Origin of the sequence: Nocardia sp. JCM 34519.1 (genome assembly GCF_020361265.1) — a bacterium.
GTDB lineage: Bacteria > Actinomycetota > Actinomycetes > Mycobacteriales > Mycobacteriaceae > Nocardia > Nocardia arthritidis_A.
Window position 1 is genome coordinate 1 of record NZ_JAIRBR010000003.1, and the last position, 229,836, is coordinate 229,836.

Consider the following 229,836-nt stretch of genomic DNA (forward strand, 5'->3'; position numbering starts at 1 on the left):
GCGCGCCCCACTCGAGCGACGGGTGGTCGTGCTGGGGGGGTGCGCTTTGGGGGGGGTCTAGCTTGGTCTTTTTTTGGGGGGGCCGCGCCCCCACGCCCCCGGCCGGGGGCGAGCCCCCGGACCCCCGGCCCGGTGGTCACCTTGTGTGGTGACGTCACCTGCCGTCGGGTTGTGATGCGTTAGGGACTACTGATCGAGGGTGTGCACTGCTTACGGTGCGGCAGTGGGCGGTCGACGGGAACCCGTCGACCGCCCACCGTTATCCGTGTCGTGCTGGTCAGCCGGGGATCTGTGCGCCGATCGCGCTGCCGACGCCCGCGCCGATGGCGCCACCGATGACGCCGCCGGCCACCGCGCCGGCTCCGACACCGACGATCGCCCCGACTGGGCAAACCGGTGCCGTGACCGCGCATGCGAAGGCGCCACCGGCTACGGCGCCGACTCCGACGCCGACGACCGTGCCGACGACGGCTCCGACCTGCCCACCGGCGAGGGCCTGGGTCTGACCGGCCGCGACGGTCTGAACCGGTTGTGGTTCAGGGGCATTGGGGGTGGCGGCTGCGGCGACCCCCGCGCCCGCCCCGGTGAGGGCTGCGGCGATGACGGCTGTGGCGGCAAACTTGCGGACCATAGTTGTACTCCTGGTGTCTAGCGAGGTGAGGAGCGTACCGCCGGATACGGGTGCAATGGAAACGATTGCGGCCCATCGCCATCGACAGCTGAGCGGTTCACCGCATTGCGCCGAGCCGGTTCGGTCGGCAAGTGGTCCGCGCGGTGGCGGCCGGGGGTGGTGCCGATGATGTTGGTGAAGGCGGTGATGAAGTTGCTCGGATTCGACCAGCCGCAGGCGTTGGCGACGCGGATGGTGTCGTGGCCGTCGGTGAGCAGGACGAGTGCGTGGTGGATGCGCAGTTGGGTGCGCCACTCGTAGAAGGTCATGCCGAGTTCGTCGTGGAACAGGCGGCTCAGCGTGCGTGCGCTGGCTCCGGTCTTACGCCCGAGCTCGGCCAATGATGTGTTGTCCCCGGGATTTTCGTGCAGCGCCCGCGCGATGGCCTGTAAACGGTCGTCGCGTGGCTGCGGCAGTTGTAGTGGCTGCTCATGGGCTTCGTGGAGTTCGTCGACGAGGACTCGATGCATGCGGGTGCGTGCCGCGCGATCGTAATCGCGTGTACCCGTGAGGGATAACAGGATTTCGCGGGCGAGTCCGGAGGCCAGGAATACGGCGGGCCGGTCCGGTACGAGCCGGGCCAGCGAGGCCGAAAGGAAGACGATCCGCATATCGGTATTGCCGTGCGCGCGGTGGTAGTGCAGGAAACCCGCTGGGGTCCAGGCGATTCGATTGGCGGGGACGATCGAGGTGCCGCGTTCGGTATTGACCGCCAATACGCCGCGGGCCGCGTACACCAGATGCCCGCGCGGATGCGAATGCATCGAACTCGTTCCCCCGGAGGGCCATAGGTGCGCGCCAGCGGACGGCAACAGCCGCGACGTCGGCCCGGGCGAGGGAGTTTGGCGGCCAATAGGCATAAGTTGGCATTCTATCGGTGGTCGGCCGCACCGGCTTCCGGCGACAGTTGACGCATGAACACAACGATGCGAGCGGCGGTCTGTGTACGGGCGGGTGGCCCGGAGGTGCTGGAGATCCGGGAGCTGCCGGTGCCCGCCGTGCGGGAAGGCTGGAGTCTGGTACAGGTGAAGGGCGCAGGCCTGAACCGGTCGGAGCTGCGGACCCGGCAGGGACATTCGCCGAATGTGCGGTTCCCGCGGGTGCTCGGGATCGAATGCGTCGGAATCGTCGCGGCCGCAACCGATCCCACCATGCCGGAGGGGACGGCCGTCGCGGCGGTGATGGGTGAGATGGGCCGCGAGTTCGACGGCGGCTACGCGGAATACGCGCTGCTGCCGAATTCGCTGCTGATGCCGGTCGCCACCACGCTGCCGTGGGATGTCTTGGCCGCACTGCCCGAGACGTACCTGACCGCGCGAGGTTCGTTGGACGCGTTGGGAATCGGTTCGGGCGACCGGCTGCTGATCCGCGGCGGGACCTCCTCGGTGGGTATGGCCGCCGCATCGATCGCGATCGGCCACGGCGTCGAGGTCGCCGTTACGACCCGGCAGCACAACAGGATCGCCGCGCTGACCGCGGCCGGGGTCGATCACGTGCTGATCGATGACGGCGGGCCGCTGGCCGCGAGCGTGCGCGCCGTATGGCCCGATGGCCCGGACCAGGTGCTGGATCTGGTCGGGGCGCGCACGGCGGTGGATTCGCTGCACCTGGTCCGCCGGGGCGGAACGGTGTGCGTATCGGGTTCATTGAGCGGTTGGCTGATCTCGGACTTCGAACCGATCGCGATGATCCCGTCCGGAACCAGGCTCACCACCTTCCACAGCAACGATCTCGCGGGCGGCACCGCCGTATTGCGGCGGATCGTCGACGAGGTCGAGGCGGGCGTCTATCGCCCCAACGTCGACCGCGTCTTCGGCCTGGACGACATCGCCGCGGCGCACGCATACATGGAGAACGACGCGGCCATCGGGAAAGTCGTGATGATGCCCTAGCCCAGCCAGGCCAGCGCCGCCGTCGCCATCGCGACGCAGCCGGTATCGAGCGTCGGCTGGATGAGCGGTGCGAAATTCGGGCTGTGGTTGGACGGAATATCCTGCGCCACACGACCTTTCGCGAACGCTTCGGCGAATGCCGCCGGGTCGGCCCCGCCGAAGAACCAGTAGACGATCGGCACGTCGATCGCGGTGGCGAGCGTCCCGGCGTCCTCGCTGGCCATGACCGGTGTCGGCAGCTCGAACACCTTGTCGCCCAACGCATCACGCAGGGCGGCCGCGGTTTTGGCGGTGGCGTCCGGATCGTTGTGCAGCACCGGGAACGAATCGATGACGATGATCTCCGGATCCTTCGGCGCGCCGGAGGCGGCGGCCTCGGCCTCGATGATCCTGCGGATCGCGTCGAGCATATGGGTGCGGGTATTCGCGTCGTAGGAGCGGACGTTGAGCAGTAGCTCGGCTTCGTCGGGAATGATGTTGGCCTTCGTACCCGCCCGGATCGAGCCGACGGTGACCACGGCGGGCTCGTTTCCGGCGACCTCCCTGGAACGCACGGTCTGCAGCCGCATGACGGTGGCGGCGGCCATGACCACCGGATCGATCGTGGTCTCCGGCCGCGAGCCGTGCCCGCCCCGGCCGAACAGCCGCACCTTCCACGCATCGGCCGCCGAGTAGGTGTCGCCCGCGCGATAGGCGACCGTACCCGCGGGAAACGGCCCGACATGTTGTGCCAGCACGATATCCGGCTTCGGGACGCGTTCGTAGAGGCCGTCGTCGACCATTGCCTGCGCGCCGCTGCCGACCTCCTCGGCGGGCTGGAACACCGCGACGACCGTGCCGGACCAGGTGTCCTTGTTTCGGTCGAGTATGCCGAGCGCGCCGAGCAGGCACACGATGTGCATATCGTGGCCGCAGGCGTGCATGACCGGAACCTCGTTGCCGTCCGGATCGGTTCCGGTCGCGGTGCTGGCGTATGGCAGCCCGGTTTGTTCCCGGACCGGCAGCGCGTCGATATCGGCGCGCAGCAGCACCACCGGGCCCGCCCCGTTCTCCAGCACGCCGACGACGCCGGTGCGGCCGACGCCGCCGATCACCCGCAGCCCCAGCGCCGTCAGCTGTTCGGCGATCTTGCCCGCCGTGCGCGTTTCGGCGAAGGACAGCTCGGGATGGGTGTGCAGATCCTTGTACAGGTGTTCCAGCGCCTCGCGTGCCTGCGGGTCGAGTTCCGCGGTCGAGCCCATGTGCATCCCCTTCGTCGCCGGATTCATCCCTTTCCCGGCCAACGCTAGCAGCGCGCGAGCCCGGCATCGACAGTGTGCTTTCGGCCCGTGCGTTCGGGACCAATGACCGGAGCGCCGGACCGCCGCGCATTTCTAATCTGCTGGTAATCGAATCGAAGGGATGCCGCCATGTCCGTCCGGACCACAGACGACCGGTCCGGATCTGCCTTGTCGCCTGTGGTGGTCGGGGTGGACGGCACCGAGGGTGCGCTGCCCGCCGTGCGCTGGGCGGCCGCCACGGCGGCGCGCGGCGGCCGGGAGTTGCTGATCACGCACGGTCTCGACCTGAGCGCGGTCCATGCCGCGCTCGGCAACTACGCCACGACAGCGCCCGCGCTCATCGCTGAATTACGTTCGCGTGGCGCCGAATTCGTTGCCGACGCGCGCCGAATCGCGTTGGCGGCGGCGCCGTCGATCGTGGTGCGCACCGAGGTTTCGGACGCGAAACCGGCCGAATTGCTGATCAGGTATTCCGCGGGCGCGCATCCGATAGTTCTCGGCGTGACACCCGGGATCGGAACGTTGCTGCATCTGGGCTCCACGCTGCTCGCCGTGGTTTCGCACGGCCATGGCGACATCGTGGTGGTGCGCGGCGCGATCGAACGCGACGGACCCGTCGTGGTCGGGGTCGACGGCAGCGCGGTCGGCGAGGTCGCCCTCGCGGCGGCCTTCCGCGAGGCGTCCGAGCGGCGGGCCGAACTGGTGGCCGTGCACATCTGGAGCGATGTCGACCTGGCCGAATTCTCCGGCTACTCCTTCCTCGACGTGCCGCCCGAGGCCATGGCGGACGCCGAAAAGTCCCTGCTGACAACGCGACTCACCGATTGGTGCGCGAAGTATCCGGAGGTGCGGGTGACGTGCGAGGTGTATCCGTTCGACGCCGCGCGCCGGCTGACGGAGTGGTCCGAGTCGGCGGGACTGCTCGTCGTCGGCAGCAGAGGGCGCGGCGGATTCCGCGGCATGCTGCTCGGCTCGACCAGCAATTCCCTTGTACAGCAAGCATTCTGCCCCGTCATGGTGGTGCACCCGGATTAGGAGTCAGGAAGATGTCGTATCCAACGGACCCGTTCGCCCATGCCGTACACACCGCGGAGGTGTGGCTGCGCCGGATCACCGACGATCTGGCCACCGAGGACCGCGCATTCGCCTACCGCGTACTGCGCGCCTGGTTGCACACCGTGCGCGACCGCCTGGAGGTGATCCCGGCCGCACACCTGAGCGCACAGCTGCCCGAACTGCTGCGCGGCGTCTATTTCGAGGGTTGGACGCCTGCCAAAGTACCTGTCTCGCACCATGCTTCGCTGTTCCTCGCCGACTTCGCCGCGGCCGCCGGCGTCACCGAGGACGAGGCGCAGGGCCTGGCCTGGCTGATCACCGACGCGCTGCGCGAGCTGTTCTCGCCCGGTCAACTCGACCATGTCGCCGCGGTGCTTCCGGCCGAACTCCGCGACATCCTCTTCGGCGTCAACGTCGGCCCGTTCGACGACCCGAGCTGACAGGGGCCCCGGCGGCCGTGCGGCAAAGGGAGATGTGTCATGTCTTATCAGGAAACGATTTTGGTGGCCTACGGCTCGAAACGCGGTGGAACGGCGGAGATCGCGCAGTGGATCGGCGACGCGTTGCGCGCCGCGCATATCGCGGCACAGGTGAAATCCGCTCGGGATGTGCACTCGCTCAACGGATACGGTGCGGTGATTCTCGGCGGCGCGCTGTACGCCGGGCGCTGGCATCGGCACAGTCGCGGCTTCGCCAGGCGCTTTGCCCGACAGCTGCGGGAGCGGCCGGTCTGGTTGTTCGGCAGTGGCCCGCTGGACAAATCGGCTGACCAGCCGAATCCCGGCCGAATTCCGGGCGCGGCCGCCGTCCGCAAGAACGCCGATCGCCTGAATGCGCGCGGCTACACCATTTTCGGCGGACGGCTCGAAAGCGACGCCCGCGGTTTTCCCGCCGCCGCGATGGCGAAGAAGCGCGCGGGCGATTACCGCGATCGGGATCGAATTCAGGCCTGGGCGAAGGAGATAGCGGTCGAGGTGGATCGCCGGGCGCGGTGATTCGCCTCGGCCAGTAGCACCTTACGGATTTTATCGTCCAGGGTGTCTATCGCCGCGCGCGGAGACAAGGCGTTGGTGACGGTCAGTGCCGGGAATTCGACACTGAACGCGAGATAGGCCGAGTCGTGCGGCGACCAGCATACGTCGAACCAGACGCCGAGCAGTTGGCGTTCGATCTCGTCGAGTAGAGCTCGGGAATGCCTCTTGCTGTTCATACATGCGACGTTGCCCGATGCGATGCGAAGGAAACGGATCGCGAAGACACTCTTTGGTTCCGAGTGCGTTCAGCCCAGGATGGGGAATCGGCGTTCGGCCGCCAATCGGTTCAACGCCTCTTGCATGACGCCGGTGATGTGCCGGTAACCGCGGTCGATGTCGAGTTCGGGGCCGAGGAGGGCGTGCAGGTCGATCGGCGGTAGGAATTCGACGACGACCTTGGTCGGCAACGGAATGTGTCCCGCGAGATCACCGATGTCAATACCCCACGGCAGCGCCAGCGAAATCGGGAAAACCTTCAGCCGCAACATCTTGTCCAGGCGCAGCGCCCGCGCCAAGCGGTCGCCGCGGGCCAGGATCAGTTCGCTCTCCTGCGCACCGATATTGACCATCGGCACGATCGGCACCCGCTCGGCCCACGCGAGCCGGAGAAATCCGGTGCGTCCGTTGAATTCGACCCGATCCTCCTCCCAGGTCGGCCGGTGCACCTCCCAATCGCCGCCCGGATACACCAGCACGACCGCGCCCGCGCGCAGCGCGTCGGCGGCGATCGCCGGCTCGGCCGCCACCGTGCCGAAGCGGCGCAGGAACGTGCCGACGAACGGATAGGCCATCACCAGATTGTGCGCGAGCTGGTAGAACGGCCGGTGCGGGCCGAAGCGGCGGACGAAGGCGAGGCTGCTGATCAGCACCTCCGGCGAGACATTGCCGCCGGAGTGGTTGCCCACCAACAGGACCGGCCCGTCGCTCGGAATGTTGTCGATACCGCGCACTTCGGCGCGAAAGTAGGTCCGGACCAGCAGCCAGGCCGGACCCGCTGTGCCGGAGATGAATTCGGGATCGCGGTCACCGAGATCGGCCGCGGGCACCAGCGACCGCACCTCCCCGGCCACCCAGTCGATGATGCCGTCGACCGAACGCGATGCCATCCGTCCGAGTCGATCCATTCCGCACGCCATGGTTTTCCGCGTACCCGTATCCATCGATTTCACCCGTGCGCCCGGCATATTCGATATGGGCGGCTCACGCGGTGGTGAGCGGCAGGCCGACCGGCTGATCGTTGTGCAGCCGGGCGATGGCGTCCGCCAGCAGCGGCGCGACCGAATACACCTCCATCGGTGCCGCCGAATCCTGTTGGGCGACAGTATCGGTGACCAGAACCCGGCGCACCGGCAAGTGCCGCAACCGTGCGGTCGCCGCAGGCAGCAGCGGGCCGTGGGTGGCGGCGACGACGATATCGGTCGCGTGGTAGTGCAGGGTGTGCACGGCCGCCTCGATCGTCGCGCCGGTGGCGATCATATCGTCGACGATGACGACGGGCCGGTGCTCCACCTGGCCGATCATCTCCAAAGCTTTTACCGTGGAACCGCTTTCGCGGAACTTGCGAACCAGCGCGACCGCGCCCGGCCGCCGGGACGCGTAGCGCTCGGCCAGTTCGGCCGCGCCCAGATCCGGCGCGACGATCACGGCGCGCTCGGATCGCGGAATGCCAGCGGCCGCGGAAAGTATTGGCGCCGCGGTCAATACGTCCACCGGACAGGGACAGATCGCCTCGAGCGCCGGAGTGTGCGGATCGACGACCACGAGCCGGTCCGCACCCGCACCCGCGATCGCCTCGGCGACCACCCTGGCGCCGAGCGCTCGGCCGGCGCCGGTGCGCCGGTCCTGGCGCGCGTAACTGAAATACGGGACCACCGCGGTGATCCGGGCGGCGCGGGCGCTGCGGCAGGCGTCGAGTAGTAGCAACAGCTCGACGAGATGGTCGTTGACCGGCGGCGAGGTCGGCTGGATCACGAATATGTCGCCGCCGCCGACGTGTTCGACCACCGGGCACAGCTCGCCATCCGGAAATCGTTCCAGCGCACCGGCGACCGGACCGGCCTCGAGCCGGTCGGCGATGGCGGCGGCCAGCTGCGGGTTGGCGCTTCCGGAAACGATATGCAGCGAGTTCATGGATCAAGCCTGCGCCGCTGCCGGGACGGGCGGCAGGTCCGGTTGTCGTCGGTTCCGGAGCCCTTGGTCCCGTGAGGTGTTCATCGCGTCGACGGCGGGGTGATCAGGCCGTAGTTCCCGTCGTAACGGTGATAGAGCACGCGGCCGCGGTTCGAGTCGCGGTCGCGGAAGAAGGCGAACGGCAGCCCGGTGAGCTCCAGCCGGACGATCGCGCCCTCCAGATCGAGTACCGGTGCGTGAACGAGGCTGACTGTGAACGGCACGGCGCCGCGGGTGACGCGATCGGGCGCGGGATCGACCTGCGCCAAACGGTATCGGCCGTCATCACCGCGGTAGAGCACGCTGTCGGAACCGCTGCCGGATTCGGTGAACAGGTGGAAGTCGTAGTCCAGCATCGACATTTCGAACGCGGCCTCGTCGCAGGTCTGCACGGCGGGCGCGTAGGACTTGTGCCGCACCACTTGTTGCCGGTCGGCCGAGCGCGGGAAATACGGCAGCCAGCGGCGCGAAATATCGCCATGCGGCCACTCGTTGCCGTTGTGTCTGGCTCCGCGCACGGCCCGGGCCATCCGGCCCTTCAGTCGATCCGCCAGCAGATCCACTGCCTCCCTTGTGGTTTCGGCCGCGACCTGGACTCTGACGTGGCGGCCGTCGAGATGCACGTTGGCCTGCGCCACAACGGGTCGCCGGACCGCGGGGTCGGCATGACCGGTCAGCCGGACGCGGGCCGACGTCACCGCTTCCGGCGCGTGCACCAATGCGGCGGAGACCTTTTCGCGCGCATAGTCCGCGCCCGCCGCCGAGACATGTCGGCCTACCGAGACCTGCGGGATCCACTTCGTCGTGCCATCCTTACCCACGTCGTCCACTGTCTCAGCGGGTTCCGGTCTCGATGGAGGGTCGAAGGTCGATTCGTGGCCGCCGTTCGACCCTGCCTGCGGTATGAAAATGTGAAAGATCTTGGGGCCGCGAATAATTGATGATCATTGGCGGTTCGAGCGAGATAATCTGCCAGCTGCGTCGAGCTCAGTCGACTGCGCGCGGCACGGTGCTCGATACCAGTTCGATGCCCGCGACGAACTCGCACGATATCCGGATCACCTGATCGTGCGGCAGTGGGATCAGGCGGCTCAGGAGGGCCTGGTAGTGCTCGATTTCGGCGGGATCGGTGACGGGGCCCGCCAGACCGGTCACCGTCACCAGCCAGCCGAGCCGGGTGGTGGGATCGATCTCGTCGGCCGCGTAGGTGACCACCTGTTCGTGGCCGCGCGGCAGGACGCCGCCGAGCTGACCGTGGATGACCACCCTGTCGTCGTCGACGAGGTGATACATCGGGCGCACGGCGGGTAACGCGTTCTCCGTGAACACCACCCGGCCGAACGGGGCGCCCGCGAGCCGGCGTAGCGACTCGGGCATGCTGAGCTCGTGCACACGGCGCAGCCCATTCTCTATCACCTACCGAGGGTTGCCGAAGATCTGCCGGGTAAACATCGACCTAAGTCCACGACAGCGGTGACCAAAGCCCTCGCGCTGACGCCGGTACCGTTGCTATTGTTTTCCGAGTCCAAAAGCGCGGCTCCGGATCTGGATGCCAGATGTTGGAGGCTTCGATGAGCAATTCTGCCGGTGGTAGGCGCGCCGCCGCGGACAGCTCCCCTTCGAACGGCGAGAAGCGGGTGACGCGTGTGTTTTTCGTCGAGCACGCGGATGCCGCCGACGTCCTGGGTCCCGAATTGACGCGTGATCTGCTCGAATCGGGGTTGCGGGCGCACGAGGTGCGCGAGTTGGTTTTCACCGCCGACGGCGTCGAACCGTGTGATGCCGAAAGGCCGGACCACCCGGGCTGACCGGCGCACGCCGAAATCCACTGCCGCGTCGAACTGTGCGGCAGTGGATTCCGCGGACTGCTAACCGAAGCGGTGACGTGCGGTGTCGGCGAGTTCGGTACCGCGACGGTCCGCGATATCGGCCCAGCGGTAACCGTATTCCTTTGCGGTGTCGGCCAATTCGGCACTGCGCTCGCGTGCGGTGTCGGCGCGGTTCTTGGCGGTTCGGGAGATCCGGGCGCCGCGGCGTCGCGCGGTATCGGCGATCTCGGCGCCGCGGTCCTTGATGGTGTCCGCGACGACCGGGCCGCGTTCTCGCGCGAGCTCGGCGAGGTGGGCGGCGACCTCGGCCCAGTGGGCACCGTATTCCTTTGCGGTGTCGGCGATTTCGGCGCCGCGCTCCTTGGCCGCCTCGGCGAGTTCCGGGCCGTGCTCGCGCACGGTGTCGGCGATTTCGGCGGCCTCGTCGCGCGCCCGCTCGGCCAGGGTGCGGCCGAGTTCGGCGGCGTCGTGCGCCCTGCGGCGGACAGCGCCCTCGTCGGGGGACAGTGCGCCGATCGGCAGCGTGGACGAAATCGTCTGTGCCGCATTGCGAGCCGCGCGCTTACCACGCCAGCCGAGCGACGGCTTGCCCTCGGTGTCGGCCGCGGCGATCATCAGTCCGCCGAGCAGCCCGGCGTCCTTCAGGAATGCCGAGCGTTTGGCGGTCCGGCGCTCCGGATCGTCCTCGGCCCAGAAATCCTGTTCGCTGACCAGCACCGGCACCACGGCCGCGGCCAGGATCAGCGCGCCGAATCGGGGCGCCTTCCCGAGCGCGAGGAGCACCCCGCCCGCGACCTGGCCCGCCGCGGTGATCCGCACCAGTTGGGTCGGGTCCGCGGGCATTTTGGTCGCGACCGAATCCGGCAATCTGCGCTGGCCCTGCTGTACCAGGGCGGCCGTACTCTTGGCGCGCGGTTCCGGATGGATCAGCGTATCCAACCCGTCGACGATGAAATTGGTCGCCAGCAGTGGACGGGCAATTCTGCGCAGCAGCATTTTCTACTCCATGGTGGGGTTGAACTCCGTAACGGTCAGTAATAGTGACGGCGACCGGCGATCGGGCTGCCCAGTGTGCCGATCAGCGCCAGCGCGGCGCCGATGACGAGCAGAATTATTCCGACGGTGGTCAGCAGCGGAATGCCGATCAGATATCCGACGATCAGCAAGACGAGTCCGAGAATGATCATTGTGCTTTTCCAAGTGTCTTCGTAGTTATTTCGACGGTGCGGCGTTCGCCGGCCGGGCCGGTGTCATCCTGCGCCGGGTTTCGCGGAGTTCGCGCCTGGTGGCAGCGTGCCCCCGGGCCGACCGCCAGGATCCGCCGAGCATGAGACTCAGCCCGAACATCCCGATCGCGCCGACCACGACACCGCTGAGGAACAGCATGCCGGTGGAGCCGCTGAAATGGTGCTGGAACACCGTGAAATCATTCGGTAGCGCATGTGCCGCACCGATATTCGCGCTCACCGCGGCAACTCCGACGACCACCGCGGCTATGAGTAGAAGCAATCCGATGACGATCATGGCAATCCTCATCCTTCCGGTCGGTGGAACCTATGGGACGGCAATGCCCGGTTCGTCGGCGGTCAAACCCGGCCGATTTATCCGGATTCGAAAAGCGAAAATTATCCGCGCAACGCGCCGAGGCCGGTGGCCGCGACGGCCGAACCGCTTGCGATGAGCCAACCCACCGGGCCGAGCGGGCGGCAGCCGAAGTAGGTGCACAGGCCCGGCGTCATCACGACGGTGACGAGTACCGCGCCGCTGGCCGCCGTCGTGGCCCAGACCAGCGGACTGTGCCGCGCGGCGACGAGCGTCTGACCGAGCTGGGTGCCGATCAGCGCGACAAGCCCGATGGTTTCGGCGCGCCGCCGCGTTCCGGTGTAGCGGCCGACGGTCCACGCGGCGGTCGCGCCCGCCGCGGTGGTCGCGCCGCGCAGCGCGATGGTGCGCAGCAGGTCGGCGCCGAGGTCGGCAGGTGGGCGGGCGGCGAGTTCGGCGGCCAGTCGTTCGGCGCGCACATGCTGATCCTCATCGGGGCCGCCGTCGTCGGGCTGCTGCTCGGACGAGAGCGCGACCGCCATCGCCGGGAACATATCGGTGAGCATGTTGACCAGCAGGAACTGCCGGGTACCCAGCGGCGCCTGGCCGGACAGCGCGGTGCCGAGCGCGGTGAAGGCCACCTCGCCCGCATTGCCGCCGACGAGCACGCCGACCGCGTCGCTCACCCGCTGCCACATCCCGCGGCCCTCGGCCAACGCGGACAGCAGCACCAGCGGATCCGGATCGGTGAGCACCAGGTCCGCCGCATTGCGTGCGGCCGCGGAACCCCTTGCGGCGAGCCCGATTCCGATATCGGCGGTGCGAATGGCCGCGGCGTCGTTGCCGCCGTCGCCCGCCATCGCCACCACATGTCCGGCCCGCTGCAGGGTGGCGACGATGCGGACCTTGTGCCGCGGGCTCACCCGCGCGAAAACCGCGCTGCGCTCGATGAGTTCGGCCTGCGCCGATTCGTCGAGCCGGTCCAGGTCCTGGCCGGTGGTGACGGTCGCGGTATCGATGCCGAGCTGCCTGGCGACGGCCGCCGCGGTGACCGGATGGTCCCCGGTGATGATCCTGGCCTCGATATTGTTGTGCCGCAACGCGGTGATCAGCGGCTCGGCCTGCGGGCGCGGGGTGTCGGCCAGGCCGATGAAGCCGAGCAGGGTGAGTTCCTCCACCGCGTCCTCGACATCGGCGGGTGCGGATTTCAGGTCGCGCCGGGCCACGACGAGCACCCGCAGGCCCGCCGCGGCGAGGTCGTAGACGAGTTGGTCTGCGCGTTCGCGTTCCGCGGCGGTGAACGGAATGTCCTCGGGCTCACCGGTATTGCGCCGCAGCCGGACGCAGCGATCGAGGATGACCTCGGGCGCGCCCTTGACGGCCAGCCGCAGCCTGCGCGCGGCCCGGCCGAGCGTCGCGGCGTAGCCGCGGTTGGATTCGAACGGCAACTCCTCCAACGGATCCCAGCGTTCGTCCGGCGGCAGGTGGTCGCGGGCCGCGTCGAGCACCGCGCGATCGGTCGCGTGCACGACCGGGCCGTCCGGATCCGGGTAGGCGCGGGCGGCGGCGCGCAAAAGGTCTTGGGCGCGTTCGGAATCGGCGTCGGCGGAGAATCGCTCGTCGAGATCGGCGAGCGCGGCCAGCCGCAGCCTGCCGTGGGTGAGGGTGCCGGTCTTGTCGAAACAGATGGTGTCCACCCGGCCCAGCGCCTCGACGGTCCGGCTGGCCCGCACCAGCACGCCGTGCCGGGACAGCCTGCGCGCGGCGGCCAGCTGCGCGATGGTGGCGACCAGCGGAAGTCCTTCCGGCACAGCGGCGGTCGCTACCGCGACACCGTCTGCCAGCGCGGCACGCAGCCGTTGGCCGCGCAGCCAGCCGAGCGCGGTGACGGCGCCACCGCCCGCCAGCGTCAGCGGCAATGCCTGGCCGGTGAGCCGGTGCAACTGCGCCTGTACCCCGCCGGGCGGCGGCGGGACGGCGCTGGCCGCGGCCCGCTGCGCCTCGGTATCGCGGCCGACCGCGACGACGACGGCGAGCGCGTCACCGTTGACGACGGTGCTGCCCTCGAACACCATGCAGGCCCGCTCGCCGAGTGGTGCGCCCGGCGTTGCGGCCGTTCGCTTTTCGACGGTGACCGATTCTCCGGTGAGTGCGGATTCGTCCAGTTCCAGATCCTCGACGGCGATGAGCCTGGCATCGGCGGGCACCACGTCACCCGCGCGCAGCGCGATCAAATCGCCGACCTGCAGCCGATCCGCGGGCATCCGCTGTTCCTCGACGGCGTCCGGGTCGACGGTCTCGGTCCGGCGCGGCACTCGCCGGCCGGTGACGGCCTCGCCCCGGATGAGTTGGCGCAGCGCGTTTTCCGCGCGCTGCCGTTGCAGTGCGGAGACCACCGCGTTGACCGAGATCACCGAGCCCACCAGTATGGCGTCGCTCGGCGCGCCGAGTATCGCGGAGGCGACGGCGCCGACGCCGAGCACCGGCGTCAGTGGATCGGCCAGCTCCTGACGGACGTGGGATGCGAAGTGCGCCAAGGGGGTCAGCGTGCGTCCGGCGCCGGCGCGGAGCCGGTCGAGCGGGCCCGCTTCGGGTTCGGTGACCGGTTCCGGCTCCGGCAGCCGCACCAGTACCTCGTCGGGAGCCAAACTGTGCCAAGGCAATAGCGGGGACAGCGGGCTCTCCGGCTCGGCATGCGCCGCTTGCCAGCCGGTGATCACCCCGGTGAGCAGACCCGCGGTCTGTGCGGCGGTGATCGGCAGCTGTTCGCGGTGGCGCTTCGGGGTGGCGGCCAGGAGCAGCCCGCCCAGCGCGCACGCGGACAGCGCGAGCACCCGCCCGCGCTCGCTGGCGTGCCTGGCCGGTGCGACGGCGGCGAGCACCCGCTGCACCTGGTCGAGGTCGGCGCAGACCGCGTCGGCGGTCCACGGCACCTGTACCGCGCCGTCCTCATCGGTGGTGACCACGCCGATTCCGGCGTCGGCGGCGGCCAGTGCCCGGTGTGCGTGCGTCGACAGCAGCGCGACCACCTTGCCGTCGCGCTGCAGTTCGCGCACGAGTTTGCGGCGCGAACGCGCGGCGGGCACGAATTCGTCCACGAGCGAACGCAATTCGTCGGTTGAGGAGTCGCCGGCGAGCACGATGCGCAATCCGGCCCGCCGGGCCGCGACCAGTACCGCCTGCGCCCGCCGGTCCAATTCGCGGCCGACCAGCACCCGACCCACCACCTGCGATTCGGCGGATAACCGGTGCCAGCGCGGCTCGGTGCCCCGCCCGGCTTCTTCCGGTACCAGCTCGAGCGAATCCGACTGTCCCGCATCGGATTCCGGTGCTCCGGTGGACCAGAGCAGGCGCTGTGCCGTGCTCCACACCTGACCGGTGCGCCAATCGTGGTGCACCGCTTCGGCATCCAGCACCAGCCTGCGTCGGCCGAGCAGCACCTCCCCGTCGAGCACCAGGGTGTCCAGCCGGTCGAGGCGGCGCCACAGCTCCGGATCGATGGTGACGACGCCCGCGATCGACAGCAGCGTCCCGGCCATGGCGGCGAAGCCCTCCCGGCTGGTGCGCGCCGCCTTCGGCGCGCCGAGACCGAGCGCGGATGCGGCGTCGCCGGGTCCGCGACCGGTGAGCGTGGCGACGGTGCCCAGCAGTGAGCCGAGCCCGGCCTCGTCCGCGCTGCGCTCCACCGGGCCGGGCGGCAGTTCGACCGGGCGCGGTTCGGCGGTCAGCGGTTCGGCGACGCGCGGGTTGCGCGCCCTGGCGAGTTCGGCCTCCCACTGCCGCCATCGGACGTGCCGGGCACCGGCTTCGGCCAGCACCAGTGCGCGCAGCCCGGCGTCCACCGCCAGGTTCGCCACACTCTCGCCCGCCGCCTGACCGATCGCGTTCGCGGTGGTGACCAGCAGGTCGGCCCGGGCGCGGCCGACCTGTTCCTCCAGCATGGTGCGCAGCCGCGGCTGCGTGTCGACCAGTGCGGCGGCCGCTTGGAACAGCTGCACCGGCGCACGGCCGGGCACCATCGCGCCCGCCGCCGCCAGACCCATCGCCGCCAGATCCCCGATCAGCGAGATCCCGGCCGAGAGCACCGGCTCCAGGTCGGCGGGATGGCTCGCGGTCGGATCCCATTCGAGATCGGTGACGCCGAGCTGCTGCTCGACCTCCTCGACCGCGGCCACCAGCTCCTCCGGTTCGATATCGCCCTCGGTCGCGGCGATCACGTGGCCGGTGATCGCGTTCACCCGCGACCAGCGCACCCCGGATACCGCGCGCAGGCGCCGTTCCACGGCGGTGGCCACCTCGGCGCCGCGGTCGGAGGTCAGCCCGCGCACCTCGACGAGGACGCGCTCGCCCATCGACGCGATGCGGCGGTCGCGGTGCAAGGTCGGGTCCAGCAGCGAGCCGAGATCGTGCCGGAGCTGACTGCCGATATCCGTCGCCGTTTCCAAATGCTCTGTGGCCGAATGTATTCCGGATTCGGCCAGCCGCACCGGCAGGGTGACGGCCGCGGCCGTCAAAGCCGCCGCGGTGCGGGTCAGATCTGTTCCGGTCCGGACCGCTCTGGCGGCGAGCCCGGTAATACTGCCGATCACGTACGCTCCCTGATTTCGGTTCGACGGCTTGTTGCGGAGTGGAACTACCCGGCGTTGGCGTGGGTAATCGGTGGTTGCCGATGTTTCTGCCCGGTCGGCCCGGGTAGGTCGGCGGTAGTGGTCGAGAAAGGCGCCGCTACCCGGCCGCACCATGCAAGGAGGACGAAATGACCGGCAGTCGTAGGGGATTCGCAGCGATGGATCCCGAGAAGCAGCGCAGGATCGCCAGCCAGGGCGGCAAGGCGAGCAGTGGCAGTTTCGACAACGATCCGGAGCGCGCCCGCGCGGCGGGCCGTAAGGGGGCTGCCGCCCAGCCGACCGAGGCGAAGCGGCGCGGTGGCGAGCACAGCCACCGGAACCGTTAGCGGTGCAATCGGATTGACGGGGAACGGCCGCGGTGGCCCGCCCCCGCGTCCGCTCTCTTTGCCGGGGAGCCGTGACACGGGTAACGAACCGTGACACACTAGAGCGAGGTTGAGACGACAGCCGACCCCAGTTCGAGACCGCAGTGATCCGGACGGACGGGCCGATCGGGTTGGAAAGCGCAACCGATTCCCGTCGTGGTCCATCACCCGGCTCCGTAGCTGGTAACCCCCCCGTTTTGGGAGGTTTGTCATGTCAGCAATCGCCGTTCTGCAGCGCCGCGTCGAAGAGTGGCGGGAGAACGCGCACCCGCCCGACGACAGGCCGCGCGCGCAACGCGAAGATCGGCGCAGGCACTGTGCGATCGTGCAGATCGAGGGTGAACTCGACGCCACCGCGGTCGCGGAGTTCCGTGACGCGCTGCACGAAGCGGTGCTGGCGAGCGCACACGTCGTCGTGGTCGACCTACGTCGGGCTCGATTCCTGAGCATCGGTTGCGCCGCCGAACTCGCCGCCGCTCGGGAACCCGCACTTCGGGCCGGTGTCGACCTGCGGGTCGTGGCCGGGCGCTCGGAAATCGAACGGGTGCTCGCGGTGACCGGTCTGCGTCGGCAGTTCGAGTACTACCCGACCTTGCAGGTGGCCGCCGAGAGTTGATCGGGAGACGGGATGGGAAGGCGGGTTTCACACCGGCCTTCCCATCCCGTCGTCCAGCGCCCGAATGGTGTTTCGGGGTGCGACGGGCGGGTATGCGGCTGACGGACGTTACCGAAGGAGGTTGATTGGTGGAAACTTCCCGTGCTGTTACCGCCGATACCGCTTCCGGCGATACCTACGCCCGGGTATCGCCGACACAGGTGTGTGGTCGATGATGACGAGACATCCAGTGAACGGCTCGACCGACCGGCGGATCCCGGCCGCGTGGTCGTCCGGGTCAGAACAGGCGGAAGTGATCATGGGCGAACGCATCTCGAAGTCACCGGCGACCACCTCGACCATCGGCATCCGCGTGCCCGCCGAGTTGGACCAATTGGTCATGTTGCGGGCCATCGCCGAAACCATCGCGCTCATCGGCGATTTCGCACTCGATGAGGTCACCGATATCCGGGTCGCGGTGGACGAGATCGCGACGGCGCTGGTGCGCGGCGCGACGCCCGATTCGGATCTCGAATGCGAATTCGGCTTCAACGCGCGCCGGATGACCGTGCGCATGCGCGCCACGGCCGGTGCGCACGATGTCATCGACGAGGGCGGCTTCGGCTGGCATGTCCTCAGGACCATCACCGAAACACTTGCGGTAGAGCGAGATCCGTTCGACAAGGCGGTCTCCGGATATCCGACCACCGTGATCTTCAGCCGGATACGGAGTGACGCCGATGACGGATGAACCGACCGCGTCGGTCGCCTCGCGTGCGGCCCGCGGCACCGACAGCTACGACAACATCGAGCCGATGTTCGAGAAGCTGGCCGGCTTCGACAGCGCCGATCCACAGCGAGCGGCGGTGCGCGCGCAACTGATCGGGCGATGTCTGCCGCTGGCCGAACATATCGCGCGCCGATTCGCCGGGCGCGGTGAGCTTTTCGACGATCTACTGCAGGTGGCCCGGCTTGGGCTGGTGCACGCGGTGGACCGCTTCGATGTCGAGCGCGGCTCGTCGTTCCTGTCGTATGCGGTGCCGACCATCATGGGCGAGGTGCGCAGGCATTTCCGCGACAGCACCTGGGGCGTGCGGGTTCCCCGGCGCACCAAGGAAATTCAACTCAGGATCGGTCCGACGGTGGAGGCGCTGGCCCAGCGGATCGGCCGATTGCCCAAGGCGCGCGAGATCGCGGCCGAACTGGATGTGGAAATCGAAGAGGTGACCCAGGCGCTCATCGCCGGCAACGCCTACCAGCTGGATTCGATCGATTCGGTGGCGGGCGGCGATATCGACAACGCGCCGCTGCCGGTGCTGGAGGTGCTCGGCAGCCCCGAACACGGCTACGAGCTGGTGGACCAGTTCGACGCGGTGCGCCCGCTGCTGGCCGAACTGCCCGACCGGGAACGGCGGGTACTCGTCATGCGATTCTTCGAATCGCGCACCCAATCCCAGATCGCCGAGGAATTGGGTATTTCGCAGATGCATGTTTCGCGGATTCTGTCGCGCACGCTCACCTGGTTGCGTGAAGAGGCGTTGCGCGACTGATTCGACGGCCGTTTCCCGGGTACGTCGAGTATGTCCGAAACACAAGCGCCGATATTTCGGAGGTAAATATCGTGTCCGAACACAAGAGTGGCCCCCGCGAAGGCGTCGAGGGTGTCGTCGAGGACGTGAAGGGCAAGGCCAAGGAGGCCGCCGGGACCGTCTTCGGCAACGACCAGCTGCGCCAAGAGGGAAAAACGCAGCAGGACAAGGCTTCCAGCCAGCGCGAGGCGGCGAAGAAGGAGGCCGAGGCGGAGCGTGAGCGCGCCGAGGCCGGCTTCGACGAGGCCAAGCAGCGCGGCTACCAGGACCGCCGGCAGTAATCCGGCGGTAGCACCCGATAGATAGCAGAATGGGGCGCCCGACATCGATGTCGGGCGCCCCATTTCGGTATGTTATTTCGGCACGAACACCCCGGTGAGGTCGGCGTTCTTTATCGGCGTATCGGGATTGCGCTGCGCCTGGCACATGAGATCCACGGTGGTGGTCGCGGTATCTATTTCCTGATCGGTCGGCGCGCGGCCGTTTCGCTGCTGTTCCAGGAATTTCGTCACGGTCACCCGCTTCTTGCCGGTGTCCTGGTTCACGTAATCGCTGCATTTGGTGTCGCCGCCCGGATTGATGGCCTTCTCGGCCGTGCCGCAGGCGCCGAGCAACAGTGCGGCGGTCAGTCCCAGTGCCGCCGTTGTCATGCGAAAGGCATTGTCGCGCATGGGAATACTCCTGTCAGCGGCCGAATCCGGCCAGGGCGTCGGCGAGTTCGCCGACCTGTAGTGCGCTCAGCGCCTGCCGCCGGATATCCGGACACATCTGGTCGGTGATGCGGTCGACGACGGTGCTGTCCTTGATCACCAAATCGTTCAGGCCGCCGTTGCGTGCCGCCCAATCGTGCACGGTGACATTGAAACTCACCTTGCCCAGGCCGGGTCCCTGGTTGCGCCAGTTACCCGTCTCCGGGCCGATCATGTCGCAGAGCTGCTTCTCGGCTTCCGGCGTCACCTGATCCAGGTTGATCCGGTCCTTGGTGGCCGACGGCGAGCTGAAGGTGATGCTGAAATCCGGATGCGTCGTCGGTGTTGCGGGCAGCGGATTCGAATTGTCGCCGCTGCCGCAGCCGGTGAGCACGGCGAGCAGGGCCAGCCCGCCGACCGCGGCGGCGCCGCGAACGGGGGACATCAGTGCCCGCCGGGGTCGGGCAGGTCGCCCGACTTCGCCTTGACCCTTCGGTGTTCGGCGAGCACGATCGCGGTGCCGCCGATCAGGCACACCACGGTGACGATGGCCGCGATCACGGCCCAGCCCGCGAATCCGTAGCCGGCCGCGGTGAGGGTGAGCGCGGCGGCCACGACGCCGACGAAGATCAGGATGATGCCCGGCCAATTCCGGCCATCCTCGATCAGTTCGCCCGCGTGACTGCGGTTCGTCCTGAAACGATCCGGAAATTCGGCGCGCGGCCGCCTCCTGGCGGCCGGATCCGATGAGACGGGTTCCGAGGAGGCCAGCGGGTCGGTGTGATGGCCGAGCGGGTCGGTTGGCTGAACAGGTCCGGGAAACATGGTTGCGTCCTCTCGGGTCGAGCGGATCTGCCGTGACAGCGGATACCCGGTGCGGGCCGATCCAATCAGCGGCGCGTCCGGGTGTAGCCCAGGTCGCTGCGGGTAACGCGATGCCGGAAGCTGTCGGACGAAAATGGCGAGGAGGTATCCGATGACAACCGCACGCGACCTGATGACCGAGGGCGTGAAGTGCGTTCGGTCCAGCGATTCCGTGGTGGACGCGGCCCGGCTGATGCGTGACCTGAATGTGGGTGCGCTGCCGATCTGCGGTGAGGACAACCGGCTCAAGGGCATGCTCACCGATCGCGACATCGTCGTGAAAGTCATTGCGGAGCGCAAAGATCCGACCGGTGTGCACGCCAGCGAACTGGCCGAGGGCACACCGGTCACCGTGCAGGTGGACGATGACGCCGGCCAGGTGCTGTCCACCATGAAACAGCATCAGGTGCGCCGGGTGCCGGTGCTGGACGGTAACGAGCTGGTCGGCATCGTGGCGCAGGCCGATGTGGCCAACGCGCTGGGCAACACCGATACCGGCGGCCTGGTCGAGGACATCTCCAAGAAGGGCTAATCGACTTGGGCCAGCGCGGGATTCAGGTCGTATACGGCGTATGCCGCGCGAATGACGGGCTGGGCGACATTGCGAACGCGAATGCCGCCCGGCGTCGTCCCGCGTTCGGCGCCCGCGTGCGCGTGCCCGTGCACCGCCAGATCCGCGCCGCCCTCGTCGACCACCTCGCCGAGCAGATAGGAGCCGAGGAACGGGTAGATTTCCCGCGGTTCGCCGTGCAACGTATCGCTGATGGGGGAGTAGTGGGTGAGCACCACCTTGACGTCGGTGTCCAGCGTCGCCAGCGCGGTACGTAGGGAATCGGCCAGATCGACGGTGTGCGAGGCGAATTCGCGCATCACCCGTTCGCCGAAGACGCTCGCGCACTTACCGGCGAAACCGCCGCCGAATCCCTTGGTGCCCGCGATGCCCAAGGTGCGGCCGTTCACCGGAATGGTGACGGCCGTACCCTCCAGCACCGTGATGCCGTGGTCGGTGAGCAGTGCGGCGATCTCGTCCGGCACGTCGCCGTGGTGGTCGTGGTTGCCGAGCACGGCTACCACCGGCACCCCGAGATCGGCGAATTCCGTTGCCACCACCCGTGCCTCGTCGACGGTGCCGCAGCGGGTGAGATCACCGGCCAGCAGCAGCGCGTCGGCTCGCTCGCGCAGATCGCGCAGGGCGGGACGGAATTGTCCGTGTGATTGCGCACCCAGGTGCACATCGCCGACGGCGGCTATTCGCATGGCAACTCCTCGACGCCGCCGGGCGGCACCGGCGGCGTGACATGCACGTCGTTGTGAATGCGTGCCTGCGGAAGCAGCTCGCGCACAACGGTTTCCATTTGTTCTCTGCGGTCGTCGCTGGTGACGTCGCCGCCGAGCACCACGACATCGCCGCGAATGGTCACCTGCACACCGAGTTCGGCGGTGCGCGGATCCTCGGCGAGTGCGCGGCGCAGATGCGCGACCAGATACTGCGGGCGGTCCATCACGACACCCGCGCGATCACGTCGAGATCTTCGAGTAGGCCGAGAAAGGCTCTGGCATAAGGTGATTCGCCGGTCTGGCGGCGCACCTCGGCCCAGTCGACCTGTTCGCGCACATCACGGGCGATGCGCAGCAGCGGGCTCAGATCCAGCCGGTGCGCGTCGAAGACGAGCAGTTTATCGATCATCAGATCGGTGGCGCTGACGACCGGCGCCACCGTGGCGCCGACCCGCATCACCTCGGCGCGGTCGAGCATTTCGTCGGTCACCTCGCGCTGGTTGGGTCGGTAGATCACATCGATCAGCGTCTCGCCGTCGTATGCCTTGGTCAGCCAATCCTCGGCGGCGTCGGCGACCCGCAGGCCGGAGCGGGCCAGCGCGCTGCGGGCCCGCCCGACGTCGTCGGGTTTTATGAACAAATCGACATCGTGTTCGGAGGCGGGGCCGCCGCGCGCGTACGCCGCGCAGCCGCCGGCCACCGCGAAGCGGATCTGCGCGTCCGTCAGCGCATTTGCCGCGCGGGTGAGCGCGTGCAGTAGTCGATCGATGGACGGGATCATGTGCGCGTGATACCCGGATCGATCCCGATTAATCGGCGGTGCAGCGGGTACGCGCGGCAGTACCGGAGCATCCGGTGCCGAAAGGAGGTGGTGCGAATGCCGAAAACTACCAGGACCGGAGAACCGAAGAAGTCGGAGTTGCCGAGCACCATCCAGCGCTCGGACGAGAAGGCGCAGCGCACATTCGCCGAGGTACACGATTCCGCACTGGATCAGTACGGCAGCGAGGAGCGGGCGCACCGGGTCGCCTTCAACGCGCTGAAGCACAGTTACGAGAAGGTCGGCGATCACTGGGAACCCAAGGAGAAGCGCGGACCGTCGGACGAGCGCGCGGAAAGCGGTGGCCCGAATCCCAAGGGGGAGAGCGCCGAGGGCGTCGACGCCAACGCGTCCAAGCGACATCTGCTGGACGTGGCGAAGCGGCTCGACATCACCGGCCGCTCGAAAATGACCAAGGACGAACTGATTTCGGCGATCGAGCGGCGCAACCGACAGGAGACGGCACACAGCAGGCCGGGCAAGCGGTGACGGTCGACGAACGTCACGAGACGGATACCGAACGGCTGGACCGCAATTGGGGCAGCCTCATTCAGGAGCTGCGCGTGGTGGAGACCGGGGTGCAGTTCCTGACCGGCTTTCTGCTGGTGCTGCCGTTCCAGACCGGATTCGCGGTGCTGTCGCATCCGCTGCGCCCGGTGTATCTGGTGACCGTCGGCGCATCGATCGGGGCGACGGTGTTCATCGTCGCGCCGGTGTCCTGGCATCGAATTCTGTTCCGCCGCCATCGATTAGGTCATGTGGTGAGTACCGCGCACCGCTGTGCGATGACCGGGCTCGCCCTGCTCGGCGTCGCGATGACGGGGGTGATCCTGCTCGTTTTCCACACCGTGCTCGGGACGGTGGCCGCGGTGATCGCCGGTGCGGTGGCGGCCGTGCTGTTCGCGGCCGTCTGGGTGATCATGCCGTGGCGCTGGCGCCGGACACCGCATTGAACACCTGACCGGGTCAGGTGTGAGGCACCGGCGCACGGGTACGCGCGACCTGTGGAACCGCAGGGGTTCCGGTCACCGAGGGAGGAGTTCCGACATGACCACAGAGCAGCGAGAAGACGTTGTCACGCTATTGCTCGCGCAGCATGAACAGATCAAGGGGCTCATCGAGCGGGTGGAGACCACGCAGGGTGAAGCCAAGCGTGAGGCGTTCGAGGATCTGGTCCGAATGCTCGCCATCCACGAGACCGCCGAGGAGGAGGTCGTGCATCCGGCGTCGCGGCGCGCGTCGGTCAGCGACAGCGTCGTCGACAGCAGGCTGCACGAGGAGAACGAGGCCAAGCACGTGCTGTCCGAGCTGTACGACATGGGTGTGCTGCACGAGGAATTCGACACCAAGTTCCGGACATTCGCGAATTCGGTTGTCGAGCACGCCGAAATGGAGGAGAAGGAGGAGTTCGGTCCGCTGGCCCAGCAGACATCCGCCGAGGAACGAAAGAAGCTGAGCGATGCGGTGCGGGTGGCCGAGGCCGTCGCACCGACCAGGCCGCATCCGCACGCGGGCGAATCCGCCGTCGCCAATATCATCGCGGGCCCGCCGCTGGCGCTGTTCGACCGGGTGCGCGACGCGGTGCGCGATTGGCGCAGGAAGACCGAGGAGTGAACGGTATGGATGGAGCCGCGAAGGATCGGCGCGATGGCGCGCAGAACGAGAAACAGCGACAGCTCGACAACTACCGCGTCGACCGGGAGACCGGATACCTGACCACCCAGCAGGGCGTCCGGGTGGACAGCACCGACGACGCGGTGAAGGTCGGCGAGCGTGGGCCGACCCTGCTCGCGGATTTCCACGCCAGGGAGAAGATCACCCACTTCGACCACGAGCGCATTCCGGAGCGGGTGGTGCACGCCAGAGGGGCCGGCGCCTACGGGCACTTCCGGCCGTACAACGGCTGGCTCGCCGAATTCACCTCGGCACCCTTCCTTATCGATCCGAGCGTGGAAACGCCGGTGTTCGTGCGTTTTTCGACCGTCGCCGGATCCCGCGGCTCGGCCGACACGGTGCGCGACGTGCGCGGGTTCGCCACGAAGTTCTATACCGCACAAGGCAATTACGATCTGGTCGGCAACAACTTCCCGGTGTTCTTCATCCAGGACGGCATCAAATTCCCCGATTTCGTGCACGCGGTGAAACCCGAGCCGCACAACGAGATTCCGCAGGCCCAGTCCGCGCACGACACGTTGTGGGATTTCGTCGCGCAGCAGCCGGAGACGCTGCACGCCATCATGTGGCTGATGTCGGACCGGGCGCTGCCGCGCAGCTACCGGATGATGCAGGGCTTCGGCGTGCACACCTTCCGGCTGGTGAACGGTGAGGGCCGAGGGACTTTCGTGAAATTCCACTGGAAGCCGAAGCTCGGTGTGCACTCGCTGCTGTGGGACGAATGTCAGCAGATCGCGGGCTACGACCCGGATTTCAACCGGCGTGACCTGTGGGACTGCATCGAGGCCGGACAGTATCCGGAGTGGGAGCTCGGCGTGCAGCTGGTCTCCGACGAACGCGAGTACGCCTTCGACTTCGACCTGCTCGATCCGACGAAAATCATTCCGGAGGAACAAGTTCCGGTACAACCGGTGGGCTCGATGGTGCTCGACCGCAACCCGGACAATTTCTTCGCCGAAACCGAGCAGGTGGCCTTCCACACGGCGAATCTGGTGCCGGGCATCGACTTCACCGATGATCCGCTGCTCCAGCTGCGTAACTTCTCCTACCTGGATACTCAGCTGATCCGTTTGGGCGGGCCGAATTTCGCGCAGCTGCCGATCAACCGGCCGGTCGCCGACGTGCGCAACCACCAGCAGGACGGCTACGGCCAGCACGCCATTCCGCGCGGGCAGGCCGCGTACACGAAGAACACCATCGGCGGCGGGTGCCCGGCGCTCGCCGACGCCGGTATGTTCAGTCACTACGCCGAACCGTTGACCGGGGCCGCTATCCGTCAGCGCGCCAGCAGCTTTCGCGAGTACTACCGGCAGCCGCGGATGTTCTGGCGCAGTATGTCGGCGCCGGAGGCCGACCATATCGTCGCGGCCTTCGCCTTCGAACTCGGGAAGGTGGAGCGGGAGACGATCAGGCTGCGCGTCGTCGAACATCTGGCGTTCATCGATGCGGATCTGGCGGTGCGCGTCGCCGGTGAGCTCGGTTTACCCGCGCCGCCGCCGGTGGCGGGCACCGAGGACGCCGTGGTGTCGCCCGCGCTGTCCCAACTGGCCATGAACAAGGTGGCCGATACGATCGCCACCAGGAAGGTGGCCATTCTGGCCGCCGACGGGGTGGACGCCGCCGGTGTGCGCCGGGTGCGGTCCTGGCTCACCGAGCACGGCGCGGTCACCGAAATCCTTGCGCCACACGGTGGTACGCTGCGCGGCGACGGGGAAAACGGCGAAACCCTGAAGGTGGACCGGGCTTTGCCGACCATGGCGTCGGTGCTGTACGACGGGGTGATCGTCGCGGGCGGGCCGCAGGCCGCCGACATTCTCGCGAGTGCCGGTACCGCGGTGCATTTCGTACTCGGCGCGTTCAAACACGGTAAGCCGGTCGGCGGTTTCGGCGGCGGGGTCACGGTGCTGCGGCTCGCGGGCATCGTGCCGGACGGATCTACCGATGGCGACGTCGGTGTCGCCAACGGGGTGATCACCACGCCGGTCGCGGGCAGCGGGATTCCGGAGGACTTCATCCGTGAGTTCGCGGCTGTGCTTGCCCAGCACCGGGTTTGGCAGCGCGCGACCTCGGCGGTGCCCGCGTGAACCGGCTCACCGCAGCGCGGGCATGATCTCCTTTTCCCACGCGGTGAAGAAGCCGTCGAGATCGGGCCCGATCTGTTGGACGTAGAGTTCGTCGACTCCGGCGTCGAGGTACTGCCGGAGTTGGCGGATATGCCGTTCCGGATCGGGTCCGCTCGCGATATTCGTGCGCACCGTCTCGCGGTCCACCAGGCTCATCGCGTCCTCGAAATCCCTTGGGCGCGGCAGGGTCTGGTTGAGCTGGCCGGGCAGCAGGTCGGTGGCCCACAGCTGGTGTGCCGCGTCGAGACCGGATTCCTCATCCCGCGACCAGCTGAGTTTGGTGCCCGCCTGCACCGGCTTGTCGCCGCCGCCAGCGGCGCGGAAGGTCTCCACCAGATCCGCGTCCGGCGCGACGGTGCAGAATCCGTCGCCGATCCGGGCCGCCAATTGTGTTGCCTGCGGGCCGAATCCGGACAGGTAGATGGGCACCGGCTGATCCGGCAGGGTGTAGATGCGCGCATCCTGCACCTCGTAGTGCTTGCCCCGGTGATTCACCGTGCCGCCGCGGTGCATCCTGCGGATCAGCTGTACCGCCTCCTCCAGCATTTCCAGGCGCATCGCGGGCGCGGGCCACCGATCGCCGAAAATGTGCTCGTTCAGTGCCTCACCGCTGCCGACGCCGAGTACGAACCGGCCGTCGAGCTGCACCGCCGCGGTGGCGGCGGCCTGCGCGATGATCGCGGGATGGATGCGCACGGTGGGGCAGGTGACGGCGGTGGTCACCGGCAGCGCGGTGGCTTGGGAGAGCGCGCCGATGGTGCCCCAGACGAAGGGACTGTGACCCTGCGCGTCGGTCCACGGGTGGAAATGGTCGGAGATCCACAGCCGCTCGAACCCGGCGCGTTCGGCGCGTCGGGCCTGGTCGACGAGGTCTTTCGGTCCGAATTGTTCGCTGGCCAAAAAGTATCCGAAGCTCACCATGCCCGGCGGTTACCCCGCGTCGATGGTGGTATTCGGCGATCGTGATACCGGATTCGGCGAGCGAACCGCATGTGCTGCGAGAGTACGCGCTGCTGGCCGACGGGCAGCGTGGTGCGCTGGTCGGCCCGCGCGGCGATATCTCGTGGCTGTGTCTGCCCGGCTGGGACGGCGACGCCGTCTTCGCGACGTTGCTGGGCGGACGCGGGATGTACATGGTGACACCGGCGCACCGGTCGGTGTGGGGCGGTTATTACGAGACCGGCAGCCTCATCTGGCATTCGCACTGGGTGGTCGGATCCGCATTGATCGAATGCAGGGAGGCGCTGGCCTTTCCCGGCGATCCGCGGCGGGCGGTGCTGCTGCGCCGGATCAGCGCGCTGCACGAGGACGCCGAGGTGGATGTATTACTGCGTCCCGCAGCCGATTTCGGTACGGCAAAGCTGCGCTCGGCGTACCGTGCCGAACGCGGCTGGCACGCCCGGCTCGGGCCGATCCGATTGCGTTGGACCGGTGCGGGATCGGCGCGACTGTCCGGCCCGCCCGGCGATCGGTGCTGGACCGATCATCTGCGGATCGCCGCGGGCGAACGGCACGATCTGGTACTCGAACTGGCCGATACCGAACTGTCGGACGAGCCGCCCGATCCCGAATACCTCTGGGCGGCAACGGAATCCGCATGGCACCGGGAAGTGCCCGAGCTGACGGATACGGCCGCGCCGCGCGATGCCATGCAGGCGTACGCGGTATTGCGCGGGATGACCGGGCGCAGTGGCGGGATGGTCGCCGCCGCCACCACGAGCCTGCCCGAACGCGCCGATCAGGGCGAGAACTACGACTACCGCTACGTCTGGATCCGGGACCAATGTTTCGCCGGGCAGGCGGCCGCCGCGCACGGCCCGCATCCGCTGCTGGACAACGCGGTCGAATTCACCGCGGCGCGGCTGCTCACCGACGGGCCGAAGCTGGCGCCCGCGTACACGATGTCCGGTGAAATGGTCCCGCGCACACGGGAACTCGACCTACCCGGCTATCCGGGCGGATTCACCGTCGTCGGGAATCAGGTGCGCGACCAGTTCCAGCTCGACATCTTCGGCGAGGCGCTGCTGCTGTTCGCCGCCGCGGGCCGACACGACCGGCTCACCGAGGAACACCGCCGCGCGATCGATGCGGCGATCTCGGCCATCGTAGAACATCGGAATCGGCCCGATGCGGGCATCTGGGAGATCGAGGAACGCCGATGGGCGCATTCCCGGCTCACCTGCGCGGCCGGGCTGCGCGCGGTGGCCGCCTGCGCCGCCACCGGCGTGGACGCGGGTCGCTGTGCCGCACTTGCGGATTCGCTGGTGGCCGAGGTTTCCCTCGACAGCGTGCACCCGACCGGGCGGTGGCAGCGCGCCCCCGATATGCCCGGTGTCGACGCGGCGCTGGTGCTGCCGATGATCCGCGGTGCGGTGCCGCCGCATGATCCGCGCAGCATGGCCACCTTTCGCGCGATCCGGCGCGAATTGAGCGTGGATTTCCATGTTTATCGGTATCGGCACGACGACCGGCCGCTCGAATCGGTCGAGGGTGCGTTCCTGTTCTGTGGCTTCACCATGGCGCTCGCCGCGGCACAACTCGGACAGCCGGTGACGGCGCTGCGGTTCTTCGAACGCAATCGCGCGGCCTGCGGCACACCCGGCCTGTTCGCCGAGGAGTTCGACGTCGCCCAGCGGCAGCTGCGCGGCAACCTGCCGCAGGCGTTCGTGCATGCGCTGCTGCTCGAATCGGCGATTGTCCTTGCGCCGCTACAGGAATGGCCCGATCCGGAACCGGCTGTCGGGCGTCCGATACATGGGAAGGAAGCGATATGGCAGTGGTGATGATCACCGGGGCCAGCGGTGGGATCGGGCGGGCGACCGCCCGCCGGTTCGCGGCCGAAGGCGCACGGATCGGGTTGCTCGCCCGTGGCGAGAAGGGGCTGGCCGCGGCCGCCACCGAGGTGCGCGCACTCGGTGGTGAGGCGCTGATATTGCCCTGTGACGCATCGGATTTCGCCGCCGTCGACGCGGCGGCAGGCAAGCTGGAGGCCGAGTTCGGGCCGATCGGCGTGTGGGTGAACGCCGCATTCGTTTCGGTGTTCGCGCCGTTCGCGCGGATCAGACCGGACGAGTTCCGCAGGGTCACCGAGGTGACCTATCTCGGCACGGTACACGGCACCATGGCCGCGCTGGCCCGCATGCGCGAGCGCGATCGCGGCGCGATCGTGCAGGTCGGTTCGGCGCTGGGGGAGCGGGCGATTCCGCTGCAATCGGCATACTGCGGCGCCAAGCACGCGATCAACGGCTTCACCGAATCGCTGCGGGTGGAGCTGCTGCACGAGCACAGCAATGTGCACATCACCATCGTGCAAGCGCCCGCGGTGAACACACCCCAGTTCTCCTGGGTGCGGTCCAGGCTTCCGAAACGCCCACAGCCGGTACCACCCATCTACCAGCCCGAAATCATCGCCGACGCAATAGCTTTCGCCGCCAACCACCCCCGCCGCAAACAGTACTGGGTCGGCGCGAGCACCGTCGGCACGGTACTGGCCCAGCGCCTCGCCCCCGCCCTACTGGACCGCTACCTGGCCCACACCGGATACCGCTCCCAGCAAACCGATCTCGCCGCCGAACCCCGCGATGACAACCTCTGGCACCCCCTCGACCGCCCGGACGGCGCGGATTACGGCGCACACGGCGATTTCGACCCCAGAGCCCACCGCCACAGCCCACAAACCCGACTCGCCCAGTGGGCCGAGTCGGTGGCCAGTGCGCTGCGCCGCCGATAAGACGTAGGCATCTCTTGCGTTGCCCCACTTGGGCAACGACTTTCGCGCGAGCAGGGCTTTGAGCGCTCGCGCGGAAATCCCCATATGGAAGCGTTGACCGGTTCGTTATCTCGGGCGGAGCCTGGTCGCATGAATTGGAAGCCATATTTCTTAGGTGCCGTTGCCGCCGTTCTTCTGAGTCCCGCGATACCCGCGAATGCTTGCGATCCCGTTGTCTCCGAAGGAACTTTCGAGCCCTGGCAGGAGGGAATGGTCGCGGTCACATACGATACGACGCTCGCTCCCGCGGGCAGCCGTGCCAGGATCGAGATCGATAATGACGGCCAGACGACCACTGCCACCTTGACCGTCAGCGGTCTGTTGCCCAACCGCGTCTACGGTACGCATGCGCACACGAAGGCGTGCGGTGCGAAGCCGGCCGATTCCGGTTTCCACTATCAGAACGTGGAAGATCCGAATGCCAACGGCAAGATGTCGATGGACGCGCGATACGCCAACCCGCAGAACGAACTCTGGCTCGATTTCACCACTGATGAATCAGGCAGCGCCACACAGGTTTCCAATGTCGACTGGGTCTTCCGCGACGGCGAACCGGGTTCGATCGTCGTGCACGAGAAGAAGACCGACACCACCGACGGCAAGGCGGGTATGGCCGGCGCGCGAGTCGCGTGCCTGAGCATCCCGCAGCGATAATCCGTCTCTTGCGGCTCGCCCGACGGATCATCGCGCAGTGCGCCGCCTCGCCGACCGACCTGAAAGCACGGCCGATGCTGGCGGTGGCGGCGCACCCCGCCCATTGAGTCCGCACCCCGTACAACCTACGTGGGGTTCGAAGGCGGGGTGCGGTGCCCTCAACCCTGGGGTGCGGACAGGCGGTACGGTGCCGCGGTTTCCGCGATGCGCATGCCGTGACCGTGGGGGTCGGCCGGGTCCTTGGCGTGCGGGGGGATGGCACCTGCGGAGACGCGGGGGATGCCCTCGGCGAGCAGCGGTTCCAACCTGGCGTGGTCGATGAACCATTCGATGTGGCGCAGGTTCGGTATCGCGGCGGTGATGGGGGCACTGAGGGCGGGGGCGCAGTGGGCGGAGACGTCCAGCCCGTGCGCGGCGGCTACGGCGGCGCAGGCGAGGAAGCCGGTGTAGCCGCCGCAGCGGGTGACGTCGAGCTGTAGACAGTCGACCGCGCCGATCAGTGCGGCGGCATCGTATGCGCCGTAGGCGTATTCGCCCGCGGCGATATCGCAGTGCACGGCGGCGCGGACCTGAGCGAGACCGGGGGGATCGTCGCTGGTGACCGGCTCCTCGAACCAGCTGACGCCGAGCCGGTCGAGTTCCGCGCCCACCCGGCGGGCCTGTCCGACCGAGTAGGTGCCGTTCGCGTCGACCATCAGCTGGGTGTCCGGCCCGATCAGCTTGGTGGCCAACGCCGTTCGCGCGAGATCCCGGCCGGGATCGGCGCCGATCTTGATCTTCACCGCCCGGCAGCCCGCCGCGCGCCAGCCATCGATCTGTTCGCCGAGCTGATCGTCGTCGAGGTTGATGAAGCCGCCGGAGCCGTACACCGGCGTCACCGGCCGCACCGCGCCGAACAGGGTGGTCAGCGCGACGCCGAGCAGGCGGGCCTTGAGATCCCACAGCGCGATATCGACCGCGCTGAGCGCATGCGCCACCAGCGCGGTGCTGCCGATATTGCGGCAGTGCCGCCACATCAGGGTCCGGCAGCGGCCGATATCGAACGGGGACAGCTCGCGCAGCACCGGGACCAGTTCGGTCTCGATCACCGCGGCAGTCGCCGGACCGCTGTAGGTCCAGCCGGTTCCGCGCGCGCCGCCCGCATCGATGGTGACGACGACGGCGGTGGTCTGATCCCAGGCCAACGTGCCGTCGGCCTCCGGCTGCGGGGTCGGGAAACGGTATGCCGCAACGTCGATCGCGTCGCCGATGCACAGGTCGTCGTTCATGACGCACCGCCGATCGCATCCGCGAGCACCTCGGCCGTATGGCGCGGCCGCGCACCCGGAGTCAGCTGGCGGATCTGGGTGCGGCAGCTGAAACCGTCGGCCAGCACCATGGTTTCGGGATCGGCCGCCCGGATGGCGGGCAGCAGTTTGTCCTCCGCGCAGGCCACCGAAACGTCGTAGTGTCCCAGCTCGAAGCCGAAATTACCGGCCAGGCCGCAACATCCGGCGTCGAGCACGTCGACATCGACCCCGATCCCGGACAGCAGGTCCTGCTCGTGCTGATGGTGCAGGATCGCGTGCTGATGGCAATGCGGTTGCAGCAGTGCCGATCCCGCCCGCGACGGCGGTTTCCACTCGGGTGCGCGCTCGGCGAGCAATTCGGCCAGCGTGCGGGTCTGCCCGGCCAGCCGGTGCGCGTCCTCGTCGCCGTGCAGCAGCTCCGGCAGATCGGCGCGGAAGACGGCCGCGCAGCTGGGTTCGAGCACCACCACCGGCGTTCCGGCGCGCAGCTGTGGCGCCAGTTGCCGAAGTGTCCGGCGCAGTACGCGTTTCGCGGTCGGCAGCTGTCCGGTGGAAATCCACGTGAGCCCGCAGCACACGGTGCGGGCCGGGATTTCGATATCGAATCCGGCCGCACGCAATACGGTCACCGCCGCATCGGCGATTCCGGGTTCGAAATTGTTGGTGAAGGTGTCGGGCCACAGCAGCACCTTGCCGCGTTCCCCGGAACCCGTTGGGCCGCCGAATGTCCGGGTGAAGCGCCGGTTCGCGAAGCGCGGCAGCTGACGCCGCGGATCGATACCGCCCGCGCGGGCGAGCAGCCGACGCGTCGGTCCCTGGGCCAGCGCGTTGGCGACCGGCGCCATCCCCGTCGCCAGCCGGGCCCACAGCGGGATCCACCCCATCGAGTAGTGCGCCAGCGGACGCGGCCGGTGCCGGTAGTGGTGGGACAGGAATTCGGCCTTATAGGTCGCCATGTCGACATCGACCGGGCAGTCGCTGCGACATCCCTTGCAGGACAGGCACAGATCCAGCGCGTCGCGCACCTCGGTGGACCGCCAGCCGTCGGTGATCACCTCACCGTTGAGCATTTCGAACAGCAGCCGGGCCCGGCCGCGGGTGGAGTGCTCCTCCTCGCGGGTGGCCCGGTAGCTCGGGCACATCACCCCGCCGCTCGCGCCCCGGCATTTGCCGATGCCGACGCAGCGGCCCGCGGCCTCGCTGAAACGGTGGCTGTTGTCCGGAAAGGCGAAGTGGGTCACCGGTTCCCACGGCCGGTAGTCGCTGCCCTGGCGCAGCCTGCTGTCCAGCGGGTAGGCGTCGACGATCTTGCCGGGATTCATCCGGTTGCGCGGATCGAGAATGCGCTTCAACTCCCGGAACGCGCCGACCACCGTATCGCCGAACATGATCGGCAGCAGCTCGCCGCGCGACTGTCCGTCGCCGTGCTCACCGGATAGCGATCCGCCGTATCCGGCCACCAGATGTGCCGCGGCGGTGACGAATTCGCGGTAGCGCGCGATGCCGGTGCTGGTGCGCAGGTCGAACGGGATTCTGGTGTGCACGCAGCCGTGGCCGAAATGTCCGTAGAGCGAACTGGATTCGTAGTCGAACTGCTTCAGCAGACGTTCGAAATCGCGCAGGTAGTCGCCCAGCCGCTCCGGCGGCACCGCCGCATCCTCCCAGCCCTCATGGGTTTCCGGGCCGTCCTTCGGATACGCCGTCGCGCCGAGCCCGGCCTCACGCGCCGCCCAGATCTCGGCCTCGCGGTGCGGATCGTCGAGCATGGTCGCCTCGGCGCCGGTCCGCTCGCGCAGTTCGTCGATCATCGCATTCGCTTTGGCGTCCGCCTCTTTCTGGTCGGTGCCATCGAATTGCGCCATCAGCCAACCTTTTCCGGCGGGCAACTGCTGGATCGCCTTTTCGGCGAGGTGGCGGCTGTGCTCCAACTCGACCAACCGGTGATCCAGCCCCTCCAGCGCCGCCGGTCGATGTTCGAGCACCAGCGGCACCGCGTCGGCGGCGGCGTACACATCCGGAAAACCGAGCACCGCCATGGCGATCGCGGCGGGGCGCGGCACCAACTGGATCTCCGCGCGCAGCACCGTCACCAGCGTGCTCTCGCTGCCGACCAGCAGCTTGGCCAGATCGCAACCGCGTTCGGGCAGCAGCGAATCCAGGTTGTAGCCCGAAACCCGGCGCGGGATATCCGGATACGCCGCGCGGATATCGTCGGCGTAGCGGTCGCCGAGCGTCAGCAGTCGCTCGCGCAGTTCCGCGAATTCGTTGTCGCAGTCCGCCTTCGGGCCGCCGACCCAGGCGCGGACGCCGTCGTAGGTGAGCACCTCCATGCGCAGCACCGAATCCACCATCTTGCCGTACGCCTGCGCGGTGGAGCCGCAGGAGTTGTTGCCGATCATCCCGCCGATGGTGCAGCTCACATGGGTGGCCGGCTTCGGGCCCACCATCAGATCATATTGCGCTAGTTGATGATTCAGGTCGTCCAAGGCGATGCCCGGTTCCACGATCGCGGTGCGCGCCTGCGGATCGACGGCGATCAGCCGATGGCAGTACTTCGTCCAATCGAGCACCACCCCGTTGTTGCAGCACTGGCCGGCGAGGCTGGTGCCGCCGCCGCGGGACAGCACCGGCACATCGTGTTCCCGGCACACCGCGATCGCCTCGACCGCGTCGTCAGGGGTGCGCGGCACCACGACACCCAGCGGCACGGCACGGTAATTCGACGCGTCGGTCGAATACGTCGCGCGCGATCCGGGGTCGAACCGTACCTCCCCGGCGCACCGGCGGATCAACTCCTGCGCGAGGGCGTCCAACGGAAATTTCTCGCGGCCAGATCCTGCGGCCATCAGCGCTCCTTCGGCGTCCGTTCGATGAGTCGCAGCGCGGATACCCGGCTGTTTCGGCGGCACACCCGGCAGCTGATTGGGTTCGGCCACGCCGGGTACTCGCGCCGCGTCAGCCACCGCCGGACACGACAGGAGAGACGATGACGCAACAGGTTGGTGACTACGTCGTGCAGCGGCTGCGGGAGTGGGGTGTCGAATACGTATTCGGCTACCCGGGCGACGGGATCAACGGGCTCATCGCCGCCTTCGGCCGCGCGGACAACGAGCCCGCCTTCATCCAGGCCAGGCACGAGGAGATGGCGGCATTCCAGGCCACCGGCTACGCGAAATTCAGCGGCCGGGTCGGCGTCTGCACGGCCACCTCGGGCCCGGGGGCGATCCATCTGCTGAACGGGCTGTACGACGCGAAACTCGATCATGTGCCGGTGGTCGCCATCGTCGGGCAGACGGCGCGCAGCGCCATGGGCGGCAGCTACCAGCAGGAAGTGGATCTGCAAACCCTGTACAAGGATGTGGCCTCCGATTACCTCGTCGAGGTCAACGTATCGAGTCAGCTGCCCAATGCGCTCGATCGGGCCATCCGCACCGCGCTGGCCCGGCGTGCGCCCACCGCGGTGATCATTCCCTCGGATCTGCAGGAGGAGAAGTACACCCCGCCGGGGCACGCGTTCAAAGAGGTGCCGTCCAGCCCGCCCGCGACCCCGGTGACCAGGGCTCGCCCGGAGCCGGACGAGATCATGCGCGCCGCGGATATCCTGCAGGCGGGTTCGCGGGTGGCGATCCTGGTCGGCCAGGGTGCGCGCGGCGCCGCCGGGGAGGTCACCGAGGTGGCCGAGCTCACCGGGGCCGGTGTCGCGAAAGCCTTGCTGGGCAAGGATGTATTGTCCGACGATCTGCCGTTCGTGACCGGCCCGATCGGCCTGCTCGGCAGCAGGCCCAGCTACGAGATGATGCGCGACTGCGACACGCTGCTCATCGTCGGGTCGAATTTCCCGTATTCGCAATTCCTTCCGGAACCCGGGCAGGCAAGGGCGATCCAGATCGATATCGACCCCACCATGATCGGAATGCGTTACCCGACCGAGGTCAACCTGATCGGTGATGCGAAAGCGACGCTGGCCGAACTGATTCCGTTGCTGGAGCGCAAGCAGCACCGGTCGTGGCGGGCCACCATCGAGGACAATGTCGCCCGCTGGTGGCAGACCGTCGAGCGGCAATCCATGCTGGACGCCAAGCCGGTGAACCCGATGCGGGTGATCTGGGAGCTGTCCCAGCGCATACCCGAAAACGCCATCGTGACAGCGGATTCCGGTTCGTCGACCAACTGGTATGCCCGCTGCCTGCGGATGCGCGGGCAGATGCGCGGTTCGCTGTCCGGCACCCTGGCCACCATGGGCCCGGGCGTGCCGTACGCGATCGGCGCGAAATTCGCCGAACCGGGCCGTCCGGCCATCGCGCTGGTCGGCGACGGCGCGATGCAGATGAACGGCATGGCCGAACTGCTCACCATCGCGCGGTATCACCGGCAGTGGGCCGATCCGCGGCTGATCGTGTGCGTCTTCCACAACAACGACCTCAACCAGGTCACCTGGGAGCTGCGCGCGATGGGCGGCGCGCCGAAATTCGAGGAATCCCAGACGCTTCCGGACTTCTCCTACGCCGATTTCGCGCGCAGCGCCGGATTCGCGGCGTTCGCGGTGGACAATCCGGCCGATCTCGGCGCGGCGTGGGACGGTGCGCTGCGGGCCGACGGGCCCGCGCTGATCGATGTCCGCACCGATCCGGAGGTCCCGCCGATCCCGCCGCACGCCACCTGGGAGCAGATGCGGGATATGGCCGAGGCCGTACTGCGCGGCGACCCCAACGCCTGGCATCTGATCACCCAGGGCGCGAAAACCAAGGCACAGGAGTTCATTCCGGGCACCCGCTCGGAATCGACCGATGCGGAGCAGACCATGGCAGACAAACCCGAACAAGACGTGGTCGACCTGCTGACCGCGCAGCATGAGGAGATCCGCACGCTGCTGCGCCGGCTGCGCGGCGGGCACGAGGACAAACAGGAGCTGTTCACCGAGCTGGTGCGGCTGCTCGCGGTGCACGAGAGCGCCGAGGAGGGCGTGGTGCATCCGGTGGCCAAGCGCGCCGTATTCGGCGCCGACGAGGTGGTGCAGCCGCGGCTGGAGGAGGAGAGCGAGGCCAAGCGCGCGCTCGCCGAACTGTACGACCTGGGCGTCGACCATCCCGAATTCGACGCCAAGCTGGCCGAATTCGCCGATGCGGTGGACCGGCACGCCGCGCACGAGGAGCGGGAGGAGTTCACGCTGCTGCGCAAGCAGTATTCGGCGACGCAATTGGAGCGGATGGCCGGATCGCTGCGGGCCGCCGAGGCGGTGGCCCCGACCCGGCCGCATCCGCGCGCGGGTGAATCGAGGATGGCGAATCTCGTTGCGGGACCGCCGCTCGCACTGTTCGACCGGGCGCGCGACGCCGTGCGCGACTGGCGGCAGTCGCAGGGTGAATGAGCCGCATCGCGAGCGCGGTGGAGGCGGGGGCGTGGTGGGTGGTCTGCGTGCTCATCTGGCTGGCCACCGTCACGGTGTTCACGGTGCAGGAACTGTTGGCCGCGTGCGTATTCGGGGTGCCGTGCGCATTGGTCGCGCGGCGGGCGCGGCTCGCGGTGCGCGGGAGTTGGCGCCCGCCCCCGGAGTTGCCGCGGCTACTGCCCGCGCTGGTGGCGGCGGTCGCCGCGGACAGCGCCGGTGCGCTGCGCCTGGCCGTGCGCGCGGGGCGGGAATTCGGTGAGCGCACCGAAATACCGCTGGCGGAGGCGGATTCACGTGCCCGCCGGTCGGGCCGGGAGGCCGCGGCGACCATGCTGTTCTCGGCGACGCCGGGAACCATCGTCATCGATTCCGTGGAGGATGGAAAAAGGCTTGTGGCACACGCATTTCCGCTGCCCGAGACGCGTTTGGCGCGATCGCTGCGCCGAGCGGAGGCGAACTGATGCCGGTCTGGCTGCTCGTCACCGGCGCACTGCTCGCGGGCGCGCTGCCGCCCGGACTCGCGCTCTCGGCGCGCGGCCCGGCCGAACATCGGCTGATCGTCGTCTCGGCGACGGTGACCGCGCTGCTGCTGGCGCTGGTGATCCAGACGGCCAAGCGGCACGGCACCGTCGTGCCGGACGAACTGCACGCGCTGCGCGGCTGATGACAGCGGATTCGCTTGCGCCGCTGATCATTACCCTGCCGATCGGAGGTGCGTGCGCACTGCTCGCACTCGGCAGGCTGCTGCCCCGCGCGGCGATCGACAGCATCGCGCTCGCGGCCGCGGTGGCCGTCACCGCGCTGGCCGTGCTGCTGGTGCGCGCCACCGGCGGCGGTGCGGTGATCACCTGGGCCGGCGGTTGGCGGCCCGCGCCGGGTGCGACCGTCGGCATCGTGCTGGTGGCCGACCGGCTCAGCGCGGTGCTCGTTCTGCTCATCACCGGGCTCACCACCGTCGCACTGCTGTTCGGCTGGCACTACTTCGACAACCTGCGCGCCCACTATCCGGCGCTGGTGCTGCTGTTCACTGCGGGCATGACCGGATTCGCGCTCACCGGCGACCTTTTCGACATGTTCGTCTTCTTCGAGTTGATGAGCGTCGCCGCGTACGCGCTCACCGGCATGGAGGTCGAGGATCCCGAATCGGTGCAGGGCGGGCTGAATTTCGGCGTCATCAACTCACTCGGCGCGTACCTGTGCCTGTTCGGAATCGGGCTGCTCTACGCGCACACCGGACAGCTGGGCCTGCCGCAGCTCGGTGTCGCGCTCGCCGGGCAACACCGGGATCTGCTCGCGCTCATCGCCTTCGGGCTGATCGCCACCGGCTGGCTGGTGAAGGCCGCCGCGGTGCCGTTCCATTTCTGGCTGGCCGACGCGCACGCCGTCGCGCCCGCACCGGTGTGCGTGCTCTTCTCCGGGGTGATGGCGCCGCTCGGCGTCTACGGGCTGGCCCGGATCTATTGGAGCGCATTCGATGTGGTGCTGCCGCGGCCCGGCGTGCACCGGATGATCGTGGTGCTCGCGGTGGCGACGGCGCTGCTCGGCACGGTGATGTGTCTGCTGCAGCGGCATATCAAGCGGTTGCTCGCGTATTCCACCATCGCGCACATCGGGTTGTTCCTGCTCGGCGTCGGCTCGTTGTCCGCTGCGGGCGTCGCGTCGGCGACGCTGTACCTCGTCGGGCACGCGGCGGTGAAGGGCGCGCTGTTCCTGCTGGCCGGAATCCTGTTGTCGCACTACAGATCCCTTGACGAGCACCGGCTGTACCATCGCGGCTCCCGGCATCGTGTGCTCGGCGCGCTGTTCGTACTCGCCGCGCTGCTGCTGGCCGGGCTGCCGATCTCCGGGGCCGGGCTCGGCAAGGCGCTGCTGGAGGAGTCGGCGGGCTCGATGTGGTCGGTCGCGCTGGTCGTCGTGGTCTCCGCGCTCACCGGCGGCGCGGTGCTCCGGGCCGGTCTGCGGATCTATTTCGGTTCCGGCGCAAAGCCTTCCGCGCAGTCGACGGCCGATGAGACGACCGGCGCACACGAACATCCCGACACCGAGACCCCGCGCGGCCGGGTCCCGGCCACCATGTTCGTTTCGATCTGCGCGCTGCTGCTCGCCGCGCTCGCGCTCGGTTTTCCGTCCGCGCTCACCACGGCGATCGGCTCCGCCGCAACGGAGTTCACCGAACCGACCGGCTACCGCGCCGCGGCGCTGCTCGGGGCGACACCGACCACAATGGCCGGGACGCACATCGAATGGAGCACCGCGGGCGTCCTGCTCGGCGGATTGTCGACGGTGCTCGCGGTCCTGGTGGCGGTGCTCGCGTTCTACAGGCGAAAACTGTTGCCCGACACACCGGCTCGACTTTCGGCGGTGATCGGCGCGCTGCACCGCGCGCACAGCGGACACCTCGGTGACTACGCGGCCTGGCTGCTGTTCGGCGCCGCCGCTGTCACCGGCCTACTGATGACGGGCTGATCAGCGATGTTCGAAAACCGGTATGGGCGGGCCGACCTGCGCCAGCGACCGCGTCGCCGGACCCTCCAGCAGCGTGCCGTCGGCGGCGAAGCGGGAGCCGTGCAGCGGGCAGTCCCAGGACTTCTCGGCCGAATTCCAGCGCACGATGCCGTACAGGTGTGGGCAGACCGCCGACACCTCGGTGGCGGTCCCGTCGACCGTGGCTACGGCGGTGGGATGCGGGAGATGTCGCTCGATCCGGCCACAGCCCTCGGCGGGCGGCTGGGCATCGGCCCGGCCCGCGCACAGCCAGCCTTTCGAAAACTGTTGAGCCACCGAGGCATTGGCGGAGATCACGGCGGGAAATGCTTTGACCTCCGCGGGACGCCAACTCGCCAGCGCAGCCGCCCACTCCGGTGTCTTGCCGATGCTGTGGCCGGCCAGCGCGAGCGCCGCGGCCACCCCGTTGGTCATACCCCACTTCGCGTAGCCGGTGCCCAACCGAATGCCGTCGTTGCCGGGTAGCAGCGGCCCGATATAGGGCAGCTCGTCGGCGGGTGCGTAATCCTGTGCGGACCACGCGGTTACGGGTTCGGCGGTGGGGAACCATCGCCGGGTCCACGCGACGAGATCGTCCATGAGTTCCGCGGTATTCGCGGCGCGGCCCACCACGTGACCGTTCCCGCCGACGAGCAGGATCGCACCGTCCGCGGCGGGGGTGTAGCGCAATGAGCGGGTCGGTTCGCCCGCGCTGATGTACATGCCGTGCGGAATCGGCTCGGCCACCCGGAACGCGGTCAGATACGACCGCTGCGGCACCAGCCGGGCGAAGAAGCCGCCGCGGTCGAGGATCGGTGTGCCGGTGGCCAATACGATGGCGCCCGCGCGCAGCTCGGCGTGCTCGGTGCCGATGACGTAGTCGCCGTCGGCCCCGTTGCGCACCGAGCGCACGGGGCTGGATTCGTAGATCGGCGCGGCGTGCGCCTCGATATCCGCGGCCAGCGCCGCGAGCAGGGTCATCGGATCGAGCTGCACCTGATCGGCCAGCCGTACCGCACCGTGCGCCGGGAACGGCACATCGAGGCGTTCGACGAATTCGGCGGGCACTCCGGCCGCGCGCAGCACCTCGTATTCGGCGCGGGCCGAATCGATTTCGGATTCGGACTGGGCGTAGGTGAACGCGTCGGCCCGCTGGAACGGCACACCGCGGGTGTCGCAGTAGTCGACGATCCAGCGCTGCGCGGCGAGATTGGCGTCCAGGTAGGCACGCAGCGTGTCGCCGGACCGATGCCGCCGGATCTGTTGAGCTCGAATACCTTGCAGCAAGCTCACTTTCGCGGTGCTGGCACCGGTCGTGCCCGCGCCGATGCGCCGCGCCTCCACCACCGCGACCTCGATGCCGTTCTCCGCCAGCAGCAGCGCGGTCACCAGCCCGGTGAGCCCACCGCCGATGACGACGGTGTCGAAGCGCAGCCCCGGCGTGACCCGCAGCCGGGCCGGTGTCGATACGTCGGTCAACCACAGTGGTGTCATGTTCCGGGCATAGCCGCTGTGACCCGGGCAAAACCTGCCGCCGGATCCGATTGAGGCGCGGTACGGCGGGTATGCGGCCTATGTCAGCCGACAATCGATTTCGAGGAGATCGGACATGTCAGAACACCGCAGCGGGCCTCGCGAAGGTATCGAAGGCGTCGTGGAGGACGTCAAGGGCAAGGCCAAGGAGGCTGCTGGCATCGTCACCGGCGACGAGGGTCTCAAGGGTGAGGGCCGCGCCCAGCAGGACAAGGCGGCGTCGCAGCGCGAGGCCGCCGCCAAGGAGGCCGCCGCCGAGAAGGCGCGCACGCAGGCCGATATCGACGAGCAGCGCGAGCGCTCTCATCAGGGTCGCTGACGCTGAATACAGCAACCGCCCGGAAGGGGCGAGAGTGGTTGCGGCCGTGCGGGTCTCGGTGATCATCACCGGGACCCGCACGGTCTCTCCGGCCGAGGGGTCGAAAGATGGCACGCCGTCGGATATCGAATCCGGTCCAATTGCGCTGGCGCACTTGGCGTGGGGTACTAGGGCGAACGCTGATGGCGGTGTGGTCGGACGAACTCACCGACTGGGCCGCCGCGCTGACGTATTACAGTGTGCTGTCACTGTTTCCAGGACTGCTGCTGCTCACCTCGCTGCTCGGTCTGCTCGGCCACGGCGCGACCGAATCGCTGATCGACACCATCCATCGGCTCGGTCCCGGTAGCGGCACCGCGTTGATGGTGGACGCCATCAACGAATTGCACGGCGCCCGTTCGCTTTCCGGTCCACTGGCAATCGCAGGCTTTGGCTTCGCGGTGTGGACCGCCTCCGGATATGTCGGCGCGTTCATCCGTGCCGCGAATTCACTCTACGAGGTGTGCGAGGGGCGTTCGATCTGGAAGACGCTGCCGCTGCGATTCGGCCTGACCGCCGCGATGGTCGTGCTGGTCGCCGCGTGCGCGATCGGCGTCGTCGTCACCGGTGATCTGGCGCGCGGCGTCGGGCGCTGGCTCGGTATTGGATCGGCGGGCGTGTGGCTGTGGGAGGTGCTCAAGTGGCCGGTGCTCGCGCTGCTGGTGAGTGTGGTCTGTGCGGTGCTGTATTGGGTGGCGCCGAATGTGCGTCAACCCGGATTCCGTTGGCTGACACCGGGAAGCGTGCTCGCGGTGCTGGTCTGGATCGCGGCCTCGGCCGGATTCGCGGTCTATGTCGCGAATTTCGGCTCCTATAACCGGGTGTACGGTTCGCTGGCGGCCGCCGTCAGCTTCCTCGTCTGGCTGTGGCTCACCAATCTCGCGGTGCTGCTCGGCGCCAAATTCGATGCGGAGCTGGTGCGCGGGCGTGGTATCGAGGAGGGGCGGCCACCGGATCACAAGCCGGTGCTCCCGCCGCGCGACCTCCCCGAAACCGGTAGTGCTACAGCATAATTCGAAGAAGGCCCGGGCGTCACCGCTCGGGCCCGCTCCGATCGGAGAGGTCAGCTCTGGCTGCCGCTGTGGCTGTGCTGGCCGCCCTTCTGCTTGGCCGCAGTGGGCTGGGCCTCGGCGCCCTTGCGGCCCGCCTCGTGCGGGTCGGCGGCGTTTTTCGAGCCGAAGCTGCCGCTGCTCGCCTTGCCACCCTTGCTGGCCTGCTCCTGAGTATCCGGACGGTTGCCGAACTGACCGGGGTTCTTCGGATCTGGCATGGTGCCCTCTCCTCTTCGGTAGTTTGAACTAGCTGCGGCCCCGGTTCGGACCACATGTCCGCACTACCCCCGGAGCCGGTTGTCAATCAGGGGTTTGCCGATCGGTTTCTTTTGTGGTGCGCGGGTATTCGCGACGCATGAACGAGCTGACCGCCGTCGCATTGGTGTGCACGCTGAAGCAGTCGCCAGCGGATTCGAGTTCCGATCTGATCGCGCGTCAGGTCCTCGACGAACTGGCCGGTTACGGCGTGAAAGGTGAGGTGCTCCGGGTGGTGGACTATGACGTCCATCCCGGCGTCACGGATAACGAAGGCCCGCGCGACCAGTGGCCGGTGCTGCTGGAGCAGATCCGGTCGGCGCGAATCGTATTACTCGCCACACCCACCTGGCTCGGCCATATGTCGTCGGTCGCGCAGCGGGTGCTGGAGCGGCTCGACGCGGAGCTGTCACGGACCGACGAGGCGGGCCGCCCCGCGCTCACCGGGAAGGTCGGTGTCGTCGCGGTGGTGGGCAACGAGGACGGCGCGCACAAGATCGTCGCCGATGTCTTCCAGGCCATGAACGACCTGGGGTTCTCCATTCCCGCGCAAGGCTGCACCTATTGGAACGATCACGCCATGGGCAGCACGGATTACCGCGACCTCGACGAGGTGCCGGAGGCCGTCGGGAAAACCAACGCCACGGTGGCGCGCAACGCCGCGCACCTGGCCCGGCTGTTGGCCGCCGACAACTATCCGCCCCCCTGATCGATCGCCCCAGCCCCGTCGAAATCGACTGCTACGCCTCATACTTAGAAGGTGACGGACAGTAAGGCCGATGATTCGGCCCGGGTGATGGCGGCGGTGGTCGGTCCAGACGGGACGCCCACCACCGGAACCTTCCGCTTCTGGTTCACCGACCAGCGCTGGGAATGGTCCGACGAGGTGATGGCCATCCACGGCTACGGCCCGGGGACCGTCACGCCGACCACCGAATTGATGCTGAAGCACAAGCATCCGGACGACCGCGAGCAGGTGGCCGACGCCATCACCGAGGCCGTCACGAACGGCAGGCCGTTCAGCAGCAGTCACCGGATCATCGATACCGCGGGCCGGGTGCATCAGGTGCTGGTTCTCAGCAGCAGCATGCTGGACGCGGACGGCAACGTCATCGGCTCGGCGGGCTACTACGTCGACCTGACCGACACCTTCGACGAACGCATCCAGGAATCCCTCGACGAAACCATCGCCGACGTCGTCAGCGCCCGCGCGGTGATCGAGCAGGCCAAGGGCGTGCTCATGCGCGTTTACCGGATCAATGCCGAGCAGGCTTTCCGGGTGCTGCGCTGGCGTTCCCAGGAAACCAACGTCAAACTGCGCGCGCTGGCGGCTCAGTTGATCGCCGAACTCACCACGATGCCGCCATCGACGGCGGAGGAGCAGACCGCATTCGATCACATGCTGCTCACCCTGCACGAACGCATCGACCCCGACTGTGACGGGTAAACGGCTGTTTCGGAAACCGCCGCTCGGCTATAGCCCGGTCATGAAACGTTCAACCCGCGCGGCGGCGGACGGCGGTGCCGAAGCCGGGCACGATGACGTCGTCGGTCAGCCGCATACCGCCGCCGAGGGCGGTCCGCTGCTGGAGGCCGAGGCGCAGGCGGCGCAGGACAGCACGCCGACACATCCGCTCGGCCGGCCCGGCCGCCCGTTCGACCGGCGCTCCCCGTTCATGATCGGGCTGACCGGCGCCGCGGGTGTCGCCACCACCTATGCGCTGATCCAGGCGGTGCTCGCCGCCGGGCAGGTGCTGACGCTGATCCTGGTCGCGCTGTTCCTGGCGATCGGTATGGAACCGGCCATCTCCTGGCTGGTCCGGCCCTGGTTCCCGCGCTGGGCCGCGGTGACGCTGGTCTGCCTGGTCGCGCTCGGATTGTTCGCCGGATTCCTCGCGATCCTGATACCGCCGCTGGTCGAACAGGGAACGGCCTTGGCGCACAAGGCGCCCGACTATGTCAGCCATCTGGCGCAGCGGTATCCGGTGATCCACGATCTGGATTCCCGCTTCCATCTGGAAGACAAAGTGCAGCACTGGCTTTCGGAATCATCGGGGCTCACGGGCGGGGTGCTCGATGTCGGGCGGGCGCTGTTCAGCGCGGTCACCTCGACGGTGATCGTGCTGGTGCTCACCGTCTATTTCATGGCGAATTTCCGCCGGGTGCGCGCCGTCATCTACCGCCTGTTCCCACGGGCGCGCAGGCCCAGGGCGATCCTCATCGGCGACCAGATCTTCGCGAAGGTCGGCGGCTATATCCTCGGCAACCTGCTGATCTCGCTGATCACCGGCACGCTGACCTTCATCTGGCTGCTGATCTTCGATGTGCCGTACGCGCTGGTGCTCGCGGTGCTGGTGGCCGTGCTCGATCTGATCCCGGTGGTCGGGTCGACCGCCGCGGGCACCGTCGTCGCGCTGGTGGCGTTGACGGTTTCGGTGCCGGTGACCATCGCGACGGTCGCCTTCTTCATCGTGCTGCGCCTGGTCGAGGACTATCTGCTGGTGCCGCCGATCATCGGGCGCACCGTGCAGGTGCCAGCGGTGGTCACCGTGGTCTCGGTGCTGCTCGGCGGCGCGCTGCTCGGCATCGTCGGCGCACTGCTTGCCATCCCGGTGGCCGCCGCACTGCTGCTGATCCTGCGGGAAACGGTGCTGCCCGCATTGGATCGCGGACCGGAGTGAATCCGAAAACGATTGTTTACCACTCACTTTCGCGGGTAGAGCGGCAATAACGGCATACCGAGAGGAGCGGACCATGGGCTTCACCGCACAGCAGCAGGACGTTCCAGGACGACAGGATCTGATGGATCCGGTGCCGGACTGCGGCGAGCAAAGTTATCGCGGCTCGGGCAAGCTGACCGGTAAAACCGCGGTGATCACCGGCGGGGACAGCGGTATCGGCCGCGCCGTCGCCATCGCCTTCGCACGCGAGGGCGCCGACGTGGTCATCTCCTACCTGGACGAACACGAGGACGCCGAACAGGTCGAGCGGTTGGTTCGCGAGGCGGGCCGCCGCGCGGTGCTGGTGCCGGGCGACCTATCCGATCCCGAGTACTGTAGGCGGGTAATAGATTGCGCCGTAAAGGAATTCGGTAAGGTCGACGTGCTCGTCAGCAATGCCGCCTTCCAGATGACACACCAGACGCTGGAGGAGATCACCGAGGAGGAATTCGACCACACCTTCAAGGTGAACGTCGGCGCGTATTTCAGCCTGGTGAAAGCGGCGCTGCCGCATATGAATTCGGGCGGCTCGATCATCGGCAGCTCATCGGTGAACTCCGATATGCCCTCGCCGACCCTCGCGCCGTACGCCGCGACCAAGGCGGCCATCGCGAATCTCTCGGCGAGCCTGGCGCAGTTGTTGGGGCCGAGGGGAATTCGCGTCAACAGCGTGGCGCCGGGGCCGATCTGGACCCCGCTGATCCCGTCGACCATGCCCGCCGAGAAGGTGGAGCACTTCGGCGACGACACCCCGCTCGGCCGCGCGGGCCAACCGGTGGAGCTCGCGCCCGCGTACGTCCTGCTGGCCAGCGATGAGGCGGCCTATATCTCCGGTGCGCGGATCGCGGTCACCGGCGGCAGGCCGATCCTGTGAACCCTGATCGCCGCCATCGCGATTCTGGTCGCGGTGGCCTAGTTTCCCGCCGATCGGGGCGGGAACCCTACATAACGGCTCCGGCCAATCCCGGACGAGCACGGAGGAGACTCCATGACCACTTCGTTGACGCCGCAAACCACCGACTGGCTGACCGGTTCGGTCGCCTGGTTCGACGCGCAGAAGGGGTTCGGATTCATCGCGCCGGACGGTGTCCGGCAGGCCCCGGTCTTCGTGGAATTCGACCACATCGACCTCCCCGGCTATCGCACGCTGACCGAGGGACAGCAGGTGCTGTTCCGCCGCGAGTTCGGCCCGCACGGCCGGGCCGCGGCCGTCGTGCGCCCGGTGGACGCGCCGCAGTGGCCGGAGCCGCTGTGACGGCGCGGGGCGAACAACCGGATCAGGAACTCTGGTCCGACGAAACCATCTCGGCCACAGAGCAATTGGACGAGGACGAACTCGGCGTCGACCCGCTGGAGGCGGGTATGGACCCGCCGGACGAATGGTCCGGCGCCGACCGCTACGCCGTGCCGCCCGCCGACCAGCGGGCCGGGCCGAGCCTCGGCGACCGGTTGGCCGAGGAGGAACCCGATATCGAACCAGGGCAACCGGACTGACCGTCCGGGTTTGCCGGATTCGCGACGCAACCGCAGCAACCGCGACGCCGACTCGTGACGGCGATTGAACCGTAAACACTCAGTGGGGGTATACGATTCACCCACGGTGGTGCCCGGTCAAGAAAGCGGCTGGCTGCTGCCGACAACGCCGCGTCCCGGCGTACCGGAAGGTCATCGCCTTGTCGCTCGTCAGCGAGCCCTTCGAGATCGAGTCGGACCGCCTCAGCAAGGATTTGCTGTCCCAGCTCGTCCGGCACCTGCGGCAGAACCGTACCGTGTTGCGGGAGGAGTGGGCGCGCCGGATCACCGCCGCCCAATTGCTCACCGCGATGACTCCGGAGCAGATGTTCTCCGAGGTCACCCGCGTCTACGACAACTACGTCGCGGTGCTGGAGACCGGTTCGGTCGAGGCGCTGCAGGATTACGCCCGCGACCTATCCGAACGCATCGTCCCGCGCGGGGTGCAGACCGAGGAGGTGCTCGGCATCGTCCTGCTGCTGCGCGATGTGCTGGCCCGCTCGCTGTTCGAGAAGTACCAGCTCGATCTCGGCCTGCTGTACCGGATCCTGGACGCGTACGAGCCTGCCGCCAACCGGATCGCGAATACGGTCGGCGTCTCGTTCGTCGAGGAGCGCGAGCGCATCATCCGCCAGCAGCAGGAGGCGATCCGCGAGCTGTCCACCCCGGTGTTGCAGGTGCGCGAGCAACTGCTGATCCTGCCGATGATCGGCGTACTGGACAGTCAACGCGCCAAACAGCTCACCGAACAGCTGCTGCGGGCCATCCGGCTCAACCGGGCGAAGGTCGTCGTGATCGACATCACGGGTGTGCCGACGATCGATACGACGGTGGCGAACCACCTGGTGCAGACCGTCGACGCCTGTGGGCTGATGGGCGCGAGCGTGATCATCACCGGCCTGTCGTCGGAGATTCCGTTGACGCTGGTCACGCTCGGGTTGGATCTGTCGAAGATGGATGCCGTCGGCGATCTGCAGGGTGGGATCGAACAGGCCGAGCGGCTGCTCGGCTACGCGGTGCGCCGCGCGGGCGAACGGAGCCCCGGTCGGGCGTGAAAACGTTTTCCTGCCCGCCGGCGGGGTAAGCGCTTCGCGAGAGCGAGGTGTGGAAATGGCATACGACAGTGAGGCTTTGATGGCGGCCCTTTCCCGGTTCGCCCGGCTGCTGCCGACCTCCTACGAAGTAAGTACCGCGCTGGACGAACTGGTCGGCAGCGTGACCTCGGTGCTCGGCTTGATCGGCGCGGGTGTCACGCTCGAATCCGATGGAAAACTGCGGTTCGTGACGGCGGCCAGCGAGGCCGTCGCCGAATTGGAGCGCTGTCAGGAGCTCGCGCAGGAGGGCCCGTGCGTCGAAGCGCACGACTCGGGGCAGGTGGTCGCGGTACCGGACCTGGAGACCGAGCTCGCACGGTGGCCGCAGTACACCGCCATCGCGCTCCAGCACGGGATCTTCGCGGTGGCCGGAATCCCAATGCAGCTGGGCGGCAACAAGATCGGCGCGGTGAACCTGTATCAGAACGAGCCGAGAGGCTGGCCGGAAGGCGATCTGGAGGCCGCCAAACTGCTCGCGGATATGGCCACCGGATATGTCGTCAACGCGAACCTGCGCAACCAGCAACAGCAGCTCACCGAACAACTGCGGCACGCGCTGGATTCGCGGATCATCATCGAACAGGCGAAAGGTATCATCGCCAACCGGCACGGCGTCGGCCTCGACGAGGCCTTCGCCCTGATTCGCAAATACGCACGCGCACAGCAGACTTCGCTACATGCGGTAACATTTGCCATCGTCGAGGTCGGGCTGCGGATCTGAGTGTGCCGCGTGGATCCGGTGCGGCTGGGCATCTTCATGGCCGATGGCTGCCGCATCGCCTATCGTCGGTATGCTCTAGGCAGGTCGGGCATGTGTCGCGGTAGCGGCGCTGATTCGGCCGCCCCGTCCGCCCCAGACCCCGGTGGATCCTCTAAATCCATTTCCGAGAAGGCAGGGGAGTGGCGGCAGTGGTGACGATTCCACCTGAGCGCACACGGCACGACGTTGGCTGCGTACCCGATGACGCGGTCCCGCCGCAGACCATCGGCACGTTCAGTTTCCGGTTCGCGGATCAGCGGTGGGAGTGGTCCGACGAGGTCGCACGGATGCACGGCTACGAGCCGGGGAGCGTGACAACGACGACGGAACTCGTACTCTCGCACAAACATCCGGAGGATCGTGCGGCGGTGGCCGAGGTGTTGGATCTGGCCCTGCGCACGGGCGCGCCCTTCTCCAGCCGGCACCGCATCATCGATACCGCGGGCAATGTGCACCACGTTCTGGTGGTCGCGGACCGCATGTTCGACGACTCGGGCGCACTGATCGGTACGCACGGATACTACGTGGATCTGACCGGCACACTCGCCGATGCCAAGAACGAGATGCTGCAACAGACGCTGCCGGAACTGGTGGCGGCGCGTGCGGTGATCGAACAGGCCAAGGGCGTGCTGATGCGGATCTACCGGATCAATGCCGAACAGGCCTTCCGGGTGCTGTCCTGGCGATCCCAGGAGACCAACACCAAGTTGCGGGTGCTCGCCGCGCAGATCATGGACGAACTCGACACGATCGATCCGGTGCCGCCCGATATCCAGAGCCAGTTCGACCATCTGCTGCTGACCGCGCACGAAAGGGTGCCGGGCAGCACGGCAGATGGTCGAGACGGGCGGAATTAGCGGTCTACCACCGGTACCAGCGGCCGCCGCCGCCGTTCGCACCCGCGCTGCGGAAGACGAAGCCGAGCGCCCAGATCACCAGGACGGCGATGGCGACCCACCACAGTGCCTTGAGTGCGAAGCCCGCACCGAAGAGGATCAGCGCGAGCAGTAGAACAAGTAGCAGTGCAATCATTGTGTTGTACCTCCTGCCTGGCGCTTACCCCGTCTCGGCGCGGCTACGCACGTAACGGGCGCAGGCGCGCCGCCCCGGATTTGAACAGTGGCTGTTTCGAGACCGGATCCCAGTCGGTGCGGGTCAATTCGTTTGCTGCCCTTGTGGGTTCGGTATCCGGTGCGTCCCAGTAGCCGTAGTGGAAGGGGACGAACACGACACCGGGCCGGATGCCGGTGACGCGCGCGACGGCCCTGATGCCGCCGCGCGGCGTGGTCAGTTCGACCGGGCCGCCGTCGGTCAGCCCGTATGCGTCGGCATCGGCCGCGGAGACCTCCACCCAGATGTCGGGTGCGGCGAATCGCAGTTCGGGTGTCCGCCCGGTCTTGGTGTGGGTGTGGAAGTGGTAGATGGTGCGGCCGGTGATCAGCGCCAGCGGGTAGTCGGCGCTCGGCGGCTCCGGCGGCGGAATGTACGGCGCCGGTTTGAGCATCGCACGGCCCTCCGGATTCATCGCGCGATATCGCGCTGCGCCCGTTGGTTTTCCGGTGACCAGATCCTTGCCGTAGGTCTCGCAGGTGTCGGGGTGGGCGAAGAAGAGACCATCCGAGTACAGCCGCGCGTCGCCGCCGGGATGCGCTGCGGTGCACGGCCATTGGATGCCGCCCCGGCGCAGCCTGGCGTAATCGATTCCGGTGTAGTCGCACGGCCGTCCGGCGCTGCACCGCTGCCACGCCGCGTACGCTTCGCGCTCATCGTCCCAGGGCGGCAATGCCTTTCCGGATCGGTCGCGCAGATCGAGCCGCCGGGCGAAATCGACGAAGATGGTCAGATCGGATCTGGCCTGTCCGGGCGGCTCGACCGCTCGCTCCGACAGGTGCACGGTGCGGTCGGCGTTGGTGAAGGTGCCGGTCTTCTCGCCCCAGGCGGCGGCTGGAAGCACCACATCCGCCAATTCCGTTGTCTCGGTGGGGAATATGTCCTGGACGACGAGGAACAGGCTGTCCTGCGCGAGGATTCGGCGAATGCGCGCCAATTCCGGCAGCGACACCGCCGGATTGGTGGCCGACACCCACAGCATGCCGAGCTCACCGGATTCGGCCATGGCCAGCATCTTCATCGCATCGGTCGGCGGGCTGCCGTGTTCGAGCTTGTCGTGCTCGACATTCCACAGCCGCGCCAGCTCGTCCACGTGGGAGCTGTTGGCCCAGTTGCGGAATCCGGGCAGATCGCCGTCGGCACCGCACTCCCTGGTGTTCTGCGCGGTGGGCTGGCCGTTCATCTGCAGTACGCCGCAGCCGGGCCTGCCGAGCATGCCGCGCACCAGGTGGACGTTGTTGACCTGCACCGCCGCGGCCGTCGCCTGATTGGCCTGATAAAAGCCCTGCAGCACGGTCGATACCAGATGTGTTGCGGTGCCGAGCAATTCGGCCGCGCGCCGGAAGTCGTCGAGGGCGAGCCCGCAGGTCCCGGCGGTCCGCTGCGGCGTCCATTCGGCGACCGCACCGGCGAGTTCGTCGAAGCCGACGGTATGCGCCGCGATATACCGCCGATCGATGCGGCCACGGAAGATCAGCTCGCGCAGCAGACCGTTCAGCAGTGCCACATTCGTGCCGGGCAGCGGCGCCAGATGAACGGTCGCGTGCCGGGCGACCGGCGTCGGGCGCGGGTCGACGCAGAGCAGCGCGGGCGGCTGCGGACCGGCGAGCCGGTCCAGTATTCGCGACCAGAGCACACTCTGCGTTTCGGCGACATTGTGCCCGTACAGCGCGATGACGTCGGCGTGATCGATATCGGCGTACGAACCCGGCTGGCCATCGCAGCCGAAGGACTGCTTCAGGCTCTCGGCCGCGGTGGCGGTGCACAGCCGGGTATTGCCGTCGAGGTGGTTGGTGCCGATGCCGGCGCGTGCGACGACGGTCAGCGTGTAGTACTCCTCGAGGAACAGTTGACCGCTGGTGTAGAAGCCGATCGCGCCCGGACCGCGCGTGCTGAGCAGGTCCCTGGTGCGTGCCACGATCCGGTCCATCGCGGTATCCCAGTCGGACGGCACGAGCCGCCCATCCACCCTGATCAGCGGCGTGGTCAACCGATCGGACGCGGCAGTGGCCTGCCAGCCGAACAGATCCTTCGGATCGAGTCTGCCGCGGTTGACCCGATCCGTGGCGCGACCGCGCACCCCGACGATCCGGCCGTCGCGCACCGCGATGTCGAAGGCGTCGCCGTTGGAGTGCAGTACCGAGGCCGACGGCACCCACCGGTCCACGTCATCCGGTGAAATACCTTGTGCGAGTTGGATATCGACTCGCTGCGGCCAGATGTCGCCGGGGCCGTACGGGGTGCGCGCGCCCCACGGGTCCCGGATCCGGTCGGGTGCGTGCGGCCCGGTCATGGGATCACGACCCCGATACCTGCTGGCTGACCGTGCTCGGACTCTCGTAGGTGCGATCCGGGATGCCGTGCAGGAAGTCGATGATCTCCCGCTGCGCCCCGTTCTTCTCGGCCGCCTTGACCAGGCCGTCGCGGTCGCACGGATAGTCGACGCCGTGCAGCGATTTCTGCAATTCGATCGGATTGACCTTGCTCATCGTGCCTCCTCGGATCGGGTGTTTCCGCACCGCAGTACCGCCCAGGCGCGGTGGTAAACCCCGACTCGTCCGGCGTGCCGAGGATTAGCCGGGCGATTCCGAGTTATTCCGGAGGCGTGCGCCTCATCCGACCACCCACCGTTTACCGTCCGCAGGCCGATACCTGGTTGCTCGCCGCTGCGATGTGCGGCGCCGCGCTGCCACCGGGCGGCAGCGTGCTCGACATCTGTACCGGCAGTGGCGTTTTGGCCATCCACGCGGCACGGCTCGGCGCCGGGTCGGTCACCGCCGTCGATCTCTCGCGCGCGGCCATCGCCGCGACCCGACTCAACGGCAGGCTGCACGGCGTGCGCCTAGAGCTACTGCGCGGCGATTTCGCAGAGGCGGTGGCGGGACGGCGCTTCGACGTGGTGGTCGCCAACCCGCCCTATGTGCCGTCGGCCGCCGAACCGCCCGCGCTCGGCCGCGCCGTCGCCTGGGACGCGGGCTCCGACGGTCGGGCGGTGCTCGACCGGCTGTGTCTGAAACTGCCGACCATGCTCGCCGCGGACGGGATCGCGCTGCTGGTGCAGTCGGCGCTGTGCGACTGCGACCGCACCATCGCGCTGCTGCGGGCCGGTGGGTTGAAGACCGCCGTGGTGGCCCGCCGGACGGTTCCGTTCGGTCCGGTGCTGCGCGGGCGCGCCGATTGGCTGGAGGCGACGGGCCGTATCGCGCCGGGACAGCGGACCGAGGAGTTGGTGGTGGTGCGGGCCGATCGAATCACTCGCCAGCGCGGGTGATTCGGTTGTCGCGTCGGCGATCGTGATGCGGCGCGGCCTGTTACGAGTCGCTTCTGCGGCGCTTGCGATGACTGGTATCGCACAGCGGGTAGTTCCGCGAGCGCTTGCACAGACAGATCGCGACCATGAAGCGATCGGAGCAGATCGTTTTGCCGTCCGGCAGCACCAGTTCCACCGGACCCTGGATCAGCGCGGGGCCGTCGGGGGTGAACAGCACTCGCCTGCGGTCCCGGTCGGGCGCGGTCATACCGCACCCCGCACCGGTTCGTGCAGCGAGCTGCGGCCCGCCCGCCAACTGTCTAGCACCCGGTCGGCGAAGCGGTCTTCCAGCAGGTTGGTCGCCTGCATCCCGAATACCAGATCGGTGATCGAATCCGGTTGTTGGGCAATCAAATTGCCGATCACCTCATGACGCATCACCTGTTCGTGCACGGCGTCGGCCGTCACATGCTCCAGATAGAACCGCAGACATGCCGGATCCGGATGGAGCCGCTCCAGCGCCGCGACCATGCGCCGCGCACCGGGCGGTGAGGTGATCTCCACCGTGGCGAAATGCCCGATCAGCGCGCCGCGCAGGCCGCGATGCAGACCGAACAGCGACATCATGTTCACCACCGCGAGCATCGGCGCCGGTACGGTATCGAGGTAGTGCAGGTAGCCGTCGTGTAATCCGGCGCCCGCCAACAGATCCGCGAACAGTCTGGCGTGCACCCGGTCGCCCCGCCCGCCGCCGAATTCGTCGAATTCGACCGCGACCAGCGCGGCCTTCGGCTGACCGGTCAGCCGGGGCACCACCCAGATATACGGATCGGCCTCCTTGTGGTGGTAGATGGACCGATGCACGAAATACTCGCGCAATTGCCACAATTCGCCTTCCGCGCGCAGATATTCGCTTAGGCCGCCCGGTTCCGCCGGTTCGGTGAGCATTCGGTCCAGCTCGGTCGCGAGATCGTCGCCGCCCGCGACGTCGGCGCGCAGCGCGGCACCGAATCGGGTCTCCAGCGCGGCGCGGAATCGCAGCAGCTCCGGATCCCATTCCCAATCCGGATCCACCGTCGAGAAGCCGTGATAGTGCAGTTCGTAGCAGGTGTGCAGGGCGGAGTGCAGGTCTTCGCCGTACGGGTCGGTATCGCCGACCCGGCACAGCGGGCGGCCCGGGCTGTCCCGCAGGCGCTCGATCAGCGCCGCCGACAGTTCGCCGCGCGGTGCGGGCAGCGCGGGGGCCGTCATATCCGTGGAGATCGTCATATTCCCCGGCTACCCCGAAGGAACGGGAGTAAAGATCGGTTTCGCGACGGCCGGCGCGGGTTATCCGGACCGTACCCAGACGCCGGAGGTGAACTGTGAAAGCACCGGGTGCCGCCGAATTCGTGCCCGCGGACGCCGATCTGCCGCAGCTGCGCGCGGCGGCCGCCGGATGCCATGGTTGTGCGCTGTATATCGGCGCCTCCCAGACCGTGTTCGGCGCGGGGCCGCCCGATGCGACGCTCGTCATGGTCGGCGAGCAGCCGGGCGACCAGGAGGACCGGCAGGGGCGGCCGTTCGTCGGCCCGGCGGGGCGACTGCTCGATCGCGCACTCGCCGAGGCCGAAATCGACAGGGACACCGTCTATTTGACGAACGCGGTCAAACATTTCAAATTCGTCGAACGAGGTAAGCGGCGGATCCACAAGCAACCGGGCCGCACCGAGATCTACGCGTGCTCACCGTGGCTCACCGCCGAATTGCGGCTGGTGACACCGAAACTCGTCGTCTGCCTGGGCGCGATCGCCGCGAAAGCGTTGCTGGGCCCCGATTTCAAGGTCAGCGAGCGGCGCGGCGAAGTGGTGACGCTCGCCGAATACCGGGTGCTGGCGACGGTGCACCCGTCCGCGGTGCTGCGCGCACCCGACTACGAGCAGGCGTACGCCGCCTTCGTCGCCGATCTGCGCAGGGTGTGCGCCGAACTCTGAGCTCAGGTCGCGGCCACCACGCGCAGGGTCTTCAGCTCCGGATCGGCGGGATCCGGCACGTTCATCCCGGCGGCCACCCCCGATCGCAGATATTCGACCACCGCGATATCGATCAGCTCGCCGGGGACGATCACCGGGATACCCGGCGGATACGGCGTGACCTGTTCGGCCGCGATGCGGCCCGGGGCGCGCTCGATCGGCACGGTTTCGCACGGGCCGAAGAAGGCGTCCCTGGGCAGCAGCACCGATTCCAATTGCAGGTCGCGCGGCGAGGGCAATCGGATCTCGGGCGCGCCGGATTCCCGCCACTGCACCCGCCACGCGGTGAGCGCATCGGACAGCGCGTCGATCGTGGTGTCGTCGTCGGCGACGGACAGGGTGGCCAGGATGCGGCGGTGATCGCTGTGCCCCAGATCGATGCGGCGGTTCGCGCGCAGCCAGTCGGCGATCTGGTATCCCGTTGCGCCGGTGGCCGATACATCCATCAATACCTGCATCGGGTCCAGATCGTGCGAGGCCTCGACGCCGAGCAATTCGTCCCGCATCACCTCGATGCCGGGGACCTTGGCCAATTGCGTGCGCGCGCGTTCGGCGACTTCCAATGCGGCACAAAGCATTCCGCGCCCATACTGGACCATCTGCCGCCGCCAGCCGTCCATCGCGGTGTAGAGCAGCACATTCGGGCTGGTGGTCATCAGCAGATCGGCGCACAGCCGCAGGCGTTCGCGGTCCACCAGATCCCCCTGCACGTGGAAGACCGAGCCCTGTTCGAAGCCGGCGCCCATCTTGTGCACACTCACCACGCAGATATCGGCGCCCGCGCACATCGCCCAGGTCGGCAGCCGCGGGTGGAACGGCAGGTGGGCGCCCCACGCCTCGTCGACGATCAGTGGTTTGCCGTGCCGGTGACAGATTTCGGCGATTCCGGCCAGATCGGCGCACGTACCGTACGGGCTCGGGCTGACGATCAGCACGCCGGAGGCGTCCGGATGGTCGGTCAGCGCCGCGCCGACCTGCTCCGGTGACGGCGGATGCGAAAAATGCCGGGCCGCATCCCATCTCGGCGCGATCCAGTACGGCTGCAGACCGGAGAACACCAGACCGGCCACGATGGATTTATGGCTGTCGCGGCCCAGGATCAGGCCGCCGCCCCCGCCCGCCACCGCGAGCATCGCCGCCTTCACCGAGAGTGAACTGCCGCAGGTGGAGAAGAACGCCATCTCCGCGCCTACCGCGTCGGCCATCAATTCCTCAGCGGCGGTGAGTAATCCATCGCGGGAGAGCCGATCGTCGAGGCCGGGCGTCGCCAGCACGTCGGCGCGCAGCGCGTCCCCGAGTACCTCGCGTACTCGCGGGTCGGCGCCGCGGCCCTGCCGGTGTCCCGGCGGGGTGAATCCGTAGCGACCCGAACGGTGGTATTCGGCCAGTGCGTCGAGCATCGGTGCGGACGAATGATCCATCGGCCCTTCCTATCTCGGTCAGTGCGCCGACGATGCCAGCTCGCCGACGGTCAGTGGCGCCGCACGGCGGTAGGCGCCGAGGGTTTCGCCCGCGATGCGCGGCCAGCAGTAGCGGGTGCGCGCCCGCGCGTGACCCGCGGCGCCCCAGACCTCGCGCAGCGTGGCATCCTCCAGCAGCGGCCGCACCGCTCTGGCCAGGGCGTACGGATCGAGCGCCGGGATGAGGCGGCCGGTGACGCCGTCGACGACGGTATCGGCCATTCCGCCGACCGCGGTCGCCACCACGGGGCGGCGACAGGCCATCGCCTCCAGCGGTGCCATGCCGAAGGTTTCGTATCTCGGAGTGCACACCACGACGTCGGCCGAGCGCAGCAGTTCGGCGATCCGCGGCCGCGACAACCGGTCGACAATCCGAACCCGTTCCGCGACACCGGTTTCGGTGGCCAACCGATACAGCCTTCGCTCCTCCTCGGGTTCGGGCGCCGCGGCGGACGCGATCAGCAGCTCGGTGACCGGAAGGTGCGCGAGCGCCTCGATGGCGGTATCGAATCCTTTGTGCCGCACCAGATCACCTACGGAAACCAGCCGGTGCAGCGCATCGGTGCGATCGGCGGCGCGGCCGTACGGGGTGAAGACATTCAAATCGACCCCGCACGGCACCACTGATATCCGATTGCGCGGCATGCCCATTCGGGTCAGCTCGAGCAGCTCGTCACCGCTGCCCGCGAGCACGCGCGAGGCGCGCAGCGCGATCAACCGCTCGAACCGGATGCGCGGACGCGGTGTCGGCTCGGCGATCCGGTGCCGTTGCCGCACACTGCCCAAGGTGTGAAAGGTCTGCACCACAGGCACTTTCAGGTCGCGGGCGGCCAGCTCGGTCACCAGCCCGGACAACCAGAAGTGGGCATGCGCCACATCCGGCGGCCGGTGCGACCAGTGCCGCCGGAGATGGGAGCCGAATTCGCCGAGGAACGGCAGCCGCTTGTCCTCCGGCAGGTGTCGCGGCGGCCCGGCGGGCACGTGCACCACCCGGTAGCCGTCGGCGGAATCCACCTCATCGGGTACGCGCGGATCCTCGCGTCGGGTAAATACCGTCACCTCGTGCCCGCGCCCGGCCAGCGCACCGGACAGCGCCGCGACGTGCCGATGCTGCCCGCTCGACGCGGTGAGCGGGCTGGCCTGTTCGGACACCATCGCGACCCTCATGGGCTCGGCATGCCCGGGTTATCTCGATCGAAACCCGATGGTCAGCGAAACCCCCGGCGATGATTGTGCACCGCAGGGGGTTTCGATTGATAGATCACTCGGGGCGGATCAGCTCGGCGCGGTTCTGGCCTGCGGAGCCGGTCCGGCCTGCCGCAGGTTGGTCGCGGCGGACACCAGTAGGCCGGTGGCCGCCAGGCCGAGGACGCCGATCACGATGCCCATAACGACATTCGTCCAGATGATGGCGTCGGGCCGCGGGCCGATCACCCACGGGGTGATCAACTCCCAGACACCGATCGGGATCAGCACCCAGCTGAGCGCGTAGCCGCGCGTGGGGAACACGGTCAGGACCAGTCCCACTGTCGCGACCGCCAGGCCCAGCACCAGATTCTGGATCGAGAGCCGTTGTTCGCCCGTGAATCTGTCGACGACCCACGGGGTTATCGCCGTGAAGAGCCCGGCGAGCAGCACCAGGCCGTCGACGGTGATGGCGGGCGGTCCACCCAGCCTGCTGCCGTCGAGCTCGCCAACCGTCGAGGTCCGCGGTGTGCCTGCCGCGGCGTGTTGCGGATAGTCGACCATGCTGTCTCCTTCCCTGCATTCTTCGGTGCCCGGCCCTGTCGGCCGAGCATTCTGCGGCTACCCGACCATCGGCGGATCAATCGAATCCGGCGGTGACGTAACCGCGGATCAGATCACGATTCGGTTATCGATCGGGGGGTATCCGCACACCGTGGCGTGACCGGGGCTGCACGCCGTGTTGTGTAGGGGCATTCCGGTCACGCCGGGAGGTGAGAAGCGAATGATCCATGCACACAAGATGTTCGGACCGCAACCGGAGATGACGGTGCCGCCCATCCCGGTGCCCGATCCGGCCCCGCCGACTCCCGAACCGCCGCATCCCGACCCGGAACCGGCGCCGCCGGACCCGGACCGGCCGCCGACTCCGCCGTTCCCACCTCATCCCGGCCCGGTACCCGACCCGCTGCCGCACCCACCCGGACCCGATCCGGTGCCGCGGTTGCCGAAACCACCGGGACCCGATCCGCGGCCGCTGCGTCCGCCGGGCCCGGATCCGGTGCCGCGTGAGCCGGGCCCGGATCCGGTGGAACCGCCGCTACCGCCGCTCGGGCCCGATCCGGTGTTGCGCTGGATGGTCGGACACCGGCGGCACCACAGCCCCGTATTCGTTCGAGTCGCGAAAGGAGTAACAGCATGCGGCATTACGAGTTGATCGGACAGGCGCGGGCCGGCTCGGCCGGGCGATTTCGGTGACGGCCGTGGATATCCGCCGGGTGGCCGAACACGAAGGACCGTTCGTCTCGGTATGTTTCGACGATTCGCACGATACCGAGGACGCGGCCCGGCAGCAGGAATTGCGCTGGCGTTCGATCCGCGACCAGCTGCTGGCCCGCGCCGCGCCCGCGCGGTCGATGCGGGCGTTGGACGAGGCGATCATCGAAGGTCCACCGGCACAGGGCCGGTCGGGCCGATTGCTGATCGCGGATCGGACCGAGCTGCTGGTGGACGAGACATTGCCGCGGCCACCCGACCGCGAGACGATTCGGGTGTCGGCGCTGCCGTACCTGCTGCCGCTGGCCGAGCGGGCCGCGCGGCGGGTGCCGCATGTGCTTGCCGTGGTGGATCGGATCGGCGCCGACCTGCACGGTGTCGATGCCGACGGCGCCGAGACGAGCTTTGCGATGCACGGCCGGGAACATCCGGTGCACCAGGTGCGCCAGGGTGGGCTCGCGCACTGGTCGATCCGGCACCGGACCGATGAAACGGTGCGGCGCAACATGATCGAGATCGCGCGCGAGGTCGCCCGGCTGGCCGATACGGTCCGGGCCGCAGTGGTGATCGTCGCGGGCGAAGTGGCGGCGCGGGCGGCGCTGCGGGCCGAATTGGCGTCGCTGGACCGGCGATTCGCCCGCGATGGCGGCATCGTGGAGATCACCTCCGGCGCCAGGGCGGCCGGTGGTGACCGGTCCGCGTTCGCCGAGCAGGTGGCGGAGGTGTTGCGCCGCACCGCGAACGAGCGCGGGCGCGCCACGCTGGAGCGGTTCGCCGTCGAGCTGGGGCACGGTATGGCCGTCGAGGGCCTGCCCGCAACGACTTTCGCACTGCGTACGGCGAATGTGCGTCGACTGCTGATCAGCGGGCCCGCGCTGGGCGACCGCATCGTCCGGGTCGGCGACGGGCCGACGCAATTGGCGGGCCCGGCCTTGCAGGCCCTGGAGGATGTCGAAAATCTCGGCGACGCATCGGATCTGCGCCGGGCCGACGAGGCGGTGCCGGTCGCCGCGCTGTCCATCGGCGCGGATATCACGCCGGTCGACGAGCAGCAGGCGCCCGCCGATGGTGTGGGGGCATTGCTGAGATATCAATAGCCCGACGAACGAGCAAGGGAGTCAAGGGATATGGAACGCGGAAACACCAAACACGGCCCGGCGCACGATGAAGAGCTCGCGCACGACCTGGAGGGCACGCTGCGCGGCAATAGATCGAGCCGGGCCGAGGAGTGGAAGGATCCCGAACCGCCCGCGGACGACGACGAATACACCGCGGACCGCGTGCGGCGACCCTGATTCAGGGGCCCGTCTGGGGTACGTCCCCAGACGGGCGCATCCGATTACTCGGTGACCAACCGGCCCATCGAATGGATTTCATCGATATCGTTGCCGGTTATGAAGGACCAGGGCGCGGTGAAGAATCCGTTGTCTCCCCAGTTGCTTCCCCAGGAATTCTCGATGGTGACGCCGTCCTCGCCGTACGCGACGATCGTCACCTCGTGTCCGCCGAGGACGCGTTCGCTCGGATCCGGGTCGTAGAAGGAGTTATTGCGGTTCAGGCTCCGGAAACTCTCCCGCACATCGAATCCGATGGGTACGGGCAGTCCGGAGGAAATCGCCTTCTTTATATTGGTGATTCGATCACCCGAGGATAGATCCTTCGCGCCGGACAACTTGTAGTTGGCGGCATTGGCCCGCTCGTTGTCATCGGGCTGGGTGGTGTAGTCGAAATCGCCCTGCCAGTAATCGGATTTCGTATCGATGCCCTGGTCGCGCTCCATCGGCAGCGCGACGCCCGCCCAGGTGCCGCGGTCGTGGCCCCTGGCGATCTGCGAGTAGATGAACATCGGCGCCATCGGCCCGCCGGAGATGCCCTGCTCGTTCATCAGGATTCCGTAGCCGGTATAGCCGGTCGCCCAGGTGACGCACGAACCGACGCGGCCCTGGTTCCCGGCCGGATTCGCGTACTGCTTCAGCGAATACGTCGCGGGCGGCGCGCCGAGATCGCCGACTCGGACGGGTAACGCGTCGCCGGCGCTGGTATCCCTGTCCAAATTCTGCTTGGCCGTCTGGTTGTCGAGACCGAAGACGAACTGCGAGATTTCCGGATCCGGTGCTTGCTGCGGCTGCGGATCCGCGGTCGCGAACCCGGCCGAAACAATCGCGACACCGCACGCGAATGCCATCGCGGCGGGCAAGGCTGTATAACGCATCATTGCTCCTAGCCATTTATTGAATCGAATGGGGCGTGGCCCCGGTGCGCGGGAGCGGCCCGGAGATATCGAATGAATTCGAAGAGGCCGGACGGGCCACTCGATCGCGACGTGGCAAATATCTCATTCCGGACCTCGTACGGCAATGACTCCGGATGGCGATCGCAATATCGAGAATGAGCGGTTGGCGTCGGGCGAGGTTTTGCATCGCGGGCGATGTATCGAAATGCGCTGTGCTGCAACAACTTCACGTAATACGCTGGCGCAGCTAATAATTCGTAGTTCCAGCAAATCTGGTGACGAGGGTTCCACCTTGCAACCTATTGTGCTGAAACATCTCTCGTTGATAGGACGGTGGGGTTCCGATAACTCGACCAGGGGGACTTCCGCCGCGCCATGAACACTGCGGGCTATGCCACACTGAACGTCGACAGATTCGGCACCAGCACCCGGCCGCCGATGTCACCACGACCGGTGCGGCGGCGGCATTGCACGAGATCGTCGGTGCGCTGCGCGCATCCATCACCGCGCCGGTGTTCGTCGTCGACGGCAGCCTGGACCGGCTGTGCCTGGTCTGCGCGACCACCGAAACCCTGTACGCGGCGGAGGCGCCCTACTTCGTGCCCGCTGGCCCGGCTGCGCACATTCGTGCTGCCCGGTTCGGGCCACGCGCTCTACGTCGTCCCGAACACCGTCGACTATCAGCACGCCGTGCGCGACTGGATCGCCTCGGTGATCGGGTGATCCCGGCGATTCCCGGCGGCCGCATCACGATGCGGCGCACTATGTATCAATGGAGTTGACGGCGGCGCGCATCGAGAAGCCCGAGGACCTGAACGTCATCATCGGACAGGCCCACTTCATCAAAACGGTCGAGGATCTGCACGAGGCGCTGGCCGGGGTCAGCCCACATCTGCGCTTCGGGCTGGCGTTCTGCGAGGCGTCCGGGCCGCGGCTGGTCCGGCATTCCGGTAACGATGCCGACCTCGTCGAACTCGCCACGAAGAACGCGCTGGCCATCGGGGCCGGGCATACGTTCATCGTGTTCCTGCGCGAGGGCTATCCGGTGAATGTGCTCAATGCGATCCGCAATGTCCCCGAGGTCTGCGGAATCTTCTGCGCCACAGCGAATCCGGTCGAGGTGCTGCTCGCCGCGACCGAACAGGGCCGTGGCATCGTCGGCGTGATTGACGGATCCGGCCCGCTCGGCGTGGAAACCGCCGAAGACCAGGCGGCCCGCAAACAATTGCTGCGACAAATCGGCTACAAACTGTAGCGCTAGTTGTTGGCGACGCGCCGTAGCGGGTGCGAAAATGTAGCGGCGGATTCGCTATCGGAGTGATGTGAAACCGTTGCGGCGGATTAGCTTTGCCGTCGCCCTGCTGTCGCCAGACCTTGACGTCCGCATTGCGGATGCAATCTTGCGTTCTTGCATCTGTAAGCGCAGAATCCACCTAGCCCAGTTTTGAACAACCGATCCGATGACCGGGATAACCGAATCGAGAGCCAATCATGTTGGTACAAAGAGTGTTGGTGTCGGGTGAACTCGGGGAGTTGCGATGAGCGCGCCGACCGTGGGGATTTTGCCAACTGCGCCGCAATTGTTGTGCGCCTTCCAGGGGCGCCGTTTCCAGGACCGGGAAATGCTGCGATCCGCCCACGCCCTCGCCGAATTGCACGCGCGCCGCGCGCAGGTCCGCGACGCCGCGCTGGTCGCCGAAATAGATTGCCGGCGCGGCGAACTCGTCGACGATATCAACGATTGGATCGCGCAGGAGATCCCGCAGCATCGCAACGGCGCCTCGCTGCACACCGAAAGTCTCGGCGCCGTGGTCGACCGGATGGCGCGCAGTTGGGTCGACGCGAACAAAGCTATCGACAGTGACGGCGTCAGCAGCGACAACACCCATAAACACTGGTATCACCTGGCCGAACTCGTAGACGGGTACACTGATCTCGTAACCGATGTGGCCGGTGGCCGCCGTCGTTTGCCCGAGCAATGACTCGCTGGTATTGCCGATGGACGACGTTCCGGGCGCTGAGTCATCCGACCAGTGACTTCGCCCGAATGCATTCGTCGCCACCACAGTGACGGCGGGCGCAACGGGGCGCCCCGCCCGGCGTGCCGCGTGGTCGACTGGCGCGGCACGCCCGCCCTGAATTCCGGTGCGGGGCAAGGAACAGGCAACACCCCTATTGGCTCCTCGCGGCGGTGCCGCAAGATCAAGAATCACGAAGTGGTGTCGGCTCGGGCGGTATACGCCTGCGGCTCAACCATTTTCGATGCCCGATTTGCCGGATTCGACACCTGACTCGTCGATATCCAATTCGTGGTCCCGCAAATTCCCTCGCCCGGTCGGTTTCCGCCACACTGGCATCAAATATCAATTGCCGCACCGGCTCCCGAATATTTTTGCCGGATCGATCTCCGGCTAATTGTTTCAGCGCAACGCCGCCCGGCCTTTCAACCGGCCGAGCAGGACCAGCGCGAACAACGTCACCGACACCAGCAGCGTGGTATTGGCCGCGGCGAGGAAAACCGCGCCGCGATCGGTCTCGCCGAAAATGGTAACGGGCAGTGTGCGCCACGTCGCCGGATAAATCATGATCGTCGCGCCCAGCTCACCCATGGACAACGCGACCGACAGCCCGGCCGCCGCCCCCAGCGCGGGCAGCAGCAGCGGCAGCGTCACCTGGCACAGCACCCGAATCGGCCCCGCGCCAAGCGATTCCGCGGCCTGGCGGAACGCCGGATCGAGCCGGTCCAGCGCCGCCGACACCGCGCTGAACGCATAGGCCAGCACCAGCACCGAATGTGCCAGGACGACAATCCATTTGGTGCCGCCGAGCAGCAGCGGCCGCTCATTGAACGCGATCAGCACGCCGAGGCCGATGGCCACCGAGGGCACCGCGACCGGCAGATGGAACACCGCATCGGTGACCCGTCGGCACCAGCCCGGCGCCTCCCGCGCGGCCAGCGCCGCCCACGTTCCGAGCACCAACGCGAAAGCGCCTGCCAGCAAGGCGGTTTGCAGGCTCACCGAAAGGCTCGCCGCATCCTCGCCGGACAGTGTCTGCCGAAAGTTCGCCAGCCCCAACCGCGATGGCAGCGGTCCGGTCCATCGGCCCGCGAGTCCCGCGGCGACCACGGTGGCGATCGGCGCGACGAACACGACCGTCACCACCAGACCGAATACCGTGAGCAGCACCGCCTTTCCGGTGCGCGTCCAAACCAGCACGTCAGCGTCCCTTCGCGGTGGTGAAGCGGGCGAAGACCACCCGGTAGGCGGTGTAGAGCGTGAGCGAGAGCGCCACCTGCACCGAGGCGAGCACGGCCGCACCCGGCAGGTCGAAGGTGACGATGCCGCGGGTGTAGATCAGCGCGGGCAGCGTCAGCACGCCCTTCGCACCGGTGAACAGCACGATGCCGAATTCGTTGAGCGTCAACAGCAGTACCAGACTGCCGCCCGCAGCCAGCGCGGGCCGGGCCTCCGGCAGCACCACCTGCCGCAGCACCCGCCACGGCGATGCGCCGAGACTCGCGGCCACATCGAGCTGTTCGCGCGGCAGCTGGGCGAATGCGGCCAGCAGCGGCCGGACCACGAACGGGGTGAAGAAGGTGGTCTCCGCCGCGATCACGCCCAACGGTGTTCCGAGGAAGTCGAGCACCGGCGTTGTGCGGCCGGTGATTTCGGTGATCAGCGCGTTCACCGCACCCGCCGTTCCGTACAGGAAGGTGAAGGCCAGCGTCACCAGGAACGACGGCAGCGTGAGCACGGTATCGATCAGCCTGCCGACCAGCGCCGAACCCGGAAACGGCACGAAGGCGAGCACGACGGCGAGGAAGGTGCCGAGCATCAGGCAGCCCGCGGTGGATGCGACGGCGATGGATACGGTGCGCCACAGCGCATTACGGAAGGCGGCCGAGCTCAGCGTGTCGGCCCACACTCCGGCGCCCCGCCCGCTCGGCGTGACGGTGGATTCGGCGAGCACCCTGGTAATCGGATAGACCGCGATGGCGAGCACTACGAGCAGCGGCGGCAGCGTCCACACCACTGGACGCCAATGTCGTTCCGGGGCAGGGGGAGCGGCCGGGGCCTCGGATACTTCGAGCACCGTGCTCATCGGCCCACCTCGGACCGACCGGTCGCGATGTGGCCCGGCGCCTTTCGCGGTGCGGCGCGGAACCGCGGGCCCCTCATGCCCGCGCTTCCGATGCACCGACGGCGGAATCCGCGGTACCAGCCAGTGATTCGGCGCCGACCGCCTGCGGGATGAGTACACCCGCCGGATCAGGGAACAGCACCCCGATCACCGCGTCGACTGCGGCGGCCGCATGCCCCGGCACGTCCACCGTGAGTTCGCCGGGCAGTCCGTCCACCGCGATGCTCAGCCGGGTCGAGGCTCCGCGCCACACGCTGGCAATCACCCTGCCGCGCAGCGCATCCCGCTCGCCGACCGCACCGATTCGCACCGTATGCGGGCGCACGCAGAGCAGCGCGGGCGAATCCGGCGTCCAATCGAGCTGTCCGACACCCGGGTCGGGCGCCTGCGCGCGCAGCGTCTGTGTTCCCACGGTGACCAGGCCGGTCCCGCCGGATACCCGGTTCACGGTGCACGGCAACAGATTCGCGCCGCCGAGAAAGGCGGCGGTGAATCCGGTCGGCGGCCGCTGCCACAGATTTTCGGCGGTGTCGATATCGACGAGCCGGGCATCGCGCATCACCGCGATGCGGTCGGCCAGCGCCAGCGCCTCGGACTGATCATGGGTGACGTACAGCATCGCGGTGTCCGGCAACACTTTCCGCAATTGCTGTAGTTCGCCCAGCATCGACTGCCGCAGCTGGGCGTCGAGCGCGGCCAGCGGCTCGTCCAGCAGCAGCACCTTCGGCCGGATGGCCAGCGCCCTGGCGATGGCCACCCGCTGCTGCTGTCCACCGGACAGCTCGCGCGGCAGACGCCTCGCGTAATCGGCCATCCCGACCATATCGAGCGCGGCGCGCACCCGGCCGTCGATCTCCCGGCGCGGCACCCGATGGGATTTCAGCCCGAACGCGACATTGCCGTGCACGGTCATATGCGGGAACAGCGCATAGGACTGCACGACGACGCCGATGCCGCGCTTGGCGGGGGACAGGTTGGTGACGTCGCGTCCGGCCAGCCGGACCGCGCCCGAGGTCGGCCGGACGAATCCGGCCAGCGCCTTGAGCGCGGTCGACTTGCCGGAGCCACTCGGCCCGAGCAGCGCGACGGTTTCGCCCGCGGCGACGCGCAGCGTGAAATCGGCTAGGGCGACGGTGGTTTTGCGGCCCGTCCCATACCGGACGCCGACCCTGTCGAAGACGATGGCGGGTTCGGCGGCGCCGGAAGTGGCTGCGGCCGTTGCCGATTCGATGAGCGTGTCGCCGGGTGACATATCAGCCTCCGATGGCCCTGTTGTATGCGTCGATATCGGCGGTCAGGTCGGCGAGCACCTTGTTCCAGTCCGGGTGCAGCACCTCGACACCCTTGATCACCGCGGCCGGGCCGCCCGTGGCGTCCTGGAGGTCGGTGCGGTCCGAGACGGCGGTCGCGTCCGGGCCCAGGGTGGCCTGAACATCCTTGGACAGCAGGTAATCCATGAGTTTCTTGGCCGCGTCGGCATGCGGCGCACCCTTGGCCAGGCCCACCACATACGGAACCGGGATGGTCGAGCGCTTACCGTCGGCGCCGGCCGGGAAGAAGATGGTGAACTTCGAACCGGACTTGACCGAATCGGAGTTCATCTGCACATCGCCGTTGGCGATCAGCAGCTCACCCTTGTCCACCTTCGGCTGCAGCTTGCCGGTGGAGGAGGATGGGCCGACATTGTTGGCCTGCAACTGTTTCAGGTAATCCAGCGCACCCTGCTTGCCGCGCAGCTGTTGCAATAGGACCAGCACCGCGGTGCCGTCACCGGCCTGGCCCGGGGTCGAATACTGCAGTTTGCCTTTGTATTCCGGCTTCAGCAGATCGTCCCAGGTGAGTTTGCCCGCGTCCACCGAGGTATTGGCGATGAAGTTCAGGTAGTTGTCGGCCAGCGTGACGTACTTGCCGTTCGGATCCTTCGCGGTGGCCGGGTAGGCGGAGGTGTCGACCCCGCTCGGCTGGAGAAGCCCTGCCGCGTCGGCCTTTTGGATGAACGGCGGCAGCGTGACGACCAGGTCGGCCTGCGGGTTGGACTGCTCCTTCTGCACCCGGTTGACCACCTCGCCGGAGCCGGCGGTGACCACGTTGACCGAGATGCCGGTCTTGGCCTTGAACTTGTCGAACTGGCCCTTGTACCAGTCCTCCATGCCGTCGGCGGAGTAGACGGTGACGGTTTTGTCGCCGGAGCCGGAGTTCCCGGTGCCGCCGCAGGCCGCGGTGAATGTCGCCGCGGTCGCGGTGGCCGCGAGGATCAGTGCCGATTTGGTGAGGGTGCGGGACAGGCGCGTGGTGGAAGTGCGCACGTTACAACAACTTTCGGGTTGGTACTGCGATGGTGGATCGTAGGGACAGGTCCCGGCGCTGCCGGGCGGTCGATGGCCGCGTCATGCGCGGGTGGCGAGCACGAGCCGGGCGAATTCGGTGACCGAGGCGACGACGTGGGTCGCACCCGCCGCGCGCAGCCGGGGTTCGTCGTGCGCGCCGGTGAGCGTGCCCGCGACGATCCGCGCGCCCGCGGCGAGTCCGCTGGCGATATCGCTGGTGGTATCCCCGAGCACCGCAATGCGATCCACCGCGTCGACGCGCAGTCGCAGCAGCGCGGTGAGGATCAGGTCCGGGTAGGGCCTGCCGCGTCCGGCGTCGGCGGGTGCCAGGGTGAGATCGGCGATTTCGTTCCAGCCCAGCGCATTCAGCAGCCGGTCCTGGGTGGCTCGGCTGAAACCGGTGGTGAGCGCCACCTTTACGCCCGCGGCGCGCAGCGCACCGATGGCGTCGGCCGAGCCGGGCACCGGGGTGACGCCGACCTCGTCGATCAGCTCGTCGTACGCGGATTCGAAGGCCCGATTGGCGAGCTGGGCCCGGTCCTCGGTGTCGAACAGGGCGCGGAATACGGTGATCTTGGATTGGCCCATGGTGTCGAGCACGTACTGCCGCGCCGAATCGCGCCGCGGGCCTTCGGTTTCCATGCCCGCCGCCGTGGCCGCCGCATCGAAGGCGCGCTGCACCAGCCCGCCGTCGGACACCGTGGTGCCAGCCATATCCAGCACGGCCAAGTCGATCGTGTTGTCGCTCAACGGATTCCTCACAGGTTCAGCAGATCGGCGGTTTCGGCGCCGATCGCGGGTCCGAGGGTCATGCCGCGCCCGCCGGGGCCGGTCACCACCCACACGTGCTCGTCGGCCTTCGCCCTGGTGACGATGGTGTCCGGGTCGACGCTCTGGCTGTACACCCCGGCCCAGCGCCGGATCACCTGCGGCAGTTCACGTCCCAGCAATTCCTCGGTCACCGCGGTGAGGTGTTCGTACGGCGCCTCGTCGACATCGAAGGCGAACGGTTCGGCGTATTCGTGGGTATCGCCGATGGTGAGCCCGCCGTGCAATCGCTGCACGCACAGCAGCTGCATCTTGTGCTCCGCGGCCGTAGCCGATTGGGACTGTTCGCGATTCAGCGCGTCGAGTTCGGCGCCCGCGAAGCCCGGGTAGTAGCGGAAGCTGTCGCCGTCGGCGATGGCGGTGGTGAGCGGTTCGCCGAGCGGTGCGGTCTGCATCATCTGCAGCCGGACCCGGCGCACCGGGATGGCGCCGACGAGTTCGCGGGTCAGGCCGGTATGCGCGGCGCCCGGGCAGTGCAGTACCAGGTCGGCCTCGTGGCGGCGGCCCAGATCGTCGACGACGACGGCGCCGGAACCGGTGTCGGTGACCGTGCGCGCCTCGGTGCTCGGATGGAAGGTGTAGCGGCCGGTGGCGGCCAGATACGCGCGGACGGCGGGCAGCGCCTGGCGCGACTCGACCGCGGCATCGGTCGAACAGTGCAGTCCGGCAAGGTATTTGCCGCGCAGTGCCGGGTTGATGGCGGTTACCCGCTCCGGTTCCAGCAATTCGAAACCGCGGGCGCCTGCGGTCGGGCCCGCCGCGGCGGCCTCGGCGACCGCGAGTTCGGCGTGCGTGCGGATCAGCGTGATCGAACCGGCGGGGCGGAACCCGACGCCCGGTATGCGGCCGCCGATCTCCTCCCACAGCTGTCGCGAGCGCAGCGTCAGCTCGAGTTCGGCGGCCGACCGCCCGGATACCCACACCAGCCCGAAATTGCGCACCGTCGCGCCGCGCGCCTCGGGCTCCCGTTCCAGCTGCACCACCTCGTGACCTCGGTCGATCGCGGCCAGGGCGTGTGCGGTGCCGAGGATGCCACCGCCGATGACGACCAAACGCATGGCAGCCATGCTGACGAATGGTCTAGACCAAGGGGTGTTCGGGCTGTAAACGACCGGTGAACATTTGGTATAGACCATTGGCCGGTACGCTGTTGGCATGGAGGTCACGGATGTCGCCGGGGTGGGCAGGCTGCCGAAGTCGTACCTGGTGCGCACCGAATTGGAGCGGATCCTCGATTAACTCACCGAGGGCGATCCCGTTCCCTCCGAACGGGATCTGGCCGTCCGCTTCGAGGTGGCCCGCGAGACCGTGCGGCAGGCCTTGCGGGATCTGCTGGTGGAGGGGCGAATTCGCCGCCAAGGCCGCGGCACGGTGGTATCCCGGCCGAAGATGGTGCAGCCGATGCAGCTGCGCTCGTACACCGAGGGCGCACTCGCGTACGGCCGGGTGCCGGGACGCATCCTGGTGAATTGGGCGGATGTGCCCGCGGACGCCGACACCGCGCGCGAACTCGAAGTGCCCGTTGGTGTTTCGGTGATGCACCTGGAGCGGGTGCTGCTCGCCGACGGCGAACGCATCGGCCTGGAAAGCACTTTCATGCGCCTGGACCGGTTCGGTGCGCTGCGCGAAACCTACGACCCGACCACCTCCCTCTATCGCGCGATGCGCGAGCTCGGCGTGGTCTTCGACCATGCGGTCGAGCGCATCGAAACCGTCCTCGCCTCCCCCCGTGAGGCGGGGTTGCTCGAATGCTCCACGGCCCTACCGCTTTTGCTGCTGCACCGGCGCAGCGTCGACACCGAGGGGCGGCCGATAGAGCGGGTGCGATCGCTGTATCGCGGCGATCGGATCGCCTTCGAGGCTCGGCTCGTCGAATAGCGGTTGAATTCTGGACCAATCCGGTTGTGCGCCAAATATATCCGCGCGCGAAACAACGAAACCGGTTGTTATGACGGCGGGATTAATGGAACCCCTATGTATGCTGGGGTGAAAGGGTTGACGGCGCAGCGACTTTCGATCGACAATATTTCTGTCATCCGAAAGTTCAAGCGGTTCACCGGGATCGGCGATCGAAGTCTCACCTGAGCGGAATTCTGGTATCGATCGCCGTATCCGGCCGCGCCGGAAATGGGTCATATCCCATAGTGTTTCGTCGGATTGCGCATATTGCGGCACATCGGAGTATCCGCGATGTCGGCTCCGGCCGCGGTGGTGAATTGCGTGCGAGTAAAGGAGATCGGCCATGCCTCCAGTTCCGGTTCGGCCCGGTATCTACCGGATTCACGCGCATATTATCGGCCCGAGTTCGCTGATGACGGCCACGGAATACGCCGTCCAACATGGCGCCCCGGTCATCACCGACCGCATGTTGCCCATGCCGATGGAACAGGAATGGGCCATCATGCCGGTCGATCCCGTACCCGGATCGCCCTATGTGATCCATCTCGCGTACCACGAGGGGGCGGGGCTGGTAATCGCCGATGACAAGCTCTTCGTCAACAACGTGCGACGAGAGGAGTGGGCGAAGTTCACCTTCGAGGCGGCGATCGGCGGAGTCAAGGTGATATCGGAAAAGGGTCTGGCCATGCGGGCCCAATACCGTGGCGCGCAAATCGAATTGAACCCACCCAAGCCGGAGTTCCAGGAAACCTGGACCCTGGAATTCGTGCGCCCCCTGGAAGAACACTAATAGTCGGTTGCAGGGAGCGGGCCGCCGTGCATCGAAAGGTGCACGGCGGCTCGAACTTTCAGCGGACCTGCGGTGCGACCTTCGCGCCGAGCAATTCGATATTGTGCAAAACCTTTTCCGGCGGCAGGGTACCGACACTGGTGTGCAACATGAACCGATCCAGCCCGAGCGTGTCGCGGATATCGGCGATTTTCTCGGCGACGTAATCCGGGGTGCCGAGGAACAGCGAGCCACGCGGCGAACGCAATCCGTCGAATTGGGCGCGGGTCATCGGACCCCAGCCGCGTTCGCGACCGATCGTGCTCATCGCCAACGCATACGGCTCGTAGAAGTCGGCGATGGCCTGTTCCTCGGTATCGGCGATATAGCCGTGCGCGTGCACCGCCACCGGCTGCCGCTCGTGCCCGCCTTCCGCCAGCGCGCGGTGATAGAGATCGACGAGCGGTTCGAAGCGGGCCGGTTCGCCGCCGATGATCGCGATGGCCAGCGGCAGGCCGAGAAGCCCTGCGCGGATGACGGATTCGGGGCTGCCGCCCACCGCGATCCACACCGGCAGCGGGCGGTCGTCGGTGCGCGGGTAGACGATGGCGTCGCGCAGCGGCGCGCGGAATTTGCCGGACCAGGTCACCGGGCCCTCATCTCGAATGTGCAAGAGCAGCGCCAGCTTTTCCTCGAACAGCTCGTCGTAGTCGGCGAGGTTGTAGCCGAAGAGTGGAAAGCTTTCGGTAAAGCTTCCCCGTCCGGCCATCAGCTCCGCGCGGCCGTTGGACAGACCGTCGAGCGTGGCGAACTCCTGATACACCCGGACCGGGTCGTCCGAGCTGAGCACGCTCACCGCGCTGGTGAGCCGGATGCGTTCGGTGCGTCCGGCGATGGTCGCGAGCACCACCGCGGGCGCGGATGCGGCGAAATCCTTCCGGTGATGTTCACCGACGCCGTAGACATCGAGCCCGGCCCGTTCGGTGGCCTCCGCCTCCGCAACCACCTGACGCAGCCGCTCGGCCGCGGTCGGCGCGGGCCGATCGCCGACGGAATACCGCTCGGCGAACGTCGTGAGTCCCAGTTCCACTGTTCGAGCCCTTCCCCAGAAGAAGTTTCTACGTCAACCACTCGACTAAACGGACCGTGGTCCGATCGTATTCCCGGAAGATTGCGCAGGTATCGAATCCCGCTGCGGGACTTGGGATCGGCGTGCGTTCAGACGTCTTCGAGGTGGGCCAGCCCGCCGATGATCCGTTCGGCGATATCGTCCGGCCAGGGAAAACTGCGGGTGACGGCGCGCTGGTGGGCCAGGCCGTGTAGGCCGAGCCATAGTGCGACCGCGTCGGCGAAGAGATCATCGCTGGTGGCCTGACCGGCGGCGACGCAGGCGCCGAGCTCGTCGGCGATGATTTGCAGTGTTTCCGAACCCAGGGTGGTCAGGTCCTCCTCGCTGACCGAGCTGTCGCCGATGGTCGGCATCCACAGTCCGCCGAACATGGTGCGATAGCGCTCGGGGTGGGTCCGGGCCAAATCCAAGTAGGCGTGGCACGCGGCCAGGAGTCGTTGCCTGGGGTCGCGGCCGCCGGTGTCCGCGGCCGCGCGCAGGGTGGCCGCGAGCCGGTCGAATTCCTGGCGGACCACCGCGAGCATGATGGCCGGCTGGTCCGGGAAGTGTGGATAGATCGATGGGGCGGCGATCCCGATCCTGCGGGCGACCGAGCGCAGCGTGACCGCGCGCTCATCGCCTTCCTCATCGAGTATTTCGGCGGCGGCGGCGATGATCTCGTCGCGCAGCTTGGCCCCCTCACCCCGGCGGTTGCGGACGCGGGTGGGCGTCGATACGGCGGATTCCGTCTTCTTCATGCCGTAACCATACATCGTGAAGTTTACAGCTGTAAGCCCTTGCGGTAGTTGGCTTACATCAGTTACCTTACGACTGTAAGTAAACGGATGAAGCCTTAGGGGAAGCCGATGAACAGCACCACCGCCACCCGCGTCACCGAAATCGTCCTGCCCGGCAAGGTCGAGCCGGACGGCCTGCGGGTCCAGACACGTGAGCTCCCCGCCCCGGCCGATGGGCAGGTGGTGCTGCGGATGGACGCCACCGGAGTGTCGTTCGCCGAACAGCAGATGCGGCTCGGCAAATACTTCGATCAGCCGCCGTTCCCGTTCGTGCCGGGCTACGACGTGGTCGGCACGGTCGTCGCCACCGGGCCGGGTGTGCGGACCGCGCTGACGGGCCGTCGGTTCGCCGCGGTCACCAAGGTCGGCGGCTGGGCCAGCCACCTGCTGATCGACGCGGCGGATCTGGTGCCGGTGCCGGACGAGGTGGACGCGCCCGCCGCCGAGACGGTCGTCGTCAACGGCGTCACCGCCTGGCAGATGCTGCACCGCACGGCCGGAGTCCGAGCCGGTTCGACCATCGTGGTGCTCGGCGCGAACGGCGGCGTCGGCTCCACCCTGGTCCAGCTGGCCCGCCACGCCGGGATCACCGTGATCGGCACGGCGTCGGCCCGTCATCACCACACCGTGCGCGAGCTGGGCGCGATCCCGGTCGACTACCGAGACCCGAATATGTACCAGCGGATTCGGGAAATCGCCCCCGATGGCGTCGACGCCGTCTTCGACCACGTCGGCGGCGCGGGCCTGACGGAATCGTGGCGGCTGCTGCGCCGGGGCGGCACCCTGGTCAACTACGGATCCGCGTCGACCAAGGACGACGTGGGTGCGGCGAAACTGCCGATCCTGGCCCTATTTGGCCGACTGCTGGCCTGGAACTACCTGCCCAACGGCAAGAGCGCGCACTTCTACAACTTCTGGGCGGGCAAGCGCACCAACCCGGCCGCATTCCGCCGCCGTCTCGCCGACGACCTCACGCAGGTGCTGCGGCTGGTGGCGGAAGGCGCACTCATCCCGCAGATCGCCGCACGGTTCCCGCTGGCCGCGACGGCCGCCGCGCTGGCGCTGGCCGAGTCGCGAACTGTCCTCGGCAAGGTCGTCATCGTCCCCGAGGCCTGAGTCAGGACGAAATGCCCGGCAGCGCCTGCTCAATGCCGCGACTCGCCAGCCACCTCGAGCCAACCACCCCGCACCCGGAGATCCCGCCATGCACGCCACCGCCCCCATCACCCCGATCACCGCACCCACCCGCCCATCGGCCCGGATCGACAACCGCTCCGCCTACATCGGCTTCGCCCTCGCCTACCTTTTCGGCCACGGTGCGGCCGCACTCGCCAAAGGCGCCGACCCATTGCTCGCCCTACCCGGTTGGCTGCCCACCGCGCTGCTCGCCATCGGACTCGCGGTCGGCACCGTGCAGACCATGGTCGCGGCGGGTCGCGCTCAGCGCGGCGCGAGCAAGCCCGAGCAGCTCGGCGCCAACCTCCTCGGACTGACCTGGATCGTCGGCTTCGCCGCCCTGTTCGTGATGATCACCGGTCTGAGCGCCGCCGTCGACGCGCCCGCGCTACCGGGCATGCTGTGGCCGACCGGCGCCACCCTCGTCGTCGGCCTGATCTACCTCGCCGAGGGCGCGGCCCGCCGCAATATGCTGCACTACGGTCTCGGCAGCTGTCTCGCCCTCATCGCGGGCGCCTCGATCTTCTTCGGCACCCCAGGGCTCTACTGGGTCCTGGCCATCGCGGGCGGCACCGCCTACGGCATCGCCGCAGTCCTGGAAGGTCGTCGCCTGGGCAGGTGAAATCTGAGGCCGAGAGCGCGACACCACACCGGTGTCGCGCTCTCGGCTGTTCAGGCGATCAGATCCCTGATCGCCTGCGGCAGGTCGTCCGAATCGTAGGCGAGGGTGTCACCGGGCACGGCGCCCTCGATCTGGGCGATCTTGTTCTGCAGCAGCGACATCTGTTCGGCGGTGAGGTCGCTGATCGGGGTGGACACGTCGACGCCCGCCGCCGCGGCGACATCGGCGGCGTAGGTGTCCGGATCGTTGCCGTCCGAGGCGGGGGCATACTTCCGGAAGGCCGCCTGGATGGACAGGTTGATATAGGCCGGGCTCTGCAGGAACAACCCGATGGCCAGAAATCCGGTGTTGTAGTCCGGGAAGATCAAGAAGTTGTGCCAGTTGAACTTTCCCGGATATTGGCCGTAGTCGGGGCCGCCTGCGACGCCGGTGAGATTGCCCGGGTTGTTGTTCAGCCAAGCGTAGCTACCGGTGCCGTGGCGCAGATGCGGCTGCCCGCGCAGGATCACGTTGTTGTCGTAGAAGACGTAGTTGTAGATCTCCACGCCGTGGCCCTGATAGTCGGTCGGGTCGCTCGGATTGCTACCCGGAAACCATTGCGCGCGTGGGATGTTCTTGGTGGACGAGACATTGCCGTTCCAGTACCAGGCATGGTCGCCGAATTCGACGGTCATCACCGGCACCTCCTTCTTATTGTGTAGCAGTCGATTTCGTTTACGAGGCCGGATCGTCCTCGGGCGGCAGATCGGGCAGGACATCGCCGAGCAGCGCGATCGCCTGCATGCCCGCCCAGCCGACCGTCACCGAGTTGCCGCTGTTGATGACCGAAACCCGAAGCGGGCCAACGCGGGTCGTGTTCTGCTGGTTATCCCAGGTGCCGGTCACCACGGCATTCCTGGCCAGCACCAGCGCATACGGCAGCACGGGCACCGCGCCGCCCGTCCGTTTCCCGAGCAGTGTGCCCGCCTGGTAACCCGGCAGATACCAGGCGGGATCATTCAGCAGCACGTCGTCCCACCAGTCCGTGCCCGCGACTCGGCGCGTGAGATCCACCAGCATGTAATCGAATTGGATGGCGATATCCGACGTCGTCGTCGTGGTGGTGTCGGTCGTGGTGCCGGTGGTCGGCTGGCCGACATCGTGCAGCAGCCCGTCGTCGTTGGTGATTCCGCCGAATCCGGGCGGGATGATCGGCGTCGGTTGCACGATCATCAGCATCTCGCCGCTTCCGCCACCGCCCGCGGCGGCAGGTGTCGTCGTGCGAATCGCCCAATCATTACCCGCCACAAGGTTTTTACCCGGCGCTGTGGTAGTCGTGGTGTGCGATGCGGAGTTCCAGGTCTGCCAGTACGGCACACCCGGCATCGGCCAGTCCGGCGGCTCGCAGGTCAGCGGCTCATCGACGCTGACCTGCCCGAACAGCGACTTGTCGTGGCTTAATCGAGCCAAGAATTGCTGTCCCGCAAGGTTTTTGGCATCGAGCGGCTGCGCGCCGGTGACGATCGCCGAATACCAGTTCGTCGCGCTCTCCCCACCCGGTGGCGGCGTGATGGCCGCCGTCGCCGGGGTCAGGATCGGCGTGGTGTCGAAGGTGGCCAGCCACAATCCCAACCGTAGCGGGTTGAGCTTGCCGTTCTGCACGATCTTGTCGTCCACCGGAACGCCCTGGAAAAAGGCCATGGCCTTGTCGGGGGCGTTGGCGATGCCAAAGGCCGTGGCCAGATCCGAGACCAGCAGCTGACCGATTTCGTTGATGCTGTGGCCCATCAGTTGCCCGCCTTCGGCGGGGAGGCGGGCACGACGCGCACCAGCCAGCCGATGATCTGCGCGCCGTGCACGACGAGCGTGCCGCCGCTGCCGGACTGCTGGTAGCTCCAGCTCTGGTGACCGTCGTCGTGCTGGAAATACTGGCCGTTGGCGTTCCAGTCGTTGTGGTTGTAGGTGCCGCCGAGACCGAAGATGCCGACCGAACCGCCGAAGCTCGTAGAATCCGAATGGCTGCTGCCGCTGGACGACTGCGCCGCATTGGCGAAGTGCGTACCGGCATCGCCCCAGTCGTCGCAGGTGATGGTCAGGTTCCGCACCACAAGCAGCTGGACGATCAGCGACGGCATCCAATTCTCGTTGTTGGCAAGGGTATTGGTGCCATCGCTGACGTAGTTCTTCGGCTTGTCCTTGACGGACCAGCCGCTGTTGATCCGGAAGATCTCCTCGAACAGCCACGGCCGCTTGACATTCACCACGAAGTATTCGCCGCTGATCGACGCGCTCTGCGAGCGATCCCAGTTCGCACCGCCCGATGCCTGCGAAGCGGCCTGCGAGTTGTAGTAGTCGGCGCTGGTGGTATCGACGCCGCCGGTCGCGCTGAACGGTCCCCACACGATGCCGACGCCACCGCCGTTGCTCGATCCGGAGTCGTTGTAGTAGGACGACGACGAGTTGCTGAACCCGCTCGCGGACGCGCTTTCATAGCTGGAATTGCTCACCGACAGTTGCATCGCGCCGAAGCTGTCATCGGTCACGTCACACCAGGACGGCGGATCGAGGAGGGTCAACGGGAAGGTGCCGGTCGGCAGCTGCATTTCGCCGTAGACGGTCCATCGATCCTTGACCCCGCGGACCGCGGCATCGACGATGCTGGTGCCCTGCGAGTACAGGAAATCTTCGGCCTCCGAATACGCCATGCTCGGATCGGCGTGGTCGGCGATCGAGAGATTGGTTTCGGCACGGTGGATCGCATTCTCATAGGATGCGCCGTCTATCGGCCACGCCTGCCCGAGCGCCGGATCGGCCATCGCCTTGTAAAAGGCATCCGCCTTGGCCTTTCGTGCCGCCGCCAGTGCGTCCACCGCGCCTTGATAATCCTGGTATCCCGGGGTCGGCCTGCCGATCCTGCCGTTGACGTACATCAGGTTCTTGGCCTGATTGATCTTGTCCTGCACATCCTTCGACGGTGGCGTCGGCGGATCGCCGGTGATCGCCTTCTGCACGATCTGCCAGGCCGAGGACGCGTTGCCGAGCGATTTCGCCGCGAAGCTGGAGCCCAGCGCCAGATGGTCGTCGACCAGATCCGCAGTGGCTGCTGCTGCGGCAAGCGCCGCTTTGAGCTTTGCGTCCGAATCGGGCGTTCCAGCCTTGCCCGGTGTGGATCCGGTACCCGGCGTGATGTGGCCGGTATCGTCCATCAGCGCGTAGACATCCCCCTCCGGCAGCCATGGGTTCAGATACCGCTTGGGGTCAACGGTGAGCCCCGGCTTCTGGTAGAGGAACACTGTTCCCGGATTGTTCTGCAGTGAATCCGAAATCACCGCGCCCACTTGATCAATTGCGGACAGCAACGCCTTCTGCAGCGCACCGAGTCCTGCGATGTCGGCCATATTTCCTCCCTCGTCGTCGAGCCGCCCCTATTGGCAAACTCGAATCACAACGTTCGCATCGGATATCAGCGGCGGCACGCGTAGTCGTTTACGCAACTGTTTGTGCTGGTCCGTTGAGTGAACCGGGCGGTCCGGTGAGTGATATGGACACGCGACTCGACTACTCGGATGTCTCATCAGCATGCATTCGGCTAATTCAAAACCGAGAGCGCGACACCATGACGGTGCCGCGCTCTCGGCTGTGAAAATTCGTTATCAGTAAGGGAATTGACGACGACCGCGGTTGACCGAGATCCATTTGAGGGTGGTGAATTCCGCCAGCGACGACTCGCCGTTGAGCCTGCCGACCCCGGAGGACTTCTCGCCGCCGAAGGGCACATTCGGTTCGTCGTGGATGGTGCCGTCGTTGACGTGGACCATCCCGCTGTCGATCCGGCGAGCCACCCTGATGGCGCGGTCGATATCGCGGGAATGCACGGCACCGCTCAAGCCGAAAGGGGTCTCGTTCGCGATGCGGATCGCGTCGTCCTCGTCCTCGGCGGCCATTATCAGGGCCACCGGGCCGAACAGCTCCTCGCGGGAGATGGGCATATCGGTGGTCACCCCGCCCAGCACCGTCGGGGCGAGCACGCGGCCGCTGCGGACGCCGCGCACCAGGGCGGTCGCATTACCGGCGATGGCCTGTTCGATGAGCGATTCGACGGTATCGGCCTGGCGGTCGCTGATGAGCGGTCCGACGATGGTGGCCGGATCCCTGGGATCCCCGACCGGCAGCGATTCGACCTTGCGGAGATAGCCCTCGACGAACCGGTCGTATACCTCCCTGGCGACCACCAGCCGATTGGCCGACAGACAGATCTGACCCTGATGGGTGAACCTGCTGAATACCGCCGCGTCGACGGCCAGCTCCAGATCGGCGTCCTCGAGCACGATCAACGCGCTGTTGCCGCCGAGCTCGAGCACCGAACGCTTGAAGTGCCGGGCGGCGACCTCGCCGATATGCGCGCCCACCGTCGTCGAACCGGTGAAGGAGATGACCCGGGGGATGGGGTGGGTGATGAACGAATCGCCCAGTTCGGCGATATCGGCCACGATCACGTTGAGCACGCCGTCGGGCAGACCGGCCCGCCGGAAGATCTCCGCCAGGATGGTGCCGCCCAGGATCGGGGTCTGCTCATGCGGTTTGACCACGACCGCATTACCGACGGCCAGCGCGGGCGCGACCGACTTCAGCGCCAGCAGGAACGGGAAGTTGAACGGCCCGATCACCGATACGACGCCGACCGGCTCCCGGTACACCAGGTTCTCCCGGTCCGGCAGCGGTGACGGCATGATGCGGCCCTCCATCCGGACCGGCAGCGTCACCGCCTCCCGCAACATCTGCAGGGCCAGGTCGATCTCCACCGCGGTCTTGATGACGGTGCCGCCGGTCTCCTCGGTGATCAGCCGCGCGATATCGGCCCGGTGCGTCTCGACCTCGCGCACCACGTTCTCCAGCACCAGCCGCCGCTCGAAGGGATTCGTTGCTGCCCAAGCCGTTTGGGCCGCCGCGGCGGATGCGTATGCCCGGTCGACATCGGCCGTCGCCGCGCCCTGCACTTTGGTGAGCACCGTATCGTCGTACGGGTTGGTGTCCACGAGGACGGTGGTACCCGTCCCGGAAACCCATTCGCCAACGATGAATTGTTTGTTCAAAGACTCGTATTCGTACATTGCCATCCTTCCCACCGACAAGTGTGGGCTCCGCGGACTCGCGCGGCCCTTACCAGCCGTGAAAAGGTCCGTGGCACAGCGGAATTCCGGTGGTTCGACGAGCTGTGAACCCTCGCGTGCGCGCCGTGGCGGTACGACCGGGATCCGGCGTTCCGAACCGAACCGGCGGTAGCGGTGACGACTCGGACCGGCGTCCGATTACGCTGTGGAACATGTCTGTGCGCACCCGCAAGCCGCTCGTTCCCGGCACACTCTCGCCAACCCGTGAGGTCCCGCGCGCGATCGAGCGCCCGGAGTACGCCTGGAAGAAGACCGTCAACGAGGGCCGCGAACCCTGGGTCCAGACGCCGGAGACCATCGAGAAGATGCGCGTCGCGGGCAAGATCGCCGCGCAGGCGCTGGAAGAGGCGGGCAAGGCCGTCGCGCCGGGCGTCACCACCGACGAACTCGACCGCATCGCGCACGAGTTCATGTGCGACCACGGCGCCTACCCCTCGACGCTCGGCTACAAGGGTTTCCCGAAATCCTGCTGCACCTCGCTGAACGAGGTGATCTGCCACGGCATTCCGGACTCCACCGTGATCGAGGACGGTGACATCGTCAATATCGACGTCACCGCCTATATAAACGGCGTGCACGGCGACACCAACAAGACCTTCCTGGCCGGCGAGGTCGACGAGGAGGTGCGGCTGTTGGTCGAGCGCACCGAGGAGGCCACCATGCGGGCCATCAAGGCGGTGCGGCCGGGCCGGGCGCTGAACGTCATCGGCCGGGTGATCGAGTCGTATGCGAACCGGTTCGGCTACGGCGTCGTGCGCGACTTCACCGGACACGGTGTCGGGCCCACCTTCCACAGCGGCCTGGTCATCTTGCACTACGACCAGCCCGCCATCGAATCGATCATCGAACCCGGTATGACCTTCACCATCGAGCCGATGATCAACCTCGGCGGCATCGACTACGAGATCTGGGACGACGGCTGGACCGTGGTCACCAAGGATCGCAAGTGGACGGCCCAGTTCGAGCACACACTCGTTGTCACCGAAACGGGGGCCGAGATCCTCACGCTTCCGTGAGGGGTGCGTTGCTGGTCGCCGGGACCACCTCCGACGCCGGGAAGAGCGTGGTGGTGGCCGGGCTCTGTCGTCTGTTGGCGCGCAAGGGTATTCGGGTGGCGCCGTTCAAGGCGCAGAATATGTCCAACAATTCGGTGGTCACCCTCGACGGCGGTGAGATCGGCCGGGCGCAGGCGTTGCAGGCGCGGGCGTGCGGGCTGGAGCCGAGCGTGCGGTTCAATCCGGTGCTGCTCAAGCCGGGCAGTGACCGGCGCTCGCAACTGGTGGTGCGCGGCCGGGCGGTCGACACGGTCGGCGCGCGCGACTATTTCCGGCACCGGCGCGAGCTGCGGGCTCTCGTCGATGTCGAATTGGCCGCGCTGCGCGCCGAATTCGATGTGGTGATCTGCGAGGGCGCCGGTTCACCCGCCGAAATCAACCTGCGCGCAACCGATCTGGCGAATATGGGGTTGGCGCGCTCGGCCGGGCTTCCGGTGCTCGTCGTCGGCGATATCGATCGGGGCGGGGTGCTAGCCCACCTGTTCGGTACCCTCGCGATCCTGGAACCCGAAGACCAGCAATTGGTTTGCGGCTTCGTCGTGAACAAGTTCCGTGGCGATCCCGAACTGCTGCGACCCGGGCTGGACCGGCTCGCCGAGCTCACCGGTCGTCCGACGCTCGGTGTGCTCCCGTACGCGGACGAGCTGTGGCTCGATGCCGAGGATTCGCTCGGCGTCGACGCGGACGCCCCGGTCGGCCGTCCCCGGCCGCCCGCCGGAACGGAGTGGCTCACCGTCGCCGCCATCCGGCTGCCCCGCATCTCCAACTCCACCGATGTCGAGGCGCTGGCCTGTGAGCCGGGCGTCGCCGTCCGCTGGGTGGCCGAGCCGTCCCGTCTCGCCGACGCCGACCTGGTGGTGCTGCCGGGCAGCAAGGCCACCGTATCGGATCTGGAATGGTTGCGGCGCAACGGAATCGCCGACGCGCTCGCCGCACGCGCCGCCGCGGGCGGGCCGATACTCGGCATCTGCGGCGGCTATCAGATGCTCGGCACGCGCATCGTCGACCCGGTCGAGTCAGGGGCGGGCGCGGTCCCCGGATTGGGCCTGCTCGACCTGGATATCGAATTCGCCGAGCCGAAGGTGTTGCGGCGCAGCGCCGGACACCATGCCGCATCCGGAATCCCCTTGCACGGCTACGAAATCCACCACGGCCGCGTCTCGCGCAACGCCGAGCCCGCCTGGCTGACCGTCGACGGCGCACCGGAAGGCAGTGTGCGCGCAGCGATCTGGGGCACCCACCTACACGGCCTACTGGAATCCGACGATTTCCGCCGCGCGTGGCTGCGTGAGGTAGCGGCCCGGGCTGGCCGCACCGGCTTCACCGTCGCCGACGGCGTCTCCGTCGCCGCCATCCGCACCGCCCAACTGGACCTGCTGGCCGACCTCCTCGAACAACACCTGGACCTCACCCAGGTGGAACGCCTGATCACCGACGGCCCAACCCCCGACCTGCCGACTGTCGTCTCCACGATGCGGCACGGCTGACTCCGGCAGGTATTCCCCTCGATTTCCAAATCGACAGAGGCCCGGTTCGTCCGGCAAATCACGCGCTGTTCAGCTCCGGCGTGTAGCGTTGTCCGGCATGAATTCTCGGCGGATCACGGTCGGAGACCGGACCTGGACCGTGCGGGTCGATGGGCCGGAATCCCGGCACACCGTCCTGCTGCTGCCCGGCGCGGGGGATCCGGTGGACGTCTACGACCGGGTCTGCGCCCGCCTGCACAACTCCGATCTGCGCACCATCGCGGTCGAATCGCTGGACGGCCTGGATCAGGCCGGTGTGCACGCCATCCTGGACGAGCTGAAGGTGCCGTGGGTGAACGTCGCGGGGCGCGGCGCGGGCGCGACGCTGGCCTGGCAGGTGGCCGCGGGCGGGATGGGTCGCTTCGTGAGCCTGGTCGTGGCCGATCGCGGCCATCCGGCCCTGCCCGGCGCCGACGGGGTGGTGCTGGACGCGAGCTGCCGTCCGGTCGAGTTGCCGACGACGATGCTGGTCACCAAGGGTTTGTCGCGCGCGATCGCGGACGCCTCGGGGCGCAATGTCTACGGCGAATTCCGGGTGGTGCAGGTCGACGTCGACAATGTGGCCACCGAGGCCGACCACGAAATGGCCACCGAGATCGTATTACGCACCAGCCTTTGGTGAGCGGTATCCGGCCAGCCAGTCGAGCCAGTTGTCCAGCTCGGTGAAGGCCTGCGCCAGCGGCGCGGCAGCGGATAGGAACACGTCGTGGCGGGCGCCGTCGATCGGCACGATATTCGTGCGGTCGCCGAGGCAGCCCGACCAGCGCTGGATCTGCCGGACATCGAGCACCGCGTCGGCGACGTCGACGGCCGGACCGTACTTGCGCGCGAAAGTCGTTATCCGCGAACGCAGAATGAGTGCGGGCACCCCGATATCGAGCCCGCGGTGCAGTTGCGCATGCCCGTTGCGGATCGCCCGCAGCCAGCCGAAGCGCACCGGAAACCCTTGCAGCGGTTTCCAATCCAGGTTGTAGTCCCATTCGCCCGCGACGCTGTTGTGCAGGCTGTCGCCGTAACTGGTGACCTCCTCGCCCGGCAGTGCGAACATCGCGCGAAAACGCCCGAGCGCCTTGATGATCGGCGTGCCGACCGACCGGTAGTACGCGGGCCCCTGCAGATCGAACCAGGGACTGTTCAGCACCAGGCCGGTGACGCCGGCGGCCACGGTCCCGCGCGCCCGGTTCAGCCGGTCCAGCCACAGCGCGGCCACCAGTCCACCGGTGGAATGCGCGACCACCAGCACCTCGCCGCCGGTCTCCTTCCGGACGATATCCAGCGCCGCGTTCAGCTCGGCGTCGTACAGCGCCAGATCGCTGATGTAGTGCGGGGTCTGGCCCGGCCGCCGGGAGCGGCCGCACTTGCGCAGATCCAGCGCGTAGAACCGGTGCCCGCGCGCCGCGAAATGTTCGGCCAGGTGCTGCTGGAAGAAGTAGTCGGTGAAACCGTGCAGGTACAGCACGGCGGCCGTCTCGGTTTCCACCGGCTGCCGCGGGGTATAGCGAACGAGGGTGGCAACCGCCTCGCCCTCGCCGTCCGGATCGGGGCCGAGCGGAATCGTGCGCTGCTGGTACTCCGGGCCGAGGACATCGGGTTGCCACTGTGCGCCCGTGATATCCGACACGCCGAGCGCGGTTTCGTTCGTCACAAGCACCAATCTAGGCGACCTGCGGAGGGGTTTGAAGGTTGTACGTCTCACTCGTTGCCGAAGGTATCTATGTCACATTCGGCCGGTTCGTTGCGGGGGTTCCGGGCGGTGAGGTGCACAATTGGCCTTAGGTGAACGGTGGGTAACCTACTCCCGCCGCGTCGCGGAAACAGCCCACAACCACATAGCGCCCGTGCCATGCACGCCACCCGCCGGTGGTGTGCGGAGACAAGGAAGTCGATCTACCCGTGCCGAACGCTGCCCAGACTGAAAAGACCGACGTAGTACTCATCGGTGCAGGCATCATGAGTGCCACTCTCGGCGCGCTGCTGCGTCAGCTGCAGCCGGATTGGTCGATCACGCTGTTCGAGCGGCTCGACGCCGCCGCGCCGGAGAGCAGTGACCCGTGGAACAACGCGGGCACCGGGCACTCCGCGCTCTGCGAGCTGAACTACAGCCCGCAGAAGCCGGACGGCTCGGTCGACGTGTCCAAGGCGATCGATATCAACGAGCGGTTCCAGGTGTCCCGGCAGTTCTGGGCCTACGCGGTGCAGAACGGCGTGCTCGGCGACCCGTCCGCGTTCATCAACCCGATTCCGCACGTCAGCTTCGTGCACGGCGCCGACGACGTGCAGTACCTGCGCAAGCGCTACGAGGCGCTGTCGCGGCATCCGCTGTTCGAGGGCATGGAGTACATCGACGACCCGGCCGAGTTCACGCGGCGACTACCGCTGATGGCGCGCGGCCGCGACTTCTCCGATCCGGTCGCGCTGAACTGGACCGACTACGGCACCGATATCGACTTCGGTTCGCTCACCAAGGAACTGCTCGCCTACCTCGGCGCCAGCGGCGCCGAGTTGGCCTTCGGTAACGAGGTGCGCAACCTGACCAAGCAGTCGGACGGCAGCTGGCTGGTGAAGGTGCGCAACACCCGCACCCGGCAAACCCGCACGCTCCTGAGCAAATTCGTCTTCGTCGGCGCGGGCGGCGGTGCGCTGCCGCTGCTGCAGAAGTCCGGCATCAAGGAGATCGCGGGCTTCGGCGGGTTCCCGGTGAGCGGCCAGTTCCTGCGCTGCACCAACCCGGAGCTGACCAGTCAGCACAACGCGAAGGTCTACGGCAAGGCCGCGGTGGGTGCGCCCCCGATGTCGGTGCCGCACCTCGACACGCGCGTCATCCAGGGCCGTCCCGGTCTGCTGTTCGGTCCGTACGCGGGCTGGACGCCGAAGTTCCTCAAGGACGGCAAGTACTCCGATCTGTTCAAATCGGTTCGGCCGGGCAATGTTTCGCCGATGCTCGGCGTCGGCCTCACCGAGATGAGCCTGGTCAAGTACCTGGTGAGCGAGCTGCTCAAGTCCGAGTCGGGCAAGGTCTACTCGATGGGCGAGTTCGTGCCGCGGGCCGACGGCCACGACTGGGAGTTGATCACCGCGGGCCAGCGGGTGCAGATCATCCGCCGCAAGGGCATCGGCGGCGTGCTCGAGCTCGGCACGGCCGTGATCGCGGCCGAGGACGGCACCATCGCCGGACTGCTCGGTGCCTCCCCGGGCGCCTCCACCTGCGTCAGCGCGATGATGGATGTGCTGCAGCGCTGCTTCCCGCGCGAGTACGCGCAGTGGACGCCGAAGCTGAAGGAGATGGTGCCCTCGCTCGGCGTGAAGCTCTCGGAGAATCAGCCGCTGTTCCACGAGGTCTGGGAGTGGACCTCCAAGGCGCTGAATCTGACCGATGTGAAGGTCAACACGCCAGGACCTGCGGGGGTCGCGGCAAACGCGTAGGTGTGGTACCAAGACGCGATGATGTCAACGGTTGCTCTCAAACGGTCGTGGGCCGAGGATCTCGATACCGCCACCCTCTACCAGCTGTTGAAACTTCGCGTCGAGGTGTTCGTCGTCGAGCAGAAGTGTGCGTATCCGGAGTTGGACGGATTGGACCTGCTGCCGCGGACCAGGCACTTCTGGCTCGACGACGAGGGTGAGGTCGTCGCGACCCTCCGGTTGCTGGAGGAGCGCGAAGACGGTGTGAAGACCTACCGGATCGGTCGGCTGTGCACCGCGGCCCCGTATCGCGGGCATGGGTACACCACCCGGCTGGTGAAGGCGGCGTTGGCCGAAGTCGGTTCGGCCACAGTGCGTTTGAGCGCGCAGTCCTACCTGGTGGATATGTACGCTAAGCATGGATTCAAGGTCGACGGCGAGGAATTCGACGACGACGGCATCATGCACACACCGATGCGCAAGGGCTGAACCACGCTCCTCACGCACCCGATGCGGGGTGCGTGGGGACATATTCGCGCCCGCCGGTCAGCTCGCGGGCCAGCATGGTGGCCCCGGCGACGGCGCCGGGCATCAGCAGTACCGCGACGAACGGCACCAGGAATACCGCGGCGAGCGGAATCCCGAAGCCCCACACCAACATTCGTCGTGATCGCAACAGGGTCAGTTGTTCGCGCAATTCGACGCGCCTGCGCAGCATCGCCACCGCGGTGAGTTCCTGGGTGAGGAAGAATCCGGTGACGCCGAGGCCGAGCAGCGGGACCACCGTCTGACCGACGACCGGCAGGAATCCGGCGACGAAGAGCAGCACACCCCAGACGGCCGCGCGGACGACGACGCGGATGCCGTCGCGAATCCCGATCCACAATTCCCGCCAGACCGACAGGCCCGATTCGGGCGCCGCGCCGTCGAGGGAATTGTCGACGTGTTCGGAGAGGGCCTCGTAGAACGGCTGACCGAGCACCAGCGTCACCGCGGTGAAGGTGATGATCGCCAGGAACAGGGCCAGAATCCACAGCAGTACGGCCAGGAAACCGCGAAACAGCCCGCTGGCGGACCAGTGATTCGCGAAGGGTGTCGCCCAGGTGACGAAATCGTCCGCGCCGTAAGCCAATCCGATCAGCGCGGCGATATAGAGCACCAGCGCCAGCAAACCGGGCAACAGCCCGAACCCGAACCAGCGGCCGTGGTTCGCCACCCACCGCTGGCCGCGTACCAAATAGCCGAACCCCAACCCCAGATCGCGCACGGGCACAGCGTATTCGAGTCGGGCCGGATGACAAGTCAGGCGCCGCCGCCGCTCGAATCGAACGCGCTGGCCGCCTGGGGTACGTGCCGGGTGACGGGGCGCTGTCGGCTCCGCCGTCGGCGCACGCATAGAGTTGGGGCGTGTCCGCTTCTATCGACCTGACGCCATCGGATTCGGCCCGCATGCACGCCGACGGTGAACCCGGATTCCCGTTCTCGGCGGTGGTCGGGCAGGAGCGGTTGCAGCTGGCGCTGATTTTGTGCGCGGTGCATCCCGGGATCGGCGGGGTGCTGGTGCGCGGGGAGAAGGGGACGGCCAAGTCGACGGTGGTGCGTGCGCTGGCCCAGCTGCTGCCGCCGGTGGTGGACGAGGCGGGGACGCGGCCCGCGCGGCTGGTCGAACTGCCGGTCGGCGCCACCGAGGACCGGGTGGTCGGCTCGCTGGATCTCGAGCGGGTGCTGCGCGACGGGGAGCAGGCGTTCCGGCCCGGATTGCTGGCCGCCGCACATCACGGCGTGCTGTACGTCGACGAGGTCAATCTGCTGCACGACCATCTGGTGGACGTGCTGCTCGACGCGGCCGCGATGGGCCGGGTGCACGTCGAACGCGACGGTGTCTCGCATTCGCATCCGGCGCGATTCGTCTTGGTGGGCACCATGAATCCGGAAGAGGGCGAACTGCGGCCGCAGCTGCTGGACCGATTCGGGCTCACCGTCGACGTCGCCGCGTCGCGGGATGTCGACGTGCGCGTCGCGGTGGTGCGCGCGCGACTGGACTACGAGGCCGATCCGGCCGGCTTCGCCGAACGCTACGCCGCCGCGGATCACGAAGTCGCCGAACGTATTCTGATCGCGCGGACCCGGTTGGCGGATGTGTTGCTCGACGATGTGGAGCTACGCAGGATCGCGGCGCTGTGCGCGTCTTTCGACGTCGACGGCATGCGAGCCGACCTGGTGGTGGCTCGGGCGGCGACCGCGCATGCCGCATGGCGCGGCGGCGACCGGGTCACCGAGGACGATGTGCGGGTGGCGGCGGAATTGGCGCTGCCGCACCGGCGCAGGCGCGACCCGTTCGACGAGCCGGGTATCAGTGAGGAACAACTCGACGAGGCGATGCGCGAGGCCGCGGCCGAGGCGGAGCAGGCTTCCATGCCGGATTCCGTTGAGCCGCAGGATGGTTCGAGATCTCAGGCTGACGACGGGGCCGACGCGCCCGATGACAATGGCCCGGATGATCGCGGACCCGATTCTCCGCCCGATGGTCCCGAGGGCAATGGCCCGGACGACCGGGGACCCGATTCTCCGCCCGATGGCCCCGATGACGGTGGTCCGGATGGTCGCGGACCCGACGGTCCGGGTGGGCGTTCGCACGAAAGTCTTACCGGGGCAGCGAAACCCGCGCAGGTGGCCGCACCCCGCTGGCAGGTGCCCGGTGTCGGCGAAGGCGCACCGGGTCGTAGGTCGCGGGCGCAGACGCGCAACGGTCGGGTCGTGCGCTCGAGTACCGATGCCGGTTCCGGTCTGCATCTGCTCGGCACCGTATTCGCCGCCGCGCCGCATCAGCGTTCGCGCGGCAGGCTCGGCGGGCCGCTCGAACTGACCGCCGAGGATCTGCGCGGCGCGTATCGCGAAGGGCGCGAAGGGAATCTGATCGTCTTCGTGGTCGACGCCTCGGGTTCGATGGCGGCCCGCGACCGGCTCTCGGCGGTGACCGGCGCGGTGGTCGCGCTGCTGCGCGACGCCTACCAGCGCCGAGACAAGGTCGCCGTCATAACCGTGCGCGGCGCGACGGCCGAATTGGCACTGCCGCCAACGTCTTCGGTGGATATCGCGGTGCGCAGGCTGTCGGGTATGCGCACCGGCGGCAAGACGCCGTTGGCCGCCGGACTGCTGAAGGCGCGTGAGGTGGTGCACCGCGAGCGGGTGCGCGATCCGCGCCGACGCCCGATGCTGGTGCTGCTCACCGACGGTCGCGCCACCGGAGGAGCCGATCCGGTGCCGCGCGCTCGGGCCGCGGCGGGTTTGCTCGCGCGTGACGGCGTCACCTCGATCGTCGTCGACTGCGAACGCGGCATGATCCGCCTCGGTCTCGCCGCCGACCTCGCCCGCGACCTGCGCGGCGACTACCTGCGCCTGACGGAGTTGACCGGCGATACCGTCGCCGATCTGGTCCGCACCGGATCCGCCGGGCAGACAACGCTTTTCGCGGACCGGGCCGCGTGAGCTGGACAGTGCCACTCCCCGGCCGAGCCGCACCCGGCCCGGCGGGGTTCGTCGACGGGGAAGATGCAGCGCAATGGTGCGCGGGGACAAGGAGTTTCGATGCCTAAAGGAGTGCCGGAGACGGTCCCGGACGATGGGTTGACCACGCGGCAGCGGCGCAATCAGCCGGTGCTCGCCGTGCACACCGGGCCGGGTAAGGGCAAGTCGACGGCCGCGTTCGGGATGGCGCTGCGCGCCTGGAACCAGGGCTTCGATGTCGCGGTCTTCCAATTCGTGAAGAGCGCGAAATGGAAGGTGGGGGAGGAGGCGGCATTTCGCACCCTCGGGCGGCTGCACGCGGAAACCGGCGTGGGCGGTCCGGTGGAGTGGCACAAGATGGGCGAGGGATGGTCGTGGACGCGTAAGCAGGGCACCGACGAGGACCATGCCGCCGCCGCACTCGCCGGATGGCGCGAGATCTCCCGCAGGCTCGCCGCCGAACAGCACCGCTTCTATGTGCTCGACGAGTTCACCTACCCGTTGAAATGGGGCTGGGTCGAGGTGGCCGAGGTCGTCGAGACCCTGCGCGACCGGCCGGGCAACCAGCACGTCGTCATCACGGGACGCGATGCGCCACAGGCACTTTTGGATGCGGCCGATCTGGTCACCGAGATGACCAAGGTCAAACACCCGATGGATGCGGGGCGCAAGGGGCAGCGGGGTATCGAGTGGTGACCCGCGCATGCGGTTGGGTTCCGGCGGCGGAAAGCGGACGGCCGTGTGGGCGCCGACGGGTCACCGAGTGGTGACCCGCTCACCGGGTGGCGATGCGCCAACGAGGTTGCGGCCGTGACGGTTCCGGCGGTCGTGATCGCCGCGCCCGCGTCCGGCAGCGGGAAGACCACCGTGGCGACCGGCTTGATCGGGGCGCTGCGGCGGGCCGGACACCGGGTCGCGCCGTTCAAGGTGGGGCCGGACTACATAGATCCCGGCTACCACGGTCTCGCGGCCGGGCGTCCCGGACGCAATCTCGATCCGGTGCTGGTCGGCGCCGAGCGGGTGGTTCCACTGTACCGGCACGGGGCGCACGGCTGCGATATCGCCGTCGTCGAGGGCGTGATGGGCCTGTTCGACGGGCGCATCGACGACAACGTGGCTGGTCCGGTGGCCGAGGGGTCGACGGCACAGGTCGCCGGGCTGCTCGGCGCGCCCGTCGTATTGGTGGTCGACGCGCGCGGGCACAGCCAGAGCCTGGCGGCGCTGCTGCACGGGTTCGCGACCTTCGACAGTTCCGTCCGGCTCGGCGGGGTGATCCTGAACCGGGTAGGCAGCGAGCGCCACGAACAGGTGCTGCGGGCCGCCTGCGACCGCGTCGGACTGCCGGTGCTCGGCTCGCTGCCGCGGATGAGCGAATTGGAGGTTCCGTCAAGGCATCTCGGGCTCATCCCGGCCGTCGAGCACGGTACCGCCGCGACCGCCGCCGTCGATGCGATGACGGAACTCGTTGCGGCGCATGTGGATCTGGCTTCGATCGCCGCCATGGCCGGAGCCTCCGCCGAAGGGCAGACCTGGGATCCGGAATCGGAGGTGCACGCCCTCGGAGAGCGCACGGGCACGCGGCGTGGCTATTCGGCCGGATCCAGCTCGACTGTCATTCGGCGCGATGGCGCGGAATTCAGCACGACCGACCTGAACGCCGAATCCGGCCACGGTGATCGGGCGATGGCCGGAATAGCGGGACCTGCAGCGGAATTCGCGCCGACTATTGCGATGGCGGGCGGGCGCGCCTTCACCTTCGGCTACGCGGAGCATCGCGAACTACTGGTCGCTGCGGGTGCGCGGGTCGTCGCCTTCGATCCGTTGCGCGACGAATTACCCAGTGATACGGCGGGTTTGGTGCTGCCCGGTGGATTCCCCGAGGAACACGCGGCCGAGCTCTCCGCGAACACTCGCCTGCTCACCCAAGTGGCGGAGCAGGCCCGGCGCGGTCTGCCCGTACATGCCGAGTGTGCGGGGCTGCTCTATCTGACCAGAACCCTGGACGGCCATCCCATGGCCGGAATCGTCGACGCCACGGCCGAATTCGGTCCCCGGCTCACCCTCGGCTACCGAGAGGCCGTCGCGCTGGCCGATTCTCCGCTCTGGCGGGCCGGTGAGCGGGTGCGCGGCCACGAATTCCACCGCACCCGGCTGATCGACGTCGGCGCGGATGCCCAGGCGTGGGGCTGGCATTCGGGCTCCGAACGCATCCGCGAGGGCGCGCTCGTGCATCGGGTGCACGCCTCTTATCTGCACACCCATCCGGCCGGAAATCCGGAGGCGACACTGCGTTTCGTTGTCGCGGCCGCCACCTACGATGCCACCCGCGCCGATGCCTGACCCGAGTCGTCGCTCGTTCGGCCGCCGAATGGTCACCGGCAGCGTTCGTCTCGCCGTCGCCCGGCGTCGGCCGCTGAGCGGGCCGGATCTCGTCGGCAATCGTTCGTCTTGCCATCGCCCGGCGTCGGCCACCGAGAACTCGACGATCAGCGGATCGGTGACTCGACGCGATCCGGTAATGCGATGACGAACGTTGATCGCGGATCGGGTCGGTCTCCCCGAGACGCGGCGGATCTCGTGCGCTCCAGGGGAATCGAGCTCGTGGTGGGTTTGGGGTTCCGGGTGGGCGTCTCCACCGAACACATCATCGCTGCCGTCCGGGAAGCGGTCGGGGACGGTGTGGTCGTCATACTCGCGACGATCGACCGGCGGGTGACGGAGCCCGGATTATGCGATGCGGCAGCGCATTTCGGTGTTCCGGTACTGGGATACAGCGCGGCGGAGCTGGCGGCTGTCCCGGTGCCCAATCCGTCCGAGCGGGTGGGGTCGGCCGTCGGCACCGGAAGTGTCGCGGAGGCCGCCGCGCTACTGGCGGGCGGTGGTCCGCTGCTGACCGCCAAACGTGTCGTCGACGGTGTCACGGTGGCGACGGCGCGCCGCATCCGGCTGGATCCCGGTGATTGAGCGTCGGCGGGCCGGGTCGCTGGAAACCGCGACCCGGCCCGCCGGATAACGTTGCGCTACAGGCACATACCGCCGAGGTTCAGCGCGTTGATGACGATTGATCCGACGGCTTGCTGCATATCCGGGTCGCCGTCGTAGTAGATGGCGCTGATGACGTGGCTGCCCGCGATATCGGGCGCCCACACCATGTGCGCGGTGCCGCCCGACACCGGCGCGGTGCCGACGAAATTGCCGCTGATCCCGGCGAGGTGGCTGAAGAAGTCGATCTTGCCGTTGTTGACGGGGGAACCGTCGGACCGCTGCAATGTCGCGACAACGGTCTGCGCGCAGCCGACCGATGCGGTACCGGCCGCGCCGAGCGCCGACCCGGCCATGGCGACGGAGATCCGCGGTGCGGTCGCCGCCGCGGCCTGCGGCGCCGATGCGATCGGAGCTCCCAGACATGCCGCCGCCAGCACGGCACCGGCCGCGCCGCGCGAAAACGTGAATCCGCTCAAAAGTGCCCGCCTTTCGCTGTGCCGACCGGACCGCCGACGGCCCGGCTTCGATCCAGGGCAGGCTACCCGAGACCCAGGTCACACCGGGGACGCCGCGCGGGTGCGGCCGACCGACACGCCAGACGGCGCGCGGATGATCGACGAGCTAGAGGAACCAGAGGATCCAGCGAAGCCAGCCCCGTTCGGATCTGATGATGACCAGATCCGGGCGTCGGCGCTGTAGTTCGGACACGATGTCGTCCAGCGACACCGGGCGCAGCAAGCCTTCCGACACGCAAATACGATGGCCCGTCGTCAACCTGTTGATCGGGCCATAAATCATTCGGGGCCAACGCCTTTCGTCGAGCTTCGGCGTGCGTCCGGCCAACTCGATCGCCAGATACCGCGTCCGGTCGGCGGGTGCCCCCACCCTGACCAGATGCACCCGCGCTATCGCTTCCCAAGGAATTCGACCGAACGGCCGAACCGTCACCGCGTCGTCATCGACCAGCACATCGGGCGAACGGTCGAGAAGATAGGACAAGCTGACCAGCACCAGGAGCACACCCATGGCGATGCCGAACACCGGCACCGGCGGACCGGGCATGCTCACCTGGAGCAGGACGAGCGCGGTGATCCCCACCACACCCATGACAACCATGAATACATGGATGCGGGACGACGCTCGAAACGATGTCGGCTTCTCCTTGCTGTGCACCACGATCTGGACTGTAATCGCGAAACGCCACCACCCGCTCCCGGCAATTCCCTGGGCGGGTAACACGTTGTGTGCGGATATGTTGATCGAATAGCAGTCGACGAATTGAGCAGGAAAGGCCGGATATGCATCCCTTCCGAGCGGCCGTCGAGGCCCGCGACCATGCCGCGATCGAGGCGTTGCTGGCCGACGAGGTGGTCTTCACCAGTCCCGTGGCGTTCAAGCCGTACCCGGGCAAGGCGATCACCGCGGCCATCCTGCGCGCCGTCATCGACGTATTCGAGGATTTCCGCTACGTACGGGAGATCGCCGACGGGCGCGACCACGCCTTCGTATTCGAGGCGACGGTCGATGGCAAGCAGTTGACCGGCTGCGACTTCCTGCACTTCGACGCGGACGGCAGGATCGACGACTTCATGGTCATGGTCCGGCCGCTGTCGGCCGCACAGGCGCTGGCCGCGCGGATGGGTGAGCAGTTCGAGCGGATCCGAGCCGAGGCGGCCCGCGGGTGAACGAGATTCGGTCATATTCCCACGTCGCCTATCCATCAGCGATGTCGAGCTCGTGCCGTAACCGGTGACGATTCCTACCCCGGGCGGATGCGCGGGCCGGTCGGCCGTCGCTACGGTCGTCGTAGGTTGTCCGCCGGATCGGGAGAGGTTGTGGCGCAACAGGAACGCCGGAGCGTGCGAATCGCCAGGGCGACATACCGTTTGACCGATCTGATCCGGAACCGCCGGGCTTTCGATGTCGCGGATTATCCGCCCACCGGCCGGGATTTCGCCGGGTTCGGATGGACGCGGCAGTGCCTGTTGATCACCTTCCGGCGGTCGGGCGCGGCGATGCCCTCGCCGATGAATTTCGGTATCGCCGACGGGAAGATCTACATGCGGACCGAGCTGGGTTCGGCGAAGGTCCGTCGCCTGCGCGCCGATTCGCGGGCGGTGTTGGTGCCGTGCGACTTTCGCGGCAAGCCGAAAGGTGAGCCCGTCGCCGCCCTCGGCCGCCTGCTGCCCGACGCCGAGGTCGCGACGGCCGACGCGGTGATCGCGGCGAATTGGAGTGCGTCGATGCGGATGGTGGAGCGCGGTCTGGAACGCGCGAGCGAACAGCTCGACATGCCGCTCGCCTACCTCGAATTCACACCGGCGTAAGCGGATTCGATCGTTTGCCGACTCGGTACCAATCAGTCGCGCCAGGAATCCAGTACGCGATCGAGGTCGGCGCGGATGGCGGCGCGCGCGTCCATCCGCGGTACACCCTGCATCAGCAGCCGGTCGTATTCGGTGTCGAGATGGCGCACCGAGGCGATCACCGCGAGGGTAACCGCCTCTGCCGCAAGTACTTTCGCGGCGGCGCTGCGGCCGACCCGCCCACTGCCGCGCAGCGCCGCGTGTTCGGCGATCCGGGCGGCGCGGTCGGCGGGGCAGCGCGGGAACAGCCGCCGGATCTCGGCCGCCATCTGCCCGGCGAATTCGACATCCTGTTCGGCGCGGCGCACCCGGTCGCGTTCCCGGCGGCGCAGCCGCGCCTCCTCATCGGCGAGGCACAGTTCCTCGGCCCTGGCCAGCGCCTGTTCCTCGACGAGGATGCCGAGCCGCTCATGCCTGCGCCGCCGCCGGTTGAACTGGACGACGATCGCCGCGAGGGTGCTCTCCTTCTTGGCCCGGCGGCTCAGTGCCGCGTCACCGGCGGGCAGGAATTCGAGGTGGTCGAGGTCGGCGCAGGTCAGGCAGAGCGGCCCGGCGGTCGAGGTGATCAGGTACGCGCCGGTTTCGGAGCATTCGGTGCAGGTCCACGGCTCGACCGCGGCGATGACGACCAGATCGGGCGCCTTGTTCTGCCGCTCGATCAGCTGCTTGCGCCGGGCCGGGCTCAGCTCGGGCGACAGCCAGTGGATCCGGAATACCGAATCATCCTGACCATCAAGGAATTTCAGCGCCAACCGATCGCGCCCGCCGGACAGGTAGGCCGTTTCGCTCGGCGTCAGCCCTTGTTCGCGCGCCCAGTCGCCGAGCAGGTCGGCGGCGTCGCGCAGCTTGCGCCCGTCCACCGCGGCCACCCGCTCCAGCGACTCCACCCGCCCCTGCCGCCACCGGTCGACATCGCTGGAGTGCAGCCACCGAATCCCGGTGAACACATCGATCGCGCAAACATACTTCCGTTGAGCCAGCGCCGCCTCCGCGGCCGCGGCCACCCGCCGCCGAAGCTTGGACATACCCCGAACCTAGAGCACCGAGCCGACGACCCCGCGCCGGGGCTCAACCGAGCGCCGCGAACAGCCGGGTTGCCAACTCGCGCAGGTAATTCAGGGTGCGACCGAACCCCAGTCGGCGAAGCCGGTGGGGTCGTGGCGGCCGAGGGTGGCGTGTTCGAAGAGGCCCCAGCCCTCGGCCGAGCCGCAGCGGGCGCTGGCGACGTGATCGATGACGCCGTAGGGGATTCGGGCGGCGATGGCCGGGTCGGTGAGGTCGTAGCGGGTGCTGGAGGTCCAGTCGCGGCCCTTCCATTGGCCGTGCTGCCAGTCCGGATCGCCGCCGTAGCCGCAGCCGATGTGCAGCGGGACGCCGGTGCCCGCGGTGATCTCCACCTCGAGCGGTTTGCCGTCGGGGGTACTGAGTTCCAGCCGCGCGCCGGTGGGAATCCTTGTGCCGGAACGGTATTTGATGTGCACGCGGGGCCAGCCGAGCTGTTCGGTGCGGCCGTCGGGCCATATCCTGGTCGCGTCGTTGAGCGTGCGCCTGCCGTCCGGCTCCTCCTGCACGATGACGATGATCGCGAATTCCTCGAAGCGCAGCGGGGTGTAGAGCCACCAGAAGCCGCCGGACCCCTCGCTCGCCGCGCGGCCCGCCGGTTCGCCCTCGCCGACCGGGCGGATGCCCCACGATCGGTCTCGCGTCCCGGTCCATACCGCGGGGTCGACGGTGAAATCCGCACCGTCCACGGTCAAAGTTCCCGTCCAGGAACCGACTTGGGCGAAGCGGCTGGCATCGATGATGGGCCGGTTGCCCGCCAGGATGAGATGCGGCTGCTCCTGAACGGCGGGGAAGGCCCCGGTCCAGGTGAGGTCGAAGGACAGATCCTCGTGTTCGCAGATCACCCGAATCCGTTGCAGGGCTTCGATGACCTCGATCCGGTACCCGCCCACCCGCTGTTCGAGCGAGCGGTCGCCGAGCGCGTCGGAGAACCGCACCGAACGCTGGACGTCGCCGCGCCGGACCGTCGCGTACGCGTCGGTGACGCCGAGGTTCGGATACACCCCGAGCCCGGTGATGAGAAAGGCGCCGCCGTCGCGGTCGTGCGCGTTGAAATAGCTGCGGTCGTAGAAGTTCCGGTCGCTGGAGGCCACCCGGGCCATAGTCAGCGGTGTCTGGTGGATCGGGTATTCGTCAAGTGGCGCAGGCATATTCAGTCCCATTCGTAGGTTCCGTCGAGCAGTGCCTCCAGGCTCGCCCGGTGCATCACATAGTCGTCGCGGTCGGGTACGTCGGTGTCCTCGCCGAAATGGATCATCCTGCGCTTGACCCTGGCCATCACGATGGCGTGCCGCAGCGCCGCGTACACCAGGTACCAGTCCAGGTCGCGCACCGTATATCCGGTCAGCTCTTCGTATTTCGCGACGACATCGGCGCGGCGCAGGAAGTCGGGCAGGCCCGGCTGGTCGAAGCGGGTCGCGATGTCCTGGAAGAAGCGGTGAATGAAGATGAGCCAGGCGATATCGAGTTCGCGCGGGCCGAGCGCGGCCATCTCCCAGTCCAGGATCGCGGCGGGCTCGAAGTCACGGTAGATGATATTGCCGGGCCGGGAATCGCCCCAGCTCAGCACGTCCGGCCCCGGATCGGCGGGCCAGTGCGCGTCCAGCCAGTCGAATGTCCGCTCTATCAACGGGATTCGATAGCCGTCGGCGGCCAGCGCCCACCGGTACCAGGCGCGCTGCGCCTCGACATGTCTGCGCAGCGCCTGGCCGGGGCCCGCGAGCATCGGGAAGCGGGCCGCCGGATCGGGTATCGCGTGGATCTTCGCGAGCACCGCGACGGTCTCGGCGGTGAGCCGGGCCCGTTCCTCGGGTGTCGCGTCGAACAGCCAGCCGAAGAAGACGTAGGGCGGATTGTCGGCGGGCACCCGGCCGTCCACCCGCCGCATCACCAGAAACGGTGTGCCGAGCGGATTTTCGTCGGTCTCCAGCCAGCACAGTTCCGGCATCGGCACGTCGCAGGCCTCGGCGACCCCGGCCATCACCCTGTATTGTCTTGCCAGATCGTAGGTTTCGAAGACCGGGAAGTCGTCCGCCTCCGGTGCCATCCTGGCGACGAAGGAGCCGCGCTCGGGCCGCCCGTCCACGCTCCATTCGGCGTCGAACAGCACCGACGAACTCGACATCCCGCCGGACTGCGGCCGGGACAGCGCCGAGATCTTCGGCGGATGGTCGGCCGAGACCCGCGAGTCGAGCCAGCGGGCCAGATCGTCGGCGAGAATGTCGAGATCGCGGTCGCTCGTGGTGAGTTGCCGCCGCTGTGACGGGTCGGAATCGTCGGCCATTACATCTCCTTCTGGCACGTTAGCCCTGCCGTGACTGTAACGCGTTCTAGTTTGCTCCGCAGATGAATCGGGGCATTGTGCTATCGCGATGTCTCGCAACAACAGTCGATCATCAAACGATGATGACGGCGTTACCGGGCGGGCGGCCCGAGCCCCCAGCGGTCAAAACTCGAACTAGCACCCTAGTACCGAGGGGGGTACTAACACTACGACCACACGGGTAGGACGATTTCAAACCTTCGGCCGATTCGCCGCTCGGCGGCTCGTCGGAAGCTTGATTTCGTGTGCTTCGACTATTTCGCCCGAACGATGTGGGTCTCGCGGATGATGAGGTGTCGGCCGTGAGCGAGCTTATGAGCGAACCATCGGCACCGCAGCGCCAAGGCTCTCAGGCGAGTGACGAGGCGGAAAGCGTCGACCGCCCGGACAGCTCACCGGAGGCGCCCGCGAGGTGGAATCCGTTGACGCGGATCGCATTCCGCTTCTGCTTCGCCTACTTCGCGCTGTTCTGCCTGACTTTCGCGCAGATCATTTGGGTGTTCGTCGGTGTCGCGGCCGAGTTGCTGCCCGACGACGCGGTCGCGTGGCAGATGCTCGAGCTGCGACCGCTGCTGAGGTGGGTGGGCCGCAACGTGTTCGGTACGCACGCGGACCTGGTGATGAACGGCAGCGGTGACCAGACGCTGATCTGGGTGATGGTATTCCTGCTCCTCGTCGCTGCGGCGGTGATCACGGTCACCTGGTGGGTTCTGGACCGGCGCCGGGCCGAATACACCCGGCTGTGGACCTGGTTCGTGCTCGTTATGCGGATGTGTTTGGGCGGGCAGCTGCTGTTCTACGGCTTCGCCAAACTGTTCCCGCTGCAGATGCCCTACCCCTCGCTGCTCACCCAGCTGACGCCGTACGGCCAGCAGGGGATGTTCACGGTGCTGTGGAATCAGGTCGGCTCCTCGCCGGTTTACCAGATCCTTTTGGGCGCGGCGGAAGTCACCGCCGGGCTGCTGGTTTTCATCCCGCGCACCGCGACCGCTGGTGCGCTGCTCAGCTTGGTGAGCATGTCGCTGGTGTGGATCTTCAACATGACCTTCGATGTGCCGGTCAAGATCCTGTCGTTCCACCTGCTGCTGCTTTCGCTGGTGGTGCTGGTCCCGCAGGCGCGCCGGCTGGCGAATTTCCTTGTGCTGGAACGTCCGACCGAACCCGCCACGCAACCGTCGCCGTTCCGGGCGCGGCGCGCCAAGCGGATCGCCGCCGCCGTTCAGGTGGCGCTGGCCGCCTGGGTGCTGTTCGGCTGCTTGCAGTTCTCACTGGATGCCTGGTCGAAGGAGGGGTTCGACGCGCCGAAACCGCCGTTGTACGGCATTTGGGACGTCACCGAATTCGTCGCGGACGGCCATCCGGTGCCACCGCTGATCACCGATGAAATACGGTGGCGGCGGCTGGTGTTCGACCAATCCCAGACCACATATCAGCGGATGGACGACACCTTCGTGCCCGTCGCGGCGCAGGTCGACCCCGAGGCCCATTCGGTCGCACTGTCCGGCCTCTCACCGGCCGGGGACGCGCCACCGGTCCAGTTGGCGAAATTCACCTACGATCGGCCCGATGCGGAACGGCTGAGCCTGCGCGGCGAACTCGGCGGCCGCCCGGTGACGATCGAGCTGAAGCGGCTCGATTCGGATGCGTTTCCGCTGAACCGGACCAAGTTCCACTGGGTGCAGGACGCGCCGCACCCGTGATCGCCTGTCCCGCATGCCTTATGCGCACCCGCACCGGAGCGCGGCCGGTGCGGGGTGACGCCCTGGATCGAGTACTGTCCCGGGAACGGGACGGGGTCGAGAGCGAGGGCGTCGATGAGTGTGGCCGATATGGCATCCACCGAAGGAACGGATCGGCCACCGCAAGCGGATGTACCGACCGCGCACTGGAATCCGGTAACACGCATCGCGTTCCGGTTCACCTTCCTGTATTTCGGGCTTTTCTGTCTGATCTATCCCGACCTGATCTTCGAATTCCTCGGCCGGCTCGGCAAACTGTTCCCGACCTCGGCGTCGTACACGCAGGCTCTGCTGCTGAAGCCGGTCATTTCCTGGATCGGTTCGCAGGTATTCGGTATCGACGTTGTCGCGCACGAGGATTCGATCAGCGGTGACCAGACCTACTTCTGGGTGCTGCTGTTGCTCATACTGAGCGTCGCACTGGTGGGCACGATCGGATGGACGGCGCTGGACCGGCGGCGCGGCGCGTATATCCGCGCGCATACGTGGCTGCTGCTGTTTCTGCGCCTCTGTCTGGCCGGTCAGTTCCTGGCGTACGGGCTGGCCAAGGTGATCCCGACGCAGATGCCGCCACCGCCGCTGGCCCGATTGGTCCAGCCGTACGGTCAGTTCAGCCCGATGGCCGTGCTGTGGAATCAGATCGGCGTTTCGCAGCCGTACGAAATCCTCTTGGGCACCGCGGAATTGACGGCTGGTCTGCTGCTCTTCCTGCCGAGGACCGCGCTGGTCGGCGCCATGCTCGGATTGGTATGCAGCACCCAGGTTTTCGTCATCGATATGACATACGACGTGTCGGCGAAGATCATCTCCGGACATCTGGTGCTGCTCTGCCTGATTCTGCTCGCGCCGCATGCGCGCAGGTTGTTCGACGTACTGGTGTTGAACCGGACGCCAGGTCCGGCTCCCACCCGCCCGCCGCTGTCGAGCGTGCGCGGCAATCGGATCGCGGTGCTGCTGCAGGCGGCGCTGGGGATCTGGCTGTTGACCTCCGGCATCCTGCTGGGTCTGCAGCGGTGGGACAGCGGTCCCGGCGCTCCGGAACCCGCGCTGTACGGAATCTGGGACGTCACCGAATTCGTCGTCGACGGCACCCCGGCGCCGCCCCTGACGACGGATGAGAACCGTTGGCAGCGAGTCATTTTCGATAAGCAGAACGCGACGATCCAGCGGATGGATTCGAGCGGCGTTCCGGTGCTGGCCGTCGTCGACGCCAACCGCATAGCTATGGCGATGTTCCCGCAGCAACCGGGTGCGGCGCCTACGCCATTGGCGCACTTCACTTTCGAGCGCCCGATGCCCGATCTCCTGCGGCTCGACGGCGAGTCGCAGGGGCACCGGGTGACGATGAGCCTGCGGCGGATCGATCCGAACAGCTTTCCGCTGCGCGCCCGCGGATTCCACTGGCGGCAGGAGTATCCCTACTTCCGGTGATCACCCGATGGTGATCGCGTCCAGCCTGGTGCGCAGGAACTCCGCGGAGATCACCGGCGGCAGCCCGCGCACCCGGCCGAGCGGCGGATCCAGCGGGGTGACGACCGCGTCGTGATCCAATTCGTAGAAGTAGATCAGCGACACCAGATCCTCGTCGGGTGCGTGCGTCTGCGGCGGCAGCACCCGGTGCCGTCCGGACAGCCAGCGGTGGCCGCTCCAATAGGCAAGCAGGTCACCGATGTTCACGGTGAGCGCGGCCGGATCGTACGGTGCGTCGGCCCAGCCGCCGGACTCCGTGTAGATCTGCAATCCGCCCGCGCCCGGCTCGCGATCCAGCACGGTGACGGTGCCGAAATCGGTGTGCGGGCCGATGCGGAACTGGCCGGGCTCGGGCGCGCCGACCGCCGTGAGCGGCGGATAGTGGTTCACGTTGCAGGTCCACGTCGGCCGGGCGGCCAGGTCACGAAAAGGGTTGTCGGGCAGGCGAAGTGCGGCCGCGCACAGGGCGAGCAGCTCATCCGACAGGGCACGCACGGCCGCCGTGTACGCGGTGAGCAGGTCGCGCAGTTCGGGCACCTCGTCGGGCCAGACGTTCGGCAGGAACCACAGCTCGTCGACACCGCGGTCGCCGGTGGCGGTATCGGCGCCGACGGCGAAGGTCTCCTTCAGATCCGGCGGCGTCGCGGTGCCCTCGGCGTAGCCGTTGGCCTCCTTGCCGGGGCCGATCCAGCCGCGCCCGCCGACGGTGACCGCGTACCGCTGCTTCACCGCGTCCGGCAGCGCGAAGAATCGGCGGGTGGCGGCGCGGACGGCGGCGGGCAGTGCCGGCGCGATGCCGTGCCCGTACACCAGCAGGAATCCGGCCTGCCGCAGCCCGGCGTCGACGGCGTCCGCCTCGGCGCGGGCGCCGGATCCGCCCGCCCGCCAGCGGTCCAGGTCGATCGAGGCTATCGAATTCATCGAATGCTCCTCTCGCGCAGCGGATTTCAGTCGGATACGCCGATATCCTCGAACCACAGCGCCGGTTGGTCGGCGATGAACTTGCTCATCAGATCGATGCAGCGCCGGTCGTTCAACACGGTGACCCGCACGCCGTGTTCGGCGAGCCAATCGTGACCGCCGTGAAAGGTTTCCGCCTCGCCGACGAGGACGGCGCCGATCCCGAACTGACGCACCAGGCCGCTGCAGTACCAGCACGGCGAGAGCGTGGTGACCATGATGGTCGAGCGGTAGTCGCGGCGGCGGCCCGCGGCGCGGAAGGCATCGGTTTCGGCGTGCACGCTGGGATCGCCGGATTGCACCCGTCGATTGTGGCCGCGCCCGAGCAGCGTCCCGTCGGCGGCGAACAGCGCCGCGCCGATCGGTATGCCGCCCTCGGCGAGCCCGAGCAGCGCCTCCGCATAGGCGATATCCAGCAGGCCGGTGTTGTCCATCGGTTCACCATCCTCGTACCGGTGGCGATTCGAGCTGATCAGACCCTATCGCGGGTCAGCGCACGGTGCTCACCTGGTTGCTCCAGTTCGGTGACGGCGTGAACAGTTCGCCGCCCGGCGCGAAGGCCGCCCGCGCCTGGGCGTCGCCGCCGAGTTCGGCCAGGAACCAGGCCGTCGGGAACCCCAGGTAGCCGTACACGCCGGTGGTGCACGGCTTCGAGGCCTGCGCGCAATCGGGCTGTCCCTGTACGTCGTTGTGATTCGGCCCGTTCAGCGTCGCCCACACCTTCGGCGACGACGCCGGAATCGCTTCGTAATAGGCCTGATTCGATTGCAATCCGATCGCCTGCCACGCAATCCCTTGCCGCGACGGCGAGATGACGCCGTCGGCCGACCCGTTCACCAAGAATACCGATCCGGCGCCCAGCGCGCGCGGATCGGCGCACCGGATCGGCGACGAGCACCACAGCTGCGCCGGAACCTCCACCGGCACAGCGGTTTTGATGGCGCCCCCCGCATCGCGCAGCGCGTTCAGCACGCCCGCCGCGCCCTGCGAATGCCCCATCGCGCCGACGGCGTCGCGGTCGAGCCGGTCGTGCAGTGGGTCGGCCGGATCGTCTGCGGTGCGCAGCAGGAAATCGAGCGAGCCGCGGATCTCGGCCCCGGATCCGGTATTCGTGTTCTCGGTCCCGATGACGACGAATCCCCACGACGCCAAATGCCGCAGCAGGTAGGCATATTGGGTGGTCACCGCATTGGTTCCGTTGCCCCACAAGATGATCGGATGGCGGGAGTCGCCGAGTTCGGCCGGATACCAGATGTCGTATTTCGCGCCGGTCGCATCGCAGCAGCCGAAGCCGATCCGCTCGATGACGCCGAACGGGCCGGGTCGCAGGTATTTCGCCTCGAGTGGTCCGGTCGGCACATACGGTGGCGGTGCGGCTTGCGCCACATTCGGGCCGATGGCCGTACCGGCGAGCGTCAGCGTGATCGTTACCACCGCGGCCAATGCCGCACCGCTCCAGCGATTCATTCGCGAAGTATAGAAATGCCGAGTACACGGCCATGATCTGCCCATGAAGTCCGGGGGAGGGGCTATCGGGCCACCATTTTTCCGGGGTTCCCCGATTTCCGTCGGCTCATCTAAGGTCCACGCGGTTGCCGGGTGTTTATGAAGGGTGGGAGTCGTGGCGCGGGCCGTGGCCGAGGAGATTCGGGAAGACATGCGGGAGACGCCGGAAATCGCAACGCGGACTTGGCATCCGGTGACGCGGGTGCTGTTCCGGTTCGTATTCGTCTATCTCGGAATCGGTTTGGCCGCGGGATGGTTGGCGATCGCCCTGCTGAAGGCGTTGCACGTGCCGCTGCGCACGGTGGCCGACGTGCAGGACTGGTGGCAGTTGCCCGTGCTGACGAACTGGTTCGGCAGCGCGTTCTTCGGCATCGAGAAGATCAACTATGTCGGCACCGGCAGCGGTGACACGCAGGTGTTCTGGGTCGCCGCGTTCACCTGGCTGGTGGTCGCGGCGGTCGTCGCCGCGGTGTGGTCGGTGCTGGACCGGCGCCGGCCGGCCTACCCGCGACTACACGAATGGTTCCGGCTGACACTGCGTTTCGCGCTCGGGCTGGCGCTGGTGCTGTACGGCACGGTGAAGGTGATGCCGTCGCAGATGGTGTTCGAGTTGCAGCGGTTGGTCGAGCCGTTCGGCGATATGAGTCCGATGGGCGCGCTGTGGTCGCAGACCGCCGCCTCGGAACCCTACGAGATCGCTTTGGGCGTAGCGGAATTGGCGGCCGCGGCGCTGCTGTTCCTGCCGTGGACGGTCACCGCCGGCGCGCTGCTCTCCTTCGTCGCGACGCTACAGATATTCCTGCTGAACCTGAGCTTCGACGTGCCGGTGAAGCTCTACTCGGGTCAGCTGGTGCTGCTCTCGCTGGTGCTGGCCGCACCCCAAATCGGCCGTATCGCAAGGGTTTTGCTCGGCCGCGCGGTGCCTGCGGAGCCGGCGACGCCGCTGTTCACCGGTCGCCTCGGCAAGCGGATCTTCGCGGTGGGTTATACGGTGCTCGCCCTGTTCCTGATCGGCGATCAGGTCCATCAGAGCTGGGATGCCTGGCATCACTACGGCAGCGCGCAGGCGCGCTCGCCGCTGTACGGCATCTGGAATGTCACCGAATTCACCATGGCGGGCCAGGATATGCCCGCGCTGGTGGACGACAATTCGCCGCCGCACGAGTACGGCGATGCCAGCCTCGGCCCGCAACGCCTGCGCCGCCTCATCTTCGACGCGGCCGACGGGGTGACAGTGCAGCGGATGGACGAATCCCTGGTCTGGTTCCCCGCGACCGTCGACCCCGACAAGCAAACTGTGGCCTTCACCGGCGACGTCACCGGCATCTTCAAGATCGGCACTTTCCGGTACGAGCGGCCCGAGGACGGGAAACTGGTGCTGGACGGGCAGATCTCCGGCCGCCCCGTGCGCATGGCGCTCGACCAGGTGGACCTGAACCGCTACCCCCTGGTAGCGCGCGGATTCCACTGGGTTCAGGACGTGCCGTACCGGCGCTGAACAGCGGGACCGTAATCTCGTCAGCTGTGCAGAATACGTCAGATCCCACCACCGGCGACCCCAACTACCTGGTCGGGCTCGATCTCAACGGGCGTCGCGTTGTCGTGGTCGGCGGCGGCACCGTCGCCCAGCGCAGGCTCGGCCTGCTGATCGCATCGGGCGCGGACGTCGAGGTGATCAGTCGCGAGGCGACGCCCGCGGTCGAGGGGATGGCCACCTCCGGTCAACTGACGCTGACGTTGCGCGCCTACGCCGACGGCGATCTCGACGGCGCCTGGTACGCGATCGCCTGCACCGACGAGCCGGACACCAACGCGGCCGTCGTCGCCGAGGCCACCCGCCGCCGCATCTTCTGCGTGCGCGCCGATACCGCCCGGCTCGGCACCGCCGTCACCCCGGCGACGGCCCGGTACGACGGCATGACCCTCGGCGTGCTGGCCGGCGGCCAGCACCGCAGGTCCGCCGCGGTGCGCAACGCGCTGCTGGAGGCGCTGCAATCCGGTGTGGTGAGCGACGATTCGACGCCGGTCGCCCCCGGCGTCGCGCTGGTCGGCGGCGGTCCCGGCGATCCGGACCTGATCACCGTGCGCGGCCGCAGACTGCTGGCCAGGGCGAATCTCGTTGTGGCAGACCGGCTCGCGCCGCCGGAACTGCTCGCCGAACTGGGCCCCGACGTCGAGGTGATCGATGCGGCGAAGATCCCGTACGGCCGGGCCATGGCGCAGGAGGCGATCAACACCGCGCTCGTCGAGGGCGCGAAGGCGGGCAAATTCGTGGTGCGGCTCAAGGGCGGCGACCCGTACGTCTTCGGGCGCGGCTACGAGGAGGTCGAGGCGTGCGTCGCGGCCGGTGTCCCGGTGACGGTGGTGCCCGGCATCACCAGCCCCATCGGGGTACCCGCCGCGGCGGGCATCCCGGTGACCCATCGCGGCGTCACCCACGAATTCGTGGTGGTGAGTGGGCATATCGCGCCGGATCATCCGGATTCGCTCGTCGATTGGCCCGCGCTGGCCCGGCTGCGCGGCACGCTGGTGTTGATGATGGCGGTGGAGCGGATCGAACAGTTCGCCGCCGCGCTGCTCGACGGCGGACGACCCGCCGACACCCCGGCCACCGTTATCCAGGAGGGCACGCTGCGCACCCAGCGGGTGTTGCGCGCGGACCTGGCGACCGTCGCCGCGCGGGTGCGCACCGAGGGCATCCGTCCGCCCGCCATCGTGGTGATCGGTCCGACCGCTGGCTTCTCCGCGAATCCGACCGACGGGTAACCTCTTGGCGATGCACCGGGAAGCGCTGGTCAGCGTGCCGAACCACGGTTCGGCACGGTCCGTCGGCGCGGCGTCACGGCGTCGACCCATGTGCGTCATCAATTACAGTGGCTCACTGTGTCGACCCGCCCCATCCGCCCGCCCCGCAAGGTGGAGCATTCGCCCCGCACCGTGGAGCATTCGCCCCGGACCGTGGAAAACCTGTCGACGGTTCCCATTCCCGCCGTCGGCTTCGCTGTCCCATCGTTCCGGAAATCGGTTGAGCAGCCGGAGCATCCGATGAAGCAGCGAGCCTTCGGGCTCGCCATTCTGGTGTTGAGCGGGCTGCAGCTGATGGTGGTGCTCGACGGCAGCGTCGTCATCCTGGCGCTGCCCCGACTACAGGCGGAAATGGGTCTGTCCAGCTCCGGAAGCGCCTGGATGGTCACCGCGTACGGCCTGACCTTCGCCGGGTTGCTGCTGCTCGGCGGCAGGCTCGGGGATGCGTTCGGGCGCAAGCGAATGCTGATCCTCGGCGTCACCCTCTTCACCTTCGCCTCGCTGGCTTGCGGTTTGGCGCAGAACGAGGCGATGCTCATCGGCGCGCGTGCGGTGCAGGGCACCGGCGCCGCGATCGCTGCGCCGACCGCGATGGCGTTGGTGGTCAGCACATTCGCGCCGGGACCCGCGCGCAATCAGGCCATCGCGATCTTCGGTTCGATGGCGGGTATCGGATCGGTCGGCGGGCTGGTGATCGGCGGTGCGCTCACCGAGGTGGGCTGGCGCTGGATCTTCTGGATCAATGTGCCGATCGGCGCGCTGATCATCCTCGGCGCGATCTTCAAACTCAGGGATACCGCCCACCATCGGGTTTCGCTCGATGTGACCGGTGCGGTGCTCGGCACCCTCGCCTGCGCGGCGATCGTCTTCGGCGCCACCGAGGGACCGGAACTGGGCTGGCGCAGCCCCGTCATCATCGGTTCGCTGGTCGGCGGGTTGGTGCTGCTGATCGTCTTCGTGATCGCCGAGCGGTATGTCGACAGTCCACTGTTGCCGTGGTCGCTGTTCGACAACCGGGACCGGGTCGCGACCTTCATCGCGCTGTTCCTCGGATCCGGGGTGCTCGGCGCGATGACCTACTTCGTCGCGTTGTTCCTGCAGAACGTCATCGGATACAGCCCGATGGTGGCCGGTCTCGCCTGTCTGCCGTTCACCATCGGCGCCGGGATCGGCACCGGCGTCGCGACCAAGGCGGCGCTGTGGATTCAACCGCGCTGGATTCTGGCGTCGGCCGCCGCGATCATCACCGGCGGACTGCTGTTCGGTTCGACGCTGGACGGCAGCGTGCGGTATCCGACCCTGCTGGTGCTCTTGGTCGCCATCGGATTCGGTATCGGTTTCGTCATCGTGATCGGGCCGCTGTGCCTGCTCGTCGGGGTGCCGGTCTCGGAGGTCGGCCCGCTCTCGGCGGTGGGGCAGATGCTGTTGAATCTGGGTACCCCGCTGGCCATCGGCATCCTCACGCCGGTCGCCGCATCGCGCACGCTCTCACTCGGCGGCCATACCGACCGCAAGGTGAGCGAGCTGGACCCCACCGAACTCGCCGCGCTCGGCGACGGTTACACCCTGGTCCTGCTGTTCTGCGCGATGGCGGCGATCATCCTCGGCTTCATCGTGCTCACCCTGCGATACACCCCCGACCAACTGGCCGAGGCGCATCACGCCCAGGAGGAGGCCCAGCAGGGCTGAGCCGGTTGGGTTCTCACAGCCGTCCGGTGACCTTACGTGGGGTGACGCGCACGATGATCCGGTCGGAATCGTCCACCGAGGCCGGATTGAATTCGAGGTACGGCTTGCCGGTGTACTTCAGCGAGAGCTTGTTCGGCAGCGTCTTCTCCGGGTCCGGGGTGATCGTGACCGTGCCCCGGATCTCGGCGTAGGCGTAGGGGTTTTCCGGCGGGGCGATCATCACCGTGACGCGCGGGTCGCGCGCGATGTTCTTGGCCTGCTGACGCGTGACGGTGGTGGAGTACAGCAACTCGTCGCCGTCGCGTTCCAGCCAGATGACGGTGAGATGCGGATGCCCGTCCGGCCCGATGGTCGCGGCGGTCGCGAACACGTTGTTCTCGTCGATGTACTTCTTCAGCTCATCGGAGAGCACGGCTGTGGTGGTGGTCATCCTCCACGGAACAAACTCCGGCCGGATCCGATTCCCGATCCCGGTGAATTCGGCCCCGAAGATTGTGGGGTGTGCCCGCATCGGCGCCGCGCGGTACGGTTCGCCCGTACCAGAATGATCGGGAGAACCCATGAGTTACCTATGCGGGCGGCCGGATGGCGCTCGGCGTATCCGTCGGCTTCCGGCTGGTGTCCGGTCCGCATAGGTGACACTGACAATCTCGCCCGAAATTGTTGCGGTAAAAGAACTTTCGGGTGTATCGAAGAGATCGCGCATAACCTTCGTCAGCGGAATCGCAATCACCGCCGCGCTTTTCGCGATCGGCGGCTGGACACGGCGCTGGATCGCCGATGACGGCCTCACCGTGCTGCGGACGGTGCGAAACCTGTTGGCGGGCAACGGTCCGGTCTTCAATGCCGGTGAGCGCGTCGAGGTGAACACCAGCACGGCCTGGACCTACTTCATCTGGTTCTTCGGCTGGCTGACCGGGGCGCGACTGGAGTACGTCGCGCTCGGCGCCGCGCTGACGCTGTCGGTCGCCGCCATCGCCTTCGCGATGCTGGGCGCTGCCCGGTTGTGGGGTGTCGGCGGGGCCCAATTGCTGCTGCCCGCGGGCGCTCTCGTCTATATCGCGGTGCCGCCGGCCCGCGACTACGCCACATCGGGGCTGGAATCCGGTCTGGTCATCTGCTGGCTTGCGGTGCTGTGGTGGTTGCTGATCCGCTGGAGTCGTTCCCAAAAGGCGGGCACGGCAGATGTTTTCGTTTCGTCCTTCGTCGCCGGTCTGGCGCCGCTGATCCGGCCGGAGCTGACGGTGGTCGGCGCGCTCGCGCTGCTCATGATCTGTTGCGCGTCGCCCGTGGGGATCCGGATGCGAGCGTTGATCGTTGTGGTGGCAGGCCTGGCGCCGGTCGCGTATCAGATCTGGCGCATGGGCTATTACGGTCTGCCGTATCCGAATACGGCCGTCGCCAAGGATGCGGCCGGTGCGAAATGGCGGCAGGGGCTCGGCTACCTGTGGAATCTGGTCGGGCCGTACTGGCTTTGGGTTCCGCTCGTCGTGCTGGGTGTCGCGGCGATCGTTGCGGTGCGGTCCGCCGGATTCGATCGGAAACCGGCTCGGGTCGGCGGGTGGCTTCGGACCCCGGCCGCGGTGGTCGCCCTCATGGCCGGTAGCGGTGTTCTGTTGACCGGCTACGAGATTCGCGTCGGCGGCGATTTCATGCACGGCCGAACGCTGCTGCCACCGCTGTTCTGCCTCCTGCTGCCCGTCATGATGCTGCCGCTGAAACCTTCGGCCGCCCAGCCGGATTCGCGCCGAACCCGGCTGATAATGTCGGCGGCCTTGGCCGCGACCGCCGGCTGGGCGCTGTTCGCGGCCGATACGACCGCGATCGAGACCGGCAGCAGGATCAGTTCCGCCGGTATAGCGGACGAGCGGCTCTATTACGTCCAGAATACCGGCCACGCGCACCCGATCCGTGCCGAGGATTACCTCGACTACCCCCGGATGCGCGCCATGGTCCGCGATATCGCCGCAAGCCCGAACGGCGGCCTGCTGATCAATTCGCCGACCTTCACGAACTGGCATATCGTCCCGCCACCGCGGCCGGTCCCGGACGGCGGCGCCGGACATACCGTGTTCTACGTGAACCTCGGCATGATCGGGATGAATATGCCGCTCGACGTCCGCGTCATCGATCCGGTGGGGCTGGCGTATCCGCTTGCCGCACATACTTTTCGATTCCCGAATGCGCGCATCGGCCACGACAAGAATCTGGATTCGGACTGGGCGGTCGTCGATGCGGGCATGGTGGACCGGCATCCGTGGATGCCGTGGTTCCTGGACGAGGGCTGGGTGACCCGGATCCGAACCGCCATGACCTGCCCGCAAACCCGCGACCTGCTGGACGCGACCCGCGCCCCGCTGACCCCGGACCGATTCCGGCGCAACATCCAGAAGTCGCTGGAGTACGCCAGATACCGCATCGACCGGGTGCCGGAGAACGAGATCGAGCGCTGCCGAGTGCTCGGTTATAACTAGCGTTTCGGCGTCCCATCCAGGCCGAAATCGATGGCACCCGCCTTGCCGTGCACGTTCGTCGCGTGGATGGTCACGGTCCCGCCGCCCGCTCCCGAAACCTCGAACCACACGGCGTTCGGGTCGGCGATGTCGAGCGTTTTCGGCGCCTGCGCCAGCAGTTCGACGATCTTGGGCAGATCGATTCGAGAGATGTCGACTTCGGGACCGTCCACGGCTCCGACCCCGCGGATGGTCAGCCCGAAATGGCCACCGGCGTAGGTGTATTCACTCGCGATATGGATCCGACTCCGGGCCGCGGACACCGACAGATCGGCTTTATCCGGCAATACGACCAGGTGTGTGACGATGGTGTGGCCGAATTCGCTACGCGCAGCGGCAATCAGCGTGTTGAGCCCGTCGACCGTATCCAGGCGCGGCGTCGACGTGTGGACCGGAAACTCGATGCGCGCATCGATTCCCACCGGACCCGCGGATGGGCTCGGCCGCGAATCCCGGCCCGCGACAAAGCCGATCACAACGCTCGACACCACCACGAGTCCGGCGGCGACCGTCGCCAGCACGGCTCGTCGCATACCGCGCCGAGGCGGCGGTGTGTGCTCCGGTATCCGAAGATCGGCGACCAGCGCCGCCAAATCACCGACCGTGGCCGCCGAGATGGCTTGCCGGACCCGCGTTTCGTGCTCGTTGATATCGAGTTGCCCTGCGGCATAAGCCTTGTCGAGCACGGCGCATGTATCGGCCCGGTCGTCATCACCGGCCCTGAGACGAGGTTCTGCCATGATGTCCCCCAGCAGAACGCCGGTCGAATAGTGTCCGACGGCTCCGCCCGGCATCGATGCCGTCGGCCTCAACACTATTCCCGCACCGCGGCACCGGACAGCCACTGTGCTCGAGACCACGACGGGCAGGTGTGCCCGCGTCCGGCTGTTGCGAACCGTCGCTCAGACGGTGTGCCGGTCGGCGATGGTCAGGACCTGGTCGAGGATGGCCAGACCCTCCTTGACCTCGGCTTCGTCGATGGTGCACGGGGGTACCACGTGGATTCGGTTGAAGTTGACGAACAGGAGGAGTCCGGCTCGGCGGGCGGCGGCCGTCACCTCGGTCATGGCCGGGCCGGTGCCGCCGTATGGGGCGAGAGGTTCACGAGTTGCCTTGTCGCGCACCAGTTCCAGCGCCCAGAAGACGCCGAGGCCGCGCACCTCGCCGATGCTCGGGTGGCGGTCGGCGAGTTCGCGCAGGCCGGGGCCGAGTACCCGGGCGCCGATATCGGCGGCGTTCTCCACGATGCGCTCGTCGCGCATGGCGGTGATGGTGGCGACGGCCGCGGCCGTGGCCAGCGGATGGCCGGAGTAGGTGAGGCCACCCGGGTAGGGGCGTTCGTCGAAGGTGGCGGCGATGGCCGGGCCGATCGCGACGCCGCCGAGCGGCACATAGCCGGAGTTCACCCCCTTGGCGAAGGTGAGCAGATCCGGGACGACGCCATCGGCGTGCTCGATGGCGAACCACTTTCCGGTGCGGCCGAATCCGGCCATCACCTCGTCGGCGATGAAGACGATGCCGAACCGGTCGCACAGTTCGCGCACGCCGGCGAGATATCCCGGTGGGGGGACCATGATTCCGGCCGTGCCGGGCACCGATTCCAGCACGACGGCCGCGATGGTCGACGGTCCCTCGAACAGGATGGTCTGTTCGAGGTGCGCCAAAGCCCTTGCGGTTTCCTCGGTTTCGTCGGTCGCGTGGAATTGCGAGCGGTACAGGAACGGTCCGAAGAAGTGCACGGCGCCACTGTTGCCGTGATCGTTCGGCCAGCGCCGCGGATCGCCGGTCAGGTTGATCGCGGTGTCGGTGCCGCCGTGGTACGAGCGGTACCTGGTGAGCACCTTGTACCGGCCGGTGTGCAGCCGCGCCATCCGCACCGCGTGCTCCACCGCGTCGGCCCCGCCGTTGGTGAAGAAGATCCGGTTCAGCTCGCCCGGCGTGCGCTCGGCGATGAGCCGGGCCGCCTCGGAGCGCGCGCCGTTGGCGTGCTGCGGGGCGACCGTGCACAGCTTCGCCGCCTGCTCCTGAACGGCCGCAACCACTTTCGGATGCTGGTGGCCGATATTGGTATTCACCATCTGCGAGGAGAAGTCCAGCAGGCGGTTCCCGTCCCCGTCCCACACGTAGCAGCCCTGGGCCGCGGTGATGGTCATGGGGGTCAGCTGCTGCTGCGCCGACCACGAGTGGAACACGTGCAGGCGGTCCAACTCGTAGGCGCGGGCCGCCTCCTGCCTGGCCTGCTCCTGCGTCAGGCCGTTCGGGAGCGTCATAACGAAATCTCCGTTCGATTTGCGGCGTTCGCGGCCCTGCGTGGTTACGCAGGCTGCCTCCTCCGGGCCTGAGCTCACGCCGCGGTGTCTGCTATTTGTTCTGCGGGAAGCCCAGTTCCAAACCTCCGTGGCTGGGATCGAGCCAGCGGCTGGTGACCGCCTTGGCCCGGGTGAAGAAGTGCACACCTTCGATGCCGTGTGCGTGCGTATCGCCGAAGAGGGAGTTCTTCCACCCGCCGAAGCTGTAGTAGGCCATCGGAACCGGGATCGGCACGTTGATACCGACCATGCCGACCTCGACCTCGTTGTGGAAGCGCCGGGCCGCGCCGCCGTCGTTGGTGAAGATAGCGGTGCCGTTGCCGTAGGGGTTGGCGTTGATCATAGTCAGCGCGTCGTCATAGCTGTCAACTCGCACCACCGACAGAACCGGGCCGAAGATTTCGTCGGTGTACACGCTCATCTGTGTGCCGACGTTGTCGAGAATCGTTGGGCCGAGCCAGAATCCGTCCTTCGCGCCATCGGCTTCGATACCGCGCCCGTCGAGTACCACGGTGGCGCCCTCGGATTCGCCCGCGGCCACGTACGCGGCGACCTTGTCGCGATGCGCCTTGGTTACCAGCGGGCCCATGTCGGTGCCGCGGGTGCCGTCGCCGGTCTTGACGGTGAGCGCGCGCTCCTTGATCTTCGCGACCAGTTCGTCGCCGATCGAGCCGACCGCGACCACCACGCTGATCGCCATGCAGCGCTCGCCCGCCGAACCGAAGCCCGCGTTCACCGCGGCGTCGGCGGCCAGGTCCAGGTCCGCGTCGGGCAGCACGACCATGTGGTTCTTCGCGCCGCCGAGCGCCTGCACCCGCTTGCCCGCAGCGGTGCCGCGCTGGTAGACGTACTTCGCGATCGGGGTCGAGCCGACGAACGACACGGCCTTGATGCCCGGATTGTCCAGCAGTTCGTCCACCGCGACCTTGTCGCCCTGCACCACGTTGAATACGCCGGCGGGCAGCCCGGCCTCGTGCCACAGCTCGGCCAGCCACAGCGAGGCCGACGGATCTTTCTCGCTCGGCTTGAGCACCACCGTATTGCCCGCGGCGATGGCGAGCGGGAAGAACCACATCGGCACCATGGCCGGGAAATTGAACGGCGAGATGATCGCGACCGGCCCCAGCGGCTGGCGGATATTGAAGATGTCCACCTTGGTCGAGGCGTTCTCGGTGAAGCTGCCCTTCACCAGATGCGGTATGCCGCAAGCGAATTCGACCACCTCGAGGCCGCGGGTCACCTCGCCGAGCGCATCGTTGAGCACCTTGCCGTGCTCGGCGGTGATGAGTGCGGCCAACTCCTCCTTGCGCGCGTTGAGCAGTTCGCGGAAGCGGAACAGGATTTGGGTGCGCCGGGCCAGCGAGGTGTCGCGCCATTCCGGAAAGGCCGCGGCGGCCGACGCGATCGCGGCCCGCACATCCTCGGCGGTGGCCAGGCACAGCTGCCCGGTGACCACGCCGGTGGCCGGATTCGTCACCGGCAGCGTGCCCGCACCCGCACCCGCGAACGCCTTGCCGTCGATCCAATGCGCGATTGTCTGCATATCTCCTCGATTCGCTTCGTCGGCAGGTGCCGCCACCGACCTCGACTCTTCCGCATCGAGCATGCTCGGAGCATCGACGATTTGTATGCGATTTCGAGTTTCGTATTACGATTCGTCGGGTGGTGCCCTCCGTTGCCGACGTGTTGGCGATGCCGGTGGTGCGCGCCGCGCGGCCCGAGGTGGTCGGCGGCGGCGCGCTGGACCGTCCGGTGCGCTGGGTGCACGTCATCGATCTGCCCGCGGTGGCCGAGCTGCTGGTGGGCGGCGAACTCGTGCTCACCACCGGCCAGGCGCTCGCGCACGGTGACGCCGCCACCGTCGACTATCTGAACGCCCTTGCGGCGGCGGATGTTTCGGGTCTGGTCGTCGAACTGGGTTCGTTCGTCCCGGAATTGCCGCCCATTGTCGCGAAAACCGCCGACGCGCTCGGACTTCCGGTCATCGCGCTGCACCGGGTGACCCGCTTCGTCGAGATCACCGAGGCGGTGCACCGGATGATCGTCGCCGACCAATACGCGGAGCTGGAATTCGCCCGCACCGTACACGAGACCTTCACCGAACTCAGCGTGCGCCGGGCCTCGCTGAGCGAAATCGTGAAGACGGCGGCGGGCATGCTCGACGCACCGGTGGTGCTGGAGGATCTGGCGCACCGGGTGCTCGCGCTGACCGTCAAACACACCACCGCCTCGGCCGTCCTGGACAACTGGGAGACCACCTCGCGCCTGCTGCCCGATACCGCCGACGATGTGGTCGCGGTCGGCCCGCACACCCAGCCGTGGGGCAGGCTGATCCTGCGCTCGCATCATGTGCCGACACCGCGCGCCAGGATGGTGCTGGAACGGGCCGCGCAGACGCTCACCCTGCACCGGATGATCGACCGGGACCGGTTCGGCCTTCATCGCCGGGCCCAGACCGGCCTGATCGACGATATGGTCAACGGCCGGGTGCTCGACGAGCGCGAGGCACAGGCCAGGGCCGCCGCGCTCGGGCTCACCCGCCGCGCCGCCTATGTGCCGCTCGCGATACACGTTGCGGCCCTTGCCGAATCGGATCCGGTGGCCGCGCAGCGGCGCAGCGCGGGCATTCTGGACGCGGTGACGCACGGGCTCGGACTGGCCAAGGCGACGGCGCTGATCGCGGCCGAACACGGCGACCGGGTGAGCATGATCCTCGCCGTCGCGCGCGGCGCCGAACCGGATGCGAATCTGCGCGGCGTGTGCAATGCCATCACCGGCGAGACGCGCCGCGTCGACGGGGTGCACCGGGTGGTGATAGGCGTTGGGGCGGAATCGGATTCGCTACTCGACACCGCACGCGAGCTCGCGCACGCCGCGCACGTCGCGGAGGTGGCGCTCTCCATGGCCGCGAACCGGCCGTTCTATCGCAGCGGTGATGTGCGGCTGCGCGGGCTGCTCTCGCTGATCCGCAACGAACCGGGCGTGCAGCGGTTCGCCGAAACCGAGCTGAGCGCGCTGCTGCGCTACGACATCCGGCATTCGGCCGACCTGACGCGCACGCTGCGCCAATTCCTCGACCTGGCGGGCAATAAGACCGAACTCGCGCGGCGGCTGAACATCAGCAGGCCGACGCTGTACGACCGGCTGGCCCGCATCGAACGCATCCTCGACGTCGACCTGGAGGACGGCGAGTCGCGCACCTCGCTGCACGCGGCGCTGCTCATCCGCGATCTGACCGCGACAACGCAGACCGTCGCCGACAGACTGTAGGACTCTCGTGATCGGCTGCGGGCCTGCCCTTTTCATCCATCGAAAGGGGCAGGCCCGCAACGTCTACGGCAGCAGCTGGAAGATGGCGGTCACCGGCGGGCGCACCACCTGCTCGACCGGCGGCGGGAGCTGGCGCAGGAACTGTTCGACCGGCTCGGGCAGCGGCTTGGGCGGCGCGGGCGCCGGGCGCGGATTGCCGTTGCGGTCGAGGCCGTTGCGGTCGAAGCCGGCGCGATCGAATCCGTTGCGGTCGTAGCCATTTCGGTCGTAGCCCCACCGGTTGTACCCGGAGCTGTTGAAGCCGTACCGGTCGTAACCGTCCTTGTCGTAGCCACGACGGTCGTAACCGTTCTTGTCGTAACCCGACTTGTAGCCGTACCGGTCGTAACCGTCCTTGTCATTTCCGAATCTGTCGAACCCGTTCTTGTCGTAGCCGGAACGGTTGAAACCGGATTGGTTATAACCCGATTTGTTGTAGCCGTCCTTGTCATAACCCTGCCGGTCATAGCCGGATCGGTCGTAGCCGGATTTGTTGTAACCATTCCGGTCGTAGCCGTTCCGGTCATAGCCCTGCCGGTCGTATCCGTTTTTGTCGTACTCGTCCGCGACGAGACGTCGCTGCTCGCTGACGCCGGGATCATTTGCCGCTTGGGCTGGTCCGGCCGCGACTACGGCGGGCCCGATCAGGGCCGCCGCCGCCATCGAGGCAGCGGTAATTCGCAATGCGGTTTTTCGGGAAACATTGTGCATGGCAGGCAAATCGCACCTTTGTGATCTGTCGCGCTCACACTTTGCGGCGCCGGAATCGAGGAAAGCAATCGAGACTGAGACAAGCCTGAGTGAAATAGTTGAATGATTGGCGAATTCGGTTCGACGGCCGCGAATATCATTGTCGTGCAGGTATTCCGATATTAGAATCGGCCGCAGAATGTGAGAGACATCACGTCGACTCGAGGTTTGATCGCCGGCGGATCGGGCACGCACGGGCCGCGATGTCGGCTATCGTATTCCCAGGCCGCATCCGCGGCCGAAATCCGCTGGACCACAGCACATGTCGTCCGTCGTCTCGGAGTTCGGATGATGAGAATCGTTCGCCCACGGTGGATCCGCCTTCCCGGCGTCCGCCCGCGCCCGCGCCCCACCGCGCGCCCCACCGATCCCACCGTCTCAGTGCTCTGGCTGCGCTGCTGAATCGGGCTGTGCCCAGCGATGCGGTCGCACAGTATTGCCCGCGGCGGGACCGTTCGCGAGACTGGGCGAATGAGTACGACCGCAGAGCATCTGCTCGAACGGTGGAGCGACCTGGCCGGGCCCGAAACATGGTCGGTGGGAGCCGATTTGGTGCGGCGGTATCAGGAGCCGCATCGGCGGTACCACACGGTCGAGCATTTGTCCGCCATGCTGCACGTCATCGATGAGCTGGCCGCCGACGCGGACGATCTCGACGCGGTGCGATTCGCCGCCTACTTCCACGACGCGATCTACGAGATCGGCCGTCCCGACAACGAGGAACGCAGCGCCGAGCTGGCCGAGTCGGCGCTCGAATCCATCGGTGTCGCAAGCGGCTTGATCACGGAGGTGGGCCGCCTCGTCCGGCTGACCGCGAAGCATGCGCCGGGGCCGGGTGATCGCAACGGAAATGTGTTGTGCGACGCGGATCTGGCGATTCTCGCCGCGAGCCCGGCCGATTATGCCGCGTACACGGCGGCCGTCCGTGCAGAGTACGCGCAGGTTCCGGACGAGGCGTTCCGGCTGGGCCGGGCCGAGATACTGCGCGCGCTCGCCGCCGCGCCGACGCTGTTCCGGACCGCCACCGGCCGCGCTCGGTTCGAGGCGCGGGCCAGGGCGAATCTGGCGGGCGAACTGGCCGGGCTGACCGCCTGAGTCACTGGCCCTTCAAGGGATTTCGGGCCGCGGCGGCGAGCCCGACGGACGCCGCCACCTGCGGCCACAGGATGTCGACGACGGCGGTGGGGGAGGGTGGTGGGGTGCGTCGCAGGGCGGCGACCATCACCTGGCGCATGGCGCCGAACATGGCGGCGCCGGCCAGCTCCGCGTCGATCCGCGCCGGAAGTTCGCCGCGGCGCTGGGCCCGGCGGATACCGGCCGCGGTGCCGCGGATGATCGCCTCGATGCGTGCCGTTTCGGTCTGCGCCACCAGCGGATCGCGGGTGAGCTGCCCGTAGAGCACCACCGCGAACGGATCGGCGTAATTGAATTCGACGCCCTTGATCAGGCGCGCGTATTCGTGCTCGGCCCAGGTGCCGGTCGCGTCCAGATCGAGCCGCAGCACCTCGGCCTCGAATCGGTCGAAGAATTCGTCGACCAGCGCGCAGACCAGGCCGGGTTTGGACCGGAAATAGCGGTTGATCAGGCTGGGTACCACGCCCGCGCGCGCGGCGACGGCGGCCACCTCGATATGCCCGCCGGATTCGACCGCCTCGGCGCGGGCCGCCGCGAGCAGGCGCTCGCGGGTGGCCTGACCCTTACTCGTCGACGGTGCCGCGACAGTGTCCATGCACCACAGTCTCCATGACGGGGAGTCCAGACAAAAAAGAATTGACGTCACATCACTTTTTGTGTTCGGATGGTGCACATCACTCGTCACAGGGAGGTGCGCCGTGACCCGCGCTGCCGTATCCGTCGAAACCGTTGCCGCCGAAGATAATCCGCTGGAACTGGATGTCGCGCTGTGCGAGGGGCTGGCCCGCCACGCGCCGTGGGGCCTGCCGCGGGTGCAGCGGCTGGCCCGCATCGCCGCCGCCGAACAGACGGCCGAACATGCCGCGCGCGCCGAACGCAACGTGCCACGGCTGCACGGCCTGGATCGCGACGGCGGCCGGATCGATCGCATCGAATGCGATCCGTCGTGGTCCTGGCTGCTGGACACCGCGGTCGAGCACGAAATGCCTTCGCTGCCTTGGCGGGAGCGAAGGGCAGGCGCCTTCGTCGTCCGCAATGCGCTGGGATACGTTTGGGGACAGGTGAATACCGGTGTGCTGTGCCCGGTGATCATGACGCTCGCGGCCGTTCCGGTGCTGGAGCGTTTCGCTCCGGAACTCGCGGCGCTGTGGGTTCCTCGGCTCACCGATCCGAGGCCGGGCCGCAATGCCCTTGCGGGACAGGCATATACCGAGAAGCAGGGCGGCTCGGACCTGCGCGCGACGCTGACCACCGCCGTCGACCGCGGTGACGGCGCCTGGGAACTGCACGGCCACAAATGGTTCGTCTCGGCGCCGATGGCGGATATCTTCCTGACGCTCGCCCAGACCTCCGATGGGCTGTCCTGCTTCCTCGTCGAGCGCGGCCCCGGTGTGCGGCCGATCCGGTTGAAGGACAAGCTCGGCACCAGGTCGCTGCCCACGGCGGAGGTCGAATTCCGCGGTGCGCGAGCGTGGTTGGTCGGCACGCCGGGCCAGGGTATGGCGCCGCTGGTGCACAATCTCGGATACGCCCGGTTGGGTCCGGCCGTCGCGCCGGAGATGCGCGCCGCCGTCGCGGCGGCCATCCACTACTGCCGTCGCCGCCGCGCCTTCGGACAGCGGCTCGTCGACCAACCCGCGATGGCGAATGTGCTGGCCGATCTGGCCATCGAATCGGAGGCGGCCACCGCGGGCATGCTGCGACTCGCCGCGATGTACGACGATTTCGGCTCCCCGCTGCGTCGCTTGGCCACCTCGATCACCAAATACTGGGGGTGTGGCCGGGTGACGGGTCACATCGCCGAGGCCATGCAGTGTCTGGGCGGTAATGGCTACAGCGAATCATTCGGTCTGGCAAGGCTGTTGCGCGACGCCTCGGTGCACGCCATCTGGGAGGGCTCCGGCAACGTGACCGCGCTCGACGTGCTGCGCGGCATCGGGAAGAACCCGGAAACACTGGACGCGTTCCTCGGCGAATGCGCGGCGGCCCGTGGTGGCAACCGACTCCTCGACGACCACCTCGAGCGCACCGCGACCCGCGCGGCGGCCGTACTACACGGCACGACACCCGCAGCCGAGGCCCGGCGACTGGTCGAGGATCTGGCGCTGGCCTTCTACGCGAGCCTGTTGGTGCGGTATTCGGTTCCCGCCGTCGCCGACGCCTTCTGCGCGGGGCGGCTCGGCCCCGACCGCGGCTTGGCCTACGGCACGCTGCCATCCGGCACCGATACCGCGGCCATCATCGAACGCGCTCTGCCGCAATAACTTCCGCTGATCAACGACCATATCCGAAGGGATGCTCATGCCGATCGAATACGAAATCGACGGCCCGATAGTCGTCATCACCATCAACCGGCCCGAGGTCGCCAACGCCATCGACCGGCCGACCGCGACCGAACTGGCCGACGCCTTCCGCCGCTTCGACGCCTGTCCGGAACTATCGGTCGCGGTGCTCACCGGTGCGGGCGAAACCTTCTGCGCGGGCGCGGATCTGCAAGCCATGCGCGATCCCGAACGCTTCAGCCGGATCGCGGCGCACGGCGACGGTCCGGTCGGGCCGACCCGCATGCTGCTCGGCAAACCCGTGATCGCCGCCGTCGAGGGACATGCCGTCGCGGGCGGATTCGAATTGGCCGCCTGGTGCGATCTGCGGGTGGCCGCCCGGGACGCCGTTTTCGGAATCTATTGCCGCCGTTGGGGAATACCCCTCATGGACGGCGGGACGGTGCGCATCGCAAGGCTCATCGGCCACTCGCACGCGCTGGATCTCATCCTCACCGGCCGCGGCGTCAGCGGCGTGGAGGCCGAGCGGATGGGTATCGCGAACCGGCTCACCGCACCCGGCGAAACCCTCGCCGCCGCACGCGAACTCGCCGCGGATATCGCCGCCCGGCCGCAGGCGGCGCTGCGCAGCGACCGCCTCTCCAGCTATCAGCAGTGGTCGCGCGACCTCGACGACGCACTGCTCAACGAATTCCGGCACGGCACCGGCACCCTCGAAACGGGGGAGTTCAGCGCCGGTCTCGACCGCTACGAATCCGGCCGCCCCACCCGCGCGTGGAGCTGACAGCCGGATCAAGGCGGTCCGGCGGGCGGCGGACCGGTTCGCGCGTCACCGATCGGCATGGCGCGCAACGGGGATTGGCTCGGCGCGCAACAGGGCTGGCTCGGCGCGCGACGAGACCGGCTCAGCGCACAACGAGACGGGCTCGGTCGCAACGGAACCGCCTCGGCGCGCAAGACGATCATTCGTCGTCGAGCAGGTCCCGGATCGATTCCGCATAGGCGGCGAGCGCCCGCCGCATCACCGGCACCTCCGCGTAATCGAGTTCGGCCTGTTCCAGGAAGCCCCGCAGATCGTCCGAGAAATGTTGGGTGCCGGGCTTTTCGGCATAGCGCTGGTTCGGGTCGCACTCCGGCGCCCAGTGCAGCCCGTTGGCGGTGAGGAATTCGTCGACGGTGCGTAGCCGCCGCAGCTGCGGCGCGAGATCCGTCCGGTGCGGACCGTAGATTTCGGCGGCGATCGGCGAGCCTCGGAAGACCTGTGCCAGATCGTCTTCCGCGGCCTCGGCATCGGATTCGGCGAACGCGTCCCATACGGCGCGGGCGATGAGGGCGAGGAAGATCGGCGCCCCGTCCAGGGTCGCGACCGCGGCGTCCACCGTCTCCAGCGCGCCGTAGTTGCGTTCGAAGGACTGGAAGAGGTCCTCGATATGTAGTCGTTCGTTGGTGCGGGACAACCCGATCCAGCTCGGATCCACCGCGAAGCGCCCGTCGCGCAGCCGGGCCAGGAAGTATTCGGCGAGCACCTCGGTGCCGCGGTCCTCCAGCACGCCGTCGACGGATCCGAAGCGGTCGTACTGGCCCGTGACACCGAGACTCAGCGGCCGGTAACCGTTTTCGGCGGGGTGCACCGCCACGGCTACCGCATCCGCGCCCTTCAGACTGACGCCGCTGATCATGCACCGGTAGTCGTAGAAGCCCACCGCGGCAGAATACTGTCGGATGCGGTGTTGATCAAAGGTTGTGTGGGGGAGCCGATTTCGGGCCCCGAATCAGGTGATGATCAGCAGTTCGGCCGGCCCGGCGATTTCGGCGCGCAGCCCGGCCTTGCGCGCCACCTGCGCGACCGCCCTGATATCGCCCGGCTCCGCCCTGGTCAGCACCAGTGCCCTGGCCAGCAGGCCCTTGTGATGTTTGTTGAAGTGGCTCACCACGGTCCGGCTGCCGTCCGGATGTTCGGTGAGCACATTCGCGGTGATCGCGCCCGGCACCCGGCCCAACTGCTGATAGCTGCCCGACCGCAGATCGACCACCAGGTCGCCGTCGGCCTCGGCGACCAGCGCGTCGGCGAGCGAATCCCGCCAGATCGCCGAAAGCGTCGGCTGCCCGGGCAGTTTCGTGCCGCCGGAGAGCCGGTAGGCCGGAATCGGATCGCCCGCCCGTACCGCGCCGAACAGCGCCGACCCGATACCGAGCCGGGCCAGCGCCTTGGCCCGCTGCGCCTTGGTGAAGGATTTCGCGTCCAGTGCGTCGTAGAGCACACCGGTGTAGCGCTCCAGTGCGGGCCGGGTCGGCGAGGTGCGCAGCGCGGCGTTCCTGGCTATCTCGGCATCAGCCCCCTTGCCGAGACCCAGCACCGTTCGCGCGGTGTCCGGTTCGGCTGCCAGCTTGGCCAACTCGTCGATGAGCCGCTCGCGCACGCCCGTGAGCTGCGGCATCGTCAGCGCGGCCAGATCCAGCGGCGCGCCGGAACCACCGTCGGACTTGGTTTCTGAGGGAGGCAGCAACACCAGCACGAGCGAATACGGTAATGCGTTGCGAACACCCTCCGGCCAGCGACTACCCTGTGCTGTCGTGATCACCCGCCTCTCCCGACTGTTCCTGCGTACCCTGCGTGACGATCCCGCCGACGCAGAGGTGCCCAGCCACAAACTCCTCGTCCGCGCCGGATATGTCCGCCGCGTCGCCCCGGGCGTCTACTCGTGGCTGCCGCTGGGGTTGCGGGTGTTGCGCAAGATCGAGGATGTCGTGCGGGCGGAGATGGACGCGATCGGCGCGCAGGAGATCTCGCTGCCGGCGCTGCTGCCGCGCGAACCGTACGAGACCACCAACCGGTGGACCGAATACGGTGACGCCCTGTTCCGGTTGCAGGATCGCAAGGGCGCCGACTACCTGCTCGGCCCCACCCACGAGGAGCTGTTCGCGCTCACCGTCAAGGGCGAATACAGCTCGTACAAGGATCTTCCGGTCATCCTGTACCAGATCCAGACCAAGTACCGCGACGAGGGCCGTCCGCGCGCGGGCATCCTGCGCGGGCGCGAGTTCATCATGAAGGATTCGTACTCCTTCGATCTGGACGAGGACGGCCTGAAGGCGAGCTACAACGCGCACCGCGAGGCCTACCAGCGCATCTTCGAGCGACTCGGCGTCAAGTACGTCATCGTCGCGGCCACCTCCGGCGCGATGGGCGGCAGCGCCTCCGAGGAATTCCTGGCCGACAGCCCGGTGGGCGAGGACACCTATGTCATCTGCCGCGAATCCGGTTACGCCGCGAATGTGGAGGCCGTCGTCACCCCGGCGCCCGAACCGCGGCCGATCGACGGCCTGCCCGCGCCCGTCGTGCACGACACCCCCGACACCCCGACCATCGCGACCCTGGTCGACTGGGCGAATGCGGCCGGTGTGCTGGATCGCCCGGTGACCGCGGCCGACACGTTGAAGAACGTGATGGTGAAGCTGCGGTACCCGGACGGCAAGACCGAGATCCTCGGCATCGGCGTCCCCGGCGACCGCGAGGTGGACGACAAGCGGCTCGGCGCCGCCGTCGAACCGGCCGAGGTGGATCTGCTCACCGAGGCGGATTTCGCCGCGAACCCATTCCTGGTGAAGGGCTACATCGGCCCGAAGGCATTGCAGGACAACGGTATTCGCTACCTGGTCGACCCGAGGGTCGGTACCGGCACCGCCTGGATCACCGGTGCGGACGCCCCCGGCAAGCACGTCGTCGGGTTGGTCGCCGGTCGCGACTTCACCCCCGACGGCACCATCGAGGCCGCCGAGGTCCGCGACGGCGATCCGTCGCCGGACGGGCGCGGGGTGCTGGTCGCGGCGCGCGGCATCGAGATCGGCCACATCTTCCAACTGGGCTACAAGTACACCGACGCCTTCGAGGTGGACGTGCTCGGCGAGAACGGCAAGCCGGTCCGCCTGATCATGGGTTCCTACGGAATCGGCGTCTCGCGCATGGTCGCGGTGGTCGCCGAGCAGCAGCACGACGAGAAGGGTCTGCGCTGGCCGTCCGAGATCGCGCCGTACGACGTGCACGTGGTGATCGCCAATAAGGACGACGCCGCCCGCGCCGGCGCCGAGCAGGTCGTGGCCGGGCTGGACGCCCAGGGCCTCGACGTGCTGTTCGACGACCGCACCGCCTCGCCGGGCGTCAAGTTCAAGGATGCCGAATTGCTCGGTATGCCTTGGGTTCTGGTGATCGGCCGGGGCTGGGCCGAGGGCAAGGTGGAACTGCGCGATCGTTTCAGCGGCGAGAGCGTGGAGATTCCGGCCGAAACCGCGGTCGAGGCGGTCGTCGCGAAGATCCGCGGCTGAGCCGTCGCGGCCTCGACGGTGCGCCGTCGGGGCCGCGATACCTCGCGGATCATTCGGTGCCCAAGTCCGCGAACATCTTTCGCTTCATCGCCGGGATCGCGTTCGCGGTGCGGAAGAAGGCCTTGCCCGCATGGCGGCTGAATCGGTTGTCGGAGACGGTCTGGTTCGCGGTGGTGAGCGAATCGCGCACGGCCCGGAAGCCGTAATCGATCATCTGGCGTTCGTAGGCGTGAATGCCGTCCAGCAGGGCGATTTCGCGCCGATCGGCGGCGATCAGGTTGCGGCACAGCAGCCGCGCGTCGCGCAGCGCGGTATTCGCGCCGATCCCGCGGAACGGGGTCATGCTGTGGATGGCGTCGCCGAGCAGGGTGATATTGGTGGTCTGCCACGGTTCGATCGGGACCGAGGTCTTGATCGGGATGAGCGTCGTCGCGTCACTGTCCGATGCGCGGATCAGGAAGCGCAGCTCCGGCGCCCAGTCCGCGGTCATCCTGCCCGCCAGCTCGTGCAGCTCGGCGCTGCTCAGCGCGTCCAGGTCGACGCCGTACCGCTCGCGTTTGGCCGCATATGCCCAGAAGATATAGGGCTGGGTGTTGTCGAACAGCAGACCGGGCTCAGCACCGGCCTCGGTTTCGCCGATGCCGGCCCGCGCCGGAATGTCGAATTCGTGTGGGGCGATGAACATTCCGCAGCCGCTCGGCGGCATGATGCTCATCGGGTTGGCCAGCAGCCGGGCGTCGAGCCGCTCGCGCGATTCCGGGGTGAGCGCGTATTTGCCCGCGATGGTGACGATTCCGGTCTCGACCCGCCGCGCGTGCGGCAGATACTGTGCCCGCACCCGTGAGGTGCCGCCGTCCGCGCCGACCAGCAAATCGCCGATTTCCGAACCGCCATCGGCGAAGTGGGCCATCACGCGGCCGTCCGGCAGCCGCTCGTAGCGCTCGAACATGCTGCCGTAGCGGACCGTATCGCCGAGTTCGGCGAGCAGGATCTGCCGCAGCGTGATCCGGCTGACGCCGAAATGCCCGCCGCCCGCCGGATTCTCGTCCGGCGCTTCCGGATCGACCTGCAACAGCGTCTTCAGCTGTTCGGTCATGAAGCCGAATCCGTTGCCGCCCTTGCCCGATGAGGCGACGAAGGTCGAATACATCTCGGGGGAGAGCAGTTCGGCGAGTGCGCGGCTGCCGTGCGGGCTGATATGGATGCGGAAGCCCTGCAGCCGGTCGGTGCGCAGGGTCTCCCGTTCGTGGACCGAGACCTGGACACCGGCGCGGCGCAGGCCGTTGGCCAGCGCGAGTCCGCCGATGCCGCCGCCGGCGACGATGACCTTCAGTGGTTCGTTGGTGGGCATGGTTTTTCCTTCGTAATCGCTGAATTAGATTCGGCTCCAGCCGAATTGGTGGGAGTGACGTTTGTTTGCCTGTTGCTGGCGGGAGGAGCCCACGGCGGACCAGGAATCGATCATCCGGTCGAGCAGGCGGGTCAGGGTTTCCACATCCTCGGCGGACCAGTCGGCGATCACCTCGGCATACACCTGATTGCCCACATCCTGGAATTTCTGGAGCTCCGCGCGACCCGCCTCGGTGGCCTCGACCAGCACGACGCGCCGGTCGTTGGGATCGGGGGCCGCCGACACCAGTTCGGATTCGACCAGTGCCTGGACATGCCGGGTGATCGAGGAGGGGAGCGCATCCAACTGCTCCGCGATCTCACCGGCGCGCAGCGGGCCGGATTCGGCGGCCAACCGCAGCACACCGACCCGCACCGGGTCGAATGCGCGGGCGGTGCCCTGCCGGTATGCCTCCGCGAAGCGGGCGGTGGCGCGTACCAGGCGGGATACCTGATCTTTATTTGCTTCCATGAAACAAATATATCATTTGATTCAGTGAAACAAAAGACCCTCGGGCGAAACCAACCGGGGCCACCTACGGTTCCGTAGGCAAGATTTGCTGGTCGCGCGTCGGTAGATGGGGCTGGTGCTGCTATTACTCGCTGGTAAGTTAACCGTCATGACAAGCACCGACGCGCTGTTGTTCAATCCGAACACCTACGACCCGCAGCACTTCGACGCCGAGACGCGGCGGCTGCTGCGGGCCACCATCGAGTGGTTCGAGTCGCGCGGCAAGGTGCGGCTGCTCGCCGACGACGCGGATGCGGTCTGGACCGCGGACTTCCTCGATTTCGTCAAGAAGGAGCGGCTGTTCGCGACCTTCCTGACCCCCGCCGCATACGCCGACGGCGATCCGAACCGGCGCTGGGACGCCGCCCGCAATGCGGCGCTGTCGGAGATCTTCGGCTTCTACGGGTTGGCGTACTGGTACGCCGAACAGGTGACCATCCTCGGCCTCGGCCCGATCTGGCAGAGCGATAACGTCACCGCCAAGCAGCGCGCCGCCGCCGACCTGGCCGCGGGTGAGGTGATGGCGTTCGGCCTGTCCGAGCAGACACACGGCGCCGATATCTACAACACCGACCTGGTGCTCACCCCGACGGAACCGGGCAGTGCCGACGCCGAGGCCGGAATCCTGTTCCGCGCCAACGGATCCAAGTACTACATCGGCAACGGCAATGTGGCGAGCATGGTTTCGGTGTTCTCCCGCCGGGCCGATATCGACGACGCCGACGGCTACGTGTGGTTCGCCGCGGACAGCAGGCACGAGAACTACCATCTGCTGGGAAATGTCGTGCACCAGCAAATGTACGTCAGCACCTTCCGGCTGGAGGACTACCCGGTGCGCGCCGAGGACATCCTGCACACCGGCCCCGAGGCCTTCTCGGCCGCGCTGAACACCGTCAACGTCGGCAAGTTCAACCTGTGCCACGGCGGCATCGGCATGGTGGAGCACTCCTTCTACGAGGCGATCACCCACGCGCACAACCGGATCCTGTACGGCAAGCGCGTCACCGACTTCCCGCACGTGCGAACCAATTTCGTGGACGCGTACGCGCGCACCGTCGCGATGAAACTGTTCAGCGACCGCGCCGTCGACTACTTCCGCAGCGCGAGCCTGGACGACCGGCGCTACCTGCTGTTCAACCCGATGACCAAGTCGAAGGTCACCTCCGAGGGCGAGACGGTCATGACATTGCTGCTGGATGTGCTGGCCGCCAAGGGATTCGAGAAGAACACCTACTTCGCCGAGGTGCAGCGGCTGATCAACACCCTGCCCCGGCTGGAGGGTACGGTGCACGTCAACGTCGGGCAGATCCTGAAGTTCATGCCGAACTACCTGTTCAACCCGAAGGACTACCCGGAGATCGGCACCCGGCGCGACGCCGCCGACGACGAATTCTTCTGGCGGCAGGGCCCGGCTCGCGGCGCGGGCAAGGTGCAGTTCGCCGACTGGGCTCCGGTGTACGAAAAGCATTCGGACATACCGAATGTCGCCCGCTTCTACGAACAGGCCCAGGCGCTGCGCACGCTGCTCGCCACCGCGGCGCCCGATGCCGAACAGCAGCTGGACCTCGATTTCATGCTGACCATCGGCCACCTGTTCTCGCTGGTGGTGTATGGCCAGCTGATCCTGGAACAGGCGGCGATCACCGGACTGGACCGCGATCTGATCGACCAGATCTTCGACTTCCAGGTCCGCGATTTCAACGGCTACGCGACCACCCTGTACGGCAAGCCGTCCGCCACCGCCGCACAACGGGATTGGGCCATCGCCGCGCTGCGCGGTCCCGCCGCGGACCGCGGCCGCTTCGACCGCGTGTGGTCGCGCGTCGAATCCTACGACGGCGCATACGAAATGCGTCCGTAGCACCGGAGTGACGCTCGTCGTCCCGGAGCGACACGGGGCGACGGGCGGCAAACCTCGCCGGGCAAAGACGGTTCCGGGGAAAGCTCGTCGGGCGACCGCGTTTCCGGCGCAGGCGAGCCGACGGCGCTACGCCTTTCCGGGGAATGCCGTTGTCGGCGGGTTCGTTCCGAGAATCGCCTGCCAGGTGGCCAGCCGCACCGCACAGTCGGTGAGTGCGTCGATTCCGTTGCGCCGCACCGGTTCCGATTCGGCCGCGGCGACGACACCGCGCCATGCGACGGCGCTGTCCTGCTCGATCGCGACGGCGAGTTTCGCGGCCGGAATCGGATCGTTCACCGGAAAAGGCATGGTGTAGGCGGCATCCGGCGGCGGGACGGTGACACCGGCGGCCTTCAACCCATCGATGGTGCTGTCCCGGCGGGCCCGGTGCGCGGCCGCGCTCTGCGCGATCAATCTGACGCGCTCCCGGGAGGCGTAGGCGGACACCACGCCGTAGGCGTATATCGCCGCGTATTCCGCGTGCAGCGCCGCGAGCAGCGCCTGGTTCTCCGCGTCGGTCATGCGAGCAGCACCCCCGCCTGGGCCGCGCAGGCCGCGCTGATCGAGGCGAGCAGCCCGGCCCGGTAGCCGGTCTGGGTGCGGGCCAGATCGGCCGCGGACTGCCGGGCCCGGTTCAGCCGATCGCGCAGTGCGTCGACGCTCGGCGGTGGGGTAGGTGGTACCGGCGTACCGGAAGTTCCCGATGCGCTCGCGCCGCCGGTCGAGCCGGGCTCCATCGACCTGGTCCGGTGCACCGGAATGGTGCCGTCGCCGTAAACCCCGATGACGCGGTCGATTTCGGCGCGCAGCGCATCGGCGTGCGCGGACCGCTCGGCGGCGATGGTGGTGAGCGCGGCCGCGCGCTGCGGGGCCAGCGCGATCGCCGCCTTCGCCGCATCGGCGTCGGCGCGGGCCAGAACCTCTTGTGCGGCAAGCGGATCCGGATCGTGCACCGGATCCTCCCTGACGCATCCGGACGCCGCGCCCACCGCGAGCGAACCGGCCGCCGTCGCGCCGAACAGCCGTAGCACGCTGCGCCGATTCGGTGTGTCGAGAAGGATGCCGGAAATATACGGGGCGGCCGACGGCGTGGTGAGGCGGATGGGCACGGGACCATCGTGCCAGATTCGCCGACCGGCCTCGGACGGGCGTCCGCGCCGCCGCCCGCGCGGTGCCGCGGCGCCGTCGTGGCGCGCGGATGGGCTGCCCGCTGGTCCTTTACACTCTCTGGGCGCGTTACGCTAGACCTTCGGTAGAGAATTTTCCCGCCGCGTCACAACTGAACCAGGAGCCGCCCCACATGCCGATGCCGACCGAGGAAAGGGTGAGCCAGCTCGTTGCTGGACTCGTCGCACGCCGAGGATTCGACCTCGAGGGCGTCGAGATCTCGACGGCCGGAAAGAATGCGGGCGCGCAAGCTCGGGTGAAGGTCACCGTCGACAGCGACACCGGTTCGAATCTGGATACCATTGCCGTACTGAGCAACGAGCTCTCGGACGCGCTCGACGACGCGGGCGATTTCGGTGAAACGCCCTACCTCCTCGAAGTCACCACCCCCGGTATCGATCGTCCGCTCACCGCGGATCGGCACTGGCGCCGTGCACAGGGCCGCAAGGCGCGAATCGCCCTGCGTCCCGGCGTGGCAGCACCCGACCCCGGAATGAAGGACCGATTCGACGCCAGGATCGGTGCGTACGCCGAGGGCTCGGTGGCACTGGTGCTCGGCGGCAAGCAGAACCCGCACCGGGTGACGGTACCGCTGGCGGATATCGCCGAGGCCGTCGTCCAGGTCGAGTTCGCCCCGCCCGGCGCCCGCGAACTGGAACTTGCGGGCGGAGTGGCTCCCGGCCGGCCGCGGCCGGGTCTGGAAGACGAAGACGACGAGGCACTATCCGAAGCATTGACAGCGTTCGATTCGACCGAAGGGATCGTGGAATGAACATCGAAATCGAAGCCCTGCGCGCGATCGTCGCCGATAAGGGGATCTCGATCGAGACGGTGATCTCCGCGATCGAGTCGGCGCTGCTCACCGCGTATCGCCACACCGAGGGCCATCAGCCCAACGCGCGCATCGATATCAATCAGAAGTCCGGCGTCGTGCGGGTGATGGCCCGTGAACTGGACGCCGACGGCAACGTGATCTCCGAATGGGACGACACCCCGGAGGGTTTCGGCCGGATCGCCGCGACCACCGCCCGCCAGGTGGTCCTACAGCGGCTGCGCGACGCCGAGAACGAGAAATCGTTCGGCGAATTCTCCACCCACGAGGGCGATATCGTCGGCGGTGTCGTGCAGCGCGACGCGCGCGCCAACGCCAGAGGCACCGTCGTCGTGCGGATCGGCAGCGAGCTACACGGCACCGAGGGCCTGATCCCGCCGGCCGAGCAGGTGCCGGGGGAGACCTACGAGCACGGCGATCGGATCAAGTGCTATGTGGTCGGGGTTTCGCGCGGTCCGCGCGGTCCGCAGATCACCCTCTCGCGCACCCACCCGAATCTGGTGCGCCGCCTGTTCGCGCTGGAGGTGCCGGAGATCGCCGACGGCTCGGTGGAGATCGTCGCGGTGGCCCGCGAGGCCGGGCACCGGTCCAAGATCGCGGTGCGCAGCACGGTGTCCGGCGTCAACGCCAAGGGCGCGTGCATCGGGCCGATGGGCCAGCGCGTGCGCAACGTGATGAGCGAGTTGGCGGGGGAGAAGATCGACATCATCGATTACGCCGACGATCCGGCCACCTTCGTCGGGAATGCGCTGTCCCCGTCGAAGGTTGTCTCGGTGACGATCGTCGACGCCGAGGCGCGCGCCGCCAGGGTGGTCGTCCCGGATTTCCAGTTGTCGCTGGCCATCGGCAAGGAGGGCCAGAACGCCCGGCTCGCCGCGCGGCTCACCGGCTGGCGGATCGATATCCGCAGCGACGCCGCGCCGGATATGGGCGGCAGTGTGCGGACGGAGGCTCATCGCAGTTGAACCCGACTCGTGCCGTACCACCGGTGGCGGATGATCACCGAAACCCTCGGGGCGACCGCAAATCCCGTGGTACGGCCGCTGCGGATGACAGGTTGGTAACTTCCTCGGGGGACGGGTTCGGCGTTCCGACCGGGGCAGCGGTAGAGTGGTCACAGGTTCAGCACGCGTCTCCGATTCGAACCTGTATCGGATGCCGGAAACGCGAGTTGGCCGCCGATCTGTTGCGGATCGTGGCGCAGGAGCGTGAGACCGGAGACGGTGCACACGTCGTCGCGATCGTTCCCGATCCGCGGCGCAGACTTCCCGGACGGGGTGCCTGGTTGCACCCCCTTTCGGCTTGTCTGAGCACGGCAGAACGGCGCCGAGCCTTCGGCAGAGCACTACGAGTGTCCGGACATCTGGATATCTCGGCCCTGGAGCGTTACCTCGAGAACAGGCACGAGCACTCATGAGCACACCGTGAAGTACCAACGATGAACGTCCATCGGAGATAACCCGAGGTCGTGCGGGCCACCCGTCCCCTGCAGACGGGCTGTCGCGCTCGACCTCTCAGTGAGGAGAGCAGTGGCAGGCAAGGCCCGCGTGCACGAGTTGGCCAAAGAACTCGGTGTCACGAGCAAAGAACTACTCGCAACGCTCAAGGAGCAGGGCGAGTTCGTGAAGTCGGCGTCGTCGACGGTGGAGGCACCCGTCGCCCGTCGGCTGCGTGAGTCGTTCGCGACCAAATCCGCGCCGTCGAACGGCACCAAATCCGGGGCGCGCCCCGGACCTTCCGCGGCCCGACCGGCCGCGAAACCCGCCGCGAACGGTCCGCGGCCGGGTCCCCGTACCCCGGCCCCCGCGCAGGCCGCTACCCCGGCCCAGGCGGCTCCGGCCCCGCGGGAGACCGCGGCGCCCGCACCGCGTCCGGCCGAATCCGTGAAGCCGGGTCCGGCCGTGAAGCCCGGCCCGGTGGCCAAGCCCGCCGCGCCTGCCACCCCCGCACCGGCTCCGGCCCCCGCCGCGCCCGCGGCCAAGGCCACTCCGGCGCCCGCCGGTCCGCGCCCGACCCCCGGTGGTCCGCGTCCCGGTCAGCAACAGCGTCCCGGTCAGCAGCAGCAGCAAGGCGGCCCGCGTCCCGGTGGCGGCCCGAAGCCGGGTCCGAAGACTCCGCGCGTCGGCAACAACCCCTTCACTTCCGCGCCCGAGCAGGAGCGGCGTCCCGCGCCGCGCCCGGCCCCGCAGGGCGGCCCGCGTCCGGGTCCGGCCCAGGGCGGTCCGCGTCCCGGCCCCGGCCAGGGTGGTCCGCGTCCGGCGGCCGCGCAGGGCGGCGATCGCGGCCCGCGTCCCGGCGGTCCGCGCCCGAGCCCGGGTTCGATGCCGCCGCGGCCGAATCCCGGCGCCATGCCCGCGCGTTCGCCGCGTCCGGGGCCCGCTGGCGCGGGTCGTCCCGGACGCCCCGGCGGCGGCCCCGGTGGCGGCGGTCGTCCCGGTGGCGGCGGTGGTGGTAACTACCGCGGCGGTGGCGGCGCACCCGCCGGAGCCGGAACCGGTGCACCCGGTGCCGGTGGCGGTGCGGCCGGTGGTTTCCGCGGTCGTCCCGGTGGCGGTGGCGGCGGTCGTCCGGGTGGTCCCGGCGGTCGCGGTGGCGCGGCAGGCGCGTTCGGTCGTCCCGGTGGCGCGCCCCGGCGCGGTCGCAAGTCGAAGCGGCAGAAGCGGCAAGAGTACGACTCGATGCAGGCGCCCGCCGTCGGCGGCGTTCGGCTGCCGCGCGGCAACGGCGAGATCATCCGGCTCGCCCGCGGCGCATCGCTGTCCGATTTCGCGGAGAAGATCGACGCGAACCCGGCCGCCCTGGTGCAGGCGCTGTTCAACCTGGGTGAGATGGTCACCGCGACCCAGTCGGTGAACGACGAGACCCTGGAGCTGCTCGGCAGCGAGATGAACTACGTCGTGCACGTGGTCAGCCCGGAGGACGAGGACCGCGAGCTGCTCGAATCGTTCGACCTGACCTACGGCGAGGACGCGGGCGGCGAGGAGGACCTGCAGGTCCGCCCGCCGGTGGTGACCGTCATGGGTCACGTCGACCACGGTAAGACCCGACTGCTGGACACCATCCGCAAGGCCAACGTCCGCGAGGGCGAGGCGGGCGGCATCACCCAGCACATCGGCGCCTACCAGGTGTTGACCCACGTCAACGCCGAGGACCGGCTCATCACCTTCATCGACACCCCGGGTCACGAGGCGTTCACCGCCATGCGTGCCCGCGGTGCGAAGGCCACCGATATCGCGATCCTGGTGGTCGCCGCCGACGACGGCGTCATGCCGCAGACGGTGGAGGCGATCAACCACGCGCAGGCGGCCGACGTGCCGATCGTGGTGGCGGTCAACAAGATCGACAAGGAGGGTGCGAACCCGCAGAAGATCCGGCAGCAGCTCACCGAGTACGGCCTGATCGCGGAGGAGTACGGCGGCGACACCATGTTCGTCGACATCTCCGCCAAGCAGGGCACGAATATCGAGCAGCTGCTCGAGGCCGTGATCCTGACCGCGGACGCCGCACTCGACCTGCGCGCCAACCCGGATATGGACGCACAGGGTGTCGCCATCGAGGCGCACCTCGACCGCGGCCGTGGTCCGGTGGCGACGGTGCTCATCCAGCGCGGCACGCTGCGCGTCGGCGATTCGATCGTGGCGGGCGACGCCTACGGTCGCGTTCGCCGCATGGTCGACGAGTACGGCGACGATGTCGAGGCGGCACTGCCGTCGCGGCCGGTCCAGGTCATCGGCTTCACGTCGGTGCCGGGCGCGGGTGACAACCTGCTCGTCGTCGACGAGGACCGGATCGCCCGTCAGATCGCCGACCGCCGCAGCGCGCGCAAGCGCAACGCGATGGCCGCGCGCAGCCGCAAGCGGGTCAGCCTGGAAGATCTGGATGCCGCGCTGAAGGAGACTTCGGAGCTGAACCTGATCCTCAAGGGCGACAACTCCGGTACCGTCGAGGCCCTCGAAGAGGCCCTGATGGGTATCCAGGTCGGCGACGAGGTGCGCCTGCGGGTGATCGACCGGGGTGTCGGTGGTGTCACCGAGACCAACGTCAACCTGGCGTCGGCGTCGAACGCGATCATCATCGGGTTCAACGTGCGGGCCGAGGGCAAGGCGAACGAGCTGGCCAACCGCGAGGGTGTGGACATCCGCTACTACTCGGTGATCTACCAGGCCATCGACGAGATCGAGAAGGCCCTCAAGGGCATGCTCAAGCCGATCTACGAAGAGGTCGAGCTGGGTCGCGCCGAGATCAGGCAGATCTTCCGCTCCTCGAAGTTCGGCAATATCGCCGGCTGCATGGTGCTCTCGGGCAGCGTCAAGCGCAACGCCAAGGCGCGGTTGCTGCGCGACAACGTGGTGATCGCCGAGACCGTGACGATCGCCTCGCTGCGCCGGGAGAAGGACGACGCCACCGAGGTCCGCGAGGGCTACGAATGCGGTATGACGTTGACCTACAACGACATCAAGGAAGGCGACGTCGTCGAGGCGTACGAGCTGCGCGAGAAGCCGCGCGACTAGTCGCGGGCGATATCGGCGCCGAGTTCGTGTGGTCCGTTCATCCGGGTGTTGCGCCCGGATGAACGGACTTCTGCCGAGCTCCGATGTCCGCAATCCGAGTCGTGGAGGTGGGGAAATGTATTTGGGCGCACTCGAATTCGATATTTTGCTCGGTGATGTGCACTCGCTCAAGCAGAAGCGTTCGCTGATCCGGCCGGTGTTGGCCGAATTGCAGCGTTTCGGGGTGAGTGCGGCCGAGGGCGGGGAACACGATCTGCATCGGCGGTCGTTGCTGGGAGTGGCGATGGTCAGTTCCGGTATGGAACATCTGACCGAGGTACTCGACAGATGTGAACGGCACGTCGCCGCACGTCCGGAGTTACAGTTGCTGGCAGTACGCCGCCGCATCTTCGGACCCGAAGATTAGCTAGGGCATGCGCGAACCCGGCGCCACGGGCTCCGGAGCGCATCGCCGAATGAGAAGGAGGAGGGCAAGGCCATGGTGGATCAAGCCAGGGCACGCCGACTCGCCAAGCGGATTTCCTCGATCGTGGCCACCGCGATCGAATACGAGATCAAGGATCCGCGGCTGCGTTTCGTGACGATCACCGACGCGAAGGTCACCGGGGATCTGCGGGAGGCCACCATCTACTACACGGTGATGGGCGAGACCGTCGACGCCGAACCGGACTATCCGGCGGCCGCCGCGGGCCTGGCCAAGGCCACCGGCGTGCTGCGGTCCAAGGTGGGCGCGGGAACCGGCGTGAAATTCACCCCGACGCTGTCCTTCGTGCTCGACACGGTGCCGGATGCGGCGCGTCAGATGGAGGAGTTGCTGGCCCGTGCCCGCGCCTCCGACGACGCGGTGGCCCGGGTGGCGGCGACAGCGACGCATGCGGGCGAGGCGGACCCGTACAAGGTCGAGCGCCCCGACGAGGAGTGACTCGACTCCGGATTCGACTCCGGTGGTGGTCGGATGACGGGCGGGCCTAGAGTTGCTGACGGTGCGCCGTTGGAAGGAGGCCGCGATGTCCGAGGTCGGCGAGCTCGATCCGGCTGAGGTGACGGCCGCGGTCGCGGCGCTCACGGCCGCGCGGTCGGTTACCGTCATCTGCCACGTACAACCCGACGCCGATACCGTCGGCAGCGGGCTGGCGCTGGCGCTGGTACTGCATCGGCGCGGAGTTCCGGTGTGGGTGTCGTTCGCCGAACCCGCCGATCTGCCGTTTTCGATGCGCACCCTGCCCGGTGTCACGCATATCGTTGCGCCCGTTGATGTTCCGCGCACGGTGGACGTACTCGTCGCGGTCGACTGCGGCGGAGTGAACCGGCTGGGTGCGCTCGCCGACCGAATCGACGGCGCCGCAACGACTTTGGTGATCGACCACCATCGGTCCAATACCCGATTCGGCACCGTCAACATGGTGGACCCCGCCGCGGAGTCCACCACGAGCCTGATCGTGCGGCTGCTCGACGCCTGGGATGTGCCGATCGATTCCGAAGTGGCGCATTGCCTTTACGCCGGACTCGTCACCGATACCGGATCGTTCCGGTGGGTGCGGCCCGGCACCCACCGGTTGGCGGAACGGTTACTGGCCACCGGCATCGACGGCGCGGAGATCGCGCGCGCCCTGCTCGACACCCACCCGTTCGGCTGGCTGACCATGCTGTCCAGGGTGCTCGGCAGCGCCCGGCTCGAACCCGGGGTGTGCGGTGTCGGGCTGGTGTACGCGTTCGTGCGCCGGGCCGATGCCGGGGAGTTGCATTCGGAGGAGGTGGAGAGCGTCATCGATATCGTGCGCACCACCGCCGAGGCCGGAATCGCCGCGGTGTTCAAGGAATCCCGCACCGTACCCGGCCGTTGGACGGTGTCGTTGCGTTCGCGCGACAGCGAGCCGGGCGCGCACGACGGCGTCGATGTCGCGACGGTCGCGGCCGCGCTCGGCGGCGGCGGTCATCGGTTCGCGGCCGGATATACGGCTTATGGGGAGCCGGAGCAGCTCGTCGCCGCGCTGGTGGCGGCGCTCGCCTGATTCGTGTGCGGCTCAATGGCTTCGGTCACCGCGGATCCGAGCGCGCGTCCGGTGCGGGAGCTCGTGGCCGAGGCTGTCACGTCGTTCGAGTCGGCGGGGGCTGATGCGTACGAAACTTCTTCACCGCGTGCCGATCTTACGGTGATTGTCGGTCCGGCATGCCATTGTGATGATCGGATGATCCCCTGTGGTGGAGGTACGCATTTGATGGTGACGAGCGGCCCGGCAGTGTCTGCGGTGACACTGAGCGCTGGCGTCGTGAGCGAGTCCGAGCCGTTGACGCAACCTGGCCCGGCAGCGGTGGGTGCTCACAAGGAGGCGTGGTGAGCGAGGCGACATTGCGGGGTGCCGCCGATGCGGGGCCGCGGCGTCTGCTCGCGCTCGCGTTGCCGACGCTCGGGGTGCTGGTCGCCGAGCCGATCTATCTGCTGTTCGATCTGGCGGTGGTGGGTCGGCTGGGCGCGCTGCCGCTGGCCGGGTTGTCGGTGGGCGGAGTGATTCTGGCGCAGTCGAGTTCGCAGCTGACGTTCCTGTCGTACGGGACGACGGCGCGGTCGGCGCGCAGGCACGGCGCGGGCGATGAGCGCGGGGCCGTCGCGGAGGGCGTGCAGGCGACCTGGATCGCGATCGGCGTCGGGCTGCTGATCCTCGCGGTGATCCAGTTGTTCGCGGTGCCGTTGATCGATGCGATCGCCGGCGGCGGCGATATCGCGGCGCAGGCGCTGACCTGGGCGCGGATCGCGCTGTTCGGCGTGCCGCTGATCCTTATCTCGATGGCGGGCAACGGGTGGCTGCGCGGCATCCAGCAGACCAGGGCGCCGCTGCTGTATGTGGTTGCCGGACTTGCGGTTTCGGGTGTGCTGTGCCCGGTGCTGGTACACGGGCTGCTCGGCGTGCCCCGGCTCGGCCTGTCCGGATCCGCGGTCGCGAATCTGGCGGGTCAGCTGGTGATGGCCGCGCTCTTCTTGAACGCTCTTGTGCGACAACGTATCCCGCTCACGCCGCGGTGGACGGTGATACGGGCGCAGTTGGTGCTCGGGCGAGATCTGATCGTGCGCAGCCTCGCCTTTCAGGCCTGCACCATCTCCGCGGCGGCCGTCGCATCCCGGTTCGGCGCGGCCTCCGTCGCGGCGCACCAGTTGATGATCCAGCTCTGGTATTTCCTCACGCTGATGCTGGACTCGCTGGCCATCGCGGCCCAGACCCTGGTGGGAGCCACCCTCGGCGCGGGCGACGCGCCGGGTGCGCGCCGCCTGGCCCGCCGGGTCACCGGCTGGTCACTGGTCTTCGCGGTGGTGCTCGCGCTCGGCTGCGCGGCCGGTGTGTCGCTCATCCCACACCTGTTCACCGCCGATCCGGCCGTGCTCGACCGCGTATATGTGGTCTGGTGGTTCTTCGTGGTGCTGATTCCGGTGGGCGGCGTCGTCTTCGCGCTCGACGGGGTGCTGCTCGGCGCCGGTGACGCGGCCTACCTGCGCAATATCACCATGGGCTCGGCGCTTATCGGTTTCCTCCCGCTCACCTGGTTCGCCCTCGCCTTCGATTGGGGTATCGCCGGAATCTGGTGCGGTTTGGCCGGATTCATGCTGCTGCGGCTGATAGCGGTTGTCGCCCGCGCACTTTCGGGCCGCTGGGCGCGCGCGGGCGTGGAAATCCCGGCGCACAGTGTGTGAGCCCTCGGACGGCGTCAGTCCGCGTCCTGATAGGGCTCCCAGTCCGCATCCTCGGCCGACTCGGCCACTCGATCCATCATCGCGTCATCCCACCTGCACCAGATCGTGATGAGCTCGGCGCCCGTGCGCGAACTGACTGCCCGAAGCACGACCTCCCACGGCGACAAGGGCTCGAGGTCCGTCTCCCCGGGCGCCATCACCTCCGGCGGATCGGTATCGTCCCACTTCGTGGACCACGCCCATTTGCCCCAGCCGCGGACCATCACCTGGCCGAAGTAGGCGCAAACGCCTTCGTACCAGGTTCGCGCCTCGGGCGCGGTCAGCTGGGCGGGGTCGGAAAACCGGCGCAGGAGTTCGGCTTCCAGCCGTTCCAGCGATATGGGTTTGAAATCCAACGCCAGCGCGGGCAGGTCGGCCACCAACCGATCGGCCAGACGGGCTGCGTCGGCGGGCCAAGCCCAGGTGCGGTACACCGTGTTCACGCCGAAAGCCTAAGTACCACATGCGACTTGGTCTTCGCGAGTGCCTCGGGTCCGCGCGGCATATCCGCCTTTGCTGGGCGATTCGGCGGAAATTCGCGACGGCCGACGCAGGGTGATCTGCGGGCGGTGGGGTTGATGTGCCAAGGTAGATCTGGTGATACCCAAGTTGATGGCGGTGAGCGACATTCACGTCGGGCACCAGGGGAATCGACCGGTCGTCGAGCAGATCCGGGCGGACTCGCCGGAGGACTGGCTCATCGTCGCCGGTGATGTGGGGGAGAAGACCGACGACATCAGGTGGGCGCTGGAGTTGCTGCGCAGCCGGTTCGCCAAGGTGATCTGGGTGCCGGGCAACCACGAGCTGTGGACCACCGCGAAGGATCCGGTGCAGATACTCGGCGCCGCCCGCTACGACTATCTGGTGTCGATGTGCCGCGACCTCGACGTGCTCACGCCCGAGGACCCCTTTCCCGAGTGGACGGGCGCGGGCGCGGAGGAGTTCGGCAGGCCGGTGACGCTGGTGCCGATGTTCCTGCTCTACGACTATTCGTTCCTGCCGGAGGGCGCCACCACCAAGGCCGAGGGGTTGGCCATCGCGCGGGAGCGCAATGTGGTCGCCACCGACGAATACCTGCTCACCCCCGATCCGTATCTGACCCGCGACGCCTGGTGCCACGCCAGGGTGCAGTACACCCAGCGCAAGCTGGACGCGCTGCCCGCCGATGCGCCGCTGGTGCTGATCAACCATTTCCCGCTGGTCCGCCAGCCCACCGACGTGCTGTTCTACCCGGAGTTCGCCATGTGGTGCGGCACCGATCTGACCGCGGACTGGCACACCAGCTACAACGTGGTGTGCTCGGTCTACGGCCATCTGCACATCCCGCGCACCTCCTATTACGACGGCGTCCGGTTCGAGGAGGTATCCCTCGGCTATCCGCGCGAATGGCAGCGACGCGGGCTGCCGGACCGGCTGCTGCGCCAGATCCTGCCGACGCCCGAGTACCCGCCGGGTTCGCTGAATTCGTGGGGCGGGCATTTCAAGGTCACGCCGGAGATGGAGGCCGCCGCCGCGGAAATGCGCAGCCGCGCCCAGCAGCGGCGCGGCCTCGGATCGGACTGACCGGCGCGTTCACCGCCGAGGCGGGGCATCACCGTATGCGGCCGCCGCCACCTGCACGAACGACCGGATCAACGGGTTCGCGTCGCCCTCGTTCCAAACCACCACCACCCTGCTCGGCGCCATGTCGATCAGCGGGACCGCGGCCAGTCCGTCGGGCACGGTGTGCCCGAGCGGAGTGATGCCGACGGTGCCGTTCCAGAGCACGGCCTGCACGCATTCCTGAACGACCCGAACTGTCGGGCCTTCCCGCGGCTCGCCGCCGTTCCAGTAGGTCTGCCAGATGGGGTCGGTGCCGTCGGGGAATTGGAACCAGCGACGCCCGGCCAGGTCGGTCAGTTTCAGGTGGTCGCGGTGGGCCAGCGGATCGTCGGCGCGCAGTACCGCCCCGACCGGATCGGCGCGCAGTTCACGTACGGTCAGGGCGGTCTGGTTGAACGGTGCGCGGGTGACGGCGACGTCGACCAGTCCGGCCTTCACCCCGCAGGTGGGGTCGGTGAGATCGGTATCGCGGATGCGGATCTCGACCTCGGGATGTCGGTGGCGGTAGGCGGCGGCCAGCCTGGTGATGCCGGGGTCGGTGGCGTCGCCCAGGATGCCGATGGTGAGGTTCGCGTTTCCGGCCGCGGCAGCGACCCGCGTGCCGACCCGGTCGGCTTGCTCGAGCAGCGCGCGTGCCTCGTCGAGCAGTACCGCCCCGACCCGGGTGAGACCGACACCGGTGGGCGATCGGTCGAAAAGAGTCGCGCCGACCTCCGATTCCAGTTGCCGGATGGCGCGGCTCAGCGGCGGTTGGCTCATATGCAGCCGGGCGGCGGCGCGTCCGAAGTGGCGTTCCTCGGCGACAGCTACGAAATAGCGCAGCGTACGTAGCTCCACGCTGGCACGATACCGGTCCGGTATCGGCATCGCGGAACAGGTCTTGGACACCCGAGGTGTCGCGGCGGTGCAATCGAAATATGACCGATGAAGTGAACAGCGCCGAAACGAACTCCGCCGCAACGGTTTCGATAGTGCGGCCCGACGAGGGGGAGTCGATCGTGTTGGGCGCGACGCGAATGCGCGTCCTCGAGGACGGCAGCAATACCGGGCACCGGCTCGGACTCGCCGAATCCGTTGTGGCCCCGTACAGTCCGGGCCCGCCCCAGCACCGGCATGCCGAGCACGACGAAGGCTTCTACATCGTTTCCGGCGCGCTACGGTTCACCGTCGGCGACACCGACTACGACGCGACAGCGGGCACGCTGGTAATGGTCCCGCCCGGGGTCCCGCACACCTTCGCCAACATCACCGGCGAACCGGCCGTCATGCTCAGCACCTTCACACCCGACCTGTATGTGCAGTACTTCCGCGACCTACAGGGCGTGATCGCCGACGGCCGGGAACTGACACCGCGGATGAATATCGAAGTGATGAGCCGTTACGCGACCGAACCCGCCACCGACTTCGCCTGATGGGCGCTGTCGAAGACCTCAGCGGCTCCGGCGCTGTGCCGGGGGTGCCGTTGTTCCTGGATCCGCTACGCCTTTAAGGTGACTGGATGGCAAGTGGTTGTCGGTGACGTGCGAGTGTCGACCGGTACGGGGAGGCGGACAAGGTGATCGAGAGAATTCTGCCCGCGGGTGTCGCGTCGGCCGAGCTGCTGGACTATCCGGAGGATCTGAAGCCGCATCCGGCCGAGGAACATCTCATCGCGAAGTCGGTGGAGAAGCGGCGCCGGGATTTCATCGGCGCCCGGCACTGCGCCCGGCTCGCGCTGGAGCAGCTGGGTGAGCCGCCGGTGGCGATCGGCAAGGGCGAACGGGGCGCGCCGGTGTGGCCGCGCGGCATCGTCGGCAGCCTCACCCACTGCGACGGCTACCGGGCGGCGGCGCTGGCCCACCGGCTGCGATTCCGGTCCATCGGAATCGATGCCGAGCCGCACGGCGAGCTGCCGGAGGGCGTGCTGGATTCGGTGAGTCTGCCGCCTGAGCGGGAGTGGTTGCGCGCCAACACATCCGGCCTGCACCTCGACCGGTTGCTGTTCTGTGCCAAGGAGGCCACCTTCAAGGCGTGGTGGCCGCTCACCACGCGCTGGCTCGGTTTCGAGGACGCACACATCACCTTCGAGATCGCCGAGAGCGCACCGGATTTCGGCTCCGGCACCTTCCACAGCCGAATCCTGGTGCCCGGTGGGGTGAATGATGGTGGTGCCCCGCTTATTTCGTTCGATGGCCGCTGGCTGATCACCGACGGGCTCATCCTGACCGCGATCGCGCACGTCTGATGGCCGAGCGGCAGGCGCTCGGCCTCGGCGGGCTGCTCATCGTCGACAAGGACGGCGGGTGGACCAGCCACGATGTCGTGGCAAAGTGCCGGAAGTTGTTGCGCACCAAAAAGGTCGGGCATGCGGGCACTCTCGATCCGATGGCGACCGGGGTGCTGGTGCTCGGTGTGGAGCGGGCGACCAAACTACTCGGTCTGCTCACCTTGACCACCAAGGCCTACACCGCGACCATCCGGCTCGGCCAGGCGACGAATACCGACGACGCCGAGGGTGAGGTGCTCGCGACCGAACCGGCCACCCAGCTCACCGACGACGAAATCGCCGCGCATATCGGGAAACTCACCGGCGATATCGAGCAGGTGCCCGCGACGGTGAGCGCGATCAAGGTGAACGGGGAGCGCGCGTACGCCAGGCATCGGGCCGGTGAGCAGGTGCAGCTCGCCGCGCGGCCGGTGACCGTGTCCCGGTTCGATGTGCTTGCCCGCCGGGATGTTTCGGATTTCGTGGACCTGGATGTCGTGGTCGAATGCTCGTCCGGCACGTATATCCGGGCACTCGCCCGCGATCTCGGGGCCGGGCTCGGTGTCGGCGGACATCTGACGGCGTTGCGCCGCACCAGGGTCGGGCCGTTCACCCTCGAACACGCGCGCACGCTCGACGAATTGGCGGCGGCGGCCGATGCGGGCGATCCGCTGCTCGGCCTCGATATCGATGCCGCGGTGCGCGTCGCGTTCACCGCCCGGGAGGTCACCGCGGCGCAGGCGGACGACCTGCGCAATGGGCGTTGGCTGGAACCCGCTGGGATACCGGGGGTTTACGCGGCCTTCGATCCCGAGGGGCGGGCGATCGCGCTGCTGCGGGAGAGCGGCAAGCGGGCGTCGTCGGTGATGGTGGTGCGTCCGGCCAATCTCTGAGCCGCGCTCGGCGAATCAGCCGCGATTCCCGGTCGGCGGCGGCACCGGCCCGAGGATCGGGCGCAGCGCGCCGAGTAATGCCTCGAGGCAGATCGCGTGCATCTCGTCACGGGTATACGTGTGGTGCTCCAGCCAGTCGACGCAGAGCACCCGGACGAAGATCAGCCAACTCGCCACGATGCCCGACACCACCTCCCGCGTCCGCCCCTCCACGCCCATGACGTCCAGCAGCCTGCGCCGGAGTTCGCCGAGCTCACCGGCGATGATGCCCTGCACCGTCGGATCGCTGGCCAGCACCTTGTTGGCCGCGAGCACGGCGTGCGCATTCGCCTCGAAATAGTCGAAGTGTGCGTCGAGCCCATCGGAAAGTTGTTCGGCCAGCGGCCTTTTCGTGTCCAGTGGGGTTTCGACCAGCAATTGTTCGGCGGCCTGTTGGTACACCGCGATGAACAGGTCGCGTTTGCTCGGGAAGTGCCGGTAGAGCAGGGCGCGGGAGACCTCCGCCGCCGCCGCGACATCGTCCATCAGCACCGCGTCGTAGCTGCGCTCGGCGAAGAGCCTGGTGCCTGCCGCCACGAGGAGGCGGCGGCGTTCGTCGGGGGTGAGGCGGCGGCGGGTCATTCCGGAAACACTAGTTGACGCACATCTACTACACGCCGTAGCGTCTTAGTAGATTTACGTCTACTAAGACGGAGGGGATCGCATGCTGAAACGGAAATGGCTGAAGGGTTTGGCGATGGCGATGGGCGTCTCGTGCGTCGGCATCGGATTCCTCCATATGGCGCTCGGCGATGCCGCAGTGCCCGGTATGAACTTCTCCGGGGTCGCCGCCGACAGTCAGAGCCGATTCTTCGGCGCCATCTTCGTCGGCTACGGCGGTGCCTATATCGGGGCCGCGCAACAGACGCCGATCGCGATACCGGCCATCCGCTGGTTGTCCGGGATCCTCGCGCTCGGCGCCGTCGGACGTTTCATCTCGCTCGCGGTACACGGTTCACCGCACTGGTTCGTGTACCTGTTGACGGCCAGCGAGGTCGTGCTGCCGCCGCTGTTCTTCTGGCTGTCAGGCCCGGTGGCGGAGGCCGGATCGCGCACGCCGTCCCGGCTTTCGACCGCGTCCTGATCCGCCCGCCGCGACTCACCTGCGCGTTTCGTTAACCGAATGCTGGATATCCCGGATATTCCGAGTAAGGTATTGGCTCGCTCGGGTAGCGGGTCGATACGAAGGCGGTGGAGGCCAGGCGGCGATGGGTATACGCGGATTGGTCCGTGCGGCAGTTGGATTCGCTGTCGCGGCACTGATGGCGGCATGCGCGATCGGGCTACCGACTCGCGCATCGGATCTGCCCGGATCGGATCTGTCCCCGCCCGTTGTCGCGACGGTGGCCAAAGCCAGCGAGACCGCCACCCAGTTCTGCACCGCCCAGATCATCGCGCACGACCTCGGCATCGTCGGTGTTTTCGACACCGCGTGGGCCACCGTCACCGACTGCGACGGGAATTGGGCGATGATCAGTTGGGATCCGGTCGGCGACACCCGGCGGATCATCCGGCGCGATCCGATCGAGGGCTGGCAGACCTACGCGTTCATGGCGCACAACATCTGTTGGAGCCGAGCCGGTGCGGACGGTGCGCCCACCCGGTTGCAGCAGTACTTCCTGAACTGCTGAAACGCCTTGCGGCGCAGGATCATCCGATCTTGGCGCGCTGCCGCCGGCCGACCAGTTCGAGCAGCCGCTGCCAGGCGGGTGTCGTACCGACGTACGAGGTCGGCAGGCCGCCCAGCGGCGATCGCTCCACCGCATCCGGCCGGGTGCGCGAATGCCAGGCGATGATCTCGTCGGCCAGCGCGGCGAGCCGCGGATCACCCGGCCGCCAGTCGAGCGCGTCGCCGAGCCTGCGCTGGATTCGAACGAAATCGGGATCGTCCAGTGCCGCATGCTTTTCCGCGATCCATTGCGGAAGTTCGTCGGAGGCAAGCGCGACCAGCATGATCCACACGTCGCGCTCCATCCTGATCATTCGCTCACCGATGCCGAGCGCGCGCTCGCGATCGAGGATGTCGACCACCTCTGCGGGCAGGAAAAGTCTTTCGCCACCGGTCAATTCGGCGATCTTGCGGCGATGGTCGGTGAGCTGGCGGATCTTCCCGCGCAGTGCGGCATCGATCCGCGCGACCGCGGCGGCGAAATCCTCCGGTCCCGCGCCGAGCAGTTCCTCGATGCGCGCCAACGGAACTCCGGCCTCGGCCAGCGTCTTGATGCGAATCAGATCGACGACGGCCTGCGCGTCGTAGCGGCGATAGCCGGAGGCGTCGCGCTCCGGCTCGGGTAGCAGCCCGCGCTGGTGATAGTGCCGGATCGCGCGCACCGTGACGCCGGCGTGCGCGGCCAGCTGCCCGATCGTCAGCACCTCGACCTCCAGTGAATGCGAACGGTGTTGTGCTGCACGATAAATCGTCGGCGGCCTAGACGGTGAGCCAGATCGCTTCCGCGGCAGGACGACCCAGATCCGTCGCCGTCTCCGACTGGCCGATCCTGATCGCGATGGTTCCGGCGAAATCGCGCCGCTCCACCACCGCGATGGCGGTGTCCAACGCGATACCGACCGAGTCGAAGTAGCGCAGCATATCCGGATCGGAGTCGGAAATCCTTGCCACCCTTCCGGATTCGCCCGCGCCGAAATCGCTGAGCTGCCGGGCGGGCGGGGTCGGCACCGCGCCGTCCACCGAAGGGATCGGGTCGCCGTGCGGATCCCGGTCCGGGTAGCCGAGTTTGGCGTCGATGCGGGCCATGAGCAGTTCGGAGACCGCGTGCTCCAGCACCTCGGCCTCGTCGTGCACCTCGTCCCAGCCGTAGCCGAGCTCGTTGACCAGGAAGGTCTCCAGCAGCCGATGCCTGCGCACCATGGCGACGGCGGCGCGGCGCCCGCCCTCGGTGAGGGTGATCGAGCCGTAGCGGGCGTGCTCGACCAGACCCTGGTCGGCGAGTTTGCGGACGGCCTCGGAGACGGTGGAGGCGGATACGCCGATGCGTTCGGCGAGCAGTTTGGTCGACACCTTTTCCTGCGACCATTCCTGAGCGGTCCAGATCACCTTCAGATAATCCTGGGCGACCGAGGAGAGCGGAGCTATCGTCGCGGTGCTGCCCGGCGCGGTCTCCAGCTCGCGTCGGGTTGCGATGTCTCGTTTACCGGGCACGTACTCGAGCTTAGGCACACCTGGCCCGATTCACACATCCCGCCGCGAGCCGAACCAGGGTTTCACCTCCGGTTTACGGCCGGGAAGCGTTGGGTGCCTTCGGCATGTGCGGCTCGGCACAGGAAGCTCGGCCCGGCGCGGTCTGAAGTCGTCTTCGACGGCAGCGCCCATTAGGCGAGTGCCTCGCACAGGAGCTCGGCCCGGCGCGATCTGAAGTCGTCTTCGACGGCAGCGCCCATTAGGCTCGCCACTGTGCAGAGATGGCGAAGTCTCGACGAGGTGCCCGCGGATTGGGGTCGGTGCGTTCTCACGATCGGCGTATTCGACGGCGTCCACCGCGGTCACGCGCAGCTGATCAGCCGGGCCGTGAAATCGGCGGCGGCGCGGGGTGTTCCATCGGTGCTGATGACCTTCGACCCGCACCCGATGGAGGTAGTGCGGCCCGGTTCACATCCGGCGCAGCTGAGCACGCTGACCCGCCGCGCCGAACTGGTCGAGGAACTCGGCGTCGACGTGTTCTGCGTCATGCCGTTCACCCAGGAATTCATGAAGCTGACCCCGGCCAGGTACGTGCACGATCTGCTGGTCGAGCGGCTGCATGTGGCCGAGGTGGTGGTCGGCGACAATTTCACCTTCGGCAAGAAGGCCGCGGGTACCGTCGCCACCATGCGTGAGCTCGGCGCCCGGTTCGGCTTCGAGGTCGACGGGGTGAAGCTGGTCGGCGAACACGCGGTGACCTTCTCCTCCACTTATATCCGCGCCTGCGTCGACGCGGGGGATATGGCCGCGGCCGCCGAGGCGCTCGGCCGGCCGCATCGGGTGGAGGGTGTGGTCGTGCACGGTGACGGACGCGGCCGTCAGCTCGGCTATCCCACCGCGAACGTGGCGCCGCCGATGCATGCGGCGGTGCCCGCCGACGGCGTCTACGCCGGATGGTTCACCGTGCTCGGGCCCGGGCCGACCATCGGCACCGTCACCCCGGGTGAGCGTGCGATGGCGGCGATCTCGGTCGGCACCAACCCTACCTTCTCCGGCCGGGCCCGCACTGTCGAGGCCTATGTCCTCGACGGCGAGGCCGACCTCTACGGTCAGCACGTCGCCGTCGATTTCGTCGAACACGTCCGCGGCCAGCGCAAATTCGAGTCGGTCGACGAGCTGATCGTGACCATGGGCCGCGACGTGGAGACCGCCCGAAAGATGTTGCAGGCCGCTGACCGCACCGGATAAGCGCGGCCCGGATTCGGGGTGTCGGTCGGGTGTCCGGTAAGGTGGATCCTCGGGTTTGCTGCGGTCCGCGGTGGCGCCCGCCCCGGATGCCGGGGTTTCCGAGCGCGGAACTGGGAAATAGGAGTGGATGCCACGTGGCGCTGACCACCGAGCAGAAGTCGACGATTCTGGCCGAGTACGGCCTGCACGAGAAGGACACCGGTTCGCCGGAGGCGCAGATCGCGCTGCTGTCCAAGCGGATCGCCGACATCACCGAGCACCTCAAGAAGCACAAGCACGACCACCACACCCGCCACGGTCTGATGGCGCTGATCGGTCGTCGCAAGCGGCTCTCGAAGTACCTGCAGGACAAGGACATCGAGCGCTACCGTTCGCTGATCGAGCGCTTGGGTCTGCGCCGCTGAGCGGCTCGACACACGACTGCCGGAGGTAGTCGGCAAGCCAGCCGACGGGGAGACGTACAATCTCCCCGTTGGCTATTTGTGTATGAGGGGTTATAGGCCCCCGTCGCACGACAACATTGCACAGCCGTATGCACCCGCGCCGCGTGGCGTCGGTCTTCGGTAGTGGCCTTTCGGCAGGGATAGTCCGCCGGCGGGCTTCGATCGATGACCGCCTCCGCGTCGCCGTATCCAAGGGGATTCGGCCGGGTGTGCGCGTCGCAAACATCCTTGCCGCGCGCCCGTCCCAGGTACGGCTGACGACAGCCGGATCGCGCCCACCCGCGCTCGAGCCGGCGAAGACGAGAGGTTGAGAAGAGAGAATGTCCGAAACAACTGAACGCAAGTCCACGGCCATCGAGGTCGAACCAGGCGTATTCGAATCCGTCGCGCTGATCGACAACGGGACCTTCGGCACCCGCACCGTGCGGTTCGAGACCGGTCGGCTGGCCAAGCAGGCCGCCGGTTCCGTCGTCGCCTACCTCGACGACGAGACCATGCTGCTGTCCGCGACCACCGCGGGCAAGACCCCGAAGGATCAGTTCGATTTCTTCCCGCTGACGGTCGATGTCGAGGAGCGGATGTACGCCGCGGGCCGCATCCCCGGTTCGTTCTTCCGCCGTGAGGGCCGCCCGTCCACCGACGCGATCCTGACCTGCCGCCTGATCGACCGCCCGCTGCGCCCGTCCTTCGTCGACGGCCTGCGCAACGAGATCCAGGTCGTCGTCACGGTGATGAGCCTGGACCCGAAGGATCTGTACGACGTGGTGGCGATCAACGCCGCGTCCGCGTCCACCCAGATCGCGGGTCTGCCGTTCTCCGGCCCGGTCGGCGGCGTGCGCGTCGCGCTGATCGAGGGCCAGTGGGTGGCGTTCCCGACCGTCGAGCAGCTCGAGGGCGCCGTCTTCGACATGGTGGTCGCGGGCCGGGTCGTCGAATCCGGTGACGTCGCGATCATGATGGTCGAGGCCGAGGCCACCGAGAAGGTCATCGAACTGATCGACGGCGGCGCGCAGGCGCCGACGGAAGCCGTTGTGGCACAGGGCCTCGAGGCCGCCAAGCCGTTCATCGCCCGGCTGTGCCGCGCCCAGCAGGATCTGGCCGAGCTGGCCGCCAAGCCGACCGAGGAGTTCCCGGTCTTCCTGCCGTACGAGCAGGACGTCTACACCGCCGTCGAGGGCACCGCGAAGCGTCCGCTGGCCGAGGCGCTGAGCATCGCGGCCAAGCAGGAGCGCGAGGAGAAGATCGATGAGATCAAGCTCGACGTGCTGTCCAGCCTGGCCGAGGATTTCACCGGCCGGGAGAAGGAGATCGGCGCGGCTTTCCGCTCGGTCACCAAAAAGCTTGTGCGCCAGCGAATCCTGACCGACGGCTTCCGCATCGACGGTCGTGGCCTGGCGGATATCCGCGCGCTGTCGGCCGAGGTCGCCGTGGTGCCGCGGGCGCACGGCTCGGCGCTGTTCGAGCGCGGCGAGACCCAGATCCTCGGCGTCACAACGCTGGACATGGTGAAGATGGCCCAGCAGGTCGACTCGCTCGGCCCGGAGACCAGCAAGCGCTACATGCACCACTACAACTTCCCGCCCTTCTCGACCGGTGAGACCGGCCGGGTCGGTTCGCCGAAGCGCCGCGAGATCGGCCACGGCGCGCTGGCCGAGCGGGCGCTGATGCCGGTGCTGCCGAGCCAGGAGGAGTTCCCGTACGCGATCCGTCAGGTCTCGGAGGCGTTGGGCTCCAACGGTTCCACCTCGATGGGTTCGGTGTGCGCCTCCACCCTGTCGCTGCTGAACGCCGGTGTTCCGTTGAAGGCGCCGGTCGCGGGCATCGCGATGGGTCTGGTGTCCGACACCGTCACCAACGACAAGGGTGAGGACGAGGTCCGCTACGTCGCGCTCACCGATATCCTCGGTGCCGAAGATGCCTTCGGTGATATGGATTTCAAGGTCGCGGGCACCCGTGAGTTCGTCACCGCGCTGCAGCTGGACACCAAGCTGGACGGTATCCCCTCGCAGGTGCTGGCCGGTGCGCTGAGCCAGGCGCACGACGCGCGCACCACCATCCTGGACGTGATGGCCGAGGCCATCGCCACCCCGGACGAGATGAGCCCGTACGCGCCGCGCGTCACCGCGATCAAGATTCCGGTGGACAAGATCGGCGAGGTGATCGGCCCGAAGGGCAAGGTGATCAACCAGATCACCGAGGAGACCGGCGCCAACATCTCCATCGAGGACGACGGCACCGTCTACATCGGCGCGACCGACGGCCCGTCGGCGCAGGCGGCGATCGATCAGATCAACGCCATCGCGAACCCGCAGCTGCCGAAGGTCGGCGAGCGCTTCCTCGGCACGGTCGTCAAGACCACCGCCTTCGGCGCGTTCGTCTCGCTGCTGCCGGGCCGCGACGGTCTGGTGCATATCTCGAAGCTGGGCAACGGTAAACGCGTCGCCAAGGTCGAGGATGTGGTGAACGTCGGCGACAAGCTGCGCGTCGAGATCGCCGATATCGATAACCGCGGCAAGATCTCGCTGGTGCCGGTCGACGAAAACGCCGACGAAGGTACCGAAGCCGAAACTGTCGATGCGGCGGCGGCCGGGACCGAGTAGTACTTGTCTCTGTGACGAAGAAGAAGACGGCAACCCCTCTGCTCCGTGGTGGGCAGGGGGGTTCGGCCCTCCCGTCGCCCGACCACCGTTCCGCACCGGATCGTTCCGCGAGGCAGCAGCAACTGAAGAAGCTGCGCACCGACGACGCGCGCGCCGTCGACGCCGGCATCCGGCGCACGGTGCTACCCGGGGGATTACGGGTGGTGACCGAGCATGTGCCCGGCGTGCGTTCGGCATCGATCGGGGTCTGGGTCGGGGTCGGCTCGCGCGACGAGGGCCGTACCGTCGCGGGTGCGGCGCACTTCCTGGAGCATCTGCTCTTCAAGGCGACGCCGACGCGATCCGCACTGGATATCGCGCAGGCCATGGATGCCGTCGGCGGGGAGCTCAACGCATTCACCGCGAAGGAGCAGACCTGCTATTACGCGCATGTTCTCGATGAGGATCTGCCGCTGGCAGTCGATCTCGTCACCGATGTGGTGTTGCGCGGACTGTGCCGGTCCGAGGATGTCGCGGTCGAGCGCCAGGTGGTGCTCGAGGAGATCGCCATGCGCGACGACGATCCCGAGGATCTGGTCGGTGACGCGTTCCTGACCGCGCTGTTCGGCGATCATCCGATCGGGCGGCCGGTGATCGGTTCGATCGAATCCATCGAATCGATGAGCGCCGCCCAGCTGCGCGGATTCCATCAGCGCCGGTACCGGCCGGACCGGATGGTGGTCGCGGTGGCGGGCAATGTCGAACACGATCACACCGTGGAGTTGGTGTATCGCGCGTTCGCCGACCGGCTGGAGCCCGCCACCGAACCGGCGCCGCGCCGGGAGGGCCGGTTCCGCCCGCACAGCGTGCCGGAATTGCATTGGAGTCACCGCGACAGCGAGCAGGCGCATCTGGCGTTCGGGGTGCGTGCCTTCGGTCGGCACGAGGGTGAACGCCGTTGGCCCCTTTCGGTTTTGAACACCGTGGTGGGCGGCGGGCTGAGTTCGCGCCTGTTCCAGCGGATCCGGGAGGAGCGGGGGCTGGCGTATTCGGTGTATTCGAGCGTCGACACCTTCTCCGATACCGGCGCGTTCTCCGTCTACATCGGTTGCCAGCCCGAAAACCTCGGTAAGGTGGCCGGTTTGGCGCGCGGCGTGCTGGAAGAGGTTGCCGCCAACGGGATCACCGACGCCGAATGCGCCAGGGCCAAGGGTTCGCTGCGCGGCGGACTGGTGCTGGGACTGGAGGATTCGGCGTCCCGGATGAACCGGATCGGTCGCAGCGAGCTCAGCTACGGCAATCATCGCACCGTCTCGGAGACACTGAGCCGGATCGACGCGGTGACCACCGAGGAGGTCACGGCCGTGGCGCGCACGCTGCTGGCGCGGCCGTTCGCGGCCTCGGTCACCGGGCCGTACCGGCGCACCAGGGAGCTGCCCGCGGCGGTGCGGAAGTTGGTCGACGGCGGCTAGTATCCGCGAAAGGCATTGCGGGTCAACATGATTGGGGGTCGGCATGTTGGACATCGAACCGGTCATCGGTCGGGCGCGGATCGCCGAGGAATTGGGTCGTCTGGAGGAGGCGCGCCGGATCCTCGGCGAGGCGCTGGTCGCCGCGCCGAATGAGCCGCGGTTGCTGCAGCGGCTCGCCGACATCGTCTACCAGCTCGAACGGTTTGACGATGCGCTGCGCTACGCGGGGATGGCCATCACCGCGAATCCGCGATCGGTGGACGCCCACCTGACGGCGGCCCTGGCCTACGACGCGCGGCGCGATCATCGAAATGCGGTGCGGCACGCCAGGATCGCGGTGGCGCTCGACGGTGACGGCCGGGGCCTGCTCACCCTGGCCCGGCTACTGGTCAATGCGCCCGCGACCGATGAAACGCGGGCCGAGGCGCGTTCGCTGCTGGAGCGGGCGGTCGAGCAGACGCCCGGCCATGTGCCGACCCTCGCCCACGCCGCCGAAACCTATCGGCGGTTGCGCGACCGTCCTGCGGTGGAACGGCTGATCGCCGCGGGTCTCGCGGTGGATCCGACCAATGCCGGACTGCTGCGGATGCAGGCGCGGATGGAGTTCGAGAGTTCCGAATTCGGCGGGCGCGGCAGGGCGGTCGCGACCCTGCGCGGCCTGCTCGGCTCCCGGCCCGGCGACCGGACGGCGCGCCTGCTGCTTGCCGAAATCCTTTGGCGCGCACTGCTTCGCCTGGTGGCCTGGGCCTGGTTCTACGCCGCCGCGGTCGCCGTGCTTTCGATGTGGTTCGGGCCGTCCGTGCTGCGATTCATGACGCCGGTGCTGTTCTGGATCATTCCGGTGGCGTGGTTCCGGGTGTTCCGGCGGCTGCGCCCGCAATTGCCGCCCGGATATCTGTGGGCCAGGGTGCGGCGGCCCGCGGCGGTGCTCGGGTTGGTGGTCACGGTGGTCGCGAGCCTGATCATGGATCTGGGCGCGGTCGCGCTGCGGTCCTCGACGCTCGTCACCGGCGGTTATCTGCTGTTGATCATCGGTGTGCTCGGCGCGGCGGTGGCGCATCTGCTGCTGATGCTGGCCTGGCTGCGCCGCCGCGGTGACGAGGACGATCGCGACGCGGCATACGAGTATGCGTTCGACGGGCTCGGGCTGGCGCTGGGTCTCGGCCTGGTGCTGACGGGTCTGCTTGCGGCACTGCGGCATTGGTCGCGCGAACCGGCGGCGTTCTGGGCATTCGCCGCGATCTGCTGTGTTGCGGGCGCGACGATGCTGGTGGAGATGCTGATCATCGGCTTGCTGGATTGGGGTGACTGGGTCAGGCCGGTCGCGCACGTCGTGACCCTCGCGGTGGTGCTCGGGCTGGTCGTGCTCGGATTCCGTTGGAGCGCGGGCCATTTGATCGCCGATCTCGGGGACGATCCGGCGGTCGCCGCGCGCCGGTATCCACCGCCCGAATTGCCGAGGTTATTCGCGTTGCCGCCGACCGGCGGATGATTCAGACCGTATCCGGCGCGGCGCGGTTGGCCGCCTCGACGACCGAGGGAATCAGTCCGGGCAGCGCGGATTCCAGCTCCGCGGTGCGCAGGCGCATATGGGTGTGGCCTTCGATGAGGAGTTTTTCGGTCACCCCCGCCTCACGCAGGATTTTGAAATGGTGGGTGGCGGTGGATTTATTGATGGTGTCGTAGAGCGTGGCGCAGCGCATGGGCGTGCCCGCGTTGCTGAGCCGGCGCACCATCTCCAGGCGAACCGGGTCCTGTAACGCGCCGAGCACCACCGAAACCGGGCCGACAGGTGCGGGCCCCTCTTGGGGTGGCGCTGCCTGATCGGGTGTTGTCGATGTGGCGTCCATCATGATCTACCTCACTCAGGGGTTTGATGATCATCGTACCGGCTGTAGGGTCGATGAGGTTCGATCAGCATCAAACTTACCTGATGGGAGCTTCGATGGTAGCGACGACCGCGGCACCTGCCGAGGAACGGACTTCGCAACCGTGGGCCTATGCACTGATCCTGGCCGCGAGCGGCGTTGCCCTCGGCGTATCCGGTGCACCCGCGCCGCTCTACGGCCTCTATCAACGCGAGTGGCATTTCTCGCCGCTCACCACCACCTTCGTCTTCGCCGTTTACGCCGTCGCCGCGCTGGTCGCGGTGCTGGTCTCCGGCCGGATCTCCGATGTCGTCGGCCGCAAGCCGGTGCTGCTCGGCTCTTTCGGCATCATGGTCGTCGGTCTGATCGTCTTCATGTTCGCGCAGTCGGTGGCAATGCTGTTGCTGGCCAGGGCATTACACGGTTTGGCGGTCGGCGCGACGGTGGTCGCGGGCGCCGCGGCGCTGCTCGATCTGCGCCCGCGGCACGGCGCGCGGTCCGGGCAGTTGAGCGGTGTCGCCTTCAATGTCGGCATGGCCGTCGCGATCCTGGGTTCGGCGCTGCTGGCCCAGTACGTGCCGCATCCGCTGCGCACACCGTATCTGGTGATCACCGTGCTGTGCCTGCTGATCGGCGTCGGCGTGCTGGTGCTGCGCGAACCGCACACCGCGCGGGTCAGCGGCCGCATCACCATCGCGAAACCGGCCGTGCCGCAAGAGATTCGCAGCGATTTCTGGTTCGCCGCGATCGGTGTGATGGCGGCCTGGTCGGTGCTCGGGGTGCTGCTCTCGCTGTACCCGTCGCTGGCCGCGCAGCAGACCGGCATCCACAATCTGGTGTTCGGCGGGGCAGTCGTGGCGTCGACCGCGACGGCGGGCGCGACGGTGCAGTACTTCGCCACCGGCGTGCCCGCGCGGTGGGCCGCCATCCTCGGTGACGCCGGAATGGCGATCGCCCTGCTGGCCACCGTGCCCGCACTGGCGACGCACAACTGGGTCGCGGTGCTGGCGGCGGGCGTCGTGCTCGGCGCCACCTTCGGACTCGGGTTCGGCGGATCGCTGCGGCACCTCGCCGAGGTGGTGCCGCAGCACAAGCGTGGCGAGACCATGTCGGCGTACTACCTGCTCGCATATTCGGCGATGGCGCTGCCGACGATCGCCGCGGGCTGGGCCGCCACCACCTGGGGGTTGAGCCGCGTCTTTCCCTGGTTCGTGGTGCTGGTCGCGATCGCCTGCCTGCTCGCCGCCGGTATGGGCATACGGCAGAACCGCCAGGCTGCCGTCGGGTGACGTCGGCCGGGTAGTGAATACCGCGGTGCGCTACCGGTATTCGATCGCCGGATGTCGCGCCCCGGTTCGCCATCGCTGATACGTTGCGGCACAGGATGTTCGGAATTGACATTGCGCCCGGCGCGTCAGCGGGCGGACGATGCGTTCATGATCATGGTGCGGCGATTGACGGAATCCGATTGGCGGACATACCGGGATTTGCTATTGGAGTGCCTACGCTTGGCGCCGTACGCGGCCCGGCTGACCTACGACCAAGCGGTGCAGCGCACCGAATTACAGTGGCAGGCCAAGCTCACCGAGTCGGTGTTGTTCGGCGCGTGGCTGGACGACGTTCCGGTCGGTCTCGCCGGCGGCAAACTGGATGGCGAACTGCCGGAACTGGTTTCGATGTGGGTCGATCCGGTGGCGCGGGGCAAGGGCACCGCCGACGAGTTGGTGCGCGCGGTGCTCGACTGGGCGCGTGACGGTGGGTACGGACAGGTGATGCTGTGGGTGCTCGACGGCAACGAACCCGCCGAGCGGGTGTACCTGCGTAACGGCTTCCGGCGCACCGGGCGGCGCGAGGCGATGGAGCGGGACGCGGCGATGGTTGAGGTCGAGATGGTGTTGGACCTCGGTTCAACTGGACAAGGTTCCAAATCTCAAGCGGCACAACAAATGTGACATAAAGGACCATCCGGTTGGTTTGTGATATCGAGGTCCGTCGATCTTGTCCGCCGCGAGCGACAATCCGGCTACTATGCGCTCATGACATGGGGGAGGTTGGGCGATCGCTTGCACCGCGCGGCACTCCTGCTCGCGGTGGTCACCGTGGTGGTCGGCGGGCTCGGCGTCGCCGCACTCACCTGGTGGGTGTTGTGGTGGGCGTTCGGCGCGAAGGCCGAGACGCCGAATCAGGTCGACCTGACGAAGATCGCGCTATCGGTGGCGGCCGGTGTCGGCGGCGCGGTCGCCCTGGTGGTCGCGTACCGCCGCCAACGCGATTTGGAACGTGGACGTTTCGCGGAGTTGTTCGGCGCCGCGGCCAAACAACTCGGTGACACCGATGTCGCGGTGCGTGTCGCCGGGGTGTTCGCGATGGCCGGGGTCGCCGACGAATTCTCCGCACCCGGCCGTCGTCAGCAGTGCATCGACGTGCTGTGCGGTTATCTGCGGCTGCCCTACGAGCCCGGCGACGGGGCGAACCACCTTGTGTCGCGCAAGGAATCGCGCCCGGATGAGGGCGGTTCGGTCGAGCGGGTCTATCAATACCGGCAGAACGACAGCGAGGTGCGCCGGACCATAATCCGGGTGATCGCCGCCCATCTGCGGCGATCCGCGGATATTTCGTGGTCGCACTGCGACTTCGATTTCACCGGAGCGGTGCTGGAGAAGGCCGACTTCCAGTCCGCGGTATTCGCCGGGCAGCACACCCACTTCACCGGCTGCCGGTTCCTCGGGCCCACATCCTTCGAATACACGACGTTCGACGGGCCGCACACCACATTCCGCGGCGCGGTGTTCCGGGACGGCGCGGTGACCTTCGACAATGCGCTGTTCGGCAGTGCTCGCGCCGAGAAGCTCGAAATCCAGGCGCTCGGAACGACATTCGACGAGGCGGTGTTCGAGAGCTCGGCCTCCTTCGAGAAGTGCGTCTTCCGCGGTCCGCGCACCTCCTTCCTCGGCGCCCGATTCGCCGGCCCGCGAACGGCCTTCCTGGAGGCCAGGTTCCGGGCCGATCGCACCTGCTTCGAGCGAGCCACCATGGACGGTGAGCACGTCACCTTCCACAGCGCCGAATTCAACGGCGGCCAGGTCGTTTTCGCGGGCGCCCAGTTCTACGCGGGCATGATCACCTTCGACGAGGCCCGGTTCGGAACGCCGAACCGGCTGCGCGGCAAGGGATCCAGGGAGACAGACTTCCGCAAGGCCGAATTCCACGGCAGCCTGACCTTCGCCAGAACGGTGCTCGGCGGCCGCTCGGTGGACTTCACCGAGGCGGATTTCTTCGGCGAGATCTCCTTCGAGCACACCAGATTCGCCGCCGGGGAGATCCGCTTCGACCGGCCGAAGGCCTGGGTCGGCATCCATTTCGACTGGGATGACAATCCGATTCGCAAACCCACCGCGGTCAAACCCAATCCATGGCCGCCGACCCCGACCGAACTGAGACGCTGAGCAGGGGCGGCGCTATGTCGCGCCGCCCCGTTTCATTACTCGGGCCAGCCGCCGTATGGCACCGTGATCAATTCCATGAAGTGGCCGTTGGGGTCGAGAAAGTAGACGCCGCGGCCGCCGTCGTTGTGATTTATCTGGTTGATGCCCTGCTGCCGGGGATCGGCCCAATGATCCAGTTGGTAGCGCTGGATCTTGGCGTAGGCCGCATCGAATTCGGCCTCCGAGATCAGGAATGCGTAGTGCTGGGGCTGGATTTCGGTGATGTGCGGCGGCACATTCGCGAAATCGAATGTGACGCCATTGGCCGTGGGGATCGGAATGAACGGCCCCCATGGCTTGCCGACTGTCAAACCAAGGATGTCCGCCCAGAATTCGGCGGTCACCCGGTTGTCACTGCATCCGACAATGGTGTGATTGAACTGTACAGACAGGGGAAATATCTCCTCGAATCGTGACGGCCCCGACCCCGGACCGGTACAAGTCGGCCAACGGGAGCACCGCCACGTCAGTCGAGATTAGTCGGCGATGGCGGAATCGGACAAGTCGATCGGGGGAGTTGGGCCGGTGCCGAGCCGGCCGGCGCGGTAGCGTCGGGGCATGAGGATTCGTGGTGCGGTCCTGGAGCGGATCGCGGCGCCCGCGCCGTTCGCCGAATCGGCGCCGATCACCGTGTGCGATGTGGACCTGGCCGAACCGGGCCCCGGTGAGCTGCTGGTGCGGATCGAGGCGGCCGGGCTGTGCCATTCGGATCTGTCTGTGGTGGACGGCAATCGGGTGCGGCCGGTGCCGATGCTGCTCGGGCATGAGGCGGCGGGCATCGTCGAGCAGATCGGACCGGGCCCGTCCGATCTCACGGTCGGTCAGCGCGTGGTGATGACCTTCCTGCCGCGCTGTGGGGAATGCGCGGGCTGCGCCAGCGACGGCCGGACCCCGTGCGGGCCGGGCAGTATCGCGAACAATGCGGGTGAACTGCTCGGCGGCGGACGGCGATTGCGGCGCGACGGCGCAGAAATCCAACACCACCTGGGTATTTCGGCGTTCGCGACGCATGCGGTCGTCGATCGGCGCTCGGTGGTGCCGGTGGCCGCCGATGTGCCGCCCGAGGTGGCCGCCGTACTCGGCTGCGCGGTGCTGACCGGCGGTGGGGCACTGCTGAATTCGGCGAAACCGGGGCCGACGGACCGGATCATGGTGGTCGGGCTCGGCGGGGTGGGGATGGCGGCGGTGCTGGTGGCGCTGTCGCTGCGCGCCAAGGAGGTGATCGCGGTCGACACCGTTCCGGAAAAGCTGGCGCTGGCAAAGGAACTCGGCGCGAGCGCCGCGCACACCCCGGTCGAGGTGGCCGAGCTCGGCGTACAGGCCGAGGTGGTGGTCGAGGCGGCGGGCAATGTCCGCGCGTTCGAAACCGCGGTCGCCGCAACGGCTCCCGGCGGCACGACGGTCACCGTCGGACTGCCCGCACCCGACGCACGGGCCAGCATTTCACCGCTGGCCCTGGTGGCGCAGGGCCGTTCGATCGTCGGCAGCTACCTGGGTTCGGCCGTTCCGTCCCGGGACATTCCGGAATACGTCCGGATGTGGCGGGAGGGCAGGCTGCCGGTGGAACGACTGGTCTCGGCGCATATCGGCCTCGACGAAATCAACCGCGCCATGGACGAACTCGCCGCCGGGCACGCGCTGCGTCAGGTGATCGTCTTCGGCTGAGCATCGGGCGCATCCATCGCGTCTACGAAACGCGCCAGGAGCCTTGCGAATTCGGCACGCTCGCGGTCGGTCCAGTCCGACATCGCCGCGGCCATCGCGCGGCGGCGGCCGGCGCGGGCCGCGTCCACCAGCGCGCGTCCGTCGGCGGTGAGCCGCAGCACGGACCGCCTGCCGTCGTGCCGGTCCGCGACCCGCTCCAACAGATTTTCCGAAACAGCTTGGGCGACAAGGCGGCTCGCGCGCGGCTGATCCACGCCCAGTGCGGGTGCGAGCGTTCCGACGGTGGCCTCCTCGGCCGCTGCCACCGCGTCGAGCACCCCGAATACGGCGACCGGGACGGGGGAGCGCGCGGCAAGTGCGCCCCGGGTCTGGCGCCGCCGGATTCGCACCATCGCCCGCTCGACCGCCGCGGTGATCGCGTCCTGATCTTCCATACGCCCCTACATTCATGTAAAACTACATTTAGTTGTCATCTTACATGGATTGGTGGACATCATGACCGAACTACGCCCGATCGGCTACTGGCTCAAGGAACTCGATCGGCTGATCAACGCCCGCTTCGAGGCGGATATGGCCGTCGGCGGGCTCACCCGCAGGCATTGGCAGATGCTGAACTCGCTGGCCGATGGCCCACATCCGGCGGCCGAGGTGCGCGACGGGCTCACGCCGTTCTGGACCGAACCGGGCGAATGGGATGCCGAACTCGCCGAGCTGATCCGCCGCGACTGGGTGACCGAGCGGGCGGGCGTGCTCGAGCTGACCGACGCGGGCCGCGATACCCATCGGCGGATGCTCGACCTGAGTGAGCGGCGCCGTGCCGACCTGATGAAAGGGCTGACCGACGGGCAGTACATCGCGACGGTGCGGACGCTGGAGCGGATGGCGGCGAATATGCGCTAGCGCTATGGCTTGCGAGTCGCTAGCCTGAATTGACCAGAGTGGTCAGATTGGTCGAATGGACGGTTGCGATGGCACGCAAACGGAATGACGGTGAGCAGCGGGTCGAGATGGATATCGCCTGGCCGCTCGCCGAGGCCAAGGCCAGGTTCTCCGAGTTGATCGACAGGGTGGAAAGGGAGGGACCGCAGGTGATCAGCAAGCATGGACGTGAGGTGGCCGTTGTCGTCCCGGTCGACGAGTGGCGGCGCAGAAACGTCAGAAAGGGAAGTTTCGCCGAATTTCTCGCCGAGTCCCCGCTGTGGGGTTCGGGATTGAACATCGAGCGTGACAGGTCCGATTCGCCACATCGCGATGTGATCCTGTGACGGCGGCGGTACTGGATCGGACCGGGTTCTTGATTGATACCAATGTCCTTTCGGAGGCCACGAAGCCGCGACCCGATCCCGGTCTGATGGAGTGGCTGCACGCGGTCGACGAGGACGAATTGTTCCTGAGCGTCATATCCATCGGTGAAATACGCCGTGGCGTAGAGCGGCTGCCGGAGAGTAAGCGAAGGGCGCGGTTGACCGAGTGGCTGTCAGAACTGGTCACCGCTCGATTCAACGATCGACTGCTTCCGGTCGACCTGCCGGTCGCACAAGCATGGGGGCGGCTCCGTGCGCGGGCGGACGCCATCGGGCAAAACGTATGTCCGATGGACGGGCTGATCGCCGCGACAGCCGAATCTCACGGGCTCGCCGTTGTCACGCGCAATGGCAAGGATTTTCGAGCGCTGGGTGTTTCGTCGATTAATCCGTGGGAGGCGTGAGTGGTCAGGTGATGCGGTCATGGGGCGGATGCGTCGAGGCCGCCGATTAGGCGTACCTCCGCATTCGTTCCGGCCGTGCGCGGGCTGAGGACGGCTTCGCCGACAGCGCCCATTAGGCTGACCTCATCGGATAGCGGAACTTGGGAGGTGCGGTGACCATTCGGGTCGGAGTGCTCGGAGCACGCGGCAAAGTCGGCCAGGCCATCTGTGCGGCGGTCGAGGCGGCCCCCGATCTGGAGTTGGTCGCCACCGTCGACAAGGGCGATGCGCTGGAGACGTTCACCGCGGCCGGCACCGAGGTCGTCGTCGATTTCACCCATCCGGATGTGGTGATGGGCAATCTGAAATTCCTGGTGGAGAACGGAATTCACGCCGTCGTCGGCACCACCGGATTCGATGCGGCCCGGCTCGACGAGGTGCGCGGCTGGCTGGCGAGCCGCCCGCAGGCCGGTGTGCTCATCGCACCCAACTTCGCCATCGGCGCCGTACTGTCCATGCGCTTCGCCGAACAGGCCGCCCGATTCTTCGAATCCGTCGAGGTCATCGAACTGCACCACCCGAACAAGGCCGACGCGCCCTCCGGCACCGCCTACCGGACCGCGGGATTGATCGCCGCCGCCCGGGACCGCGCGGGTGTCGGCCGCAGTCCCGACGCCACCACCACCGAACTCGAGGGTGCGCGCGGCGCCGACGTCGACGGTGTCCGGGTGCACTCGATTCGGCTGGCCGGGCTGGTCGCACATCAGGAGGTGCTGTTCGGCACCCAGGGCGAAACCCTCACCATCCGGCACGATTCCATCGACCGCACCTCCTTCGTGCCCGGAGTCCTGCTCGGCGTGCGCCGGATCGCCGACCGCCCCGGCCTCACCGTCGGGCTCGACCCGCTGCTGGACCTGTGAACGCCGAAGCGGATCGCACGCGGTCGAACAACGGCCAGGTCGTGCGGATCGTCGCCTTCATCGCGGTGCTGGTGGTGGTGCTCGGGTACTACTTCATCAGGCTCGGCCGAAAAGCGTTCGAGCTCTTCGGATATGGCGATGCCGTGTCGATCCTGCTCGGCATCGGCATCCTGATCCTGCCCTTCATCGGCGTCTGGGTGGTGGCCACCAGCGTGCGGGCGGCGCTCGCCCATCAGCACCTGGCCCGCCGCATCGCCGACGAGGGTCTGGAGCTCGACGTCTCCGAACTGCCCCGCCGCCCGTCCGGCCGCATCGAACGCGCGGCCGCCGACGAACTGTTCGAACAGGTCAAACAGGAATGGGAGGCCGACCCGGACAACTGGCGCAACTCCTACCGGGTGTCCCGCGCCTACGACTACGCGGGCGACCGCACCCGCGCCCGCGCCGCCATGCGCCGCGCCGTCGAACTGGAACGCGTCGAACGCAAGCGCTGAATCCGCGCCGGATTCGTTGCCGCACAGCCGATTCGGTGTCCCGCGCCGCCGTCGCCGCGCCACCCGCTACGCTGCGCGGCATGGGGCGATTCAACCGGACCTACCGGGATGTCGACGGGCAGCGCATCGAGGGGACGTGGCGGCATGTGTTCATCCACAACGGTGACACATATTTCCTGGCCGACCTGAAGATCTACGCGGACGGCATGATCGATTGCTGGGAGCTGGTCAACCTCGACGAGTTCGCGGCGAAGGTGCGCTCCGGCTGGGTCGCGACCAGCCTGCCCGAGGGCGCGCGTGTCAGCGCCCACCATCTGGCGAGTTGGCGGCTGACCGAACCGGCGATGTGGGTGGACGAGGCCGCGCTGATCGGCGAGGTCACCGACGAGATCGACCGGCTCAACGGCCGCCCGGACTCGACCGAACGCTGTTTGGCGGCGGCGCACGCCTACATCGCGGACCGGACCGAGCCGAACCGGATGCGGGTGCGTGCGGCGTACGAGGCGATTCCGGAGCATCTGCGGCTCTACGCGCTGGGCGATATGGACCGCAAGGACGCCCCGTTGCGGGCGCTGTTCTCCGATAACGAATCCGACCGCGAACAAGCCGTCGAATACTTCGCCGCGGCCGAACGCATCACCGAGGAGTGGACGCGGTGGGCGCCCGCCGACGGCCCGGATGAGCCGCTCGCACAGCCGATTACGATCCGCGGCACGGTCTATCGCAGCGGCTGGCCATCGGACCCGGGTTGGGAGGTGCTGCAGAACTCCTACCCCGCACCCATCATGGTCGACGGGCTGACCTATCCGTCGGTGACGCACGCGTACTGGGCGCTCAGCATCGATGACGACGATATCCGTTCGCGTATCGCCGACACTGAAAACCCTTACGAGGCAGAGAAATTGGCGCAGGACGCGCCGCGACGCCCGCATTGGCCCGAGGCCAGGCACGCCGTCATGGCCGGACTGCTGCGCGCCAAATTCCAGCGCTACCCGAACCTGGCCGAAAAGCTGATCGCGACCGGTGACGCGAAGATCATCTCGAACGACACCCTCGGCTCGAAATTCTGGGCCACCCGCCTCGCCCACCTGCTGGAACTGGTGCGCGCCGAGCTGGTCGCCGAACGCGCCGCCATCTCCGTCGAATTCGAATGAGCCGCACGGACTACCCTCGACGTCGTGGCCCGACTGCTGCTCATCCATCACACCCCATCGCCGCATATGCAGGCGATGTTCGAGGCGGTGGTGGCCGGTGCGACCGATCCGGAGATCGAGGGGGTCGAGGTGGTGCGGCGGGCGGCGCTCGCGGTAACCGCCGTCGATGTGTTGGAAGCCGACGGATATCTGCTCGGCAGTCCGGCGAATCTGGGTTATATCTCGGGTGCGCTCAAGCATGCGTTCGACACGTTCTATTACCCGTGTCTGGATTCGACGCGCGGCCGTCCGTTCGGTTTCTATTTGCACGGCAATGAGGGGACCGAGGGTGCGGAGCGGGCGGTGGCGAGTATCACCACCGGGCTCGGGTGGGAAAAGTCCGCGGCGCCGGTGCTGGTCTCGGGGCCGCCGGCCAAGCCGGATCTCGAAAAATGTTGGGAGCTCGGCGCATCGGTGGCCGCACAGTTGATGTCGTGAGGGTATCGTCGCCGCAATTCCATCGGATTGCTGTTATACGATGCCGGGTCGCGGGACGGGTGCGACAACAGTTGACACGTCCCCCCAAATATTGGTGTCTGACCACGTCGAGTGGCCAACCGGCATACTGACACGAACAGTGTTCCGGTGGGGATGTGAACCGAGTAGCTCGGGATTGGAGAGTCGAGGTGACGAGGGCCGAAGGGGGCGAGGGCACCCCACGCCGGATCGGATTGGTGGAAGACCACGAATCCGTCGCGATTGGGCTGGCCGCGATGTTGGCGCCGGAGCCGGACTTGAATCTGGTCTTGACCGCGGGCACCGTGCCGGAATTGCTTGCCGCGGCGGAGGGCGAACCGCAGCTGGATCTGGTCGTACTCGATCTGCGGTTGGCCGATGGGTCATCGCCCGAGGACAATGTGCGCGCGCTGCGCGATCGCGGTATCGAGGTGCTGGTGTTCACCGGCGCGGATAACGCGTTCCTGGTGCGCTCGGCGGCCAGGGCCGGCGTGCTCGGCGTGGTCCGCAAGTCCGAGGATGTGCCGACGGTGGTCGCGGCGGTGCGCCGCGCGGCCTCCGGTGAGCAGGTGGTGACCACCGACTGGGCGGCCGCCATCGATGGCGACCCGCAACTGTCCGACGTGGGTTTGAGCCCGCGCCAGGAAGAGGTGCTGACGCTCTATGCCTCCGGTGAGAAGGCATCCCGAGTAGCGCGGTTGACCGGTCTTTCCGAACAGACCGTGAACGACTACCTCGGGCGGATCCGGCAGAAGTATGCCGACGCCGGTCGCCCGGCTCCGACCAAGACCGACCTGTACAAGCGGGCGGTGGAGGATGGCTGGCTGCCGGTTCCCGAGCGGCATCCGCGCGGGTGAGCACGATGACGACGGGGCCGGGGGCAGGCCGAGAGGATTACGCATGAGCGTGTCCAGCCTGCTGGACACCACCGTCACCCAAACCGCGCTGCTCGACCGATTCCGCATGAACCGGCAGGGTGACGCGGTGGTGTCCGAGGACAATATTTCCGAGGCGGCCTCCGACCGCATCGAGCGGCGGATGGGCCTGGCGATCGGCATCGGCGGCATGTTGGCCGCCGTGGTCGAATTGCCGGAAATCCTGAGCGAGAGCCGGGGTGTCTCGATCGGTTGGACCGCGTTGACCATGGCGCTGGCGTTCGGGCTGTGCCCGGTGGTCGCGGTGGTTTCGGTGGGTATGAGCAGGCGGGTGATCTCGGTGGCGGTCCGCGCCGCGGCCGTCGGCTTCCTGATCGCGATCGCCCTGATCCCGTTCGCGTATATCCAGCCGATGCCGGGCACCCATTACGTCTGGCTGTACCGGGTATTCGCGCTCGGCGTGCTGATGGCGTCGCTGGCCTGGCCGCCGCGAATCGCCGTCGCATATCTGGTGTTCGGCGCCGGGCTGGTCACCATGGCGAACAAATTTGTGACGCAGGGTGGTTCGGGCTGGTCGCTGGCCGGCGATTTCAGCAGGGCGATCGGTTTGGCCGCCCTGTTCCTGTGGTGCGCCATCTATGCCAGGGCGGCCGCGGCCCGGGTCGACCGGGAGTCCGCGTTGGAGAGCAGGCGGGCGGCAGCGGCGGCGGGCGCGGCCGCCAGGGATCGTGAGCGCGCGCGTTTCGCCGCGCTGATCCACGACGCGGTGCTGTCCACCCTGTTGGACGCGTCGCGGGCGGGTACGGAATCGCCGGTGCTGCGCAAGCAGGCCGAGCGGACCCTCGAACAACTCGACGAATGCCGGGTCGGCGATATCGAACCCGATCGGCTCGACGCCCAATCGGCGATCGGTTTCCTGCGTTCGGCCGTGTTGGAGGTGAATCCGGGTATCCGCTTCGCCGCGCGCCGCTGGGCGGGCTTCGACGATCTCCGACTGCCGGTATCCGCGGCGGGGGTGATCGCGGCCGCGCTGGCCGAGGCGGTGCGCAACAGCCTGCGCCACGCCACGGTGGCGGGCCGTCATGTGCAGCGCAGCGTCACCGTGACGGTGAGCGCGGGCGGTATCCGCGTCGTATTCCGGGATGACGGTGCGGGTTTCGATCTGAGCCAGGTGCCGGCCGACCGGCTCGGCATCTCGGTGAGCATTCTCGGACGGATGCGTCAGCTCGCGGGCGGTGCGGGTTTCGTGGAGTCGGCGCCCGGCGAGGGCACCACCGTGACCTTGGTGTGGGGCAGTGATGGGTGAGGCGGACAGCGAATTCGGGCTGCGCGATCTGCTCGGATTGCGGGACCGATCGGCCTGGCTGTTCCTCTTGATGCTCGAGGCGACCATCGCGCTGTACATGGTTCGCAATTTCGCCGAATCGCCGCTGGTGCTGGCGGTGGCCGCGCTCGGGCTGCTCGCGCTGGCCGGGGTGTTGGTTCTGGTGCTTCCGATAGATCCATTGCCTTGGCCCGCAACGATTTTCGTAATGACCTCGGCGCCGGTGGCGACGGCGCTGACCACCGCGGCGATCGATCATTCGACGTCGAGGCAGGTGTGGACGGCCTTCGCATCCTCCTATGTGCTCGCGGTGCTCGTGCTGCGCGGCCGGGTCGGTGCGGCGTGGGTCGGCGTCGGCGGTGTCGCCGCGGTGATCCTGGCGGTGAGCCTGGTGGGCGGCACCCGGCCGGAATTGCTTGTCGGGTCGGTCGTTCCGCTTGTCACGGTGACGGGTATCTCGCTGTTCGCGGCGATCATGCGACCGACGCAGCGTCAGCTGCGACTGCTGCGCGAGGAGGCGACCATGCGGGCCGCCGCGGAGGCGACCATGGCCGCTGAGCAGGGTGAGCGCGATCGGCAGCTGGCCCGCCTCGACAAGGTGGCCCGCCCGATTCTGGAGCGGATCGCCGACGGCGCCGAACTCAGCCCGGCGGAGCGCGAGCAGTGCCGGCTGCTGGAGGCCGAACTCCGCGACGGGCTGCGGGCCCCGCAACTGGTGTGCGACGAGCTGAACAGCGCCGCCCGCGGCGCGCGCTCGCGCGGCGTCGAGGTGGTGCTGCTCGACGACGGCGGTTTCGCCGGAGTACCGCGCTGGGTGCGCCAGCAGGTGATCGAGGCGGCGACCCACGAACTCGACGCCGCCAATACGGGTTCGGTCACCATTCGGGTGCTGCCGGTGGGCAGGCGCATCCTGGCCACGGTACTGGCGAACTCGCCGGAACAGGATCGCCGCACCGAAATCGATGCGGCGGGTGCGGTCACCGTCTCGACCTGAGTACTTGTCGGTGGCCCGTGGCATCGTTGCTGGGATGCGAGTGATGAGTGCGGCGGCCGCGCGACGGACCGCGTTGGCCGCGCAGGGGTTCGGTCGGCGCAGACCTGCGGCCGCGACCCGGCGGGCGGTCATGGACGTTTTGGGCAGAACTCAGCTGCTGCAATTGGATTCGGTGTCGGCGGTGGTGCGGGCGCACTATGCGCCGGTGTTCAGCAGGATCGGCGCCTACGATCGGGCACTCCTGGACGAGGCGGCGTGGCGCGATGGCGCCCGCCGCCCGCGCAAACTGGTCGAGTACTGGGCGCATGAGGCGGCGCTGATTCCGGTCGAGGACTGGCCGCTGCTGCGCTGGCGGATGGCGCGCTACGAGCACGGTCGCTGGGGCGGTGTGCAGTCGGTGCTCGACCGAAATCCCTCGCTGGGCAAGGATATTCTCGAGGTGATCGCCGAATTCGGCGCGTGCACCGCGGGCGAGGTGGAGAAGCATCTGGAGTTGGACCGGCCGCGGTCGAAGGGTTCGTGGTGGAATCGCAGCGATACCAAGGTGGTAATCGAGGCGATGTTCGCCTACGGCGCCCTCTCGGTGGACAAGCGGGTCGGCTTCGCGCGGCACTACGATCTGGTCGAGCGGGTGATCCCACCGGATATCCTGTCCCGCAAGGTATCCGAGGACGATGCGGTGCGCGAGCTGGTGCTGCGCGCGGCCACCGCGCACGGCATCGGCACCGAGGCCGATCTGCGCGATTACTACCGCCTGCATCGCTCGCAGACCGAGCCCGCCATCGCCGACCTGATCGATGCGGGCGAGCTCATTCCGGTCACGGTGGAGGGCTGGGATAAGCCCGCCTACCTGCGCACCGGTGCGGCGACCCCGCGCCGGATCGAGGGTGCGGCGCTGCTGTGCCCGTTCGATCCGCTGATCTTCTTCCGCCCGCGCACCGAGCGCATCTTCGACTTCCACTACCGGATCGAGATCTACACACCGGAACCCAAACGCGTGCACGGATATTACGTATTTCCGTTCCTGCTGGACGGCGAGCTCGTCGGCCGAGTCGACCTGCGCGCCGAGCGCGCCACCGGCCGACTGCTGGTGCCGGGCGCGTTCGCCGAACCCGGCCGGTGCACGCCGCGGACGGCCGAGGCGTTGAACGGCGCGCTGCGCGAGCTGGCGGATTGGCTGGAGCTGGACGAGATCGTCGTCGGCGAGCGCGGGGATCTCGCTGCGCTGCTTTGAAATCCGTTCGGCTGGTGTGAATCCGTTCGAAGGCGTTGCGAGAAGGTGGAATTCGCCCGAAGTGCGCTCGAAAAGCGTTGCGGGGCAGCGTATTCAGCCGCCGAGGCGGACGGTCGCCGATTCAGTTGTCGCGGGGAAAGTTGCGCCGCATCTGTTCGCGCAGCGCGCCGTTCACCGCGCCGGACAGCCACGAATTGAGCGACTGCCCGCTCTGCGCCGCCGCCTCCTCGGCGCGCGCCTTGAGCTGCTCCACCAGGCGCAGCGTCACCCGGCTGATATCGCCGGTCATCTCCTCGAAACTCGGATGGTCGTCGGCCGAGGTGGCCTTGGTCTCGCGCACATCGACGATCGCATCGGTCCCGTCGAGTGCGACGCGGACGGTGTGATCGTCGAGGGCGCCGCTGATTTCGGCGGCCAGCTCGGACAGCGCGGCGAGCAGCACCAACCGCGCCGAACTCTCCGTGGCCGCGGCCAGGGCGGCGGCTGTGGCCTGCGTCTTCTCATCGCCGAGGGCCGCGGCCGACTCCAGATCCGCGCGTAGGCGGTCGGTGTATTTGCTCAGATCCATGACACCAGTGTGACGTCATAGGTGATGTCATTCAAGGAAAGTCTTGATGTCACGGTGCCGTCGAAGCAATGGCCGAAGCAACCGCCCCTGTATCTGATTTGCGGCGTTCGGGGGCCCTCCGTGGTCACGCTCCGCTTCCGCCTCCGGGCCCTGACCTCACGCCGCGTGTCGAGACGGATCCGACGACCGGGTAGCCTTTCCGACCATGACGATCGGTGATTCGACGCAGACAAGGCTGCGCGCGTCAGGCACGGTAGGTGTCGCGATGGTGACCCCGTATACGGCCGAGGGCAAGCTCGATGTCGACCGTGGCGTCGCGCTCGCGGCGCGACTGGTCGATCGCGGCGTCGATCTGCTGGCGATCTCGGGCACCACCGGAGAATCGCCGACGACCACCGATTCGGAGAAGTTCGATCTGCTGCACGCCGTGGTCGACGCGGTCGGCAAGCGCGCCACCGTGATCGCGGGCGCGGGCACCTACGACACCGCGCACTCCGTCGAGCTGGCCCGCAACGCCCAGCGCGCGGGCGCCCACGGTTTGCTCGTGGTGACGCCCTATTACTCGCGCCCTACCCAGGAGGGTTTGTTCGCGCACTTCACCACGGTCGCCGACGCCACCGACCTGCCGGTCACCCTCTACGACATCCCGCCGCGCTCGGTGATTCCGATCGCCACCGAAACGCTGCGCCGTCTCGCCGAACATCCGCGCATCGTCGCGGTGAAGGATGCCAAGGGCGACCTGAACGCCGGTGCGGGCCTCATCGCCGACACCGACCTGACCTTCTATTCCGGTGACGACGGGCTCAACCTGCCGTGGCTGTCGGTCGGCGCGGCCGGATTCATCAGCGTCATCGGACATCTCGTGCCCGAGCGGTTGCGGGCGCTGCACGCGGCGTACATCGCGGGCGATGTGGTTCGCGCCAGGGAGATCAACGCGAGCATGCTGCCGCTGAACGCCGCGATGGCGCGCCTGGGCGGTGTCGCGTTGAGCAAGGCCGGACTGCGCCTGCTCGGCATCGAGGTGGGCGAGCCCCGCCTGCCGCAACTCATGCCGACATCCGAACAACTCGACGCGCTGGCCGCGGATCTGGCCGCGGCGGAGGTGCGCGCGTGAGCGACAATGGTGACCTAGTGGCGCGCAGGCCGCGCCGGACCGCGACCCGCACCGCCGGTCCGCCCGCGCCGCAGTCGGAGCGCTTCGAGCGGGCCGCGCAGGCCGAAAAGTCCGCCGCCGCACCGCATGCCGAGGCCGCGATGCATGCCGAACAGGCGACGCCCGATAAGCCCGCGCAGCGGACCGAACCCAGGAAGGCTAGGTCCAGGGCCAAGGCCGCCGAACCGAAAATGTCTGCGCCGAGCGGTGATTCGGCCCCACAGGGGAACGGGCAGTCGCGCAGGGGGCGCGGCCGCCAGCCCGGTCGGCGTGCCGAACAGCCGGTGGCGCAGCAGGATTCGCGGGCCGCGGTGGCCCCGCAGGATCGGCTCGGCGCACCGCCGCCGCTGCCCAAGAACGGCCTGCGCGTCTTCGCGCTCGGCGGTATCGGCGAAATCGGCCGCAATATGACCGTTTTCGAATACGGCGGCAAACTGCTCATCGTCGACTGCGGCGTACTGTTCCCGGAGGATCAGCAGCCGGGTGTCGACCTGATCCTGCCCGACTTCCGGGCCATCGAGGACCGGATGGCCGATGTACAGGCCATCGTGCTGACGCACGGTCACGAGGATCACATCGGCGCGGTGCCGTTCCTGCTGCGCATGCGCGGCGATATTCCGGTGGTCGGCGCCAAGTTCACCCTCGCGCTGGTCGCGGCGAAATGCCGGGAGCACCGCCAGCAGCCGAAGCTCATCGAGGTGATCGAGGGCCAGAGGACCGAGCACGGCCCGTTCGAATGCGAATACTTCGCGGTCAACCACTCCATCCCGGACGCCATCGCGGTGGCCATCCGCACCCCGGCCGGTGTCGCACTGCATACCGGTGACATCAAACTCGACCAGTTGCCGCTGGACGGGCGGCTCACCGATCTGGCCGGCTTCTCCCGGCTGGGCGACGAGGGCGTCGACCTGTTCCTGGTCGACTCCACCAATGCCGAGGTGCCCGGTTTCGTGACGCCGGAGCGGGAGATCGGCGGCGTGCTGGACAACGTCATCGGCAAGGCGCGCAACCGGGTGATCGTCGCCTCGTTCGCCAGCCACGTGCATCGCATCCAGCAGGTGGTCGACGTGGCCCAGAAGTACGGGCGCAGAGTGTGTTTCGTCGGCCGCTCGATGGTCCGCAATATGCAGATCGCCCAGGACCTCGGCTATCTGACGGTGCCCGACGGCGTGGTCGTGGACCTGGACGTCGCCGCGACGCTGCCGGGCGACCGGCTGGTGCTGATCTCGACGGGTTCGCAGGGCGAGCCGCTGTCCGCGCTGTCCAGGATGGCGCGCGGTGACCACCGCCAGATCAATATCCGCGCCGACGATCTGGTCGTGCTGGCCTCCTCGCTGATCCCCGGCAACGAGAATTCGGTGTTCGCGGTGGTCAACGGCCTGGCCCGGCTCGGGGCGACGGTGATAACGCAGCAGAATGCCAAGGTGCACGTCTCCGGTCACGCGTCCGCGGGTGAACTGCTGTACCTGTACAACGCGGTTCGGCCCACCAACGCCATGCCGGTGCACGGCGAATGGCGGCATCTGCGCGCGAACGCGGCGCTGGCCGTCGCCACCGGTGTGCCCGAGGAGCGGGTGGTGCTCGCCGAGGACGGTGTGGTTGTCGACCTGGTCGACGGCATCGCATCGATCGTCGGCCGGGTGCCGGTCGGGCATGTGTATGTCGACGGGCTCTCGGTGGGCGATGTCGGCGAGTCGACGCTGTCGGACCGGTTGGTGCTCGGCGAGGGCGGTTTCATCGCGATCACCGTCGCCATCGACGAGACGACGGGTAAGGCGGTGAGCACGCCGGAGGTGAACGGTCGCGGCTTCTCCGACGATCCGACGGCGCTCACCGAGGCCGCCGAGCTGGTGGAGGCCGAACTGCTGCGGCTGGCCACCGAGGGCGTCACCGATACGCACCGGATCGCGCAGAGCGTGCGCCGCGTCGTCGGTCGCTGGGTGGCCGAGACCTACCGGCGCAGGCCGATGATCGTGCCCACTGTCATCGGGGTTTGAATATACGAAAGCCGCTGGGAGACAAGATCTCCCAGCGGCTTTTCGGTTAGTCGCTCACTCCTGGCAGGCGGCGGACTCGATCTTCGCGGTCTTCACGATGTTGCAGGCGAACACGTGCGAGACCTTCCATTCCTTGCCCTCGGCGATGAATTCGATGAACGAACCGCCCTCCAGCGGCTTGCCGTCGATGGTGACGTCGGCGTCGGCCTTCAGCTTGCCGTCCTGCGGCGGGTTGACCTTGGTGACGGTGACCTTCACCTTGTTCTTCTTCGCCGCCTCGACCAGGTTCTGCACCAGGTACGGATCCTGTTCGGCGGCTTGGATCCAGGAGATCTTCTCCTTGTTATCGATCGACGAATCGAAGGCCTTGGAGATGCGGTCGTTGAGTTGCTGGACGGTCGGCGTGTCCAGGTTCGGCGGGGCGGGCGTGGTCGGCGCGACGCCGGTGGCCTTGTCACCCTTGTCGGAGCCGCCCTGGACATCGCCCGCGCCGGACGGCTTGGCCGAGCTCGTGGTCGTCGCCGAATTATCGGAGGTGCTGCACGCTGCGCCGAAGCAGAGCGCGGCCGCGCCGAGCACCACGGCCACGGCCGTGCGGAAAGTACGGTGTTTCACGAAAATTCCTCTCGATCCCAGCTCAGCCGTGGTTGGACGTGCAGTTCCAGTGCACGATGGCGGCACCCGCGTTGTTGTACGACAGCGCCCTGTTCTGCGCGCCGAGCCTGGAGGCCGCATAGCCCCAGCTCCAGGTGCCGGTGCTGCGCGAGTAGGCGACCGCGCCGCAGCCGTTGGCGAACCATTCGACGGCCTGGCAATCCGCCTGGCCGCACTGGCTGACCGCCCGCGACTCCGCGGTCCCCGAATCCGCGTAGTCGTACGAGTAGCCGATGTAACCGGTGGAGTACGAGATGGCGATGGCGCCGTAGTAGTAGCCGGCCGCATTGGCCTGCGGCGCGCTGACCGCCAGCGTGGCGCCTGCCGCGGCTACCATGGCGGCCGCACCGGTGACGAATTTCCGCAAAGGAAGGACTCCCCTCTGTATTGACAGGTCCACGACCCTGATGGACCGAGTAGTCAAGGTACAGAGCCGGTCCAGCAAACGCCACCCCGGATATTCGGGTGGGCGTGACGGTTCCGGGCGAATCGGGCATTCCGGAATCGGCCTCCGACCGGCCTGCCCGCTGGATAGTCTCGTCCGGTGGAAGGCAAGGCGCAACTCAACGGTTTGGTGGTGCTGTACGCATACCTGCAGCGAATCTTTATGTACGACAAGGTTATTGCCGGTTTAGGCGCGGCGCCGGTAGCGGGGGACGGCTGGGATTGGCCCGCTTGTTTGGACGAGGTCGGCGTCGTCATCGGGCGGTTCGATCGGCTGGCGGGCCTATCGGATCCGGATGTGACAAGGTTGCTGGACATTCTTCGCGAGGTTCGCGACGCCATGCGGCGCAGGCGACCCGATCCCGACGCATCGCTGCCGGAACGGCTCGCCGCGGTGGCCGGTGATCTGCACGGCGGCATGCACAGCAACGACGGAATCGTCTTCTGGGGCGAAACTTTCGATGCCACCGTGGCCGACCGGTATCGCCAGCGCACGCGCACCCATCGGTCGATGGTCAATACCATCAACGGCTATGTCGCGAAGGCGACCGACGGCGGCGTGCTGACCGCCGACGATCTGGCCAGGGTCGATGCCTGGTTCACCAAGGTATGCACCGGATCGCCCGGTATCGAGCGCGATCTCGCGCGGGCGGGGGAGCTCCTGCGGGGAAATTGCGCGCGCTGAACCTGTTTCGTACCTCCCGTGTGACGCGGATGATCGGTATGTTCAGCGTGTGACTCCGGGACAACGGACGCTCGCCCAGCGGGAACGTCAGGCATTGGTGGCGACGATGGCGGCCGCCGGGCCCGACGCGCCGACGCTCTGCGGAACCTGGCTGGCCCGAGATCTGGCCGCGCACTTGGTGGTTCGCGAACGCCGCCCCGACGCCGCACCCGGCATCATGGCGCCCGCGCTGGCCGGGTACCTGGAGGCGGTGCAGACGGCGTACGCCCGCAGGCCGTTTCAGCAGCTGTTGGAGCTGGTGCGCACCGGGCCGCCGTGGTGGTCGCCGCTGCGGCCGGTCGACGCGCTGGTGAACTCCGTCGAATTCTTCGTGCATCACGAGGATGTGCGTCGCGGCGCACCGGGTTGGGAGCCGCGCGTGCTGCCCGTCGCCGATGAGCGGCAGCTCTGGAATATGTTGCGGCGCACCGCATCGTTCGGCTACCGGAAGGCGCCGGTGCGGGTCGCGCTGGTGACGCCGGACGGGTCCGAGCTCCGGGTCGGCGCGAAATCCGGTGCGACGGTGACGCTTCGGGCCCCGGCCTCGGAGCTGACGCTGTACTCGACGGGGCGCGGCGAGGTCCGCGTCGAGATCACCGGGGATCCGGCCGCCGTCGAGGCGCTGGCCCGCTTCGATCGCTCGGTCTGACGGATCGCCGCCGCGGCGCGCCCGCGACACGGCGAAAGGCCGTCCTTGCGGCGTGGCGGCCGGTATCGTCTCCGACCTGGGCATCCCGCCCGGTTTCGCCCGCTGGGACGGGCGATACCTGTGTTGCGGATGGTCTCTATGGGGCGTTTGCCGCTAGCCTGATTGCCATGGCAGGTAAGTCCCGCAGCACCACCACACGTGCGCGGGCGGGATCGGCGCGGGGGCGGACCACTGCGGCACGGTCCCGTTCCGGCACCGCGCGTTCCGGCGCGTCGCGCGGCCGCACCGCTCCGGTGCGCCGACCGGCGCGCCGTCGGTCGAACACCGCGCCGCTGGCCGTATTCGGCCGCGGCGTCAGCAACGGCTGGCTCATGCTCGCGCGCGGCGTCGGCGCGACCACGCGGACGTTGAGTAAGGCGGGTGATATCGAGCACGGCCACCGCCGCGACGGCATCGCACTCGGCCTGATCGCGCTCAGCGCCGTGATCGCCGCCGCGGTGTGGCTGTCGGCGGGTGGACCGGTCGGCCATTGGGTAGAGGAGGCCATCCGGGCCGTATCGGGTTCGGCCTCGGCCGGTTTGCCGTTCGTCGCCACGGCCATCGCGGTCATCCTGATGCGCACCGAACCCCATCCGGAGACCCGGCCGCGGCTGGTGCTCGGCGGGCTGCTGGTCGGCCTGCCCATGCTCGGGCTCTGGCATATCGCCGCGGGCACGCCAACTGACGCGCATGGTCGTTCGCGCGCGGCGGGTTTCGTCGGTTTCGTGGTCGGCGGCCCGCTGACCGACGGCCTCACCGCCTGGCTGTCGGTGCCGATCCTGTTGCTGGCCATCGCCTTCGGCGTGCTGCTGCTCACCGGCACAACGGTGCGCGAGGTGCCTGCTCGGCTGCGCGAATACTTCGGCACCGGCAGCGGCGGCGATGAATACGGCGATTACGACGGTGATTACGATCCGGCCAACTACGACGCCGACGGTTTTCCGGTGCATCGCAAGCGGTCGCGGCGGCGCGGTACCCCGGCCGAGAACTATCCGGCCGACGAATACGGCGATCCGGACGCGGTCACCGAGGTCATCGGCGAGCCGCCGCTGCGGGACGCGAAAACCATTGCCACCGCCCAGAATTTCGGCACCGAGGCCGAGGAGGAGCCGCCCGCGCCGCCCAAGCCGAAGAAGCGCCAGCCCAAGGCCGAGGTCAAGGATCAGACCCCGCCCCCGCCGAAGCAGCTCGAATTCGTGCCGGAGCGGGTGGTGGAGGGCGATTACACGCTGCCGCCGCTCACCCTGCTCACCGATGGCGATCCGCCCAAGAAACGCAGCGCCGCAAACGAATCGATGATCGAGGCGATCACCGAGGTGCTGGTGCAATTCAAGATCGACGCGGCGGTCACCGGCTTCGTCCGCGGCCCGACGGTCACCCGCTACGAGGTCGAGCTCGGGCCGGGCGTGAAGGTGGAGAAGATCACCGCGCTGGCCCGCAATATCGCGTATGCCGTTGCGACGGAGAACGTTCGGCTGCTCGCACCGATCCCGGGCAAATCCGCGGTCGGCATCGAGGTACCCAATGCCGACCGCGAGCTGGTGCGGCTGGCCGATGTGCTGAAATCCCCGTCGACCCGAAACGACCACCACCCCTTGGTGATCGGGCTCGGCAAGAATATCGAGGGCGATTTCCTCGCCGCCAATCTGGCCAAGATGCCGCATCTGCTGGTGGCCGGGTCCACCGGCTCGGGTAAATCGAGTTTCGTGAATTCCATGCTGGTTTCGCTGCTGCAGCGGGCCACCCCGGACGAGGTCAGGATGATCCTGATCGACCCGAAGATGGTGGAACTCACACCGTACGAGGGTATTCCGCACCTGATCACGCCGATCATCACCCAGCCGAAGAAGGCGGCCGCCGCGCTGGCCTGGCTGGTGGAGGAGATGGAGCAGCGCTATCAGGACATGCAGGCCAACAAGGTCCGGCATATCGACGACTTCAACAAGAAGGTGAAATCCGGCGCGATCACCGCCCCACTGGGCAGCGAACGGGTGTACCGGCCCTACCCGTACATCCTGGCCATCGTCGACGAGCTCGCCGACCTGATGATGACCGCGCCGCGCGATGTCGAGGACGCGATCGTGCGCATCACCCAGAAGGCCAGGGCCGCGGGCATTCACCTGGTGCTGGCCACCCAGCGTCCGTCGGTGGACGTGGTCACCGGTCTGATCAAGACGAACGTGCCGTCCCGGCTGGCCTTCGCCACCTCCTCGCTGACCGACTCCCGGGTCATCCTGGATCAGCCGGGCGCGGAGAAGCTGATCGGCATGGGCGATGGTCTGTTCCTGCCCATGGGCGCCAACAAGCCCACCCGATTGCAGGGCGCGTTCATCTCCGACGAGGAGATCCACGCCGTCGTCGAATTCACCAAGAATCAGGCCGAACCCGAGTATCAGGAGGGCGTCACCACCGCAAAGGCGGGCGAGGCGAAGGATATCGATCCGGATATCGGCGACGATCTGGATGTCTTCTTGCAGGCCGTCGAACTCGTCGTCACCTCGCAATTCGGTTCGACGTCGATGTTGCAGCGCAAACTGCGGGTCGGCTTCGCCAAGGCGGGCCGCCTGATGGATCTCATGGAGACCCGCGGCGTCGTCGGGCCGAGTGAGGGTTCCAAGGCGCGCGATGTGCTGGTGAAACCCGATGAGCTCGAGGGTTTGCTCTGGTCCATCCGCGGCGGCGGGCCAGCCGAGGCGGAGGATTCAGAGGGTTAACTCAGGGTCCTCTGAAACACCGCCCAGTATCGCGAACGATGGTTGCTATATGACGGGTGTGCGAGCGGTGTTCGGGGATATTGTCGAGGTGTTCCGGGGTTTCGGTCGTGGGCTGCTGGATGGCCACTCGGCGTTGATCAGCGATTGCTGGCAGGAAGGCCAGGATTCGAGTGCGCACAAGGAGCCATGCGTCGCTGCGGAACTCGTCGGCTGATCACCTGACTATCGGCGCGAAAGACCAACGCGGGTCGGATCAGCGGTCGCCGTCGGATGTGCCGGGGGCGGGTTGCTCGCCGAGGCGAGCGTGTAGCCGGTCTCGAATCTGGTCCGGGGTGTAGGCGCGGCGTTTGCGTTCGGATCGCACGATGATCACACCGGTCGCCGCGACACCCGCGGCCCCCGCCAAGCCGAGTACCTTCCACCAGCGCATACGCCTAGGCTAGTCGCCGTGCCACGTGATGCGTCCTCGACTATCGGTTTGGATGAAGCGGTGGAGCTCACGCGGACGGGTGACTTATGGCTGTTCCGTGGGCATTCCGGCGCCGACCGCGCGATTCGAGGGTTGACCAACAGCCCGGTCAACCACGTCGGCATGGCGATGGTCATCGATGACCTACCGGCGCTGATCTGGCATGCCGAGCTCGGCCGGGCGCTGCCGGATATCTGGTCGGGCAAGCACCATCGTGGCGCTCAGCTGCACGATCTGCGGGCCGCGGCCATGCGCTGGGCCAACGAGTACGGCCAGCAGGCATGGCTTCGCCAGCTGGATCGACCGGTGACCCGCGAGATGGAGGATGCCGCGCTGCGGATGGTGGCCCGGCTGGACGGCATGCCCTTTCCGTCCACCAGCGCGCTGGCGGGCAGGTGGTTGCGGGGCCGGGTGCCGCTGCCGAAGCGGCCGCGCGAATCCGGCGCCGGTCTGGAGAACGCGTACTGCGCGGAGATCGTCGCCATGACATATCAGGCCATGGGTTTGCTGCCGGAAAAGCGCCCGAATTGGTATGACCCGGGCCGGTTTTGGAGCGGCGACAAGCTGCGTTTGGCCGAGGGCTATCACCTCGGCGGGGAAATCGCGGTGCACATTCCCGCGCGTTGATCGTGCGGTCCCGGACCGGAGACCCGGGGCGCAGATTCTATTGCGGCGCAATGGTTTGCTCGAGCCCCTGACCGCCTCGGCCATCGCGGCACCCACTGAGAATATCTCAAGATATGAGATATACATCTCATAGTGTGGCTCGATTCCACTAGGGTGGGTTCGGATCACGATGAGAGAAGGGTTGGCCCGGAGTGATTGAGGCGACGTCGATTCCGACACCGTGGCAGGTGAAGTTCCGGGCGGATGGCAACGAAGGTATGGCCGATACGGTGAAGGCTGGTGTCGGCGGTCATGCCGGGTTGCGGCCTCATGAGCTGCTCGAGGCGGCGCTGGCCTCCTGTATGACCATCTCGGCGCGAATGGCGCTCACCGAAGTCGGTGCGCCCGACGTCGAAGTCCGCGTCCGCGTTGATCTCGATCGCGCGGAATCGGCCACAACGTTCCGCTACGAACTCGAGCTCGATCCGGCGTACGACCACTATCGACCGATGCTCATGCAGCGCCTCGAACGCTCGCCGGTGCGGACCACGCTGAGAAAACGCCTGTTCTTCGAGGCCGCGAACGCGGTGTCGGACAAGGATTCCGACGTCGGCGAGATCTCGTAGGTTGTGGCTTGCCGGATACCGGTCGCGGCCCGGGTCGGGCGGTCACTACCGTTGTGCGGCGGCCGAATCCACGCAGGCGAGGAAGATCTGGGCGAGCCGCTCGGCCAGACGTGTGATCGACATATCGGTGAATTCGCCGAAGATGGGCGCCGATTCGGTCCACTCCTGGATCGCGTAGGTCACTGCTCCAACCACCGCGATCACGGCGAATTCGTATGAGCCGGGCGCGATCTCGCCGCGTTGTGCGGCGGATTCCGCCTCGAACACCAGGAGCGCCGCGAGGCGGCGGCGGCGCTCGCGCCGCCATGCCTCGACCGTATCCGCGACTCGGACGACTTCGACGAAGCAGACTCGTGCGGTGAGCCGGTCCGGACAGGTCGCGGACAGGAAGGCTTCGAATGCCCGCGCCGCGCGCGTCTGGATATGCTCACCCGTCGAGGCCGCCAGGCTCGCGGCGACGCGCTCGACCGCGATCATGTCCTTCTCGTCGACGATCGACATCAGCAGCCGATCCAGACCGGCGAACTCTTCGTAGAAAGACCGCCGCGACACCCGCGCCTGCCCACAGATATCGGTGATCGATACCGCGGTAAACCCGCGGTCGCCGAACAGTTGAATGCCGGCGTCGAGCATGCGGCGTCGGCGGTCATTCACCCGGTCGTGATGGCTGAGGCCTTGATACACACGCTCCGATTTCGCAGGTCGAGGCGGCGAACCCACGTCGGCTACCCCTTTCGTTCATGGTGAGCTGCGACGCTCGAACTGGACAGGGTCATACCGAATCCCTGATTCGGTATTCGAGCGTACCGAACACTGCGGGCTATCGGCGTGCGCGTGGTCGGTGCGGCATCAGGGTACGGCGCGATTCATTTATCTGGTACGGTGAAGTACAAGATTGCCAGATGTATGCCACACTCCTGCGCCGGACCTCCGAGTCCGGTGGAGATTTCGGTGCCGCACCCCGAAAGGGGAGTGGCCATGGACCCTTTGCCTTCGCCGGTGACTCGATGACGAAGCCGACCGGTAAGGACGTATCGAAGGGATATTGCGGTGACCCATATACACCCGCCCGGGCCGGCAATAGGAGTTGGAATTGTGGGCCTGAGCGCCTTCGGCGGTTGGGCCGCCGAGGCTCATGTCCCCGCTTTGAAGAAGCTGCCGGGGTTCGAACTGCGCGCGCTGGCCGCGAGCACTGTCGCATCGGCGAAATCCGCCGGCGAGAAGTTCGGTGTCGGCCTGACGTTCGACAATGTCGAGGAGCTCGCGCAGCGGGACGAAGTCGACTTGGTCGTTGTTTCCGTTCAGGTCCGCGAGCACAGGAACCTCGTGCTGTCCGCGCTCGGGGCGAAGAAAATGGTCCTGTGTGAGTGGCCTTTGGGCGTCGACCTCGCCGAGGCGGAGGAGATCGCCGCCGATGCGGCCGCAACGGGTGTGCGCACATTCATCGGCCTGCAGGCGCGGTCCGCGCCCGCGGTGCGTTATCTACGCGATTTGATCCGCGAAGGCTATATCGGAGAGGTGCTTTCCACGAGCGTTATCGCATCGACAATGCTGTGGGGGCGAACTTTCGATAGAAAGAATGCCTACATCCTCGATCGCAACGGCGGCGCCACAATGTTGACCGTGCCTTTCGGCCACACAATCGATGGCTTGACCTCGGTACTCGGTGAGTTCACCGAATGCACTGCCACGACCGCGACCCGGCGGCGGCGGGTATTCGACAACCACAGCGGCGAACCTGCCCTCATGACAGCAGAGGATCAGATCGCGGTCACCGGCACGCTGCAGGGGGGAGCGGTCGCGTCGATCCATTTTCGTGGTGGGCACACCCGGAGCACCAATTTCTTGTGGGAGATCAATGGAACCCATGGCGACCTGCGGATCACCGGCGAAACCGGACACTTGGGCCTCGGACAGTTCAGGATATACGGGGGCAGATTGGGCGACACCGCGGTTACCGAGCTGCCCGTTCCGGTGGAATATGAACTACCGCAGTTCATCGGGGATAGTGGGCAAAACGGGTATGTGGTCGCGCATCAATACGCCGCGATGCTGTCCGATATCGTCGATAACACTCGGCTTGCCCCAGATTTCGCACACGGCGTCGATCGCCACCGGTTGATCGATCGCGTTCGACGCGCGGCGGAAAGCGGACGCCGACAAATAATCTAGATTGTCAGAGGCTCACCGATTTCGACGATGACGCCGTCGGGATCCCGGACGATAGCGACTTCCTGCCCCCACGGTCGTCGAGTCGGCGCCAACGCGCTGGTCGCACCGGCAGCGAGAGCTCGAGCATATGCGTCGACGACATTTTCGTTTTCGAGAAGAATCCGAAAGCCTCCGGGAGGGCTCGGCGGTGCGTAGTCCGCAATCTTGCGCCAGTGCTCGATGCTGAGGCTCGGACCCGGTTGCGGAGCGGCCCCGTTTCCACCGCCCAGGACCACGAATGTGCCGTCCGGGTCGGCGAATACCGTGACCAGTTTGAACGCGTCCTTGTAGAACTGAGCCTTCGTTTGCACGTTTTCTGTCATCAGGGTCATACCACCGAATCGCATTGTTCCTCCTTGTTTAGTGCCTCCATCGTGGCCGGCTATCGATTGCATTTGTGTCGCGGTTGGTCAGTGAATTCCGGCGCCCAGCGGGAACCCGGCTATCAGAGCGGCCAATGCGGGCACTTTGTCGGTCAGTAACCGGAGAAAGTCGCCGTCGGTGAAGGTGCTGGTCGGGTTGTCGATCGTGCATCCGGGGTGCATCGGCACACCGTTCATGCGGTCGACCAGGAATTGGAAACCCTTCGGTGCCCAGGCGAACCCGCCGGTAATGTGCTCGGTCAGAAACTCCCGGGTATAGGCGACCTTCGCGTTCGGGTCGCGGCAGTATCCATCCACCACTCGATCGGTGCCCGCGATCGGAATGATCTCGTCGTTTTGCGCGTGGTAGATATACATCGGCACGTCCGGTGTCTGCTGCCCCAGCTCCTGGGCGTGTATCGCCGATTTGAGCACCGGATTCTCCAGCAGATCGCCTTGTCCGGTGAAGGAACCGAGGTAATTCCATCCAGGGAATGTGACGGTCCCTTCTTCCTTGCACAGCATGCTTTTGAAGGTGATCATGAATCTGCCGAACCAGTCGAGTTGACTGTCGAGGACCTGCCGCACCTCCGGATACTCCGCGGCGAATGAATAGAACGCCGTACCGATCAACCCGGCGAACAATCCACCGGAATTATGTCGCAGCAATCCTGCGAGATCGCCCATGACGACGCCGCCGATGGTGGCGCCGACGATATTCAGTTCGGGGGCGTACGTTTGCCGATGCTCGGCGGCCCAGCCCGTCGGAATGGTGCCTCCGGAAATCCCGCCATGACAACCGGGGTTCCCGCGCCCTGGGTCAGCTCCATCGGCGCGAAGCCCTCCGCGGCGCGGATACCGTCGAGTGTGGCCTGGCCGCCCAGAATCGCGCCACCGTATACCGAGTTCGGTCCTTCATAATCGGGAATCGCCATCGCCCACCCCTGCGACAACCCCAAGGCGATCATCACGACCGGCACGACGTTGTTGTACCAATCGACGGGAATGGAGCCTGCCACGACTGCCTACCTGGCCCCGGTACACCGACGCAACCACCGTCGCCCGAAACTTCGATACCGCCGTCGGAATCACCCCCGACCCCACCGACGGCCGATTCCGGATCTGGCGCTGACCCAACCGATCAACCCGGTGGATGCTCCACTGCCGCAACGTATATCACCGCCGAGTCGGCATGATGACGGTCTACTCCGAGCTGGCCAATCGGGTCGGCAAAGGTGCCAGGGTGAAGTTCTGCCAGATGTAGGTGTCCATCTGGTGCTGGTCGAGGCATAGGTCGTCGACCCGATCGACCTTGCCGTCGGTATTGAAGTGCCACACCAGCGCCCAGAGTGTGTCTACCTTGCCCTCGCCGGCGGTCGAATAGCCGCGGTGGACGTCGACGACGTACTCGTCGTTGGCTTCGAGGAAGAACGTTTCGGCCTTGAATCCCGCCTTGGCCAGCGCGGCGAAGAATGCCAGTACTTCGTCCAGGCCGCGTTTGGTTCCCGACAGCGCGTGATGACCGGGGATGGTCCAGGCGATGTCGTCGGTGAGCACTGCCTTCATGCCGTCGAGGTCGTAGCGGGCGTAGGCGTCGAAGAATGCGGTGATCGCCTGAATCTTCGGGTCTTGTTGTGCCACTGGGTATTCCTTTCGCGAAGCCGAACGCGACCAGCATGCGGCCCACCGCTGAGGCGGCACTGGCGCCCGCTGCCAGCGTCGTGTCATGCCCGGCATCGCGGCAGACCCTGGGACCGCGGCTCGGCTTCGGTGAGCAGCTCCGCGGGTCGATCAGCCCGCACCGGTGTCCGGGTGGCGGGGCGGACCGACCGCTCTTCGGTCCGGTGGGATTGCGCACCACGATGGTTGTGCGGGCCGCTGCGGCGCGGCCTGGCCGTCATCGTTGCCGAGCAGTTCGAGCATCGTCCGCATCTCCTGCAATGCGTCCACACTTTCCGACCTGATCGCGCCGACGAGGTCGGCCATCGCCGAGCCCGGGCTGCGGCGAGCCAGCACATCGAGCGCAGCCTCGGATTGGATCGCAATAGCCGAGAGATGGCTGGCGATCACATCATGTAGGTCTCGGGCGATGATCTTTCGCTCCTCGGCGATGGCTGCGCGCCGATCGAATTCGGCGACCAGCTTTATCGCCTGTACCCGTTTGCGTTCGGCATCGGCGATTGATTTGTGTGCCGAAACTATCGTCGCCCGCCAGATGGGCGTCGCGATGAATGCGACCAGTAGTGCGGCGATCAACATTGTCGTCCACCACTCGCCCGTGACAGCCAGCGTCGCGGATACTCCGGATACAGCGACCGCGGCGCAGCCGATCGTCACGTACCGCGGCAGGTTGCCGCGCCCGTAGCGTACGGCCGCGTAGATGAGGTCCGAATACAGCAACCAGATCGGTACGGACGGATCGAGCACCATATCGACGGTCAGCGGTACGAGACCGACCGCGAGTGCCGTTACCGGTTGTCTGCGGCGGAGGCATGTCGTCAGACACATTACGGCGAGTACTGCCAACCGCAGCGTCATCGGCGGTCGGGGCGAATCGAATACTGAGTCCAAGCCGGCGAAGTAGAGCATCAGGCCGACCGCGAAACCGAAAATCGAGATCAGCGCGTCCTGTGTCCTTGCCGACAATGTCGACCAGTACTTCACCAGGTCATGGAAGCACACATCGAGGCCGCCCCGGGTCCGCCGAAAGTAGGAGACGGTTCGAGGGCATATGCGGCCGACCGGCCGCGGGCAAGTTTTGCTTCGAAGTTGCCGAAGATCACAAATGTCTAGGTGTTACGGCTGGCCGGGAGCGCGGGACGCGGAATTTCGAACAATTGTGTATCAATTTGCTAGGGGTCGGTTATCGGGTCGATAGGGGGTCGGCCGTATTCGTTGACTTCGGCTTCGGCCGACGTGTAGTCGTTGGGGTGTAAGGATTTTCGTGATGGTCGGGGTGTGGTATGGCTGTGCGGCATCGGTAGGTCGCGTACGGCGGAATCTCCGCGCGCACAAATCCGTAACGCGCGGTGGAGCGCGCCTCCTGGACTCCACTATTTCATCGATATCACCCGAGTAGGTCGCGGCCCGGTGCCGCAAGCTGCCCTGCGCCGATAAGCCATGGCCTTGTCCCGCCATGCCCCTGGAAGGATTCAGAAATATGAAGCTCACGAAGCTCGCCTTGGCCACCACGATTTTTACCGCCGCAGTGGGTATTTTCGCGGGCACGAGCTCCGCGGACGCCGTCTCTCCGGTCGGCGTCTCCGTGCATACCGATAACGGTGTCGGCGTCATCGAAACCGATTCCGGCCAGCTGGTTTCCGAGGATGGGGTCTTCAAGGTGAAGTCCGCCGACGGCACCGTGCTCGCGGGCACGCCGCTGAAATTCCGGCTCGACGATTTCGAATTCCCCATCGATGCGGCCATTTCCGGCAACCGGGCCACCCTCACTCCGGCATTCGATATGTCGCGCGCGGTTTACCATCCTGTCGCCCTGCCGTTCGACGATTCGGCCACCTGGAAGACGCCGTACGAGCGGGAGAAGGATGCCTGGAGCCGGATGGCCAGCACCGTCAGCCTCGGCATCAGCATCGCCGCCGTGGTCGGCGCCGTCGGCGGCGGCGCGATCGGATGCCTCCTCGGCGGTTCGGTCGGTGCGCTCGCGGCGTTCGGCACCATCGTCGGCCTGCTCGGCCCATTCCTGCCCGCCGCCGTCGTCGGCTGTGTGGCGGGCGCGAGCGTCGCCGCACCGCTCGGCACGCTGGCCGCCCAGTTCGTCATCGCCGCGCCGATCGCGATCGGGGCCGCGATTCAGTACTTCAGCACCATCAACGCGCCTTTCCCGGCGAAATAACGGAGGCCGGAATGGCGGGACGCGTTCGGCGACGCGTCCCGCACTGTGCCGTCGTGAACGGCGCGTTCTAGCGGGGGCGGGTCCGGAAAAGGGGATCCATCACCTCGGCGCAGACGCCGCCCAGCAGATATTCAGGCTGGTAGATCTCGTGCGCCCGGGCCGCGAGTTCGATTGCCCCGATGGAGATCTGGCCGATGCCCGACTGCCGGATCGTTTCGACGGAACTGGCCCAGATCACTCGCGGAATCCGGGCCCAGGCGATCGTGCCGAGGCACATGGCGCAGGGTTCGCCCGTCGTATACATGGTGGTATTCGACCAGTCGGTATTTCCGTGTCGCTCGATATATGCGTTGATGGCCATGATCTCGGCGTGCCGGCCCGGGTGGGCCGCGCTGTTGTTGATTCCTTCGGCCATGAGCCGCCCATCGCGGTCCACGATGGTCGCGCAGAATGGATGCCTCGGGTTGTTCGCCGCCATTCGGATCACGCGGGCCATGAGCAGTTCATGAAATTTCTGCTCGGTCGGGGTCGGCCGGTAGTTGTTCAGCCGTTCGAGGGCAGTGCTCGTGGACTCGTCCAAATCGCAGATATTCGCGGCGGAAGCGGTATTCGAGGCGTTCGCGATGAACGCCGTTGCCGAGGCGGCCAATGCCAATGTTGCCGTGCGCCGACGGATCGGTGAAAAGGTTTTATTGGAATTGGGTGATCCCATGAATATATTTTGACACGGCAGCGAATTTTCCGGAAATAGTCCGGTCGAGTGGCGGGGCGTGAAACCTGTCGTCCGGGTGGCCGATTCGCCCGAATCGTGCCCGGTCCGGGCACCGGTAGCAACGACCGAGCGCCGGTCCGGGCAGGAGTCTCGGGGCTGTGAGCAGCAGGTTCCCCAGATGACACGTCGGTCACCGTTCGTCGGCGTCCGGTCCGCAATACGATGACAGCGCAGCGGCCGTTCCCGTTAATTGTTGTCTGCCCCGCATATTCCGTCCGACCGCTTCGAGCTCCAACCGAAAGTCATCATCGAATCGTAGACGTTTCTGCAAAATTATTGTCCAAGGGGGACATCATGTTCATCGGTGCGGCGGTCCGGCTCACGCCGAGAGAATTTTCAGATGTCGAAAGAACCTTTTCCGCGACCGACCCGATCCATGAACTGCCATCGTGTTCGAATATCGTGGATGTCGCAATCTCCGAGCTGCTCCCATCGGATTCGTCGCCCCGAACGGCGGGTGCGGATGCCGATCATGTACGCATGCTCGCCGAATCGGCGACCGCATTACCGCCGATCGTCGTCCACCGGCCGACTATGCAGATCATCGACGGTCTGCATCGGCTGCGTGCGGCTCAGCTGCGCGGGGATTCCACCATCGCGGCAGTATTTTTCGACGGCAGTGCCAATGAGGCGTTCATCCTGGCGGTGAAGCTGAATGCGGCGCACGGTCTGCCGCTGTCGTTGGCGGATCGAAAGGCTGCGGCATTACGTATCCTTTCCTCGTTTCCCGAATGGTCGGATCGGGCGGTCGCGGCGACCGTCGGCGTCTCGGCGAAGACCGTTTCCGCGATCCGGCGGCGGTCGACTGTGGAATCTCCACAGTCGACCGGGCGGATCGCGCGTAATGGGGTGCTGCATCGCTCCATCGGACCGGAGGGGCGGCGTCGGGCCGCCGAACTTTTCGCCGCCGACCCGAATGCGTCGGCGCGATCGGTGGCCGCGGCCGCCGGAATCTCGGTGACCACGGCAAAGGATGTGCGTAAACGATTGCGTTGCGGGGAGGAACCGGTTCCCTCCCGTATGTGCCCCACCGATTCTCCCCCCAAACCTGGGGGCACATCAAAACCTGTCGACGACCCGACCCAGGTCCCCGGCGCGCACCGGGTACTGCAGCAGTTGCGCAAAGATCCGTCATTGCGGTTCACCGAGACCGGTCGGCAGCTGTTGCGCTGGTTGGAATCGCCCTTCGGCGACCAGGTCGATTCCGACGCCGTCGTCCGGAATGTGCCGAGCCACTGCGTCCCCAGCCTTGCCGAACTCGCTCGGCAGCGCTCTCGTGATCTGCAACATCTGGCCGATTTGCTCGAGAGCCGAGCGCAATCCGACGCCACGATCTAGGCGTTGCGCGATGTTCGGTCGGCCGGGCCCCGTCGGGCGCGCTCGAGTGCGAGTTCGCCGATCCGGCGCGGCCCGGCCCGGCAAGCGGGTAATATTCCAGACCATATTTTCCGGGGCGAAGTAACCAAGGTATCCGTGCGACCGAAGATTCCAGACAATTTGTCTACAATTTCCCCGGTCGGCGGTCGCGGATCCGGCATAACGCACAAAATCTGGCGACTATTTCCGCAATAGCGCCGAAGGCGACTCCGTGTCACCGGTCCGGGCGAGTCGGCGTATACGACCGGATTCACCCCGAAGACCCGGGCTTGGCTTTGCCAATGGGTATTGGTAGCGTGCTATCCAACTCATTCCACGTGGAATCGCTTGCTGAAGCGTTAGAGCAGTTTGGGAGCGGCTAGTGGGGGCAGAAACTTCCGCAATCGGGAAGCCTTATGAAAGAAATCTGATCGTGCGTCGTGAAGCCGAGCAGATCTGTAAATTATTCAACGAAGCAGTTTTGGTGTCCGGTCGGCTGTCGGCGATTCTGATCACCGGACCGGTGGCGAATGGTAAATCGACGACCATGCAGTACGTCGCGACACACGCGGCCGAATCGGGTGCGGTGGTGCTCAAGGCATTCGGCGCCGAAGCGGAACGCGATTCGGCCTACGGCGTACTCGGTCAATTGATTCGTAATCCCGGATTGGACGGAGAATTTCGGGCCAGGGCAAGCCGATTGCTTGCCGATGGCATTCGGGCCGGGGGTCTCGGCGTACAGGCCATGGCGGAGTTGGCCTACATAGTCGTGTCGTGCTGCGCGACGACACCGCTGCTCATCGCGATCGACGACCTGCAGGATGTCGACGCCGAATCGCTGGAGTGGCTGTCCGTGCTGCTCCGCGAGGCGAGCGAGGCTCCGGTCATGGTCATCGCGGCGGGTTCGCCCGAGGTGAATATCCGGCATGCGAGCTTCTGCGTGGAATTGCTGCGGCAGGTGAATACCGCGCGGGTGAAGGTCGGCACCTTCAGCCGGGCCGAGGTCGTCGAGCTCGTCACCGAGGAGACGTCGGCGCGGCGGGCACTGGCCATCGGTGAACGGTGCTTCGCGATAAGCGGCGGAAATCCGCTGCTGGTCAAGGCGCTGCTCGAGGATCATCGACTGTCCGGCAACGGCGAGGACCAGGCGCTCGAGCCCGGTGACTACTTCGCGAGCGCGGTGACCAATTGCCTGCGCCGAATGGGCGCGCCGGAGCAGAACGTGATGCGTGCGCTGGCGGTACTCGGGTCCCGGGCCGCCACCGACACGCTCGAGCGACTGCTCGGGGCAACGTCGATGGACCTGCGTCAGGCGCTGGTGTCGCTGCGCGAGACGGGCCTGATCGGCGATCGCGCGTCCTGCCATCCGGCCACGGCCGCCGCGGTGCTCGCCGATATGGCGGCTGCGGAGCGCCGGGAGTGGCATGGCGCGGCCGCCCGCGCGTTGTACCTGGAGGGTGCGGCGGTGACCGAGGTGGCCGCGCATTTGATCGCGGCGGATGCCGTCGAGACCAGCTGGGGAATTCCGGTCCTGCGGGCCGCCGCGCAACAGGCCGTTATCGAGGATCGGGTGTCGTTCGGGGTGCAGGCCCTGGAACTCGCCTGCCGTGAATGCGATGACCAGGCAATGGTCGCGCAGCTGAAATCCGATCTCACGGGTCTGGTGTGGCGGGTCGACCCGGCCGCGGCCGGACGGCATATGGACGAATTGCTCGAACTTTTCCAGCACGGCCACCTGCGGGTGGCCGACGCCGCCGTGCTCGTGCGCTATTTGCTCTGGCACGGTCGCGGTGAGGACGCGGTCGAAATTCTGCCCGCGATCATCGCGCGGAGCGAGGCCGCCGATTCGCGTTCCGCGACCGAGTTGGCGGTTACCTTGTTCAGCATTCAATGCTCGTATCCGCTGTTGCTGAATCGATTGCCGGACGAGGTGCGGGCGTATTTTCACCGATTGCCGGCCGGGGCGTTGGAAACCTCGGATTATCCGGTGGCGTCCGCACTCGGCCGGATCGTCGCCACCAGCGCGGACGACGACGCGCTCGCCCGCGCCGAGCATATTCTGCAGAGCCACCAGCACAACGATCCATTGCTGGAGTCGGTGCGCAGCGCCCTGTTCGCGCTGATTTATCTGGGAAAACTGGATAAGGCCGAGCAATGGTGCGAGCGGCTGCTGCATCAGGTGCGCAAACGCCAGGCGCCCAGTTGGGAGGCGTTGCTGGCGGCGGCGCGCGCGGAGATCGCGATTCGCCGTGACGATCTGCTCGAGGCGGAGCATTACGCACAATCGGCGCTGTCACTGATGTCGCCGCACGGCTGGGGCGTGGTCATCGGTGTGCCGCTGGCGGCGCTGTGTCTGGCCAGTATCGCCATGGGGAAGCTCGACCGGGCGGCCGAACTCATGCGACAGCCGGTGCCGAAACTCTTGCTGCAGACCAGGTTCGGGATCCACTACCTCTACGCACGCGGCTGCTTCTTTCTCGAGAACGATCAGCCGCACTCCGCGCTCGGCGATTTCCTCGCCTGCGGCGAACTGGCCAAGAAGAGCGATTGCGATACGCCGTCCGTGGCGCCGTGGCGGGTGGGCGCCGTCGACGCCTACCTGCGGATGGGCCAGCAGGTGCGGGCGGGCGAACTGCTGGACGAGCAACTCGCGATGGCCGGTGACGAACACGCGGTGGTGCGTGGGCGCGTCCTGCGGTTACGGGCGGCGATCACCGAGCTGCCCGGACGCCGTCAGCTGCTGGGTGAGGCGATCAACCTGTTGCAGGCGAACGGGGCGCGGCTGGAATTGGCGGTGGCGCTGCACGATCTCAGCCGCACCCAGTACGCGCTCGGCGAACCCGGCCGCGCTCGCGAATTGGCCCGGCGCGCTTGGCATATCGCGCAGGCCAGCCATGCCGCCGGCATCAGCAGGCTGTTCTCCCGAGACCTGGCCGAGAGCGATCCGTCGATGCCCGAAACCGTCGAAACTCCGTCGGGCATCGGCGGTTTGAGCGAGGCCGAGCGCCGGGTGGCGATGCTCGCCGCGCTCGGCTACCCCAACCGCGAGATCGCCGGCCGCCTCTACGTCACCGTCAGCACGGTCGAGCAGCACCTCACGCGGGTCTACCGGAAGCTGCGCGTACGCGGCAGACAGGACCTGCCGATGTATCTGCGGCCCGCGACCATCGTGCCCCCGGCATGACCCGGGCGCGCATCGCCGATCGAACGGCCGCGGCCCGCTGTGGTCGATCGTCAGCGGAGTGGCCCGCGCGCCGAATCGGCGCGCGGGCCATCGGCGGTGCGTATGGCGACCGGGTTGGGTGGTCTGTGCACGAGATCGCGACTTCGGGAATTATTGTTTCGTGACATCCGAGCGACCGATCCGGTTGATAGTTGTCGACGATCAGGCCGTGGTCCGGGAGGGGCTCGCGCTGCTGGTCGATCTCGTGCCCGGTATCGAGGTCGTCGGTCAGGCCGCCGACGGGTACGAGGCCATCGAACTCGTCGAAAGTCTGCGTCCCGACGTGGTTCTCATGGATCTGTACATGCCCCGGTGCGACGGGATCGAGGCGACCACGGCCATTCGGCAGGCCCATCCGGAGACGAAGGTGGTCGTGCTGACCACCTACTCCGACGACGATCTGGTGATCCGGGCGCTGCAGGCCGGTGCGCTCGGCTACCTGACGAAATCCGCCGACCGCCACCAGATCGGCCGTGCGGTGCACGCGGCGGCGGCCGAGCAGGCGATCCTCGATCCGGCGGTGCAGGACACCCTGCTGGCCGCGGCGACGAACCGGAATCAGCCCGTGCGACCGAAGCGGTCGCAGCAGAGCCCGGACGATCCGCTGACCGGACGGGAAAAAGAGGTTTTGGACCTGATGGCGGCCGGTTACAACAACCGGGAGATCGCGGAGCAGTTGTACATCAGTGCGGCCACCGTCAAGAGCCACATAAACAGGATTTTCGCGAAGACCGGAAGCCGGGACCGCGTTCAGGCCATTCAGAACGCCAAGAATTTGAATCAGAAATAGCGCGGCCCGGCGCGACCGGCGCCGGTCGACCGTCGGCGAATCTGTTGGCCCGCCGCCGGGCACCGGGGTCGTTAGGGGTGTCGTTTCGGGGGCGGTCGGGGCCACGATTGGGCTGGTCGGATTACTGGGTGCCGCCGTTACCGGTCGGTAAAAGGCACGCGTTGTGCGAGGGACGCGTTCGTGAACTCAGGGCCGACGAATATCGATTCCAGCTGCGCCGACCCGCGACAGCCGTCGGCGATGTGCTGAAACACCAGTCTCGCGTACGAACCGAGAGATTGAGCAGAGGCGAGTATGCTCCTGAACGAACGTGGCGAACAACTTTCCACGAGTCAATTCACCAAGTTATGTCGCGACCTCGGTGCGGTGTATCGCGAGCACGGTATGCATTCGGAAGACCGGGTGGTACTGAGCGGCGAGAACTCCGCCGAGTTCGTATTGTCCCTGTTCGCACTGCTGGAACTCGGCGTGTCGGTGTGCCTGCTGGATCGCAGGCTGCTGCCCGATGTCTCGGTCGAACTGCTATCCGATTCGGGCGCGACCTGGTTCGTATCCGATCACGACCATCTCGACGCGGAATACGACCGGCTGCGGATCCGGTGGCTGTCCATCGCGGACGCGGTCGCGCAGGCCCGGGCCGGTGGGTCCGGTGACGAGATCCGGGTCGAGCCGCTCGGGCTGGTCGAGTGGGCGCGCCGCGGCGACGGGCTCGTCATCTGGTCGTCGGGCAGTACGGGAAGGCCGAAAGGCATTGTGCGCAGCGCGGCTTCGGTATTGCGCAATGTCGATCGCACGTTGGCCAGGATGGGCTACCGGGATTCGGATGTGCTCTTGCCGCTGCTGCCGTTCACCCACCAGTACGGGTTTTCGCTGCTGCTGCTGTGGTGGCGTTCCGGCAGCACCCTGCTGGCATACAACAGCAGCAGCATCAACGCCGCACTGCACAGCATCATCGAGCGCGGCGTGACGGTGGTGGATGCGGTGCCGGCCAGCTACCTCACCATGCTGCGCATTCTGGAGAAGCGGAAAGAGCTTGTGCCGCAGCTGGATTCGGTACGCATGTGGTGTGTCGGCGGCGAGCCGCTGAGCACCGAGCTGGCAACGAGCTTCCTGGACCGGACCGGTAAGCCGCTGCTGGACGGTTACGGCAGCAGCGAGGTCGGGAATATCGCGCTCGCCAACCTGGACAACCCGGTGTACAGCGGGCAGCCGGTGGACGGTGTGCGAGTGGAGGTCATCGGGAATGTCGGGGCCCCGGTGCCGGCCGGTGTGGTCGGCGAGATCGTGGTGCACAGCCCGGACACCATGGTCGGGGTGCTGGAGCCGGGCGGCCGGGTGCGGCCGGTGAAGCGGCACCGCTTCCACACCGACGATGTCGGCTTCCTGGACGCGCAGGGCAACCTGCGGGTGCTGGGCCGGAAGAACGCGGTGCACCGATTCGGGCACACGCTGTATCCGGATGCGTTGGCGGAGAAGGCAAGTGCGTGCGGCGCCCCGGTGCGGGTGATTCCGGTGGACAGTGCGGAGCGCGGCACCCAACTGGTCTTCTTCGTCGAGGACGCCCAGGAGCGGCCGGTCGCCCACTGGCGCCAGCTCATTCGCCCGCTGCTGGCCGAGCACGAGCGGCCGAACAAGGTCATCGTGCTGCGCGAATTCCCGCTGAACAATATCGGGAAAACCGATCGGAAGGCGTTGACCGAGGCGGCCTGCGCGGCCACCGCACTGCACGACGCGAAATCGTCGCTGTCACCCCTTTCGCTGATGACCGCGACGGGGGATCTGGCCAATATTCCGTTCACCGATCGGGCCGCGGCGCTGACCGATGTCGTGAAATTACTGCGCGAACGCAGTGGCGAGGTCATGGAGCTGCTCACCAAGGTGTGCAATCGCAAGACCGCGCGGGACGAAATCGACACCTCGATCAATGCGCTCAACGGCGCGGTATCGGAGGTCGCGCGGTCGGCGCCGCCGGAGATCGATCAGTTGGCGGTTCTGATGCCGTCGAATATCCCGCTCTACAGTTATGTCCTGTACCTGCTGATTCCCAGCCTGTACACGCGCCGGGTGGTTTTCCGGCCGTCGCGGCGCATCGCGGATGTCACCCGGAAATTGCACGATCTGCTCGGTGGCGTGCACGGTCTGCCGATCGTGCTCGACGAGAGCGAGCAGAACGCGTTCCTGGAGGGTGAGGGCGCGAAGTCGGACGCCGTCGTATTCACCGGGGCGTATGACAACGCGCAGCAGATTCTGTCGAGCCTGCGTCCGGATCAGCTGTTCGTCTATTTCGGACAGGGCGTGAATCCGTTCGTGGTCGGCGCGGACGCGCAGGTCTCGGATGCGGTGGACGGCCTGCTGCGGGCGCGGATGCTGAACTCCGGGCAGGATTGCTTCGGTCCGGACGTGGCCTTCGTGCACACATCGATCAGTGCGCACTTCTGCAATCTGCTGTGCCGCCGGGTGGACGCGCTCCGCTACGGCGGATTCGACGATCCGATGGCCGATTACGGTCCGATGTTCTACATGGACGCATTCGACGGCGCCCTGGAATATCTCCGCAAGCACCGGCAGTACGTGGCCGCGGGTGGCTCGGTGGAACTGGCCGAGGGGCATTTGCGGCCCACCGTGCTGATCCGCCCGGCGGATACCCAGATCAAACCCGCCGAATTGTTCGCGCCGATCTTCAATATCGTCCCGTTCAGCTCGGTGGACTGGCTGCACACCATGCTGCGCCACCCGTATTACGAGGAGCGGGCGATGGCCGCCACGGTATACGGCAACATGCCGGAGACGGTGGAATTGCTCGGGCAGAAACACGCCGTCAGCGTCAACGAGACGATCCTCGATATCGAAAACGGTAACGAGCCGTTCGGCGGGCGCGGCATCAGAGCGAATTACGTGGCATTCAAGAAGAAGCGGCACGCGCGGCCGCTGCTGCTCAGCAAGATCATCGCGGAATACCTGGGCGCGGCCGACCGTGCGGGAGGGCTCGCCTCATGACCGCCGAGGAGATTTCGGCCGATCGGGTGCGGGGCTGTTGGCGCGCCGCACTGACCGGATTGCGCGATGCCGGGGTCCGGGAGGTCTTCGGGCTGCCCGGTGACGATCTGAACGCCCTGGTGGTGGCCGATGAGCTGGGACTGGATTTCACGGTGTGCCGGGATCAGCGCAATGCCGTATTCATGGCCACCGGCTATGCCATGCAGTCCGGTGCGCTCGGGGTCGTCGTGGTCGGCAAGGGGCCCGCGGTCACGAATACGGTGACCGGCATGCTGGAGGCGCGCTATTCGGCCGCGCCGGTGCTGGTGCTGTGCGCGGGCACGGCGCCCGCGGCCCGAGGCTCCGGCGCGTTCCAGGAGTTCGATCAGCTGCCGGTGGCCAGGTCGGTGGCGAAATGGGCTGAGCGGGTTGATCATCCGGACCGCGTCGGGCCGATGCTGCGTCGGGCGATCATGGTCGCCACGCATGGTGTGCCGGGGCCGGTGTATCTCGAGCTGCCCGATCAGCTGAGCGAGGAGGACATCCCGCTCGGCGGCCGGTGGTATCCGGTGCAGCGGCCGGTGGCCACCGACATGGGGGAGCAGGGCGTGGCGCTGGCGGCCGTTCGTGCCGCGAAACGGCCCGTGCTGCTCGTCGGCGGCGGTATGCGGACGCGCGGTGCGGGCGAGCTGCTCGCCCGGTTCGCCGAACATATCGGGGCGGCGGTGGTGTGCACGGCCAGCGGCCGAGGTGCGGTGGACGAATCCCTGCCGTCCTTTCTGGGTTTGGCCGGGCTGTACAGTCCCGGTGCGGTGAACGCGCTGTGGCGGGACACCGATTGCGTTGTCGCCGTGGGCAGTCGGCTCGAGGAGACGGCGACCTTCGGCTGGCCGGACCGCTTGCGCACCGCGGGCGAGGTGGTCCAGATCAATGTCGATGCGGGCGAGTTCAATACGGATTTCGCCGGCCCGATGGTGCTCGGCGACGGCTGTTCGGTGCTCGCCGACTGGCTGGAGCGGTTGCCCGCCGTCCCCGGCTGGTCGGCCACGGTCCATGGGCTGAACGCCGCGTTGCACGAGGAGCACGCGGCGGTGCTGGAGAAGCTGCGCGCGCAGCCGGAGCTGTATATCGCCGAGGTGCTGGACGAGCTGGACAAGACCCTGCCCGGAAATCGAATCCTGGTGCAGGAAAACGGATTACAGGATATGTGGTCCTACTTTTTCCCGACCTGGCGGTGCATCGGCGACGGCGGTTCGATCGTGCCGTCCGAACAGACGAGCCTCGGCTGCGGCGCCGCGGCGGCGGTGGGCGTGCGCCGGGCGGCGCCCGACCGGCCCGTCGTCGCCTTCGTCGGCGACGGTGCCTTCGCGATGTTCGATGCCGACCTGCCGACGGCCAAGAAGGTCGGCGGGGTGCTGTACGTGGTGTTGCGCAACGGCGGATACGGTTGGCTACAAGCGCAATTGGGCAAGCACGAAGGCGTGTCGGACCGGCACAGCTTCGTCGATCCCGATACGGTGCGCCCGGAAGGTGAGCCGATACCGGGGGTGCCGCACATTGTCGTCGACGACAAAAAGTCGTTGGGCGACTGCGTCTCCCGTGCTTGGGCGCTGTGCGAGCGCGGCGCGACCGTGGTGTTGAGCGTGCCGGTGCGGATGAGCGACGCCGTGTTCGCGCCGGAGGAACTCGCGGGGGAGTTCCCGCAGGCGCCCTCCTGAGTAATTCACGAAAGAGTAGGCCGGGGGCGGTGATTCACCGCCCCCGGCCTATCCCTGCGGCCACGCTGCCGCATGGCCGCCGATACCGACCACGCTGTCGGACAACCGGCGGCCAGGGGCGTTCATCGCAGCGAGTGCAACGTGCCCACGAGTTGTTTCTCCGCCTCGGCGGCGTGCTGCGCCATGCGTGCCGTGATCGCGGCGGCGCCCCCGTTCTCGATCAGGGTGGCGATCCGTTCGACGCGGGCGCGCCGGGTCTGCGCGCCCTCGTCGAGGGTGGAGAGATAGAAATCCGTCGCGTTGTAGGCGAGATAGAAGACGTGTTTCTTGAGATTGCTCACCGAGAGAAAACCATATGGCGCGGGGCCGGGTTCCGGTGCGCCGATACATACCGCGGGCACGCCCGACCGCCATGCGTTGATGCACAGGTGGTAGGTGTCGGTAATCACCAAACGGTAGCGGGAGAGTCGAGTGAAAAGGTCGCCGAGGCGGTAATCGCCGGATCGCCGGGGCAGCTCGGCGGCCTCGGGCGGCAAATCGGCGTCGAACCACGGAAACCATTCCGGGCGCGCGCCGAGCCGATCCGACAATGCCTGCCACAGCTCCGGCAGCCAATTCGGGGTATCCGTCCTGGAGCCGACGAATACGCCGATAGCAGCGCCGGAATCCGAATCGTCGGCCCAGCCCGATCGGGGCAGGAAATCCAGATCTTCGAGGCGCAGCAGCAGTGCGGCATCGGTGCCGAAATGGCTTTTTGCGTAATCCTGCCGGATATGGGTCACGGTCGCGGCCGATATCGCGTCCCGCATCCAGATCATCCGGCACCGGGAGACCAGCCGGAAGAATGCGCTGCGATAATCGTCGTCGGCATAGTCGTGCTGGGTGTTGTGCAGTACGGTGCCGCCGTAGGCGATGGTCTTGGCGATCACCTCGTCCGGGGCGGTGGACAGCAGTAGCGCCGGATCGAGCAGGCTGCGTGCCTCGTCCCGGTTGTTGACCAGCTGTTGCCTGGTCAGCCAGTACACCGCGTCCTGCTCCAGGTAGTGCCGGGCATGCAGGAAATCTCCCCAGAACACCACCGCATCGTGGTCGGCCAATTCGGCGTAGGCATCGAGCAGCGGCCGGAATCGGAACGGCAGCTCGGTGCCGTGGACATACGGTCTGATCGGCTCGACATCCGGCGGTTGAATCGTGTACCACGTGATATCGGCATCGATGCCGATGCGTCGGCTCAATGCCCAGAAAGCCAGGTCGACCGAAAGCATTCCCGTATTCTTCAGTCCGGCGTTCGCGGCGGAAACCAGGCCGATCCGCATATCTGATCCTCCAGTTGATGCAATTACTGCGCAGGTCGATGTCGTATATCGGAGTCGTCGGCCATCGGCTCGGCGAGGCAATTTCACGACCCGGACATACCGAATTAAGGCAGCCGAATCGCTCAGGTCAAGAGTTGCAGCGCAAGTGGCACCGCGCAATCCCGAATTGTCGCACTGGTGCGGAATTAGGGGACGATCGCCGTGCGATGCCGGAGCGTAGGGGTGATTAAGGGTTGTAAGGATCGGTCGAACCGAGCATCCTTCGAGATGTCAACGAATCTCGTGTGACTGCGCAAATGATATTGCGGCGGCCTGGATTATTAAGGGGCATGCGGTGCTGGAGTCGAATCATTCGATTTTGGGTCTGGTGCCCGGTGACCGCGCGCTGGTCATCGCGCCCCATCCCGATGACGAAACCATCGGACCGGGTGGCACGATCGCCCGTCTGGCCGCCGATCGGATCGAAGTGCACGTGCTGTGCGTTACCGTGCGCAGCGCACCGATGTGGGGCGGCCGCAGCGATCCGGCGACCCGCACCCAGGAATTCGAAAAGGCCTGCGCCGCATTGGGTGTCACCTCATCCGCCATTGCCTGGGTGGACGACACCGGGGAACTCGACATCAGCAACCGCCGCCGGGCCCTGGTCGATCTCATCGAACGCCATGAGGTCGCATCGCTGGCGGCGGTGCGGCCGCAGGCGCTGTTCATCCCGTCGGCCAGCGGATTTCATCAGGATCATCAGGCGGTGCACGCCGCGGCCTTCGCGGCGGCCCGCGCGCAACCACCGGGGCTCAAGCCGACCTCGCACCTGGTGCTCGGTTATCGCGGCGCCGAGGAACGCTGGTCGTCGCACAACGAGCCGTGGTGGCTGCATGTCGACACGTCGAATTACTGGCACGCGAAGGAAGAGGCGTTGCGCGCGTACGGAACTCAGATGCGGACGGCGGGACCCCGGTCGATTCGGCAGATCCAGTTGATGGATGCCGCGGCCGGCTCGTCGCTGTCCTGGGAGTACGCCGAATCGTTCGTGCCGTACCGGATCGCCTGCTGACGCCCGATCGGTGACCCGCCGTCATCGAGCTGCCGTCGGCAACCGACTTTCCGTGCTGGCCAAGAACTTTGGAGTAATTATGTTCGCTCAGCGACTGGGCATCATCGGTATCGGATATGTCGGATTGCCGCTGGCCGCGGCATTTGCCGAGGCAGGCTACAGCGTGGTCGGCATCGATATAGACCGCGGACGGGTGGACCGGTTGAATGCCGGTCTGTCGCCGATCGACACCGTGACCGATGCCGAGGTGGCGGCGATGCGGGGCCGATTCCGGGCCACCACCGACCCCGCGGTGCTGTCCGACTGCGAAACGATCGTCGTGTGCGTGCCGACGCCGATCGAGGACGAGCGGCCCGATCTCGGCCCGCTCACCAGCGCGACCACCACCGTGCGGGACCGGCTGCGGCCCGGGCAGCTCATCATCGTCGAATCGACGACCTACCCGGGCACCACGCACGGCCTGCTGCTGCCGATTCTGGAGGAGTCGGGTCTGCGCGCCGGCGTCGATTTCGCGTTGGCATACTCCCCGGAACGGATCGATCCCGGCAATACCCGGTTCAATGTCAGGAACACCCCGCGCGTCGTCGGCGGTCTCACCGAGACATGTGCGCGGCGCGCCACCGACTTCTACCGCCTGATCACCGAGGTGCACCCGGCGAAGGGGATGCGTGAGGCGGAGGCGGCGAAGATCCTGGAAAATACCTTCCGCCAGATCAATATCGCGCTGGTGAACGAATTCGCCCAGCTGTGTCACAGCCTGGAAATCGACGTCTGGGACACGATCTCCTGCGCCGCCACCAAACCCTATGGCTACATGCCGTTTTGGCCCGGCGCGGGAGTCGGCGGCCACTGCATCCCGGTCGACCCGCTATATCTGGTGCACCACGCGGCCTCCCTCGGCCTGCCGTTCCACATGGCCGAAACCGCCAACCGGGTGAACAAGTCCGCGCCGCTGTGGGTGGCCGATCGGGGCGTCAAACATCTCGAGGACCTCGGCATACCGGCCAACGCCGCGACCGTGCTGCTCCTGGGGGTGACCTACAAGCCGGATACCGCGGATACCCGGAATACGCCCGCCGTGCCGATCGTTCGGGCGCTGCGGGAACGCGGTGTGTCCGTGATGTTCCACGATCCGTATGTCGACACGCTGCGGTGGCCGGACGGGGAAATCAACCGGGTGCCGGATCTGGCCGAGGCGCTGCGGGAGGCCGATCTCACCATTCTGCTGCAGCGCCATCGCGGCTACGATCTGGACCTGATCGCCGGGGCGCGCAGATTGTTCGACACCACCGGATCGATCCGCTCCGACCACGTCTTCAGCCTGTAATCGACACGGCGACAAGGGAATTGCAATGCGCGTACTGTGCACGATCACCGGTTCCGTCGGCCATTTGAACTCGGTGCTGCCGCTCGCGCGGGCCGTGACGGCGGCGGGACACGAGGTGGAGTTCGCCTGCACAGCGGAGCTGGCGCCGCGGCTCGACGGTGCGGCGGATGTGGTGCATCCGGTATTGCCCGGCATGGATCAGGTCCTCGCGCCGCTCATCGAATTGCTTTGCGGGCGAATGACTCTCGACCCGCAGGTGATGGCGGGATTCGGCACCCCGGCCGGGCAGATCACCTGGGTGGCGACCGGGCCGCACCTCGTCGACGCGTTCCGGCGGCTGCTGCCGATCGCGGAGCGGTTCCGGCCTGACCTGTTGATCCGGGACGGAGGCGAGCTGTCCGGCTGTCTGCTCGCGGAGGCGCTGGACATACCGCATATCAGCGCCCCGTCCGGCGACGGCAACATTCTGGAGCCGGAGCGGGTGCGCGATCCGCTGAACGAGCGCAGGGCCGAGCTGGGCCTGCCCGCGCGGTTCGATCCGTTCGCCATCTTCCCGTTCGGTCGATTCGACTGTGTGCCACCGGAATACAGCTTCGCGACCTTTCCGGGTCCGAATCCGATCGCCTATCGGCAGCCATCGCTGAACGAACATCAGGTACTGCTCCCCGACATCGCGGACCTGCCGCCCGAGCGGCCTTTCGTGGTCGCCGCGGTCGGCAGCGAATTCCCGCTGATGGAATCGGCGGAACAGGCCGGTGTCGACCTCGGTGACGAACTGCGCAATCCGGCCCTGACGATCGGTGCGGTCGCGCAGGCGCTGTCGGAGCTCGAGAGTCACGCCGTGGTGTCCACCGGTGGGATCACCGCCGACAAGGTGGGCGGCGGTACGGACAACGTTCGGGTTGTCGAATGGATGTCACAGCCGCTGCTGCTCGAGTGCGCGCAACTGTTCGTCACGCACGGCGGCTACAACAGCATCCGGGAGGCCATGGCGTCCGGCACCCCGATGGTCGTGCTCCCGCAGTACGGGGACAATCTGACCAATGCCGACCTCGTCGAGCGCTACGGCCTCGGCCTGCGGGTGAACGACCGGTCGCCGTCCGCCATCGCCGAGGCATGCCGGAAGGTCCTCACCGACGTGCGCTTCGGTGACCGCATGCGGCAGGTGCGGCGCGCGATGTCGGCCTTACCGGAGGTGGCGGATATGGTGCCGCGGCTCGAAGCGCTGGCCGGAGCTCGAACACACTGATTGGTACCGTCCGCGCCGGTACGGCACGATGGCCGTATGGACCAGCTCGGCACGCCCCCGGCAGGTCGGTTCGCGCCGCACAAATTGTTCACCGGCAACAAGGCCGTGCCCTGGCTGAGCACGGCCGTCATCGGCGCGACGCTCGTTTCGGCCCGTCCCGCGGCCGAATTCCGGTGGCTCTGGGTCGTTTACGGCGTGGTGGCGGTCTGCTGGGCGTGCTGGTTGGCCTTCGCCGAGCGCGCACCCGTGACGATGCGTGTGGTACTGATCCTCGCCGCCTCCGTGCTGGCCGTCACGAGCGGCGTGCCGAGCGATGCCTCGGCCGTCATCGTGCTGTGCGTGATCATGGGCACCTACGCATCGCTGATCGAGACGTCGGCGCTGGCGTTGGTGCTGGTCAGCATGCTGGTCAGCGGTTTGATCTTCGGCTCGGGCATGTGGTGGGAACATTCGATGCACAGCTCGGTCAGTTACTTCGGCGCGATGGTCATCGCGACGCTGGCCGGGTTGAACCGGCGCCAGTACATCGCCCGGCTCATCCAGGTGGAACTCACACACCGCGAGCAGTTGAACGCCGCCGCGGCCGAGGAGCGCGCGCGAATCGGCCGTGAAATGCACGATGTGCTCGCACATTCGTTGGGCGCCTTGCGGGTTCAGCTGGAGGTGGCACACGCACTGCTCACCGAACACCGGCAGATCGACCGGGCCGCAGAGTATCTCGGCAATGCGCAGCGACTGGCCGAACAGGGTTTGTCCGACGCCAGGCAGGCGGTCGCCGCGTTACGCGAAACCGTGCGATCGTTGCCGGAGTCGTTGCGGCAGTTGGCCGAATCGTTCGATCGCGATCACCGGACACGGGTCGAATTCCATCAGGAGGGCGCGTATCGGGAGTTGGCCCCGGCGGAGAGCATCGCGCTGTTGCGGATCGCCAGGGAGGCATTGACGAACGCCGGGAAGCACGCGCGCGGTCGGCCGGTGTGCATATGCCTGCGCTACGGTGATGACGACGTATCGCTCACCGTGCGAAACCAATTGGACGAGGCCGAATCCGGCGAGCGAGCGGAGTCGCGCGGTTACGGGCTGACCGGAATGCGGGAGCGGATCGAGCTGGTCGACGGATATCTGCGGACGGATGTGATCCGGGACGAGCAAGGCGTGCCCTACTGGCAGGTGCACGCCGCGATTCCGGACAGTGCCGCGCTGAATTCCGAGGTGTGACAAGCGAATTCCCGACCGTCACACGGTGACGACCGGGAACAGGGATGTGGCGCGTCCGGCTCGAGCGAGGGGGAGGAGGAGCCGGACGCGCCACCGTTCAGCGGACTGGGAAACCGCTGTGCAAACGGACTACCGGGGGTAGCCCGAAGAACTGGTGCTGCCGCCCCGTGCCGGGGGCTTCACACCACCGGTGCGCATGTTGAGGATGAAGGTCAGGGCGGCGGTGTTGACGCCCATGGTCAGCATCATCACCGAGCCGCTGGATGCGACCTCGGCGCCGGCGACGTGACCGAGCGCTTCGATCGCGACGTGCGACAGGGTGAGGATGACCCATGCCACCAGGCCGACCTTGCCGACCTTCTGGTACCACTTGTCGCCTTCCTTGCGCAATTGGGTCGCCAGCCCCATCACCGCGCCGCCTATCAGTGAGAAGGCGACACCGAGCACGATGATGACGATGTCGGCGGGTTTCAAAACCTTGTCCAGGTGCCGGAACTGGAGCACACCGATGATGATCAGGGTGGCAGGGGTGCCCCAGACCTCGGTGCTGATGATTTCGGTCCACGTGAACTTCCGGTAGATCATATAAATGATCACCGCGATCACGACGGCGCCGTTGATCAGGGTACTGGTCGGCATACCGTCCTCCCTCGAGACTTGCGGTAACTGTCCAGCCGAGGCTAACGGCGGCGCGGGATCCGAGGCACCAACCCGCGGGTTGAGATCCGGGTTGAATATCGGCCTCCAACCAGTGGCGGGGTTGAAAGGTAATGGGGGCGTTAGGGGTTGGTCGCCATTCAGCCCACCCGTACGGTTCTGGCTGGGGGTCGAGTCGAAGAAAGGACAGGTGAGACCGTGCGGGTGCTGTGTACGGTAACCGGTTCGCAGGGGCATGCCAGAGAGGTGCTGCCGCTGGCCGCCGCGCTCGCGCGGGCAGAACACGATGTGCTGGTGGTGACCGCGCCCGAACTCGCGGATACGTTCCGGGCGGCCGGGTTGCCGGTCCGAGCAGAGCTGCCCGGGATCGTCGAGTCGATCAGCGCTCTGATGCGTGCGCGCAAGGAGGCCGAGCAGGCCGAGGGAATTCGGTTGCCGGAGCCCAGCATTCGGGACCAGCTGTTGCGGACCGCGGCGGGCCCGCACGTCACGGCGATCTACCGAATGGTGTTCGCGATCGCCGCGGACTTCCGGCCCGACGCCGTGGTGCGCGACGGGGCGGAGCTGGCCGGGATGTTGGTCGCCGAGACACTGGGTATTCCGCATATCTCGGCGCCCTCCGGGGCCGGGAACATCATCGATCCGGCCGGGCTCACCGAACCGCTGGCCGAGCGGCGGGCCGAACTCGGATTGCCGCCGGTCGACGGGCCGGTGGTGCACCGGTTCGGCCGGTTCGAGAGTGTGCCGCACGAGTATTCGTTCGCCGAGTACGACATGCCAGAGCCGTTCGCCTACCGGCAGCCGTTGCAGGTCGGGGGCGGTGGCGTGTTGCCGCCGGAATTCGCCGGACTGTCCGGGGATCGCCCGCTCGTGCTGGCGGCGGTGGGTACCGCACTGCCGATGCTCGGCGCATTCCAGTCGTACGGGGTGGACCTGCCCGAACAGGCCACACCGCCGGAGGCCATCATTCGCGCGCTGATCGAGGGACTGTCCGAGGTCGACTGCCATGCGGTGGTCGCGACCGCCGGATTCGCCGTCGACGGGATCACGGCCGGGCCGAATGTGCATCTGCTGGACTGGGTTCCGCAAACGACCGTGCTGCAGTGCGCGCAGCTGTTCCTCACCCACGCGGGCTACAACAGTGTGCGCGAGGCGATCCGCACCGCGACCCCGATGGTGACCCTGCCGCAATTCGGGGATCAGCCGCACAACGCCGATCGGATCGCGCATTTCGGGCTCGGTGAGCGGCTCGCCGAGCTGACCGCGGAATGCGTCCACAAGACGACGACGGCAGTGCTCGCCGACGACCGGATCGCCGCCGAATCCCGGCGGGCGCACCGGAGAATGCTCGCATTGCCCCCCGTGGACGCGGCGGTGGAACACCTGACAGAACTTGTCGCCTCGGCCCGTAACTGATTGGTACGACGGCGAATTCACGAATGGAGCAATGATGGTCAGCGAGGGGCATTACGTAGACGAGCTGCTCGACGTTTTCGCCGCCGATCCGGATCGGGTCGTATTGCATTGGCGCGACGAGGTTTTCACCGCAGCCCGCTGTCGCGAGCTGGTGTACCGAGCGGCTTGCGCGTTGCGGGACAACGGGATCGGTGCGGGAGATACGGTTGCCCTGCTCACCGTGACCAACAGTCCGGCGACGCTGCTCGCGCGCTACGCGGGCAATCTGCTCGGCGCGACGGTGATGCATATCGGCGGGGTGAACGCCGCCGACCCGCTGGACGAGGTTTCGGTCGAAACCCAGCGCGAGGTGTGGGCGCGGTCGGGCAGCGCCGTTCTGGTCACCGACGCCGACCGCCGTGCGCACGCGGGCAAGGTCGTCGCCGGTACCGAGGGCCGGTTGCTCGGCTGGGGCTTCGCCGACGCGGATATCCCGGATCTTCTTGTGGGCGAGTCGGATTCGCCGGTAGAGGCGACCACCGGCGGCATCGCCACGGTGGTGTACACCAGCGGGACCACCGGGCTGCCGAAGGGGGTCGGGCGCACCTTCGCCGCGCTCGACATGATGATCGGCGGCGCTCGTCAGGGCGGCGGACGGCTCGTCATGATGGTGACAACGCCGGTGACCCAATCGGTTTCGGGTATGGCCGACGGTGTGCTCGCCGGCGGCGGGACGCTGATCCTCCGGGAGCGATTCGAGGCCGGCGATGTGCTGGCGACGATTCAGCGTTATCGGGTCAACCGGCTGTATCTCGCCACGCCGCAGCTGTACCTGCTGGTCGACCATCCGGACCGCGGCGGCGCCGATCTGTCCAGCCTGCACGAAATCTATTACGGCGGTTGCGTTGCCGCGCCCGCCCGGCTGCGGCAAGCCGTCGAGGCGTTCGGCGAGGTGCTGGCCCAGGTGTACGGGTCGACGGAGTCCTGGGCCATCGCCGGGTTGACACCCGAGGAGCACCTGCGACCGGAATTGCTGCACACGGTCGGCAAGCCGGTTCCCTTCGCCGAGTTGCGCATCTGCGATCCGGAGACCCGAACCGTGCTGGCCGCCGGAGCCACCGGTGAGGTCTGCCTGCGCTCGCCGATGATGATGCAGGGCTACTGGCGCGCACCCGAGCTGACCGAGCGGGTCTTGATCGACGGGTGGCTGCACACCGGCGATATCGGCTATTTCGACGACGACGGCTACCTGCATCTGGTCGACCGGCTCTCCGAAATGATCAAGACGAACGGTGTGAAGATCTATCCGTCCGAGGTGGAGAAATCGTTGCTCGCGTATCCGGGCATCGCACAGGCCGCCGTATTCGGTGTCGCCGACAGCGATTACGTCGAGAACATTCACGCCGTGGTGGTGCCCGACGGGGACGGTGAAAATCTCGCCGAGCGGTTGCGGGAACATATCGCCGCCGAACTGTCTGCTGCGCATGTACCCGCCGTTGTTCGATTCTGTACCGAATTGCCCCTAACCGAAGCGGGAAAGCCGGACAAACGCGCGCTGGCGGCGCAAGCAAAATAGCTGGATTCGGGAATAATCCAACGGGGAAAAATGCGAGCAGAATTGAATGAACCGAATGATTGGCGGGCGGTAATCGCCGAATTGGCCACCGCGCCGGATCCCGAGCGGGTCCGGGCGCTGACCGAGTTGGTCACCGCCCAGACCCGGGCCGCGCTGGGCGAACGGGTGCCGGAGCGGTTCGAGCCGGCCCGCCCCTTTCTGGAATCGGGATTCGACTCGCTCGCCGCGGTCGAACTGCACCGCCGATTGGTCGCGGCGACCGGACTGGAACTGCCGGTGACGCTGGTCTTCGATTATCCGACGCCACAGCGGCTGGTGCGCCTACTGTGCGGTGAGCTGTTCGGCTCCGGCGCCGAATCCGGGACGGTCGCCGACGGCGGCTCGCATATCGATGAGCCGATCGCGATCGTCGGCATGGCCTGCCGGTATCCCGGCGGAGTTCGTTCACCAGAACAGCTGTGGCAGTTGGTCGCCGACGGTGTCGACGCCACCTCCGAATTCCCCGCCGACCGCGGCTGGGATCTGGCGGCGCTCTACGATCCGGACCCGGCCACGCCCGGGACCAGCTATACCCGGCGCGGCGGATTCCTTTACGACGCAGCAGAATTCGACGCGTCGTTCTTCGGCGTCTCGCCGCGCGAAGCGCTGGCCATGGACCCGCAGCAGCGGTTGCTGCTGCAGTGCACCTGGGAACTGTTCGAGCGGGCCGGTATCCAGCCGGAGACCGTAACCGGTTCGGGCACCGGGGTTTTCGTCGGCGCGGAGACCCGCGAGTACGGACCGCGGACGCGCGACACCGAGGAGAAGCTCGCGGCCTACCGCATGACCGGCACCGCGTCGAGTGTCATCTCCGGACGGCTCGCCTACTTCTTCGGTTTCGAGGGGCCGACCATGACGGTCGATACGGCCTGCTCGTCCTCGCTGGTGGCGCTGCACCTCGCCGCGCAATCGCTGCGGCTGGGCGAATGCCGCCTCGCCGTCGTCGGCGGGGCGACGGTGCTGCCCGGGCCGGATGATTTCGTCGCCTTCAGCCGGCAGCGCGGGCTTGCGCCGGACGGCCGCTGCAAGCCGTTCGCCGACGCCGCCGACGGCACCGCGTGGGGTGAGGGTGTCGGTGTGCTGCTGGTGGAACGATTGCTCGACGCCCGACGCAACGGTCATCGGGTGCTCGCGGTGCTCCGTGGCAGTGCGGTCAATTCCGATGGCACCTCCAACGGGTTGACCGCGCCGAACGGCCCGGCCCAGCATCGGGTCATCATGCGGGCGCTGGCGGTGGCCGGTCTGGCGCCCGCGGAGGTGGACGCGGTGGAGGCACACGGCACCGGCACCACGCTCGGCGACCCGATCGAGGCGCACGCGCTGATCGGCGCGTACGGGCCGGGCCGGGCCGATCCGCTGTGGATCGGCTCGATCAAATCGAATATCGGACACACGCAATCGGCCGCCGGCCTCGCCGGTGTGATCAAGACGGTGCAGGCGATGCGGCACGGGGTATTGCCCCGCACACTGCACGCCGAAACGCCGTCGACGCAAGTGGATTGGTCCGCGGGGAAGCTGGCGCTGTTGACCGAGGCGCGGCCGTGGCACACGCCGGGCGGTCGGCCGCGCCGCGCCGGTGTCTCCTCATTCGGTATGAGCGGCACCAACGCCCACGTCATCCTGGAGGAGGCGGTCGAGGACGCGATCGAGGCGGCCGATGACGCCCCCTTCCGCGGCTGGCCCGTGCTGCTCTCCGGCGCCGATCCCGCCGCACTGCGGCGGCAGGCCGACAAGCTGCGCGAACACCTGGATTCCGGTGTCGAGTCGGCCGTACCCGCACTGGCCGCGGCCGCGGCGACGCGGCGGACCGCGCTCGACGCGCGCGCGGCGCTGTTCGCCGCGGATCGGGACGAACTCCGCGCGGCGCTCACGCGACTGGTCGACGGAGCGGAATCGGCGGTGGTGATCGGCCCGGCCGAGTCGCGCCCCGGCCAGGTGGGTGTGCTGTTCACCGGCGGCGGCAGCCAGCGACTCGGCGCGGGCCGCGAGCTCTACCAGCGCTTCGACGTCTTCGCCGCCGCGTTCGACAAGGCCTGCGACTACCTGAACCTGCAGCTGGACCGTCCACTGGAGACGGTACTGTTCGCCGCGCCGGGCTCGGCCGAAGCCGAACTGCTGCAGGTGTTTTCGTATCACCAGTGCGCGCTGTTCGCCGTTCAGGTCGCGCTGTTCCGGTTGCTCGAACACTTCGGTTTCCGCGCCGACTATGTCGCGGGTCATTCGTCCGGCGAGCTGGCGGCCGCGCATGTGGCGGGCGTGCTGTCGCTGGAGGATGCGGCGATGCTCGCGGCCGCGCGGGTCAGGCTGTCCGACGAGCTTCCGGTCGGCGGCGTGATGGTCGCGGTACAGGCCACCGAGTCGGAGGTGGTTCCGCTGCTGACCGAGCAGGTGTCCGTCGCGGCGGTGAACGGCGTCGAATCGATCGTGCTCTCGGGCGCGCAGGACGAGGTGCTGGCCATCGTGGACGGGCTGCGGGCGCGGGGCCGCCGGACCAAACGGCTGGCCATCAATCACGCCTCGCATTCGCCGTTGGTGGCGGGCCTGCTCGCGGAGTACGAGCAGATCGCCGAGTTGGCGACCTATCATCCACCGCGAATTCCGTTCGTGTCCACGGTCACCGGCGGTCTGGTCACCACGGAAATCGCCACGCCCGAGTATTGGATCCGGCACATTCGCAACCCGGTCCGCTTCCTGGATGCCGTGCGATCGCTGCGGGAACTGGGCGTGGGCACCTTCGTCGAGCTCGGCCCGGACTCCGTGCTCAGCCAGCTGGTCCTCGACTGCCTCGACGACTCCGCCGCGGCCGACACGGTGGCGGTGCCCGTGCTGCGATCCGGCAGCGGCGATGCGGATAACCTGGCCCGGGCACTGGCCACCCTGCACGTGCGCGGGGTGCCGTTCGACTGGGAAACCGTTTTCGCCGGGATCGCCGCCGACGATGCCGCGCTGCCGACCTATGCCTTCGACCGGACGAGGTACTGGCTGGAGGACACCGGCCCGCAGGCCGGAGCAGCGACGACCCTCGGGCTCGACCCCGCCGATCATCCGTTGCTCGGCGCGGCGGTCGTCTTGCCGGAGGCCGAAGGGCTGGTGTTGACCGGCAGGTTGTCGGTGCGCACGCATCCGTGGCTGGCCGATCATGCGGTCGACGGCGCGGTGTTGGTGCCGGGTACCGCATTCGTCGAGCTGGCGCGGCATGCCGGTGATCAGGTCGGCGCCGGACAGGTCGAGGAGCTCACGCTGGAGCTGCCGCTGCTGCTGGACGCGGGTGCGCGCCAGGTGCGGTTCGTGGTCGGGGCGGCCGATGAGCGGCAGCGGCGTTCGCTGCGGGTGTATTCCCGGCCCGATGACGGTCGGGAGTGGGTGCGCCATGCGACGGGTTCACTTGTTCCGGCCGATGATGCGGAACTGGCGGGTTTGTTCGAATGGCCGCCGCGTGATGCCGAGGCGCTCGATGTCACCGGGTTGTACGACGACCTGGCGGCACAGGGTTATCACTACGGGCCGTCTTTCCGTGGACTGGCCGCGGCGTGGCGGGCCGGTACCGACGTCTATGCCGAGGTCGCGCTTCCGGATACGGCCGATGCCACGGGTTTCGGTCTACATCCCGCATTGCTCGACGCGGCGCTGCACGGCATCGGAGCGGCCGCATCGGCGGGTTCGAAACAGGTTGAGCTGCCGTTCAATTGGAGCGGGGTGCGGCTGTATGCCGTTGGGGCGCGCCGATTGCGGGTCCGGATACAGCCGGTATCCGGCGACGGGGTGACCATCCGCATCGCCGACCACACCGGCGCACCGGTCGCCGAGATCGAGCGGCTGACCCTGCGCGCCGCGGACCCGGCCGCGATGAACGGTGCCGCGGCACTGGGCGATTCGCTGTTCCATGTGCGCTGGGCTCCGGTGCGCCTGCCGGAGGCGGTCGTGCGGGCCGATCGGTGTGCCAGGGTGGGCACGATCGGCTTCGGACCGGAATTCGCGGACCTGATCGACCTCATCGCCGCGATCGAAGCCGGAACGCCTGTGCCGCAACATCTTTTCCTTCCGATCTCTACGCCGGACGGCGAGCTGGCGGGCAATGTCCATGGCGCGGTGCGGCATTGCCTGGAGACGGCCCAGAACCTGTTGTCCGACAAACGTTTCGACGACACGGTCGCGGTATTCGTGAGCACGGGTGCGGTCGCGGTCGACTCCGCCGCCGAGCTCACCGACCTGGCCGCGGCCTCGGCATGGGGCCTGCTGAGCAGCCTGCAGGCGGAGGAGCCGGGGCGGCTGCTGCTGATCGACGTCGACGAGCGGCCGGACGCGGACGCACTGGCCGCCGCACTGGCCGCGGGTGAACCCAGGTTGGCGATTCGGTCCGGAGCGCTGTACGCACCGCGGCTTGCCAGGGCGGGCACTGCCCGGAGCCTGACACTCGTGGACGACGCGCTGCCGTGGCGGCTGCGGTCCAGCGAAAACGGCAGCCTGAACGAATTGGCGATCGTCTCCGCTCCGGAGACACTCCGCCCGCTCGAACCGCACGAGATCAGGATCGCCGTGCGGGCCTGCGGGCTGAACTTCCAGGATGTGTTGCGAGCCCTCGGCATGCGGCTCAGCCGCGACGTCGTCGACACGACGATGGGCAACGAGGGCGCCGGAATAGTTACCGAAATCGGTTCGGCCGTAACCGATCTGCGCGTCGGCGACCGCGTCATGGGCGTATTCGACCCGCGTATTTTCGGCCCGGTGGCGATCACCGACGGTCGGCTCGTCGCGCCGATCCCGCCCGGCTGGTCGTTCCACCGGGCGGCAGCGATCCCGCTGGTCTACCTCACCGCCTACTACGGTCTGGTCGACCTCGGCGCGCTGGCGGCGGGTGAGACGGTGCTCGTGCACGCCGCGGCCGGCGGTGTGGGGATGGCCGCGGTGCAACTCGCCCGTGCGCTCGGGGCCCAAGTGCTGGCCACCGCGAGCCCGGGCAAATGGTCCGTGCTGCACCGGCTGGGCTTGCGCGCCGAGGACATCGCGTCGTCCCGCGACCTCGAATTCGCAGGCAAGTTCGGTCGGGTGGACGTGGTGCTGAACTCGCTCGCCGGCGAATTCACCGATGCCTCATTGGGTTTGCTTCGCGTGGGCGGCCGGTTCGTCGAAATGGGCAAGACCGACCTGCGCGATGCCGCGAAGATCGCCGAGCGGTATCCGGGCATCACCTATGCGGCATTCGATCTCCTGCTGGACGCGGGGCCGGAACGGATCCGGCAGATGTGGCGCGAACTGCGGGAGCTCTTCGACTCCGGTCGGCTGCGGCCCGAGCCGCCCACGGTGTGGGACGTCCGGCATGCCCCCGAGCTATTCCGCACGATGAGCCAGGGTAAACACGTCGGCAAGCAGGTGCTGACCATTCCGGCTCGGTGGGATCCGGACGGTACGGTGCTCATCACCGGCGGCACCGGCGCGCTCGGCGGGCTGGTGGCCCGGCATATCGTTGCGGCGCAAGGCATTCGGCATCTGGTGCTGACCTCGCGCCGGGGGCCGGAGGCGGCGGGCGTCGAACGGTTGGTGGCCGAGCTCGCCGAACTCGGGGCCTGCGCCACCGTGGTGGCCTGTGATGCCGCCGACCGGGATGCGCTGCGCGATGTGCTCGAATCCATTCCGGACAGTCGCCCGCTGACCGCGGTGGTCCATGCGGCCGGCCAGCTCGACGACGGCCTGGTCCGGTCGATGACGGCGGAACGGCTCTATGCCGGTATGCGGTCGAAGGTGGATGCCGCCGTGCACCTGCACGAGCTCACCGAACACCTCGACCTGGCCGGGTTCGTGATGTTCTCTTCGGCCGCAGGGGTTTTCGGAGAGGCCGGGCAGGGCAACTACGCCGCGGCGAACACCTTCCTGGACGCGCTGGCGACCTACCGGCGGGCCCGCGGACTGCCCGGACTCTCGGTGGCTTGGGGCTTCTGGGAGCAGCGCAGCGGCATGACCGGTCACCTCGGCGAAGCCGATATCGCCAGGATGGCGCGCTCCGGAATGGCCCCGTTGAGCAATGCCGACGGGCTCGGACTGTTCGATCTGGCGCAGGCCGAGCCGGTGCCGATGGTGGTGGCCGCGCACTTGAACATCGGCGGGATGCGGGCCGCCGAAACCCCCGCACTACTGCGCGGTCTGGTCCGGGCGCCCGCGCGGCGCACCGTCGACGCCGCGGAGACCGGCGGCCCGAGCCTGGCCGAGCGGTTGGCGGCAGCGCCGGTCCGGGACCGGGATCGAATGCTGCTGGACATCGTGCGTAAGCACGTGATCGCCGTGCTCGATTACGATCCGTCGACGCGGATCGATGCCCGACAACCATTCCGCGACTTGGGTTTCGACTCATTGAGCGCGGTGGAGCTGCGCAACCGGATCGCCGCGGCGACGAGCGTCCGGCTGCCGGGCACCGCGGTCTTCGACTATCCGACACCGGCCGAGCTGGCCGCCGAATTGCGGGTCCGGCTGCTACCCGATGAGGCCGAGCCGGAGCCGATCGAGGACGCCGAGGTCCGACGGGCACTCGCGACGATCCCGGTGGACCGGCTGCGCGCGGCCGGGTTGCTCGACGGTCTGCTCGACCTGATCGAGCGCGAGGGCGCCGGCGAGCCCGAGCGGTTCACCGCGGCGGAACAGTCGATCGACGAGATGGACACCGACGAGCTCATCGCGCGCGCCTTGCACGATGCCGGCTCCTCGGGACAGTGGAGGGTTGCCTGATGACCGAGAACACCGACAAAATCGTTGCCGCGCTGCGTGCTTCGCTGAAAGAGACCGAGCGCCTGCGCATCGAGAACCGTCGGCTGCTCGAGACCGTCGGCGAACCGATCGCGATCATCGGGATGAGCTGCCGATTTCCCGGCGATGTTCGCTCGCCGGAGGATCTGTGGCGGTTGGTCGCATCCGGGACCGATGCGATCGGCGAGTTCCCGGACGACCGCGGCTGGGATATCGACTCGCTGTACGATCCGGAGCCGGGCAAACCGGGTAAGAGCTACACCAGATTCGGCGGATTCGTCGACGCGGTGGGCGAATTCGACGCGGAGTTCTTCGGCATCTCGCCCCGCGAGGCATTGGCGATGGATCCGCAGCAGCGGCTGCTGCTGGAAACCTCATGGGAGGCACTGGAACGGGCGGGCATCGACCCGGAAACATTGCGCGGCAGCGCAACCGGCGTATTCGTCGGCGTCATCCCGAACGAGTACTCGGCGTCGGGAGCGCACGTCCCATCCGATCTCGAGCCGTATCTGTTCAGTGGCAACGTGCCCAGCGTCGCATCGGGCCGCATCGCATACACCCTCGGCCTGGTCGGGCCCGCGGTATCGGTGGATACCGCGTGTTCGTCATCGCTGGTGGCATTGCATTTGGCGGTGCAGTCGCTGCGCAACGGCGAATGCGAGCTGGCCTTGGTCGGCGGTGCGACCGTATTGGCGAATCCGTCTGGTTTCGTGGACTTTTCGCGACAGCGCGGGTTGGCGGCGGACGGGAGGTGCAAGGCATTCGCGGAGGCCGCCGACGGTACGGCATGGGCCGAGGGCGCCGGTGTGCTGCTGGTGGAACGGCTGTCGGCGGCGCGGCGCAACGGTCATCGGGTGTTGGCGGTGGTGCGTGGTTCGGCGGTGAATCAGGATGGTGCGTCGAATGGTTTGACCGCGCCGAATGGTCCGTCGCAGCAGCGGGTGATCCGGGCTGCGCTGGCTGCCGCTGGTCTGGCGGCGTCGGAGGTGGATGCGGTCGAAGGGCATGGCACCGGAACGTCTTTGGGTGATCCGATCGAGGCGCAGGCGCTGCTGGCGACGTATGGGCAGGGTCGGGATGTGGATCGGCCGCTGTGGTTGGGGTCGTTGAAATCCAATATCGGCCACACCCAGGCGGCGGCGGGTGTCGGTGGTGTGATCAAGATGGTTCAGGCGATGCGGCATGGAATGCTGCCGCCGACATTGCACGTGGATTCGCCGTCGTCGCATGTGGATTGGTCGTCGGGTGCGGTGTCGCTGTTGACCGAGGCGCGGCCGTGGCCGGAGCTGGACCGTCCACGGCGAGTGGGTGTTTCGTCGTTCGGGATCAGTGGGACGAACGCGCACGTGATCTTGGAGCAGGCGCCCGACCCGGAGCCGGTTGCCGAGCCGGTCGCGGATGGCGATCGGGTGCTGCCGTGGTTGATATCGGGCCGCTCCACAACCGCGGTGGCGGCACAGGCGCAACGGCTGTCGGATTGGCTGGCGGCACATCCCGATCCGTCGCCGGGGCGGGTGGCGCGGTCATTGGCGACAACGCGCACGGCATTCGGCTGGCGCGCAGCGATAGTCGGCAACAAGGCACAGTTGGTCGAGGGCGTCGCGGCACTGGCCGACGGTAAGGTCACCGCCCGACCGATCGGCTCCGACGGCAAGCTGGCGTTCCTGTTCACCGGCCAGGGCAGTCAGCGTGCGGGAATGGGCCGGGAACTCGCCGATGCATTCCCGGTCTTCGCCCAGGCATTCGATGAGGTGTGCGCCGAATTCGACAAGCATCTGGGCCGTCCCTTGCGGGATGTGATCGATTCCGACCCAGAAGCATTGGGACGCACGGAATTCGCGCAGTGCGCGATCTTCGCGGTCGAGGTGGCGCTGTTCGAGCTGGTGCGCTCGTGGGGTGTGCCGGTGGATGTGGTGATCGGCCACTCCATCGGCGAGCTGGCCGGGGCCCATGTGGCTGGTGTGTTGTCGTTGTCGGATGCGGTGGCATTGGTGGCCGCGCGGGGCCGGTTGATGCAGCGGCTCGCCGAGGGCGGAGCGATGGTGGCGATTCAAGCCGCCGAGGCCGAAGTGCTGCCGCTGCTGGAAGCGGGTGTGTCGCTGGCCGCGGTGAATGGGCCTGCGGCGGTGGTCATTTCCGGTGACGAGGAGCCGGTGCATCGGGTCGCCGGTGTGTTCGCCGAACAAGGTCGCCGGATCAAGACCCTTGCGGTGAGTCATGCGTTCCACTCGGCGCGGATGGAGCCGATGCTGGCCGGTTTCGCCGAGGCGGCCGAGTCGTCGAGGTTCGCCGAGCCACGGATTCCGTTCGTGTCCACCGTGACCGGTGACGGTTCGGCCGATGTGACCGATCCCGGTTATTGGGTGGGGCAGGTCCGCGAACCGGTGCGGTTCGCCGATGCGGTGCGGACGGCCGAAAACCTCGGTGTCACAGGGTTTGTCGAGCTCGGCCCGGATGCGGTGTTGAGTGCGCTTGCCGCGGACAGTGTTTCGAGTACGGAGCCGGTGTTGGTGCCGATGCTGCGGGCCGACCGGGGTGAGGTCCTGTCTGCGGTGTCGGCGGCCGCGGCGTTGTGGGCCGATGGTGTCGAGATCGATATGTCGGTGGTTATCGGGGACAACGGGATACCGACCGTGGATCTGCCGACGTATGCCTTCCAGCATCAGCGCTATTGGATGCGGTCCGGTCATGGTGAGCCCGATCTGACCGCCGCCGGTCTGGGACGTGCCGAGCATCCGTTGCTCGGTGCGGTGGTGGCCTTGGCGGAGGCCGATGGGTTGGTGCTGACGGGCAGGTTGTCGGTGGATAAGCATGCCTGGTTGGCCGATCACGCGGTCAGCGGTGTCGTCTTGTTGCCGGGGACCGCCTTTGTCGAATTGGCCCAGCATGCGGGGGATCACGTCGGTGCCGGACGGGTCGAGGAGCTGACCTTGGAGCTGCCGCTGCTGTTGGGCACGGGCGCGCGACAGGTGCAGTTGGTGGTGGGTGCGGCCGATGCCGGGCAGCGGCGTTCGCTGGGTGTGTATTCGCGGGCCGATGACGGTCGGGATCGGGAATGGGTGCGTCACGCCACCGGCCTGCTCGGTCCGGTGGACGGCGGCGAGCCGGGGGGCCTGGTCGAGTGGCCGCCGCGCGGTGCGGAGGCACTCGATGTGACGGATCTGTACCCGGCGCTGGCCGCGCGAGGCTTGGCGTACGGGCCGAGTTTTCGTGGACTGACGGCGGCATGGCGCGCCGGTGCGGACGTCTATGCCGAGGTCGAACTCCCGGATATGGCCGATGCCAACGGTTTCGGCGTGCATCCCGCTTTGCTGGATGCGGCGCTGCATGCGCTCACCACGACGGATGATCCGGATACCGGCACCCTCGTCCCGTTCGCCTGGTACGGCTACACCCTCTACGCCACCGGCGCCACCGCGCTGCGGGTGCGGCTGCGCCGGATCGGCGAACGCGAAACATCGGTGCTGGTGGCGGATCAGGCTGGTCGGCCGGTCGCAGCGGTGGAGTCGCTGACCGTGCGCGAACTGCCCGCAGGCGCGCTGGACACCCGGACCGACTGGCTGTACCGGACCACATGGCGACCGCTGCGACCGCAGAAGTCCGCCGAATCCGCTTCCGCATCAGAGCTTTTCGAGGCGCCGACGGGAGCAACGGTCCAGGAATGCACCGAACAGGTACTCGCCCGCGTGCAAGCCTGGTTGGCCGCCGACCGCCAGGACGCGCAGCTCATCGTGGTCACCCGGGGCGGCGTCGCCGGCCAGCCCGGCGAGACCGTGACCGATCTCGGCCACGCCGCCGTGTGGGGCCTGGTGCGGGTGGCCCAGGCCGAGCATCCGAACCAGTTCGTGCTGGCCGATATCGACGCGGCGACCACGGAAGCGGACCTGCTCGCCGCATCGCGCACCGGCGAGCCGCAACTGATGCTGCGCGCCGGTCGGCCGTGGATTCCCGCGCTGTCCACCCCGGACAGGTCTGATCTCACCGTCCCGGCCGGCGCGCGAGCGTGGCGGCTGGACGTCCGCACACCCGGCACCATTGATTCGCTGGAACTCGTTGCCGCGCCGGAGGTTTCGGCACCGCTGGCGGAGGGGCAGCTGCGGGCGGCGGTCCGTGCGGCCGGGCTGAACTTCCGGGATGTGCTGATGGCGCTCGGCATGTACCCGGGCGATATCGACCTCGGCGGCGAAGGTGCGGGCGTCGTGCTGGAGGTCGGTCCGGGCGTCACCGGATTCCGGCCCGGCGACAGGATTTTCGGTCTGCTGTCGGGCGCATTCGGACCGGTTGCGATCGCCGACCAACGGACCGTGGCGCGGATGCCCGAGGGCTGGTCGTTCGCCACGGCGGCCTCCGTGCCCGTGGTATTCCTCACCGCCTACTACGGATTGGTGGACATCGCCCGGCTCGGCTCCGGTGAGCGGGTGCTGATCCATGCGGCCGCCGGTGGTGTCGGCATGGCGGCCGGCCAGATCGCCGCGCATCTGGGGGCCGAGGTGTTCGGCACCGCCAGCCCGGCGAAGTGGCAGACACTGCGCGAATTCGGCTACGACGAAACACATTTGGCCTCCTCGCGCACCCTGGACTTCGAGGACGCCTTCCGCGCGGCGACCGGCGGCGCCGGATTCGACGTGGTACTCAATTCCCTGGCCGACGAATTCATCGACGCCTCGCTGCGGCTGCTCGCCCCCGGAGCGCGCTTCGCCGAAATGGGCAAGACCGACCTGCGCGATCCGGCCGAAATCGCCGCGGAATACCTGCCATTCGACTTGAACGACGCCGGACCCGACCGCATCGGCGCGATGCTGACCGAACTGGTCGAGCTGTTCCGGCGCGGCGTGCTCACCCCCTTGCCGGTGACCGGCTGGGATGTACGTAAGGCCAAGGATGCCTTCCGATTCGTAAGTCAGGCAAGGCATATCGGCAAGAACGTGCTGACCGTGCCGACCGAGCCGAATCCGGATGGCACGGTATTGATCACCGGCGGCACCGGCGGGCTGGGCCGGGAACTGGCCGAGCATCTGGTGACCGAGCGCGGTATGCGTCGGCTACTGCTGATCGGCGCCCGCGGTCCGGCGGCCGACGGGGCGGCGGAATTGCGGACGCGCCTGGCCGATTCCGGCGGAGAGGTATCGATCGTGGCGTGTGATGTGGCGGACCGAGCGGCATTGGCCGAGGTGCTGGCCGAGATCCCCGCGGCGCACCCGTTGACCGCGGTGGTGCATGCGGCGGGCGTGCTGGACGACGGTGTGGTCGAGGCGTTGACGCCGGAGCGGTTGGCCGCGGTTCTGCGGCCGAAAGTGCTTGGCGCACTGCATCTGCACGAGTTGACCGCGGGCGCGGATCTCGCCGAATTCGTCCTGTTCTCTTCGGTCGCGGGCGTGCTCGGCAATCCGGGTCAGGCCAACTATGCCGCGGCCAACAGCGTGCTGGACGCGCTCGCGATCCAGCGCGGGCACGCCGGTCTGCCCGCGCGGTCGCTGGCCTGGGGACCGTGGGACGGCGGCGGCATGGCCGCGCGTCTGAACGAGGCGACCCGTGCCCGGATGGCGAGCTCCGGCACCCCGGCGCTGTCGGTCGCCGAGGGTCTGGCGCTGTTCGACGCCGCGGCCGGGCTGGCCGAATCAGCGCTGACGCCAATGCGATTGGACCCGGCGGCCTGGCAGGCGCACAGTGGTGTCGACGGTATGCCGCCGGTGCTGCGCGGCCTGCTGAACCGCCCGGCGCGGCGCATCGCCTCGGCCGTCCCGGCCCGTGGTTCGCTGCGCGACCAACTGGCCGTGCTGTCGGTCGACGAACGCCGGTCCAGGCTGGTGGAGCTGGTGTGCGCGCAGGCCGCGGCCGTGCTCGGACACGTCGACGCCGCCGCGCTGGAGCCGCACCGCCCGTTCAGCGAGGTGGGTTTCGACTCGTTGACGGCGGTGGAACTGCGAAATCGGTTGCAGGCCGCCACCGGCATGCGGCTGTCGCCGACGATGACCTTCGACTATCCGACGATCGCCGCGCTGGCCGAATACTTGGCGGCGGAACTGTTCGGCGCGGACGAGCCCACCGCGCCGAACGGCCGCTCGGTGGCGGTCGACGCGGGTGAGCCGATCGCCATCGTCGCGATGAGCTGCCGCTATCCTGGCGGGGTCGACTCACCAGAAGACTTGTGGCAGTTGGTATTCGAGGGTCGCGACGGTATATCCGCCTTCCCGGCCGATCGTGGCTGGGATGTGGCGGCGCTCTACGATCCGGATCCGGAACACGCGGGCACCAGCTATGTGCGGCAGGGCGGGTTCCTGCACGATGCCGCGTCGTTCGATCCGGAACTGTTCGGCATTTCGCCGCGCGAGGCGCTGGCGATGGATCCGCAGCAGCGGTTGCTGCTGGAGACGGCGTGGGAGGTGTTCGAGCGGGCCGGGCTGGATCCGACCTCGTTGCGGGGCAGTCGAACCGGCGTCTTCGCCGGGGTGATGAGCAGCGACTATCTCAGCGGCTCCGGTGAACTGCCGCAACATCTGGACGGTTACTCGAGCACCGGGACGTCGGGGAGTGTGGCCTCGGGCCGGATTTCCTATGTGTTCGGTTTGGAGGGTCCGGCGGTAACGGTCGATACGGCGTGTTCGTCATCGTTGGTGGCGTTGCATTTGGCTGTGCAGGCGTTGCGCAATGGCGAGTGCGATATGGCCCTGGCAGGTGGGGCCACTGTGATGGCGACTCCCGATACGTTCGTGGACTTTTCGCGGCAGCGCGGGTTGTCGCCCGATGGACGATGCAAGGCATTCGCGGAGGCGGCGGATGGTACCGCGTGGGCCGAGGGTGTCGGATTGCTGTTGGTGGAGCGGTTGTCTGATGCGCGCGAGCATGGCCACCCGGTCGTCGCGGTGGTGCGTGGTTCGGCGGTGAATCAGGATGGTGCGTCGAATGGTTTGACTGCGCCGAATGGTCCGTCGCAGCAGCGGGTGATCCGGGCGGCGTTGGCTGCGGCTGGTTTGGCGGCGTCGGATGTGGATGCGGTCGAAGGGCACGGTACCGGAACAACATTGGGTGATCCGATCGAGGCGCAAGCGCTGTTGGCCACGTACGGGCAGGGGCGGGATGCCGATCGGCCGTTGTGGTTGGGGTCGTTGAAGTCGAATATCGGGCATGCTCAGGCTGCGGCGGGTGTTGGCGGCATCATCAAGATGGTGCAGGCGATGCGGTTTGGGGTGTTGCCGAAGACGTTGCATGTGGATTCGCCGTCGTCGCATGTGGATTGGTCCTCGGGTGCGGTGTCGCTGTTGACCGAGGCGCGGGCGTGGCCCGAGACGGATCATCCACGGCGCGCGGGCATTTCGTCGTTCGGGATGAGCGGCACGAATGCGCACGTGATCGTGGAACAGGCCCCGGAAGTGGAGCCGGTGCCGGTGCGGGAGTCCGGCAGGTCGGTGGTGCGGGCGTCAGTGGTGCCGTGGCCGGTGTCGACTCGTGGCGAGGCGGCGTTGCGGGGTCAGTTGACTGCGCTGGCGCGGTGGAGTGCCGAACAAGACGGATTGGATGCGGCGGCGGTGGCGCGTGCATTGCTGCGTCGCGCCGAGTTGGATTCGCGCGCGGTGGTTTTGGCTTCCAGCGAGATCGACCGGTCGGCGTTGGCCGAGCCGGTGTCGGGTTCGGTGGTGTCGGGTCGTGTGGTGTGGGTGTTCGCGGGTCAAGGGAGTCAGTGGGTCGGGATGGGTCGTGACCTGCTCAAGTCGTGCGAGGTTTTCGCCGACACGATCGCCGAGTGCGATGGGTTGCTGCAGGAGTGGCGCGGGCTGACTGTGTCCGAGGCGCTGGCCGATGAGGCGTTGTTGGGCCGGGTCGATGTGGTGCAGCCGGTGTTGTTCGCGGTGATGGTTGGTTTGGCGCGAACCTGGCAAGCGGTCGGCGTGGATCCTGATGTGGTGGTGGGGCATTCGCAGGGTGAGATCGCGGCTGCGCATGTCGCGGGGATGTTGAGTTTGCGAGATGCGTTTTGGTTGGTGGTTGCGCGGAGTCGGGTGATCGCTGAGGAGTTGTCGAACCGTGGTGGGATGGTGTCGATCGCTGCCGGGGCGCAACGTGTGCAGGATCTGACCGCCCAGTGGTCGGATCAGGTTGCGGTGGCGGTGGTCAACGGCCCCGGCGCAACGGTGGTCTCCGGTGATCGAGATGCGTTGGCCGAGTTGGTGATTGCGGCTGAGGCCGAAAGTCTGCGGACTCGCTGGCTCCCGGTCGACTATGCCTCGCATTCTCCGCAGGTCGATACGATCCGGGACCGACTACTCACAGATCTCGCCGGAACAACCGGCGAAGCGGGTCGAATTCCAATGCTGTCAACGGTTACCGGTGATTGGGTGACCGGTGCGAAGCTGGATGCCGCTTACTGGGTGGACAATCTCCGATCCACGGTCCGGTTCCAGGAAGCCGTTGAAACGTTGGCGCAGCAGGGTTTCACCCGTTTCATGGAGATCACCCCGCACCCGGTGCTCACCACCGCGATCATCGAGACCCTCGAGAATGGACAACTTGCAGGGGTGGCATTGGAGACCCTGCGCCGTGACCAGGACAGCTCCGTAAGTTTCGTGCGATCGGCGGCGCAAGCATGGACACACGGTCTACCGGTGCACTGGAGTGCCCTTGTCCCCGAGGCGGAACCGGTAAGTCCGGAAACCCTGCCGACGTACGCCTTCGATCGCCGCCGTTACTGGGTGCAGCGCGGTAATACCGGCGGTGATGTGCGTCAGGTCGGGCAGCAGGTGTTGACCCATCCGGTGTTGGGTGCGGTGGTGGAAGTGCCTGGCACGGTTCCGATCACGGTGTTGACCGGGCAGTTGCACCTGGCCAGGCAGTCGTGGTGGTCGGATCATGCGGTGGCCGGGTCGGTGGTGGTGCCCGGTACCGGGCTGCTCGAATGGGTGGTCACCGCGGCTCGGCAGCTGGGTTGGAATGTGTTGTCGGAGTTGACGTTGCAGCTTCCCGTGATTGTGCCCGCCGATGCGGCGTTGGACGTCCGGGTGGTCATCGGCCAGGACCCGGCCGAATCCGCCACGGCCGAGGCCGAATTGATGGAAGCCGGTTCGGCTGTGGTGGCGATACACACCCGCCCTGCTGGTGATGACGGTCGTTGGACGACCCACGCCACCGGTATCTTGACCACCGCGACCGGAAACGGCGCGATCGATGGTGTCGACGCCGCCTGGGAGCAGTGGCCGCCGTCGGGTGCCGAGGCGGTGGATGTCGTTGGCTTGTATGACGGTTTGGCCGTCGCGGGTCTGGAATACGGTCCTGTCTTCCAGGGCGTGCGCGCGGCCTGGCGGCACGACGACCAGGTCTGGGTCGAGGTCGGACTATCCGACGGCGTCGAGGTGGCGGGGTTCGTCGCTCATCCGGCTCTGCTGGATGCGATCCTGCATGGCATAGCCTTCGGTGATTTCACCGCCGACCCGGCCCGGGCGTACCTACCGTTCGCCTGGAATGGTGTGCGGCTGAACGCGACTCGGACGACCAGCCTGCGTTGCCGGATCAGCCGCGCGGGCACCGACGCGGTATCCATCGTCGCGACAGACGAATACAACAACGAGGTGTTCACCGTGGATTCGGTGACGCTGCGGGCGGTGCGCCCGGATGAGATCGGCGCGCACGGCAACTACGAATCCCTGTTCCGCGTCGAGTGGCAGCCGGTGAATCTCCCGGCGGCCGCTCCCGGCGCGCTGGCCGTAATCGGTGACCCGCACATCCTGCCCGGTGCGACACCGTATCCGGACCGGGCCGCATTCGATGCGGCGACCGATGCGTTCGAGCATGTGGTCCTGCGAGTGCCCACCGATACGGAAGCCGTCGGTTCGGTGCTGCGGGCGGTGCAGTGGTGGCTCGGCGGACGCGCACGGCAGGACTCCCGGCTCGTCTTCCTTGTCGACGAGGACGGCGCGACGGCGAGTGCGGTGCGCGGCCTGGTCCGTGCCGCGCAGGCGGAGCACCCGGACCGGTTCGGGCTGGTGGTGCTCGGGCAGGCCGATACCGCGCCGCTGCCGCGGACGCTCGCCGTCACCGAGGCCGAAGTGCTGCTGCGCGACGGGAAATCGTGGGTGCGGCGACTGGCCAGGGTGCCTAGGGCGGCCGCGACGCCGCTGTCGTTCCCCGCCGACGACACCGGTTGGGTGCTGATCACCGGCGGGCTCGGCGCCATCGGCTCGGTGCTCGCCCGGCATCTCGTCGTGCGGTACGGCGTCCGTCGGCTGGTGCTGACCGGCCGATCGGGTCCGGCCACCGGCGGCGCCGCGGAACTCGTGGCCGAGCTGACCGCATCGGGTGCCGAGGTGAACGTGGTGGCCTGCGATATCGGCGACCCGGCGGCGGTCGGCGAGTTGGCCGGGCGGTACCGGTTCAGCGGAGTCGTCCATGCCGCGGGTGCGCTGGCCGACGCACTGGTCACCGAGCTGGGCCCGGAACGGCTCGCGGTCGCCTTCCGGCCGAAGGCCGAGGGCATGGCCAACCTGCACGCCGCGCTGCCCGCCGGGGTGCCGATGATCGTATTCTCCTCGCTCGCAGCGGTTTTCGGTGCGCCCGGCCAAGCGAATTACGCGGCGGCGAACGGATTCCTCGACGGGTACGCGCAGCAGTGCCGGGCGGCGGGCAGGCCCGTGGTCTCGATCGCGTGGGGTTTCTGGCGCGACCGTGGCGGCATGACCGGTCACCTGGACGATCGGGACGTCCGCCGGTTGCGCAGGTCGGGGGTCGAGCCGCTGTCGGCGGAGGAGGGACTGGCCCTTTTCGACGCCGCGGTCGAGGCCGGGCTGCCGACCGTTGTCGCCGCCCGGTTCGACCTGGCGGGACTGCGGGCGCAGGACGCGGCGGAGATCTCGCCGCTGTACCGAGGGATCATCCGGGTCGGCGCACGTTCCGAGACCGAGTCGAAGACCAGCGATATGCGGAGCAGGCTGGCCGGCCTCACCGGGCCCGATCGGACGCAGGCGCTGGAACAGTTCGTCCGCCGACACGTCGCCACCGTGCTCGGACACGACCGGCCGGATTCGATATCGCCGGATCGCGGATTCCTGGAACTCGGTTTCGACTCCCTCACTGCGGTCGACCTGCGCAATCGGTTGAGCCGGGCGCTGGGTTTGCGGCTGCCCGCCACCCTGATGTTCGACTACCCGGACGCGGCGACCTTGGCCGCGTACCTCGACGAGCGACTGGGCGGCGGCGCAGCGGCGGCCACATCGGCCGAGGCGGAACTCGACCGGCTGGCCGCGCTGCTGGTCGCCACCGATTCGGATCAGGCGCAGCGGGCCCGGCTCGCGGCGAAATTGCGCGAGATATTGACGGCGGTGGACGGCGACGCCGAATCCGCGGACGTCGCGGAGCGACTGCAATCCGCGAGCGATAACGAAATGTTCGATTTCATAGATAATGAGCTCGGCGTTTCATGAGCCCGGTTCGAATCGGTCCCGGATATCGCATCCGGATTATCGTCGAATAATTCCGGAAGATTCGCCTGCCGGTGCTTGTTATCGATGAATTTCGATAACAAGCACCGGCCTATTGCGTGATTCGGCCGAATATAGCCGCCGAGTATCGCCGGTCTAGCTTAGGGGCGGCTAGGGGTTGTTCCGATACATACGACGCAAATAGCGTCGATCCAGGTGAACCGGCTCATGCGTCGATCAATCATCGGCATATCAGACGGCCGGTTCAACAGCCAGCGAATATTCCGTCGTAGCCCGAATTTCGAAGAGGTTGCCTTCATGCAGACCGAGGACAAGCTCCGTGACTACCTCAAGCGTGTATCGGCCGACCTGCACAAGACCAGGCAGCGCCTCCGCGATATCGAGGCCAGGAGCACCGAACCGATCGCCATCGTTGCGATGGGCTGCCGGTTTCCGGGCGGGGTGGCCTCCCCGGAAGATTTGTGGCGGTTGGTTTCCGAGGGGCGCGACGCCATCTCCGGATTCCCCGACGACCGGGGCTGGGATATCGACGGACTGTACGACCCGGATCCGGAGCGGTACGGCACGTCATATGTGCGCGAGGGCGGCTTCCTGCACGACGCGTCGGAGTTCGACGCCGATCTGTTCGGTATCGCGCCGAAAGAGGCGCTGACGGTCGATCCGCAGCAGCGGCTGCTGCTGGAGACGGCGTGGGAGGTGTTCGAGCGGGCCGGGTTGGATCCAACTTCGTTGCGGGGCAGTCGAACCGGCGTATTCGCGGGGCTGATGTACAACGACTACGGTTCCCGGCTCGATTCGCGCGCCGATTCGCTGCGTGAATTCGAGGGTTATCTGGGCAGCGGCAGTGCGGGGAGTGTGGCTTCGGGCCGGATTTCCTATGTGTTCGGTTTGGAGGGTCCGGCGGTAACGGTCGATACGGCGTGTTCGTCATCGTTGGTGGCGTTGCATTTGGCTGTGCAGGCGTTGCGCAATGGCGAGTGCGATATGGCCTTGGCAGGTGGGGCTACCGTGATGGCGACTCCCGATACGTTCGTCGAATTCTCCCGGCAGCGCGGATTGTCGCCCGATGGGCGGTGCAAGTCCTATTCCGACGATGCCGACGGTACCGCATGGGCCGAGGGTGTCGGGTTGCTGTTGGTGGAGCGGCTATCGGACGCGCGCGAGCACGGCCACCCGGTCGTCGCCGTGGTGCGCGGGTCGGCGGTGAATCAGGACGGTGCGAGCAGCGGCTTGACCGCGCCGAATGGTCCGTCGCAGCAGCGGGTGATCCGGGCTGCGTTGGCGTCGGCCGGTTTGGCCGCGTCGGAGGTAGATGCCGTCGAAGGACATGGCACCGGAACGTCTTTGGGTGATCCGATCGAGGCGCAGGCACTGCTGGCAACGTATGGGCAGGGTCGGGATGCCGATCGGCCACTGTGGTTGGGGTCGTTGAAATCCAATATCGGACATGCCCAGGCTGCGGCCGGTGTGGGCGGCATTATCAAGATGGTCGAGGCGATACGGCACGGGGTGTTGCCGAAGACGCTCAACGTGACTACGCCGTCCTCGCATGTGGATTGGTCGGCCGGTGCGGTGTCGTTGTTGACCGAGGCGCGGGCGTGGCCGGATACGGATCATCCACGGCGGGCAGGCATTTCGTCGTTCGGGGTCAGCGGCACGAATGCGCACGTGATCGTGGAAGAGGCTCCCGAGCCGGAGACGGAATCGTCGGATGAGGTCGAGCCGGTCGTGCAGGTGCCGGTGGTGCCGTGGCCGGTGTCGGCTCGTGGTGCGGTGGCGTTGCGGGGTCAGTTGGCTGTGCTGGCGCAGTGGAGTGCCGAACAGGACGGATTGGATGCGGCCGCGGTGGCGCGGGCACTGCTGCGTCGTGCCGGATTGGAATCGCGTGCGGTGGCCTTGATTCCCATCGATGATTCGGTTGCCGATGGACTGAATTCGGCGTTGGCCGAACCGGTTTCGGGTTCGGTGGTGTCGGGTCGTGTGGTGTGGGTGTTCGCTGGTCAGGGTAGCCAGTGGACCGGGATGGGTCGTGAATTGCTTGAGACATGCGAGGTGTTCGCCGACACCATCGCCGAATGTGACGGGTTGTTGCGGGAGTGGCGCGGTGTCACTGTGTCCGAGGCGCTGACCGATGACGCGTTGTTGGATCGGGTCGATGTGGTGCAGCCGGTGTTGTTCGCGGTGATGGTGGGTTTGGCGCGAACCTGGCAAGCCGTTGGTGTGAATCCTGATGTGGTGGTGGGGCATTCGCAGGGTGAGATCGCGGCTGCGCATGTGGCGGGGATGTTGAGTCTGCGGGATGGGTTCTGGTTGGTGGTTGCCCGGAGCCGGGTGATCGCTGAGGAGTTGTCGAACCGTGGTGGGATGGTGTCGATCGCGGCCGGGGCGCAGCGTGTGCAGGATCTGACCGCACGGTGGTCGGATCGGGTGTCGGTGGCGGTGGTCAACGGCCCCGGTGCGACGGTGGTTTCGGGTGATCGGGATGCGTTGGCGGAGTTGGTGGTTGCGGCTGAGGCCGAAGGTCTGCGGACTCGCTGGCTGCCGGTGGATTATGCCTCGCATTCTCCGCAGGTCGATATGATCCGGGACCGACTACTCACAGATCTCGCCGGAACAACCGGTGACGCGGGTCGAATTCCAATGCTGTCAACGGTTACCGGTGATTGGGTGACCGGTGCGAAGCTGGATGCCGCTTACTGGGTGGACAATCTCCGATCCACGGTCCGGTTCCAGGAAGCCGTTGAAACGTTGGCGCAGCAGGGTTTCACCCGTTTCGTGGAGATCACCCCGCACCCGGTGCTCACCACCGCGATCATCGACACTCTCGAGGCCGAGCAAATCGCCGGTGTGGCAATCGAAACCCTCCGTCGAGATCAGCACAGCGCCAAGGGTTTTCTCCGAGCAGCCGCACAGGCCTGGACCCACGGTCTCCCTGTGCACTGGAATACCCTTGTCCCCCAAGCAGAACCGGCAAGTCCGGAAACCCTGCCGACCTACGCCTTCGACCGCCGCCGCTACTGGGTCGACGCGGCACCGGTCGCGGCGGCCGGTACATCCGATCACCAGGAATCCGAGTTCTGGTCCGCCGTCGAGCAGGCGGACTGGAATGCACTGTCGGCCACCGTTCCCTTCGCCGACGAGCAGCGCGATTCCTGGCATGCCGTGCTGCCCTCCCTCGCCCGATGGCGCCGGGAGCGTAAGGAGCGATCGACGCTGGACGCCTGGCGGCACCGTATCGACTGGCAACCGGTCCAGCTCCCGGACGGTGAGCTGACGGGTATCTGGCTGGTGGTGCATCCCGCCGGGTGTGCGCTCGACGTGGTGGACGCTATCGCCGCGCACGGCGCCGGTGTGGTGCTGATCGAAATCGACGCGCTCGCAGACGATCTCACCGAGCGGCTGGCCACCGTCGCGAGCACCCGATTCACCGGTGTGCTCTCCCTGCTCGCCATGGACGAGCGGTCGCACCCGGAGCACGGTGCGGTCGGCGCCGGACTCGTCGGCACGGTGGATCTGGTGCGTGCGCTCGGTGCGCACGGGCAACAGTGTCCGCTGTGGATCGCGACTCGGAACGCGGTGACCATCGGCCGATCGGATGCCGCACCGGACCCGCGGCAGGCTCAGCTCTGGGGTCTCGGCCGGGTGGTGGGTCTGGAGCATCCGCAGCGCTGGGGCGGACTGGTCGATCTGCCGGAGCGGCTGAACGAGCGGTCCGCGGGCTGGCTGGCCGCGGCGCTGGCCGGAATCGACGCGGAGGATCAGCTGGCGATCCGCTCGAGCGGCGGCTATCGACGCCGCCTGGTGCCTGCTCCGGAACCGGCGGGTGCCGAGCCGTGGCGGCCGCGGGGCACCGTCCTGATCACCGGCGGCACCGGTGCGGTCGCCGGGCATATCGCGCGGTGGCTGGCCGCGGCCGGCGCCGAGCATCTGCTGTTGACCAGCCGACGCGGCGCCGATGCGCCGGGCGCCCGGGAACTGGCCGCCGAGCTGGCCGAATTGGGTACGGACGTCACGTTCGCCGCATGTGATGTGGCCGACCGGGATGCGGTGGCCCGCGTCCTCGCCGCGGTGCCCGCGGGCCGCCCGCTCAGCGCGGTGCTGCACACCGCCGGTATCGGAACCCCTTGCGAATTGGCGACATTGGGCGCGGCCGAACTGTCCGAGGTGTTCTCGGCCAAAGTCCGCGGCGCGGACAATCTCGACGCGCTGTTGGCCGAGGTCGACCTGGACGCCTTCGTGCTCTTCTCTTCCGGCGCCGGCGTATGGGGCGGTGTGCGGCAGGGCGCCTATGCCGCGGCGAACGCCCACCTGGACGCGTTGGCCGAACGCAGGCGGGCGCGCGGGTTTCGGGCCACCTCGATCGCGTGGGGTCTCTGGGCGAGCGACAGCGGCCTCGCGGCGGCGGACGGCATCGACGAACTCCGCCGGATCGGCCTGCGCCCGATGGATGCGCAACTCGCCGCGGGCGCACTGGCCCGCGCGGTGCGTCTGGACGAAACCGCGCTCGTGGTGGCCGATGTCGACTGGCCGCGCTTCGCCGCCGGATTCAACGCCGGCCGCCGTCGACCGCTACTCGACAGGCTGCCGGGTGTGCGAGAAGTGTTGAACGAGACGGGAAGTCGCGATGCCGACGGGTCCGCGTTGCGCGCGCTGCTCGAGCGGACGGCGGCATCGGGCCGTCGTCGCGTGGTACTCGAGCTGATCCGCAGGCATACGGCCGCGGTACTCG

At 67.5% G+C, this 229,836-nt stretch carries 212 protein-coding genes and 2 pseudogenes (1 of these 214 only partly in view); 127 read left to right on the top strand and 87 right to left on the bottom strand.

The genetic code is table 11. The features are described 5' to 3' along the window. Positions 1-277 precede the first annotated feature (277 nt). Complete coding sequence (locus tag LGY53_RS09495; protein ID WP_225726288.1) at positions 278-631, bottom strand: hypothetical protein; 354 nt, start codon at positions 629-631, stop codon at positions 278-280. 17 nt (positions 632-648) lie between these two features. Beyond that, on the bottom strand, positions 649-1,434 hold the full coding sequence (locus tag LGY53_RS09500) for a helix-turn-helix domain-containing protein (protein ID WP_225726289.1): 786 nt from the start codon (positions 1,432-1,434) through the stop codon (positions 649-651). A 150-nt stretch (positions 1,435-1,584) separates the two neighbouring features. Here LGY53_RS09500 and LGY53_RS09505 point away from each other — a divergent pair, with 150 nt between their 5' ends. Then, the gene (locus LGY53_RS09505) at positions 1,585-2,562 is read left to right on the top strand and encodes a zinc-binding dehydrogenase (protein WP_225726290.1); all 978 of its coding nucleotides are present in this window, start codon (positions 1,585-1,587) and stop codon (positions 2,560-2,562) included. Here the strand turns inward: LGY53_RS09505 and LGY53_RS09510 are convergent. After that, complete coding sequence (locus tag LGY53_RS09510) at positions 2,559-3,803, bottom strand: amidohydrolase (protein WP_225726291.1); 1,245 nt, start codon at positions 3,801-3,803, stop codon at positions 2,559-2,561. The two genes, LGY53_RS09505 and LGY53_RS09510, sit on opposite strands and share 4 nt — an antisense overlap. 168 nt (positions 3,804-3,971) lie before the next feature. Between LGY53_RS09510 and LGY53_RS09515 the strand changes: the two genes are divergently transcribed. The 3 genes from LGY53_RS09515 to LGY53_RS09525 are packed head-to-tail and all read left to right on the top strand — an operon-like array spanning position 3,972 to position 5,893. Beyond that, complete coding sequence (locus LGY53_RS09515) at positions 3,972-4,877, top strand: universal stress protein (RefSeq protein WP_225726292.1); 906 nt, start codon at positions 3,972-3,974, stop codon at positions 4,875-4,877. A gap of 11 nt (positions 4,878-4,888) precedes the next feature. Beyond that, the gene (locus LGY53_RS09520) at positions 4,889-5,338 is read left to right on the top strand and encodes a DUF2267 domain-containing protein (protein ID WP_225726293.1); all 450 of its coding nucleotides are present in this window, start codon (positions 4,889-4,891) and stop codon (positions 5,336-5,338) included. Positions 5,339-5,377: 39 nt separating this feature from the next. Further along, positions 5,378-5,893, top strand: a complete 516-nt coding sequence (locus LGY53_RS09525; RefSeq protein WP_225726294.1) for a flavodoxin domain-containing protein — start codon at positions 5,378-5,380, stop codon at positions 5,891-5,893. Here LGY53_RS09525 and LGY53_RS09530 read toward each other — a convergent pair. The 5 genes from LGY53_RS09530 to LGY53_RS09550 form a co-directional block, all read right to left on the bottom strand. Continuing rightward, positions 5,842-6,108 carry a hypothetical protein gene (locus LGY53_RS09530; RefSeq protein ID WP_225726295.1) on the bottom strand — a complete coding sequence of 89 codons (267 nt, stop codon included), beginning with the start codon at positions 6,106-6,108 and terminating at the stop codon, positions 5,842-5,844. The two genes, LGY53_RS09525 and LGY53_RS09530, sit on opposite strands and share 52 nt — an antisense overlap. A gap of 69 nt (positions 6,109-6,177) precedes the next feature. Beyond that, entirely contained in the window at positions 6,178-7,038 is an 861-nt protein-coding gene (locus LGY53_RS09535) for a 1-acyl-sn-glycerol-3-phosphate acyltransferase (RefSeq protein WP_225726296.1), read from the bottom strand. Positions 7,039-7,132: 94 nt separating this feature from the next. Then, positions 7,133-8,062 carry a ribose-phosphate pyrophosphokinase gene (locus tag LGY53_RS09540; RefSeq protein ID WP_225726297.1) on the bottom strand — a complete coding sequence of 310 codons (930 nt, stop codon included), beginning with the start codon at positions 8,060-8,062 and terminating at the stop codon, positions 7,133-7,135. 80 nt (positions 8,063-8,142) lie between these two features. Next, positions 8,143-8,922, bottom strand: a complete 780-nt coding sequence (locus LGY53_RS44105) for an HPF/RaiA family ribosome-associated protein (RefSeq protein ID WP_225726298.1) — start codon at positions 8,920-8,922, stop codon at positions 8,143-8,145. A gap of 166 nt (positions 8,923-9,088) precedes the next feature. Further along, entirely contained in the window at positions 9,089-9,517 is a 429-nt protein-coding gene (locus LGY53_RS09550; protein WP_225726299.1) for a pyridoxamine 5'-phosphate oxidase family protein, read from the bottom strand. Between the two features lie 155 nt (positions 9,518-9,672). Here LGY53_RS09550 and LGY53_RS09555 point away from each other — a divergent pair, with 155 nt between their 5' ends. Then, positions 9,673-9,909 carry a hypothetical protein gene (locus tag LGY53_RS09555; RefSeq protein WP_225726300.1) on the top strand — a complete coding sequence of 79 codons (237 nt, stop codon included), beginning with the start codon at positions 9,673-9,675 and terminating at the stop codon, positions 9,907-9,909. A gap of 60 nt (positions 9,910-9,969) precedes the next feature. Here LGY53_RS09555 and LGY53_RS09560 read toward each other — a convergent pair whose 3' ends face one another. From LGY53_RS09560 to LGY53_RS09575, 4 genes are all read right to left on the bottom strand, one after another. After that, entirely contained in the window at positions 9,970-10,926 is a 957-nt protein-coding gene (locus tag LGY53_RS09560) for a DoxX family protein (RefSeq protein ID WP_225726301.1), read from the bottom strand. A 35-nt stretch (positions 10,927-10,961) separates the two neighbouring features. Then, on the bottom strand, positions 10,962-11,117 hold the full coding sequence (locus LGY53_RS09565; RefSeq protein WP_167476851.1) for a DUF6131 family protein: 156 nt from the start codon (positions 11,115-11,117) through the stop codon (positions 10,962-10,964). 25 nt (positions 11,118-11,142) lie between these two features. Beyond that, positions 11,143-11,454 carry a hypothetical protein gene (locus LGY53_RS09570; protein WP_225726302.1) on the bottom strand — a complete coding sequence of 104 codons (312 nt, stop codon included), beginning with the start codon at positions 11,452-11,454 and terminating at the stop codon, positions 11,143-11,145. Positions 11,455-11,555: 101 nt separating this feature from the next. Then, entirely contained in the window at positions 11,556-16,061 is a 4,506-nt protein-coding gene (locus LGY53_RS09575; protein ID WP_225726303.1) for a cation-translocating P-type ATPase, read from the bottom strand. Positions 16,062-16,228: 167 nt separating this feature from the next. Here LGY53_RS09575 and LGY53_RS09580 point away from each other — a divergent pair, with 167 nt between their 5' ends. From LGY53_RS09580 to LGY53_RS09600, 5 genes are all read left to right on the top strand, one after another. Beyond that, complete coding sequence (locus LGY53_RS09580; protein ID WP_225726304.1) at positions 16,229-16,426, top strand: KGG domain-containing protein; 198 nt, start codon at positions 16,229-16,231, stop codon at positions 16,424-16,426. Positions 16,427-16,676: 250 nt separating this feature from the next. After that, positions 16,677-17,081 carry an STAS domain-containing protein gene (locus LGY53_RS09585; protein WP_225726305.1) on the top strand — a complete coding sequence of 135 codons (405 nt, stop codon included), beginning with the start codon at positions 16,677-16,679 and terminating at the stop codon, positions 17,079-17,081. Positions 17,082-17,379: 298 nt separating this feature from the next. Then, a complete protein-coding gene (locus tag LGY53_RS09590; RefSeq protein ID WP_225726306.1) occupies positions 17,380-17,811 on the top strand; it encodes an ATP-binding protein in 432 nt (143 codons plus the stop codon). Beyond that, complete coding sequence (locus LGY53_RS09595; protein WP_225726307.1) at positions 17,801-18,610, top strand: RNA polymerase sigma factor SigF; 810 nt, start codon at positions 17,801-17,803, stop codon at positions 18,608-18,610. The genes LGY53_RS09590 and LGY53_RS09595 overlap by 11 nt, the downstream gene beginning before the upstream one ends. A gap of 71 nt (positions 18,611-18,681) precedes the next feature. Beyond that, positions 18,682-18,930, top strand: coding sequence for a CsbD family protein (locus LGY53_RS09600; RefSeq protein WP_225726308.1), 249 nt, complete (start codon positions 18,682-18,684; stop codon positions 18,928-18,930). A gap of 72 nt (positions 18,931-19,002) precedes the next feature. Here the strand turns inward: LGY53_RS09600 and LGY53_RS09605 are convergent, their stop codons facing one another. From LGY53_RS09605 to LGY53_RS44380, 3 genes are read right to left on the bottom strand one after another with little or no spacing between them, the layout of a single operon-like run. Further along, positions 19,003-19,320 carry a hypothetical protein gene (locus LGY53_RS09605; protein WP_225726309.1) on the bottom strand — a complete coding sequence of 106 codons (318 nt, stop codon included), beginning with the start codon at positions 19,318-19,320 and terminating at the stop codon, positions 19,003-19,005. A gap of 13 nt (positions 19,321-19,333) precedes the next feature. Beyond that, positions 19,334-19,783 (bottom strand): hypothetical protein, encoded by a 450-nt coding sequence (locus tag LGY53_RS09610; RefSeq protein ID WP_225726310.1) that lies wholly within the window; start codon positions 19,781-19,783, stop codon positions 19,334-19,336. Further along, positions 19,783-20,163 carry a hypothetical protein gene (locus LGY53_RS44380; protein WP_374111159.1) on the bottom strand — a complete coding sequence of 127 codons (381 nt, stop codon included), beginning with the start codon at positions 20,161-20,163 and terminating at the stop codon, positions 19,783-19,785. The genes LGY53_RS09610 and LGY53_RS44380 overlap by 1 nt, the downstream gene beginning before the upstream one ends. Positions 20,164-20,314: 151 nt before the next feature. Here LGY53_RS44380 and LGY53_RS09620 point away from each other — a divergent pair, with 151 nt between their 5' ends. Beyond that, entirely contained in the window at positions 20,315-20,734 is a 420-nt protein-coding gene (locus LGY53_RS09620; RefSeq protein ID WP_225726311.1) for a CBS domain-containing protein, read from the top strand. On the opposite strand, the gene LGY53_RS09625 is transcribed toward LGY53_RS09620, so the two are convergent. The 3 genes from LGY53_RS09625 to LGY53_RS09635 are packed head-to-tail and all read right to left on the bottom strand — an operon-like array spanning position 20,731 to position 22,261. Continuing rightward, on the bottom strand, positions 20,731-21,459 hold the full coding sequence (locus tag LGY53_RS09625) for a metallophosphoesterase (RefSeq protein ID WP_225726312.1): 729 nt from the start codon (positions 21,457-21,459) through the stop codon (positions 20,731-20,733). The genes LGY53_RS09620 and LGY53_RS09625 overlap by 4 nt on opposite strands. Beyond that, the gene (locus LGY53_RS09630) at positions 21,450-21,704 is read right to left on the bottom strand and encodes a BON domain-containing protein (RefSeq protein ID WP_225726313.1); all 255 of its coding nucleotides are present in this window, start codon (positions 21,702-21,704) and stop codon (positions 21,450-21,452) included. The genes LGY53_RS09625 and LGY53_RS09630 overlap by 10 nt, the downstream gene beginning before the upstream one ends. Beyond that, positions 21,704-22,261: a nucleotidyltransferase family protein gene (locus LGY53_RS09635; RefSeq protein WP_225726314.1), complete on the bottom strand. Its 558-nt coding sequence runs from the start codon at positions 22,259-22,261 to the stop codon at positions 21,704-21,706. The genes LGY53_RS09630 and LGY53_RS09635 overlap by 1 nt, the downstream gene beginning before the upstream one ends. A 96-nt stretch (positions 22,262-22,357) precedes the next feature. On the opposite strand from LGY53_RS09635, the gene LGY53_RS09640 reads away from it, so the two are divergent. The 4 genes from LGY53_RS09640 (at position 22,358) to LGY53_RS09655 (ending at position 26,058) form a co-directional block, all read left to right on the top strand. Next, positions 22,358-22,789, top strand: coding sequence for a ChaB family protein (locus LGY53_RS09640; protein ID WP_225726315.1), 432 nt, complete (start codon positions 22,358-22,360; stop codon positions 22,787-22,789). After that, entirely contained in the window at positions 22,786-23,253 is a 468-nt protein-coding gene (locus tag LGY53_RS09645; protein WP_225726316.1) for a DUF6328 family protein, read from the top strand. Before LGY53_RS09640 ends, LGY53_RS09645 begins: the two co-directional genes overlap by 4 nt. 94 nt (positions 23,254-23,347) lie before the next feature. Further along, on the top strand, positions 23,348-23,914 hold the full coding sequence (locus tag LGY53_RS09650; protein ID WP_225726317.1) for a hemerythrin domain-containing protein: 567 nt from the start codon (positions 23,348-23,350) through the stop codon (positions 23,912-23,914). Between the two features lie 5 nt (positions 23,915-23,919). Then, a complete protein-coding gene (locus LGY53_RS09655) occupies positions 23,920-26,058 on the top strand; it encodes a catalase (RefSeq protein WP_225726318.1) in 2,139 nt (712 codons plus the stop codon). Positions 26,059-26,064: 6 nt separating this feature from the next. Here the strand turns inward: LGY53_RS09655 and LGY53_RS09660 are convergent, their stop codons facing one another. Beyond that, positions 26,065-27,018: a TIGR03557 family F420-dependent LLM class oxidoreductase gene (locus tag LGY53_RS09660; protein ID WP_225726319.1), complete on the bottom strand. Its 954-nt coding sequence runs from the start codon at positions 27,016-27,018 to the stop codon at positions 26,065-26,067. Between the two features lie 41 nt (positions 27,019-27,059). On the opposite strand from LGY53_RS09660, the gene LGY53_RS09665 reads away from it, so the two are divergent. The 3 genes from LGY53_RS09665 to LGY53_RS09675 all read left to right on the top strand — a co-directional run bounded on the left by LGY53_RS09665 (position 27,060) and on the right by LGY53_RS09675 (position 30,520). Next, a complete protein-coding gene (locus LGY53_RS09665) occupies positions 27,060-28,880 on the top strand; it encodes a glycoside hydrolase family 15 protein (protein WP_225726320.1) in 1,821 nt (606 codons plus the stop codon). Next, the gene (locus LGY53_RS09670; protein WP_225726321.1) at positions 28,868-29,827 is read left to right on the top strand and encodes an SDR family oxidoreductase; all 960 of its coding nucleotides are present in this window, start codon (positions 28,868-28,870) and stop codon (positions 29,825-29,827) included. The genes LGY53_RS09665 and LGY53_RS09670 overlap by 13 nt, the downstream gene beginning before the upstream one ends. A gap of 84 nt (positions 29,828-29,911) precedes the next feature. Continuing rightward, entirely contained in the window at positions 29,912-30,520 is a 609-nt protein-coding gene (locus LGY53_RS09675) for a superoxide dismutase family protein (RefSeq protein ID WP_225726322.1), read from the top strand. A 158-nt stretch (positions 30,521-30,678) separates the two neighbouring features. Here the strand turns inward: LGY53_RS09675 and LGY53_RS09680 are convergent, their stop codons facing one another. Both LGY53_RS09680 and LGY53_RS09685 read right to left on the bottom strand, forming a co-directional pair. Continuing rightward, positions 30,679-31,788, bottom strand: coding sequence for an enolase C-terminal domain-like protein (locus LGY53_RS09680; RefSeq protein ID WP_225726323.1), 1,110 nt, complete (start codon positions 31,786-31,788; stop codon positions 30,679-30,681). Continuing rightward, on the bottom strand, positions 31,785-34,655 hold the full coding sequence (locus LGY53_RS09685) for an FAD-binding and (Fe-S)-binding domain-containing protein (RefSeq protein ID WP_225726324.1): 2,871 nt from the start codon (positions 34,653-34,655) through the stop codon (positions 31,785-31,787). Before LGY53_RS09685 ends, LGY53_RS09680 begins: the two co-directional genes overlap by 4 nt. A gap of 140 nt (positions 34,656-34,795) precedes the next feature. Here LGY53_RS09685 and LGY53_RS09690 point away from each other — a divergent pair. The 5 genes and pseudogenes from LGY53_RS09690 to LGY53_RS09710 form a co-directional block, all read left to right on the top strand. Then, a pseudogene (locus LGY53_RS09690) lies at positions 34,796-36,583 on the top strand (thiamine pyrophosphate-requiring protein); the annotation flags it as partial. A 27-nt stretch (positions 36,584-36,610) separates the two neighbouring features. Then, complete coding sequence (locus LGY53_RS09695; protein WP_225726767.1) at positions 36,611-37,177, top strand: hemerythrin domain-containing protein; 567 nt, start codon at positions 36,611-36,613, stop codon at positions 37,175-37,177. Continuing rightward, positions 37,174-37,659 (top strand): Na+/H+ antiporter subunit E, encoded by a 486-nt coding sequence (locus LGY53_RS09700; protein WP_225726325.1) that lies wholly within the window; start codon positions 37,174-37,176, stop codon positions 37,657-37,659. The genes LGY53_RS09695 and LGY53_RS09700 overlap by 4 nt, the downstream gene beginning before the upstream one ends. Continuing rightward, the gene (locus LGY53_RS09705; protein WP_225726326.1) at positions 37,659-37,862 is read left to right on the top strand and encodes a hypothetical protein; all 204 of its coding nucleotides are present in this window, start codon (positions 37,659-37,661) and stop codon (positions 37,860-37,862) included. The genes LGY53_RS09700 and LGY53_RS09705 overlap by 1 nt, the downstream gene beginning before the upstream one ends. Then, positions 37,862-39,664, top strand: a complete 1,803-nt coding sequence (locus LGY53_RS09710; RefSeq protein WP_225726327.1) for a complex I subunit 5 family protein — start codon at positions 37,862-37,864, stop codon at positions 39,662-39,664. Before LGY53_RS09705 ends, LGY53_RS09710 begins: the two co-directional genes overlap by 1 nt. Here LGY53_RS09710 and LGY53_RS09715 read toward each other — a convergent pair whose 3' ends face one another. Continuing rightward, positions 39,665-41,176 (bottom strand): FAD-dependent oxidoreductase, encoded by a 1,512-nt coding sequence (locus LGY53_RS09715; protein WP_225726328.1) that lies wholly within the window; start codon positions 41,174-41,176, stop codon positions 39,665-39,667. Between the two features lie 115 nt (positions 41,177-41,291). Here LGY53_RS09715 and LGY53_RS09720 point away from each other — a divergent pair, with 115 nt between their 5' ends. Then, the gene (locus LGY53_RS09720) at positions 41,292-41,534 is read left to right on the top strand and encodes a CsbD family protein (protein ID WP_225726329.1); all 243 of its coding nucleotides are present in this window, start codon (positions 41,292-41,294) and stop codon (positions 41,532-41,534) included. Between the two features lie 182 nt (positions 41,535-41,716). Next, positions 41,717-42,586 carry a YihY/virulence factor BrkB family protein gene (locus LGY53_RS09725; RefSeq protein ID WP_225726330.1) on the top strand — a complete coding sequence of 290 codons (870 nt, stop codon included), beginning with the start codon at positions 41,717-41,719 and terminating at the stop codon, positions 42,584-42,586. 50 nt (positions 42,587-42,636) lie between these two features. On the opposite strand, the gene LGY53_RS09730 is transcribed toward LGY53_RS09725, so the two are convergent. Beyond that, positions 42,637-42,843, bottom strand: coding sequence for a hypothetical protein (locus LGY53_RS09730; RefSeq protein WP_225726331.1), 207 nt, complete (start codon positions 42,841-42,843; stop codon positions 42,637-42,639). 137 nt (positions 42,844-42,980) lie between these two features. On the opposite strand from LGY53_RS09730, the gene LGY53_RS09735 reads away from it, so the two are divergent. From LGY53_RS09735 to LGY53_RS09775, 9 genes are all read left to right on the top strand, one after another. After that, positions 42,981-43,589 (top strand): flavodoxin family protein, encoded by a 609-nt coding sequence (locus tag LGY53_RS09735; protein ID WP_225726332.1) that lies wholly within the window; start codon positions 42,981-42,983, stop codon positions 43,587-43,589. A gap of 87 nt (positions 43,590-43,676) precedes the next feature. Further along, positions 43,677-44,327: a PAS and ANTAR domain-containing protein gene (locus LGY53_RS09740; protein WP_225726768.1), complete on the top strand. Its 651-nt coding sequence runs from the start codon at positions 43,677-43,679 to the stop codon at positions 44,325-44,327. Between the two features lie 40 nt (positions 44,328-44,367). Then, complete coding sequence (locus LGY53_RS09745) at positions 44,368-45,561, top strand: AI-2E family transporter (RefSeq protein ID WP_225726333.1); 1,194 nt, start codon at positions 44,368-44,370, stop codon at positions 45,559-45,561. Positions 45,562-45,634: 73 nt separating this feature from the next. Next, a complete protein-coding gene (locus tag LGY53_RS09750) occupies positions 45,635-46,474 on the top strand; it encodes a glucose 1-dehydrogenase (protein WP_225726334.1) in 840 nt (279 codons plus the stop codon). A gap of 114 nt (positions 46,475-46,588) precedes the next feature. Further along, on the top strand, positions 46,589-46,855 hold the full coding sequence (locus LGY53_RS09755) for a cold shock domain-containing protein (RefSeq protein ID WP_167476818.1): 267 nt from the start codon (positions 46,589-46,591) through the stop codon (positions 46,853-46,855). Beyond that, positions 46,852-47,094: a hypothetical protein gene (locus tag LGY53_RS09760; RefSeq protein WP_225726335.1), complete on the top strand. Its 243-nt coding sequence runs from the start codon at positions 46,852-46,854 to the stop codon at positions 47,092-47,094. Before LGY53_RS09755 ends, LGY53_RS09760 begins: the two co-directional genes overlap by 4 nt. Before the next feature lie 179 nt (positions 47,095-47,273). Beyond that, positions 47,274-48,167, top strand: coding sequence for an STAS domain-containing protein (locus LGY53_RS09765; RefSeq protein ID WP_225726336.1), 894 nt, complete (start codon positions 47,274-47,276; stop codon positions 48,165-48,167). 55 nt (positions 48,168-48,222) lie between these two features. Then, positions 48,223-48,927 (top strand): GAF and ANTAR domain-containing protein, encoded by a 705-nt coding sequence (locus LGY53_RS09770; RefSeq protein WP_225726337.1) that lies wholly within the window; start codon positions 48,223-48,225, stop codon positions 48,925-48,927. Between the two features lie 197 nt (positions 48,928-49,124). Further along, entirely contained in the window at positions 49,125-49,823 is a 699-nt protein-coding gene (locus LGY53_RS09775; protein ID WP_225726769.1) for a PAS and ANTAR domain-containing protein, read from the top strand. A 4-nt stretch (positions 49,824-49,827) separates the two neighbouring features. On the opposite strand, the gene LGY53_RS09780 is transcribed toward LGY53_RS09775, so the two are convergent. Genes LGY53_RS09780 through LGY53_RS09790 form a run of 3 tightly spaced genes read right to left on the bottom strand, consistent with a single transcriptional unit; the run spans position 49,828 to position 52,565 of the window. Beyond that, positions 49,828-49,998: a hydrophobic protein gene (locus LGY53_RS09780; RefSeq protein ID WP_167476815.1), complete on the bottom strand. Its 171-nt coding sequence runs from the start codon at positions 49,996-49,998 to the stop codon at positions 49,828-49,830. Positions 49,999-50,041: 43 nt separating this feature from the next. Beyond that, a complete protein-coding gene (locus LGY53_RS09785; RefSeq protein WP_225726338.1) occupies positions 50,042-52,369 on the bottom strand; it encodes a molybdopterin oxidoreductase family protein in 2,328 nt (775 codons plus the stop codon). Between the two features lie 4 nt (positions 52,370-52,373). After that, positions 52,374-52,565 (bottom strand): DUF2795 domain-containing protein, encoded by a 192-nt coding sequence (locus LGY53_RS09790; protein WP_225726339.1) that lies wholly within the window; start codon positions 52,563-52,565, stop codon positions 52,374-52,376. Positions 52,566-52,681: 116 nt separating this feature from the next. Between LGY53_RS09790 and LGY53_RS09795 the strand changes: the two genes are divergently transcribed. Further along, positions 52,682-53,347: a HemK2/MTQ2 family protein methyltransferase gene (locus LGY53_RS09795; RefSeq protein ID WP_225726340.1), complete on the top strand. Its 666-nt coding sequence runs from the start codon at positions 52,682-52,684 to the stop codon at positions 53,345-53,347. Positions 53,348-53,387: 40 nt separating this feature from the next. Here LGY53_RS09795 and LGY53_RS09800 read toward each other — a convergent pair whose 3' ends face one another. Beyond that, the gene (locus tag LGY53_RS09800) at positions 53,388-53,594 is read right to left on the bottom strand and encodes a CDGSH iron-sulfur domain-containing protein (protein ID WP_225726341.1); all 207 of its coding nucleotides are present in this window, start codon (positions 53,592-53,594) and stop codon (positions 53,388-53,390) included. Next, positions 53,591-54,595 (bottom strand): iron-containing redox enzyme family protein, encoded by a 1,005-nt coding sequence (locus tag LGY53_RS09805; RefSeq protein ID WP_225726342.1) that lies wholly within the window; start codon positions 54,593-54,595, stop codon positions 53,591-53,593. Before LGY53_RS09805 ends, LGY53_RS09800 begins: the two co-directional genes overlap by 4 nt. Positions 54,596-54,690: 95 nt before the next feature. On the opposite strand from LGY53_RS09805, the gene LGY53_RS09810 reads away from it, so the two are divergent. After that, the gene (locus LGY53_RS09810; RefSeq protein WP_225726343.1) at positions 54,691-55,299 is read left to right on the top strand and encodes a UdgX family uracil-DNA binding protein; all 609 of its coding nucleotides are present in this window, start codon (positions 54,691-54,693) and stop codon (positions 55,297-55,299) included. A gap of 2 nt (positions 55,300-55,301) precedes the next feature. Here the strand turns inward: LGY53_RS09810 and LGY53_RS09815 are convergent, their stop codons facing one another. From LGY53_RS09815 to LGY53_RS09825, 3 genes are all read right to left on the bottom strand, one after another. Next, positions 55,302-56,759 carry an aminotransferase class I/II-fold pyridoxal phosphate-dependent enzyme gene (locus LGY53_RS09815; protein ID WP_225726344.1) on the bottom strand — a complete coding sequence of 486 codons (1,458 nt, stop codon included), beginning with the start codon at positions 56,757-56,759 and terminating at the stop codon, positions 55,302-55,304. An 18-nt stretch (positions 56,760-56,777) separates the two neighbouring features. Then, positions 56,778-57,965, bottom strand: a complete 1,188-nt coding sequence (locus LGY53_RS09820) for a glycosyltransferase (RefSeq protein WP_225726345.1) — start codon at positions 57,963-57,965, stop codon at positions 56,778-56,780. Between the two features lie 108 nt (positions 57,966-58,073). Next, positions 58,074-58,547, bottom strand: coding sequence for an SPW repeat protein (locus LGY53_RS09825; RefSeq protein ID WP_225726346.1), 474 nt, complete (start codon positions 58,545-58,547; stop codon positions 58,074-58,076). Between the two features lie 220 nt (positions 58,548-58,767). On the opposite strand from LGY53_RS09825, the gene LGY53_RS09830 reads away from it, so the two are divergent. The 3 genes from LGY53_RS09830 to LGY53_RS09840 are packed head-to-tail and all read left to right on the top strand — an operon-like array spanning position 58,768 to position 60,553. Beyond that, a complete protein-coding gene (locus LGY53_RS09830; RefSeq protein WP_225726347.1) occupies positions 58,768-59,199 on the top strand; it encodes a hypothetical protein in 432 nt (143 codons plus the stop codon). A gap of 37 nt (positions 59,200-59,236) precedes the next feature. Further along, on the top strand, positions 59,237-60,355 hold the full coding sequence (locus tag LGY53_RS09835) for a hypothetical protein (protein ID WP_225726348.1): 1,119 nt from the start codon (positions 59,237-59,239) through the stop codon (positions 60,353-60,355). Positions 60,356-60,385: 30 nt separating this feature from the next. Beyond that, the gene (locus LGY53_RS09840) at positions 60,386-60,553 is read left to right on the top strand and encodes a hypothetical protein (protein ID WP_225726349.1); all 168 of its coding nucleotides are present in this window, start codon (positions 60,386-60,388) and stop codon (positions 60,551-60,553) included. A gap of 44 nt (positions 60,554-60,597) precedes the next feature. Here the strand turns inward: LGY53_RS09840 and LGY53_RS09845 are convergent, their stop codons facing one another. Continuing rightward, positions 60,598-61,470 (bottom strand): C1 family peptidase, encoded by an 873-nt coding sequence (locus LGY53_RS09845; protein WP_225726350.1) that lies wholly within the window; start codon positions 61,468-61,470, stop codon positions 60,598-60,600. A gap of 488 nt (positions 61,471-61,958) precedes the next feature. Here LGY53_RS09845 and LGY53_RS09850 point away from each other — a divergent pair, with 488 nt between their 5' ends. From LGY53_RS09850 to LGY53_RS09860, 3 genes are all read left to right on the top strand, one after another. Beyond that, the gene (locus tag LGY53_RS09850) at positions 61,959-62,273 is read left to right on the top strand and encodes a hypothetical protein (RefSeq protein WP_225726351.1); all 315 of its coding nucleotides are present in this window, start codon (positions 61,959-61,961) and stop codon (positions 62,271-62,273) included. Next, positions 62,264-62,746, top strand: coding sequence for an adenosine-specific kinase (locus LGY53_RS09855; RefSeq protein WP_225726352.1), 483 nt, complete (start codon positions 62,264-62,266; stop codon positions 62,744-62,746). The genes LGY53_RS09850 and LGY53_RS09855 overlap by 10 nt, the downstream gene beginning before the upstream one ends. 367 nt (positions 62,747-63,113) lie before the next feature. Beyond that, on the top strand, positions 63,114-63,473 hold the full coding sequence (locus tag LGY53_RS09860) for a DUF4254 domain-containing protein (protein ID WP_167479636.1): 360 nt from the start codon (positions 63,114-63,116) through the stop codon (positions 63,471-63,473). 438 nt (positions 63,474-63,911) lie between these two features. Here LGY53_RS09860 and LGY53_RS09865 read toward each other — a convergent pair whose 3' ends face one another. The 6 genes from LGY53_RS09865 to LGY53_RS09890 form a co-directional block, all read right to left on the bottom strand. Beyond that, positions 63,912-64,709: an ABC transporter permease gene (locus tag LGY53_RS09865; RefSeq protein WP_225726353.1), complete on the bottom strand. Its 798-nt coding sequence runs from the start codon at positions 64,707-64,709 to the stop codon at positions 63,912-63,914. 1 nt (position 64,710) lies between these two features. After that, positions 64,711-65,595, bottom strand: a complete 885-nt coding sequence (locus tag LGY53_RS09870; RefSeq protein WP_225726354.1) for a 2-aminoethylphosphonate ABC transporter permease subunit — start codon at positions 65,593-65,595, stop codon at positions 64,711-64,713. Positions 65,596-65,668: 73 nt separating this feature from the next. Then, positions 65,669-66,886 (bottom strand): ABC transporter ATP-binding protein, encoded by a 1,218-nt coding sequence (locus tag LGY53_RS09875; RefSeq protein ID WP_225726355.1) that lies wholly within the window; start codon positions 66,884-66,886, stop codon positions 65,669-65,671. 1 nt (position 66,887) lies between these two features. After that, the gene (locus LGY53_RS09880; protein ID WP_374111160.1) at positions 66,888-67,940 is read right to left on the bottom strand and encodes a 2-aminoethylphosphonate ABC transporter substrate-binding protein; all 1,053 of its coding nucleotides are present in this window, start codon (positions 67,938-67,940) and stop codon (positions 66,888-66,890) included. Between the two features lie 81 nt (positions 67,941-68,021). Continuing rightward, positions 68,022-68,711 (bottom strand): phosphonatase-like hydrolase, encoded by a 690-nt coding sequence (locus LGY53_RS09885; RefSeq protein ID WP_225726356.1) that lies wholly within the window; start codon positions 68,709-68,711, stop codon positions 68,022-68,024. A gap of 8 nt (positions 68,712-68,719) precedes the next feature. Next, positions 68,720-69,847 carry a TIGR03364 family FAD-dependent oxidoreductase gene (locus LGY53_RS09890; protein ID WP_225726357.1) on the bottom strand — a complete coding sequence of 376 codons (1,128 nt, stop codon included), beginning with the start codon at positions 69,845-69,847 and terminating at the stop codon, positions 68,720-68,722. A gap of 97 nt (positions 69,848-69,944) precedes the next feature. On the opposite strand from LGY53_RS09890, the pseudogene LGY53_RS09895 reads away from it, so the two are divergent. Further along, positions 69,945-70,667 (top strand): annotated as a pseudogene (locus LGY53_RS09895) (GntR family transcriptional regulator). Positions 70,668-71,100: 433 nt separating this feature from the next. Beyond that, positions 71,101-71,478, top strand: a complete 378-nt coding sequence (locus LGY53_RS09900) for a hypothetical protein (protein ID WP_225726358.1) — start codon at positions 71,101-71,103, stop codon at positions 71,476-71,478. A gap of 58 nt (positions 71,479-71,536) precedes the next feature. Here the strand turns inward: LGY53_RS09900 and LGY53_RS09905 are convergent, their stop codons facing one another. Both LGY53_RS09905 and LGY53_RS09910 read right to left on the bottom strand, forming a co-directional pair. After that, positions 71,537-72,547 carry an LLM class flavin-dependent oxidoreductase gene (locus tag LGY53_RS09905; protein WP_225726359.1) on the bottom strand — a complete coding sequence of 337 codons (1,011 nt, stop codon included), beginning with the start codon at positions 72,545-72,547 and terminating at the stop codon, positions 71,537-71,539. 128 nt (positions 72,548-72,675) lie between these two features. Continuing rightward, on the bottom strand, positions 72,676-73,323 hold the full coding sequence (locus LGY53_RS09910; RefSeq protein WP_225726360.1) for a TetR/AcrR family transcriptional regulator: 648 nt from the start codon (positions 73,321-73,323) through the stop codon (positions 72,676-72,678). A 108-nt stretch (positions 73,324-73,431) separates the two neighbouring features. On the opposite strand from LGY53_RS09910, the gene LGY53_RS09915 reads away from it, so the two are divergent. Together LGY53_RS09915 and LGY53_RS09920 are read left to right on the top strand one after the other, a co-directional pair. After that, a complete protein-coding gene (locus LGY53_RS09915; RefSeq protein WP_225726361.1) occupies positions 73,432-74,478 on the top strand; it encodes a medium chain dehydrogenase/reductase family protein in 1,047 nt (348 codons plus the stop codon). A gap of 88 nt (positions 74,479-74,566) precedes the next feature. After that, a complete protein-coding gene (locus tag LGY53_RS09920) occupies positions 74,567-75,160 on the top strand; it encodes an ABC transporter permease (protein ID WP_225726362.1) in 594 nt (197 codons plus the stop codon). 50 nt (positions 75,161-75,210) lie between these two features. Here the strand turns inward: LGY53_RS09920 and LGY53_RS09925 are convergent, their stop codons facing one another. The 4 genes from LGY53_RS09925 to LGY53_RS09940 form a co-directional block, all read right to left on the bottom strand. Further along, the gene (locus LGY53_RS09925; protein ID WP_225726363.1) at positions 75,211-75,834 is read right to left on the bottom strand and encodes a hypothetical protein; all 624 of its coding nucleotides are present in this window, start codon (positions 75,832-75,834) and stop codon (positions 75,211-75,213) included. A gap of 40 nt (positions 75,835-75,874) precedes the next feature. After that, positions 75,875-76,927 (bottom strand): hypothetical protein, encoded by a 1,053-nt coding sequence (locus LGY53_RS09930; protein WP_225726364.1) that lies wholly within the window; start codon positions 76,925-76,927, stop codon positions 75,875-75,877. Next, a complete protein-coding gene (locus LGY53_RS09935; RefSeq protein WP_225726365.1) occupies positions 76,927-78,537 on the bottom strand; it encodes a hypothetical protein in 1,611 nt (536 codons plus the stop codon). The genes LGY53_RS09930 and LGY53_RS09935 overlap by 1 nt, the downstream gene beginning before the upstream one ends. A 255-nt stretch (positions 78,538-78,792) precedes the next feature. Continuing rightward, positions 78,793-80,250: an aldehyde dehydrogenase family protein gene (locus LGY53_RS09940; protein ID WP_225726366.1), complete on the bottom strand. Its 1,458-nt coding sequence runs from the start codon at positions 80,248-80,250 to the stop codon at positions 78,793-78,795. A gap of 212 nt (positions 80,251-80,462) precedes the next feature. On the opposite strand from LGY53_RS09940, the gene map reads away from it, so the two are divergent. From map to LGY53_RS09955, 3 genes are all read left to right on the top strand, one after another. Beyond that, positions 80,463-81,326: a type I methionyl aminopeptidase gene (map, locus tag LGY53_RS09945; RefSeq protein ID WP_225726367.1), complete on the top strand. Its 864-nt coding sequence runs from the start codon at positions 80,463-80,465 to the stop codon at positions 81,324-81,326. Then, positions 81,323-82,852 carry a cobyric acid synthase gene (locus tag LGY53_RS09950; RefSeq protein WP_225726368.1) on the top strand — a complete coding sequence of 510 codons (1,530 nt, stop codon included), beginning with the start codon at positions 81,323-81,325 and terminating at the stop codon, positions 82,850-82,852. The genes map and LGY53_RS09950 overlap by 4 nt, the downstream gene beginning before the upstream one ends. A 97-nt stretch (positions 82,853-82,949) precedes the next feature. Continuing rightward, complete coding sequence (locus LGY53_RS09955) at positions 82,950-83,513, top strand: alpha/beta fold hydrolase (protein WP_225726369.1); 564 nt, start codon at positions 82,950-82,952, stop codon at positions 83,511-83,513. On the opposite strand, the gene LGY53_RS09960 is transcribed toward LGY53_RS09955, so the two are convergent. After that, a complete protein-coding gene (locus LGY53_RS09960) occupies positions 83,493-84,536 on the bottom strand; it encodes an alpha/beta hydrolase (protein ID WP_225726370.1) in 1,044 nt (347 codons plus the stop codon). The two genes, LGY53_RS09955 and LGY53_RS09960, sit on opposite strands and share 21 nt — an antisense overlap. Before the next feature lie 248 nt (positions 84,537-84,784). Between LGY53_RS09960 and mqo the strand changes: the two genes are divergently transcribed. Both mqo and LGY53_RS09970 read left to right on the top strand, forming a co-directional pair. Continuing rightward, complete coding sequence (gene mqo / locus LGY53_RS09965) at positions 84,785-86,314, top strand: malate dehydrogenase (quinone) (protein ID WP_225726371.1); 1,530 nt, start codon at positions 84,785-84,787, stop codon at positions 86,312-86,314. Positions 86,315-86,332: 18 nt separating this feature from the next. Continuing rightward, complete coding sequence (locus LGY53_RS09970; protein ID WP_225726372.1) at positions 86,333-86,782, top strand: GNAT family N-acetyltransferase; 450 nt, start codon at positions 86,333-86,335, stop codon at positions 86,780-86,782. 10 nt (positions 86,783-86,792) lie between these two features. On the opposite strand, the gene LGY53_RS09975 is transcribed toward LGY53_RS09970, so the two are convergent. Then, positions 86,793-87,560 carry an EI24 domain-containing protein gene (locus LGY53_RS09975; protein ID WP_225726373.1) on the bottom strand — a complete coding sequence of 256 codons (768 nt, stop codon included), beginning with the start codon at positions 87,558-87,560 and terminating at the stop codon, positions 86,793-86,795. Positions 87,561-87,742: 182 nt separating this feature from the next. Here LGY53_RS09975 and LGY53_RS09980 point away from each other — a divergent pair, with 182 nt between their 5' ends. The 4 genes from LGY53_RS09980 (at position 87,743) to LGY53_RS09995 (ending at position 92,764) form a co-directional block, all read left to right on the top strand. Continuing rightward, positions 87,743-89,782: a VWA domain-containing protein gene (locus LGY53_RS09980; protein WP_225726771.1), complete on the top strand. Its 2,040-nt coding sequence runs from the start codon at positions 87,743-87,745 to the stop codon at positions 89,780-89,782. 99 nt (positions 89,783-89,881) lie between these two features. After that, entirely contained in the window at positions 89,882-90,496 is a 615-nt protein-coding gene (cobO, locus tag LGY53_RS09985; RefSeq protein WP_225726374.1) for a cob(I)yrinic acid a,c-diamide adenosyltransferase, read from the top strand. A 114-nt stretch (positions 90,497-90,610) separates the two neighbouring features. Further along, positions 90,611-92,140: a cobyrinate a,c-diamide synthase gene (locus LGY53_RS09990; RefSeq protein ID WP_225726375.1), complete on the top strand. Its 1,530-nt coding sequence runs from the start codon at positions 90,611-90,613 to the stop codon at positions 92,138-92,140. 183 nt (positions 92,141-92,323) lie between these two features. Next, on the top strand, positions 92,324-92,764 hold the full coding sequence (locus LGY53_RS09995; protein WP_225726376.1) for a cobalamin biosynthesis protein: 441 nt from the start codon (positions 92,324-92,326) through the stop codon (positions 92,762-92,764). A gap of 56 nt (positions 92,765-92,820) precedes the next feature. Here the strand turns inward: LGY53_RS09995 and LGY53_RS10000 are convergent, their stop codons facing one another. After that, positions 92,821-93,261 (bottom strand): hypothetical protein, encoded by a 441-nt coding sequence (locus tag LGY53_RS10000; RefSeq protein ID WP_225726377.1) that lies wholly within the window; start codon positions 93,259-93,261, stop codon positions 92,821-92,823. 145 nt (positions 93,262-93,406) lie between these two features. After that, a complete protein-coding gene (locus tag LGY53_RS10005) occupies positions 93,407-93,961 on the bottom strand; it encodes a hypothetical protein (protein ID WP_225726378.1) in 555 nt (184 codons plus the stop codon). Between the two features lie 122 nt (positions 93,962-94,083). On the opposite strand from LGY53_RS10005, the gene LGY53_RS10010 reads away from it, so the two are divergent. Both LGY53_RS10010 and LGY53_RS10015 read left to right on the top strand, forming a co-directional pair. Next, on the top strand, positions 94,084-94,470 hold the full coding sequence (locus LGY53_RS10010) for a nuclear transport factor 2 family protein (protein ID WP_225726379.1): 387 nt from the start codon (positions 94,084-94,086) through the stop codon (positions 94,468-94,470). 150 nt (positions 94,471-94,620) lie between these two features. Next, entirely contained in the window at positions 94,621-95,112 is a 492-nt protein-coding gene (locus LGY53_RS10015; RefSeq protein ID WP_225726380.1) for a PPOX class F420-dependent oxidoreductase, read from the top strand. Positions 95,113-95,144: 32 nt separating this feature from the next. Here the strand turns inward: LGY53_RS10015 and LGY53_RS10020 are convergent, their stop codons facing one another. From LGY53_RS10020 to LGY53_RS10030, 3 genes are all read right to left on the bottom strand, one after another. Continuing rightward, on the bottom strand, positions 95,145-96,176 hold the full coding sequence (locus LGY53_RS10020) for a DUF2293 domain-containing protein (RefSeq protein WP_225726381.1): 1,032 nt from the start codon (positions 96,174-96,176) through the stop codon (positions 95,145-95,147). A 90-nt stretch (positions 96,177-96,266) separates the two neighbouring features. Next, positions 96,267-97,364 (bottom strand): hypothetical protein, encoded by a 1,098-nt coding sequence (locus LGY53_RS10025; protein WP_225726382.1) that lies wholly within the window; start codon positions 97,362-97,364, stop codon positions 96,267-96,269. 2 nt (positions 97,365-97,366) lie between these two features. Further along, a complete protein-coding gene (locus LGY53_RS10030; protein WP_225726383.1) occupies positions 97,367-98,497 on the bottom strand; it encodes a phosphotransferase family protein in 1,131 nt (376 codons plus the stop codon). Positions 98,498-98,838: 341 nt separating this feature from the next. On the opposite strand from LGY53_RS10030, the gene LGY53_RS10035 reads away from it, so the two are divergent. After that, positions 98,839-100,236, top strand: a complete 1,398-nt coding sequence (locus tag LGY53_RS10035; protein WP_225726384.1) for a DoxX family protein — start codon at positions 98,839-98,841, stop codon at positions 100,234-100,236. Between the two features lie 129 nt (positions 100,237-100,365). Further along, the gene (locus LGY53_RS10040) at positions 100,366-101,706 is read left to right on the top strand and encodes a DoxX family protein (RefSeq protein ID WP_225726385.1); all 1,341 of its coding nucleotides are present in this window, start codon (positions 100,366-100,368) and stop codon (positions 101,704-101,706) included. Here the strand turns inward: LGY53_RS10040 and LGY53_RS10045 are convergent, their stop codons facing one another. Genes LGY53_RS10045 through LGY53_RS10055 form a run of 3 tightly spaced genes read right to left on the bottom strand, consistent with a single transcriptional unit; the run spans position 101,707 to position 104,172 of the window. Continuing rightward, a complete protein-coding gene (locus LGY53_RS10045; protein ID WP_225726386.1) occupies positions 101,707-102,666 on the bottom strand; it encodes an isopenicillin N synthase family oxygenase in 960 nt (319 codons plus the stop codon). A 26-nt stretch (positions 102,667-102,692) separates the two neighbouring features. Beyond that, complete coding sequence (locus tag LGY53_RS10050) at positions 102,693-103,139, bottom strand: nucleoside deaminase (RefSeq protein WP_225726387.1); 447 nt, start codon at positions 103,137-103,139, stop codon at positions 102,693-102,695. Positions 103,140-103,194: 55 nt separating this feature from the next. Further along, positions 103,195-104,172, bottom strand: coding sequence for a hypothetical protein (locus tag LGY53_RS10055; RefSeq protein WP_225726388.1), 978 nt, complete (start codon positions 104,170-104,172; stop codon positions 103,195-103,197). A gap of 154 nt (positions 104,173-104,326) precedes the next feature. Between LGY53_RS10055 and LGY53_RS10060 the strand changes: the two genes are divergently transcribed. The 3 genes from LGY53_RS10060 to LGY53_RS10070 all read left to right on the top strand — a co-directional run bounded on the left by LGY53_RS10060 (position 104,327) and on the right by LGY53_RS10070 (position 108,705). Beyond that, the gene (locus LGY53_RS10060) at positions 104,327-105,709 is read left to right on the top strand and encodes a DoxX family protein (RefSeq protein WP_225726389.1); all 1,383 of its coding nucleotides are present in this window, start codon (positions 104,327-104,329) and stop codon (positions 105,707-105,709) included. 26 nt (positions 105,710-105,735) lie between these two features. Next, on the top strand, positions 105,736-106,977 hold the full coding sequence (cobA, locus tag LGY53_RS10065) for a uroporphyrinogen-III C-methyltransferase (protein WP_225726390.1): 1,242 nt from the start codon (positions 105,736-105,738) through the stop codon (positions 106,975-106,977). A 279-nt stretch (positions 106,978-107,256) separates the two neighbouring features. Beyond that, on the top strand, positions 107,257-108,705 hold the full coding sequence (locus LGY53_RS10070; RefSeq protein ID WP_225726391.1) for an MFS transporter: 1,449 nt from the start codon (positions 107,257-107,259) through the stop codon (positions 108,703-108,705). Between the two features lie 13 nt (positions 108,706-108,718). Here the strand turns inward: LGY53_RS10070 and LGY53_RS10075 are convergent, their stop codons facing one another. Next, positions 108,719-109,135: a PPOX class F420-dependent oxidoreductase gene (locus LGY53_RS10075; protein WP_225726392.1), complete on the bottom strand. Its 417-nt coding sequence runs from the start codon at positions 109,133-109,135 to the stop codon at positions 108,719-108,721. A 211-nt stretch (positions 109,136-109,346) separates the two neighbouring features. Between LGY53_RS10075 and zomB the strand changes: the two genes are divergently transcribed. After that, the gene (gene zomB, locus LGY53_RS10080; RefSeq protein WP_255663916.1) at positions 109,347-111,179 is read left to right on the top strand and encodes a flagellar motor control protein ZomB; all 1,833 of its coding nucleotides are present in this window, start codon (positions 109,347-109,349) and stop codon (positions 111,177-111,179) included. On the opposite strand, the gene LGY53_RS10085 is transcribed toward zomB, so the two are convergent. The 3 genes from LGY53_RS10085 to LGY53_RS10095 all read right to left on the bottom strand — a co-directional run bounded on the left by LGY53_RS10085 (position 111,176) and on the right by LGY53_RS10095 (position 115,070). Then, positions 111,176-111,958, bottom strand: a complete 783-nt coding sequence (locus LGY53_RS10085; RefSeq protein WP_225726393.1) for a DUF1707 domain-containing protein — start codon at positions 111,956-111,958, stop codon at positions 111,176-111,178. The genes zomB and LGY53_RS10085 overlap by 4 nt on opposite strands. Before the next feature lie 162 nt (positions 111,959-112,120). Continuing rightward, positions 112,121-113,488 carry an aspartate aminotransferase family protein gene (locus LGY53_RS10090; RefSeq protein ID WP_225726394.1) on the bottom strand — a complete coding sequence of 456 codons (1,368 nt, stop codon included), beginning with the start codon at positions 113,486-113,488 and terminating at the stop codon, positions 112,121-112,123. 91 nt (positions 113,489-113,579) lie between these two features. Continuing rightward, entirely contained in the window at positions 113,580-115,070 is a 1,491-nt protein-coding gene (locus LGY53_RS10095) for a CoA-acylating methylmalonate-semialdehyde dehydrogenase (RefSeq protein ID WP_225726395.1), read from the bottom strand. A gap of 149 nt (positions 115,071-115,219) precedes the next feature. Between LGY53_RS10095 and LGY53_RS10100 the strand changes: the two genes are divergently transcribed. Then, positions 115,220-116,797: a PucR family transcriptional regulator gene (locus LGY53_RS10100; RefSeq protein WP_255663917.1), complete on the top strand. Its 1,578-nt coding sequence runs from the start codon at positions 115,220-115,222 to the stop codon at positions 116,795-116,797. Between the two features lie 63 nt (positions 116,798-116,860). Here LGY53_RS10100 and LGY53_RS10105 read toward each other — a convergent pair whose 3' ends face one another. Continuing rightward, a complete protein-coding gene (locus LGY53_RS10105; protein WP_225726397.1) occupies positions 116,861-117,781 on the bottom strand; it encodes a hypothetical protein in 921 nt (306 codons plus the stop codon). Between the two features lie 276 nt (positions 117,782-118,057). Here LGY53_RS10105 and LGY53_RS10110 point away from each other — a divergent pair, with 276 nt between their 5' ends. After that, on the top strand, positions 118,058-118,681 hold the full coding sequence (locus LGY53_RS10110) for a metal-dependent phosphohydrolase (protein WP_225726398.1): 624 nt from the start codon (positions 118,058-118,060) through the stop codon (positions 118,679-118,681). Position 118,682: 1 nt separating this feature from the next. Here the strand turns inward: LGY53_RS10110 and LGY53_RS10115 are convergent, their stop codons facing one another. Next, the gene (locus LGY53_RS10115) at positions 118,683-119,315 is read right to left on the bottom strand and encodes a TetR/AcrR family transcriptional regulator (RefSeq protein WP_225726399.1); all 633 of its coding nucleotides are present in this window, start codon (positions 119,313-119,315) and stop codon (positions 118,683-118,685) included. A 103-nt stretch (positions 119,316-119,418) separates the two neighbouring features. Between LGY53_RS10115 and LGY53_RS10120 the strand changes: the two genes are divergently transcribed. Beyond that, positions 119,419-120,984 (top strand): acyl-CoA dehydrogenase family protein, encoded by a 1,566-nt coding sequence (locus LGY53_RS10120; protein WP_225726400.1) that lies wholly within the window; start codon positions 119,419-119,421, stop codon positions 120,982-120,984. Positions 120,985-121,021: 37 nt separating this feature from the next. After that, a complete protein-coding gene (locus LGY53_RS10125) occupies positions 121,022-121,786 on the top strand; it encodes a crotonase/enoyl-CoA hydratase family protein (protein WP_225726401.1) in 765 nt (254 codons plus the stop codon). Positions 121,787-121,964: 178 nt separating this feature from the next. Here LGY53_RS10125 and LGY53_RS10130 read toward each other — a convergent pair whose 3' ends face one another. Continuing rightward, the gene (locus LGY53_RS10130; protein WP_225726402.1) at positions 121,965-122,705 is read right to left on the bottom strand and encodes a hypothetical protein; all 741 of its coding nucleotides are present in this window, start codon (positions 122,703-122,705) and stop codon (positions 121,965-121,967) included. Between the two features lie 69 nt (positions 122,706-122,774). Further along, positions 122,775-123,518 carry a peroxide stress protein YaaA gene (gene yaaA, locus LGY53_RS10135; RefSeq protein ID WP_225726773.1) on the bottom strand — a complete coding sequence of 248 codons (744 nt, stop codon included), beginning with the start codon at positions 123,516-123,518 and terminating at the stop codon, positions 122,775-122,777. A 58-nt stretch (positions 123,519-123,576) separates the two neighbouring features. Between yaaA and LGY53_RS10140 the strand changes: the two genes are divergently transcribed. Next, complete coding sequence (locus tag LGY53_RS10140; RefSeq protein ID WP_225726403.1) at positions 123,577-125,325, top strand: proline--tRNA ligase; 1,749 nt, start codon at positions 123,577-123,579, stop codon at positions 125,323-125,325. A 49-nt stretch (positions 125,326-125,374) separates the two neighbouring features. Here the strand turns inward: LGY53_RS10140 and LGY53_RS10145 are convergent, their stop codons facing one another. Together LGY53_RS10145 and LGY53_RS10150 are read right to left on the bottom strand one after the other, a co-directional pair. Next, entirely contained in the window at positions 125,375-126,676 is a 1,302-nt protein-coding gene (locus tag LGY53_RS10145) for an NAD(P)/FAD-dependent oxidoreductase (RefSeq protein ID WP_225726404.1), read from the bottom strand. Between the two features lie 24 nt (positions 126,677-126,700). Next, complete coding sequence (locus tag LGY53_RS10150) at positions 126,701-127,186, bottom strand: MarR family winged helix-turn-helix transcriptional regulator (RefSeq protein WP_225726405.1); 486 nt, start codon at positions 127,184-127,186, stop codon at positions 126,701-126,703. Positions 127,187-127,334: 148 nt separating this feature from the next. On the opposite strand from LGY53_RS10150, the gene LGY53_RS10155 reads away from it, so the two are divergent. Further along, entirely contained in the window at positions 127,335-129,086 is a 1,752-nt protein-coding gene (locus LGY53_RS10155; RefSeq protein WP_225726406.1) for an acyl-CoA dehydrogenase family protein, read from the top strand. 126 nt (positions 129,087-129,212) lie between these two features. Here LGY53_RS10155 and LGY53_RS10160 read toward each other — a convergent pair whose 3' ends face one another. Next, on the bottom strand, positions 129,213-129,647 hold the full coding sequence (locus LGY53_RS10160; protein ID WP_225726407.1) for a ferritin-like domain-containing protein: 435 nt from the start codon (positions 129,645-129,647) through the stop codon (positions 129,213-129,215). Then, positions 129,644-130,234: a hypothetical protein gene (locus LGY53_RS10165; RefSeq protein ID WP_308102849.1), complete on the bottom strand. Its 591-nt coding sequence runs from the start codon at positions 130,232-130,234 to the stop codon at positions 129,644-129,646. The genes LGY53_RS10160 and LGY53_RS10165 overlap by 4 nt, the downstream gene beginning before the upstream one ends. Positions 130,235-130,425: 191 nt before the next feature. On the opposite strand from LGY53_RS10165, the gene rimP reads away from it, so the two are divergent. The 8 genes from rimP to LGY53_RS10205 all read left to right on the top strand — a co-directional run bounded on the left by rimP (position 130,426) and on the right by LGY53_RS10205 (position 139,320). Continuing rightward, positions 130,426-131,064 (top strand): ribosome maturation factor RimP, encoded by a 639-nt coding sequence (gene rimP, locus LGY53_RS10170; protein ID WP_225726408.1) that lies wholly within the window; start codon positions 130,426-130,428, stop codon positions 131,062-131,064. After that, a complete protein-coding gene (gene nusA, locus LGY53_RS10175; RefSeq protein WP_167476740.1) occupies positions 131,061-132,089 on the top strand; it encodes a transcription termination factor NusA in 1,029 nt (342 codons plus the stop codon). The genes rimP and nusA overlap by 4 nt, the downstream gene beginning before the upstream one ends. A 173-nt stretch (positions 132,090-132,262) precedes the next feature. After that, positions 132,263-132,541 carry a YlxR family protein gene (locus LGY53_RS10180; protein WP_225726775.1) on the top strand — a complete coding sequence of 93 codons (279 nt, stop codon included), beginning with the start codon at positions 132,263-132,265 and terminating at the stop codon, positions 132,539-132,541. 112 nt (positions 132,542-132,653) lie between these two features. Continuing rightward, positions 132,654-135,635, top strand: a complete 2,982-nt coding sequence (infB, locus tag LGY53_RS10185; protein WP_225726409.1) for a translation initiation factor IF-2 — start codon at positions 132,654-132,656, stop codon at positions 135,633-135,635. A 115-nt stretch (positions 135,636-135,750) separates the two neighbouring features. Beyond that, a complete protein-coding gene (locus tag LGY53_RS10190) occupies positions 135,751-136,041 on the top strand; it encodes a DUF503 domain-containing protein (RefSeq protein WP_167476737.1) in 291 nt (96 codons plus the stop codon). Positions 136,042-136,113: 72 nt separating this feature from the next. Beyond that, positions 136,114-136,557, top strand: a complete 444-nt coding sequence (gene rbfA / locus LGY53_RS10195; protein WP_167476736.1) for a 30S ribosome-binding factor RbfA — start codon at positions 136,114-136,116, stop codon at positions 136,555-136,557. Between the two features lie 85 nt (positions 136,558-136,642). Then, the gene (locus tag LGY53_RS10200; protein WP_225726410.1) at positions 136,643-137,647 is read left to right on the top strand and encodes a bifunctional oligoribonuclease/PAP phosphatase NrnA; all 1,005 of its coding nucleotides are present in this window, start codon (positions 136,643-136,645) and stop codon (positions 137,645-137,647) included. 320 nt (positions 137,648-137,967) lie between these two features. Beyond that, positions 137,968-139,320: an MATE family efflux transporter gene (locus tag LGY53_RS10205; protein WP_374111161.1), complete on the top strand. Its 1,353-nt coding sequence runs from the start codon at positions 137,968-137,970 to the stop codon at positions 139,318-139,320. Positions 139,321-139,334: 14 nt separating this feature from the next. Here LGY53_RS10205 and LGY53_RS10210 read toward each other — a convergent pair whose 3' ends face one another. Then, complete coding sequence (locus LGY53_RS10210; RefSeq protein WP_225726412.1) at positions 139,335-139,802, bottom strand: hypothetical protein; 468 nt, start codon at positions 139,800-139,802, stop codon at positions 139,335-139,337. A 154-nt stretch (positions 139,803-139,956) separates the two neighbouring features. Here LGY53_RS10210 and LGY53_RS10215 point away from each other — a divergent pair, with 154 nt between their 5' ends. Beyond that, positions 139,957-140,922, top strand: a complete 966-nt coding sequence (locus LGY53_RS10215; protein ID WP_225726413.1) for a metallophosphoesterase — start codon at positions 139,957-139,959, stop codon at positions 140,920-140,922. Between the two features lie 9 nt (positions 140,923-140,931). Here the strand turns inward: LGY53_RS10215 and LGY53_RS10220 are convergent, their stop codons facing one another. After that, complete coding sequence (locus LGY53_RS10220; protein ID WP_225726414.1) at positions 140,932-141,798, bottom strand: LysR substrate-binding domain-containing protein; 867 nt, start codon at positions 141,796-141,798, stop codon at positions 140,932-140,934. Positions 141,799-141,878: 80 nt separating this feature from the next. Between LGY53_RS10220 and LGY53_RS10225 the strand changes: the two genes are divergently transcribed. The 3 genes from LGY53_RS10225 to truB all read left to right on the top strand — a co-directional run bounded on the left by LGY53_RS10225 (position 141,879) and on the right by truB (position 144,099). Beyond that, the gene (locus LGY53_RS10225; protein ID WP_225726415.1) at positions 141,879-142,373 is read left to right on the top strand and encodes a cupin domain-containing protein; all 495 of its coding nucleotides are present in this window, start codon (positions 141,879-141,881) and stop codon (positions 142,371-142,373) included. A 143-nt stretch (positions 142,374-142,516) separates the two neighbouring features. Further along, positions 142,517-143,185, top strand: coding sequence for a 4'-phosphopantetheinyl transferase Npt (gene npt / locus LGY53_RS10230; protein ID WP_308102850.1), 669 nt, complete (start codon positions 142,517-142,519; stop codon positions 143,183-143,185). Beyond that, positions 143,185-144,099 (top strand): tRNA pseudouridine(55) synthase TruB, encoded by a 915-nt coding sequence (truB, locus tag LGY53_RS10235; protein WP_225726416.1) that lies wholly within the window; start codon positions 143,185-143,187, stop codon positions 144,097-144,099. The genes npt and truB overlap by 1 nt, the downstream gene beginning before the upstream one ends. 15 nt (positions 144,100-144,114) lie before the next feature. On the opposite strand, the gene LGY53_RS10240 is transcribed toward truB, so the two are convergent. Then, entirely contained in the window at positions 144,115-144,720 is a 606-nt protein-coding gene (locus LGY53_RS10240; protein ID WP_225726417.1) for a TetR/AcrR family transcriptional regulator, read from the bottom strand. Positions 144,721-144,802: 82 nt separating this feature from the next. Between LGY53_RS10240 and LGY53_RS10245 the strand changes: the two genes are divergently transcribed. Further along, positions 144,803-145,222, top strand: a complete 420-nt coding sequence (locus tag LGY53_RS10245) for a DUF4345 domain-containing protein (protein WP_225726418.1) — start codon at positions 144,803-144,805, stop codon at positions 145,220-145,222. Positions 145,223-145,346: 124 nt separating this feature from the next. After that, positions 145,347-145,769 carry a hypothetical protein gene (locus LGY53_RS10250; protein WP_225726419.1) on the top strand — a complete coding sequence of 141 codons (423 nt, stop codon included), beginning with the start codon at positions 145,347-145,349 and terminating at the stop codon, positions 145,767-145,769. A gap of 19 nt (positions 145,770-145,788) precedes the next feature. On the opposite strand, the gene LGY53_RS10255 is transcribed toward LGY53_RS10250, so the two are convergent. Continuing rightward, positions 145,789-146,511: a MerR family transcriptional regulator gene (locus LGY53_RS10255; protein ID WP_225726420.1), complete on the bottom strand. Its 723-nt coding sequence runs from the start codon at positions 146,509-146,511 to the stop codon at positions 145,789-145,791. Positions 146,512-146,566: 55 nt separating this feature from the next. Beyond that, entirely contained in the window at positions 146,567-147,262 is a 696-nt protein-coding gene (locus LGY53_RS10260; protein ID WP_167479626.1) for a metal-dependent transcriptional regulator, read from the bottom strand. 288 nt (positions 147,263-147,550) lie between these two features. Between LGY53_RS10260 and LGY53_RS10265 the strand changes: the two genes are divergently transcribed. From LGY53_RS10265 to LGY53_RS10285, 5 genes are all read left to right on the top strand, one after another. Next, the gene (locus LGY53_RS10265; protein ID WP_225726421.1) at positions 147,551-148,525 is read left to right on the top strand and encodes a bifunctional riboflavin kinase/FAD synthetase; all 975 of its coding nucleotides are present in this window, start codon (positions 147,551-147,553) and stop codon (positions 148,523-148,525) included. A gap of 134 nt (positions 148,526-148,659) precedes the next feature. Continuing rightward, on the top strand, positions 148,660-148,929 hold the full coding sequence (gene rpsO, locus LGY53_RS10270; protein WP_167476724.1) for a 30S ribosomal protein S15: 270 nt from the start codon (positions 148,660-148,662) through the stop codon (positions 148,927-148,929). A 359-nt stretch (positions 148,930-149,288) separates the two neighbouring features. Further along, positions 149,289-151,568 (top strand): polyribonucleotide nucleotidyltransferase, encoded by a 2,280-nt coding sequence (locus tag LGY53_RS10275; RefSeq protein ID WP_225726422.1) that lies wholly within the window; start codon positions 149,289-149,291, stop codon positions 151,566-151,568. 122 nt (positions 151,569-151,690) lie between these two features. Next, the gene (locus LGY53_RS10280) at positions 151,691-153,019 is read left to right on the top strand and encodes a pitrilysin family protein (RefSeq protein WP_225726777.1); all 1,329 of its coding nucleotides are present in this window, start codon (positions 151,691-151,693) and stop codon (positions 153,017-153,019) included. Positions 153,020-153,062: 43 nt separating this feature from the next. Then, entirely contained in the window at positions 153,063-154,511 is a 1,449-nt protein-coding gene (locus LGY53_RS10285; RefSeq protein ID WP_225726423.1) for a lipopolysaccharide assembly protein LapB, read from the top strand. A 1-nt stretch (position 154,512) separates the two neighbouring features. Here the strand turns inward: LGY53_RS10285 and LGY53_RS10290 are convergent, their stop codons facing one another. Beyond that, a complete protein-coding gene (locus tag LGY53_RS10290; RefSeq protein ID WP_225726778.1) occupies positions 154,513-154,869 on the bottom strand; it encodes a helix-turn-helix transcriptional regulator in 357 nt (118 codons plus the stop codon). A gap of 95 nt (positions 154,870-154,964) precedes the next feature. Here LGY53_RS10290 and LGY53_RS10295 point away from each other — a divergent pair, with 95 nt between their 5' ends. The 3 genes from LGY53_RS10295 to LGY53_RS10305 all read left to right on the top strand — a co-directional run bounded on the left by LGY53_RS10295 (position 154,965) and on the right by LGY53_RS10305 (position 158,333). Further along, a complete protein-coding gene (locus LGY53_RS10295) occupies positions 154,965-156,176 on the top strand; it encodes an MFS transporter (RefSeq protein ID WP_225726424.1) in 1,212 nt (403 codons plus the stop codon). A 105-nt stretch (positions 156,177-156,281) separates the two neighbouring features. Then, positions 156,282-156,839 carry a GNAT family N-acetyltransferase gene (locus LGY53_RS10300; RefSeq protein WP_225726425.1) on the top strand — a complete coding sequence of 186 codons (558 nt, stop codon included), beginning with the start codon at positions 156,282-156,284 and terminating at the stop codon, positions 156,837-156,839. Positions 156,840-156,923: 84 nt separating this feature from the next. Continuing rightward, positions 156,924-158,333: a pentapeptide repeat-containing protein gene (locus tag LGY53_RS10305; protein WP_225726426.1), complete on the top strand. Its 1,410-nt coding sequence runs from the start codon at positions 156,924-156,926 to the stop codon at positions 158,331-158,333. A 35-nt stretch (positions 158,334-158,368) separates the two neighbouring features. On the opposite strand, the gene LGY53_RS10310 is transcribed toward LGY53_RS10305, so the two are convergent. After that, positions 158,369-158,764 (bottom strand): VOC family protein, encoded by a 396-nt coding sequence (locus LGY53_RS10310; protein WP_225726779.1) that lies wholly within the window; start codon positions 158,762-158,764, stop codon positions 158,369-158,371. Positions 158,765-158,930: 166 nt separating this feature from the next. Between LGY53_RS10310 and LGY53_RS10315 the strand changes: the two genes are divergently transcribed. Next, entirely contained in the window at positions 158,931-160,037 is a 1,107-nt protein-coding gene (locus tag LGY53_RS10315; protein ID WP_225726427.1) for an alcohol dehydrogenase catalytic domain-containing protein, read from the top strand. Here LGY53_RS10315 and LGY53_RS10320 read toward each other — a convergent pair. Beyond that, entirely contained in the window at positions 160,016-160,471 is a 456-nt protein-coding gene (locus LGY53_RS10320; protein ID WP_225726428.1) for a MarR family winged helix-turn-helix transcriptional regulator, read from the bottom strand. The two genes, LGY53_RS10315 and LGY53_RS10320, sit on opposite strands and share 22 nt — an antisense overlap. 61 nt (positions 160,472-160,532) lie before the next feature. Here LGY53_RS10320 and LGY53_RS10325 point away from each other — a divergent pair, with 61 nt between their 5' ends. From LGY53_RS10325 to LGY53_RS10375, 11 genes are all read left to right on the top strand, one after another. Then, positions 160,533-160,937: a hypothetical protein gene (locus LGY53_RS10325; protein WP_225726429.1), complete on the top strand. Its 405-nt coding sequence runs from the start codon at positions 160,533-160,535 to the stop codon at positions 160,935-160,937. A 68-nt stretch (positions 160,938-161,005) separates the two neighbouring features. Continuing rightward, positions 161,006-161,302 carry a type II toxin-antitoxin system Phd/YefM family antitoxin gene (locus LGY53_RS10330; protein WP_225726430.1) on the top strand — a complete coding sequence of 99 codons (297 nt, stop codon included), beginning with the start codon at positions 161,006-161,008 and terminating at the stop codon, positions 161,300-161,302. Next, positions 161,299-161,745, top strand: coding sequence for a type II toxin-antitoxin system VapC family toxin (locus tag LGY53_RS10335; protein ID WP_225726431.1), 447 nt, complete (start codon positions 161,299-161,301; stop codon positions 161,743-161,745). The genes LGY53_RS10330 and LGY53_RS10335 overlap by 4 nt, the downstream gene beginning before the upstream one ends. A gap of 152 nt (positions 161,746-161,897) precedes the next feature. Continuing rightward, positions 161,898-162,644, top strand: a complete 747-nt coding sequence (dapB, locus tag LGY53_RS10340; RefSeq protein WP_225726432.1) for a 4-hydroxy-tetrahydrodipicolinate reductase — start codon at positions 161,898-161,900, stop codon at positions 162,642-162,644. Continuing rightward, positions 162,641-163,138 (top strand): hypothetical protein, encoded by a 498-nt coding sequence (locus LGY53_RS10345; RefSeq protein WP_225726433.1) that lies wholly within the window; start codon positions 162,641-162,643, stop codon positions 163,136-163,138. The genes dapB and LGY53_RS10345 overlap by 4 nt, the downstream gene beginning before the upstream one ends. Positions 163,139-163,218: 80 nt before the next feature. Further along, positions 163,219-164,292: an NADAR family protein gene (locus LGY53_RS10350; RefSeq protein WP_225726434.1), complete on the top strand. Its 1,074-nt coding sequence runs from the start codon at positions 163,219-163,221 to the stop codon at positions 164,290-164,292. A 24-nt stretch (positions 164,293-164,316) separates the two neighbouring features. Then, positions 164,317-164,769: a flavodoxin family protein gene (locus LGY53_RS10355; RefSeq protein WP_225726435.1), complete on the top strand. Its 453-nt coding sequence runs from the start codon at positions 164,317-164,319 to the stop codon at positions 164,767-164,769. A gap of 188 nt (positions 164,770-164,957) precedes the next feature. After that, positions 164,958-165,644, top strand: a complete 687-nt coding sequence (locus LGY53_RS10360) for a response regulator transcription factor (protein ID WP_225726436.1) — start codon at positions 164,958-164,960, stop codon at positions 165,642-165,644. Between the two features lie 43 nt (positions 165,645-165,687). Further along, positions 165,688-166,968, top strand: coding sequence for an ATP-binding protein (locus tag LGY53_RS10365; protein ID WP_225726437.1), 1,281 nt, complete (start codon positions 165,688-165,690; stop codon positions 166,966-166,968). After that, positions 166,961-167,980: a hypothetical protein gene (locus LGY53_RS10370; RefSeq protein ID WP_225726438.1), complete on the top strand. Its 1,020-nt coding sequence runs from the start codon at positions 166,961-166,963 to the stop codon at positions 167,978-167,980. Before LGY53_RS10365 ends, LGY53_RS10370 begins: the two co-directional genes overlap by 8 nt. A 34-nt stretch (positions 167,981-168,014) precedes the next feature. Then, positions 168,015-169,214, top strand: coding sequence for a winged helix-turn-helix domain-containing protein (locus LGY53_RS10375; RefSeq protein WP_225726439.1), 1,200 nt, complete (start codon positions 168,015-168,017; stop codon positions 169,212-169,214). Between the two features lie 121 nt (positions 169,215-169,335). Here the strand turns inward: LGY53_RS10375 and LGY53_RS10380 are convergent, their stop codons facing one another. Beyond that, complete coding sequence (locus tag LGY53_RS10380; protein WP_167476708.1) at positions 169,336-169,782, bottom strand: toxin-antitoxin system HicB family antitoxin; 447 nt, start codon at positions 169,780-169,782, stop codon at positions 169,336-169,338. A 205-nt stretch (positions 169,783-169,987) separates the two neighbouring features. Here LGY53_RS10380 and dapA point away from each other — a divergent pair, with 205 nt between their 5' ends. Further along, a complete protein-coding gene (gene dapA, locus LGY53_RS10385; RefSeq protein WP_225726440.1) occupies positions 169,988-170,896 on the top strand; it encodes a 4-hydroxy-tetrahydrodipicolinate synthase in 909 nt (302 codons plus the stop codon). Positions 170,897-171,126: 230 nt separating this feature from the next. After that, a complete protein-coding gene (locus LGY53_RS10390; protein ID WP_255663930.1) occupies positions 171,127-172,932 on the top strand; it encodes a ribonuclease J in 1,806 nt (601 codons plus the stop codon). Positions 172,933-172,986: 54 nt separating this feature from the next. Here the strand turns inward: LGY53_RS10390 and LGY53_RS10395 are convergent, their stop codons facing one another. Together LGY53_RS10395 and LGY53_RS10400 are read right to left on the bottom strand one after the other, a co-directional pair. Continuing rightward, positions 172,987-173,547, bottom strand: coding sequence for a hypothetical protein (locus LGY53_RS10395; protein ID WP_225726441.1), 561 nt, complete (start codon positions 173,545-173,547; stop codon positions 172,987-172,989). A 22-nt stretch (positions 173,548-173,569) separates the two neighbouring features. After that, positions 173,570-173,953, bottom strand: coding sequence for a DUF4189 domain-containing protein (locus LGY53_RS10400; RefSeq protein ID WP_225726442.1), 384 nt, complete (start codon positions 173,951-173,953; stop codon positions 173,570-173,572). A gap of 177 nt (positions 173,954-174,130) precedes the next feature. On the opposite strand from LGY53_RS10400, the gene LGY53_RS10405 reads away from it, so the two are divergent. The 4 genes from LGY53_RS10405 to LGY53_RS10420 all read left to right on the top strand — a co-directional run bounded on the left by LGY53_RS10405 (position 174,131) and on the right by LGY53_RS10420 (position 178,370). Continuing rightward, positions 174,131-174,715: a hypothetical protein gene (locus tag LGY53_RS10405; RefSeq protein ID WP_225726443.1), complete on the top strand. Its 585-nt coding sequence runs from the start codon at positions 174,131-174,133 to the stop codon at positions 174,713-174,715. Positions 174,716-174,764: 49 nt separating this feature from the next. Further along, a complete protein-coding gene (locus LGY53_RS10410; RefSeq protein ID WP_225726444.1) occupies positions 174,765-175,403 on the top strand; it encodes a TIGR03085 family metal-binding protein in 639 nt (212 codons plus the stop codon). 167 nt (positions 175,404-175,570) lie between these two features. Next, positions 175,571-178,156 carry a DNA translocase FtsK gene (locus LGY53_RS10415; RefSeq protein ID WP_225726445.1) on the top strand — a complete coding sequence of 862 codons (2,586 nt, stop codon included), beginning with the start codon at positions 175,571-175,573 and terminating at the stop codon, positions 178,154-178,156. Between the two features lie 49 nt (positions 178,157-178,205). Continuing rightward, complete coding sequence (locus LGY53_RS10420; protein WP_225726446.1) at positions 178,206-178,370, top strand: hypothetical protein; 165 nt, start codon at positions 178,206-178,208, stop codon at positions 178,368-178,370. Positions 178,371-178,409: 39 nt separating this feature from the next. Here the strand turns inward: LGY53_RS10420 and LGY53_RS10425 are convergent, their stop codons facing one another. After that, the gene (locus tag LGY53_RS10425; RefSeq protein ID WP_225726447.1) at positions 178,410-178,586 is read right to left on the bottom strand and encodes a hypothetical protein; all 177 of its coding nucleotides are present in this window, start codon (positions 178,584-178,586) and stop codon (positions 178,410-178,412) included. 18 nt (positions 178,587-178,604) lie between these two features. Between LGY53_RS10425 and LGY53_RS10430 the strand changes: the two genes are divergently transcribed. Both LGY53_RS10430 and LGY53_RS10435 read left to right on the top strand, forming a co-directional pair. Beyond that, positions 178,605-179,252 carry a hypothetical protein gene (locus LGY53_RS10430; RefSeq protein WP_225726448.1) on the top strand — a complete coding sequence of 216 codons (648 nt, stop codon included), beginning with the start codon at positions 178,605-178,607 and terminating at the stop codon, positions 179,250-179,252. 191 nt (positions 179,253-179,443) lie between these two features. After that, complete coding sequence (locus LGY53_RS10435; protein WP_225726449.1) at positions 179,444-179,857, top strand: OsmC family protein; 414 nt, start codon at positions 179,444-179,446, stop codon at positions 179,855-179,857. Positions 179,858-179,902: 45 nt separating this feature from the next. Here the strand turns inward: LGY53_RS10435 and LGY53_RS10440 are convergent, their stop codons facing one another. After that, a complete protein-coding gene (locus LGY53_RS10440) occupies positions 179,903-180,511 on the bottom strand; it encodes a TetR/AcrR family transcriptional regulator (protein WP_225726450.1) in 609 nt (202 codons plus the stop codon). Between the two features lie 441 nt (positions 180,512-180,952). Here LGY53_RS10440 and LGY53_RS44110 point away from each other — a divergent pair, with 441 nt between their 5' ends. After that, positions 180,953-182,029 (top strand): Gfo/Idh/MocA family protein, encoded by a 1,077-nt coding sequence (locus LGY53_RS44110; protein WP_225726451.1) that lies wholly within the window; start codon positions 180,953-180,955, stop codon positions 182,027-182,029. Here LGY53_RS44110 and LGY53_RS10450 read toward each other — a convergent pair. The 5 genes from LGY53_RS10450 to LGY53_RS44115 all read right to left on the bottom strand — a co-directional run bounded on the left by LGY53_RS10450 (position 182,026) and on the right by LGY53_RS44115 (position 185,094). Next, entirely contained in the window at positions 182,026-182,415 is a 390-nt protein-coding gene (locus LGY53_RS10450; RefSeq protein ID WP_225726452.1) for a VOC family protein, read from the bottom strand. The two genes, LGY53_RS44110 and LGY53_RS10450, sit on opposite strands and share 4 nt — an antisense overlap. A gap of 63 nt (positions 182,416-182,478) precedes the next feature. After that, complete coding sequence (locus LGY53_RS10455) at positions 182,479-183,216, bottom strand: lipase family protein (protein WP_308102871.1); 738 nt, start codon at positions 183,214-183,216, stop codon at positions 182,479-182,481. Further along, positions 183,150-183,449, bottom strand: a complete 300-nt coding sequence (locus tag LGY53_RS43540; RefSeq protein ID WP_308102852.1) for a lipase family protein — start codon at positions 183,447-183,449, stop codon at positions 183,150-183,152. Before LGY53_RS43540 ends, LGY53_RS10455 begins: the two co-directional genes overlap by 67 nt. 184 nt (positions 183,450-183,633) lie before the next feature. After that, a complete protein-coding gene (locus LGY53_RS10460) occupies positions 183,634-184,071 on the bottom strand; it encodes a nuclear transport factor 2 family protein (protein WP_225726453.1) in 438 nt (145 codons plus the stop codon). A 150-nt stretch (positions 184,072-184,221) separates the two neighbouring features. Next, the gene (locus LGY53_RS44115; RefSeq protein ID WP_225726454.1) at positions 184,222-185,094 is read right to left on the bottom strand and encodes a histidine kinase; all 873 of its coding nucleotides are present in this window, start codon (positions 185,092-185,094) and stop codon (positions 184,222-184,224) included. Positions 185,095-185,590: 496 nt separating this feature from the next. Here LGY53_RS44115 and LGY53_RS10470 point away from each other — a divergent pair, with 496 nt between their 5' ends. Continuing rightward, the gene (locus LGY53_RS10470; protein WP_225726455.1) at positions 185,591-186,283 is read left to right on the top strand and encodes a hypothetical protein; all 693 of its coding nucleotides are present in this window, start codon (positions 185,591-185,593) and stop codon (positions 186,281-186,283) included. Positions 186,284-186,350: 67 nt separating this feature from the next. Here the strand turns inward: LGY53_RS10470 and LGY53_RS10475 are convergent, their stop codons facing one another. After that, positions 186,351-186,995 (bottom strand): nucleoside deaminase, encoded by a 645-nt coding sequence (locus LGY53_RS10475; protein ID WP_225726456.1) that lies wholly within the window; start codon positions 186,993-186,995, stop codon positions 186,351-186,353. Between the two features lie 354 nt (positions 186,996-187,349). Between LGY53_RS10475 and LGY53_RS10480 the strand changes: the two genes are divergently transcribed. The 5 genes from LGY53_RS10480 (at position 187,350) to LGY53_RS10500 (ending at position 197,118) form a co-directional block, all read left to right on the top strand. Further along, positions 187,350-188,393 (top strand): ParB/RepB/Spo0J family partition protein, encoded by a 1,044-nt coding sequence (locus tag LGY53_RS10480; protein WP_225726457.1) that lies wholly within the window; start codon positions 187,350-187,352, stop codon positions 188,391-188,393. 451 nt (positions 188,394-188,844) lie between these two features. After that, the gene (locus LGY53_RS10485; protein WP_225726458.1) at positions 188,845-191,595 is read left to right on the top strand and encodes an AAA family ATPase; all 2,751 of its coding nucleotides are present in this window, start codon (positions 188,845-188,847) and stop codon (positions 191,593-191,595) included. A 160-nt stretch (positions 191,596-191,755) separates the two neighbouring features. Beyond that, positions 191,756-192,424, top strand: coding sequence for a response regulator transcription factor (locus LGY53_RS10490; RefSeq protein ID WP_225726459.1), 669 nt, complete (start codon positions 191,756-191,758; stop codon positions 192,422-192,424). Between the two features lie 294 nt (positions 192,425-192,718). After that, entirely contained in the window at positions 192,719-195,421 is a 2,703-nt protein-coding gene (locus tag LGY53_RS10495; RefSeq protein WP_225726460.1) for an aldehyde dehydrogenase family protein, read from the top strand. Beyond that, entirely contained in the window at positions 195,418-197,118 is a 1,701-nt protein-coding gene (locus LGY53_RS10500; protein WP_225726461.1) for a thiamine pyrophosphate-binding protein, read from the top strand. The genes LGY53_RS10495 and LGY53_RS10500 overlap by 4 nt, the downstream gene beginning before the upstream one ends. 122 nt (positions 197,119-197,240) lie before the next feature. Here the strand turns inward: LGY53_RS10500 and LGY53_RS10505 are convergent, their stop codons facing one another. Continuing rightward, the gene (locus tag LGY53_RS10505) at positions 197,241-198,434 is read right to left on the bottom strand and encodes a polysaccharide pyruvyl transferase family protein (RefSeq protein ID WP_225726462.1); all 1,194 of its coding nucleotides are present in this window, start codon (positions 198,432-198,434) and stop codon (positions 197,241-197,243) included. Between the two features lie 334 nt (positions 198,435-198,768). On the opposite strand from LGY53_RS10505, the gene LGY53_RS10510 reads away from it, so the two are divergent. The 4 genes from LGY53_RS10510 to LGY53_RS10525 all read left to right on the top strand — a co-directional run bounded on the left by LGY53_RS10510 (position 198,769) and on the right by LGY53_RS10525 (position 203,279). Beyond that, positions 198,769-199,485 (top strand): PIG-L deacetylase family protein, encoded by a 717-nt coding sequence (locus tag LGY53_RS10510; protein ID WP_225726463.1) that lies wholly within the window; start codon positions 198,769-198,771, stop codon positions 199,483-199,485. Positions 199,486-199,564: 79 nt separating this feature from the next. After that, the gene (locus tag LGY53_RS10515; RefSeq protein WP_225726464.1) at positions 199,565-200,812 is read left to right on the top strand and encodes a nucleotide sugar dehydrogenase; all 1,248 of its coding nucleotides are present in this window, start codon (positions 199,565-199,567) and stop codon (positions 200,810-200,812) included. A gap of 25 nt (positions 200,813-200,837) precedes the next feature. Then, positions 200,838-202,061: a glycosyltransferase gene (locus tag LGY53_RS10520; RefSeq protein WP_225726465.1), complete on the top strand. Its 1,224-nt coding sequence runs from the start codon at positions 200,838-200,840 to the stop codon at positions 202,059-202,061. Positions 202,062-202,097: 36 nt separating this feature from the next. After that, positions 202,098-203,279 (top strand): sensor histidine kinase, encoded by a 1,182-nt coding sequence (locus LGY53_RS10525; protein WP_225726466.1) that lies wholly within the window; start codon positions 202,098-202,100, stop codon positions 203,277-203,279. A gap of 129 nt (positions 203,280-203,408) precedes the next feature. Here LGY53_RS10525 and LGY53_RS10530 read toward each other — a convergent pair whose 3' ends face one another. Next, positions 203,409-203,918, bottom strand: a complete 510-nt coding sequence (locus tag LGY53_RS10530) for a hypothetical protein (RefSeq protein WP_225726467.1) — start codon at positions 203,916-203,918, stop codon at positions 203,409-203,411. A 216-nt stretch (positions 203,919-204,134) separates the two neighbouring features. Here LGY53_RS10530 and LGY53_RS10535 point away from each other — a divergent pair, with 216 nt between their 5' ends. The 5 genes from LGY53_RS10535 to LGY53_RS10555 all read left to right on the top strand — a co-directional run. Next, the gene (locus tag LGY53_RS10535) at positions 204,135-205,352 is read left to right on the top strand and encodes a glycosyltransferase (RefSeq protein WP_225726468.1); all 1,218 of its coding nucleotides are present in this window, start codon (positions 204,135-204,137) and stop codon (positions 205,350-205,352) included. A 31-nt stretch (positions 205,353-205,383) separates the two neighbouring features. Continuing rightward, the gene (locus LGY53_RS10540) at positions 205,384-206,907 is read left to right on the top strand and encodes a class I adenylate-forming enzyme family protein (protein ID WP_225726469.1); all 1,524 of its coding nucleotides are present in this window, start codon (positions 205,384-205,386) and stop codon (positions 206,905-206,907) included. A 42-nt stretch (positions 206,908-206,949) separates the two neighbouring features. Further along, on the top strand, positions 206,950-213,663 hold the full coding sequence (locus LGY53_RS10545; RefSeq protein ID WP_225726470.1) for a type I polyketide synthase: 6,714 nt from the start codon (positions 206,950-206,952) through the stop codon (positions 213,661-213,663). Beyond that, entirely contained in the window at positions 213,663-225,089 is an 11,427-nt protein-coding gene (locus LGY53_RS10550; RefSeq protein ID WP_225726471.1) for a type I polyketide synthase, read from the top strand. The genes LGY53_RS10545 and LGY53_RS10550 overlap by 1 nt, the downstream gene beginning before the upstream one ends. A gap of 315 nt (positions 225,090-225,404) precedes the next feature. Next, positions 225,405-229,836, top strand: the beginning of a protein-coding gene (locus LGY53_RS10555) for a type I polyketide synthase (protein WP_225726472.1). The gene runs 5,567 nt beyond the window's last position; only the first 4,432 of its 9,999 coding nucleotides appear in the window; the start codon lies at positions 225,405-225,407; its stop codon lies off the right edge, out of view.

Coding starts and splice junctions, on each gene's coding strand:
- LGY53_RS10380 (WP_167476708.1), bottom strand. CDS start 169,782: ATGGATCTGAGCAAATACACCGACCGCCTACGCGCGGATCTGGAGTCG.
- LGY53_RS10100 (WP_255663917.1), top strand. CDS start 115,220: ATGCCGGTGGTGCGCGCCGCGCGGCCCGAGGTGGTCGGCGGCGGCGCG.
- LGY53_RS09770 (WP_225726337.1), top strand. CDS start 48,223: ATGGCATACGACAGTGAGGCTTTGATGGCGGCCCTTTCCCGGTTCGCC.
- LGY53_RS09805 (WP_225726342.1), bottom strand. CDS start 54,595: ATGACGATCTCCACGGATATGACGGCCCCCGCGCTGCCCGCACCGCGC.
- LGY53_RS09700 (WP_225726325.1), top strand. CDS start 37,174: ATGAGCCGCATCGCGAGCGCGGTGGAGGCGGGGGCGTGGTGGGTGGTC.
- LGY53_RS09875 (WP_225726355.1), bottom strand. CDS start 66,886: ATGTCACCCGGCGACACGCTCATCGAATCGGCAACGGCCGCAGCCACT.
- LGY53_RS10110 (WP_225726398.1), top strand. CDS start 118,058: ATGAGTACGACCGCAGAGCATCTGCTCGAACGGTGGAGCGACCTGGCC.
- LGY53_RS09900 (WP_225726358.1), top strand. CDS start 71,101: ATGACGGCCACGGAATACGCCGTCCAACATGGCGCCCCGGTCATCACC.
- LGY53_RS10085 (WP_225726393.1), bottom strand. CDS start 111,958: ATGGCAGAACCTCGTCTCAGGGCCGGTGATGACGACCGGGCCGATACA.
- LGY53_RS10480 (WP_225726457.1), top strand. CDS start 187,350: ATGTTCATCGGTGCGGCGGTCCGGCTCACGCCGAGAGAATTTTCAGAT.
- LGY53_RS10525 (WP_225726466.1), top strand. CDS start 202,098: ATGGACCAGCTCGGCACGCCCCCGGCAGGTCGGTTCGCGCCGCACAAA.
- LGY53_RS44380 (WP_374111159.1), bottom strand. CDS start 20,163: ATGTTTCCCGGACCTGTTCAGCCAACCGACCCGCTCGGCCATCACACC.
- LGY53_RS10425 (WP_225726447.1), bottom strand. CDS start 178,586: ATGCGCTGGTGGAAGGTACTCGGCTTGGCGGGGGCCGCGGGTGTCGCG.
- LGY53_RS09920 (WP_225726362.1), top strand. CDS start 74,567: ATGCACGCCACCGCCCCCATCACCCCGATCACCGCACCCACCCGCCCA.
- LGY53_RS10150 (WP_225726405.1), bottom strand. CDS start 127,186: ATGGAAGCAAATAAAGATCAGGTATCCCGCCTGGTACGCGCCACCGCC.
- LGY53_RS10095 (WP_225726395.1), bottom strand. CDS start 115,070: ATGCAGACAATCGCGCATTGGATCGACGGCAAGGCGTTCGCGGGTGCG.
- LGY53_RS10500 (WP_225726461.1), top strand. CDS start 195,418: ATGACCGCCGAGGAGATTTCGGCCGATCGGGTGCGGGGCTGTTGGCGC.
- LGY53_RS09745 (WP_225726333.1), top strand. CDS start 44,368: ATGAAACGTTCAACCCGCGCGGCGGCGGACGGCGGTGCCGAAGCCGGG.
- LGY53_RS10225 (WP_225726415.1), top strand. CDS start 141,879: ATGACCGATGAAGTGAACAGCGCCGAAACGAACTCCGCCGCAACGGTT.
- LGY53_RS09635 (WP_225726314.1), bottom strand. CDS start 22,261: ATGATCCCGTCCATCGATCGACTACTGCACGCGCTCACCCGCGCGGCA.
- LGY53_RS09970 (WP_225726372.1), top strand. CDS start 86,333: ATGATGTCAACGGTTGCTCTCAAACGGTCGTGGGCCGAGGATCTCGAT.
- LGY53_RS09625 (WP_225726312.1), bottom strand. CDS start 21,459: ATGCGAATAGCCGCCGTCGGCGATGTGCACCTGGGTGCGCAATCACAC.
- LGY53_RS09570 (WP_225726302.1), bottom strand. CDS start 11,454: ATGATCGTCATCGGATTGCTTCTACTCATAGCCGCGGTGGTCGTCGGA.
- LGY53_RS10040 (WP_225726385.1), top strand. CDS start 100,366: ATGGCATCCACCGAAGGAACGGATCGGCCACCGCAAGCGGATGTACCG.
- LGY53_RS09780 (WP_167476815.1), bottom strand. CDS start 49,998: ATGATTGCACTGCTACTTGTTCTACTGCTCGCGCTGATCCTCTTCGGT.
- LGY53_RS09585 (WP_225726305.1), top strand. CDS start 16,677: ATGTCAGCAATCGCCGTTCTGCAGCGCCGCGTCGAAGAGTGGCGGGAG.
- LGY53_RS09840 (WP_225726349.1), top strand. CDS start 60,386: ATGGAACGCGGAAACACCAAACACGGCCCGGCGCACGATGAAGAGCTC.
- LGY53_RS09655 (WP_225726318.1), top strand. CDS start 23,920: ATGGATGGAGCCGCGAAGGATCGGCGCGATGGCGCGCAGAACGAGAAA.
- LGY53_RS10375 (WP_225726439.1), top strand. CDS start 168,015: ATGCGAGTGATGAGTGCGGCGGCCGCGCGACGGACCGCGTTGGCCGCG.
- LGY53_RS09680 (WP_225726323.1), bottom strand. CDS start 31,788: ATGAACGACGACCTGTGCATCGGCGACGCGATCGACGTTGCGGCATAC.
- LGY53_RS09580 (WP_225726304.1), top strand. CDS start 16,229: ATGACCGGCAGTCGTAGGGGATTCGCAGCGATGGATCCCGAGAAGCAG.
- LGY53_RS09785 (WP_225726338.1), bottom strand. CDS start 52,369: ATGACCGGGCCGCACGCACCCGACCGGATCCGGGACCCGTGGGGCGCG.
- LGY53_RS10045 (WP_225726386.1), bottom strand. CDS start 102,666: ATGAATTCGATAGCCTCGATCGACCTGGACCGCTGGCGGGCGGGCGGA.
- LGY53_RS10505 (WP_225726462.1), bottom strand. CDS start 198,434: ATGCGGATCGGCCTGGTTTCCGCCGCGAACGCCGGACTGAAGAATACG.
- LGY53_RS10025 (WP_225726382.1), bottom strand. CDS start 97,364: ATGCCTGCGCCACTTGACGAATACCCGATCCACCAGACACCGCTGACT.
- LGY53_RS10200 (WP_225726410.1), top strand. CDS start 136,643: ATGTCCGAGGTCGGCGAGCTCGATCCGGCTGAGGTGACGGCCGCGGTC.
- truB (WP_225726416.1), top strand. CDS start 143,185: ATGGCCGAGCGGCAGGCGCTCGGCCTCGGCGGGCTGCTCATCGTCGAC.
- LGY53_RS09595 (WP_225726307.1), top strand. CDS start 17,801: ATGACGGATGAACCGACCGCGTCGGTCGCCTCGCGTGCGGCCCGCGGC.
- LGY53_RS09935 (WP_225726365.1), bottom strand. CDS start 78,537: ATGGCCGACATCGCAGGACTCGGTGCGCTGCAGAAGGCGTTGCTGTCC.
- LGY53_RS10470 (WP_225726455.1), top strand. CDS start 185,591: ATGAAGCTCACGAAGCTCGCCTTGGCCACCACGATTTTTACCGCCGCA.
- LGY53_RS10295 (WP_225726424.1), top strand. CDS start 154,965: ATGGTAGCGACGACCGCGGCACCTGCCGAGGAACGGACTTCGCAACCG.
- LGY53_RS09505 (WP_225726290.1), top strand. CDS start 1,585: ATGAACACAACGATGCGAGCGGCGGTCTGTGTACGGGCGGGTGGCCCG.
- LGY53_RS09540 (WP_225726297.1), bottom strand. CDS start 8,062: ATGAACTCGCTGCATATCGTTTCCGGAAGCGCCAACCCGCAGCTGGCC.
- LGY53_RS09915 (WP_225726361.1), top strand. CDS start 73,432: ATGAACAGCACCACCGCCACCCGCGTCACCGAAATCGTCCTGCCCGGC.
- LGY53_RS10515 (WP_225726464.1), top strand. CDS start 199,565: ATGTTCGCTCAGCGACTGGGCATCATCGGTATCGGATATGTCGGATTG.
- LGY53_RS09910 (WP_225726360.1), bottom strand. CDS start 73,323: ATGAAGAAGACGGAATCCGCCGTATCGACGCCCACCCGCGTCCGCAAC.
- LGY53_RS10315 (WP_225726427.1), top strand. CDS start 158,931: ATGAGGATTCGTGGTGCGGTCCTGGAGCGGATCGCGGCGCCCGCGCCG.
- LGY53_RS09925 (WP_225726363.1), bottom strand. CDS start 75,834: ATGACCGTCGAATTCGGCGACCATGCCTGGTACTGGAACGGCAATGTC.
- LGY53_RS09520 (WP_225726293.1), top strand. CDS start 4,889: ATGTCGTATCCAACGGACCCGTTCGCCCATGCCGTACACACCGCGGAG.
- LGY53_RS09535 (WP_225726296.1), bottom strand. CDS start 7,038: ATGGCATCGCGTTCGGTCGACGGCATCATCGACTGGGTGGCCGGGGAG.
- LGY53_RS09500 (WP_225726289.1), bottom strand. CDS start 1,434: ATGCATTCGCATCCGCGCGGGCATCTGGTGTACGCGGCCCGCGGCGTA.
- map (WP_225726367.1), top strand. CDS start 80,463: ATGTCTGTGCGCACCCGCAAGCCGCTCGTTCCCGGCACACTCTCGCCA.
- LGY53_RS09495 (WP_225726288.1), bottom strand. CDS start 631: ATGGTCCGCAAGTTTGCCGCCACAGCCGTCATCGCCGCAGCCCTCACC.
- LGY53_RS10155 (WP_225726406.1), top strand. CDS start 127,335: ATGACAAGCACCGACGCGCTGTTGTTCAATCCGAACACCTACGACCCG.
- LGY53_RS10275 (WP_225726422.1), top strand. CDS start 149,289: ATGTCCGAAACAACTGAACGCAAGTCCACGGCCATCGAGGTCGAACCA.
- cobO (WP_225726374.1), top strand. CDS start 89,882: ATGCCTAAAGGAGTGCCGGAGACGGTCCCGGACGATGGGTTGACCACG.
- LGY53_RS10010 (WP_225726379.1), top strand. CDS start 94,084: ATGCATCCCTTCCGAGCGGCCGTCGAGGCCCGCGACCATGCCGCGATC.
- LGY53_RS09995 (WP_225726376.1), top strand. CDS start 92,324: ATGACGAACGTTGATCGCGGATCGGGTCGGTCTCCCCGAGACGCGGCG.
- rbfA (WP_167476736.1), top strand. CDS start 136,114: ATGGTGGATCAAGCCAGGGCACGCCGACTCGCCAAGCGGATTTCCTCG.
- LGY53_RS09565 (WP_167476851.1), bottom strand. CDS start 11,117: ATGATCATTCTCGGACTCGTCTTGCTGATCGTCGGATATCTGATCGGC.
- LGY53_RS10495 (WP_225726460.1), top strand. CDS start 192,719: ATGCTCCTGAACGAACGTGGCGAACAACTTTCCACGAGTCAATTCACC.
- LGY53_RS09555 (WP_225726300.1), top strand. CDS start 9,673: ATGAGCAATTCTGCCGGTGGTAGGCGCGCCGCCGCGGACAGCTCCCCT.
- LGY53_RS09820 (WP_225726345.1), bottom strand. CDS start 57,965: ATGAGGGTCGCGATGGTGTCCGAACAGGCCAGCCCGCTCACCGCGTCG.
- LGY53_RS09720 (WP_225726329.1), top strand. CDS start 41,292: ATGTCAGAACACCGCAGCGGGCCTCGCGAAGGTATCGAAGGCGTCGTG.
- LGY53_RS09685 (WP_225726324.1), bottom strand. CDS start 34,655: ATGGCCGCAGGATCTGGCCGCGAGAAATTTCCGTTGGACGCCCTCGCG.
- LGY53_RS10320 (WP_225726428.1), bottom strand. CDS start 160,471: ATGGAAGATCAGGACGCGATCACCGCGGCGGTCGAGCGGGCGATGGTG.
- LGY53_RS09940 (WP_225726366.1), bottom strand. CDS start 80,250: ATGTACGAATACGAGTCTTTGAACAAACAATTCATCGTTGGCGAATGG.
- LGY53_RS09870 (WP_225726354.1), bottom strand. CDS start 65,595: ATGAGCACGGTGCTCGAAGTATCCGAGGCCCCGGCCGCTCCCCCTGCC.
- LGY53_RS09670 (WP_225726321.1), top strand. CDS start 28,868: ATGGCAGTGGTGATGATCACCGGGGCCAGCGGTGGGATCGGGCGGGCG.
- LGY53_RS10520 (WP_225726465.1), top strand. CDS start 200,838: ATGCGCGTACTGTGCACGATCACCGGTTCCGTCGGCCATTTGAACTCG.
- LGY53_RS10115 (WP_225726399.1), bottom strand. CDS start 119,315: ATGGACACTGTCGCGGCACCGTCGACGAGTAAGGGTCAGGCCACCCGC.
- LGY53_RS09735 (WP_225726332.1), top strand. CDS start 42,981: ATGAACGAGCTGACCGCCGTCGCATTGGTGTGCACGCTGAAGCAGTCG.
- LGY53_RS09845 (WP_225726350.1), bottom strand. CDS start 61,470: ATGCGTTATACAGCCTTGCCCGCCGCGATGGCATTCGCGTGCGGTGTC.
- LGY53_RS10370 (WP_225726438.1), top strand. CDS start 166,961: ATGGGTGAGGCGGACAGCGAATTCGGGCTGCGCGATCTGCTCGGATTG.
- LGY53_RS09510 (WP_225726291.1), bottom strand. CDS start 3,803: ATGGGCTCGACCGCGGAACTCGACCCGCAGGCACGCGAGGCGCTGGAA.
- LGY53_RS10020 (WP_225726381.1), bottom strand. CDS start 96,176: ATGTCCAAGCTTCGGCGGCGGGTGGCCGCGGCCGCGGAGGCGGCGCTG.
- LGY53_RS09790 (WP_225726339.1), bottom strand. CDS start 52,565: ATGAGCAAGGTCAATCCGATCGAATTGCAGAAATCGCTGCACGGCGTC.
- LGY53_RS09755 (WP_167476818.1), top strand. CDS start 46,589: ATGACCACTTCGTTGACGCCGCAAACCACCGACTGGCTGACCGGTTCG.
- LGY53_RS09750 (WP_225726334.1), top strand. CDS start 45,635: ATGGGCTTCACCGCACAGCAGCAGGACGTTCCAGGACGACAGGATCTG.
- LGY53_RS09800 (WP_225726341.1), bottom strand. CDS start 53,594: ATGACCGCGCCCGACCGGGACCGCAGGCGAGTGCTGTTCACCCCCGAC.
- LGY53_RS10070 (WP_225726391.1), top strand. CDS start 107,257: ATGAAGCAGCGAGCCTTCGGGCTCGCCATTCTGGTGTTGAGCGGGCTG.
- LGY53_RS09725 (WP_225726330.1), top strand. CDS start 41,717: ATGGCGGTGTGGTCGGACGAACTCACCGACTGGGCCGCCGCGCTGACG.
- LGY53_RS09815 (WP_225726344.1), bottom strand. CDS start 56,759: ATGGATCATTCGTCCGCACCGATGCTCGACGCACTGGCCGAATACCAC.
- LGY53_RS10030 (WP_225726383.1), bottom strand. CDS start 98,497: ATGGCCGACGATTCCGACCCGTCACAGCGGCGGCAACTCACCACGAGC.
- LGY53_RS09660 (WP_225726319.1), bottom strand. CDS start 27,018: ATGGTGAGCTTCGGATACTTTTTGGCCAGCGAACAATTCGGACCGAAA.
- LGY53_RS10160 (WP_225726407.1), bottom strand. CDS start 129,647: ATGACCGACGCGGAGAACCAGGCGCTGCTCGCGGCGCTGCACGCGGAA.
- LGY53_RS10285 (WP_225726423.1), top strand. CDS start 153,063: ATGTTGGACATCGAACCGGTCATCGGTCGGGCGCGGATCGCCGAGGAA.
- LGY53_RS10415 (WP_225726445.1), top strand. CDS start 175,571: ATGGCAGGTAAGTCCCGCAGCACCACCACACGTGCGCGGGCGGGATCG.
- LGY53_RS10050 (WP_225726387.1), bottom strand. CDS start 103,139: ATGGACAACACCGGCCTGCTGGATATCGCCTATGCGGAGGCGCTGCTC.
- LGY53_RS09715 (WP_225726328.1), bottom strand. CDS start 41,176: ATGACACCACTGTGGTTGACCGACGTATCGACACCGGCCCGGCTGCGG.
- LGY53_RS09930 (WP_225726364.1), bottom strand. CDS start 76,927: ATGGGCCACAGCATCAACGAAATCGGTCAGCTGCTGGTCTCGGATCTG.
- LGY53_RS09560 (WP_225726301.1), bottom strand. CDS start 10,926: ATGCTGCTGCGCAGAATTGCCCGTCCACTGCTGGCGACCAATTTCATC.
- LGY53_RS09890 (WP_225726357.1), bottom strand. CDS start 69,847: ATGCGTTTGGTCGTCATCGGCGGTGGCATCCTCGGCACCGCACACGCC.
- LGY53_RS10090 (WP_225726394.1), bottom strand. CDS start 113,488: ATGACGCTCCCGAACGGCCTGACGCAGGAGCAGGCCAGGCAGGAGGCG.
- LGY53_RS09590 (WP_225726306.1), top strand. CDS start 17,380: ATGGGCGAACGCATCTCGAAGTCACCGGCGACCACCTCGACCATCGGC.
- LGY53_RS10550 (WP_225726471.1), top strand. CDS start 213,663: ATGACCGAGAACACCGACAAAATCGTTGCCGCGCTGCGTGCTTCGCTG.
- nusA (WP_167476740.1), top strand. CDS start 131,061: ATGAACATCGAAATCGAAGCCCTGCGCGCGATCGTCGCCGATAAGGGG.
- LGY53_RS10055 (WP_225726388.1), bottom strand. CDS start 104,172: ATGAATCGCTGGAGCGGTGCGGCATTGGCCGCGGTGGTAACGATCACG.
- LGY53_RS09710 (WP_225726327.1), top strand. CDS start 37,862: ATGACAGCGGATTCGCTTGCGCCGCTGATCATTACCCTGCCGATCGGA.
- LGY53_RS10350 (WP_225726434.1), top strand. CDS start 163,219: ATGGGGCGATTCAACCGGACCTACCGGGATGTCGACGGGCAGCGCATC.
- LGY53_RS09860 (WP_167479636.1), top strand. CDS start 63,114: ATGCTGCGATCCGCCCACGCCCTCGCCGAATTGCACGCGCGCCGCGCG.
- LGY53_RS09730 (WP_225726331.1), bottom strand. CDS start 42,843: ATGCCAGATCCGAAGAACCCCGGTCAGTTCGGCAACCGTCCGGATACT.
- LGY53_RS10325 (WP_225726429.1), top strand. CDS start 160,533: ATGACCGAACTACGCCCGATCGGCTACTGGCTCAAGGAACTCGATCGG.
- LGY53_RS09640 (WP_225726315.1), top strand. CDS start 22,358: ATGCCGAAAACTACCAGGACCGGAGAACCGAAGAAGTCGGAGTTGCCG.
- rimP (WP_225726408.1), top strand. CDS start 130,426: ATGCCGATGCCGACCGAGGAAAGGGTGAGCCAGCTCGTTGCTGGACTC.
- LGY53_RS09695 (WP_225726767.1), top strand. CDS start 36,611: ATGGCAGACAAACCCGAACAAGACGTGGTCGACCTGCTGACCGCGCAG.
- LGY53_RS09620 (WP_225726311.1), top strand. CDS start 20,315: ATGACAACCGCACGCGACCTGATGACCGAGGGCGTGAAGTGCGTTCGG.
- LGY53_RS09980 (WP_225726771.1), top strand. CDS start 87,743: ATGCACGCCGACGGTGAACCCGGATTCCCGTTCTCGGCGGTGGTCGGG.
- LGY53_RS10305 (WP_225726426.1), top strand. CDS start 156,924: ATGACATGGGGGAGGTTGGGCGATCGCTTGCACCGCGCGGCACTCCTG.
- LGY53_RS10075 (WP_225726392.1), bottom strand. CDS start 109,135: ATGACCACCACCACAGCCGTGCTCTCCGATGAGCTGAAGAAGTACATC.
- LGY53_RS09830 (WP_225726347.1), top strand. CDS start 58,768: ATGATCCATGCACACAAGATGTTCGGACCGCAACCGGAGATGACGGTG.
- LGY53_RS09610 (WP_225726310.1), bottom strand. CDS start 19,783: ATGTCCCCCGTTCGCGGCGCCGCCGCGGTCGGCGGGCTGGCCCTGCTC.
- LGY53_RS10540 (WP_225726469.1), top strand. CDS start 205,384: ATGATGGTCAGCGAGGGGCATTACGTAGACGAGCTGCTCGACGTTTTC.
- LGY53_RS09650 (WP_225726317.1), top strand. CDS start 23,348: ATGACCACAGAGCAGCGAGAAGACGTTGTCACGCTATTGCTCGCGCAG.
- LGY53_RS10530 (WP_225726467.1), bottom strand. CDS start 203,918: ATGCCGACCAGTACCCTGATCAACGGCGCCGTCGTGATCGCGGTGATC.
- LGY53_RS10250 (WP_225726419.1), top strand. CDS start 145,347: ATGGGTATACGCGGATTGGTCCGTGCGGCAGTTGGATTCGCTGTCGCG.
- LGY53_RS09955 (WP_225726369.1), top strand. CDS start 82,950: ATGAATTCTCGGCGGATCACGGTCGGAGACCGGACCTGGACCGTGCGG.
- LGY53_RS10475 (WP_225726456.1), bottom strand. CDS start 186,995: ATGGGATCACCCAATTCCAATAAAACCTTTTCACCGATCCGTCGGCGC.
- LGY53_RS10390 (WP_255663930.1), top strand. CDS start 171,127: ATGTCTGCGCCGAGCGGTGATTCGGCCCCACAGGGGAACGGGCAGTCG.
- LGY53_RS10190 (WP_167476737.1), top strand. CDS start 135,751: ATGTATTTGGGCGCACTCGAATTCGATATTTTGCTCGGTGATGTGCAC.
- LGY53_RS10240 (WP_225726417.1), bottom strand. CDS start 144,720: ATGACCCGCCGCCGCCTCACCCCCGACGAACGCCGCCGCCTCCTCGTG.
- LGY53_RS09855 (WP_225726352.1), top strand. CDS start 62,264: ATGGAGTTGACGGCGGCGCGCATCGAGAAGCCCGAGGACCTGAACGTC.
- LGY53_RS09705 (WP_225726326.1), top strand. CDS start 37,659: ATGCCGGTCTGGCTGCTCGTCACCGGCGCACTGCTCGCGGGCGCGCTG.
- LGY53_RS10145 (WP_225726404.1), bottom strand. CDS start 126,676: ATGCCCACCAACGAACCACTGAAGGTCATCGTCGCCGGCGGCGGCATC.
- LGY53_RS10365 (WP_225726437.1), top strand. CDS start 165,688: ATGAGCGTGTCCAGCCTGCTGGACACCACCGTCACCCAAACCGCGCTG.
- LGY53_RS09605 (WP_225726309.1), bottom strand. CDS start 19,320: ATGCGCGACAATGCCTTTCGCATGACAACGGCGGCACTGGGACTGACC.
- LGY53_RS10450 (WP_225726452.1), bottom strand. CDS start 182,415: ATGCGATTCGGTGGTATGACCCTGATGACAGAAAACGTGCAAACGAAG.
- LGY53_RS10290 (WP_225726778.1), bottom strand. CDS start 154,869: ATGGACGCCACATCGACAACACCCGATCAGGCAGCGCCACCCCAAGAG.
- LGY53_RS10125 (WP_225726401.1), top strand. CDS start 121,022: ATGCCGATCGAATACGAAATCGACGGCCCGATAGTCGTCATCACCATC.
- dapA (WP_225726440.1), top strand. CDS start 169,988: ATGACGATCGGTGATTCGACGCAGACAAGGCTGCGCGCGTCAGGCACG.
- LGY53_RS10245 (WP_225726418.1), top strand. CDS start 144,803: ATGCTGAAACGGAAATGGCTGAAGGGTTTGGCGATGGCGATGGGCGTC.
- LGY53_RS09630 (WP_225726313.1), bottom strand. CDS start 21,704: ATGGACCGCCCGCAGTATCTGGTCGCGCATCTGCGCCGCGCACTCGCC.
- LGY53_RS10420 (WP_225726446.1), top strand. CDS start 178,206: ATGACGGGTGTGCGAGCGGTGTTCGGGGATATTGTCGAGGTGTTCCGG.
- LGY53_RS09525 (WP_225726294.1), top strand. CDS start 5,378: ATGTCTTATCAGGAAACGATTTTGGTGGCCTACGGCTCGAAACGCGGT.
- LGY53_RS10330 (WP_225726430.1), top strand. CDS start 161,006: ATGGCACGCAAACGGAATGACGGTGAGCAGCGGGTCGAGATGGATATC.
- LGY53_RS09740 (WP_225726768.1), top strand. CDS start 43,677: ATGGCGGCGGTGGTCGGTCCAGACGGGACGCCCACCACCGGAACCTTC.
- LGY53_RS09675 (WP_225726322.1), top strand. CDS start 29,912: ATGGAAGCGTTGACCGGTTCGTTATCTCGGGCGGAGCCTGGTCGCATG.
- LGY53_RS09825 (WP_225726346.1), bottom strand. CDS start 58,547: ATGGTCGACTATCCGCAACACGCCGCGGCAGGCACACCGCGGACCTCG.
- LGY53_RS09530 (WP_225726295.1), bottom strand. CDS start 6,108: ATGAACAGCAAGAGGCATTCCCGAGCTCTACTCGACGAGATCGAACGC.
- LGY53_RS09515 (WP_225726292.1), top strand. CDS start 3,972: ATGTCCGTCCGGACCACAGACGACCGGTCCGGATCTGCCTTGTCGCCT.